At 70.9% G+C, this 223092-nt stretch carries 216 protein-coding genes, 1 tRNA gene and 2 pseudogenes (1 of these 219 cut by a window edge); 57 read left to right on the forward strand and 162 right to left on the reverse strand.

Annotated elements, in window-relative coordinates; all coding sequences use genetic code 11:
• On the forward strand, positions 1–1378 hold the 3' portion of the coding sequence (locus tag ACZ4TV_RS00565; RefSeq protein WP_468129162.1) for a S9 family peptidase. 716 nt of this gene lie to the left of the window's left edge; 1378 of the gene's 2094 nt are visible here — the last part of the coding sequence; its start codon lies beyond the left edge, outside the window; its stop codon occupies positions 1376–1378.
• Between the two features lie 7 nt (positions 1379–1385).
• Here ACZ4TV_RS00565 and ACZ4TV_RS00570 read toward each other — a convergent pair whose 3' ends face one another.
• The 15 genes from ACZ4TV_RS00570 to ACZ4TV_RS00640 form a co-directional block, all read right to left on the reverse strand.
• Positions 1386–1739: a hypothetical protein gene (locus ACZ4TV_RS00570; protein ID WP_468129164.1), complete on the reverse strand. Its 354-nt coding sequence runs from the start codon at positions 1737–1739 to the stop codon at positions 1386–1388.
• Positions 1740–2163: 424 nt separating this feature from the next.
• Entirely contained in the window at positions 2164–3144 is a 981-nt protein-coding gene (locus ACZ4TV_RS00575) for an ABC transporter ATP-binding protein (RefSeq protein ID WP_468129166.1), read from the reverse strand.
• On the reverse strand, positions 3141–4175 hold the full coding sequence (locus ACZ4TV_RS00580) for an ABC transporter ATP-binding protein (protein WP_468129168.1): 1035 nt from the start codon (positions 4173–4175) through the stop codon (positions 3141–3143). Before ACZ4TV_RS00580 ends, ACZ4TV_RS00575 begins: the two co-directional genes overlap by 4 nt.
• Positions 4175–5161: an ABC transporter permease gene (locus ACZ4TV_RS00585; RefSeq protein ID WP_468129170.1), complete on the reverse strand. Its 987-nt coding sequence runs from the start codon at positions 5159–5161 to the stop codon at positions 4175–4177. Before ACZ4TV_RS00585 ends, ACZ4TV_RS00580 begins: the two co-directional genes overlap by 1 nt.
• Positions 5158–6189, reverse strand: a complete 1032-nt coding sequence (locus ACZ4TV_RS00590; RefSeq protein ID WP_468129172.1) for an ABC transporter permease — start codon at positions 6187–6189, stop codon at positions 5158–5160. Before ACZ4TV_RS00590 ends, ACZ4TV_RS00585 begins: the two co-directional genes overlap by 4 nt.
• Positions 6190–6211: 22 nt before the next feature.
• The gene (locus ACZ4TV_RS00595) at positions 6212–7954 is read right to left on the reverse strand and encodes an ABC transporter substrate-binding protein (RefSeq protein ID WP_468129174.1); all 1743 of its coding nucleotides are present in this window, start codon (positions 7952–7954) and stop codon (positions 6212–6214) included.
• 348 nt (positions 7955–8302) lie between these two features.
• Positions 8303–9013 carry a GntR family transcriptional regulator gene (locus ACZ4TV_RS00600; protein ID WP_468129176.1) on the reverse strand — a complete coding sequence of 237 codons (711 nt, stop codon included), beginning with the start codon at positions 9011–9013 and terminating at the stop codon, positions 8303–8305.
• Between the two features lie 69 nt (positions 9014–9082).
• On the reverse strand, positions 9083–10015 hold the full coding sequence (locus tag ACZ4TV_RS00605; protein WP_468129178.1) for an ornithine cyclodeaminase family protein: 933 nt from the start codon (positions 10013–10015) through the stop codon (positions 9083–9085).
• A gap of 8 nt (positions 10016–10023) precedes the next feature.
• Entirely contained in the window at positions 10024–11043 is a 1020-nt protein-coding gene (locus ACZ4TV_RS00610; RefSeq protein ID WP_468129180.1) for a proline racemase family protein, read from the reverse strand.
• Positions 11040–12044 carry a proline racemase family protein gene (locus ACZ4TV_RS00615; RefSeq protein WP_468129182.1) on the reverse strand — a complete coding sequence of 335 codons (1005 nt, stop codon included), beginning with the start codon at positions 12042–12044 and terminating at the stop codon, positions 11040–11042. Before ACZ4TV_RS00615 ends, ACZ4TV_RS00610 begins: the two co-directional genes overlap by 4 nt.
• Positions 12045–12091: 47 nt before the next feature.
• Entirely contained in the window at positions 12092–13030 is a 939-nt protein-coding gene (locus tag ACZ4TV_RS00620; protein WP_468129184.1) for a dihydrodipicolinate synthase family protein, read from the reverse strand.
• Positions 13031–13162: 132 nt separating this feature from the next.
• The gene (locus tag ACZ4TV_RS00625; protein WP_468129186.1) at positions 13163–14764 is read right to left on the reverse strand and encodes an FAD/NAD(P)-dependent oxidoreductase; all 1602 of its coding nucleotides are present in this window, start codon (positions 14762–14764) and stop codon (positions 13163–13165) included.
• Positions 14745–15074 carry a (2Fe-2S)-binding protein gene (locus tag ACZ4TV_RS00630; RefSeq protein ID WP_468129188.1) on the reverse strand — a complete coding sequence of 110 codons (330 nt, stop codon included), beginning with the start codon at positions 15072–15074 and terminating at the stop codon, positions 14745–14747. Before ACZ4TV_RS00630 ends, ACZ4TV_RS00625 begins: the two co-directional genes overlap by 20 nt.
• The gene (locus ACZ4TV_RS00635) at positions 15071–16243 is read right to left on the reverse strand and encodes an NAD(P)/FAD-dependent oxidoreductase (RefSeq protein ID WP_468129885.1); all 1173 of its coding nucleotides are present in this window, start codon (positions 16241–16243) and stop codon (positions 15071–15073) included. The genes ACZ4TV_RS00630 and ACZ4TV_RS00635 overlap by 4 nt, the downstream gene beginning before the upstream one ends.
• Positions 16244–16328: 85 nt before the next feature.
• On the reverse strand, positions 16329–18746 hold the full coding sequence (locus tag ACZ4TV_RS00640) for a collagenase (protein ID WP_468129190.1): 2418 nt from the start codon (positions 18744–18746) through the stop codon (positions 16329–16331).
• Positions 18747–18968: 222 nt separating this feature from the next.
• Between ACZ4TV_RS00640 and ACZ4TV_RS00645 the strand changes: the two genes are divergently transcribed.
• On the forward strand, positions 18969–20339 hold the full coding sequence (locus tag ACZ4TV_RS00645) for an aminopeptidase P family protein (RefSeq protein ID WP_468129192.1): 1371 nt from the start codon (positions 18969–18971) through the stop codon (positions 20337–20339).
• A gap of 100 nt (positions 20340–20439) precedes the next feature.
• On the opposite strand, the gene ACZ4TV_RS00650 is transcribed toward ACZ4TV_RS00645, so the two are convergent.
• Positions 20440–21024, reverse strand: coding sequence for a TetR/AcrR family transcriptional regulator (locus ACZ4TV_RS00650; protein ID WP_468129194.1), 585 nt, complete (start codon positions 21022–21024; stop codon positions 20440–20442).
• Positions 21025–21146: 122 nt separating this feature from the next.
• On the opposite strand from ACZ4TV_RS00650, the gene ACZ4TV_RS00655 reads away from it, so the two are divergent.
• Positions 21147–21569: a DUF4267 domain-containing protein gene (locus ACZ4TV_RS00655; protein WP_468129196.1), complete on the forward strand. Its 423-nt coding sequence runs from the start codon at positions 21147–21149 to the stop codon at positions 21567–21569.
• 57 nt (positions 21570–21626) lie between these two features.
• On the opposite strand, the gene ACZ4TV_RS00660 is transcribed toward ACZ4TV_RS00655, so the two are convergent.
• Positions 21627–22535, reverse strand: coding sequence for a LysR family transcriptional regulator (locus ACZ4TV_RS00660; protein WP_468129198.1), 909 nt, complete (start codon positions 22533–22535; stop codon positions 21627–21629).
• Between the two features lie 110 nt (positions 22536–22645).
• Here ACZ4TV_RS00660 and ACZ4TV_RS00665 point away from each other — a divergent pair, with 110 nt between their 5' ends.
• The 3 genes from ACZ4TV_RS00665 to ACZ4TV_RS00675 all read left to right on the forward strand — a co-directional run bounded on the left by ACZ4TV_RS00665 (position 22646) and on the right by ACZ4TV_RS00675 (position 24101).
• A complete protein-coding gene (locus tag ACZ4TV_RS00665; RefSeq protein ID WP_468129200.1) occupies positions 22646–23401 on the forward strand; it encodes an SDR family NAD(P)-dependent oxidoreductase in 756 nt (251 codons plus the stop codon).
• A 59-nt stretch (positions 23402–23460) separates the two neighbouring features.
• A complete protein-coding gene (locus tag ACZ4TV_RS00670; RefSeq protein WP_468129202.1) occupies positions 23461–23673 on the forward strand; it encodes a tautomerase family protein in 213 nt (70 codons plus the stop codon).
• Positions 23674–23846: 173 nt separating this feature from the next.
• Positions 23847–24101 carry a hypothetical protein gene (locus ACZ4TV_RS00675; RefSeq protein ID WP_468129204.1) on the forward strand — a complete coding sequence of 85 codons (255 nt, stop codon included), beginning with the start codon at positions 23847–23849 and terminating at the stop codon, positions 24099–24101.
• A gap of 59 nt (positions 24102–24160) precedes the next feature.
• Here ACZ4TV_RS00675 and ACZ4TV_RS00680 read toward each other — a convergent pair whose 3' ends face one another.
• Both ACZ4TV_RS00680 and ACZ4TV_RS00685 read right to left on the reverse strand, forming a co-directional pair.
• Positions 24161–24739: an HD domain-containing protein gene (locus tag ACZ4TV_RS00680; protein ID WP_468129206.1), complete on the reverse strand. Its 579-nt coding sequence runs from the start codon at positions 24737–24739 to the stop codon at positions 24161–24163.
• A gap of 12 nt (positions 24740–24751) precedes the next feature.
• Complete coding sequence (locus ACZ4TV_RS00685; RefSeq protein ID WP_468129208.1) at positions 24752–25870, reverse strand: helix-turn-helix domain-containing protein; 1119 nt, start codon at positions 25868–25870, stop codon at positions 24752–24754.
• Between the two features lie 181 nt (positions 25871–26051).
• Here ACZ4TV_RS00685 and ACZ4TV_RS00690 point away from each other — a divergent pair, with 181 nt between their 5' ends.
• From ACZ4TV_RS00690 to ACZ4TV_RS00705, 4 genes are read left to right on the forward strand one after another with little or no spacing between them, the layout of a single operon-like run.
• On the forward strand, positions 26052–26273 hold the full coding sequence (locus ACZ4TV_RS00690; RefSeq protein ID WP_468129210.1) for a hypothetical protein: 222 nt from the start codon (positions 26052–26054) through the stop codon (positions 26271–26273).
• A complete protein-coding gene (locus ACZ4TV_RS00695; protein ID WP_468129212.1) occupies positions 26270–26422 on the forward strand; it encodes a hypothetical protein in 153 nt (50 codons plus the stop codon). The genes ACZ4TV_RS00690 and ACZ4TV_RS00695 overlap by 4 nt, the downstream gene beginning before the upstream one ends.
• A 55-nt stretch (positions 26423–26477) precedes the next feature.
• Positions 26478–26939 (forward strand): glycine-rich domain-containing protein, encoded by a 462-nt coding sequence (locus ACZ4TV_RS00700; protein ID WP_468129214.1) that lies wholly within the window; start codon positions 26478–26480, stop codon positions 26937–26939.
• Complete coding sequence (locus tag ACZ4TV_RS00705; RefSeq protein ID WP_468129216.1) at positions 26936–27247, forward strand: hypothetical protein; 312 nt, start codon at positions 26936–26938, stop codon at positions 27245–27247. Before ACZ4TV_RS00700 ends, ACZ4TV_RS00705 begins: the two co-directional genes overlap by 4 nt.
• A 545-nt stretch (positions 27248–27792) precedes the next feature.
• On the opposite strand, the gene ACZ4TV_RS00710 is transcribed toward ACZ4TV_RS00705, so the two are convergent.
• Entirely contained in the window at positions 27793–28191 is a 399-nt protein-coding gene (locus ACZ4TV_RS00710; RefSeq protein WP_468129218.1) for a RidA family protein, read from the reverse strand.
• A complete protein-coding gene (locus tag ACZ4TV_RS00715; RefSeq protein ID WP_468129220.1) occupies positions 28188–29345 on the reverse strand; it encodes an acyl-CoA dehydrogenase family protein in 1158 nt (385 codons plus the stop codon). The genes ACZ4TV_RS00710 and ACZ4TV_RS00715 overlap by 4 nt, the downstream gene beginning before the upstream one ends.
• Positions 29346–29493: 148 nt before the next feature.
• Between ACZ4TV_RS00715 and ACZ4TV_RS00720 the strand changes: the two genes are divergently transcribed.
• From ACZ4TV_RS00720 to ACZ4TV_RS00735, 4 genes are all read left to right on the forward strand, one after another.
• On the forward strand, positions 29494–31149 hold the full coding sequence (locus ACZ4TV_RS00720; RefSeq protein WP_468129222.1) for an AMP-binding protein: 1656 nt from the start codon (positions 29494–29496) through the stop codon (positions 31147–31149).
• Between the two features lie 139 nt (positions 31150–31288).
• Positions 31289–32089: a PaaX family transcriptional regulator gene (locus tag ACZ4TV_RS00725; protein ID WP_468129224.1), complete on the forward strand. Its 801-nt coding sequence runs from the start codon at positions 31289–31291 to the stop codon at positions 32087–32089.
• 65 nt (positions 32090–32154) lie between these two features.
• The gene (locus ACZ4TV_RS00730) at positions 32155–32994 is read left to right on the forward strand and encodes a GNAT family N-acetyltransferase (protein ID WP_468129226.1); all 840 of its coding nucleotides are present in this window, start codon (positions 32155–32157) and stop codon (positions 32992–32994) included.
• Between the two features lie 67 nt (positions 32995–33061).
• Entirely contained in the window at positions 33062–33442 is a 381-nt protein-coding gene (locus ACZ4TV_RS00735; protein ID WP_468129228.1) for a hypothetical protein, read from the forward strand.
• A gap of 8 nt (positions 33443–33450) precedes the next feature.
• Here ACZ4TV_RS00735 and ACZ4TV_RS00740 read toward each other — a convergent pair whose 3' ends face one another.
• The 9 genes from ACZ4TV_RS00740 to ACZ4TV_RS00780 form a co-directional block, all read right to left on the reverse strand.
• On the reverse strand, positions 33451–35703 hold the full coding sequence (locus tag ACZ4TV_RS00740) for a bifunctional salicylyl-CoA 5-hydroxylase/oxidoreductase (RefSeq protein WP_468129230.1): 2253 nt from the start codon (positions 35701–35703) through the stop codon (positions 33451–33453).
• Positions 35704–35706: 3 nt separating this feature from the next.
• Positions 35707–36534 (reverse strand): enoyl-CoA hydratase family protein, encoded by an 828-nt coding sequence (locus ACZ4TV_RS00745; protein ID WP_468129232.1) that lies wholly within the window; start codon positions 36532–36534, stop codon positions 35707–35709.
• A gap of 125 nt (positions 36535–36659) precedes the next feature.
• Positions 36660–37679, reverse strand: coding sequence for an ornithine carbamoyltransferase (gene argF, locus ACZ4TV_RS00750; protein WP_468129234.1), 1020 nt, complete (start codon positions 37677–37679; stop codon positions 36660–36662).
• A gap of 93 nt (positions 37680–37772) precedes the next feature.
• A complete protein-coding gene (locus tag ACZ4TV_RS00755) occupies positions 37773–38999 on the reverse strand; it encodes an arginine deiminase (protein ID WP_468129236.1) in 1227 nt (408 codons plus the stop codon).
• A 46-nt stretch (positions 39000–39045) separates the two neighbouring features.
• Positions 39046–39552, reverse strand: coding sequence for a hypothetical protein (locus ACZ4TV_RS00760; RefSeq protein ID WP_468129238.1), 507 nt, complete (start codon positions 39550–39552; stop codon positions 39046–39048).
• 166 nt (positions 39553–39718) lie between these two features.
• Complete coding sequence (locus tag ACZ4TV_RS00765; RefSeq protein WP_468129240.1) at positions 39719–42280, reverse strand: polynucleotide kinase-phosphatase; 2562 nt, start codon at positions 42278–42280, stop codon at positions 39719–39721.
• The gene (locus ACZ4TV_RS00770) at positions 42277–43761 is read right to left on the reverse strand and encodes a 3' terminal RNA ribose 2'-O-methyltransferase Hen1 (protein ID WP_468129242.1); all 1485 of its coding nucleotides are present in this window, start codon (positions 43759–43761) and stop codon (positions 42277–42279) included. The genes ACZ4TV_RS00765 and ACZ4TV_RS00770 overlap by 4 nt, the downstream gene beginning before the upstream one ends.
• Positions 43762–43799: 38 nt before the next feature.
• The gene (gene mmuM / locus ACZ4TV_RS00775) at positions 43800–44699 is read right to left on the reverse strand and encodes a homocysteine S-methyltransferase (RefSeq protein ID WP_468129244.1); all 900 of its coding nucleotides are present in this window, start codon (positions 44697–44699) and stop codon (positions 43800–43802) included.
• 11 nt (positions 44700–44710) lie between these two features.
• Positions 44711–45634, reverse strand: a complete 924-nt coding sequence (locus ACZ4TV_RS00780) for an LLM class F420-dependent oxidoreductase (RefSeq protein ID WP_468129246.1) — start codon at positions 45632–45634, stop codon at positions 44711–44713.
• Between the two features lie 322 nt (positions 45635–45956).
• On the opposite strand from ACZ4TV_RS00780, the gene ACZ4TV_RS00785 reads away from it, so the two are divergent.
• Positions 45957–46136: a hypothetical protein gene (locus tag ACZ4TV_RS00785; RefSeq protein WP_468129887.1), complete on the forward strand. Its 180-nt coding sequence runs from the start codon at positions 45957–45959 to the stop codon at positions 46134–46136.
• Positions 46137–46202: 66 nt separating this feature from the next.
• On the opposite strand, the gene ACZ4TV_RS00790 is transcribed toward ACZ4TV_RS00785, so the two are convergent.
• The 4 genes from ACZ4TV_RS00790 to ACZ4TV_RS00805 all read right to left on the reverse strand — a co-directional run bounded on the left by ACZ4TV_RS00790 (position 46203) and on the right by ACZ4TV_RS00805 (position 49237).
• Entirely contained in the window at positions 46203–46688 is a 486-nt protein-coding gene (locus ACZ4TV_RS00790) for a DUF6099 family protein (RefSeq protein ID WP_468129248.1), read from the reverse strand.
• A gap of 123 nt (positions 46689–46811) precedes the next feature.
• Complete coding sequence (locus ACZ4TV_RS00795; protein WP_468129250.1) at positions 46812–47198, reverse strand: nucleotide pyrophosphohydrolase; 387 nt, start codon at positions 47196–47198, stop codon at positions 46812–46814.
• Positions 47195–48460 (reverse strand): AAA family ATPase, encoded by a 1266-nt coding sequence (locus tag ACZ4TV_RS00800; RefSeq protein WP_468129890.1) that lies wholly within the window; start codon positions 48458–48460, stop codon positions 47195–47197. Before ACZ4TV_RS00800 ends, ACZ4TV_RS00795 begins: the two co-directional genes overlap by 4 nt.
• 381 nt (positions 48461–48841) lie before the next feature.
• The gene (locus tag ACZ4TV_RS00805) at positions 48842–49237 is read right to left on the reverse strand and encodes a cell division protein SepF (RefSeq protein ID WP_214941072.1); all 396 of its coding nucleotides are present in this window, start codon (positions 49235–49237) and stop codon (positions 48842–48844) included.
• Positions 49238–49393: 156 nt separating this feature from the next.
• Between ACZ4TV_RS00805 and ACZ4TV_RS00810 the strand changes: the two genes are divergently transcribed.
• The 5 genes from ACZ4TV_RS00810 (at position 49394) to meaB (ending at position 56549) form a co-directional block, all read left to right on the forward strand.
• The gene (locus ACZ4TV_RS00810; RefSeq protein ID WP_468129253.1) at positions 49394–50125 is read left to right on the forward strand and encodes a DUF2470 domain-containing protein; all 732 of its coding nucleotides are present in this window, start codon (positions 49394–49396) and stop codon (positions 50123–50125) included.
• A gap of 42 nt (positions 50126–50167) precedes the next feature.
• On the forward strand, positions 50168–51088 hold the full coding sequence (locus ACZ4TV_RS00815; RefSeq protein ID WP_468129255.1) for an NADP-dependent oxidoreductase: 921 nt from the start codon (positions 50168–50170) through the stop codon (positions 51086–51088).
• Positions 51089–51512: 424 nt separating this feature from the next.
• Entirely contained in the window at positions 51513–53378 is a 1866-nt protein-coding gene (locus tag ACZ4TV_RS00820; RefSeq protein WP_468129257.1) for a methylmalonyl-CoA mutase family protein, read from the forward strand.
• Positions 53375–55558 (forward strand): methylmalonyl-CoA mutase, encoded by a 2184-nt coding sequence (gene scpA / locus ACZ4TV_RS00825; protein ID WP_468129259.1) that lies wholly within the window; start codon positions 53375–53377, stop codon positions 55556–55558. Before ACZ4TV_RS00820 ends, scpA begins: the two co-directional genes overlap by 4 nt.
• Before the next feature lie 10 nt (positions 55559–55568).
• Entirely contained in the window at positions 55569–56549 is a 981-nt protein-coding gene (gene meaB / locus ACZ4TV_RS00830; protein WP_468129261.1) for a methylmalonyl Co-A mutase-associated GTPase MeaB, read from the forward strand.
• 31 nt (positions 56550–56580) lie between these two features.
• On the opposite strand, the gene ACZ4TV_RS00835 is transcribed toward meaB, so the two are convergent.
• Positions 56581–59889 carry an NACHT domain-containing protein gene (locus tag ACZ4TV_RS00835; RefSeq protein ID WP_468129263.1) on the reverse strand — a complete coding sequence of 1103 codons (3309 nt, stop codon included), beginning with the start codon at positions 59887–59889 and terminating at the stop codon, positions 56581–56583.
• Positions 59890–59961: 72 nt separating this feature from the next.
• Complete coding sequence (locus tag ACZ4TV_RS00840) at positions 59962–60963, reverse strand: asparaginase (RefSeq protein ID WP_468129265.1); 1002 nt, start codon at positions 60961–60963, stop codon at positions 59962–59964.
• Between the two features lie 122 nt (positions 60964–61085).
• Here ACZ4TV_RS00840 and ACZ4TV_RS00845 point away from each other — a divergent pair, with 122 nt between their 5' ends.
• Positions 61086–61544 (forward strand): Lrp/AsnC family transcriptional regulator, encoded by a 459-nt coding sequence (locus ACZ4TV_RS00845; protein WP_468129267.1) that lies wholly within the window; start codon positions 61086–61088, stop codon positions 61542–61544.
• Between the two features lie 241 nt (positions 61545–61785).
• Here the strand turns inward: ACZ4TV_RS00845 and ACZ4TV_RS00850 are convergent, their stop codons facing one another.
• Both ACZ4TV_RS00850 and argB read right to left on the reverse strand, forming a co-directional pair.
• Positions 61786–64032, reverse strand: a complete 2247-nt coding sequence (locus tag ACZ4TV_RS00850; protein WP_468129269.1) for an MMPL family transporter — start codon at positions 64030–64032, stop codon at positions 61786–61788.
• Between the two features lie 394 nt (positions 64033–64426).
• A complete protein-coding gene (gene argB, locus ACZ4TV_RS00855; RefSeq protein WP_468129271.1) occupies positions 64427–65335 on the reverse strand; it encodes an acetylglutamate kinase in 909 nt (302 codons plus the stop codon).
• 415 nt (positions 65336–65750) lie between these two features.
• On the opposite strand from argB, the gene ACZ4TV_RS00860 reads away from it, so the two are divergent.
• The gene (locus ACZ4TV_RS00860; protein ID WP_468129273.1) at positions 65751–65987 is read left to right on the forward strand and encodes an MbtH family protein; all 237 of its coding nucleotides are present in this window, start codon (positions 65751–65753) and stop codon (positions 65985–65987) included.
• Positions 65988–66099: 112 nt separating this feature from the next.
• Here the strand turns inward: ACZ4TV_RS00860 and ACZ4TV_RS00865 are convergent, their stop codons facing one another.
• On the reverse strand, positions 66100–67458 hold the full coding sequence (locus ACZ4TV_RS00865) for a lysine N(6)-hydroxylase/L-ornithine N(5)-oxygenase family protein (RefSeq protein ID WP_468129275.1): 1359 nt from the start codon (positions 67456–67458) through the stop codon (positions 66100–66102).
• A gap of 183 nt (positions 67459–67641) precedes the next feature.
• On the opposite strand from ACZ4TV_RS00865, the gene ACZ4TV_RS00870 reads away from it, so the two are divergent.
• Positions 67642–68349: an FMN-binding negative transcriptional regulator gene (locus ACZ4TV_RS00870; RefSeq protein ID WP_468129277.1), complete on the forward strand. Its 708-nt coding sequence runs from the start codon at positions 67642–67644 to the stop codon at positions 68347–68349.
• Between the two features lie 86 nt (positions 68350–68435).
• Here the strand turns inward: ACZ4TV_RS00870 and ACZ4TV_RS00875 are convergent, their stop codons facing one another.
• The 6 genes from ACZ4TV_RS00875 to ACZ4TV_RS00900 form a co-directional block, all read right to left on the reverse strand.
• A complete protein-coding gene (locus tag ACZ4TV_RS00875; protein WP_468129279.1) occupies positions 68436–69224 on the reverse strand; it encodes an LmbU family transcriptional regulator in 789 nt (262 codons plus the stop codon).
• 187 nt (positions 69225–69411) lie between these two features.
• Positions 69412–71979 (reverse strand): ABC transporter permease, encoded by a 2568-nt coding sequence (locus ACZ4TV_RS00880; RefSeq protein WP_468129281.1) that lies wholly within the window; start codon positions 71977–71979, stop codon positions 69412–69414.
• A 131-nt stretch (positions 71980–72110) separates the two neighbouring features.
• On the reverse strand, positions 72111–72887 hold the full coding sequence (locus ACZ4TV_RS00885) for an ABC transporter ATP-binding protein (RefSeq protein WP_468129892.1): 777 nt from the start codon (positions 72885–72887) through the stop codon (positions 72111–72113).
• A gap of 145 nt (positions 72888–73032) precedes the next feature.
• Complete coding sequence (locus ACZ4TV_RS00890) at positions 73033–74322, reverse strand: sensor histidine kinase (protein WP_468129283.1); 1290 nt, start codon at positions 74320–74322, stop codon at positions 73033–73035.
• Complete coding sequence (gene cseB / locus ACZ4TV_RS00895) at positions 74319–75086, reverse strand: two-component system response regulator CseB (protein ID WP_468129286.1); 768 nt, start codon at positions 75084–75086, stop codon at positions 74319–74321. Before cseB ends, ACZ4TV_RS00890 begins: the two co-directional genes overlap by 4 nt.
• A gap of 101 nt (positions 75087–75187) precedes the next feature.
• Positions 75188–76441, reverse strand: a complete 1254-nt coding sequence (locus ACZ4TV_RS00900) for a M20 metallopeptidase family protein (RefSeq protein ID WP_468129288.1) — start codon at positions 76439–76441, stop codon at positions 75188–75190.
• Between the two features lie 371 nt (positions 76442–76812).
• Between ACZ4TV_RS00900 and ACZ4TV_RS00905 the strand changes: the two genes are divergently transcribed.
• The 3 genes from ACZ4TV_RS00905 to ACZ4TV_RS00915 all read left to right on the forward strand — a co-directional run bounded on the left by ACZ4TV_RS00905 (position 76813) and on the right by ACZ4TV_RS00915 (position 79798).
• Positions 76813–77964, forward strand: a complete 1152-nt coding sequence (locus tag ACZ4TV_RS00905) for a sulfotransferase family protein (protein ID WP_468129290.1) — start codon at positions 76813–76815, stop codon at positions 77962–77964.
• 96 nt (positions 77965–78060) lie between these two features.
• The gene (locus ACZ4TV_RS00910; protein WP_468129292.1) at positions 78061–78522 is read left to right on the forward strand and encodes a MarR family winged helix-turn-helix transcriptional regulator; all 462 of its coding nucleotides are present in this window, start codon (positions 78061–78063) and stop codon (positions 78520–78522) included.
• A 40-nt stretch (positions 78523–78562) separates the two neighbouring features.
• Positions 78563–79798 (forward strand): cytochrome P450 family protein, encoded by a 1236-nt coding sequence (locus ACZ4TV_RS00915; protein ID WP_468129294.1) that lies wholly within the window; start codon positions 78563–78565, stop codon positions 79796–79798.
• 70 nt (positions 79799–79868) lie between these two features.
• On the opposite strand, the gene ACZ4TV_RS00920 is transcribed toward ACZ4TV_RS00915, so the two are convergent.
• On the reverse strand, positions 79869–80834 hold the full coding sequence (locus tag ACZ4TV_RS00920; RefSeq protein WP_468129296.1) for an NAD-dependent epimerase/dehydratase family protein: 966 nt from the start codon (positions 80832–80834) through the stop codon (positions 79869–79871).
• A 42-nt stretch (positions 80835–80876) separates the two neighbouring features.
• Positions 80877–81947, reverse strand: a complete 1071-nt coding sequence (locus tag ACZ4TV_RS00925; protein ID WP_468129298.1) for a ScbA/BarX family gamma-butyrolactone biosynthesis protein — start codon at positions 81945–81947, stop codon at positions 80877–80879.
• Between the two features lie 59 nt (positions 81948–82006).
• Between ACZ4TV_RS00925 and ACZ4TV_RS00930 the strand changes: the two genes are divergently transcribed.
• Together ACZ4TV_RS00930 and ACZ4TV_RS00935 are read left to right on the forward strand one after the other, a co-directional pair.
• Positions 82007–82708, forward strand: a complete 702-nt coding sequence (locus tag ACZ4TV_RS00930) for a ScbR family autoregulator-binding transcription factor (RefSeq protein WP_468129300.1) — start codon at positions 82007–82009, stop codon at positions 82706–82708.
• Between the two features lie 200 nt (positions 82709–82908).
• The gene (locus ACZ4TV_RS00935) at positions 82909–83367 is read left to right on the forward strand and encodes a MarR family winged helix-turn-helix transcriptional regulator (protein ID WP_468129302.1); all 459 of its coding nucleotides are present in this window, start codon (positions 82909–82911) and stop codon (positions 83365–83367) included.
• Positions 83368–83432: 65 nt separating this feature from the next.
• On the opposite strand, the gene ACZ4TV_RS00940 is transcribed toward ACZ4TV_RS00935, so the two are convergent.
• The 7 genes from ACZ4TV_RS00940 to ACZ4TV_RS00970 all read right to left on the reverse strand — a co-directional run bounded on the left by ACZ4TV_RS00940 (position 83433) and on the right by ACZ4TV_RS00970 (position 92107).
• Positions 83433–84281 carry a 3-hydroxybutyryl-CoA dehydrogenase gene (locus ACZ4TV_RS00940; protein WP_468129304.1) on the reverse strand — a complete coding sequence of 283 codons (849 nt, stop codon included), beginning with the start codon at positions 84279–84281 and terminating at the stop codon, positions 83433–83435.
• A gap of 29 nt (positions 84282–84310) precedes the next feature.
• Positions 84311–85672, reverse strand: a complete 1362-nt coding sequence (gene ccrA / locus ACZ4TV_RS00945) for a crotonyl-CoA carboxylase/reductase (RefSeq protein ID WP_468129306.1) — start codon at positions 85670–85672, stop codon at positions 84311–84313.
• A 124-nt stretch (positions 85673–85796) separates the two neighbouring features.
• Positions 85797–86543: an SDR family oxidoreductase gene (locus tag ACZ4TV_RS00950; RefSeq protein WP_468129307.1), complete on the reverse strand. Its 747-nt coding sequence runs from the start codon at positions 86541–86543 to the stop codon at positions 85797–85799.
• A gap of 79 nt (positions 86544–86622) precedes the next feature.
• The gene (locus ACZ4TV_RS00955) at positions 86623–88266 is read right to left on the reverse strand and encodes an FAD-binding oxidoreductase (RefSeq protein WP_468129309.1); all 1644 of its coding nucleotides are present in this window, start codon (positions 88264–88266) and stop codon (positions 86623–86625) included.
• 1 nt (position 88267) lies between these two features.
• Positions 88268–89503, reverse strand: a complete 1236-nt coding sequence (locus ACZ4TV_RS00960) for an MFS transporter (RefSeq protein WP_468129311.1) — start codon at positions 89501–89503, stop codon at positions 88268–88270.
• A gap of 68 nt (positions 89504–89571) precedes the next feature.
• Positions 89572–90798 (reverse strand): cytochrome P450 family protein, encoded by a 1227-nt coding sequence (locus tag ACZ4TV_RS00965; RefSeq protein WP_468129313.1) that lies wholly within the window; start codon positions 90796–90798, stop codon positions 89572–89574.
• 88 nt (positions 90799–90886) lie between these two features.
• Positions 90887–92107 (reverse strand): acyltransferase family protein, encoded by a 1221-nt coding sequence (locus tag ACZ4TV_RS00970; RefSeq protein WP_468129315.1) that lies wholly within the window; start codon positions 92105–92107, stop codon positions 90887–90889.
• Between the two features lie 123 nt (positions 92108–92230).
• On the opposite strand from ACZ4TV_RS00970, the gene ACZ4TV_RS00975 reads away from it, so the two are divergent.
• Positions 92231–93139, forward strand: coding sequence for an NADP-dependent oxidoreductase (locus ACZ4TV_RS00975; protein ID WP_468129317.1), 909 nt, complete (start codon positions 92231–92233; stop codon positions 93137–93139).
• A 145-nt stretch (positions 93140–93284) separates the two neighbouring features.
• Here ACZ4TV_RS00975 and ACZ4TV_RS00980 read toward each other — a convergent pair whose 3' ends face one another.
• The 5 genes from ACZ4TV_RS00980 to ACZ4TV_RS01000 all read right to left on the reverse strand — a co-directional run bounded on the left by ACZ4TV_RS00980 (position 93285) and on the right by ACZ4TV_RS01000 (position 98040).
• On the reverse strand, positions 93285–94076 hold the full coding sequence (locus tag ACZ4TV_RS00980) for an enoyl-CoA hydratase/isomerase family protein (protein WP_468129319.1): 792 nt from the start codon (positions 94074–94076) through the stop codon (positions 93285–93287).
• Positions 94073–94816 (reverse strand): SDR family NAD(P)-dependent oxidoreductase, encoded by a 744-nt coding sequence (locus ACZ4TV_RS00985; protein ID WP_468129321.1) that lies wholly within the window; start codon positions 94814–94816, stop codon positions 94073–94075. Before ACZ4TV_RS00985 ends, ACZ4TV_RS00980 begins: the two co-directional genes overlap by 4 nt.
• A gap of 13 nt (positions 94817–94829) precedes the next feature.
• Positions 94830–95813, reverse strand: a complete 984-nt coding sequence (locus tag ACZ4TV_RS00990) for a 3-oxoacyl-ACP synthase III family protein (RefSeq protein ID WP_468129323.1) — start codon at positions 95811–95813, stop codon at positions 94830–94832.
• 87 nt (positions 95814–95900) lie between these two features.
• Positions 95901–96944: a ketoacyl-ACP synthase III family protein gene (locus ACZ4TV_RS00995; RefSeq protein WP_468129325.1), complete on the reverse strand. Its 1044-nt coding sequence runs from the start codon at positions 96942–96944 to the stop codon at positions 95901–95903.
• A 76-nt stretch (positions 96945–97020) separates the two neighbouring features.
• Positions 97021–98040 (reverse strand): VOC family protein, encoded by a 1020-nt coding sequence (locus tag ACZ4TV_RS01000; protein WP_468129327.1) that lies wholly within the window; start codon positions 98038–98040, stop codon positions 97021–97023.
• A gap of 186 nt (positions 98041–98226) precedes the next feature.
• Between ACZ4TV_RS01000 and ACZ4TV_RS01005 the strand changes: the two genes are divergently transcribed.
• The 7 genes from ACZ4TV_RS01005 (at position 98227) to ACZ4TV_RS01035 (ending at position 103306) form a co-directional block, all read left to right on the forward strand.
• Positions 98227–99435 carry a sedoheptulose 7-phosphate cyclase gene (locus ACZ4TV_RS01005; protein ID WP_468129329.1) on the forward strand — a complete coding sequence of 403 codons (1209 nt, stop codon included), beginning with the start codon at positions 98227–98229 and terminating at the stop codon, positions 99433–99435.
• Positions 99432–100184, forward strand: a complete 753-nt coding sequence (locus tag ACZ4TV_RS01010) for a cupin domain-containing protein (RefSeq protein WP_468129331.1) — start codon at positions 99432–99434, stop codon at positions 100182–100184. Before ACZ4TV_RS01005 ends, ACZ4TV_RS01010 begins: the two co-directional genes overlap by 4 nt.
• A complete protein-coding gene (locus tag ACZ4TV_RS01015; protein ID WP_468129332.1) occupies positions 100181–100573 on the forward strand; it encodes a cupin domain-containing protein in 393 nt (130 codons plus the stop codon). The genes ACZ4TV_RS01010 and ACZ4TV_RS01015 overlap by 4 nt, the downstream gene beginning before the upstream one ends.
• A gap of 69 nt (positions 100574–100642) precedes the next feature.
• Positions 100643–101884: a transaldolase family protein gene (locus ACZ4TV_RS01020; RefSeq protein ID WP_468129334.1), complete on the forward strand. Its 1242-nt coding sequence runs from the start codon at positions 100643–100645 to the stop codon at positions 101882–101884.
• Positions 101885–102010: 126 nt separating this feature from the next.
• Entirely contained in the window at positions 102011–102346 is a 336-nt protein-coding gene (locus ACZ4TV_RS01025; RefSeq protein WP_468129336.1) for a hypothetical protein, read from the forward strand.
• Positions 102347–102389: 43 nt separating this feature from the next.
• Positions 102390–102722 carry a DUF3140 domain-containing protein gene (locus tag ACZ4TV_RS01030; protein WP_468129338.1) on the forward strand — a complete coding sequence of 111 codons (333 nt, stop codon included), beginning with the start codon at positions 102390–102392 and terminating at the stop codon, positions 102720–102722.
• A 332-nt stretch (positions 102723–103054) separates the two neighbouring features.
• Positions 103055–103306: a hypothetical protein gene (locus tag ACZ4TV_RS01035; RefSeq protein ID WP_468129340.1), complete on the forward strand. Its 252-nt coding sequence runs from the start codon at positions 103055–103057 to the stop codon at positions 103304–103306.
• A 168-nt stretch (positions 103307–103474) separates the two neighbouring features.
• Here ACZ4TV_RS01035 and ACZ4TV_RS01040 read toward each other — a convergent pair whose 3' ends face one another.
• Positions 103475–103663 carry a hypothetical protein gene (locus ACZ4TV_RS01040; protein ID WP_468129342.1) on the reverse strand — a complete coding sequence of 63 codons (189 nt, stop codon included), beginning with the start codon at positions 103661–103663 and terminating at the stop codon, positions 103475–103477.
• A 49-nt stretch (positions 103664–103712) separates the two neighbouring features.
• On the opposite strand from ACZ4TV_RS01040, the gene ACZ4TV_RS01045 reads away from it, so the two are divergent.
• Positions 103713–104468, forward strand: a complete 756-nt coding sequence (locus tag ACZ4TV_RS01045; RefSeq protein WP_468129344.1) for an AAA family ATPase — start codon at positions 103713–103715, stop codon at positions 104466–104468.
• On the opposite strand, the gene ACZ4TV_RS01050 is transcribed toward ACZ4TV_RS01045, so the two are convergent.
• The 6 genes from ACZ4TV_RS01050 to ACZ4TV_RS01075 form a co-directional block, all read right to left on the reverse strand.
• Positions 104469–105545, reverse strand: a complete 1077-nt coding sequence (locus ACZ4TV_RS01050) for an ABC transporter ATP-binding protein (protein ID WP_468129345.1) — start codon at positions 105543–105545, stop codon at positions 104469–104471. It abuts the gene before it with no gap.
• Between the two features lies 1 nt (position 105546).
• Complete coding sequence (locus ACZ4TV_RS01055) at positions 105547–107112, reverse strand: ABC transporter permease (RefSeq protein WP_468129346.1); 1566 nt, start codon at positions 107110–107112, stop codon at positions 105547–105549.
• 2 nt (positions 107113–107114) lie between these two features.
• Positions 107115–108176 carry an iron ABC transporter substrate-binding protein gene (locus tag ACZ4TV_RS01060; protein WP_468129348.1) on the reverse strand — a complete coding sequence of 354 codons (1062 nt, stop codon included), beginning with the start codon at positions 108174–108176 and terminating at the stop codon, positions 107115–107117.
• Positions 108177–108309: 133 nt separating this feature from the next.
• Positions 108310–109149 (reverse strand): ABC transporter ATP-binding protein, encoded by an 840-nt coding sequence (locus ACZ4TV_RS01065; protein ID WP_468129350.1) that lies wholly within the window; start codon positions 109147–109149, stop codon positions 108310–108312.
• Between the two features lies 1 nt (position 109150).
• Complete coding sequence (locus ACZ4TV_RS01070; RefSeq protein ID WP_468129352.1) at positions 109151–110269, reverse strand: FecCD family ABC transporter permease; 1119 nt, start codon at positions 110267–110269, stop codon at positions 109151–109153.
• Positions 110266–111336 carry a FecCD family ABC transporter permease gene (locus tag ACZ4TV_RS01075; RefSeq protein WP_468129354.1) on the reverse strand — a complete coding sequence of 357 codons (1071 nt, stop codon included), beginning with the start codon at positions 111334–111336 and terminating at the stop codon, positions 110266–110268. Before ACZ4TV_RS01075 ends, ACZ4TV_RS01070 begins: the two co-directional genes overlap by 4 nt.
• Positions 111337–111475: 139 nt before the next feature.
• Here ACZ4TV_RS01075 and ACZ4TV_RS01080 point away from each other — a divergent pair, with 139 nt between their 5' ends.
• Positions 111476–112492, forward strand: coding sequence for an ABC transporter substrate-binding protein (locus tag ACZ4TV_RS01080; protein WP_468129356.1), 1017 nt, complete (start codon positions 111476–111478; stop codon positions 112490–112492).
• Between the two features lie 98 nt (positions 112493–112590).
• Here ACZ4TV_RS01080 and ACZ4TV_RS01085 read toward each other — a convergent pair whose 3' ends face one another.
• On the reverse strand, positions 112591–113541 hold the full coding sequence (locus tag ACZ4TV_RS01085) for a (2Fe-2S)-binding protein (RefSeq protein WP_468129358.1): 951 nt from the start codon (positions 113539–113541) through the stop codon (positions 112591–112593).
• Between the two features lie 248 nt (positions 113542–113789).
• Between ACZ4TV_RS01085 and ACZ4TV_RS01090 the strand changes: the two genes are divergently transcribed.
• From ACZ4TV_RS01090 to ACZ4TV_RS01110, 5 genes are read left to right on the forward strand one after another with little or no spacing between them, the layout of a single operon-like run.
• Entirely contained in the window at positions 113790–114983 is a 1194-nt protein-coding gene (locus tag ACZ4TV_RS01090; RefSeq protein ID WP_468129360.1) for an ATP-grasp domain-containing protein, read from the forward strand.
• 20 nt (positions 114984–115003) lie between these two features.
• Complete coding sequence (locus ACZ4TV_RS01095; RefSeq protein WP_468129894.1) at positions 115004–116803, forward strand: IucA/IucC family protein; 1800 nt, start codon at positions 115004–115006, stop codon at positions 116801–116803.
• Positions 116800–118110, forward strand: coding sequence for an MFS transporter (locus ACZ4TV_RS01100; RefSeq protein ID WP_468129362.1), 1311 nt, complete (start codon positions 116800–116802; stop codon positions 118108–118110). Before ACZ4TV_RS01095 ends, ACZ4TV_RS01100 begins: the two co-directional genes overlap by 4 nt.
• Positions 118110–119897, forward strand: a complete 1788-nt coding sequence (locus ACZ4TV_RS01105; RefSeq protein WP_468129364.1) for an IucA/IucC family protein — start codon at positions 118110–118112, stop codon at positions 119895–119897. Before ACZ4TV_RS01100 ends, ACZ4TV_RS01105 begins: the two co-directional genes overlap by 1 nt.
• Positions 119894–121132, forward strand: coding sequence for a type III PLP-dependent enzyme (locus ACZ4TV_RS01110; RefSeq protein WP_468129366.1), 1239 nt, complete (start codon positions 119894–119896; stop codon positions 121130–121132). Before ACZ4TV_RS01105 ends, ACZ4TV_RS01110 begins: the two co-directional genes overlap by 4 nt.
• Positions 121133–121212: 80 nt before the next feature.
• On the opposite strand, the gene ACZ4TV_RS01115 is transcribed toward ACZ4TV_RS01110, so the two are convergent.
• Complete coding sequence (locus ACZ4TV_RS01115; protein ID WP_468129368.1) at positions 121213–121749, reverse strand: YrhB domain-containing protein; 537 nt, start codon at positions 121747–121749, stop codon at positions 121213–121215.
• A gap of 121 nt (positions 121750–121870) precedes the next feature.
• Positions 121871–122065 (reverse strand): annotated as a pseudogene (locus tag ACZ4TV_RS01120) (type 1 glutamine amidotransferase domain-containing protein); the annotation flags it as partial.
• A gap of 125 nt (positions 122066–122190) precedes the next feature.
• Here ACZ4TV_RS01120 and ACZ4TV_RS01125 point away from each other — a divergent pair.
• Positions 122191–122298, forward strand: a pseudogene (locus tag ACZ4TV_RS01125) (DNA-binding protein); the annotation flags it as partial.
• A 387-nt stretch (positions 122299–122685) separates the two neighbouring features.
• Here ACZ4TV_RS01125 and menC read toward each other — a convergent pair.
• The 11 genes from menC to ACZ4TV_RS01180 all read right to left on the reverse strand — a co-directional run bounded on the left by menC (position 122686) and on the right by ACZ4TV_RS01180 (position 135543).
• Positions 122686–123798: an o-succinylbenzoate synthase gene (gene menC / locus ACZ4TV_RS01130; RefSeq protein ID WP_468129370.1), complete on the reverse strand. Its 1113-nt coding sequence runs from the start codon at positions 123796–123798 to the stop codon at positions 122686–122688.
• 35 nt (positions 123799–123833) lie between these two features.
• Positions 123834–124592, reverse strand: coding sequence for a GNAT family N-acetyltransferase (locus ACZ4TV_RS01135; RefSeq protein WP_468129372.1), 759 nt, complete (start codon positions 124590–124592; stop codon positions 123834–123836).
• Positions 124589–125671, reverse strand: a complete 1083-nt coding sequence (locus ACZ4TV_RS01140) for a M20 family metallopeptidase (RefSeq protein WP_468129896.1) — start codon at positions 125669–125671, stop codon at positions 124589–124591. Before ACZ4TV_RS01140 ends, ACZ4TV_RS01135 begins: the two co-directional genes overlap by 4 nt.
• 240 nt (positions 125672–125911) lie before the next feature.
• A complete protein-coding gene (locus tag ACZ4TV_RS01145) occupies positions 125912–126934 on the reverse strand; it encodes a dipeptidase (protein WP_468129374.1) in 1023 nt (340 codons plus the stop codon).
• Positions 126935–126975: 41 nt separating this feature from the next.
• Complete coding sequence (locus ACZ4TV_RS01150) at positions 126976–127668, reverse strand: ABC transporter ATP-binding protein (protein WP_468129376.1); 693 nt, start codon at positions 127666–127668, stop codon at positions 126976–126978.
• A complete protein-coding gene (locus ACZ4TV_RS01155; RefSeq protein WP_468129378.1) occupies positions 127665–129482 on the reverse strand; it encodes a dipeptide/oligopeptide/nickel ABC transporter permease/ATP-binding protein in 1818 nt (605 codons plus the stop codon). Before ACZ4TV_RS01155 ends, ACZ4TV_RS01150 begins: the two co-directional genes overlap by 4 nt.
• The gene (locus ACZ4TV_RS01160; RefSeq protein ID WP_468129380.1) at positions 129482–130534 is read right to left on the reverse strand and encodes an ABC transporter permease; all 1053 of its coding nucleotides are present in this window, start codon (positions 130532–130534) and stop codon (positions 129482–129484) included. The genes ACZ4TV_RS01155 and ACZ4TV_RS01160 overlap by 1 nt, the downstream gene beginning before the upstream one ends.
• Positions 130531–132132 carry an ABC transporter substrate-binding protein gene (locus ACZ4TV_RS01165; protein ID WP_468129382.1) on the reverse strand — a complete coding sequence of 534 codons (1602 nt, stop codon included), beginning with the start codon at positions 132130–132132 and terminating at the stop codon, positions 130531–130533. Before ACZ4TV_RS01165 ends, ACZ4TV_RS01160 begins: the two co-directional genes overlap by 4 nt.
• 211 nt (positions 132133–132343) lie before the next feature.
• A complete protein-coding gene (locus tag ACZ4TV_RS01170) occupies positions 132344–133258 on the reverse strand; it encodes a serine hydrolase (RefSeq protein WP_468129384.1) in 915 nt (304 codons plus the stop codon).
• A complete protein-coding gene (locus ACZ4TV_RS01175) occupies positions 133255–134196 on the reverse strand; it encodes a serine hydrolase (protein ID WP_468129386.1) in 942 nt (313 codons plus the stop codon). The genes ACZ4TV_RS01170 and ACZ4TV_RS01175 overlap by 4 nt, the downstream gene beginning before the upstream one ends.
• Before the next feature lie 21 nt (positions 134197–134217).
• Positions 134218–135543: a serine hydrolase domain-containing protein gene (locus ACZ4TV_RS01180; protein ID WP_468129388.1), complete on the reverse strand. Its 1326-nt coding sequence runs from the start codon at positions 135541–135543 to the stop codon at positions 134218–134220.
• A 183-nt stretch (positions 135544–135726) separates the two neighbouring features.
• Here ACZ4TV_RS01180 and ACZ4TV_RS01185 point away from each other — a divergent pair, with 183 nt between their 5' ends.
• Positions 135727–136314, forward strand: coding sequence for an isochorismatase family protein (locus tag ACZ4TV_RS01185; protein ID WP_468129390.1), 588 nt, complete (start codon positions 135727–135729; stop codon positions 136312–136314).
• 20 nt (positions 136315–136334) lie between these two features.
• Here the strand turns inward: ACZ4TV_RS01185 and ACZ4TV_RS01190 are convergent, their stop codons facing one another.
• Together ACZ4TV_RS01190 and cuyB are read right to left on the reverse strand one after the other, a co-directional pair.
• Complete coding sequence (locus tag ACZ4TV_RS01190; protein ID WP_468129392.1) at positions 136335–138053, reverse strand: PucR family transcriptional regulator; 1719 nt, start codon at positions 138051–138053, stop codon at positions 136335–136337.
• Positions 138054–138122: 69 nt separating this feature from the next.
• Entirely contained in the window at positions 138123–138866 is a 744-nt protein-coding gene (gene cuyB, locus ACZ4TV_RS01195) for a cysteate racemase (protein WP_468129394.1), read from the reverse strand.
• 275 nt (positions 138867–139141) lie between these two features.
• Between cuyB and ACZ4TV_RS01200 the strand changes: the two genes are divergently transcribed.
• The gene (locus ACZ4TV_RS01200) at positions 139142–140488 is read left to right on the forward strand and encodes a pyridoxal phosphate-dependent decarboxylase family protein (protein ID WP_468129396.1); all 1347 of its coding nucleotides are present in this window, start codon (positions 139142–139144) and stop codon (positions 140486–140488) included.
• 303 nt (positions 140489–140791) lie between these two features.
• Here ACZ4TV_RS01200 and ACZ4TV_RS01205 read toward each other — a convergent pair whose 3' ends face one another.
• Both ACZ4TV_RS01205 and merB read right to left on the reverse strand, forming a co-directional pair.
• On the reverse strand, positions 140792–141823 hold the full coding sequence (locus ACZ4TV_RS01205; protein WP_468129398.1) for a hypothetical protein: 1032 nt from the start codon (positions 141821–141823) through the stop codon (positions 140792–140794).
• Positions 141824–142316: 493 nt separating this feature from the next.
• The gene (gene merB / locus ACZ4TV_RS01210; protein ID WP_468129400.1) at positions 142317–143300 is read right to left on the reverse strand and encodes an organomercurial lyase; all 984 of its coding nucleotides are present in this window, start codon (positions 143298–143300) and stop codon (positions 142317–142319) included.
• Between the two features lie 86 nt (positions 143301–143386).
• Here merB and ACZ4TV_RS01215 point away from each other — a divergent pair, with 86 nt between their 5' ends.
• Entirely contained in the window at positions 143387–143788 is a 402-nt protein-coding gene (locus ACZ4TV_RS01215; protein WP_468129402.1) for a heavy metal-responsive transcriptional regulator, read from the forward strand.
• Between the two features lie 346 nt (positions 143789–144134).
• Here the strand turns inward: ACZ4TV_RS01215 and ACZ4TV_RS01220 are convergent, their stop codons facing one another.
• From ACZ4TV_RS01220 to ACZ4TV_RS01245, 6 genes are all read right to left on the reverse strand, one after another.
• On the reverse strand, positions 144135–144851 hold the full coding sequence (locus tag ACZ4TV_RS01220; protein WP_468129404.1) for a cation efflux transmembrane domain-containing protein: 717 nt from the start codon (positions 144849–144851) through the stop codon (positions 144135–144137).
• Positions 144852–145187 carry an ArsR/SmtB family transcription factor gene (locus ACZ4TV_RS01225; protein WP_468129406.1) on the reverse strand — a complete coding sequence of 112 codons (336 nt, stop codon included), beginning with the start codon at positions 145185–145187 and terminating at the stop codon, positions 144852–144854. It abuts the gene before it with no gap.
• Between the two features lie 133 nt (positions 145188–145320).
• A complete protein-coding gene (locus ACZ4TV_RS01230; protein WP_468129408.1) occupies positions 145321–145587 on the reverse strand; it encodes a heavy-metal-associated domain-containing protein in 267 nt (88 codons plus the stop codon).
• Positions 145588–145600: 13 nt separating this feature from the next.
• Complete coding sequence (locus ACZ4TV_RS01235) at positions 145601–146749, reverse strand: urease accessory protein UreH domain-containing protein (RefSeq protein ID WP_468129410.1); 1149 nt, start codon at positions 146747–146749, stop codon at positions 145601–145603.
• Positions 146750–146875: 126 nt separating this feature from the next.
• Entirely contained in the window at positions 146876–147301 is a 426-nt protein-coding gene (locus tag ACZ4TV_RS01240) for a hypothetical protein (RefSeq protein WP_468129412.1), read from the reverse strand.
• 134 nt (positions 147302–147435) lie between these two features.
• On the reverse strand, positions 147436–148398 hold the full coding sequence (locus ACZ4TV_RS01245) for a hypothetical protein (RefSeq protein ID WP_468129414.1): 963 nt from the start codon (positions 148396–148398) through the stop codon (positions 147436–147438).
• 153 nt (positions 148399–148551) lie between these two features.
• Here ACZ4TV_RS01245 and ACZ4TV_RS01250 point away from each other — a divergent pair, with 153 nt between their 5' ends.
• The 4 genes from ACZ4TV_RS01250 (at position 148552) to ACZ4TV_RS01265 (ending at position 152339) form a co-directional block, all read left to right on the forward strand.
• Positions 148552–148854 carry a heavy-metal-associated domain-containing protein gene (locus tag ACZ4TV_RS01250; RefSeq protein ID WP_468129416.1) on the forward strand — a complete coding sequence of 101 codons (303 nt, stop codon included), beginning with the start codon at positions 148552–148554 and terminating at the stop codon, positions 148852–148854.
• Between the two features lie 76 nt (positions 148855–148930).
• Positions 148931–151204, forward strand: coding sequence for a heavy metal translocating P-type ATPase (locus tag ACZ4TV_RS01255; RefSeq protein WP_468129418.1), 2274 nt, complete (start codon positions 148931–148933; stop codon positions 151202–151204).
• Between the two features lie 145 nt (positions 151205–151349).
• The gene (locus tag ACZ4TV_RS01260) at positions 151350–151631 is read left to right on the forward strand and encodes a metal-sensitive transcriptional regulator (RefSeq protein ID WP_468129420.1); all 282 of its coding nucleotides are present in this window, start codon (positions 151350–151352) and stop codon (positions 151629–151631) included.
• Positions 151632–151808: 177 nt separating this feature from the next.
• The gene (locus tag ACZ4TV_RS01265) at positions 151809–152339 is read left to right on the forward strand and encodes a DUF4396 domain-containing protein (RefSeq protein WP_468129422.1); all 531 of its coding nucleotides are present in this window, start codon (positions 151809–151811) and stop codon (positions 152337–152339) included.
• Between the two features lie 225 nt (positions 152340–152564).
• On the opposite strand, the gene ACZ4TV_RS01270 is transcribed toward ACZ4TV_RS01265, so the two are convergent.
• Together ACZ4TV_RS01270 and ACZ4TV_RS01275 are read right to left on the reverse strand one after the other, a co-directional pair.
• Positions 152565–153458, reverse strand: a complete 894-nt coding sequence (locus tag ACZ4TV_RS01270; RefSeq protein WP_468129898.1) for a polysaccharide deacetylase family protein — start codon at positions 153456–153458, stop codon at positions 152565–152567.
• 14 nt (positions 153459–153472) lie between these two features.
• Positions 153473–154465 (reverse strand): polysaccharide deacetylase family protein, encoded by a 993-nt coding sequence (locus tag ACZ4TV_RS01275; RefSeq protein ID WP_468129424.1) that lies wholly within the window; start codon positions 154463–154465, stop codon positions 153473–153475.
• A 119-nt stretch (positions 154466–154584) separates the two neighbouring features.
• Here ACZ4TV_RS01275 and ACZ4TV_RS01280 point away from each other — a divergent pair, with 119 nt between their 5' ends.
• The gene (locus ACZ4TV_RS01280) at positions 154585–155817 is read left to right on the forward strand and encodes a class I SAM-dependent methyltransferase (protein WP_468129426.1); all 1233 of its coding nucleotides are present in this window, start codon (positions 154585–154587) and stop codon (positions 155815–155817) included.
• Positions 155818–155923: 106 nt separating this feature from the next.
• Here the strand turns inward: ACZ4TV_RS01280 and ACZ4TV_RS01285 are convergent, their stop codons facing one another.
• The 4 genes from ACZ4TV_RS01285 to tsaB are packed head-to-tail and all read right to left on the reverse strand — an operon-like array spanning position 155924 to position 158505.
• Positions 155924–156196 (reverse strand): hypothetical protein, encoded by a 273-nt coding sequence (locus ACZ4TV_RS01285; RefSeq protein WP_468129428.1) that lies wholly within the window; start codon positions 156194–156196, stop codon positions 155924–155926.
• The gene (gene tsaD, locus ACZ4TV_RS01290) at positions 156193–157350 is read right to left on the reverse strand and encodes a tRNA (adenosine(37)-N6)-threonylcarbamoyltransferase complex transferase subunit TsaD (protein WP_468129430.1); all 1158 of its coding nucleotides are present in this window, start codon (positions 157348–157350) and stop codon (positions 156193–156195) included. Before tsaD ends, ACZ4TV_RS01285 begins: the two co-directional genes overlap by 4 nt.
• Positions 157343–157822, reverse strand: coding sequence for a ribosomal protein S18-alanine N-acetyltransferase (rimI, locus tag ACZ4TV_RS01295; protein WP_468129900.1), 480 nt, complete (start codon positions 157820–157822; stop codon positions 157343–157345). Before rimI ends, tsaD begins: the two co-directional genes overlap by 8 nt.
• A gap of 20 nt (positions 157823–157842) precedes the next feature.
• Positions 157843–158505 (reverse strand): tRNA (adenosine(37)-N6)-threonylcarbamoyltransferase complex dimerization subunit type 1 TsaB, encoded by a 663-nt coding sequence (gene tsaB / locus ACZ4TV_RS01300; RefSeq protein ID WP_468129432.1) that lies wholly within the window; start codon positions 158503–158505, stop codon positions 157843–157845.
• 109 nt (positions 158506–158614) lie between these two features.
• On the opposite strand from tsaB, the gene ACZ4TV_RS01305 reads away from it, so the two are divergent.
• Complete coding sequence (locus ACZ4TV_RS01305) at positions 158615–159172, forward strand: hypothetical protein (RefSeq protein ID WP_468129434.1); 558 nt, start codon at positions 158615–158617, stop codon at positions 159170–159172.
• Between the two features lie 106 nt (positions 159173–159278).
• Here the strand turns inward: ACZ4TV_RS01305 and ACZ4TV_RS01310 are convergent, their stop codons facing one another.
• The 8 genes from ACZ4TV_RS01310 to ACZ4TV_RS01345 all read right to left on the reverse strand — a co-directional run bounded on the left by ACZ4TV_RS01310 (position 159279) and on the right by ACZ4TV_RS01345 (position 167156).
• On the reverse strand, positions 159279–159464 hold the full coding sequence (locus tag ACZ4TV_RS01310) for a hypothetical protein (RefSeq protein ID WP_468129436.1): 186 nt from the start codon (positions 159462–159464) through the stop codon (positions 159279–159281).
• A 116-nt stretch (positions 159465–159580) separates the two neighbouring features.
• Entirely contained in the window at positions 159581–160183 is a 603-nt protein-coding gene (gene tsaE / locus ACZ4TV_RS01315; protein ID WP_468129438.1) for a tRNA (adenosine(37)-N6)-threonylcarbamoyltransferase complex ATPase subunit type 1 TsaE, read from the reverse strand.
• On the reverse strand, positions 160134–161393 hold the full coding sequence (locus tag ACZ4TV_RS01320) for an alpha/beta fold hydrolase (protein ID WP_468129440.1): 1260 nt from the start codon (positions 161391–161393) through the stop codon (positions 160134–160136). The genes tsaE and ACZ4TV_RS01320 overlap by 50 nt, the downstream gene beginning before the upstream one ends.
• Positions 161338–162474, reverse strand: a complete 1137-nt coding sequence (gene alr, locus ACZ4TV_RS01325; protein WP_468129442.1) for an alanine racemase — start codon at positions 162472–162474, stop codon at positions 161338–161340. The genes ACZ4TV_RS01320 and alr overlap by 56 nt, the downstream gene beginning before the upstream one ends.
• Before the next feature lie 149 nt (positions 162475–162623).
• Entirely contained in the window at positions 162624–164024 is a 1401-nt protein-coding gene (locus ACZ4TV_RS01330) for an NAD(P)H-hydrate epimerase (RefSeq protein ID WP_468129444.1), read from the reverse strand.
• A 25-nt stretch (positions 164025–164049) separates the two neighbouring features.
• On the reverse strand, positions 164050–164418 hold the full coding sequence (locus ACZ4TV_RS01335; RefSeq protein WP_468129446.1) for a holo-ACP synthase: 369 nt from the start codon (positions 164416–164418) through the stop codon (positions 164050–164052).
• A 21-nt stretch (positions 164419–164439) separates the two neighbouring features.
• On the reverse strand, positions 164440–166287 hold the full coding sequence (gene glmS, locus ACZ4TV_RS01340; RefSeq protein WP_468129448.1) for a glutamine--fructose-6-phosphate transaminase (isomerizing): 1848 nt from the start codon (positions 166285–166287) through the stop codon (positions 164440–164442).
• 107 nt (positions 166288–166394) lie between these two features.
• Complete coding sequence (locus tag ACZ4TV_RS01345) at positions 166395–167156, reverse strand: hypothetical protein (RefSeq protein WP_468129450.1); 762 nt, start codon at positions 167154–167156, stop codon at positions 166395–166397.
• A gap of 334 nt (positions 167157–167490) precedes the next feature.
• Between ACZ4TV_RS01345 and coaA the strand changes: the two genes are divergently transcribed.
• Both coaA and ACZ4TV_RS01355 read left to right on the forward strand, forming a co-directional pair.
• On the forward strand, positions 167491–168540 hold the full coding sequence (gene coaA / locus ACZ4TV_RS01350; RefSeq protein WP_468129452.1) for a type I pantothenate kinase: 1050 nt from the start codon (positions 167491–167493) through the stop codon (positions 168538–168540).
• Positions 168541–168556: 16 nt separating this feature from the next.
• Positions 168557–169525 carry a DUF389 domain-containing protein gene (locus ACZ4TV_RS01355; RefSeq protein ID WP_468129454.1) on the forward strand — a complete coding sequence of 323 codons (969 nt, stop codon included), beginning with the start codon at positions 168557–168559 and terminating at the stop codon, positions 169523–169525.
• 34 nt (positions 169526–169559) lie between these two features.
• Here the strand turns inward: ACZ4TV_RS01355 and glmM are convergent, their stop codons facing one another.
• The 44 genes from glmM to rfbB form a co-directional block, all read right to left on the reverse strand.
• Complete coding sequence (gene glmM, locus ACZ4TV_RS01360) at positions 169560–170918, reverse strand: phosphoglucosamine mutase (RefSeq protein ID WP_468129456.1); 1359 nt, start codon at positions 170916–170918, stop codon at positions 169560–169562.
• Between the two features lie 135 nt (positions 170919–171053).
• The gene (gene rpsI / locus ACZ4TV_RS01365) at positions 171054–171575 is read right to left on the reverse strand and encodes a 30S ribosomal protein S9 (RefSeq protein WP_361753958.1); all 522 of its coding nucleotides are present in this window, start codon (positions 171573–171575) and stop codon (positions 171054–171056) included.
• 42 nt (positions 171576–171617) lie between these two features.
• Positions 171618–172061, reverse strand: a complete 444-nt coding sequence (gene rplM / locus ACZ4TV_RS01370) for a 50S ribosomal protein L13 (protein ID WP_136213237.1) — start codon at positions 172059–172061, stop codon at positions 171618–171620.
• 231 nt (positions 172062–172292) lie between these two features.
• Positions 172293–173594 (reverse strand): glycosyltransferase family 87 protein, encoded by a 1302-nt coding sequence (locus tag ACZ4TV_RS01375; RefSeq protein WP_468129459.1) that lies wholly within the window; start codon positions 173592–173594, stop codon positions 172293–172295.
• A 69-nt stretch (positions 173595–173663) separates the two neighbouring features.
• Positions 173664–175283, reverse strand: coding sequence for an ABC-F family ATP-binding cassette domain-containing protein (locus tag ACZ4TV_RS01380; protein WP_468129461.1), 1620 nt, complete (start codon positions 175281–175283; stop codon positions 173664–173666).
• Positions 175284–175334: 51 nt separating this feature from the next.
• Complete coding sequence (truA, locus tag ACZ4TV_RS01385) at positions 175335–176186, reverse strand: tRNA pseudouridine(38-40) synthase TruA (protein WP_468129463.1); 852 nt, start codon at positions 176184–176186, stop codon at positions 175335–175337.
• A gap of 102 nt (positions 176187–176288) precedes the next feature.
• Positions 176289–176753: a 50S ribosomal protein L17 gene (gene rplQ / locus ACZ4TV_RS01390; protein ID WP_215023458.1), complete on the reverse strand. Its 465-nt coding sequence runs from the start codon at positions 176751–176753 to the stop codon at positions 176289–176291.
• Between the two features lie 109 nt (positions 176754–176862).
• Positions 176863–177885: a DNA-directed RNA polymerase subunit alpha gene (locus ACZ4TV_RS01395; protein WP_007265920.1), complete on the reverse strand. Its 1023-nt coding sequence runs from the start codon at positions 177883–177885 to the stop codon at positions 176863–176865.
• Between the two features lie 151 nt (positions 177886–178036).
• Positions 178037–178441 (reverse strand): 30S ribosomal protein S11, encoded by a 405-nt coding sequence (gene rpsK, locus ACZ4TV_RS01400; protein WP_003956432.1) that lies wholly within the window; start codon positions 178439–178441, stop codon positions 178037–178039.
• Positions 178442–178495: 54 nt separating this feature from the next.
• A complete protein-coding gene (gene rpsM, locus ACZ4TV_RS01405) occupies positions 178496–178876 on the reverse strand; it encodes a 30S ribosomal protein S13 (RefSeq protein WP_007265919.1) in 381 nt (126 codons plus the stop codon).
• Positions 178877–179076: 200 nt separating this feature from the next.
• Positions 179077–179190 carry a 50S ribosomal protein L36 gene (gene rpmJ, locus ACZ4TV_RS01410; protein WP_003956441.1) on the reverse strand — a complete coding sequence of 38 codons (114 nt, stop codon included), beginning with the start codon at positions 179188–179190 and terminating at the stop codon, positions 179077–179079.
• 73 nt (positions 179191–179263) lie between these two features.
• The gene (gene infA, locus ACZ4TV_RS01415) at positions 179264–179485 is read right to left on the reverse strand and encodes a translation initiation factor IF-1 (RefSeq protein ID WP_003956442.1); all 222 of its coding nucleotides are present in this window, start codon (positions 179483–179485) and stop codon (positions 179264–179266) included.
• A gap of 138 nt (positions 179486–179623) precedes the next feature.
• Positions 179624–180475: a type I methionyl aminopeptidase gene (gene map, locus ACZ4TV_RS01420; protein WP_468129465.1), complete on the reverse strand. Its 852-nt coding sequence runs from the start codon at positions 180473–180475 to the stop codon at positions 179624–179626.
• Positions 180476–180569: 94 nt separating this feature from the next.
• Positions 180570–181217 carry an adenylate kinase gene (locus ACZ4TV_RS01425; RefSeq protein WP_468129467.1) on the reverse strand — a complete coding sequence of 216 codons (648 nt, stop codon included), beginning with the start codon at positions 181215–181217 and terminating at the stop codon, positions 180570–180572.
• Positions 181217–182530 (reverse strand): preprotein translocase subunit SecY, encoded by a 1314-nt coding sequence (gene secY, locus ACZ4TV_RS01430; protein ID WP_468129469.1) that lies wholly within the window; start codon positions 182528–182530, stop codon positions 181217–181219. Before secY ends, ACZ4TV_RS01425 begins: the two co-directional genes overlap by 1 nt.
• A 187-nt stretch (positions 182531–182717) precedes the next feature.
• Positions 182718–183173 carry a 50S ribosomal protein L15 gene (gene rplO / locus ACZ4TV_RS01435; protein WP_008739693.1) on the reverse strand — a complete coding sequence of 152 codons (456 nt, stop codon included), beginning with the start codon at positions 183171–183173 and terminating at the stop codon, positions 182718–182720.
• A gap of 1 nt (position 183174) precedes the next feature.
• Positions 183175–183357, reverse strand: a complete 183-nt coding sequence (gene rpmD / locus ACZ4TV_RS01440; protein ID WP_053682614.1) for a 50S ribosomal protein L30 — start codon at positions 183355–183357, stop codon at positions 183175–183177.
• Positions 183357–183962, reverse strand: a complete 606-nt coding sequence (gene rpsE, locus ACZ4TV_RS01445; RefSeq protein ID WP_468129472.1) for a 30S ribosomal protein S5 — start codon at positions 183960–183962, stop codon at positions 183357–183359. The genes rpmD and rpsE overlap by 1 nt, the downstream gene beginning before the upstream one ends.
• Positions 183963–184007: 45 nt before the next feature.
• A complete protein-coding gene (gene rplR, locus ACZ4TV_RS01450; protein ID WP_030026334.1) occupies positions 184008–184391 on the reverse strand; it encodes a 50S ribosomal protein L18 in 384 nt (127 codons plus the stop codon).
• 2 nt (positions 184392–184393) lie between these two features.
• Positions 184394–184933: a 50S ribosomal protein L6 gene (rplF, locus tag ACZ4TV_RS01455; RefSeq protein WP_362055125.1), complete on the reverse strand. Its 540-nt coding sequence runs from the start codon at positions 184931–184933 to the stop codon at positions 184394–184396.
• Between the two features lie 20 nt (positions 184934–184953).
• Positions 184954–185352, reverse strand: a complete 399-nt coding sequence (rpsH, locus tag ACZ4TV_RS01460) for a 30S ribosomal protein S8 (RefSeq protein WP_007265911.1) — start codon at positions 185350–185352, stop codon at positions 184954–184956.
• A gap of 223 nt (positions 185353–185575) precedes the next feature.
• Complete coding sequence (locus ACZ4TV_RS01465; RefSeq protein WP_003956452.1) at positions 185576–185761, reverse strand: type Z 30S ribosomal protein S14; 186 nt, start codon at positions 185759–185761, stop codon at positions 185576–185578.
• 5 nt (positions 185762–185766) lie between these two features.
• A complete protein-coding gene (gene rplE, locus ACZ4TV_RS01470) occupies positions 185767–186318 on the reverse strand; it encodes a 50S ribosomal protein L5 (protein WP_030154702.1) in 552 nt (183 codons plus the stop codon).
• Positions 186318–186629 carry a 50S ribosomal protein L24 gene (gene rplX / locus ACZ4TV_RS01475; RefSeq protein ID WP_150258782.1) on the reverse strand — a complete coding sequence of 104 codons (312 nt, stop codon included), beginning with the start codon at positions 186627–186629 and terminating at the stop codon, positions 186318–186320. Before rplX ends, rplE begins: the two co-directional genes overlap by 1 nt.
• 2 nt (positions 186630–186631) lie before the next feature.
• Positions 186632–187000 carry a 50S ribosomal protein L14 gene (rplN, locus tag ACZ4TV_RS01480; RefSeq protein WP_003956455.1) on the reverse strand — a complete coding sequence of 123 codons (369 nt, stop codon included), beginning with the start codon at positions 186998–187000 and terminating at the stop codon, positions 186632–186634.
• A 106-nt stretch (positions 187001–187106) separates the two neighbouring features.
• The gene (gene rpsQ, locus ACZ4TV_RS01485) at positions 187107–187388 is read right to left on the reverse strand and encodes a 30S ribosomal protein S17 (protein ID WP_030008467.1); all 282 of its coding nucleotides are present in this window, start codon (positions 187386–187388) and stop codon (positions 187107–187109) included.
• Entirely contained in the window at positions 187388–187612 is a 225-nt protein-coding gene (gene rpmC, locus ACZ4TV_RS01490; protein WP_008739703.1) for a 50S ribosomal protein L29, read from the reverse strand. The genes rpsQ and rpmC overlap by 1 nt, the downstream gene beginning before the upstream one ends.
• The gene (gene rplP / locus ACZ4TV_RS01495; protein WP_030026326.1) at positions 187612–188031 is read right to left on the reverse strand and encodes a 50S ribosomal protein L16; all 420 of its coding nucleotides are present in this window, start codon (positions 188029–188031) and stop codon (positions 187612–187614) included. The genes rpmC and rplP overlap by 1 nt, the downstream gene beginning before the upstream one ends.
• Before the next feature lie 5 nt (positions 188032–188036).
• Positions 188037–188879, reverse strand: a complete 843-nt coding sequence (gene rpsC / locus ACZ4TV_RS01500; RefSeq protein WP_468129475.1) for a 30S ribosomal protein S3 — start codon at positions 188877–188879, stop codon at positions 188037–188039.
• Complete coding sequence (rplV, locus tag ACZ4TV_RS01505; protein ID WP_136213228.1) at positions 188879–189226, reverse strand: 50S ribosomal protein L22; 348 nt, start codon at positions 189224–189226, stop codon at positions 188879–188881. Before rplV ends, rpsC begins: the two co-directional genes overlap by 1 nt.
• A gap of 43 nt (positions 189227–189269) precedes the next feature.
• Positions 189270–189551: a 30S ribosomal protein S19 gene (gene rpsS / locus ACZ4TV_RS01510; protein ID WP_008739713.1), complete on the reverse strand. Its 282-nt coding sequence runs from the start codon at positions 189549–189551 to the stop codon at positions 189270–189272.
• Positions 189552–189563: 12 nt separating this feature from the next.
• A complete protein-coding gene (gene rplB / locus ACZ4TV_RS01515; protein ID WP_030388860.1) occupies positions 189564–190400 on the reverse strand; it encodes a 50S ribosomal protein L2 in 837 nt (278 codons plus the stop codon).
• A 39-nt stretch (positions 190401–190439) separates the two neighbouring features.
• A complete protein-coding gene (rplW, locus tag ACZ4TV_RS01520; RefSeq protein WP_007265901.1) occupies positions 190440–190763 on the reverse strand; it encodes a 50S ribosomal protein L23 in 324 nt (107 codons plus the stop codon).
• The gene (rplD, locus tag ACZ4TV_RS01525; protein ID WP_031152736.1) at positions 190763–191413 is read right to left on the reverse strand and encodes a 50S ribosomal protein L4; all 651 of its coding nucleotides are present in this window, start codon (positions 191411–191413) and stop codon (positions 190763–190765) included. Before rplD ends, rplW begins: the two co-directional genes overlap by 1 nt.
• Before the next feature lie 4 nt (positions 191414–191417).
• Positions 191418–192062 carry a 50S ribosomal protein L3 gene (gene rplC / locus ACZ4TV_RS01530; protein WP_007265899.1) on the reverse strand — a complete coding sequence of 215 codons (645 nt, stop codon included), beginning with the start codon at positions 192060–192062 and terminating at the stop codon, positions 191418–191420.
• A 14-nt stretch (positions 192063–192076) separates the two neighbouring features.
• On the reverse strand, positions 192077–192385 hold the full coding sequence (rpsJ, locus tag ACZ4TV_RS01535; RefSeq protein ID WP_003948644.1) for a 30S ribosomal protein S10: 309 nt from the start codon (positions 192383–192385) through the stop codon (positions 192077–192079).
• A 521-nt stretch (positions 192386–192906) separates the two neighbouring features.
• Positions 192907–195489, reverse strand: a complete 2583-nt coding sequence (locus tag ACZ4TV_RS01540) for an N-acetylmuramoyl-L-alanine amidase (RefSeq protein WP_468129478.1) — start codon at positions 195487–195489, stop codon at positions 192907–192909.
• 222 nt (positions 195490–195711) lie between these two features.
• Positions 195712–197535: a hypothetical protein gene (locus tag ACZ4TV_RS01545; RefSeq protein ID WP_468129480.1), complete on the reverse strand. Its 1824-nt coding sequence runs from the start codon at positions 197533–197535 to the stop codon at positions 195712–195714.
• Between the two features lie 6 nt (positions 197536–197541).
• Positions 197542–198840 (reverse strand): lipopolysaccharide biosynthesis protein, encoded by a 1299-nt coding sequence (locus tag ACZ4TV_RS01550; RefSeq protein ID WP_468129482.1) that lies wholly within the window; start codon positions 198838–198840, stop codon positions 197542–197544.
• Between the two features lie 25 nt (positions 198841–198865).
• Positions 198866–199750 (reverse strand): glycosyltransferase family 2 protein, encoded by an 885-nt coding sequence (locus ACZ4TV_RS01555; protein ID WP_468129484.1) that lies wholly within the window; start codon positions 199748–199750, stop codon positions 198866–198868.
• A 10-nt stretch (positions 199751–199760) separates the two neighbouring features.
• Positions 199761–200567 carry a glycosyltransferase family 2 protein gene (locus ACZ4TV_RS01560; protein ID WP_468129486.1) on the reverse strand — a complete coding sequence of 269 codons (807 nt, stop codon included), beginning with the start codon at positions 200565–200567 and terminating at the stop codon, positions 199761–199763.
• Positions 200564–200965 carry a DUF2304 family protein gene (locus ACZ4TV_RS01565; RefSeq protein ID WP_468129488.1) on the reverse strand — a complete coding sequence of 134 codons (402 nt, stop codon included), beginning with the start codon at positions 200963–200965 and terminating at the stop codon, positions 200564–200566. The genes ACZ4TV_RS01560 and ACZ4TV_RS01565 overlap by 4 nt, the downstream gene beginning before the upstream one ends.
• 142 nt (positions 200966–201107) lie before the next feature.
• Complete coding sequence (gene rfbD, locus ACZ4TV_RS01570) at positions 201108–202019, reverse strand: dTDP-4-dehydrorhamnose reductase (RefSeq protein WP_468129490.1); 912 nt, start codon at positions 202017–202019, stop codon at positions 201108–201110.
• On the reverse strand, positions 202016–202993 hold the full coding sequence (gene rfbB / locus ACZ4TV_RS01575) for a dTDP-glucose 4,6-dehydratase (protein ID WP_468129492.1): 978 nt from the start codon (positions 202991–202993) through the stop codon (positions 202016–202018). The genes rfbD and rfbB overlap by 4 nt, the downstream gene beginning before the upstream one ends.
• A gap of 81 nt (positions 202994–203074) precedes the next feature.
• On the opposite strand from rfbB, the gene rfbA reads away from it, so the two are divergent.
• Positions 203075–203950 (forward strand): glucose-1-phosphate thymidylyltransferase RfbA, encoded by an 876-nt coding sequence (rfbA, locus tag ACZ4TV_RS01580; protein ID WP_468129494.1) that lies wholly within the window; start codon positions 203075–203077, stop codon positions 203948–203950.
• A complete protein-coding gene (gene rfbC, locus ACZ4TV_RS01585; RefSeq protein ID WP_468129496.1) occupies positions 203947–204546 on the forward strand; it encodes a dTDP-4-dehydrorhamnose 3,5-epimerase in 600 nt (199 codons plus the stop codon). Before rfbA ends, rfbC begins: the two co-directional genes overlap by 4 nt.
• Before the next feature lie 205 nt (positions 204547–204751).
• Here the strand turns inward: rfbC and tuf are convergent, their stop codons facing one another.
• The 14 genes from tuf to ACZ4TV_RS01655 form a co-directional block, all read right to left on the reverse strand.
• Positions 204752–205945 carry an elongation factor Tu gene (gene tuf, locus ACZ4TV_RS01590; protein ID WP_468129498.1) on the reverse strand — a complete coding sequence of 398 codons (1194 nt, stop codon included), beginning with the start codon at positions 205943–205945 and terminating at the stop codon, positions 204752–204754.
• A 153-nt stretch (positions 205946–206098) separates the two neighbouring features.
• Positions 206099–208231 (reverse strand): elongation factor G, encoded by a 2133-nt coding sequence (gene fusA / locus ACZ4TV_RS01595; protein WP_362583059.1) that lies wholly within the window; start codon positions 208229–208231, stop codon positions 206099–206101.
• Between the two features lie 39 nt (positions 208232–208270).
• Positions 208271–208741, reverse strand: coding sequence for a 30S ribosomal protein S7 (gene rpsG / locus ACZ4TV_RS01600; protein ID WP_007265894.1), 471 nt, complete (start codon positions 208739–208741; stop codon positions 208271–208273).
• Between the two features lie 2 nt (positions 208742–208743).
• Positions 208744–209115, reverse strand: coding sequence for a 30S ribosomal protein S12 (gene rpsL / locus ACZ4TV_RS01605; protein WP_007265893.1), 372 nt, complete (start codon positions 209113–209115; stop codon positions 208744–208746).
• A 575-nt stretch (positions 209116–209690) separates the two neighbouring features.
• On the reverse strand, positions 209691–213590 hold the full coding sequence (locus ACZ4TV_RS01610) for a DNA-directed RNA polymerase subunit beta' (RefSeq protein ID WP_468129500.1): 3900 nt from the start codon (positions 213588–213590) through the stop codon (positions 209691–209693).
• 97 nt (positions 213591–213687) lie between these two features.
• The gene (gene rpoB / locus ACZ4TV_RS01615; RefSeq protein WP_468129502.1) at positions 213688–217170 is read right to left on the reverse strand and encodes a DNA-directed RNA polymerase subunit beta; all 3483 of its coding nucleotides are present in this window, start codon (positions 217168–217170) and stop codon (positions 213688–213690) included.
• Between the two features lie 585 nt (positions 217171–217755).
• A complete protein-coding gene (gene rplL, locus ACZ4TV_RS01620; RefSeq protein WP_468129504.1) occupies positions 217756–218139 on the reverse strand; it encodes a 50S ribosomal protein L7/L12 in 384 nt (127 codons plus the stop codon).
• Positions 218140–218249: 110 nt separating this feature from the next.
• On the reverse strand, positions 218250–218780 hold the full coding sequence (gene rplJ, locus ACZ4TV_RS01625; protein ID WP_468129506.1) for a 50S ribosomal protein L10: 531 nt from the start codon (positions 218778–218780) through the stop codon (positions 218250–218252).
• Positions 218781–219041: 261 nt separating this feature from the next.
• Positions 219042–219893, reverse strand: coding sequence for an SCO4651 family lipoprotein (locus ACZ4TV_RS01630; protein ID WP_468129508.1), 852 nt, complete (start codon positions 219891–219893; stop codon positions 219042–219044).
• A gap of 202 nt (positions 219894–220095) precedes the next feature.
• The gene (gene rplA / locus ACZ4TV_RS01635) at positions 220096–220824 is read right to left on the reverse strand and encodes a 50S ribosomal protein L1 (RefSeq protein WP_468129510.1); all 729 of its coding nucleotides are present in this window, start codon (positions 220822–220824) and stop codon (positions 220096–220098) included.
• A gap of 89 nt (positions 220825–220913) precedes the next feature.
• Positions 220914–221348 carry a 50S ribosomal protein L11 gene (rplK, locus tag ACZ4TV_RS01640; protein WP_468129512.1) on the reverse strand — a complete coding sequence of 145 codons (435 nt, stop codon included), beginning with the start codon at positions 221346–221348 and terminating at the stop codon, positions 220914–220916.
• A 184-nt stretch (positions 221349–221532) separates the two neighbouring features.
• Complete coding sequence (gene nusG / locus ACZ4TV_RS01645) at positions 221533–222468, reverse strand: transcription termination/antitermination protein NusG (RefSeq protein WP_468129514.1); 936 nt, start codon at positions 222466–222468, stop codon at positions 221533–221535.
• 84 nt (positions 222469–222552) lie between these two features.
• Positions 222553–222834, reverse strand: coding sequence for a preprotein translocase subunit SecE (gene secE, locus ACZ4TV_RS01650; RefSeq protein WP_030825982.1), 282 nt, complete (start codon positions 222832–222834; stop codon positions 222553–222555).
• Between the two features lie 106 nt (positions 222835–222940).
• Positions 222941–223013 (reverse strand) — tRNA-Trp (locus ACZ4TV_RS01655).
• Positions 223014–223092 lie beyond the last annotated feature (79 nt).

The following is a 223092-nucleotide window of genomic DNA, read 5'->3' on the forward strand; positions in this document are numbered from 1 at the left end:
CGTGCAGCTGTGGGTGCTCGGCCAGGACGGGGCCCGGATACGGCTCGACTGGGACGCCGAGACCTACCCGTACGTCTCCGACGCGGGGTGGCCCGCCGGTGACACAGCCGGGGAGGAGATCCTGCTGACCGTCCAGGACCGGCTCCAGCGCAACGTCCTGCTGCTCTCCGCCGACCCGGCCACCGGCCGCACCCGGGAGCTGTCCCGCACAACGCATCCGCAGTGGGTGGACCCGCTGGTGCACGGCACCCCGGCCCGTCTCGCCGACGGGGGGATGCTGACCGCCGCCGACACGCCGGGCGGGGCCGCCCGCGCGCTCGCGGTGGACGGCGAGCTGATCACCGGGGACGGGATCCAGGTCCGCCGCGTGGCCGGGGTGCACGAGGGCCTGCTGCTGATCGAGGCCGGCCGGCGCGACCCCGCCGAGCAGCAGGTGCTGCTGCTGGACCCCGCCACCGGTGAGCTGACCCCGCTCGCCGACGGGCCGGGGGTGCACACCGTGTCCGCCTCGGCCGGGAGCCTGCTGCTGACCTCCGCCGACGCCGACGGGATCCGGCGCGTCGTACGCACGGCCGACGGGCGCGAGTTCACCCCCGCCGACCTGTCCGAGCCGCTGCCCCACCGGGTGGTCCCGGTCCTGGAGCGGGTCACCGAGCACGGCGTCCCCACCGCCCTCGTGCTGCCCCGCGACCACGTTCCCGGCCGCCGGCTCCCGGTGCTCGTCGACGCGTACGGCGGCCCCGGCTATCAGGACATCAGCGCCGAGCCCCGCCGCTGGCAGGCCAAGCAGTGGTGGGCCGACCAGGGCTTCGCCGTCGTCACCATCGACAACCGCGGGACTCCGTACGTCTCCCCCTCCTACACGCACGCCATGTACCGGGGCTTCTCCGAGGTCACCCTGGAGGACCAGGTAGCGGCCCTCCACGCGCTCGCCGCACGCCACGGCGACCTCGACCTCGCCCGGGTCGGCGTCCGCGGCTGGTCCTACGGCGGCTACCTCTCCGCCATGGCCGTGCTGCGCCGCCCGGACGTCTTCCACGCGGCGGCGGCCGGGGCCGCGCCGACCGACTTCCGGTACTACGACACGGCGTACACCGAGCGGTATCTGGGCCTGCCCCAGGACGACCCGGAGGTCTACGAGCGCGATTCGCTCATCGCGGACGCCCCGAAGCTGACCCGCCCCCTGCTGCTGGTCACCGGCCTCGCCGACGACAACGTCCACCCCTCCCACACCCTGCGCCTCTCGCAGGCCCTGACGGACGCGGGCCGCCCACACCAACTGCTGGCGCTGCCGGGCGTCACCCACATGACCCCGGGCGGCACCCGGGAGAAGCTGATGGCGCTGGAACTGGAGTTCTTCCGCCGCGAACTCGGATGACGACCCCTCACACGGCCAGGGCGGCGATCGTCGTCCGCGCCTGGTCGGTGAACTCGCGGACCGCGCCGACCCGTCGTTGCCGGCGCAGGTCCGCGACCAGCGTCCGTAGATCCCCGGCCAAGCGCGGGGTCGGCGCGGCCGTGAGGCAGGCAAGGGCTTCATGGCCGACCGCGGACGCCTGGCGTACGTCGCCCTGCCGCAGGTGCACGGTGGCGAGCTGGCGCAGCCAGATGCCCCTCGTCCGGAAGGCCGAGTACTCACGCAGGTCGAGGCCTGCGCGCAGGAGCCGCTGCGCCTGCGGCAGACGGCCCAGCTCCATCTGGACCGGGCCTGAGATGCCCGTCAGTTCGGTCTCGTCCATGGCATACGCCCATGAAGCGGAGCTCCGCCGGCGGTACGCGGCCGTCCATCGCCCGGATCTCGGTGAGCCGTTCAGTGATGCAGGCCATCCGCTGACGTGGGATCTCCACCGTCCGCCGCGCGTCGCGGTCGCTCAGCAACACCTCGGCCGTACCCAGCCCGGCCACGCTCGAGATCGAGGCGACGGCCAGGAAACCACGCCGGCTGACAGGGGCCAACGGCAGCCCGCCGCCGGCGATCCGAGTGGACTCCAGCAGCGCGCGCAGGGCGTCGTCCGCCATCAGGGCGTCGATCGATGCCCGGAAGTCCGGATCCCGACGGATCCGGTCCCCCATGGCGTCGGCGAGACGGGCGATCTCGTCCCGGCGGCCGGCCCGGGCCGAGATACCGCCCTCGCTACCCCGGCGAGTGGCCTTTGACCCCCGTCAGTCACCCGGGAAGTGGCAGGCCGCCTCTTGGGAGGCGGCGGGCCGCAGCACCGGACGGTCGGTGCGGCAGAGGGGCTGGGCCTTGGGGCAGCGCGGGTGGAAGGTGCAGCCTGCGGGTGGAGCGGCCGGGCTCGGGGGGTCGCCGAGCAGGACGATCCGCTCGCGGCGGCGTTCCGCCGCCGGGTCGGGGAGGGGTACGGCCGACAGGAGGGCGCGGGTGTAGGGGTGTTGGGGGTTCTCGTAGAGGGACTTCTTGTCCCCGATCTCGACGATCCGGCCGAGGTACATGACGGCGACCCGGTCACTGACGCGTTTGACCACGGACAGGTCGTGCGCGATGAACACGTACGCCAGGCCCAGTTCCGCCCGCAGCCGCTCCATCAGGTTGACGATCTGGGCCTGGACGGAGACGTCGAGGGCGGAGACCGGCTCGTCGGCGATGACGAGGCGGGGGCTGGTGGCCAGGGAGCGGGCGATGCCGATGCGCTGGGCCTGGCCGCCGGAGAACTCGTGCGGGTAGCGGTCGATGTGCTCGGGGATCAGGCCGACCAGGTCCATCAGTTCGGCCGCGCGGCGGCGGGCGTCGGCCGCGCTCCAGCCCTGGACGAGGAGCGGGTCGGAGATGATCCGGGCCACGGTCTGGCGCGGGTTGAGGGAGGAGTGCGGGTCCTGGAAGACCATCTGGATGTTCTTGCGCAGCGGGCGCAGGGCGGACGGGGAGAGGCGGCTGATGTCCTTGCCGTCGAAGGTGACCCGGCCCGAGGTGGGCTCCAGGAGGCGTACCAGCATGCGGCCGGTGGTGGACTTCCCGCAGCCCGACTCCCCGACCAGGCCGAGGGTCTGCCCGGCCGCCAGGTCGAAGGAGACCCCGTCCACGGCGCGCACGGGCGCCCCCCGGCGCCCGGTCACGGATCGTCTGCCGGGGAAGGTCATGGTGAGGTCCTGTACGGACAGCAGCGGTGTGGCGGTCTCGGTCATCGGGCCGCCTCCTGGGCGGTTCGGGCTCCGGCGAAGTGGCAGGCGACCGTCCGCTCCGGTCCGTCCCCGTACGCCGCCGGCTCCGGCCGTACGTCGGTGCAGCGCGCGGCCGCCTTGGGACAGCGCGGGGCGAAGGCGCAGCCGGGGGCCGGCGCGAGCAGGGACGGCGGGGAGCCGGGGATGAAGGGCAGCGGTTCGTCGTCGGCGGTGTCGAGGCGGGGCAGCGAGTCGAGCAGGCCCCGGGTGTAGGGGTGGGCGGGGTCTGCGAACAGGGCGTCGACGGGGGCCTGTTCGGCGGCCCGGCCGCCATACATCACCAGCACCTCGTGGGCGACGCGGGCCACGACACCCAGGTCATGGGTGATCATCACGACGCCGAGTCCGCGCTCCTGCTGGAGCCTGGCGATCAGTTCCAGGATCTGCGCCTGCACGGTGACGTCCAGGGCGGTGGTCGGCTCGTCGGCGATCAGCAGGTCGGGCTCGCACGCCAGGGCCATGGCGATCATCGCGCGCTGGCGCATTCCGCCGGAGAACTGGTGCGGGTACTCCCCCGCGCGGCGGGCCGGCTCCGGGATGCCGACCTCGCCGAGCATGTCGACGGCCCGTTTGCGCGCGGCGGACCGCCCGGCCTTGAAGTGCACCCTGACGTGCTCGGCGATCTGCTCGCCGACGGTGTAGTAGGGGTGCAGGCTGGAGAGCGGGTCCTGGAAGATCATGGCCATCCTGCGGCCGCGTACGCGGGACAGCTCCCGCTCGGAGAGACCGGTCAGCTCCCGTCCGGCGAGCGCCACGGAGCCGCTGACCTCCACCGCGCCGCGGTGCAGGCCCATGACGGCGAGCGAGGTGACGGACTTGCCCGAGCCGGACTCGCCGACGATGCCGAGGGTGCGTCCGGCCTCGACGGTGAAGCCGATCGAGTCGACGGCCCGTACGGTGCCGCGTGCGGTGGTGAAGGTGACGCGCAGGTCGCGTACGTCGAGGAGCGGAGCGGCGGCGGTGGCGGCTGTGGTGGCTGTGGTGGCTGCGGTCATCAGTACCTCACCCTCGGGTCGATGACGGCGTACAGGAGGTCGACGAGGAGGTTGGCGACGACGATGAAGAAGGCGGCGAGCAGGGTGACTCCGAGGACCACGGGCTGGTCCGAGTTGACGAGGGCGCCGTAGAACAGCCTCCCGACGCCGGGGAGTCCGAAGATCGACTCGGTGATGACGGCCCCGGCGAGCAGTCCGCCGAGGTCCATGCCGAAGATGGTCAGGATCGGGGTCATCCCGGAGCGCAGTCCGTGTTTGACGACGACCGTCCGCTCGGGCATGCCCTTGGCGCGGGCGGTGCGGATGTAGGGCTCGGCCATCGCCTCGATCATCGAACCCCGGCTCTGGCGCGCGTACATGGCGGCGTACAGCAGCGCGAGCGCGGCCCAGGGCAGGAGCAGGTTCGCGGCCCAGCCGAGCGGGTTGTCGGTGAAGGCCTGGTAGGTGGGGTAGGGCAGCAGGCCGGCGATGCGGATGACCCCGTAGATGAGCATCACGGACGTGAAGTACACGGGCAGCGAGGCCGCGGCGACCGCGCCGACCATCAGGGCCTTGTCGGTGACGGTGTCCTTGCGCAGGGCTGCGGTGACTCCGGCGCCGAGGCCGAGGACCAGCCACAGCGCGGCGGCGCCGAGGGCGAGGGAGGCGGAGACCGGGAGCCGGTCCATGAGCAGGTCCCACACGGGCAGGGAGTTCTCGTAGGAGTAGCCCAGGCAGGGGAAGTCGCAGACGACGGCGTACTGGCCCGAGCCGAGGGTGCGGCCGGTGAAGATGCCGGTCAGGAAGTCGGCGAACTGCCGCCACAGGGGCTGGTCGAGGCCCAGGTACGCCCGTACGTCGGCCAGTCGTTCGGCGCTGCAGGTCTTGCCGCAGGCGGCCGCGGCCGGGTCGGAGGGCAGGACGTAGAAGATGAGGAAGGTGACGGCGGCGATGGCGAGGAGCACGCCGGCGAGGGCGAGCAGCCGGCGGGCGAGGTAGACGATCAACTGCTGCCGCCCCTCGGGTCGAGGATGTCGCGCAGCGCGTCGCCGAGGAGGGTGAAGGCGAGGACGGCGAGGAAGAGGAAGACGCTGGGGATGACGAAGTACATGGGGTCGGTCTCGTAGTAGGCCACGGACTCGGCGATCATCTGGCCCCAAGAGGGCGTGGGCGGGCGGACTCCGACGCCGAGGTAGCTGAGGGCGGCCTCGGTGCTGATCATGCCGGGGATGAGCAGGGTGGTGTAGGCGATGACCGGGCCCGAGACGCCGGGGAGGATGTCGCGGGTCAGGATCCGCCAGGCGCTCGAACCGCCGACGCGGGCGGCGTCGACGTACTCGCGGTGTTTGAGGGAGAGGGTCTGGCCGCGGACCACGCGGGCGACGCCGGGCCAGCCGAAGACGCCGATGACGGAGGTCATGAGGACGATGCGGTTGACGTCCTTGGCCACGGACAGCATCGCGATCATGAAGATGAGCGAGGGGAAGGACATGGTCAGGTCCATGAGCCGGGACAGGACCGCGTCGGTGCGGCCGCCGAAGTAGCCCGCGGCGATGCCGGCGGCGGTGCCGGCGAGGACCACGATGGCGGTGGCGGCGAAGGCGATCAGGAGGGAGACCTGCGCGCCGTGGACCACGCGGGCGAACAGGTCGCGGCCGGTGACGGGTTCGACGCCGAGCCAGTGCTCGGAGCTGATCCCGCCGAGGGCGCCGAGCGGCTGGCCGCCGAGGTAGGGGTCGATGGCGGACTTGTCGAACTCGTTCGGGGACCAGCCGCCGAGCGCGCCCAGCCAGGGGGCGGTCGCGGCCATGAGGACGAAGAGGAGGACGACGCAGAGGCTGACGCGGACGGCGGGGCGGCGGCGCAGTTCCCGCCGGGCGAGCTGCCAGGGGCTGCTGCCGGGCGCCGCCGCGGGCCGGGCTTCGGCGGCGCCGGTAGCCGGGGCGGCGCCGGGGGCCGTTGCCCCGCCGGGTGCCGGGGTGCCGTCAGGGCCGGGGGCTGCCCGGTCGTCGGGGAGCGGGGTGGCGGTCGTCATGGTGTCGGGGGCTCCGTCTTCCTCAGCCCTGGCTCTTCGACGGGTCCTTGAGACCGACCGTTCCGTAGTCGATGGTGCCGGTCCACACCGGGTGGCCGAAGGCGCCGGCGATGTTCGTGCCGACGAGGAGCGGCTTGCGCTCCAGCAGGATCGGGACGTTCGGGGACTTGGCCATCAGGGCCGCGTCGAGGTCGATCCAGGCCTGGTTGGCCTGCTTGGCGTCGGCCATGGCGTTGATCTCGTCGATCCGCTTGATGGTCTCCTCGTCGCGGAACTGGCTGTAGTTGCCCTGGTTGCCCTTGTCCTTGATGGTGCGTCCGTCGAAGACGAAGGGGATCCAGGTGGAGCCGGAGGGGTAGTCGGGGCACCAGCCGGTGAGCGTCATGTCGGGGGTGGTGGAGAGGTCGCCGATGACGTCGTAGTAGGCGCCCGGATCGACGGTGTCGATGACGACCTCGATGCCCGCGCGGGACAGGCCCTGCTGGATGGCCTCGGCCTTGCCCTTGTCGCCGGTGGAGATGGAGAGGGAGACCTTCAGGCTCTCCTTGCCGGCGGCCTTGAGCAGTTCCTTGGCCTTGGCCGGGTCGCCCGCCGGGGGGATCTTCAGGGTGTCGGCCTGCTTGCCGCCGGAGAGGGCCGGGGGCAGGTAGGCGGTGGCGACCTCGTTGAGCGCCGGGCCGCCGCCCGCGGTGACGACGGCCTCCTTGTCGACGGCGTACTGCATGGCCTCGCGGACCTTGGGGTCGTTGAAGGGGGCGCGGGAGTTGTTCAGGTGGAGCATCTCGGTGCAGCCCTGGGACTCGGCGAGCAGCCGGGCCTTGACGTCCGGCTTGGGCAGCACCTTGGGGGCGCTCTCGGGGCGCATGTCGGAGTACTGGACGGCGGAGGCGTCCGCGCCCTCCCCCGCGATGATCCGGTCGTCGATCTGGCCGCCCTTGAGGCCCATGACGACCACGAACTTGTCCGGGTAGGCCTTGCGCACGGTGTCGGTCCTGGGGTCCCAGTGCTCGTTGCGGACGAGGACCAGCTTCTTGTCGCGGTCGTACGACTCGATCTTGTACGGGCCGGAGGAGAACGGGCGGGCGTCGTACTGGGTGCCCTTCTCCTGGGACTGCGGGACGGGCGCGAAGGTCGGCAGGGTCGCGGTCGCGGAGAACTCGGCGACGGGACGCTTGAGTTCGAAGACGACCGTGCGGTCGTCGGGAGTCTTGACGGAGTCCAGGTGCTGGCCCTGGAGCGGGCCCTTGTAGCCCTCGGTCCCGGCCAGGTACTGGGCGGCGTAGTCGGGGCCGCCGGTGAGGTCGGGGGCGAAGGAGCGCTCGACGTTGTACTTGACGTCCTGGGCCTTGATCGGCGAGCCGTCCTCGTACTTCACGCCCTCCTTGAGGGTGAAGGTCCAGGTACGGCCGCCGTTGGAGGGGGTGCCGAGGTCGGTGGCGAGGTCGGGGACCAGTTCGCTGCCGGCCTTGCCGGGCTCGGCCTTGAAGGTGAGGAGCGTGCGGTAGAGCAGCCGGGTGCCGAAGTCCATGGTCGGCATGACCCAGTTGCGGGCGGGGTCGAGGTGGGCGAAGTCCTGGTTGGACAGGACCGTGAGGGTGCCGCCCTTGACCGGGGTGCCGCCGAGGATCTTGCCGTCGTTGGCGGCGGCGGGGTTGGAGGCGCCCGCGCCCGCCGGGCCCTTCTTGGTGCCGGAGCAGCCCGAGGCGCCGAGTGCGAGAGCTGCCACCAGGGCGGTGGCTAGGGCGAGTTGGGTGCGCTTGGTCATGGGTCACTCCAGTGAAGGGCCGCGCTCTAGGATGTGACGGGTAACATAGTAATGTGAAATTGCACTGACAAGGGTTTGGCGCCGCCGTTATCCAGCCGTGTCCAAGTTCCCTGTCCGCACAAGGGCGTTGGGCGGCGGAGCGATCGGTCGGCGCCGCCCCGTCAGTGACGAACCGGCCTCAGGTACGCCCGCCGCACGGCGCTGTGAACGAGCCATCCCGCTGCCGCGCCGACGGCGTACCAGAACAGGTCGGTCAGCATCGCGGCCCCGGCCGCTGCCGTGCGGGTCCATGCGGCAGCGGCGCGGTCGGAGGGCGCGGGGGCGAAGCCCATGGGCTCGGGGCGCGCTCTACAGGCCGGAGCCGAGGCCGCCCGGGGTGCGGCCCACCGGCTCGTCGCGGCCCTGGGCCCACAGGGAGCGGACGTGGCCGAGGTGGCGGAGCATGCACTCCTGCGCCGCCTCGGCGTCCCCGCTCAGCATCAGGTCGAGCAGCTCGATGTGCTCCTGCGCCGAGGAGACCAGCTTGCCGGCCTCGTCCAGGCCGGTCAGGCCGTACAGCCGGGAGCGCTTGCGCAGGTCGCCGACCGTCTCGACGAGCCGGTCGTTGCCGGCGAGCCCGAGGAGCGAGAGGTGGAAGCGGCGGTCCGCCTCCAGATAGCCGATGAGGTTGTGCTCGCGCGCGCTGGTGACGATCTCCTCCGCGATGGGCCGCAGCGCCTCCAGCTGCTCGGCCGTGGCGATCTTCGTGATCCGGCCGATGGTCGGCACCTCGATCATCGTGCGCAGTTCGGTGAACTGGTCCAGGTCGCGCTCGCTGACCTCGGTGATCCGGAACCCCTTGTTGCGGACCGGCTCGACCAGTCCCTCCCGGGCCAGGTCGAGCATGGCCTCGCGCACCGGTGTGGCCGAGACGCCGAGTTCGGCCGCGAGGCCCGGTGCGGAATAGACGCTCCCGGGGCGCAGCTCACCCGCTATCAGAGCGGCTCGCAGGGCATGGCCGACCTGGTCGCGGAGTCGCTCCTGGGCCTTGATGAGACTGTGCTGCTTCAGGTCACCCATTGCTTTTCCTCCGAGCCCCACACACCACCGACGAGCAGAGGAACAGCGTACAATGTCACGTTGCGCTGCTCACACTCCGGCGGCCTCGAACAACGCGACCGCCACAGCGAGATCCTCCCAGGCCATGCCCACGCTCTTGAAGAGCTGTGGACAACTCTGCGGCCCGCCCGCCGGCACGCGTCCGCCGACGAGGTCGGCGAGGGTGCCGGTGATATGACCGGGCCCGATGGCCCCCTCGGCCTCCGGCACCAGCAGGTCCCCCGCCTCCCGCAGGGCGGCCGCCCGCGACTCCACGTACACCGCCGCCCGTCGCACGAGGGCGGTGTCGGTCTCCCGGGCCGTGGGCTCGTGCGAGCCGACGGCGACGACGGTGGCGCCCGGGCCGACGAGGCGCCCGTCGAAAAGGGGTTCCCGGGCCGTGGTGCAGCAGATGACCAGATCGGCGTCCGCCACGTCCTTCGGGGTGCCGGTCCGGGCGTGCGGGCCCAGGGCGCGGGCGTGCGCGGCGAGCCGCTCCGCGCCGCCGGGGTGGCGGGCGACCACCACCACCTGGGCCACCTCCCGTACGGCGAGGGTCGCTTCGAGGTGCCCGTAGGCCTGCGGTCCGGAGCCGAAGAGCACCAGCCGCAGCGGGCGCCCGGCCGGGGCCAGGTGGCGCAGCGCGAGCGCGGAGACCGCCGGGGTGCGCAGGGTGGTCAGCGCCGCGCCGTCGAGCAGGGCCAGGGGGCGCAGGGTGGGCCCGTCCAGCAGGAGGTAGGAGCCGGTGATCCGGGGCAGCCCGCGGGCCGCGTTGCCGGGGGCGACACCGGCGATCTTCACCCCGGCGTACGCGCCGGACGCGGCCGGCATCAGCAGCAGTTCACCACCGCCGGGCACGTCGATCGCGGAGCGCGGCGGGCAGCCCTCCGGATCGAGGCCGCCGAGCAGGGCGGCGGCCAGGGCGTCGGCCGCCGCCGCCGGGGTGATGAGCGCGGACATCACCTCGGCGTTCAGCTGCGGCATCCCCGGAGTCACAGGAGGAACCCGGTGCCGAGCGCGTCGTGCGGGTCCACCACGAAGGCGTGTTCGCCGGTGCGGTAGGCGGCGCCGGTGACCTCGGTGACGCCGCCGTCCAGCGTCCGGCCGGTGAACACCGTGCCCGTGACCGACTCGTGCAGCAGGTCCTCCCCCGGACCCAGCCGCCCGTCCTGCGCGAGCAGCGCGAGCCGCGCCGAGGTGCCGGAGCCGCAGGGCGAGCGGTCGATCTGCCCGTCGGCGAAGACCGTGACGTTGCGCTGGTGCGGCCCGAAGGGGGTGTCGGGCAGCTCCTCGTGGAGGATCACCCCGTAGACCCCGGACAGCAGCGGGCCGCCGGGATGCCAGGTGGCGGGGTGGGTGGCCAGGGCGGCCCGGACCTCCTGTCCGGCCCCTACCAGAGCGGGCAGTGCGGCCCGGGAGACCTCCAGGCCGATGTCCCGGGCGCGGACGGAGGCGTAACAGGCCCCGGCGTGCGCGATGTCCACCTCGGCGAGCCCGAAGGAGGTGGCGACGGGGACCTTGCGGGCGCCCACCCGGGCCGGGACGTTGCGGAAGGTGACCCCGGTCGTGCGGCCCCCGTCCCGGTGCACGGTGGCGGTGACCCGCCCGGACGGTACGTCGATGCGCACCGGGGCGTCCCCGTCGTCCGGGGCGGCGACCCGGCCGGTGTCCACGGCCCAGACCCCGAGGGCCATCGCGCCGTGGCCGCAGGCGGTGGAGTAGCCGTCCTTGTGCCAGAACAGCACGCCGAAGTGGGCGCCGTCGTCGTCGGCCGGGACCACGAAGCCCCCGTACATCCCGGCGTGCCCGCGCGGCTCCTGCACCAGCAGGCGCCGTACGTCGTCCAGCGCGCCCCGGCGCGGGGCGGTCCCCGATCCCCCCGGGCCGATGGCCGTGGCGCAGCGCTCGGCGACGGTGTCGCCGGGGACGGGCGGCACGTCCCCGGCGGTCGCGTCGACGATGCGGAAGGGCTCGCCGGCGGTGTGGTAGTCCACCGTTCGGACGGTGATCACAAGAGGAAGCCTCCGGGGAAGGGGTCGGCCGGGTCGAGGAAGTACTGGGCGGTGCCGGTGATCCAGGCGCGGCCCGTGACGGTGGGGACCACGGCCGGGAGAGCGCCGACGGTGGTCTCCCCGACCAGCCTGCCGGTGAACTCGGTGCCGATGAAGGACTCGTTGACGAAGTCCGCGCCCAGCTCCAGGAGACCGCGGGCGTGCAGCTGGGCCATCCGCGCGCTGGTCCCCGTACCGCAGGGTGAGCGGTCGAACCAGCCGGGGTGGATGGCCATGGCGTGCCGGGAGCGGCGGGCGTCGGAGCCGGAGGCGGCGAGGTAGACGTGCTTGACCCCGGCGATGGAGGGGTTCTCGGGGTGGACGGGCCGGTCGCCGGAGGAGTTGACCGCGTCCATGATCGCGAGCCCGGCGGCCAGCAGGTCCTGCTTGCGGGCGCGGTCGAAGGGCAGGCCGAGATCCTCGAGTTCGACGAAGGCGTAGAAGTTGCCGCCGTAGGCCAAGTCGTAGGTGACCGTGCCGAAGCCGGGAACCTCGGCCTTGAGGTCGAGCCCGACGCAGAAGGAGGGGACGTTGGTGAGGGTGACGGCGGTGGCCGCCCCGTCCTCGACCCGGACGTCCACGCTCACCAGCCCGGCCGGGGTGTCGAGGCGGACGGTGGTGACCGGCTCGACGACGGGCACCATGCCCGTCTCGACCAGGACGGTGGCGACCCCGATCGTGCCGTGCCCGCACATGGGCAGCAGACCCGACACCTCGATGTAGAGCACCCCGAAGTCGGCGTCGGGGCGCGTCGGGGGCTGCAGGATGGCGCCGCTCATCGCGGCGTGCCCGCGCGGCTCGTACATGAGCAGGGTCCGGACGTGGTCCGTGTGCTCGATGAAGTGGAGCCGCTTCTCGGCCATCGTGGCGCCGGGGATCACCCCGACTCCCCCGGTGATGACCCGGGTCGGCATGCCCTCGGTGTGCGAGTCCACCGCGTGGTAGACGTGGCGCGTGCGCATGGAGTCCCCTCCGGACAGGGTTGCAGGGGTAGCGGGTAGTAGGGGTTTTAGTTGAGGCCCTCGGCGAGGGCCTTCTCGGTGGCGGCGCGGACGGCGGCCTCGGTATCGCCCGTGAGCGGGAAGCGGGGCGGGCGGGTGGCGCCGCCGGGGCGGCCCGCCAGGTCCATCGAGAGCTTGATGGCCTGGACGAACTCGGTCTTGGAGTCCCAGCGCAGCAGGGAGTGCAGGGACTTGTAGAGCGGCAGGGCGGTGGCGAGGTCCCCGGCGACGGCGGCCCGGTAGAGGGTGGCGCAGGACTGCGGCAGGGCGTTGGGGTAGCCGGCGATCCAGCCGACGGCGCCCGCGAGGGCGAGTTCGAGCAGTACGTCGTCGGCGCCGATGAGCAGGTCGAGACCCGGGGCGAGCTCGGCGATCTCGTAGGCGCGGCGCACGTCCCCGCTGAACTCCTTCACGGCGACGATGGATCCGTCGGCGTGCAGCCGGGCGAGCAGGGCCGGGACCAGGTCCACCTTGGTGTCGATGGGGTTGTTGTACGCCACGACGGGCAGCCCGGAGCGGGCGACCTCGGCGTAGTGGGCGCGTACGGCGTCCTCGTCGGCCCGGAAGGCGTTGGGGGGCAGGAGGAGTACGGAGCCCGCGCCGGCCTCGGCGGCCTGGTCGGCCCAGCGGCGGGCCTCGGCGCTGCCGTAGGCGGCGACGCCGGGCATGACGCGGTCGCCGTCGCCGGCGGCCTCGACGGCGGTACGCACGACGCGCGCCCGCTCCTCGTCGGTGAGGGTCTGGTACTCCCCGAGGGAGCCGTTGGGGACCACGCCGTCGCAGCCGTTGGCGATCAGCCAGGTCACGTGTTCGGCGTAGGCGTCGTAGTCGACGCTGAGGTCCTCGCGCAGGGGGAGCGCGGTGGCGACCATGATTCCGTGCCAGGGGCGGGTGCGGATGTCGCTGCGCGGCGCGGGGGTCTGCGCGGGGGTGTGCGCGTGGGTCATGTGAGGCTCCCTAGGGTGATGTGTGACATTTTACAGGGGGGTGTGATGCGGCCACAAGGGTCCGGGGGGACCCGATCAGCGGTCGCCGTGGGGAAGTTCGGTCGCGGGAAGGCCGGTCGCGGGACGGTCGGCTCAGGGATGGCCGGCTTCGGGACGGTCGGTCACCGGATGGTCGGCTTCGGGCAGTTCGGGCAGTTCGGCCAGCTGGCGCAGCGGGACCGGGCAGGACAGCGGCCGCCGGTCCGGCGCCGGGTCCTGGCCGGCGAGCGCGGCGACGGCGGGACCGCACATCCGGCCCTGGCACCAGCCCATACCGGCCCGGGTGAGGAGTTTGACGGTACGGGCGTCCCGCGCGCCGAGGTCTTCGGCGGCCTCCCGGATCCGGCCGGCCGGGACCTCCTCGCAGCGGCAGACGACGGCGTCGTCCCGGAGCCAGCCGGTCCAGCCCTCGCCGGGGCGGTGGGCGGCGGCCATCGCGTCGGCGAAGGCGCGCAGCCGGGCGCGGGCGCGGGTGAGCCGGGGGACGCGGCTGCCGCGCGGCGCTCCCTCGTCTGACCCGGCGGGGGCTGCCGGCGCCGGCCTCGGGGTCCCGTGCAACGCGGCCGCGATGGAGTGCGCGGCCAGTTCCCCCTCGATCATGGCCAGTTGGGCCCCGCCGATGCCACCGGTCTCCCCCGCCGACCAGATGCCGGGGACCGAGGTGCGCTGCGCGGCGTCGACCTCCAGGGCGACGGTGCCGTCGGGGCCGAGCCGGGTGGCGCAGCCGAGGCCGGTGGCGAGTTCGAGCTGGGGTACGAGCCCGTGGCCGACGGCGAGGGCGTCGCAGGGGATCCGGCGGGCGGTGCCCGGCAGCGGACGCCAGTTCCGGTCGAGCCGGGCCACGGTGACGGACTCGACCCGGTCGGTGCCGTGGGCCTCGGTGACGGCGTGCCGGGCGAGCAGCCGGACGTGGTGCCGGGCCAGCGCCCCACCGTAGGTGGCGGCTTCGACGAGCTTGCCGGGGTTGCGCAGCAGGGCGGGGAGCCGGCCCGCGTACGCCGTGTACGCGGCGGCCTCCACCACGGCGGGCACGGTGGCTCCGGCGGCGGCGAGGGATCCGGCCACGGCGAGCAGCAGCGGCCCGCTCCCGGCGACGACCACGCGGCGGCCCGGCAGGACCAGCCCGCCCTTGAGCATGGCCTGCGCCCCGCCGGCCCCGACCACCCCGGGCAGGGTCCAGCCGGGGAAGGGCAGTTGCCGCTCGTAGGCGCCGGTGGCGATGAGCACGGCCCGGGCGGTGACGCTCGCGGCCCGCTCCTCGGGCGCGTGGCCCGCGACGGCGTGCAGCGTCCATCCCCCCTCGTGCGGGACCACCGTCCAGACGTGATGGCCCGGGAGGTACGTGATCAGCCCGGCCGACTCGTGGGCGCGCAGGGCGGCTTCGCGGGCCCTGAACTCGGCCCAGCCGTGATGGAGGGCCTCGGGGCGGGCCGCGCCGAGCCCGGGCGCGGGGTGGCGGTAGAACTGCCCGCCCGGGCGGTCTCCCGCATCGAGCACGGTGACCCGCAGGCCGAGCCCGGCGGCGGCAACCGCAGCGGCCAGCCCGGCCGGCCCGGCACCGACAACCGCAAGCTCGGCCCAACCCGACCCGGGCCCGGCCCCGGCGGCGGGCGCGGGCGCGGCGGCGGGGACCGGCAGATCTGCGGGATCCGCGCGGCCCGCGCGAACGGGGGGATCAGACGGCGAGGTCGGCATGGCCGGTTCCCTCCTGGGTGGTGATGGTGTCCCCCGGCGCGGCCGGGACCAGGCAGGCACGCTGGTTCGGGCGGCCGTTGACGGTGACGAGGCAGTCGTAGCAGCTGCCGATCCCGCAGAACGCCCCGCGCGGGGCGCCGCCCTCGCGGGTGGTCCGCCAGGCGAGGATCCCCGCGCCCCAGAGCACGGCGGCGATGGACTGGCCGGGCAGGGCGGGCAGTTCCCGCCCGTCGAAGGTGATCTCGTACGCGGCCGCCGGGGCCCCGCCGACCAGCGAGCGGGGGGTGCGGCTGCGGTTCTGGGCCTTCATCGGGACGCCTCCGCGAATCGGTCGGGGCGGAACGGGTGCACGGGCAGCGGGGGTTCGGCTCCCGTCAGGGCGGCGGCGATCAGCAGGCCGGTGGCGGGGGCCAGGCCGATGCCCGCGCCCTCGTGGCCGCAGGCGTGCAGCAGCCCGGGGCGGCGCGGGTCGGGGCCGATCGCCGGAAGGTGGTCGGGGAGGTAGGGGCGAAAGCCGTGGTAGGCCCGCAGGACCCGGGTGTCGGCCAGGACGGGGAAGAGCGCCGCCGCCTGGGCGGCCAGGCGGCGCAGGGCCTGCGGGGAGAGGGTGCGGTCGAAGCCGACGCGCTCCCGGGTGGCGCCGATCAGGACCGGGCCCGAGGGGGTGCCCTCGACCACCGCCGAGGACTGCAGGGCGGCGGAGCCACTGGCCACGTCGGCGATGTAGTCGGCGGCGTAGACCTTGTGCCGGACCACCCTCGGCAGCGGCTCCGTGACCAGGACGAAGCCGCGGCGCGGGAGGACGGGCAGGGTGACCCCGGCCAGCGAGGCGATGTGGCCGCCCCAGGTGCCGGCCGCGTTCACCACGGCCGGGGCCAGGAGTTCGCGGCGCGGCGTGCTGACCCCGCGTACGGTGCCCCGCTCCAGCAGGACGCCCGTCACCTCCTCGCCCAGGTACAACTCCGCGCCCGAGGCGGCCGCGGCGGCCAGCAACCGGGCCGCCGCCTGGGCCGGCTGGACCTGGGCGTCCTGCGGGTACAGGAAGCCGCCCGCGAGGCCGTGGACCAGATGGGGCTCCAGGGTGCGCAGGTCCTCGTCCCCCGCCTCGACCGCTTCGACCCCGGCCTTGCGCTGGCCTTCCGCGAAGCTCCGCAGCGCCTCCAGCGCAGCCTGGTCGGACGCGACGACGAGGCCGCCCTTGCCCTCGTACTCGATGTCCCGGGGGAGGACCGCGGCGAGTTCGGTCCAGAGCCGGGTGGACAGCAGGGCGAGGTCCAGTTCCGGTCCCGCCTCCTTGTCGGAGACGAGCAGGTTGCCTTCGCCGGCGCCGGTCGTGCCGCCGGCGACGGGGCCGCGGTCGACCACGGCCACGGAGAGTCCGGCGCGGGCCGCGTAGTACGCGCAGGCCGCCCCGACGACGCCAGCGCCGATGATCACGGCGTCCAGGGAGTGTCCGTCCGGGGAGTGTCTCTTGAGCAGCACGGCAGTAATATGTCACATTCTTTTGAGGCTGCCCAGACCGGTCCCGCGCCCTCCGTCGGGCGCGGGACCGGTCCGGTGGCGGTCAGCCGCGGAGGGGACCCTCACAGCTGTAACTCGCGCTTCCCGCGACCTTGTTGCTCCAGATCTCCAGTGGACCGAAGGAACAGTTCATGTCGGCGAGGTTGTTGGAGGCCGCGCCCGCCCGGTCGAGGATGAAGTAGTCGACCGTCTCCGACATGTCCTTGAAGTTCTGGTCGTCGCTGCGCCAGTTCTTCAGGTTCGCGGTGATCCGGCCGGTACAGGTGAAGCGGCGCTTGCCGGGGTCGCCGTTCTCCACGCAGTCCGGGGTGTTGTAGGTGGCCGTGGCGAAGGAGGACTTCACCGACGCCAGCGCCGCGTCGCGCAGCTGGTCGTTCGGGGTGAAGGTGGTGTTGGGCACGAAGAGCTGGTCGACCTTGGCGATCTGCGCGTCCAGGAAGCGGTCGTAGTCGCGCTGGAGGTAGGTGTCCGCCCCCAGCCGGTGGCGCCAGGCGTCGTACGCGGCGACGTCGTTGTCGCGCAGGTGGGTGTACATCTCGCGCAGCAGCGAGGGCTTCTCGGTCCACAGGAACTCGAAGAAGGTGCCGGCGTAGCTGTAGAAGCGGAAGCCGTCGCCGTCGTAGGTGGCGTTCAGCAGCTGCTCCACGCTCATGCGCGGGCCGCCGCCGGCCGTGTCGTTGATGATGCTCTTGACCAGGGACTTGCGGACGGCGATGCCGTTGTCGCGGGTGGCGCCGTCGAAGAACTCGGCCGTGCCCTCGTCCATGGCGGTCGTGCGGTCGCTCTCGTACCAGGGGCCCTCGCCGAAGAAGCCGTGGACGGCGAAGCGGCCGTTGAGGTAGTGCGTGTACTCGTGACGGAAGAGCTCCTCGAGGGTGAGGGAGGAGTCCTGCGGGACGCGGCGCTGGTAGGTGTAGAAGGTGGCGCCGTTCTCGATGTAGATGCCCCCGTTGTTGGTGTCGTAGCCGGTCAGGATCGGGTGGTAGTTCTCGTAGTCGGCGCGGGAGCCGTACAGCACGATGTTCAACGTGGAGTTGGGGTCGCCCGCGAGCGGCTGGTCGGTGCCGAGCACGCGGTGGTACTGGGCCTTGACCTGCTTGCTCGCGTAGTACAGCTGGTCGACGGTGGCCCGGTCCAGGCCCGTGCGGACCTTGATCGCGCCGTTGTCGTAGGTGTAGGTGTAGGGGAAGATCTGCTTCTCGATGTCCTCCTTGCACACCCCGTACGGCTTGCAGGCCTCGTAGAAGTTGAGCCAGGAGACGACCTTGGCCCAGGGCTGGCTGCCGTGGCCGAAGGTGGACCGGGTGGTCTCCAGCAGGGCGCCGAGGTCGGTGACGATCTGCCCCTTGAGGCCGTCGATCTGGCCGAAGCGTCCGTACTCGCCGAGCGCGTCGCGCACCAGCCAGGCGTTGTTCGTGCCCTTGAGGTGGGTGTGGGTCGCGAAGGCCTTGAAGGCGGCGCGGTACGAGGGGTCGGCCGCGACCGCGGCGTGGAAGGCCGTGTCCTCGTTGCCCGGGTAGACGCCCAGGTAGTTGGTGGAGAGCGCGGCGAGGGCGGCGCCGGCCCAGGCGGCGTCGTGGTGGGTGGCCGGGTGGGCCGCGTCCATGGTGGCCAGGACCTTCTTGATGAGGCCGAGCTGGTGCTGGCGCAGGCCGGGGCCGGCGGCGTAGAGGGCCTCGCGCAGGGTGCGGGCGTTGGACGGGGTCACGTCGAAGGTGCGGGCCGCGTTGCCGAAGTCCGCGATGGCCTGGCGTACGGCGTTCACGGTCGGGGCGTCGGTGGTGTCGATCTCGTCGCGCGAGAAGTCGTGGTAGGCGACCGCGTGCAGGTACGTGAACATCTCCTCCAGGTGCGAGGAGTTACGGCCGTCGTGGGCGGCGGCCAGGCTGGATATCCGGCGGGAGACGGCCTGCACGTGCGCGTCCGACATCACCGGGGTCAGGCGGGCGTCCCAGGTCCAGATGAGGCCGCGCAGGCAGCCGTCGGCGAGGACGGCCTGGTCGCCGAGGAAGTCGGCGAACTGCTCCGGGCTGAGGTTCGTGATCCCGTCGAGGGTGCAGGGCACGCCTGCGGCGACGCTCTTCGCGGTCGGCGTCGCCTTGGCCGCCTCGCCGCGCTTCTCGAGGTCTTCGGCGGGCGGGGCGGCGGAGGGCGCCGCGCCGGGGACCTGTCCGGTGAGGGGCTGTCCGGTGAGGGGCTGTCCGCCGGGGGCCGGGGCGGGCGCCGGGGTGTTGTCCCGCGCGTTGGCGAAGCGGTCGACCTCGTCGAAGGGGTTCCCCGTGGGCCCGTGGGCGGCGGCGGCCGGGGCGGCCTGAGCCGGCTGGGCCGCCTGGGCGCCGGTGAATGCGGCCGCGGCGGCGGGCTCGGCGGCCTGCGTGGTGGCCTGCCCCGCGGTGGCGAGGAGCGTCACGGCTACGGCGGAGGCGAGGAGTGAAGAGCGCACGACTCTGTGCTTGAACACCGAGAACTCCTGGTTGGAGAGGTGACGTGGGGGGTGGTGCGACTGGTGAGGTGCCCGTGAAGTGCGGGTGGAAGTGCGGGTGAAGTGCGGCGAACTGCCCTGCGTCACGCGGCGTTTGACGGGGGCTAACGTGCCGCGGTGTGAGCTGTAACATAGTAATGTGAAATTGCACTGACAAGACCTGTGCGCCCATCAGTTCGCGTCTTTCTTGAAGGAGCCCTCGTGACCGACGCCTCCGCCCGCCTCCACACGGGCAGTCATGACCGTCCGGTGTCCCCGGAGTTGTCCCGGTTCATGGCGGACCACTGGGCCGCGTCCCCGCTGTCCGACTCCGCGCGCGTCCCGGGCCACGCCGTCACCCCGGCCCGCCGGGAGCGGCTCTCGGCCCACTTCCCGGGCGAGCGGCTGATCATCCCGGCCGGTGAGCTGAAGGTCCGCTCCCACGACTGCGACTACCGGTTCCGTCCGCACAGCGCGTACGCCTGGCTGACGGGCCTCACCGGCGAGGACCAGGTGGGCCACGTCCTGGTCCTGGAGCCGTCCGGCCCGCACGCCCACGAGGCGGTGCTGTACCTGCGGCCGCGCTCCCCGCGGTCGCAGGAGAACGGGGAGTTCTACCGCGACCGCCGGTACGGGGAGTTCTGGGTGGGCCGCCGGCCCGACCTGGCGGAGGCGGAGCGCCTCACCGGAATCCGCTGCGCCCACCTGGACGGACTCGGGTCACCGGTGGGCCGCAATGCGGCGACCGACACGGAACTGGCCTCCGTGCTGTCGGAGTTGCGTCTGGTGAAGGACGCGTGGGAGGTCGCGCAGCTCCAGCTGGCCGTCGACCACACGACGGCGGGCTTCGAGGACGTCGTACGGGCCCTGCCGCGCGCCCTGGCGCATCCGCGCGGGGAGCGGTGGATCGAGGGGGTCTTCGGCCTGCGCGCACGGGCCGAGGGCAACGGCACCGGCTACGAGACGATCGCGGCGTCGGGCGCCCACGCGTGCACCCTGCACTGGATCCGCAACGACGGCCGGCTGAACGGGGCCGAGCTGCTCCTCCTGGACGCGGGCGTGGAGACCGACACCCTCTACACGGCGGACATCACCCGCACCCTCCCGCTGTCGGGCCGCTTCTCCCCCGTCCAGCGGCAGGTCTACGAACTGGTCCTGGCCGCCCAGGAGGCGGGCATGGCGGCGCTGCGCCCGGGGGCGAGCTTCGGGGACTTCCACCGGGCCGGGATGCGGGTGATCGCGGAGGGCCTGGCGGACTGGGGCGTCCTGAAGGACGCCGAGGGCGACCTGCACCGGCGGTACACGCTGTGCAGCAGCGGCCACATGCTGGGGCTGGACGTGCACGACTGCGGGAAGGCGCGGGCGCAGACGTATCTGGACGGCGTCCTGGAGGAGGGTCAGGTCCTGACGGTGGAGCCGGGCCTGTACCTCCAGCCCGACGACGAGACCCTTCCGGCGGAGCTGCGGGGCATCGGCGTCCGCATCGAGGACGACCTGGTCATCACGGCGGACGGCGCACGCCTGATGTCGGGCGCGCTGCCGCGCACGGTCGCCGGGATCGAGGAGTGGATGGGCCGCCTGCTGGAGGGCTGACGGGTGCCCCGGCGGCATCCCGCCGGGGTGCTCCGCGCCTTGGCCCGGCCACCGGACAGGACCTAGTGCTGTGGCCGGAAAGGTTCACCGGGTCACAGCACTAGCCGGCCGCCGCCACCATGTCGACCACTAGGTCCACCCGGGTCCGGTGTTCCTGCGGGCGCAGTCGGCTGCCCTCGGTGAGTGTGGCCAGGCCGTGCAGGGCGCTCCAGACCACCTCGGTCAGCGCCTCCGTGTCGCAGCCGCGGGCCGCGGCCAACGGTTCCACCGTGGCGAAGAGTTCACCGAAGGCCGCCCTCAGCGGAGCCGGCGAGGCCTCGCCACCGAATTCGACGTCGATGTCGTGCACGAACATGGCGGCGTAGACCGCGGGCCGGGTCCTGGCGAAATCCAGATAGGCGTCGGCCAGGGCACGCAGCGCCGCACCCGGCGCGGGGTGGGAGGTGCGCGCCTCGCGCAGGGCGGCGGCGAGCTCGTCGAAACCATCGAGGGCGACGGCCGCCACGATCGCGCTCTTGCCTTTGAAGTGGGAGTAGAGGACGGGCTGGCTGTACTCGACGCGTTCGGAGAGCCGGCGTGTGGTGACCGCGCCCCAGCCCTCCGCCTCGGCGAGCTCGCGCGCCGCCGTGACGATCAATCGGTGCCGGTCCGCTCGTTCGCGCTCTCGGCGCTGCTGTACTCCCATACCCCGGATTCTAGCATCGCTAGACATTCGATTGGCGCTAGGGCTAGCATCACTTCCATCACTAGCAGCGCTAGGGACGCGGCGCGGACCCGCTGGGCTCCGCTTTCCCATGGGGGGATTCCATGAACAGGCGTCACATCACCACCGCCCTTGCCGTACTGACCGGCGCGGCGGTGCTGTTCTTCGGGCTCAACTTCCTGCTGAACCCCGGCGGCGCTCCCGCCGGATTCGGTATCGCCCCCTGGCCTCAGGGCCATGCCGACGGCTACTTCGTCGTGAAGGGCGTGCGCGACATCGCCGTGGCGTCGACCGTGTTCCTGCTCCTTGCCCTCGGGCAGCGGCGGATCCTCGGCTGGGTGGTGCTCATCAACGCCGTCATCCCGCTCGGTGACGCGCTCGCGGTCCTCACCCATGGCGGCACCGTCACCACAGCGCTGAGCGTTCACGTCTCGGCGGCCGCCGTCGTCGTCCTCACCGCCGTCATGCTGCTGACCGAGGGCGGCACGCTCACGACACCGCAGCGGGAAACGGCGCCCTCCGCCTGATCCGCCGGACAGCGCCGGGCGATCACCACTCCTGCCTTCCCGGTCCGGGGCCTCTCGCTAGTCGACGCGGGGGGCCTTGAGCCGGGCCGTGAGCTCCTCGACGAAGACCTCCAGGTGGGGCGGGAGGGGTCCGGTCCGGGTGGCGCAGAACCAGGTGCGGGTCAGCGGCTTCGCGCCGATGCGTACGAGGGCGAGGTCGTGCGAGGCCACGTACGGGGCGGCCACCCAGTTGGGCAGCACCGTCACGCCCTGGCCGCCCGCCACCATCTCGACCACCAGATCGGTCACCACCGGCATGGTGGTGATCCGGGCCGGGCGGGCCCCGACGGGGATCGGCAGCGGCATCGACGGGATGCGCTTCTGGTCGTAGAAGTCGTAGAGGACCAGGTCGGCGCCGTCGAAGTCACGGGCGGTCAGGTGCGCACGCGCAGCCCACGGATGGCCGGTGGGCACGACGGCCATCATCTCGTCCTCGAACAGCCGGGTCAGCGACACCCGGTCCATCTGCAGGTCCGGCTTGGTGACCAGCGCGACGTCCACCACGTCGGCGAGCAGCGCCGGGATCGGCGCGTCGTCGGGGACGGTCTCGATGCGCACGTCGATGTCCGGCTCGCGCGCGCGGAAGGCGCGGAGCACGGGCGGCAGCCACGGGAAGGTGGTACTGCACTGCGCGGTGAAGCGGACCCGGCGGTCGCGCCCGTCGCGGATCTCCCGCAGGTCCCGTGAGGCCGACTCCAGTTCACCGAGCACCTGGCGGGCCGCGACGAGCAGCCGGCGGCCGGCGGCGTTGGGGACCAGGCGGCGGCCCTTGCGGTCGAAGAGGGCCATGCCCAGGCGTGCCTCCAGCCGGGTGAGCCGCTGGCTGAGAGCCGGCTGGCTCACGTAGAGCCGCTCGGCGGCCGCGGTCAGCGAGCCGGCCTCGGCGGTGGCGTGCAGGAGCTCCAGGTCACGCAGATCCACATCCATAACGCCGGATTATGACATGCTCCAATTTCCGTCGTGGTGTTATGGGTTGAGTGTTCGTAGGTTTCTGGTGTCAGCCGGACGAACCAAGCCACCACGAAAGGCCACGCACCATGACCGACACCGCCACCACCGCCGCTACGGCTACTGCTCTTGTCACCGGCTCCTCCAGCGGCATCGGCCTGGACATCGCCCGCGCCTTCCTGGCGAGCGGCGCCAATGTCGTTCTCAACGGCCGGGACGCCGAGCGCCTCGCCAAGGCCGCGGCCGGCCTCGGCCACCCGGAGCGAACCGCGTGGGTCGCGGGCGCCATCGCCGAGCCGGCGACCGGTGAGGCCCTCGTCCGTACCGCGCTCGACCGCTTCGGCGGCATCGACGTCCTCGTCAACAACGCCGGCACCTTCGCCCCCAAGCCCTTCACCGAGGTCACCGAGGACGAGCTCGACGGCTTCCTGACGGGCAACCTCAAGGGCACCTACCTCACCACCCAGGCCGTGGTACGGGCGCTGCGCGCGCAGGGCCGGGGCGGCAGCATCGTCAATATCGGCACCGTTCTGGTGGACCACGCGCTGGCGGGCTTCCCGTCCTCCGCGCCGGTGGTCAGCAAGGCCGGTGTGCACGCGCTGACGACCAGCCTGGCCGCCGAGCTCGCCGCCGACGGCATCCGCGTCAACCTCGTGTCGCCCGGCATCATCCGCACCCCGCTGCACGCGGGCTCCGACGTGGACTCCTTCGGCGGGCTCGCCCTGCTGAACCGGGTCGGCGAGGTCTCGGAGATCTCCGAGGCGGTGCTGTACCTCGCGGGCGCCACGTTCGTCACCGGCCACGCCCTGCGGGTGGACGGCGGCCACGTCACCGGCCGCGCCTGAGCCGCCGCGCCCGCGTTCGCTCCCGCCCGCCCCTCTCCACCGGAAGGACATCCCTCACCATGCCGTACGTCAACGTCAAGATCACCCGTGAAGGCGCCACCGCCGCGCAGAAGGCCGAGATCATTGCCGGCGTGACCGACCTGCTGGTCAAGGTCCTCGACAAGGACCCGGCCACCACCTTCGTCCTCATCGACGAGGTCGACCTGGAGGACTGGGGCGTGGGCGGCGTCCCGACGCAGGAATACCGCCGCCGCCTCCGCCCCCGGAGCTAGCCCGGCCGCCCGCCTCAATCGGGCGCCATCGTGGCCGCCTCCGGCATACCGGAGGCGCTCCCTTAGGTGGCCGGCTCCCTCGCCGTCTCGGGTGGCTTCGCCCGCGTCATGGCCCTGCCCAGCGTCCAGGCGCTGCTCCCCGGCTGGCTGCGCACCAGCACGGACGGCCAGGGGTGACCCCCACCGAATCCGGCCAGGTCGCCGTGGAACTGGAGTGCATGCGCGGCACGATGGAGGCCGGGTTCGTCAGGGTCGGTGGATCGTTGGCGCTCCTGGTCCAGCGTGGCGACCAGACCGACAAGACCATCGACGACCACGGCAAGCGCCTCGACGCGCTGGAGAAGGGCCGGTGGCCACTGCCCTCCCTCGCCGCTCTGATCAGCCTGGCCGCCCTCGGCGCCACCATGTACCAGCTCGCCGCCCGGTAGGAAACGCAAGTCGCCCCCTCTCGCCTACGGGCGGGAGGGGCGCTTTCGTGCGTCCGAGGTCAGCCCTTCTCGCCGATGGCCGACCGCAGCCAGTCGAGCGTGCATTGTCCGAGCAAGTCCTCGGCGAGCCGCTTACCCGTTTCGGTCACGAGCCTGGCCTGGCTATTGTCGATCCACCGCTGCGCAGCCTCGTACCCCTGGGCCTTGTACTCGATGCCCTGGAGCATGCACTCCAGCTTGTCGGCATCGCGGGCGCAGATCGCCTCGGGCGATTCCTTGCCCTCGTACTCGGCCACCAGTTCCTGGATTGTTGACGCAAGCAGCTCAGGCATGCCCGCGGTCTGGTCAGCCGTCACAGCCTGCGGGTCTGCGCTGGTCGCGTACTTCTTCCCGAGGTGGTTAACGTCCCCGGTGCGGGTCTCCTGGGTGTCGTGCCAGACGGCGAGGAAGGCAGCGCGCGCGGGGTCGGCGCCCTCCAGCTTCGCGATGATTGACGCGATGAGAGAGGTGCGCCAGGAGTGCTCGGCGACGCTCTCTGGGCTGTTGATGCCGGCCATCCACCAGCCCGTGCGGCGCGTGTTCTTGAGCGTGCCCGCTTCGTAGAGGAAGCGCGCCACCGCGGACAGGTCGTCAGCCACTGTGTCTCCTTCTTACGCCTCGGCGAGGCGGATCGCGTACCGGATGCCCTCCAGCTCCCGACGCGCACGCGTCGAGGCCGTGGTGCCATCCAACAGCACGGGCAGCTGTGCCCGCAGCGAGCGCCCAGCCTCCGAACTGGTGCGGAGGAGTCCTGGGCGGGCCGCGAGCAGCGCCCACAGCGTGTGCACGTTGAGGTCGAAGAAGCCGTGCTGGGGAGCGAGCCCGGCGACCAGGTGCTGGAGCAGCCTCTGGCCGTGCCAGGTCATCACGCCGGGGGCGGCAATGAAGTCGTCGGACAGCTCAGGGTGTACCGACTCCCCGATCCAGTAGGCCCAGTAGCTCAGGTTGGCCGCCTCGCCAGCCTCGTCATCGTCCAAGGTCGTGGAAATGAAGTGCTGCATCCGGTCTCGGTCCCCCTGCCGTGCGGCCACGGCAGCGACGGAGCGGGACGTGAGCCACTGGGTAAGCCAGTCGGACGGCCGCTCGGCCTTGCGTTGCTGGGCCAGCCAGTCGGATGTGTCCGATGCGTCGTCGTAGCCAGCGAGGTACAGAGCCTGCCTGCGCAGAAGGAACTGCCCGTCAGCCTGGGCCTCCTCGGCCATGCGCCGCATGTGGCCGAAGAACCGGCGGCGCTCCTCCCGGGACAACTCCGGACGGCTGGCGACGGGACCGCGACGAGGCCGTGAGGGGGCTTGGAGAGGACGCATGGGCTCCGGCGTCACTCCATTCAACGGCCAGGCGAGCACCTCCACAAGATCACGCTGCATGACCCACGCCCCCAGGGGGCTCTCAGGGGGTGTCCCCTCGTCGTCCAGAGCGCTGGCCAGCAAAACGTCAGCCTCCAGGGCCTTCTCCAGGGCAAGGAGGAAGGCGGGACTGGCACCCATCCGCATCAGCCTGTGCCGGTGCACCAGCATCTGGCCGACCGCAAGGGCCGTCAGGGGGCGCCGGCCGGTTTCCCATCCGGCGACGGTGTCCGTCGAGACGGCGAACGCCTCGGCGAGGGTCTCCTGTGTGTGGCCGAGCTGCTCCCGGATGACGCGGAACACGTAGCCGGAAACTATGCCGCCACGGCCTCGCCGCTGGCTTCCCTGACTGCCGGTCAGGGTGGAAGTCGGGTTGGTGCCCATGACGCTCCTCTGCCTAGGCGCGCTGCCAAGTAACCCGTACTGGCGGTCACTTCGAGCGGATCAACGCGGAATCTACGCTCATAGCCGTGGTCGCCAGGCTGCTCAGCGTAGCGGTTGTGGAGGCGGTGCGAGCCGCAGGTGACCCGCTCGAAACCCGCTGACGACGGTAGGGAGACCCGGCATGGCCACCCCGCACGACGCAGACGAACACCTGCCTCATGCCCTCCTCAACAAGCCGGTCCGTGACATCGCGTCCGGCACCGAGGGCATTCTCATGGCGGTCGTGCACGAGAACGTCGCCGACGGCGGCGGCTACCGCTGGGCGGAGATCGCCTACATCCGGCCCGCCTGCGGAGGCCGGGAGACCACCACAGCCGTCGCGAACATCGTGGCGGCACGGTGACTGAGCCGACCCCCTACCAGCTGGCGGACGCGCCGCCGCCTAAGCCGTGCGAATGCGGTGCTCGGCCGCTGCCGCTCGGCGGGCCCGAGGGCGGCGCCTTGGTCCACGCCGAGGGCTGCCGCAAGGGCGGCCGCCACGGGATCACATGACCACTCGCCGTCGTCGGCACTCGCTGATCCTGCACTCCGACTTAAGGGAGAAGCCATGTCCAGCCCGTACCCGCCCCCGCCGCCGTGCAGCTCCGGAAAGGGAGACACCCCGACCCCGGCCGTCGGCGGCACCCTCACCGCCGCCCCCGGCTCTCGCGGCGACCGCGAGCTCCTCCCCGCCGACGACTTCGTGATCGTCACCGCCACGCTCGCTCAGCGGCACCCCGACATCGGGTGGGTGACCGCGGAGGAGCTCGTCACGGAGGCCCTCAAGCTCGTCGCCACGATCGCCCAGGGGGCTAGCGACCTCGTACCGTCGGCCCTCGTCGACGCGGCCTGGCACGCCCTCATCGAGAACACCGAGATCTACCAGCGCCTCGGCGACGGCCTCGGCCGGTTCGTCCACCACTACCCGGCTGTCACCGGCACCGAGCCGCCCGCCCCCGGCTGGCAGGCCCGCACGACGGCCGCCATCGAGGCCGCCGGCTTCACCGTCGAACCGGAGCTGTGGAAGTGATCACCACCGAGTTCAAGGCGACCTCGACCGACGTCACCACCTGCGAGGCCTGCTGGCAGCAGCCCGTCGAGACCGCCCGGGCAGCGCAGCACAGCCACGGACGGGACCTGCTGTGCATCCCCTGCGCCGAGGCCGGCTACCCGGCCCGCGTCGACCTCTTCCCCCCGCTCGGCATCTACAAGCTCAACGGAAGGACCCTGAAGATGGGTAAGCACGGCACCCCCGGAGAACCGCAACTGCCGCCCGACCCCGGCCCGCCGCTGCCTTCTCCGCCGCCCACACCGACCCCCGGCCGTCCGCCCGTGTAGGCCATCTACTGGCCCGGTCAGCGAACCCCCTGCTGGCCGGGGCTACTCGCGTACGAGCTCGGCAATCGATAGGCCTGCGGGCGCCCACGAGACGCTGGCGCGTCAGCCGTGCTCTGAGTTCCGTTCCAGCCACCGGCCGTACCAAGCCATCAGTTGAAACGTCGACTTGAATCCCAGCTGCCGACGTGCGCTGGACAGCCCTCGTCGGCGGCCGCCAACGCCTGGGCCCATTGGCTTGAAGTGCGGCGCCGCTGCTGGGGCTCCGCCCCAGACCCCGCGCCTCAAACGCCGGCGGGGCTGGATTTGGCTGCTGCCGTCCGCCAGGTGCGGCTGGATTGCCCGCAGGGCAATTTCGGCCTCGCCGACGATTGAGGCGCGGGGTCTGGGCCGGAGCCCCGGTCTTGGAGCCCCGCCGGCATGCCTTTCAGCCTCGCCGGCGTTTGAGGCGCGGGGGCTGGGGCGGAGCTCCGGTCTTTGAGCCTCGGCGGCGATTGAGGCGTGGGCTGGGGCGGAGGTCCGGTGGTGGCGGGCCGCTTGAGGACCGGCTACGGGAGGACCGCTACGCCGTCGAGTTCCACCAGGGCCTGGGTGTCCCAGAGGCGGACCACGCCGATGACGGCCATCGCCGGATAGTCGCGCCCCGCCAACCGCCGCCAGATCCCGCCCAGTTCCGCCGCATGCACCCGGTACGCCGCCACGTCCACCGCGTACACCGTCACCCGGGCCAGGTCCGCCGGGGCGCCGCCCGCCGCGGCGAGGGCCGCCAGGAGGTTGGCCAGGGCCGCCTCGAACTGCTCCGGCAGGCTCTCCCCCACCACCTTGCCCGAGCCGTCCAGCGCGGTCTGGCCCGCCAGGAACACCAGCCGGGAGCCGGTCGCCGCGACCGCGTGCGAGAAACCCCTCGCGGGCGACAGCTCCGCCGGGTTGATCCGGTCGAGGCTCATCGCGCGGCCACCTCCCCGTACAGGGCCCCCGGCAGCGCCCCGTACAGCTCCTTCGCGATGATCGTGCGCTGCACCTCGCTCGCCCCCTCGTAGATCCGGGGCGCCCGCACCTCCCGGTAGAGGTGTTCCAGCAGGTGGCCCCGCTGGAGGGCGACCGCGCCGTGCAGCTGGACCGCGTGGTCCACCACGTACTGGGCCGTCTCCGTAGCCAGCAGTTTCGCCATCGCCGCCCGGCGCGGGACGTCCGCCGATCCCGCGTCGTAGGCCCCGGCCGCCGCGTACACCAGCAGCCGGGCCGCCTCCGTACGGGTGGCCATCTCGGCCACCCGGTGCGCCACCGCCTGCAGATCGCTCAGGGTCCCGCCGAAGGCGGCCCGGCCCGCCGTGTACGTGAGCGTCGCGTCCAGCGCGGCCCGGGCCATGCCCACCGCGAACGCGCCGACGCTCGGCCGGAAGAGGTTCAGGGTTTCCATCGCGACGCGAAAGCCGCGCCCGGGCTCGCCGAGCAGGTCCCGCGGCGCGACCGGGACCCCGTCGAAGGACAGGGAGCCGATGGGGTGCGGGGACAGCATGTCCAGCGGTGCGCCGGAGAGTCCGGGACGGTCCGCCGGGACCAGGAAGGCCGAGACCCCCTTGGCCCCAGGCCCCTCACCCGTTCGGGCGAACACCGTGTAGAAATCCGCTTCCGGCGCGTTGGAGATCCAGCGCTTCTCCCCGCTGAGCCTCCACCCTCCCCCGACGCCTCCGGCGGGCTCGGCCGCCAGCGCCAGCGCCGCCGCGTCCGATCCCGCCCCCGGCTCGCTCAGCGCGAAGGCCGCCACCGCCCGCCCGGCCCGCACCTGCGGCAGCCAGCGCTCCCGCTGCGCCTCGCTCCCCGCCCGCAGGATCGGGTACGCCCCCAGCCCCTGGAGGGCGAGAGCCGTCTCGGCCTCCGTACAGCCGTAGGCGAGGGATTCCCGCAGCAGGCACAGCTCCAGCGCGCCCGAGGCGAAGACCCGCTCCAGCAGGCCCAGCTCCCCCAGCGCCGCGAGCAGCGGCCGGTTGACCCGTCCCGGTTCCCCCTTCTCGGCGAGCGGCCTCAGCCGATCGGCCGCCAGTGCGCGCAACTGCCCGCACCACTCCTCCTGGTCCACCCCGAGCGCGAATCCGGTCATCCGAATGTCCCCGCATCTATCGCGTCCTGTTGACTGCCGTCACCATCACGATACGCTCCTGGGAGTGCCTCCCGGCCTCGGCCGGGAGAAACGACCGCACGGCCGGCTCCACCCCACTCCGGACCGCTGCAAGGGGGGCGCACCCGCCTTGGACCTCAAGCCTTCCGCTCACACCGACACCTTCGCCCGCGACCATCTGCCACCCGTGGACACGTGGCCGGAGCTCGTCTTCGATCTGCCCGAACTGGCCTATCCGGACCGCTTGAACTGCGGGGTCGAGCTGCTCGACGCCACCATCGCCCGGTTCGGTCCCGAGGGCGCCGACCGCCCGGCCTTCCGCGACGGAGCGGGCGAGGTGTGGACGTACGGCGGGCTGCGCGAGCGCGTGGACCGCCTCGCCCACGCGCTCACCGTCGACCTCGGCGTCGTCCCCGGCAACCGGGTGCTCCTGCGCGGGCCCACCGGCCCCTGGCTCGCCGCCTGCTGGCTCGCGGTGATGAAGGCGGGCGCGGTGGCGGTCACCGTGCTGCCGCAGCAGCGCGCGCAGGAGCTGGCCACCGTGTGCGCGATGGCCCGGGTGCGGCATGCCCTGTGCCACGTGGACGTACTGGACGACCTGGTCAAGGCCGAGGTGCCGGGGCTGCGGATCACCGCGTACGGGGGCGGGGCCCGGGACGATCTGCTCCGGCTGGCCGAAAGACACCAGGAGCCCTTCCCGGCCGCCCCGACCTCCGCGGACGACGTCGCCCTGATCGCCTTCACCTCCGGGACCACCGGGCGGCCCAAGGGCTGCATGCACTTCCACCGCGACCTGCTCGCCGTCGCCGACACCTTCTCCCGCGGCGTTCTGCGCCCCCGCCCGGACGACGTCTTCGCGGGCAGCCCGCCGCTCGGGTTCACCTTCGGGCTCGGCGGGCTGGTCGTCTTCCCGCTGCGGGCCGGCGCGTCCGCGCTGCTGCTGGAGGACGCGGGGCCGCGCCGGCTGCTGCCGGCGCTCGCGGAGCACCGGGTGACGGTGCTGTTCACCGCGCCCACCGCGTACCGGACGATGCTGGACGCCCTGGGCCCGTACGACGTGGGCGCGTACGACCTGTCCGCGCTGCGCCGCTGCGTCTCGGCCGGGGAGAACCTGCCCGCCGCCACCTGGCAGGCCTGGTACGAGCGCACCGGGCTGCGGATCATCAACGGCATCGGGGCGACCGAGCTGCTGCACATCTTCATCTCCGCCGCCGACGAGGACATCCGGCCCGGTACGACCGGACGGGTGGTCCCGGGCTGGCAGGCCCGGGTGGTGGACCGGTCCGGCCGCCCCGTCCCGGACGACGAGCCGGGGCTGCTGGCCGTGCGCGGCCCGGTGGGCTGCCGCTACCTGGCCGATCCCCGCCAGGCGGACTACGTGCAGGGCGGCTGGAACCTGACCGGTGACACCTACGTGCGCGACGCGGAGGGCTACTTCCGCTACGTCGCCCGAGCCGACGACATGATCATCTCGGCAGGCTACAACATCGCGGGCCCGGAGGTGGAGGAGGCCCTGCTGCGCCACCCGGACGTGATGGAGGCGGCGGTGGTGGGCCGCCCGGACGAGCGACGCGGGCAGGTCGTGGTGGCGTACACCGTCACGCGTGAAGGTGCGGTGCTGACGGAGGAGGTCCTGCGCACCTTCATGCGGGCGGAGCTGGCCCCGCACAAGTGCCCGCGCTCCTTCGTCTTCGTCCCCGCGCTCCCCCGTACGGCGACGGGGAAGCTACAACGCTTCCGGCTGCGCGATGGAGGACCTGTCCGGCCGGTCAGGCCGGATCAGTGAGCGGGGCCTGGTGCGTGCGATCGCAAGGCGGAGGAGGGAATCGACGCGGAGCGTCGATGACCGACGACAACGCGGCGAGCGCGCGCACCAGGGCACGCGAACCCGGCCTGACCGGCCGGACAGGTCCTACAGTGAACCCGTGGCCGAGCAGCACACCCCGCGATCCCTGATCGTCACGTTCTACGGCGCCTACGGGCGGGCCTTCGAGGGACCGGTCCCGGTATCCGCGCTGATCCGCCTGCTGGGCGCGGTCGGCGTGGACGCCCCGTCGGTCCGCTCGTCGGTGTCCCGGCTGAAGCGGCGCGGCTTCCTGCTGCCCGCGCGCGCGGCGGACGGCTCGGCGGGGTACGAGCTCTCCGACGAGGCGCGGCAGCTGCTGGACGACGGCGACCGGCGCATCTACGGCAGCCCGCCGCTGACGGACGAGTGGCTGGTGGCGGTGTTCTCCGTCCCGGAGCAGGAGCGGCACAAGCGGCACCTGCTGCGCTCCCGGCTGGCCGGGCTGGGTTTCGGCGCGGTGGCTCCGGGCGTGTGGATCGCCCCGGCCCGGCTGTCCGAGGAGACGGCGCACACGCTGGAGCGGCTGCACCTGACCCCGTACGTGGAGCTGTTCCGCGGCGCCCACCTGGGCTTCGCCCCGACCGCCGAGGCGGTGGCCCGCTGGTGGGACCTGGCGTCCCTGGCCAAACAGCACGAGGAATTCCTCGACCTGCACGAACCGGCCCTGCGCGCCCTCCATTCGGGCCAGGAGCCGACACCCGAGGAGGCCTACCGGGGCTACCTCCTCGCGCTGGACAGCTGGCGCCGCCTGCCGTACGCCGACCCGGGCCTGCCGCGCGAACTGCTCCCGGCGGACTGGCCGGGCGACCGGGCCGCGGCCGTCTTCGCCGAGCTCCACGCGCGGCTGCGGGATCCCGGGGCGGCCTTCGTGGAACCGTGACGCCCGGGCGTCGCCCCAGCTGAAATCCGGGTGCGCACCGGCCGTGGCCCGCGCCAGGATGTGCCATGACCTGGACCTTCACTTCCGACCTGGCGGCATTCCTGGCCACGGCGGGCCCGGCCGTGGCCGCGCAGCCCGTACCGAACACCCTCCTGCTGACCGTCGCCGACGCGCTGGAGCGGCGCGGGCCCCACGCCTACGGGCCGGCCGACCCCCTCTTCGGCTGGTGGACCGGGGCCGACGGAACCGTTTCCGGGGCCCTGATGTGCACCCCGCCGTACCCGCTGCACGTCGGCGCGCTGCCCGAGGAGGCGGTAGGGGCGCTGGCGGCCGCCCTGGCCACCGAGCCGCTGCTCGCCGCGATCCCGGGGTTCATCGCCCGCCGCCCGGACGCGGAGGTACTGGCCGGGGCCTGGGGGCGGCCCACCCGGGTCGCGGAGGAGGTCCGCCTGTACCGGCTGGCCGGGCTGATCGCCCCGGATCCCGCTCCGGCGGGCCGGTCCCGGCCGGCCACCGAGGCGGACCTGCCGCTGCTGCTGGAGTGGACCGAGGCCTTCAACCGGGAGGCGGGCGAGCCGGGCGCCGCCTCCGAGGACGCCCTGCGCGACCGGATCTCGTACGGCGGCGTGCTGCTCTGGGAACGGGCCGGGACCCCGCTCTCGCTGGCCGCCTTCAGCCGCCCGATCGGCTCGGTCTCCCGCGTCGGCCCGGTCTACACCCCGCCCGCGGTCCGCGGCCGCGGCTACGCCGCCGGGGTCACGCACGCGGCGAGCGAAGCGGCGTACGCGGCCGGCGCCTCGGAGGTCCTCCTCTTCACGGACCTGGCGAACCCGACCAGCAACGGCGTCTACCTGCGCCTGGGCTACACCCCGCTGGAAGACCGTATCGAGATCGTCCCCGCATGACCGGGGCACCGGAACCGCGGGAACCGCTGGAACCGCTGAACCCGTCTGGGCGATCGCCGCGAACGTCGTGCTGTGGCGCCGATACGGCGAAGGCGGCCAGGGCCAGCGCCCGGGCACGAAGCGCTTCGCGGGCGGCTCCAAGGTGTACATGTGTGCCTGGACCGGCGAGCGCACGCGCTGCACGGTCGCGGGCCGCCCCCGCGGGACGTCCCGCTACGCCGAGGCGTACGTGGCCACCCGCGACCTCCACGGTTTCCGGCCGCGCCTGGTGCACAGCCCGGCCCTTGTCCCACTCGTCTCGGCCTCGCCCTTCGAGGACCGCGCGCACGCGGCCGCCATGGCGGCCGAGCTGGAGCGCCGCGCCTGGGAGCACCGGTTCGAGGCCTGGCCGGGCGTGCCGCATCCGAAGCCCTGCCTGTGCCACGAGTGCCTCACGTTCGGCCTCTGAACCGGGGCTCAGCCGCGGCCCGTCGGGGGTTTGCGGCTGCCCGCGCGGTAGGGGGCGGGCCAGGGGGCGGCCGGGCCCTCGTAGGACTGGTCGGCGGCCGCGTGCAGGGTCCACTGGGGGTCGTAGAGGTGGGGGCGGCCGAGGGCGCAGAGGTCGGCGCGGCCGGCCAGCAGCAGGGAGTTCACGTCGTCCCAGGAGGAGATGGCGCCGACCGCGATGACGGGGACACCGAGCGCGTTGCGGATGCGGTCGGCGTACGGGGTCTGGTACGAGCGCCCGTACTCGGGGGTCTCGTCCGCGACCACTTGGCCGGTGGAGACGTCGATGGCGTCCGCGCCGTGGGCGGCGAAGGCGGCCGCGATCTCCACCGCCTCCTCGGGCGAAGTGCCGCCGGGCGCCCAGTCGGTGGCCGAGAGGCGGACCGTCATCGGGCGGTCCTCGGGCCAGACCGCGCGGACCGCGTCGAAGACTTCCAGCGGGAAGCGCAGGCGGTTCTCCAGGGAGCCGCCGTACGCGTCGTCCCGGTGGTTGGTCAGGGGTGACAGGAACCCGGAGAGCAGATAGCCGTGGGCGCAGTGCAGTTCGAGGAGGTCGAATCCGCAGTCGGCGGCGCGGACGGCGGCGGCCGCGAACTCGGAGCGGAGCGCGGCCAGGTCCTCTTGCGCGAGGGCGCGCGGGAGCGCCGAGACGCCCGGCCGGTAGGGCAGCGCGGAGGCGGCCACCAGCGGCCAGTTGCCCTCCGGGAGGGGGTCGTCCATGCCCTCCCACATCACCCGCGTCGAGCCCTTGCGGCCCGCGTGCCCGAGCTGGACGCCGAGCGCGGTGCCGGGCGCGGAGGTGTGGACGAAGTCGGCGATCCGCCGCCAGGCCGCCGCCTGTTCCTGGGTGTAGAGCCCGGCGCAGCCGGGGGTGATGCGGCCCTCGGCGCAGACGCAGACCATCTCCGTCATCACCAGGCCGGCCCCGCCGAGGGCCCGCGCGCCCAGGTGCACGAGGTGGAAGTCCCCCGGCACTCCGTCCTCGGCCGAGTACATGTCCATCGGTGAGACGACGACCCGGTTGCGCAGGGTCAGCCCGCGCAGGGTGAGCGGGGTGAACATCGGCGGCGTCCGCTCGTCGGGGCAGCCGAAGTCCCGTTCCACCGCCCGCGTGAACCGCTCGTCGCGCACCCGCAGGTTCTCGTGCGTGACCCTGCGGCTGCGGGTGAGGAGGTTGAAGGCGAACTGCCGGGCGGGCTGGTCGACGTATCCGGCGAGCTCCTCGAACCAGCGCCGGCTCGCGGCCGCGGCGCGCTGGGTGCTGGCGACCGCCGGGCGGCGCGCCGCCTCGTACGCGGTGAGGGCGGCCGGTACGTCACCGTCGGCGGCGGCCACCGCTTCGGCGAGCGCGAGCGCGTCCTCCACCGCCAGCTTGGTGCCGGATCCGATGGAGAAGTGCGCGGTGTGTGCCGCGTCGCCGAGCAGGGCCACGTTCCCGTGGGACCAGCGCTCGTTGACGACGGTGCGGAAGCGCGTCCACGCCGAGCGGTTCCCGTGCAGCGGCCGCCCCCGCAGGGCCTCGCTGAAGATCTTGGCGCAGCGGGCCGCCGACTCGCTCTCGTCGCACAGGTCGAAGCCGGCCGCCCGCCACACCTCGTCCCGCATCTCGACGATCACGGTGGAGGCGTCCGTCGAATAGGGATAGGCGTGCAGTTGCATGACGCCGTGCTCGGTCTCCGCGATCTCGAAGCGGAAGGCGTCGAAGGCGAAGTCGGCGGCGAGCCAGATGTAGCGGCACCGTCCGCTGGTCAGCGTCGGCCCGTAGTGCGCGGCGCCGGCCTCCCGGGTCGCGCTGTGCACCCCGTCGGCGGCGACCACCAGGTCGTAGGAGGCCGCGAGCGCCGCCGCGTCCACCGCCCCGGTGCGGAAGCGGAGCCGGACGCCGAGCCCAGCGCAGCGCTCGTGCAGGATCTCCAGCAGCCGGCGGCGGCCGATGGCGGCGAAGCCGTGGCCGCCGGAGGTCAGCATCCGGCCCCGGTGCACGATGTCCACGTCGTCCCAGCGCACGAACTCCGCGCTGAGGGCGGCGTAGACGACGGTGTCGGCCTGCTCGATGCCGCCGAGGGTCTCGTCGGAGAGGACGACGCCGAAGCCGAAGGTGTCGTCGGGGGCGCCCCGCTCCCAGACCTCCACCGTGTGGCCCTGGCGGGCCAGCAGCGCGGCGGCGTACAGCCCTCCCGGTCCTCCTCCGACGACGGCGACCCGCATGGCGCCCGGAGACATCCGCTACCTGCCCTTCCACTCCGGCGGCCGCTTTCCGCTGAAGGCCGCGTGGAACTCCGCGTAGTCCTGGCCGTTCATCAGCAACGCCTGTGTGGCGGCGTCCAGCTCCACCGACGCGGCCAGCGGCATGTCGAGCTCGGCGCTGAGCAGCGCCTTGGTCTGCGCGTAGGCGAGGGCGGGACCGGCGGCCAGGTGCGCGGCGAGTTCGGCGGCCCGTACGTGGGCCTTGCCCTCCTCGGTGAGCTCGCTGAGCAGGCCGATCCGCTCGGCCTCGGGGGCGCGTACGGGCTCTCCGAGCATCAGCAGCCGGGTGGCGTGGCCGAGGCCGACGATCCGGGGCAGCAGGTAGGCGGCGCCCATGTCGCCGCCGGAGAGGCCGACGCGGGTGAAGAGGAAGGCGAAGCGGGCGCTGGGGTCGGCGATCCGGAAGTCGGCGGCGAGCGCGAGGACGGCTCCGGCGCCGGCGGCCACCCCGTGCACGGCGGCGATCACCGGGAAGGGGCATTCGCGGATCGCCCGCACCACCTGGCCGGTCATCCGGTTGAAGTCGAGGAGCTGGGCGGTGTCCATGGCGAGGGTGGCGCCGATGATCTCGTCCACGTCCCCGCCGGAGCAGAAGCCGCGCCCCTCGCCGCCCAGCACGAGGGCGCGTACGGAACGCTCACGGGACAGTTCGGCGAGCAGATCGCGCAGGTCGGCGTAGGCGCCGAAGGTGAGCGCGTTCAGCTTCTCGGGGCGGTCGAAGGTGACGGTGGCGACGCCGTCCTGCCGGGTGACCCGGAGGTGGTGCCACCGTTCGGTCGCTGGAGTGGAACCGGTGAAGGGGCTCACAGGACCGACGGTATCACCAGATCGTGACTGCCGTCACAGAAGCGCGACACGTGCGGTCGGGCGGTCCCGCGTCCCCGACGCCGGCGCCGGCCGCCGTGGCCGACGCCCGTCCGGTCGGCGTATGCCTATGCGTCGCCGCGGGCGGGCCTGCCGAGCGTGGCGACGAGTACGGCCTTGATGGTGTGCAGCCGGTTCTCGGCCTCGTCGAAGACGATGGAGTGCTCCGACTCGAACACCTCGTCCGTCACCTCCAGGGATTCGAGCCCGTGCCGCTCGTGGATCTCCCGGGCCACCTTGGTGCCGAGGTCGTGGAAGGCCGGCAGGCAGTGCATGAACCGCACGTCCGGATTCCCGGTGGCCCGCAGCACGTCCATGGTCACGGCGTACGGGGACAGGGCCGCGATCCGCTCGTCCCAGACCTCCTTGGGCTCACCCATGGACACCCAGATGTCGGTCACGACGAAGTCCGCCCCGTCCACTCCCTCGGCGACCTCCTCGGTCAGGGTGATCCGCGCACCGCTCTCCGCCGCGAGCGCGCGGGCCTCGGCCACCACCGGCTCGGCCGGCCAGTAGGCCTTGGGCGCGACGATCCGTACGTCCATCCCGAGCAGGGCGCCGGTGACGAGGTACGAGTTGCCCATGTTGAAGCGGGCGTCCCCGAGATAGGCGAAGGTGATCCGGTTCAGCGGCTTCGCACTGTGCTCGGTCATGGTGAGGACGTCGGCCAGCATCTGGGTGGGGTGCCAGTCGTCGGTCAGACCGTTGAAGACGGGGACGCCGGAGTGGGCGGCGAGCTCCTCGACAGCCTCCTGGCTGTCACCCCGGTACTCGATCCCGTCGAACATCCGGCCGAGCACCCGGGCGGTGTCCTTGATCGACTCCTTGTGGCCCATCTGCGAGCCTGCGGGGTCGAGGTAGGTGGTGTGGGCGCCCTGGTCCGCGGCGGCGACCTCGAAGGCGCAGCGGGTCCGCGTCGAGGTCTTCTCGAAGATCAGCGCGATGTTCCTGCCCTTCAGCAGGTGCTGCTCGACCCCGGCCTTCTTGGCCGCCTTCAAATCGGCTGCGAGCTCGATCAGGCCGCGGAACTCGGCGGCCGTGAAGTCGAGCTCCTTGAGAAAACTGCGGCCTTTGAGGTCGGGGGCCATGGGGTCGCTCCAGCGTCACGGTGACAGGGGATGTTGGAAGTCTATACGATCCACCGTATTGATATACGGGGCCTCCCCCTGGGCCGCCCCGTCTCAGACCGGATCGCGCTCGACCGGGCAGCTCATGCAGCGCGGTCCGCCCCGTCCCCGCCCCAGCTCGCTGCCCGGGATCTCGATCACCTCGATGCCCTGCTTGCGCAGGTGCGTGTTGGTCGTCACGTTCCGCTCGTACGCGACCACCACCCCCGGCTCCACGGCCAGCACGTTGCATCCGTCGTCCCACTGCTCGCGCTCCGCTGAGTGCACGTCCTGCGTCGCGGTCAGGACCCGGATCGAGTCCAGACCGAGCGCCGCCGCGACGGCGCGGTGCATGTGCTCCGCCGGGTGGTCGGTCACCTTCAGCTCCTGCGGTCCGTCGCCGGGCTCGATCGTGTAGGAGGGCAGCATCCCGAGCCCCGCGTACTGAGTGAACGTATCTCCGTCGACCATGGTCATCACCGTGTCCAAATGCATGAAGGCGCGCCGCTTCGGCATGTCGAGCGCCACGATGGAGTTCGCCGAACCCGCGGCGAACAGGCCCCGCGCCAGCATCTCCACCGCCTGCGGCGTGGTCCGCTCGCTCATCCCGATCAGCACGGCGCCGTTGCCGATGACGAGCACGTCCCCGCCCTCGATGGTGGAGGGGTAGTCCACCTGTCCCTGCGACCAGTAGTGGAAGGCGCCGGAGCTGGTGAAGAGCGGGTGGTGCTTGTAGATCGCCTCGAAGTGGACGGTCTCGCGCTGCCGGGCCGGCCAGCGCATCGCGTTGATCGACACCCCGTCGTAGATCCAGGCGGAGGTGTCCCGGGTGAAGAGGTGGTTGGGCAGCGGCCCCAGCAGGAAGCCGTCCAGCTCCAGGGCGTGGAAGCGCACGGACACGGGCTCGGCGTGCCGCTCCAGGAACTCCCGCTTGGTCATCCCGCCGACCAGCGCCTCCGCCAGCTCGGCCGAGGTCATCCCGTCGAAGGCCGACCGCAGGTGATCGGTGGCGAGCGGCCCGTACTCCTTCTCGTCGAACACCCGGTCCAGTACGAGGTGTCGCGCCTCCGGGATGTCGAGGGCCTCGCGCAGCAGGTCCCCGAAGAGGTGGACGTCCACGCCCCGGTCCCGCAGCACGTCCGCGAAGCCGTCGTGCTCCTGGCGGGCCCGGCGCACCCACAACACGTCGTCGAAGAGGAGCGCGTCCTTGTTGCTCGGCGTGAGCCGCTTCAGCTCCAGGTCGGGCCGGTGGAGGATGACGCGGCGAAGCCGCCCGGTCTCGGAGTCGACATGGAATCCCATGCCATACACGTTCCCAGACCGGGCGGCTCTTTGAGGTGGCCTCCGCTCAGCGCGGAGTACCGAGGCCGAGAAGCGCCGTCGGGGCCCCGACGAGCTCCGGGGCGGTCAGGCCCAGCCTGGGCCTGGTCAGGTTCGGCAGTCCGAAGTTGGAACCGTCCGGCATCGTCAGCGGCAGGCCGACGATCGCACCCGGGGTCCGGGCGCGCATGGTGGTGGCCGGGGCGTCCACGGTGCCCTCGCCGTCCGTCTCCGGCATGCCCAGCAGGTTCGGCACCGGCGAGGTGACGAGCGTCTTGCCGAGCGTGGTGCCGATCGGGACCACCGGGAGCAGTGGGGTCGGGAGCATGTCCCCCTTGTGGAAGCGGGGCGCCTCGGGCGCTCCCACGAGCGGCACCGGCACCCCGGTGGCCACGCGCGGCGCGTCCAGGCCCAGCGTGGTCTCGAGGGCGTCCAGCGGGACACCGACCGGCACCGAGTCGGCCACGGCCGGGGTGGCCGCGCCGACCGCCGCCATACAGGTCATGAGCGCCGCAATGCTTCCGCGCGCGGTCATCTTCATAGGTGACGTTCCGTCCTTCCAGGGTCGCGGACATTCCGCTGCCCTGGATGAACGATCCCGCCCGTGGGTTTCCCGGAGTTCTCCGCGAAAGTTCCCCCATACGACCTAATGAACGGGGGAACCGCGTGCGCGACTTGACGACGGCACGACCGGCCCCGGCTCAGAGCCGGGGGTCGACCGGCTCCGACTCCAGCGCGAGCACCGCGAAGACGGCCTCGTGGACCCGCCACAGCGGCTCCTCGGCCGCCAGCCGGTCCAGCGCCTCCAGCCCGAGCGCGTACTCGCGCAGGGCGAGCGAGCGCTTGTGGCCGAGGTGCCGCTCGCGCAGCCGCTCCAGGTGGTCCGGACGGGTGTACTCCGGACCGTAGATGATCCTCAGGTACTCGCGCCCGCGCACCTTGACCCCGGGCTGGACCAGCCGGCCCCTGCCGTCCCGGGCGTACGCCTGGAGCGGCTTGACGACCATGCCCTCGCCGCCGGCGGCCGTCAGCTCCAGCCACCAGTCGGTGCCCGCCCGTACGGAGTCCTCGTCGGCGGTGTCCACCAGGATCCGGCCGGTGCGGCGCAGCAGCCCGGTGCCGGCCGCCCCGTCGGCGGCGACGAGGCGGTCCAGCCAGAACAGCTGCTCGTCGTGGGGTACGGCGGCCAGCGACCGGCCGGCCGCCGCCAGCAGCTGGAAGGGCGCGAACCGTACGCCGTCCAGCCCGTCGGTGGTCCAGCAGTAGCGGCGGTAGGCGTCGGTGAAGGCGGCCGCGTCGGCGGCCCGGCCGCGCTGGCGCTCCAGCAGCTCGCCGGTGTCGATGCCCCGTGCGGCGGCGGCCTCCAGGGCGGCGATCGCGCCCGGGAAGACGGCGCCGGAGGCCGCGCCCACGGCGGCGTACTGGTTGCGCAGCAGGCCGGTGGACTTCAGGGACCAGGGCAGCAGTTCCCCGTCGACCAGCAGCCAGTCCGTGCCCAGCTCCTCCCAGAGGCCGGCGTCGGTGACGGCAGAGCGGAGCCGCGTGAGTACCTCCTCGGTGACCTCCGGATCCTTGAAGAAGGGCCGCCCGGTGCGGGTGTAGACGGAGCCGGTGGGCCCCTCCACCCCGAACCGCTCGTGGGCCGCGCCGGCGTCCTTGCAGACCAGGACGGTGGCGCGGGAGCCCATGTGCTTCTCCTCGCACACGACTTGGGCGATGCCGTCCTTGCGGTACTGCGCGAAGGCCTCGACGGGGTGCTCCAGGTAGCCTTCCTCGCGCGAGGTCGCGGTGGGCGCCATGGTCGGCGGGAGGTACGGGACCAGCCGCGGGTCCACCGCGAAGCGGCTCATGACCTCCAGGGCCGCCGCGGCGTTCTCCTCGCGCACGGTGACGTTGCCCAGGTGCCGGGTCTCCACGATCCGGCGCCCGTGCACGTCGGCCAGGTCCAGCGGGCGACCGTCGTGACCCCCCGGGGCGTCGGCGACGAGCGGCTTGACCGGCTCGTACCAGACCTTCTCGGCCGGTACGTCGACCAGTTCGCGCTCCGGCCAGCGCAGGGCGGTCATCCTCCCGCCGAAGACGGCGCCGGTGTCGAGGCAGATGGTGTTGTTGATCCAGGCCGTGTTCGGGACCGGGGTGTGGCCGTAGACCACGGCGGCCTTGCCGCGGTAGTCCTCGGCCCACGGGTAGCGCACGGGCAGGCCGAACTCGTCCGTCTCGCCGGTGGTGTCCCCGTAGAGGGCGTGCGAGCGGACCCGGCCGGAGGTGCGGCCGTGGTACTTCTCGGGCAGGCCGGCGTGGCAGACCACCAGCTTGCCGCCGTCCAGGACGTAGTGGCTGACGAGGCCGCGGATGAACTCCCGTACCTCCTCGACGAACTCCTCCGGCTCCCGCTCCAGCTGCTCGATGGTCTCGGCGAGGCCGTGGGTGCGCTGGACCTTCGAACCCTTCAGGTAACGGCCGAGCTTGTTCTCGTGGTTGCCGGGTACGCACAGGGCGTTGCCGGACTTCACCATGCCCATGACGCGGCGCAGGACGCCCGGACTGTCGGGACCGCGGTCGACGAGGTCGCCCACGAAGACGGCGGTGCGCCCGTCGGGGTGGACGCCGTCCTCGTACCCGAGCTTGCCGAGCAGCGTCTCCAGCTCGGAGGAACAGCCGTGGATGTCGCCGACGATGTCGAAGGGGCCGGTGAGGTGGGTGAGGTCGTTGAACCGCTTCTCCAGGACCACCTCAGCGGTCTCCGCCTCCTCGACGGAGCGCAGCACGTGCACCTTGCGGAAGCCTTCGCGCTCCAGGCCCCGCAGCGAGCGCCGCAGGTCGCGGCGGTGTCGCTGGATGACGGCGCGGGGCAGCCCGGCCCGGTCGGGGCGGGCCGCGTTGCGCTCGGCGCAGACCTCTTCGGGCATGTCCAGGACGATGGCGATGGGCAGTACGTCGTGCTCGCGCGCGAGCTGGACCAGCTGACGGCGGGCGTCGGCCTGGACGCTGGTGGCGTCGACGACGGTGAGGCGGCCGGCGGCGAGCCGCTTGCCCGCGATGAAGTGCAGGACGTCGAAGGCGTCCCTGCTGGCGCTCTGATCGTTCTCGTCGTCCGAGACCAGGCCCCGGCAGTAGTCGGAGGAGATGACCTCGGTGGGCTTGAAGTGCTTGCGGGCGAAGGTGGACTTGCCCGATCCGGTGGCCCCGATCAGGACGACGAGGGACAGATCGGTGACGGGGAGTACACGCGGACGGTGGGTCTCGGTCTCGGTGCCGGTCATGCTGCCTCACCCTCCTTCAGGGTATCGGTGTCGGGGGTGATGTCGGCCTGGGTGAAGACGGCCATCTGGGTCGGCGGCCCGACCTCGGGGTCGTCGTCCCCGACGGGGACGTACTCGACCGCGTAGCCGTAGCGTTGCGCCACCTGGCCGGCCCAGGCGCGGAACTCCTCGCGGGTCCACTCGAAGCGGTGGTCGCCGTGGCGGACGTGCCCGGCGGGCAGGGTCTCCCAGCGGACGTTGTACTCGACGTTCGGGGTGGTGACGAGGACCGTACGGGGGCGGGCCGAGCCGAACACCGCGTACTCCAGCGCGGGCAGCCGCTCCAGGTCCAGGTGCTCGACGACCTCGCTGAGCACGGCCGCGTCGTAGCCGGCCAGCCGCTTGTCGGTATAGGCGAGCGAGCCCTGCAGGAGCGTGACGCGCGAGCTCTGCCGCTCCCCCAGCCGCTCCAGGCGCAGCCGCCGGGCCGCGATGCCGAGGGCCCGCACGGACACGTCCATGCCGACGATCTCGGTGAAGGACACGTCCTTGAGCAGGGCCTGCACCAGCTGGCCCTGTCCACAGCCGAGGTCGAGGACGCGGGCGGCGCCCGCGCCCCGCAGCGCGGCGAGGATCGCGTCGCGCCGCTGCACCGCGAGCGGTACGGGCCGCTCCTCCGTGTCACGGCTCTCGTCCACGGCGTTGTCGAGCTCCTCCACCTCGCTGCCGTCGGCCTCGGCGAGGCGGACCAGCTCCAGGCGCTCGATGGCGTCCTGGGTCAGCCTCTTGTGGCGGGCCAGGTAGCGGGAGCTGATCAGCCCGTTCTCGGGGTGGGCGGCGAGCCAGCCGTCTCCGGCGCGGAGCAGCTTGTCGACCTCGTCGGGGGCGATCCAGTAGTGCTTGGCGTCATCGAGGACGGGCAGCAGGACGTACAGCTGGCGCAGGGCGTCGGCGAGCCTGAGCTCGCCCTCCAGGACGAGCCGCACGTAGCGGGAGTCCCCCCACTCGGGGAACTGCTCGTCGAGCGGTACGGCCTCGGCCTGTACGAGGTCCCATCCGAGCGGGTCGAACAGCCGGTGCACCAGCTCCGCCCCGCCGCGCGCGGGCAGCACCGGGATCTCGACGCGCAGCGGCCGGGCCCGCTCCGCCAGCTCCGGGCGCAGGGCGCACTGCCCCTTGAGGGCGGTGCGGAACACCCCGCTGAGCGCGACGGCGAGCAGCGAGGACGCGGCGTACGGGCGGTCGTTGACGTACTGCGCGAGCGCGGCGTCGGGCGCTGCGCCCCGGCCCTTGCCCTGACCGCGCCGCATGAGCGCGACGGGATCCACCTCCAGCAGCAGCGCCGCCGTGCACCGCTGGGCCGTGGCCTCGGGGTAGAACACGTGGGCGGTGCCGTAGGAGGTGGAGAACGCCTGCGTCTTCCCGGGATGCTTGTGCAGCGGGTAGCCCAGGTCGGTCGCGGGTCGTTCGAGGGAGCCGGTGGTGGAGATCGTCAGGAACACACGGCCGATTGTTGCTGCTCACCTGCCGTGCCTGCGCCCTATTTTCCGGCGGCCGGATCCCGGGACAGGCGCGCGGCGAGGTCCGCGATGCGGTGCGGGCCGATGCGGCAGCAGCCGCCGATGAGGCGGGCGCCGGTGCGCTGCCAGGCGGTGGTGGGCCAGGGGGCGGGGGTTTCGGGGGCGTTCCAGGTGCGGGTGGCGGCGTCCCAGACGGAGCCGTCGTTGGGGTAGGCGAGGAGCGGCTTGCGGGTGGTGGCGGCCGCCGCTTCGAGGGCGGGCAGGACGTCTGCCGGATCGCAGCAGTTGACGCCGAGGGCGATGATCTCCGGGGCCTGCGCGGCGAGGGCGAAGGCCTCGGGGAGGGGCCCGCCGGAGCGGGTGCGGCCGCCGCCGACGGTGTAGCTCAGCCAGGCCCGGGCGCCCGTTTCCGCGAGGACGGTGAGCAGGGCCTCGGCCTCGTCCGGGTCGGGGAGGGTCTCGACGGCCAGGACGTCGGGGCCGGCGTCGAGCAGTGCCTCGATGCGGGGGCGGTGGAAGGCGGCGAGCTCGCGCACGCTCAGGCCGTACCGGCCGCGGTACTCGGAGCCGTCCGCGAGCACGGCTCCGTACGGGCCCACCGAGGCGGCCACCCACACCTCGTGGCCGGCGGCCTCGGCCGCCCGGGCGGCGAGCTCCACGCTGCGGTGGAGCAGGGCGGCGGCCCGGGGGTGGCCGGGGCCGATCTGGTAGCTCGCGGTGATCAGCACCTCGGCGCCGGCCCGCGCGTACGCCGTGTGGGCGGCCTCCACCTGGTCGGGCCGTTCGGCGAGCACCCGGCCCGTCCACAGGGCGCTGGAGAGGTCGCAGCCCTGGGCGGCGAGCTGGTTGCTCAGCCCGCCGTCCAGGAGGACGACCCTGCGGGCCAGGGCTTCGGCGAGCGGGCCGGACGCGCGCGGCATCGGTCTCGGACCTAACCGAGCTGGGAGAGCACCTGGGCGGAGATCAGCTCCAGGTGGTCCAGGTCGTCGAGGTCGAGCAACTGGAGGTAGACGCGGGAGGAGCCGGTCGCTTCGTAGGCGCCGATCTTCTCCACGACCTCGGCCGGGGAGCCGGCCAGGCCGTTGGCCTTGAGCTCGTCCACCTCCCGGCCGATGGCGGCGGCCCGTCGGGCCACCTCGGCGTCGTCCTTGCCCACGCACACCACGAGGGCGTTGGAGTAGATCAGGTCGTCGGGCTTGCGCCCGGCCTCCTCGGCCGCCTCGCGGACCCGGCCGAACTGCCGCTCGCTGTCAGCGATCGACGCGAACGGCATGTTGAACTCGTCCGCGTACCGTGCGGCGAGCCGCGGGGTGCGCTTGGCTCCGTGGCCGCCGATGAGGACGGGGACCTTGGCCTGGGCGGGCTTGGGCAGCGCGGGCGAGTTCTCCACCCGGTAGTGATTGCCGGCGTAGTCGAAGGTGGCGCCGGCCTCGGTGGCCCACAGGCCGGTGACCACGGCCAGCTGCTCCTCCAGCCGGGACATCCGGTCCGCCGGGAAGGGGATCCCGTACGCCTTGTGCTCCTCCTCGAACCAGCCTGCTCCCAGGCCCAGTTCGACACGGCCGCCGGACATCTGGTCGACCTGGGCCACCTGGATCGCGAGGACGCCGGGCAGCCGGAAGGTGCCGGCGGTCATCAGGGTGCCGAGGCGGATCCGCTTGGTCTCGCGGGCCAGGCCCGCGAGGGTGATCCAGGCGTCGGTGGGTCCGGGCAGGCCGTCGGCCGATCCCATCCGGAGGTAGTGGTCGGAGCGGAAGAACGCGTCGAAGCCCAGGTCCTCGGTGGCCTTGGCGACGCTCAGGAGGGTGTCGTAGCTCGCACCCTGCTGCGGCTCGGTGAAAATGCGGAGATCCATGCCTCCCATCCTGCCCTTCCCGCCCCGGCAGGGTGAATCTTCGTCAACCGGACGTGTCCGCCGTCGGGCCGCCAGTGACCAGCCCCGACGGGGATCGTTGGCTCGGACGGAGCCGGACCGCCCGGCCCGCGCGCCGGCGGCCTTTGCCGGTGCGTCCACCGCCCCCTTCCGCCTTGGAAGGGCCAGGGCCGAGGAGGCCGCCATGTCCCACGAGGCCGTGCCGGAAACCCCCCAACAGACCGGACCGACCGGACAGGCAGCACACGACCACGCACTCCAGGAGTCCGCGGTACCCGCACAGGGTGGCGGCGCGCCGAAGGGCCTGCTCCAGCAGATGGAAGAGCTGATGGCGGCGCTGAACGCCGACCTGTCGCAGCTCGACGCCGACCTCCAGTCCTCCACGGACCGCACCTCCGGCACGCCCGGCACGCCCGGGACACCCGGCGTCCCCGGCACGCCCGGCATCCCGGACAGCGAGCGCCCGTCCTACCGGTCCCTCTGACCGTGCGGGTCCCGTCGCGCGCGACGGGACCCCCGTCCGCGCCGGCCCGGCAACGTGGCCGGCACCTCAGGCCACGCCCGAGGCGGACCCCCGCTCACGGACCGCCATGCGGCGCAGGATCGCCCGTACCCGGTCGCTCGACTCGTCAGCGGCGTCGATCGACTCTATGCACTGCCAGTACAGGGCCTCCTCGTCCGTCCCGCAGGCCACCCCGACCAGGGCTATTCCCACCTCGCCCAGCAGCGCCTGGAGTCCGAGCAGCACCTGCCGCAGATCCGACACCTCGCTCAACTGCGCCGCCCGCGCCGGATACTCGGGCGCGCTGCCCTCGCCGCGCAGGGCCGCCCGGTCGATCACCCCGCACCCTCTGCCTCCCGCTTCTCCCAGTCCCCGTGCCTCCGATCTCAGCTCCGGCGGCCCATTGACCGCCAGATAGCCTCCGATCCCCTGTGTGAGCGCCTGGGCCTGCCAGGCCTCGCCCACGATGTCCCACGCAGCCCCGCTCTGTGCCAGCGCGTGCCGGCCGGCCGCGATGAGCCGTACCGCATCCATATGCCGTCCCCCGTCCGCACGACATTCCGCCATCCTCACCACTACCCAGAGTGAGGGCAACAGGCCATTAAAGCCAGGGGTATTCGGAAAATGTGGACAGAAACGTGATTGTGGATGAGTCCATCACTCCGAAGAGTGACGATTCGGTGTCGAACTGCCCGTCACCGGGAAGCGGAGCTCGTTCCTCTCGATCTTCGCGGCGAGCGCATCCAGCACATCCACCCCGAGGACCTCACAGAACTGCAGCAGATACGCGAGTACGTCGGCCACCTCATCGGCCACGCGGTGGGCGGATTCCGGCTTCTCCATGACCTTCGCCGACTGTTCCGGTGTCAGCCACTGGAAGATCTCGACCAGTTCGGCCGCCTCCACGCTCAGCGCCACCGCCAGGTTCTTGGGCGTGTGGTACGGCTCCCAGCCGCGCGCCGCCGCGAACTCCGCCAGCCGGCGCTGCAGTCGGTCCAGCCGTTCGTCGGGCCGCTGCTCGGGCGGCTCCTGCGTCTCGTTCATGCCGTCAGGTCTACCACCGCGACGCCCGGGAGGCCGCGGGCGGCGGCCGCGGTCTCCTCCCCCACCGCCGCCACCAGCCGCACGTGGCCGCGGCCGCAGGAGAGCAGGGCCAGGCGCAGCAGCTCGGCGCTCTGCCGCCGGTCCAGGTCGCGGTCGAAGCCGTCGGCCAGCACCGTCAGCGCCTGTCGCGCGGAGAGCAGTTCGGCCGCCGGGTCCATGGCCAGTACCCCGGGCCCGGTCAGCAGGACCAGCGCCAGCGCGAGGAAGCGGAGTTCGCCCGCGCCGAGCCGGGCCAGTTCCGTGGCGGGCCGGGCGGGGCCGCGGTCCAGTACCGCCGTGACGGGGCCGCCGGCGGGAGCCCGTACGGCCAGCCCCGCGACGGCCCCCGCGCAGCCGGTACGGGCCGCCTGCGCCAGCAGCGCGTGGCGGGTGCCGCACTCGTCGCGGGTCCGGCGCAGTACGTCGGCCAGGTTGGCGCAGTCGCCCAGCAGCCGGCCCTCCCCCGGCGGGACGGGCGCGCGCATCCGGTCCGGGCGGGGGTCGCAGGGGAACACCGAGCGCAGGGCCACCACCACCTGCTCGGCGGCGGCCAGGACCTGCCGCTGGCCGGCCGTGGATCCGGCGACGCGGAGCGGGAGCAGCGCCGTCCCGAGCCGGTCGTCGGGCAGCGGCGCCCTGGTGACGCCGACGGCTCCGCCGGTCAGCCAGGCGGCCTGCACCGAGCGACGGCCGGGATCGCGCAGGGCGGTGGCCAGCAGGATCTGCCCGTCCTGGGAGAGCCGTTCGCCGACGATCCGCAGCGTGGGTTCGGCCTGGACGGCCAGGTCGAGCCGGACGGGACCGGTGGGGCCGTCGACCGTGCAGCCGAGGCGGAATCCGCGTCGCCGCTGCGCGTCGGGAACGGCCCGGTCGGGGATGCGGGCGCCCGGGTCCGGGAAGGCCTCCTCCAGCGTGGCGCCGGAACCCAGCCCGGCCAGGGCCTCGTAGGCGGCCAGGGCCTGTGACTTGCCGCTGCCGCTCGGCCCGGCGAAGAGGGTGACGGGCCCGAGCGGGAAGGCGGCCGACCGGTGCGCGGCGAAGGCGGAGAGCCGCAACTCGGTGACCACGGGCCGCCGGTGCGGCTGCGGCTGCGCGGGCTCGGCAGGACGCCCGGACCCGCCCGGCCCGGCCTGCGCGGGCACGGCCGGCGCCGGAGCGGCCGCCGCGGGTGCGGCCGGCGGAGCGGCCGGTGAAGTGGCGGGCCGGGTCGGGCCCCCGGTCACCGCCGCGGCATCGACCGACACAGGTGCGGCGCAGGCCACAAGCGCCTCACCGGCCGGCGCCGGAGCGGCCAGCGTAATGGCGGCCGGCGTAGTGGCGGCCGGCGTAGTGGCGGCCGGCGTAGTGGCGGCCGGCGGAGCGGTCGGCCGGGGCGGGACCACGGTCACCGCCGCGGCATCGGCCCGCACGGGCGCGGCGGAGGCCACAAGGGGCTCGCGGGCCGGGCCGGCCGGGGCGGGGGCGGTGCGGGTTTCGGCTAACGCGACGGCGGCGGTGGCGGCGGTGCGCCCCACCGGCGCGTCCAGGGTGGCGTCCATGCGCGGGACGGTACGGGCCGCCGGACCCCCCGTGGACCCGGCGAACCGTTCCCTCGCGGGACCTTCCTACGATCGGGGGACGGCCGCTGCCGCGATCCCCTCGACCTCGGTCCCCACCGGCGCCAGCAGGAAGACGTTCCGGTCCACCCGGTGCATCCCGCTGCCGAGTCCGAAGACCACGCCGCTACTGAAGTCGAGGATCCGCTTGGCCACTTCACTGTCCGCGCCCGTGAGGTCGAGCAGCACCGGGATCTGCGCGATCAGGTACTCCGCCACCTCCCGCGCGTCCGCGAAGATCTGAACCCTGATCACCACGAAGCGCCGCTGCTCCGCCGCCGACGCCCCGGGCGTCGTGGGGATCGTGCGGTGGTCCACCCGGGAGGGCCATTCGTTGCGGCTGCGCAGGGGGACCACCTGCGCGAGCCCCTCCCACTGTTCGTCGGTGACGTCGTACCTGCTCACCGGGCCGCCTCGGCCGCGCGCTTCATGTGCATCCCCCTATCCTCTCCCGTTTCACCCGTTCAGCCCAACAGCGACACGAACCACGCCGGGTACTCCCGGCGGGCGAGATAGGTTAGGTTAGGCATACCTAAGTTTCCGGACGATGGAGAGATCCGCATGCGCATGTTCGGTGCCCCCGCCACCCCGGCCGCCCGGCCCGCCGACGCCGAGCGAGTCCGGTCGATCCTGACCGCCGCCCACTCGATGACCGTGGTCACCGACGGGCTGCGCACGGAGGTCCGCCACCTCGACGGCACCGACCCGATGGGCCGCCTGCACCTGCACCCCGCCGAGCCCGGTGGCGAAGCCGAGTACCGGCCCTCGATCCGGCTGGAGTTCACCGACGTCGCCCCCACCCCCGTACGGGACCGGGTGCGCGCCCGCGTCACCGTGCTGGGCCGCCTGCTCACCCCCTACTCCGACGCGGCCACCGGCTACGACACCGGCTCCGGCACCGGCTCGACCTGCATGGAATTCGACCGGGCCGTCCTCGAAACCCCGGACGGCCGATCGTACGTCGGCCTCGAAGAGCTGGACGCGGCCTGCCCCGACCCGCTCGCCCCCTACGAGGCGGGCATGCTCACCCACCTCCTCGACGACCACCACGACCTCGTCACCCTGCTGTTGCGCCTGGTCGAGCCGCTGCCCACCGCCGCGGTCGTCCGCGCGCTGCCGCTCGCCATGGACCGGTACGGGATCACCCTGCGGCTGGAGGAGCGGCGCGGCCACCACGACGTACGGCTGCCCTTCCCCTCGCCCCTCGACGACGTCGAGCAGTCGGGTGCGCAGATCCAGGCGCTCTTCAGCGCGGCCCGCCGGCGCTCGCACCGCAACACCCTGCCCGCCTGAGCGGTCGGAATACCGGCCCGTGGGCCCTTGTTGGGCACGATCATGAAGGCCATCACGTACAACGCATACGGAACTCCCGAAACCCTCACGCTCGTTGACGTACCGCAGCCCAAGGTCGGGCCCGGCGAGGTGCTCGTCCGCGTCAGGGCGGCCGGCGTCAACCCGGTGGACTGGAAGCTCGCCGCCGGATACCTCGACCCGATCCTCGAAGTCCGCCACCCGGTCATACCGGGCTGGGACGTCGCCGGAGTCGTCGAGGCGGTCGGCCCGGACACCTTCAACTACGAGATCGGGGACGAGGTCTACGGCTACGTCCGCAAGGAGTGGGTGGAGCTCGGCACCTACGCCGAGCTGGTGAGCGCACCGGTGCGCACCCTCGCCCGCAAGCCCCGCGAGCTGACCTTCGAGCAGGCCGCGGGCATCCCGCTGGCCGGCCTCACCGCCTACCAGTCGCTCACCCGCGTGGGCCTCAAGGCGGGCGAGACCGTCCTCATCCACTCCGCGGCCGGCGGCACCGGCTCCTTCGGCGTACAGATCGCGGTGGCGCTCGGCCTGCGGGTCATCGGCACGGCGGGCGCCCACAACCACGACTACCTGCGCTCCCTCGGCGCCGAGCCGGTGCTGTACGGGGAGGGGCTCGCGGAGCGGGTCCGCGAGCTGGCCCCCGAAGGCGTCGACGCGGGGCTGGACTTCTACGGGGAGGGCGCCGTCGAGATCCTCCAGTCGCTGGTCAAGGAGCGCGGCCGGGTCGTCTCCATCGCCGACTACGAGGCGGCCGCCAAGGGCGCCCACCAGCTCTGGGTGCGCCCGGACACCGCCGGCCTGACCTTCCTCGCGGAGCTGGCCGACGCGGGCAAGCTCACCGCCCACGTGGCCCACGCGCTGCCCCTGGCCGAGGCGGCCAGGGCCTGGGAGCTGAGCGCCTCGGGCCGCACGCGCGGCAAGATCGTCCTGACGGTCTGAGCACGGCCGGGCGGCTCCTCCGGAGCGATCCGCGCCGGAGCGATCCGCGCCGGGGTGGGGACGGGGGTGGGGTGGGGACGGGGGTGGGGTGGGGACGGGCCCGTGCGGCGGTCCTTCTGTGGGATGTCTTCAATCCGCGGTCATGGCGGGGCCGGGCCGGCGGGCATCCCGCGCGAGGGAGATTCCGGGGAGATCCGGGGCAGGCCCGGAGGATGTCCGGGGCGCCGCCATGGAGCGCGGGCTCGTCCGCGACGGTCCCGGACGGATCGTGGTATCGCGCGCGGGTCCCCCCGTACTGCCGGTAGCGGCGGCAAACGGTGCTGCTCAGCCCGGGGTTCCAAGATCCTTGCCGTATGCCATGAGAGGGCGAGATCACACCGGACGGTCTAGTGCGCCTTAAGCGCCCGCCCCTAGCATTCGAGCCATGACGGTCCTGCCTGACGACGGGCTCTCCCTGGCCGCCGAGTTCCCTGACGCGACGCATGAGCAGTGGCAGCGCCTTGTAGAAGGCGTACTGCGCAAGTCCGGCAAGGAAGCTTCCGGCGAGGCCGCAGAAGACGCGTTGTCCACCCCACTCGAGGACGGGCTCACCACGCGCCCGCTCTACACCGCGCCGCCCGACGGGGCGGCTCCCGACACCGGTTTCCCCGGCTTCGCCCCCTTCGTCCGCGGAGGCAGGCCGGAAGGCACCTCCGCGAACGGCTGGGACGTGCGCCAGCGCCTCGCGGGCACCGATCCACAGCGCGTGAACGAAGCGGCCCTCGCCGACCTGGAGAACGGGGTCACCTCCCTGTGGCTCACCGTCGGCCAGGGCGGCCTCCCCGTCGAAGGCCTGGCCCGGGCACTGGACGGGGTCTACCTGGACCTCGCCCCGATCGTCCTGGACGCCGGAGCCCAATACGCCGAAGCCGCCCGCGCGTTGCTGCGCCTGTTCACCGAGAGCGCGGTGGCCCCCGAGGCCGCGCGGGCCTCGCTGGGCGCCGACCCCCTGGGCCACGAGGCCCGGACCGGTGAGGCACTGGACCAGGCCGGCGCCGTGGAGCTGGCCCGCGAGGCCGCCGCCGGCTGGCCGGGAGTGCGCGCCCTGACCGTGGACGCCCTGCCCTACCACGAGGCCGGCGGCAGCGCCGCCGAGGAGCTGGGCCTGTCCCTGGCCACCGGTGTCGCCTACCTGCGCGCCCTCACCGAGGGCGGCTTGAGCACCGAAGCCGCGCTCGGGCAGCTGGAGTTCCGCTACGCCGCCACCGCGGACCAGTTCCTCACCATCGCCAAGCTGCGCGCCGCGCGCCGGCTGTGGGCCCGTATCGCCGAGGCCTCGGGGGCCCCGGAGGCGGGTGCCCAGCTGCAGCACGCGGTGACCTCGCCGGTGATGATGACCCGCCGCGATCCCTGGGTGAACATGCTGCGCACCACCGTGGCCTGCATGGCGGCGGGCGTGGGCGGCGCCGATTCGGTGACCGTGCTCCCCTTCGATCACGAGCTGGGCCTCCCAGACGCCTTCGCGCGCCGGATCGCCCGCAACACCTCCACCATCCTGCTGGAGGAGTCGCACCTGGCCCGGGTGATCGACCCGGCTGGCGGCTCGTACTACGTCGAGCGGCTCACCGACGAACTCGCCCACGCCGCCTGGGGGTTCTTCCAGACCCTGGAGAAGGCCGGCGGCCAGGCCGCCGCCCTGCGCTCCGGGCTGGTCGCCGAGCGCCTCGCCGCCACGTGGGCCGAGCGCTCCGAGAAGCTGGCCAGGCGCCGCGAACCGATCACCGGCGTCAGCGAGTTCCCGCTGCTGGCGGAGAAGCCGGTCGTACGCGAGCCCGCGCCGGCCGGACCCACCGGTGGACTGCCCCGCGTCCGGCGCGACGAGGCGTACGAGGCCCTGCGCGCCCGCAGTGACGCGCATCTGGCGGCGACCGGGGCCCGGCCGAGGATCTTCCTCGCCGCGCTGGGCCCGGCGGCCGCGCACACCGCGCGGGCCACCTTCGCCTCGAACCTGTTCCAGGCGGGCGGCATCGAACCCGTCCACGACCCCGTCTGCGTGGACCCGGCGACGGCCGCCGGGGCCTACGCGGCGAGCGGCGCTGACGGCGTCGCCGTGCTCTGCTCCAGCGACGCGCTGTACGAGGAGCAGGCCGCGGCGGTGGCCGAGGCCCTGCGCGCGGCGGGCGCCACGACCGTCTTCCTCGCCGGCAGGCCGGGCACCGCAGAGGCTTCCGTGGACGAGTACGTCTTCGCCGGCTGTGACGCCGTCGCCGTGCTGTCCTCCGTACTCGACCGGATGGGAGTGCCCGCATGAGCATCCCCGATTTCTCCGAGCTGGCGCTCGGCCCCACCGCCGCCGGAGTCACCGAGGACCAGTGGCGCTCCTCGGTGAAGGAGTCCACCGGCACCGCGGCCGCCGACCTGCTGTGGGAGACCCCCGAGGGCATCGGCGTCAAGCCGCTCTACACCGGGAGGGACCTGGAGGGCCTGGACTTCCTCCGGACCTACCCGGGGGTGGCGCCGTACCTGCGCGGCCCGTACCCGACGATGTACGTGAACCAGCCCTGGACGATCCGGCAGTACGCCGGCTTCTCCACGGCCGAGGAGTCGAACGCCTTCTACCGGCGCAACCTGGCGTCCGGCCAGAAGGGCCTGTCGGTGGCCTTCGACCTGCCGACGCACCGCGGCTACGACAGCGACCACCCGCGCGTGACCGGCGACGTCGGCATGGCGGGCGTGGCGATCGACTCGATCTACGACATGCGGCAGCTGTTCGACGGGATCCCGCTGGACAAGATGTCGGTGTCGATGACGATGAACGGCGCGGTGCTGCCCGTCCTCGCGCTCTACATCGTGGCGGCGGAGGAGCAGGGCGTCTCCCCCGACAAGCTCGCCGGGACCATCCAGAACGACATCCTCAAGGAGTTCATGGTCCGCAACACCTACATCTATCCGCCCAAGCCCTCGATGCGGATCATCTCCGACATCTTCGCCTTCACCTCGCAGAAGATGCCGCGGTACAACTCGATCTCCATCTCCGGCTACCACATCCAGGAAGCGGGGGCCACGGCCGACCTGGAGCTGGCGTACACCCTCGCGGACGGCGTGGAGTACCTGCGCGCCGGGCAGGCGGTCGGGCTGGACGTGGACGCGTTCGCGCCGCGCCTGTCGTTCTTCTGGGCGATCGGCATGAACTTCTTCATGGAGGTCGCGAAGCTGCGCGCCGCCCGTCTGCTGTGGGCGCGCCTGGTCAAGCAGTTCGACCCGAAGAACGCCAAGTCGCTGTCGCTGCGCACGCATTCGCAGACCTCGGGCTGGTCGCTGACCGCGCAGGACGTCTTCAACAACGTGACGCGCACCTGCGTCGAGGCGATGGCGGCGACCCAGGGCCACACCCAGTCGCTGCACACCAACGCCCTCGACGAGGCGCTCGCGCTGCCGACGGACTTCTCGGCGCGCATCGCCCGCAACACCCAGCTGCTGCTCCAGCAGGAGTCGGGGACCTGCCGGTCGATCGACCCGTGGGGCGGCAGCGCGTACGTCGAGAAGCTGACGTACGACCTGGCGCGGCGCGCCTGGCAGCACATCGAGGAGGTCGAGGCGGCCGGCGGCATGGCCCAGGCCATCGACGCGGGCATCCCGAAGCTGCGCGTGGAGGAGGCCGCGGCGCGGACGCAGGCGCGGATCGACTCCGGCCGGCAGCCGGTGATCGGCGTGAACAAGTACCGGGTGGAGACCGACGAGCAGATCGACGTCCTCAAGGTCGACAACTCCTCGGTGCGCAGCCAGCAGATCGCCAAGCTGCGGCGGCTGCGCGAGGAGCGCGACGAGTCGCTCACGCAGGACACCCTGCGGGCGCTGACGAACGCCGCCGAGCGCGGCGACGGCAACCTGCTGGCCCTGGCGGTGGACGCGGCGCGCGCCAAGGCCACGGTGGGTGAGATCTCGGACGCACTGGAAAAGGTGTACGGGCGGCACGCGAGCCAGATCCGTACGATCTCGGGTGTGTACCGCACCGAAGCAGGCGAGTCCCCGTCCGTGGAGCGCACCCGCGCCCTGGTCGACCGGTTCGAGGAGGCGGAGGGCCGCCGTCCGCGCATCCTGGTCGCCAAGATGGGCCAGGACGGGCACGACCGCGGCCAGAAGGTGATCGCGACCGCCTTCGCCGACCTGGGCTTCGACGTGGACGTCGGCCCGCTGTTCCAGACCCCGGCGGAGGTGGCCCGTCAGGCCGTCGAGGCGGACGTCCACGTGGTGGGCGTCTCGTCACTGGCGGCCGGCCATCTGACCCTCGTACCGGCGCTGCGGGAGCAGTTGGCGCAGGAGGGCCGCGAGGACATCATGATCGTGGTGGGCGGGGTGATCCCGCCGGCCGATGTCCCGACGCTGCTGGAGATGGGTGCGACGGCGGTGTTCCCGCCCGGCACGGTCATCCCGGACGCCGCCCACGACCTGGTGACGCGGCTGGCCGCGGATCTGGGCCACGAGCTGTAGGCGGCGGTCGGTGCCGAAGATCGACATCGAGGCCTACGCGAAGGGGGTGCTCGACGGGAAGCGCGCGTTCATTGCGCGCGCGATCACCCTGGTCGAGTCCACCCTGCCCGCTCATCGGGCGTTGGCGCAGGGGTTGTTGACGGAGCTGCTGCCGCACTCGGGCCGGGCCCGGCGGATCGGCATCAGCGGTGTGCCGGGGGTGGGCAAGTCCACCTTCATCGACGCGTTCGGCACGATGCTGACGGGTCTGGGGCACCGGGTGGCGGTGCTCGCGGTGGACCCCTCGTCCACGCGCACGGGCGGCTCCATCCTGGGCGACAAGACGCGGATGGAACGCCTGTCGGTGGACCCGGCGGCGTTCGTCCGCCCGTCCCCGTCCGCGGGGACGCTGGGCGGGGTCGCGAAGGCCACCCGCGAGTCGATGATCGTGATGGAGGCGGCGGGCTACGACGTGGTCCTCGTCGAGACGGTCGGCGTGGGCCAGTCGGAGACGACGGTGGCGGGGATGGTCGACTCCTTCCTCCTGCTCTCCCTGGCCCGTACGGGGGACCAGTTGCAGGGCATCAAGAAGGGCGTCCTGGAGCTGGCCGACGTCCTGGCGGTGAACAAGGCGGACGGCCCGCACGAGCGCGACGCGAAGGCCGCCGCCCGGGAACTGTCGGGCGCGCTGCGGCTGATGCACCCGGTGGACGCGGCCTGGACGCCGCCGGTCCTGACGTGCAGTGCGCGGGAGTCGGCCGGGCTGGACGAGGTGTGGAACCGCCTCGAACAGCACCGCACCCTGCTGGACGCGGGGGGCCGGCTGGCGGCGAAGCGGGCGGCGCAGCAGGTGGAGTGGACCTGGTCGATGGTCCGCGACGAGCTGCTGGAACGGCTGCGCGCGGACCCGGCGGTACGGGAGCTCGCGCCGGAGCTGGAGTCCGCGGTGCGGGCGGGCTCGCTGACGCCCACCTCGGCGGCGGACCGGATCCTGGCGGCCTTCGGGAGCTGACGACCCGGACGGCGCCCCTGGCGCCGTCCGGTCACTCGTAGCTCAGTCGTACGGACGGCGGCAGCAGTTCGGCGCGGCGGATGCGGTCGCGGCCCGTCTGGATGAGGATGTCGCGCAGTTCGGGCAGTTCGGCCAGCGGCGCGATGTCGATGTCGCCCTCTGCCGTGAAGTCCCCGAGGAATCGACACTCCTTCAGCTGGGGAAAAGCTGCGGCCAGTCGCCGGATCGCCGCCTGCAGGACCCTCTCCCCGCCGCCGCCGACGAGGGTCAGACTGTGGAGGCCCGGCAGTGTCACGCCCGCCGGGAGGGTCTCGAACGACGAGGCGGACACATTGAGGTGGACCAGGGAGTCCAGTTCGCCGATCTGACGCCAGTCGGCGTCCGAGACCGGACTGGACGGGGCGTTGAGCACCAGCGTCCTGAGCCCGGAGAGGGCTCCGAGCCCATCAAGGCCGTTCGCGGGACTCACCCTGCCGGTCACCACCAGCATCTCCAGTGGGGCGCCTGTGGGCAGGACCTGTGCGGACCAGCTCGCCCCCGCAGGACCGCGGAGGGTGAAGGATTCCAATTGCCCGAGCTGTGCGACCGTCCGCAGGTCGAGGGCCGGTCCCGCGCCCATGATGCTCAGTCGGCGAATCGGCAGGCCGCCGATCGCGGAAAGGTCCGTCAGGTCCGGGCAGTCCGTGATGTCGAGGGACTCCAGGGCGGACTGGCCCCTCAGGAAGCCCAGATCGGTCACCGAGGTGTGCGAGAGCACGACCTCCCTGGGGCTGCACCGGCCGACGTAGCCCGCCAGGGCTTCCATGCTCACACCGCTCCTGACGTCCAGGCTCGCCGGCCGGAGCCCCAGACGCTCCAGGTGATGCAGCTGATCGTCGTGCCGGACGGTGTAGAGGAGGCCGGCAGGGTCCAGCTCCGCGATCACCTCGTCGGCGTAGTCGGCGCTTTCGAAGCGGGACCAGGCCCAGAGAAGCTGGGAACGGACCACGAGCGAGGGGTGCTTGGCGAACTGTGCGAGGAAGGAGACGGCAGCGTCCGACTTGACGTGTGAGGCCGCGATCACCACGTAGTGCGCGTCAAAGTCGTCAAGCATCCCTGGGCCTGGGAGAAGGTCCAGGATCAGCGAACCGACGTCCGCGAGGGCGCGTGCCTCGTCCTCGTTCTTCGGCGGAATGAGGGTGGCGGTGCGCCCTTCCACCGCCGCGCGCACGTCGGGGTCGAGGGTGGTGGAGTGTTCGAGGCAGGCGGCGGCGAGCAGGTAGATGCGGGCCTGGGTGCGCTCGTCGGAGGAACCGTCTCCCAGGGCGAGCAGGTCGCGGATGATCGTCACGCGTTCACGCGGCCGGGCGAGCGCGACCGCCATCCGGATGACGTCCTCCCACTGGTCGTCGTCGGCGTGGCTGGTGAGCAGGCCGAAGTCGCCCTCCTCCACCGCGGCCCGCGCGCCGAGGAAGTCCTGGAAGGTGCGGTGGATGAAGTCCACCGTGCCGGGCGCCGGTTCCCGCAGGATGCCGCTGCGCTGCAGGAAGTGCCCGAAGACCGCGGGTGCTTCGCCGAGAGCGGCTGCTTCCGGGACCATGGGCAGAGCGCGCGCGATGATGTCCTCCGCCCGCGGACGGTCCATCTCCGTACGGCCGTTCTTGATCAGCCAGTACGCGAGCCGCTGGAGCAGATCGAGCTGCGGCTCCTCCCGGAGGTCCGGGACGTCCATGTCACGGTCGCGGTCGCGGCGGCTCAGCAGCATCGAGAGGGCGGCCTCGTAGAGGTCCTTGCGGCCGTGCGGGAGGTAGCCGCGCCGGTCCCGGTGGAGAGCGCAGATCAGCCCGCACATCAGCGGGTTGGTCGCGAGGCGGCCGATGTCGGGCTTGCTGCGGACGGCCGCCAGGAGCTGGGCTTCGTACTTCTGGAGGTCCGCGTCGTCGTCCGTGCCGGTGTGGGCCGCCGTGTGCCACCGCTTGATGAACGTGGCGATGTCGGCGGGTCCCATGGGAGACAGCGTCAGCTCGGTGAAGTCCTCTTCGGCGAGCCAGTCCGCTGCCACCGCGGAGGGGCGCGACGTGACGAGCCAGCGGTTGTGACCACCGTACGTGTCCATCAGATCCCGCAGCCAGCCGCGGGCCCGCTCCCGTTCACGGTCGGGAATCTCGTCGATGCCGTCGATGAGGACCAGCCCTCGCCCGGCCATGAGGACGCGGTGCGCCCAGCCGTCGGGCTGGGCTGCCCCGAGCGGACAGCCCGCGGCGGTCAGGAAATCCTGGGGCGCGGGCAACCGTTCGCCGTGGCGCGTCAGCGTGCGCAGGGGCAGGACGAAGGGGATGCGGTCGTAGAGGTAGTCCATCTGCGGGGTGAGGTCCTGGCGGGCAGCGGTGACGGCCAGCCACTGCACCAATGTGGTCTTGCCTGAGCCGGCTTCGCCCCGGAGGAGGACCTTGAGGTCGTCGGCCAGAGCCTGATCGGCGGGCCGCGGGCCCATCGCCTGGCGCATCGCCTCCAGGAACGTGTCGTCGAAGGCCTGCTGGATCCGAGGGTCGGTGGCCGCGGCGAAGAGGCGGGCTTCCTCCTCGGCCTGCCCGCCCCCGGACCCCATACCCTCCGGCTCCTCCATGACGCGGGCCAGGTCGCCGCGTCGCGACCGCGCGGTCGCTTCGAGGCTCAGGTACGCCGCGTCCAGCGACCACTTGGTCGGCGAGTTGTGCAGGTCGATCCCGTAGATCGTCAGCTTGCCGTGCTTCTTGGCCACGTACGGCAGGTACAGCTGCTCGAACGCGGCGTCCTCGGCGCCGGGCAGCGGGTCGCGGCGGATCAGCTCGTCGACCTTGGCCGTCAGCTCGGCGATCCCGCGCGTCTGTTGCACCAGCGCGTGGGCGACGAACGTGGAGCGCTGGGTGAGGAAGTGCAGGATGTGCAGGCACGCGGCCTCGAGGAGCCGCTCGTAGAAGTACGTGGCGTCGGTGCTCAGGTGCCGCTCGGGCCGGCCGCTGACGCGGCGCAGCTCCCGGGCGAAGTCCGCGGAGCCCAGCCGGACGGCGTCCAGATCGGTCATCGTGACGTCGCCGAGGGCGTGTAGCGTCGCCGCCAGGGCGTCGGTGACCGCCTGCCGTTCGTCCGCGGGGATCGGGCGCTCGCCCGTACGGAGCGCCTGCTGCACCAACTTCGCGGCCAGGGTCCGCAGATCCGATTCCGTGAGCGAGCGCTTCTCGCCCTTGAAGGACACGTAGCCCGAGATCCGGACCGGCTTGTCGACGAGGCCGGCCCCGGCGCCTTCGGTGACGAACAGCCGCCTGACGAGGGGCCCGATGGCCGCCGAGGCCAGCCGGATGCCGATGGTCCCGGGCTCCATGCGTCCCCCCGTGGCGCGGTGATCGTTTCCTCGCGATCCTACGGCGCCCCGGTCCCGCTCCGCTCGGGAACGCTACGCCTCGACGAGGACCGAGCCCGTCGGGGTCAGCGACTCACGCAGGACGCGGGCCTGCTCCACCGTGTTGTCGGTGGCCAGCAGGGCGGAGAGCACCGCGATGCGGGCCTGACCGGCGCGCAGTGTGCCCGTCGGGACGGCGCCCGCCGCGATCAGGTCCACCGCGCCGCCGTGCGTGTAGATCTCGGTGACCGGTCCGGCCATGACCCGCGTGGTCAGCGCGACCAGCACCCCGCGCCCGACGGCGGCCTTGACCGCGTCCACGATCTCCGGGGTGGCGTTGCCCGCGCCGGTCCCGACGAGGACGATGCCGCGCGCGCCGGCCTCGACGGCGGCGTTCAGCAGGACCGGGTCGCCGTCGGTGTGGTGCAGCACCACGTCGACGCGCGGCGGGAGTTCCGGCATCGCCGGCAGCGGGAGCGGTGCCGGGCGCTGCGGCGCGCGCAGGATGGTGACCTTGCCGAAGCCGATCTTCCCGAACAGTTCCTTCGAGGGGTCCGCGAACGCGTCCAGCTCCACGGCCTGGGTCTTCACGGTGCCGCGCGCGGCGTGCACCCGCCCCGCGAAGGCGATCAGCACGCCGAGCCCGCGCGTGTTCGCGGCGGTGAGCAGCGCGTCGTAGAGGTTTCCGGGTCCGTCCCCGTCGGCGGTGCCCATGGGCCGCTGCGAACCGGTGAAGACCACGGAGCGCGGGTCGTGGTGGTGGAGGTCGACGAGGAACGCCGACTCCTCCAGGGTGTCGGTGCCGTGCGTGACGACGATGCCGTCCACCCCGGGGTCGGCCAGCACCTCGTGGACGGTACGCAGCAGGGTGAGCTGGTGGGCGGTGGTGAGCCGCGGGCTGTTCACGCTGAACAGGTCCACCAGCTCGACGCTGATGCCCTCGGGCAGCGGCGCGGTGGCGATGACCTCGTTCCCGTCGGCGTCCGCCGCGAAGCCGGAGCCCTGCCAGCGGCTGGCTATCGTTCCGCCGGTGCTGATGACGACGATCCGTCCCATTGGCCGTGGCCGCCCTTCACTCGTACATATGTGCTCAAAGCAGCAATGATAGAGCGATCTACCCGCAATACGATTGCGTTTTCCACCCGGGCGGCCAGGAGCGAGTGGTGGATAATCGCGCCATGGACGCCATTGACCGGGATATCTTGCGCGAGCTTCAGGCGGACGGCCGTCTCAGCAACCAGGAGCTCGCCCAGCGGGTGGGTCTGACCCCGTCCCCCTGCATGCGCCGGGTGCGCCAGCTCGAACAGGACGGGGTGATCCAGGGCTACCGCGCCGTGATCTCGCCCGAGGCGGTCGACCGCGGCTTCGAGGTGCTCGTATCGGTCGAGGTGCGCCGCGACCGCGAGGCGGTCGAGGCCTTCGAGGCGGCGCTTCAGGACATCCCCGACGTCATCGAGGCCTACCGCCTCTTCGGCAGCCCCGGCTGCCTGCTGCGGATCGCCGTCGCGGACCTGCGCGCGTACGAGCGCCTGTGGATCGAGAAGCTGACGGCCCTCTCCGGCATCACCGAGGTCAACTCGCAGATCATCATGAAGCGCATCAAGGAACCGACCGGCCTGCCCGTCGACCTCCGCTGACGCCCACGAACCCGCGGGCCCTGACGAAGGGCCCGGTCCGACAGGAAGCACACCGACAGGAAGCAGTACCCCATGAAACCCCTCGGCGCCGGCGGCGGGGACGGGGACGGGGCGGCGGACGCCGGCAATAGCCGCCCGGGGCCCGGCCCGTGGCCCGCGGTCGTGGCTCCCGGCAGCGAGAACGCCCGTACGCCGACGGCGCTCGGGCCGTCGGCGTACGGGCGGTTCAGCGGTTGGTCCCTCAGCCCGCGATGTGGGCCTCCTGCTTGCGGCGCTGCTGGGCCGGGACCGGGGCACCCGCCGCGGGATGCAGCTTCTCGCCCTCGACGTCCATGTTGGGCAGCACCCGGTCGAGCCAGCGCGGCAGCCACCAGGCCGACCTGCCGAGCAGGGCGAACAGGGCGGGCACCAGGGCCATGCGGACGATGAAGGCGTCGAAGAGGACGGCGATGGCGAGGCTGAAGCCCACCATCTTGACGAAGACGTTCTCCTCCATGATGAAGCCGGAGAAGACGCTGACCATGATGATCGCGGCGGCGCCGACCACCCGTCCGCCGTAGCGGAAGCCGGTGACCACCGCTTCGTCGGGCTGCGCCCCGTGGACGTGGGCCTCGCGCATGCGGGTCACGAGGAAGACCTCGTAGTCCATCGCGAGGCCGAACACCACACCGATCATGAAGATCGGCAGCGTGCTCATGATCGGACCCGGCTGGTCGATGCCGAAGACGTCGGCGAGCCAGCCCCACTGGAAGACGGCCACGACCGCGCCGAGGGCCGCGCTCACGGAGAGCAGGAAGCCGAGGGCCGCCTTCAGCGGGACGAGCAGCGACCGGAAGACCAGCACCAGCAGCAGGAACGCGAGGCCGACCACCAGGGCCAGGTACGGCAGCATCGCGTCGTCGAGGGTCTGGGAGAAGTCGATGAACAGGGCGGTCTGACCGGTCACCAGGACCTCGGCGCCGTTGCCGGCGCCGAGCCCGCCGGCCATGCCCCGGATCTCCCCGACCAGTTCCTCGGTCTCGCGCTCGGTGGGACCGGTCTTCGGGACGACGGTGAGGACCGCGGTGTCGCCCTTGTCGTTGGCCGTCGCGGGGGTCACCGCCGCGACGCCCTCGACCTTGCCGAGCTCCTTGCCCACGCCGACGGCCGCGGTCGCCGCGTCCTTCGCCTGGACGGTGACCGTCAGCGGCCCGTTGAACCCGGCCCCGAAGGACTCCGACAGCATGTCGTACGCCTTGCGCTGGGTGGTATCCGGCGCCATGGTGCCCTCGCCGGGCAGACCGAGCTGCAGGCTGGCGGCGGGCACCGCGATGGCGCCGAGGCTCACGACGCCGAAGACGAGCACGACCAGGGGACGGCGTACGACGAAGCTCGCCCAGCGGGTGCCCAGGTTCGGCTTCTGGCGCGCGGCCCGCTTGTCGGCCTTGCGCTGCTGGCGCTCGGAGAGCGGCTTGCCGTAGTACTGCTTGCGCTCCTTGCGGGGCATGACCTTGATCGGCGCGAAGCCGAGGAGGGCGGGGACGAGGGTGATCGCGATGAGGACGGCGATGGCGACGGTGCCCGCGGCGGTGAGGCCCATCTTGGTGAGCATCGGGATGTTCACCACGGTGAGCCCCGCGAGGGCGACGATCACGGTGAGGCCGGCGAAGACGACGGCGGAGCCGGCCGTGCCGACGGCGCGTCCCGCGGCCTCCTGACGCTCGCGGCCCTCGGCCATTTCCGAGCGGTAGCGGGAGACGATGAAGAGGGCGTAGTCGATGCCGACCGCCAGGCCGATCATCAGCGCGAGGGTGGACGTCGTGCTGGACAGGCCGAGGGTGCTGCCGAGCGCCGTGATGGAGGCGGCGCCGATGGCGACTCCGATGAGGGCCGTGAGCAGGGACATGCCGGCGGCGATCATCGAACCGAAGGTCAGGACCAGGACGATGGCCGAGACGAGGATGCCGATGCCTTCCGCCCCACCGCCCGCCGCGGCGTCCACCTTGACGGCGTCACCGCCGGCCTCGACGACCAGACCCGTGGCCCGGGAATCCTCGAGCACCTTGTCGAGGCCGTCGTGCGCCTCGTCGGTCACCTTGAGGGCGGAGACCTTGTACGTGGCCACGACGTACGCCGTGGTGCCGTCCTGGCTGAGGGCGTTGGTCGTGAAGGGGTCGGAGGCGGCGACGACGTCCGGCGCCTTGGCCAGCGCGCCGACGAGGGTCTCGACCTTGGCCTTCTGAGCGGGATCCGAGAGCTTCTCGCCGGCGGGTGCACGGACCACCACGCGGGCGGTGGCGCCGTCCACGCTCATGGCCGGGAACTTCTCCTTCAGCAGGTCAAAGGCCTTCTGCGACTCCGTACCCGGCATCGAGAACGTATCGGCGGGCGGAGCCGGAGCGGTGGAAGCCGCGAAACCTACCCCGACCAGGACGGCGAGCCACAGCAGTGTCACCAGGCCTCGTCGCCGGAAGGCGAATCGGCCCGCTTTGTAAAGGAAGGTAGCCATAGCGAAAAGAACTCCTGTAGGGGTCGGTACAGAACGAGCGGGTTCTGGTCGGGAAGGGGCCGTCAGTGCGGCCGACCGCCGTGGATGTCGATGGCGCCATCATGGCACACCATTGGCGCCACCGCTGCGCCAGATCTGAGCCATCGCGTCAAGCTGGCCGGAATGCGCCGCCCGCCCACCGGAGGTACGGACACTCCTACGCCGGTGGGGCGGCCGCCGGGAAAGGCCCAGAATTCGACCAACTGGGCGCCAGTTGAAGAGCGTTGAGACCCCATGGCGGTCATCGCGCGATCCCGCCATCGACCGTGACGCCAACCCGGCCAGGATGGTGCCATGATGGCGTCGCCCCGGCTCGGACGGCTGGCGGATAACCGACCGGGCCCGTTCGGCCCGCTCATGGCAGCACCTCCGCCTCGTCCAGGTCCGGCACGATCACCGTGCCGACCCCTTCGTCCGTGAACATCTCCAGCAGGATCGAGTGCGGCACCCGCCCGTCGATCACCCGCGCCATGCCGACGCCGCCCCGCACGGCGTGCAGACAGCCGGTCATCTTGGGGACCATCCCGTCGGCGAGCTCCGGCAGCAGCTTCTCCAGCTCGCGGGCGGTGAGCCTGCCGATGACCTCGTCGCCGAGCGGCCAGCCCGCGTACAGACCCTCGACGTCGGTGAGCATGATCAGCGCCTGGGCGCGCAGCGCGGTGGCCAGCGCCGCGGCCGCGGTGTCGGCGTTGACGTTGTAGACGTGGCCGTCCTCGGCACTGCGGGCGACGGAGGAGACGACCGGTATGCGACCGTCCGCCATCAGCGCCTCGATGGCGCCGGTGTCCACCCGGGTGATGTCGCCGACCCTGCCGATGTCCACCGGTTCGCCGTCGATCCACGGAACGTGCCGCACCGCGGTGAGGGTGTCCGCGTCCTCGCCGGTCATTCCGACGGCGAGCGGACCGTACGCGTTGATGAGTCCGACCAGTTCGCGCTGCACCTGTCCGGCCAGCACCATCCGGACCACGTCCATGGCGCGGGGCGAGGTGACCCTGAGCCCCGCCTTGAACTCGCTGGCGAGGCCGCGCCGTTCCAGTTCCGCGCCGATCTGCGGACCGCCGCCGTGGACGACCACGGGCTTCAGCCCGGCGTAGCGGAGGAAGACCACGTCTCGGGCGAAGGCAGCCGTCAACTGCTCGTCCACCATGGCGTGTCCGCCCAGCTTGATGACGACGGTCCGGCCCTGGTGGCGGGTCAGCCACGGCAGCGCCTCGCCGACGGACCGCGCCTTGGCCAGGGCAGGATGCTGACGGGTCGTCATGTGGAACTCGCACGCAGGGGGAAGAGAACGCCGGCCGCGCTGGTGACGCTCATCGGCACAACTCCTTCTGTGGAGGACTCCGGGCTCCCGGGGACGTGAAGGACCACGGCACGGGCCGCGGTCACCGTTCCACCATCGCGCGCGACAAGGCTCCACCGGAAGTGGAATCCCGGGAACTCAGTGCAAAACAGCGAAGATTCGCGTCAGTGTGTTACCGATGTCCTGTCAACAGGACGGCGACGGAAGAGAATCGGCGACCGGCGGAGTACCTCATCTGCGGGCCGCTCTCCACGGGGCGCCCGAAAGATGCCATGATCGGGCATGGCGGTCTCGCCAACTCCATCCCCACCAACGGATGTCGATTCGTTTCCCGGCCGGGAAGTGAATCGTGAACGGCTTGAATTGGAGTGGATTCATGAGCAGCAACCCGTTCGACGACGCTGAGGGCCGGTTCTACGTCCTGCTGAACGACGAGGGACAGCACTCGCTGTGGCCGTCGTTCGCCGAGGTTCCCGGCGGCTGGCGCATCATATTCGGCGAGGAAAGCCGCCAGAAGTGCCTGGAGCACGTCGAGGCGAACTGGACCGACCTGCGGCCGAAGAGCCTGCGCGACGCGATGGCCGCGGATTCGGTTCCGGTCAGCGCCGCGTGAGGTGACGGCGGCATTCCGCGGAATGGCCGAAGACGGACGAAGGGTGGGCCCCGGTACTGGTCGAACAGCACCGGGGCCCACCCTTCGGCGTAGCGGGCGGGGGGCGGACCGGTCAGGCTCGGACGGCGGCGCCCGCCACCTCGACGGAACGCGCCCCGGCCAGCTCCTGCTCTGCCCGCCGCAGGACGATGGAGTCGGCGATCTCGCCGCTCCGTACGGCGATGTTCGACAGCAGCGACGACGACAGGCCGTGGCTGTGCTCGGTGCCTCCCTGCAGGTAGATGCCGCTGGACAGGCCGGACGCGGTGACGAGCCGGTAGTCGCGCTCCACCCGGTGCCGGCCCATCTCGTCCCGCAGGAAGTGACGGTCGAAGTCACCGAGCAGGCGGGCCGGGTCCATGCCCTCGTAGCCGGTGGCGAAGACGAGCGCGTCGACGTCCAGCGTCTGCGGCTCGCTGTCGAGCAGCGAGTTCAGGGTGAGGCGGGTCTCGTCGCCGACGCGGGCGACCTCGGACACCCTGGTGAGGTTGAGGAAGTGCAGCCGCTTGTGGCCGCGCACCTCCTCCTCGTACGAGCGCTGGTGCAGGTCCCTGATCACCTCGTCGTCGACCACGGCGTAGTTCGTGTTCCGGTGGTAGTGCCAGAACGCCTCCCGGGCCTGGTCGCTGCCGAAGTAGTACTCGTCGACCGCGGCCGGGTCGAACACCTGGTTGGCGAAGGGGGTGTCGTCCGCGACGGAGTACCCGTAGGACGGGATCACCGCGCAGACGCGCGCGTGCGGCAGCATGTCGTGCAGGTACCTGGTGATCTCGGCCGCGCTCTGGCCGGCACCGACCACCGCCACGCTCTTGAGGACGCCGGGGTCGATGCCGCGGAACTTCTCCAGGAACTCCGAGCTGTGCCACACCCGGTCGTCGCGGGCCACTCCCGCCGGCATGCGCGGCACCAGCCCCGTGGAGATGGCCACGTTGCGCGTCTTCACCCGTCTGACGCCGCCCCCGGCGACGCGGACCTCGAGCTCGAGGTGCTCGGGCACCCAGGGTCCGGTGTCCTGCGACGGCCGGATCGCGGCGACCTCGGAGCCGTAGGAGACCCGGTCGGAGAGCTTCGACGCCGCCCATTCCAGGTACTGGTGGAATTCCTGCCGGGTCGGGAAGAAATCCTTGTTGTTGACGAACTGCACGAGTCGTCCCGCGGCGTGCAGATACGATACGAAGCTGAACTGGGACACCGGATTGCGGAAGGTGGCCAGGTCCTTCAGGAACGAAATCTGCATGGTCGTCGACGGCAGCAGCATGTTGCGGTGCCAGCCGAACGAAGCCTGCCGCTCGAAAAACGCGGCCTTGACCGGATGCTCCGGAACATTGGCCCGGTGCTCTTCCAGAGCGATCGCGAGCGACAGGTTGGACGGGCCGAAGCCGATGCCGACCACGTCGTATATCTCGTGGTTATGCGTACCCGTTGTACCCATAGACAACTCTCCCGCTAGCGTCTTGGAATCTCGACCGGTGATCCGGGAGACCTTTATTCAGTATTGCGCCGGAGAACGTCCCGGCGCCAACCTGAACACGCCAATAAGACGATCCGGGCGACCCCTGGCGCGCACCGATTACCGAAGACGACTGTTCCGCTGTCCCGCTGACAGGACAGCGGTATGGTCGGTCCGGATTTCCACGTCTTCGCGCATTGCGCTGACCGAAAGGGTGAATTCCGGATGTTCGTTCCCAGTAACTATCGTGAACCGGACAGTTCATGGATGACCGATCTGATGCGAGACAATCCCCTGGCATTGGCGGTGATCAACGGAACCGTCGAGAACGGGCCGTTCGCCACGCACCTGCCGGTCATCGCGGATCCGCAGGAGAACGACGAGTGCGCGGCCGACCTGTCGGGCCTGAAATTGCTCGGACACATGAACAGGGCCAATCCGCACTGGGCGGCGCTCGAGACGGGAAGCGTCATCCTGCTGACCTTCACGGGCCCGCATTCCTATGTGTCTCCGACGGTGTACGAGAAGTCGCCGGCCGCCCCGACGTGGAATTTCACCTCGGTGCACGTACGCGGCGTGGTGGAGAAGATCGACTCGATCGAGGAGGCGATGGGCGTCGTGCAGTCCACCGTGCGCGCCTTCGAGGAAGCGAAGTTCGGCACCGGCTGGGACATGTCCGCGTCGATCGGCTACTTCCGCAAGATCGTGCCCGCCGTGGGTGCCTTCCGGGTCACCGTGACCGGGGCCGAGGGCATGTTCAAACTCAGCCAGGAACAGCCCGTCGAGGTGCGCGACCGCGTGCTGGACTCGTTCAGCCGGAGCGGGTGCACCCGGCAGCGGGACACGGCCGACCTCATGCGTCAGCTGCCCTGAATCCGCCGGACGGCGGGTGGGGCCCCGAGGTCGTCAGGGCCCCACTCCTGGCGGAGTGGGCCCTGTGCCTCCTACGGCCGCCGCGCTCACGCGGTGATGGCGAGCCGCTGGCCGGCGCCGGCCGGCTGCGCCGGTCCCTTGAGGTCCGCCGGCCCTTCGAGGTCCGCCGCCTCTTCGAGCTCCTCCAGCTTGTCGAGCTCCTCCAGCCTTTCCAGCTCCTCCAGGGCCTGCTTGGCCGCGCTGTCCAGGGTCACCAGCACCCAGCGCTCGAAGTCGACACCCGCCTGCTCCGCCGCCCTGTGCCACCACTGGAGACGGCTGCCGGGCACCTCGAGCCGCCGCGTCGGTTCGGCGGACGGCCTGACCTGGGTCGCGTCCTCGCGCGCGGCGCGGATGGCGCTGCGCAGCTGCTTGGTGGTCCACTTCCGCTGCTCGGCTCGGTCGAGCCACGACTCCTGCTCGTCGTGCGGCAGGGAGGCCAGCTCGGCGTGGTGCTGGAAGCTGAGGGCGCCCCGCCGCCGGCTGAGGTCGAACCGCCGGGAGACCCACGCGTAGTTGCGCAGGGTCTGGTACTGCAGCCCGGCGGCACGGATTCCGCGCTGATAGCGGTCGGTGTAGTGGTCCTTGCCGTACACGAGCCAGTCGCCGAGCCACCATGAAGAGGAGTCAACGATTCCGGAAAGCTGACGGCCGGCCTTCTCCCAGTCGTCGAAGGACATCCCCGCCGGCATCTGGAGGCCCACCTTGGTGGTCAGCACCTGGCCGCGCCGCGGATCCTCACCCATGGCCCTTCGCTGCCTGGGCGCGAGGTCGGGGCTCGTACGGGTCTGCCCGATTCTCGATCCCTCGATGTCGCCGGCCTGAATCGCCATCATGCCTCCATGTGAAGGGTCCACAGAACAGGTGTGGAGGCTGGCAGCCCGTGCTAAAGGCGCGCCAAAGCGTCCCGGCGCCGCCGAGCCCCACCGGCGGCGGCCCCCGGGCCGTCCCGTCGACGGGACGGCGTCGAAGGACGCCGGCCCGTACCGCCAGGTGGGGCGCTCCGCCCGAGGACCGGGCCCCTCACGCCTCCGCGATCGCGTCCAGTGGGCTCAGGGCGGCTGCTCGGCGGGCGGGGAGGGCTGCCGCGAGTGCGCCGATCGTGAGGGACACCAGGCATACGAGGAGCAGCGTTCCCCAGGGCAGGGCCATGGCGTAGCCCTCCAACGCCCCGTTGGCCAGTGAGCCGACCGTCCAGGCTCCGAACAGGCCGCCTGCCAGGCCCAGGAGTGTGCCGAAGGCGGCTACGGTCACCGCTTCCAGGCCGATCATCCGCCGGATGCCGGCGCGGTCCATGCCGATGCATCGCAGCATGCCGATTTCGCGGGTGCGTTCCGCGACCGACATGGCCAGGGTGTTCACGATGCCGAGGGTGCCGATCACGGCGCCGATGGCGAGGAGCCCGTACATCAGGGTCAGCAGGGTACCCATGGCGCCGGCGGCCTCTTGGACGAGTTCGTCTCGGTTCTGGACTTTCAGCAGGGGGCTGTTGCCCGTGGCGGTACGCAGTCGGTCCTGGATCGTGCCGGAGATCTCGCCGTTGTCGGTGCCGACGAGGATCCGCTGGACGGAGCCGGGGTTCAGGCTGTTCTGCTGGACCTCGGTGCGGGCACCGAGGGCGTCCTTGGCGGTGGGGTTGTCCTCGTAGACGCCGACGACGGTGTAGTCCTTGAGGTCCTTTGGGTGGTGGCCGATGCGGGCGTCGATCCGATCGCCTGTGCTCACGCGCTGTTCTCGGGCGGTGCTGCGGGAAAGGGCGATTCGGCCCGGTCCGACGTCTTTCAGGGAGCCGCTGACGAAGCGGAGTTTCATGAGGGAGTTCGCCGTGTCGGGGTCGATGCCGGAGATCTCCCGGACCTCGCCGCCGGTGAACAGGGTGGAGTCGGTGACGGCGCTCGTGGTCCGTACGCCGGGGGCGCCGGCCACCTTCTGGACGGCGGCCGGGTCGATGCCGGTGAAGGCGGTGCGGGTGCTGATCACGTAGTCGGCGCTGAGGCCGGCCGCCGCCTGGCGGTCGAGGGCCTGCCCGGTGGAGTTCCCGATGACGGCGAGTCCGGCGACCAGGGCCGTGCTGACCATCAGTGCGGAGGCGGTGGCCGCGGTGCGTCGCGGGTCGCGCAGTGCGTTCTTGCGGGCGAGGCGTCCGGTGATGCCGAATCGGCTGGTCAGGCGCCCGGTGAGGCGGATCACGGGCCCGGCGAGGGTCGGCGCCAGCATCAGCAGGGCGACGACGAGAACGGCGCAGCCGAGCATGGCGTTCTGGAGGTTTTCCTCCGAGGCGTCCTCGGCCCGCATGAGCGAGAGGAGCAGCCCGGCGCCGAGGACGAGGAGGAGCAGTCCCGCCGCGGCACGGTACCGGGACCGGGCGGCGGTGGGCGGCTGCTCGGCCGAGCGCATCGCGTCGACGGGGGCGATCTTCGCCGCCTTGCGGGACGGCAGCCACGCGGCGAGCACCGTGACCCCCACGCCCACGCCGAAGGCCGCCATGACCGGGAACGGGCCGACCACCAGGGGACCGGTGGGCAGTGTCTCCTGACCGGTGCTCAGGAGTCCGGGGAGTACGGAGGCGATGCCGAGGCCGAGCAGGACACCGATCACCGACGAGACGAGGCCGAGCAGGACGGCCTCCCAGAGGATGGTGCGGACCACTTGGCGGCGCGAGGCACCGACGGCCCTCAGGAGAGCGGTCTCCCGGGTGCGCTGGGAGACGAGCATGGTGAAGGTGTTGACGATGAGGAACGAGCCGATGAACAGCGCGACGCCGGCGCAGACCATCGGCAGCTTCTGGTGGCCCCGGGTCAGCGTGTTGACGAGGATGGACTGCTGGCCGGCCTGGGCGATGCCGGTGGTGGCCTCGGCGCGGCCGGCCGGAAGCAGGGCGGTGACCCGGTCGGCGAGGTCGGACTGGCTGGTGCCGGGCTGGGCGGCCAGATCGATCGAGGTGTAGCGGCCCGGCGATGCGAACAGGTGCTGGGCGGTCGCCTTGTCGAACAGCGCGAGGGTGCCGCCGGCGGTCACCCGGGTGTCCCGGGTGCTGACGATGCCCACGAGCCGCTTGGTCATGACCGGGCCGTCGGCGGCCAGCGTGACCGTGTCGCCGATTTTGTATCCACCGGCCCTGGCGGTGACGCCGTCCAGCGCGAGTTCGCCGCCGGTGCGGGGGGCATGGCCCTTGACCAGCGGATAGCGGCTGTCCTTGCCGTCGGCGCCCGGTACGTAGGCGGCGGCGAAGTTCGCCCACGCCCTGCCGGCCCGCAGCGGGGTGCCGTCCGCGGCGTTCAGGGTTGCCGACCCGGCCGCCGACGGCCGCACGGCGGCGACACCGGGCACCTCGGCCAGCTTCCGCGCGAGCACGTCGTCGAGGACGCCGGGTTCTTCGCTCGCGGGGGCGCCGGGTGGGGGTGTCTTCGGGGTCACGGTGACGGCGACGTCCGCGAAGTCCTCGGACACGGCCGCGCGGTAGGCCGCCACGGAGGAGTCCGCGAAGACGAGGGTGCCGCAGACGAACGCGACACCGAGGCTGACCGCGAGGACGGTCATGACCAGACGGGCCTTGTGCGCGAGGACGTTGCGCAGGGCAGTTCTCAGCATGGGTGGCTTCCGGGGCTGTGGGAGTACGGGGAGTGGGAGTACGGGGAGATGCGACGCACGTGCGGGGCGCCGGGGGCGGGCTCGTCGTACGGGAGCGGGTGACGGGCCGGTCCTCGGAGGCGGCGGCCGGCTCAGCTGGTGCGGGCGCGGGCGTCGAACTCCTTCATCCGGTCCAGGACCCGGTCCGGGGTGGGTCGTGTCATCTCGGCGACGAGGCGGCCGTCGGCGAGGAAGACCACGCGGTCGGCGTAGCCGGCGGCGACGGGGTCGTGGGTGACCATGACCACGGTCCGGCCCAGCTCACGCACCGAGTCGCGCAGGAACCCGAGGACTTCGGCCCCGGCGCGGGAGTCGAGGTTGCCGGTGGGCTCGTCGGCGAAGACGAGCGCGGGGCGGGAGACCAGGGCGCGGGCCACCGCGACCCGCTGCTGCTGCCCGCCGGACAGCTGTCCGGGCCGGTGTTCCAGCCGCGCGGAGAGGCCGACCATGGACACCACGTGGTCCAGCCACTGCCGGTCGGGCTGCCGGCCGGCGAGGGACAGCGGCAGAGTGATGTTCTCCAGCGCGGTCAGCGTCGGCAGCAGGTTGAACGCCTGGAAGACGAAGCCGATCCGGTCCCGGCGCAGCGCGGTGAGCTGCCGGTCGTTCAGGCTGCTCAGTTCGGTGGTGCCGATGCGGACGGAACCGGAGTCGAAGGAGTCTAGTCCGGCGGCGCAGTGCATCAGGGTGGACTTGCCACTGCCGGACGGCCCCATGATCGCGGTGAACTCGCCCTCCCGGAAGGAGACGGTGACCCGGTCCAGGGCGACCACGCGGCAGTCGCCGCTGCCGTAGACCTTCGAGAGGTCGGCGGTGGCGGCCGCGACTCCGGGCGCCGGGTGGGGTGGGAACGCGCCGAGCGGGTCGATGGTCACGGGGAACTCCTCTTCGGGTGCGAAAGCCTGCACGTCGAAGGGTGTCCGGGGAACGTATCGGGGCCCCCGGCCGCCAGGTATCGGCCCCCGCTCCGCTGTGTATCGGTTGTGTAGCGGCGGGGGGGGAGGGGGCAGGCGGTCAGTTCGGCAGGCGCAGGGTGGCGACGGCGCCGCCGTCCGGGGCGTTGTCCAGGCGCAGCTCGGCACCGAGGAGCCGGGCCTGGCCCAGGGCGATGGTCAGGCCCAGGCCGTGGCCCGAGCCGCGCTCCGTCGCGCCCGTGTGGAAGCGGCGCGGGCCGTCGCGCAGCAGGTCGGAGGGGAAGCCGGGGCCGTGGTCGCGCACGACGACCGTATGGCCCTCGACGGTGACCTGCACCGGCGTGTCCCCGTGCCGGTGGGCGTTGACGACGAGGTTGCTGACGATCCGTTCGAGCCGGCGCGGGTCGGTTTCCACGGTCTGTGTGGTCTGTGTGGTCGGTGTGGTCGGTGTGCGCTGTGCGTCGGCGACGGTGATCTCTGCGCCCAGGCCGGTGCGCGCCACTGCCTCGGCGACGACCGCATCGAGCGGGACGTGGGCGCGGACCGGCTGTTCGGCGCCGGCGTCCAGGCGGGAGATCTCCAGCAGGTCCTCGACCAGGCCGCGCAGGTCGCGCACCCGGGCCCGGACCAGATCGCCCGTCTCATCGAGCGGCAGCAGGTCCGCGGTGGCCAGCAGACCGCCGACGGGGGTGCGCAGCTCGTGCGCCACGTCCGCGGTGAACTGGCGCTCGGTGCGCAGCCGTCGGCTGAGGCTGTCCGCCATGAGGTCGACGGTGGCGGCGATGTCGGCCACCTCGTCGCGGCCCTTGGTGGGTCCGGTCCGGGCATCGAGGTCCCCGGCGGAGATCCGGCCCGCGGTCTCGGACACCTGCCGCAGCCGGCGGGCCAGCAGCCCGGCTCCGTAGAACGCCAGGGGCGTGGCCGATCCCAGTGCGACCAGCGAGGCCACCGGCAGGATCACGTCGAGCCGGCGGAGCGTCGAGAGCCCCGGACCCATGTTGAGCTGAACGGCCAGCACCGGGCTCCCGGGGCCGTCGACCCGCTGGGCGGCCCAGACGGTCGGGCCCACGCTCTCGTCGACGTACCCGTCGTAGGCCGTGTGCCGGTTACCGTCGGCCGGGTGCCGCAGCGCCGCGGGCAGCTCGGCCGGATCGAGCTCGGCACCGCCCGAGAGGGTTCCGGTGCGCCGGTAGACGTCCATGGCCGTGTGCAGCCTGTTCCAGACCTCCATTTCGGCCCGGCCCCGGATTTCCCCCGCGGTCCACACATGCACCAGTACGCCCACCGTCACCGCGACCAGGCATGCCGTGGCCGCGGCCAGCGCGGCGATCTTCCAGCGCAGGGGCACGCGGGCGGGCCTCAGCCGGCGGAACGGGCGCACCGGGCTCACCGCCTGAGCTTGTAGCCGAAGCCGCGGACCGTCTCGATCCGGTCCCGGCCCAGCTTCCTGCGCAGCCGTTGCACGCACAGGTCCACGACCCGGCTGTCGCCGTCCCAGCCGTAGTCCCACACATTGCGCAGCAGGGCGTGCCGATCCAGCACGATGCCCGGGTGGGCGGCGAACTCCAGCAGCAGCTTCAGTTCGGTCGGGGTCAGCGCCACCGGGCTTCCGGAGACGAACACCTCCAGGCCGCCGGTGTCGATGGACAGGTCCCCGAAGTCCAGCACCTGGCCCTCGGACCGTACCGGCCCCTCGCCCGCGGCCTGCCCGGGCTCCGGGGCGGGCGCGTAGGTCGCCCGCCGCAGCAGCGAGCGGATGCGTGCCACGAGGACGTAGGTGTCCACGGGTTTGACCACGTAGTCGTCCGCCCCGGCCTCCAGACCGGCGACGACATCGAGCCCGTCACCGCGAGCGGACATCATCAGAACCGGCACCAAGCTGGTCTCCCGGACTCTGCGGCACAGGCCGATCCCGTCCAGACCGGGCAGCATCACGTCCAGGATCAGCAGGTCGAAGCTGTCTTCGCGAAAGAGTTCCAGCCCTGCCAGGCCGTCGGCCGCCGCCTTCATCCGGTAGCCGTAGCGCTCGAGGGCAACGGTGAACGACCGGCGCATCAGGTCGTCGTCCTCCACCAGCAGCACGCGAACGGGGCGCGCGGAGGCCGGAGCCGGGGCGGACGATGACACGGGCCATGCTCCTCTTCGGACGGTCATGCGACGACGGGCCCCTGGACACTCACCGCGGAGCTGGCGACCCGAAGGAACGATAAGGCAGACATCGGGCTGCGGGTCGGCCACCGCTCTCCGCGGCGCGGTCACGTCCTCGGCGGCACGCGCGGGCCGCCCCCGGGCAGGGTCCCCGCTCGCAGGGCCGCCGCCGCGTAGACGGCGGCTCCCGTGGCCAGGGCGTCCTCGTCGAAGACGACGCGGTTGGAGTGGCAGTCGGGGGCTTGCGCGGGCGGGATACCGGGCGGGCAGGCCCCGAGGAAGGCCATCGCGCCCGGCACCCGCTGCAGTACGTAGGAGAAGTCCTCGGCACCCATGAACGGTTCGGGCAGGTGGTGGACCCGGTCGGCCCCGAGGAGCATGGCCGCGGTGTCGTGGAGGGCCGCTGTGCAGGCGGTGTCGTTGACGACGGGCGGGTAGCCCTCGGTCAGGGCGACGTCGGCGTCCGCTCCGTGAGCGGCGGCGACGTGGTGGGCGATACGGGTGATGCCGTCGCGTACCAACTGCCGGGCAGCGGGGGAGAGAGTGCGGAAGGTGCCGCGGATCTCGGCGGTCTCGGGGATGACGTTGCCCGTCGTGCCGGCGTGGATCGAGGCGACGGTGACCACGGCCGGATCGAAGACGTCGACGGTCCGCGTGACCATGGACTGCAGGGCCTGGACGATCTCGCAGGCGACGGGGACCGGGTCCAGGGCCCGGTGCGGTGCCGAGGCGTGTCCGCCCCGGCCGTATACGGTCACGCGCAGCCCGTCGGAGGCGGCGAAGGTGGGCCCCGGCCGCAGGTGCAAGGTGCCGCTGTCGAACCGCGTGGTGACGTGCAGGGCGAACGCGGCCGCGACCCCGCCGCCGTCGGCGGTCTCCAGCACTCCCTCATCGATCATGTGCCGGGCGCCGCCGCCGGACTCCTCCGCCGGCTGGAACATGAAGACGACGCGGCCGGCCAGCAGTGAGCGGCGGGCCGCGAGCAGCCGGGCCGCCCCGACGAGCATGGCGGTGTGGGTGTCGTGACCGCAGGCGTGCATGGCGCCCGGCACCTCGGAGGTGAAGTCCAGGCCGGTCTCCTCATCCAGGGGCAGCGCGTCCATGTCGGCGCGCAGCAGGACCGCCGGACCGGGCCGCGCGCCTTCCAGGGTGGCGGTGACGGATGTCAGACGGGAACCGGTGGCCAGGTCCAGCCCCAGCCCGCCCAGCGCCTCCAGGACGGCCCGCTGCGTGCGGGGCAGGTGCCTGCCCGTCTCGGGGAAGCGGTGGATGCTCCGGCGCAGCGCCACGATGCCGGGCAGGCCGGCGTGCGCCTCGGCGAGCAGCCCCTCGAAGGCTCCCCCGGTCGCGGCAACACGCACGGCATCTCCTCCATGGGAACGGGACGTACGCCGACTCTCATGTCTGCCACGCGTCCCGGGCCGCCACGCCGACGACACGCATCGGACACGCAGCCGATACCCCGCCCGCCAGAACGTGCATCCGTGCTGGTTATTGGATCGGATTCAGACGTCACCTTGCGGCTTCCGATCCAAAAAACTAGGACACAACTCCACATATGGGCAAATCCAACCCCTCAAAGACCCCTACATCTCAAGCAACTTGGCGAATTCACAACCAGCATGTAGGTTTTTTTGTGTCGGCTGGGGGGAGTCGTCCGCTATCCATGCCTCTCGGTCCTCGCGTCCAGCCATCCGTTGGTCCATGCCTGATCAGCAACTGAGGGGTCTTGATGAGGGAGCGCACTACCGGCTACGCCGGATTCCTGGACATGGAGGACCTGGTTCAGCCGTCTGACGGCGACACGCTGAGGAACGGGTGCGAACCTCCGTTCCAGCACGCACTGGAGCGGTTCGTCGACTCGATCAACTCCGAAGCCCGGCTGTCCTCCTCCGGCGTGGCCGCCGTGCGCTCCCGCATCAAGTCGTCCCTGGCGATGCAGAGGCGCGTGTCCGCGCTGCGACCCCCCTCGTCGCCGGCGCTGGACGCACCGGTGTTCATCACGGGCATGCCCGGCACCGGGGCCGCCCTGCTGCACAACCTGCTCGCCGAGCATCCCGGCGTCGACGCCCCCGCCATGTGGGAACTCGCGGACCCCGCGTCGGGGGCGGACACCCCGGGCGAGCGTCGCGCCCTGATCGCCCGCGGCCGGGCCCACGCGGTCGCCGGCGGGCGCACCACCGCCGGCCGCGCCGTCGGCCTGCTGCGCCAGGCCACCCGCCCGGGCTCGTGCCAGTGGCTGCTGGCCAACACCTTCCACAGCCCCGCGCTCTCGATGGCCCACCGCGTCCCGAGCTATTCCTCGTGGATGGAGGGCCGGGACATGGTCCCCGCCTACCGCTTCCACCGGCTGCAGCTCCAGGCCGTCTGCAACCGGGTCTCCGGCGGCGCGCTCGTGCTGCGCGACCCGTTCCACGCCCCGTACCTGAGCGACCTCGTACGCGTCTACCCGCGGGCCCGCATCATCCGCATGCACCGGGACCCGGCCGACGTCCTGGCGACCACCGCCGGGATCGCCTGGTCCCAGCGGATAGCGGACGCGGCCGGGGTGGTGGACCCCACCGAGGTCGGGGCCGAGTGGGCGCACTGGCTGGAGCGGCACTTCGCGGACGCCGAGGCCTCGCGCGCGCGCATCGGGGAGGACCGGATCCTGGACATCCGCCACGCCGACCTGGTGGGCGACCCCGTGGCCACGCTGCGCAGGGCGACCGCCTTCGTGGGCGTGCCGACCACCCCGGTGGTCGAGCAGAACATGGTGGCACTGGCCCGGGAGGCCGCCATGTCGGCCCAGAGCGCCTGGCACTTCGAGCCGGAGGAGTTCGGGCTCTCGCGGCGGGAGCTCGGATGCCGGTTCGCCGAGTACCGCAGGACCTACGGGGCGTGATCGTGCCGTGTGACACAGTTGGCGCATGCTTGCGAAAGCATTAGTATTGACCGACGCGCTGGTAGCAGGCCGGCCATGCGGTGTGCGGAGAGAGTCATGGTTGCTTCGGGTCGACGCCACGGTGCGGAGATCGAGATGTGGCGTCAGCTGACCCAGCTGACGGGTCTGCTGTCCGGCTCGCTCGACAAGCGGCTCACGCGCCGGCACGGCGTGTCCGTCTCGGAGTTCACGGCCCTGTCGACCCTGACGGAAGCCGATCGCGGGGGCATCCGCATGCAGGACCTCGCCGACGCGATCGGGCTCAACCAGTCCACGGTGAGCCGGCTGATCGCCCGCATGGAGAGCAGCGGGCTGGCGACGCGGGAGATCAGCGAACGCGACCGCCGATGTACGTACGCGGTGATCACCGACCAGGGTCGGACGATCGCCGAAGAGGCCAGAGGAACCTTCCAGAAGGAATTCAACACCGCCTTGGACACGGCGGCGTTCGACGAGCGTACGGCCGCGGTCGTGGCACGGCTGCGGCACGATCCCACGACCGCCCCCGCCCCGGAGTGAGCCGGGAGCGCCGCGGTCGAAACCCGTATCGGAGACTTTTGTGCAAAGCCCTCAGTGCCCGTTCACCATCGACCCCTCCGGAGCCGACATCCACGGCGAGATCGCCCGGATCCGCAAGGAAGGCCCCGTCGCCCAGGTCGAGTTGCCCGGCGGAGTGGTGGTGTGGTCGGTCACCGGCTACGACGTGATCAAGCAGCTGCTGACCGACCCGCGGGTCTCCAAGGACGCCTACCGGCACTGGGACGCCTGGAAGGCGGGCGAGATATCCCAGGACTGGCCCCTGGCCATCTGGGTGTCGGTCCAGAACATGGTCACCGCGTACGGGGAGGACCACGCGCGGCTGCGCAGGCCGGTCGCCTCCGCCTTCACCGCCCACCGCGTCTCCTCGCTGCGGCCGCGCATCGAGGAGATCGCCGAGGGCGTCCTCGACGGCCTCGCCGCCCTGCCGTCCGATCGGCCGGTGGACCTGCGCGAGGCGTTCGCCCATCCGGTCCCCAACCAGGTCATGTGCGAACTCTTCGGAATTCCGCAGCACATGCGCGACGAGATCCAGCAGATCATCAAGGGCTTCTTCTCCACGACCTCCTCCCCGGAGGAGTCGCTCGCGAACGCCACGCGCCTGTACGCCACGATGACGGAACTGCTCGTCCTCAAGCGCGAGCAGCCCGGGGACGACCTCACGGCCGACCTGATCGCGGTACGGGACGACAACAGCGAGCGGCTGAGCGAGAAGGAACTCGCCGACAATCTGATCCTGCTCTACACGGCCGGGTACGAGACGACGGTCAATCTGATCGACAACGCCGTGCACGCCCTTCTCAGCCACCCGGACCAGCTCGCCCTCGTGCTCGGCGGCGGAGCGACGTGGGACGACGTCATCGAGGAGACGCTGCGCCTGGAGGCGCCGGGTGCCCATTCCATCCTCCGGTACGCCGTGGAGGAGATCGCCGTCGGTGACGTGGTCATTCCCAAGGGCGACCCGATCATGATCGCCTACGCCGCCGCGGGACGTGACCCCGAGCGTCACGGCGACACGGCGGACCGGTTCGACGTCACGCGGGCCGCCCGGCGCGAACACCTGGCCTTCGGCCACGGGGTCCACCACTGCCTCGGGGCTCCCCTGGCGCGGCTGGAGACCGCCGTCGCCCTTTCCGCCCTGTTCGCCCGGTTCCCCGGGATGTCGCTCGCGGTGGCGCCCGAGCAGATCCGTCCACAGGCGTCGTTCATCTCGAACGGTCACCTGGAGCTGCCCGTACTGCTCGGTCCCGCCGCGTGAGACCGGCCTGCCCCGCCGGTACGAACCGGCGGGGCAGGTCCTGAACGCAAGGGCCGAGCCCCAGGGGATGTCAGGAGCGGCGGGCCGCGAGGGCGTCGCGGTACCAGGGCGCGTACCGCCCGAACGCCTCGGCGAACCCCGGTCCGGGCCGGCAGCCCGTCAGCTCCCACAACCGCGTGCTGTCGTACCAGTGGTCGACGGTGAACAGCGTGAGCCGCCGGGCCCGTACGGGATCGCCGTCGGCGCCCAGCAGTTCGGCGGCCCGGGCGGCCGAGACCTCCCCCTGCGGCAGCGGCAGTCCGAGCTGTCCGGCCACCACCGACACCAGCTCGCGCACCCGGACGGGTTCGGGATGGCTGGCGTGCAGGACCTGACCCGCGACCCCGGGAGCGGGCCGCAGGACCAGGGCCGCGACGGCCCGGGCCAGGTCGTCGGCGCTGACCATGGAGACGAGCGCCCGCCCTCCGTCCACCCAGTGCGGAATCCGCCGTACGAGATCCGCCAGCGCCGGCACCACCCAGACGTCGCCCGCCCCGTAGACGAGGTGGGGGCGCAGCACGGTCCCCCCTGCCTCCAGCACTCTGCGCTCGCCGTCGCGGCGGCTGACGCTGGTGGGCGAGACCGGTCCCAGCGGGATCCCGCCCTCCGCCTCGCCCCGGTGGGGGCCGTTGCCGTAGACCGCGGCGGTGCCGAGCTGGATGATCCGGCCGACACCGGCGCGTGCCGCCTCCGCCAGCAGGGACGCGGTGCCCTCCGCGTTGACGGCGTGGCAGCGCTCCTCGTCGCCGCCGACGTACGCGGCGAGATGGAGCAGCACGTCCACTCCGTCGCACACCCCGCGCAGTGACGCGGGGTCGGCGAGGTCGCCGTGCACCGTCTCGGTCCCTGGTGGCAGGGCCGCCGGGGGCGTGCGCCGACGGGTCAGGAGGCGCAGGGCGGGCGGGGCCGCACCGTCCTCGGGGGAGGACAGTCGGCGGAGCACGTGGGATCCGATGAACCCGGTGCCTCCCGTGACGAGCACCCGGGGTACGGGCATGCGGGGTCCGGCCTTTCGGTGGTGGGAGCAGCGCTCAGCGCTCTACGCGGCCTGGTGCGGGCCGTCGGACGGGGCGCCGGACGGGGCGCCGGACGGGGCGCCGGCGAGCATCGCCGTGAACACCGGCTGACCGTCCTGGTGGCCCGTGACCCGCACGGCGGGGCCGGCTCCCCCGTCTCCGGGGACGACCCGCGCCTCGATCCAGCACGGCGAGGAGAACTCGGCGTAGCGGCTGAAGCGGATGCTGCTGGACGCCGGGTAGAAGCTGCCGGACCCGATCACGGCCCGGGCGGCCTGGAGCGCCGCCGTCACCAGGACCATGCCGGGGTAGTGGTCGTTCGAGCGGCCGGACACGGAGGGGTGCCGGCGGTCGGTGCGCAGTTGCCAGCGCCCCGGTCCCGTGGCGGAGGCGAGCATGACCTCCCTGGCGTCGAGCGCTGCGGCGACCTCCGGCGCGGGCGGCGGCGAGGTGACCGGCAGCCGCTCGCCGAGGCGCGCCGCGCGTATCCTGCGGTACGCGGCCGGCGAGGTGATGGTGAGGTCGCCGCCGCCGGCGGCCACAGTGTCGGCGCCGATGCGGATGGTCATGTGGCAGTGCATGCCCGCCAGTCGGCCGGCGCGGCTGCGTATGTCCGAACAGTCGACCTCCACCGTCACCTCCGCGGGCGTGGGGCCCACGCGCAGGCGCTCCGGCCGGGCGGTGTGGCTGATGTCCCACATCACGAAGTGGTGGTCCATCGGAACCCCGAACTCCGCGTGCGCGAGGAGCATCGCGGTCTGGCGCAGCGTCTCGGAGATGACGAGCGGTGAGTACCGTCCGGCCACCGGCCTGAAGGACGGGTGGTCGTGCGGCCACCGGACGGTGGCGAGGAAGCGGGTCTCACCGGTCCGCTCCCAGGTGACGGGCAGCACGTCGGTGGCCGAGGTCCGGTGCACCAGGCGCTCCGGGACCCTTCGCGCCTCGACCCGAGGCTGCGGCACCAGGATGCCCGGTGCCTTCTTATGCCGAACACGGTCCTCAAACGTATGCAAGGCCATGGTTCCCCCCATTGGCAGGCAAAAAGAAGCGCAGGTATACAAGATCATCTGCGGTGGCTGATATAGTACGTGCATGCCGGTTTGAATTCCAAGCTTTAACCACCTGGTGAGACACCACACGAGAGGAACGACACGTGGCACAGCAGGACCGCGCGGTCAGAACGCGTCAAGCGATCCTGCAGTCGGCCGGAGCCATCTTCGCGGAGCGCGGATATGAAGGCGCCACGATCAAGGACGTATACGACCGGGTGAATGTCACCAAAGGGGCTTTCTACTTCCACTTCAGGTCCAAGAAGGACCTCGCGGAAGCGGTGCTCGGAGCCCAGGTGACCGACTCAGGTTTCCCCGTGATCCCCAGGGCCCTGAAACTGCAGGAACTCATCGACGCGGGCATGGTGTTCGCCCACGCGCTCACGCACGATCCGGTCCTCCAGGGAAGCATCCGGCTGTCGCTGGACCCCGCCATGACCGATACGGACCGGCGCCAGCCCTTCCAGGCCTGGATCGACCAGAACCACCGGGCACTCCAAGAGGCCCAGGATCACGGCGAGTTGCATCCGCACGTCGACGTGGCGGACATGGCACACCTCCTGGTCGGCGCCTTCTCCGGAGTGCAGTTGCTCTCGCAGGCGATGACCAATCGCACGGACCTGGAGAGGCGGATCTCCGTGCTGCTCACGCATCTCTTCCCGACGGTCACCGTTCCCGGAATTCTGGCGCGCCTCGACATGGCGCCCGACCGCGGAGTCCGCGTACTGGCCGAACTCCAGGGGGCCGCCCAGCCCGCTGCCGCCGAAACGGAACTGCCCGGCGCGACGCGTCGGGCCGGGCACTGAATAAACCGGCTCGGGAGCATGTTCCGCAGGGGCTGTCGGCCCCTGCGGAAAACCGATTCCGCCGAGCACGCGCCGTTCCCTCCGAACACGTCACAAGGCGCCACTTCTTCCCGCCCCGGCCGCCTTTGTAACGAATATTTGCGCGAGCATTAATATTGCGCGAACATTGAGGCCTGACAACGGCGCTGGGGAAAGAAGACATGGCTGCTGCTCAAGCGCGACGCGACGATGAACTCGACACCTGGCGCCGCCTCGTGGTGCTCACCAACCAGATCTCCAACACCCTCGACAGGCGGCTGCAGCGCGTCCACGGCGTGAGCGTCGCCGAGTACACGGCTCTCGTGGTCATGCGGGAGAACAAGCGTTCCGGCGGCATTCGCATGCAGGACCTCGCCGACGCCATCGGGTTGAGCCAGTCCACGGTGAGCCGGCTGGTGGCCCGCCTGGAGAAGGACGACCTCGCCGGACGGACGATCGGGGCCGAGGACCGCAGGGTGACGTACGCGCACGTCACCGAGGCCGGGGAAGCCGTGATCGAGGAGGCCGCCGGCACCTTCGCGAAGGAGTTGCACACCGCGATGGACGTCGCGGCCTTCGACCACCGGACCGCCTCGCTGGTGGCCCGTCTACGGCACGACCCGGCTGCCCCCGCCGGCTGACCCGGGGGTTCCGGGGGCGGGGCGGGGGCAGCCGGGCTGCGGTGTGTCGCGGCGAACGGCGGCGCTCAGTACGTGTAGAAGCCGCGGCCCGACTTCCGCCCGAGCAGTCCGGACTCGACCATCCGCAGCAGCAGCGGCGGGGGCGCGTGGAGCGGCTGCTTGGTCTCCTCGTACAGCGCCTGCGCGATGGAGACGGTGGTGTCCAGACCGATGAGGTCGGCGAGCCTGAGCGGCCCCATCGGATGGGAGCAGCCCGACTCCATTCCCCGGTCGATGACTTCGGCGGTCGCCAGCCCGCTGTCCACCATCCGGATCGCGGACAGCAGGTAGGGGAAGAGCAGTCCGTTGATCAGGAAGCCGGCCCGGTCCGGTGCCTGGATGACGGTCCGTCCGAGGGTGTCGGTCAGGAGCGCCTTCGCCCTGGCGACGGTCTCGGGAGCCGTGAGGACCGAGGGTACGAGTTCGACCAGCGGGAGCACCGGGACCGGGTTGAAGAAGTGGATCCCGACGACGTGCCCGGGGCGGTTCGTCGCCGCGGCCAGCCGGGCCACCGACAGCGAGGAGGTGTTCGTGGCGATGATCGCCCCGTCGTCGAGGACCTTGTCGAGGGTGCGGAAGACCTCCAGCTTGGTCTCCTCGTCCTCCCGGACGGACTCGATCACGAGCTGCCGGTCGGCCAGCTCGCCCATGTCGGTGGTGAAGGAGATGCGGCCCAGTGCCGCCGACCGGTCCGCGTCGGTGATCCGGCCGCGGGCCACGCCCCGGTCGAGGGAGGCGACGATCCTGTTCAGCCCCCTGAGCCGGGACTCCTCCGAGCCGACCGCGACCCGTACGTCGAGCCCGGACCGCGCCGTGAGCTCGGCGATTCCGGCACCCATGATGCCGCAGCCCACGATTCCTACTGTTTCCACCATGGCCGTCCTGCCCTTCTGATCCGCGCCGGTCAGCCGGCGCTCGCGGGTGTGCGGACTGCGCGGTCGGTGCGCAGGGGGTTGAGGCTGTCCTCGCCGATGCGGGCGCGCAGGACGGGATCGGTCACGCCGAGCCCGGTCTCGGGGGCCAGCCCCAGGACGCCGACCTTCCCGGTGTGCCGGTTGAGCTGGACCCGGCGCGCGGCCTCGGCGCTCTCCTGGAGGGAGTGCACCTCGGAGAGGATCGGCATCAGGCGGCCCAGCCGGAACAGCCGGTTGCATTCCCACTGTTCCTGGAGATTGGCGGCGTGGCTGCCGATGATGCGCTTGAGGTTCATCCACAGGTAGCGGTTGTCGAAGGTGTGCTGATAACCGGTGCTCGACCCGCAGGTGACCACGGCGCCGCCGCGGCGGACGACGAAGACGGAGATGCCGAAGGTGGCCTGACCGATGAAGTCGAATACCACGTGCGGGTCTTCGCCCACGCGTTCGCGGATGGCCCGGCCCAGCCTCTTGCCGAGTTCGATGGTCCGCTCGGGCGTCAGGGGCTCGTCGCCCCCCAGACCGATGTCGTTGCGGTTGATCACCACGTCGCAGCCCATCCGGCGCAGCAGTTCCGCCTTCGCCTCGGAGCCGACGACGCCCACCGGGATGCCGCCGGCGTTCTTGACCAGCTGGACCGCGAAGCCTCCGAGGCCGCCCGTGGCACCCCAGATGAGGACGATGTCCCCCTGCTTGATGCGCGCACCCCGGTCGCTGACCAGCATCCGGTAGGAGGTCGCGGCGGTGAGCATGGTGCTCGCCGACTCCTCCCACGTGAGGTGCGCGGGCTTCTCCAGCAGCTGGCTGGCCCGTACGACGGTGTAGTGGGCCAGTCCCCCGAAGTTGGTCTCGTATCCCCAGATCCGCTGTTCCGCGCCCATCATGCCGTCGGCATGGGTGGCCGGCTCCTGGTCGTCGACCTGGACGCAGGACACCACCACGTGGTCGCCGGTCTTCCAGCGCCGTACGCCGGCGCCCACGCGGACGATGACGCCGGAGGCGTCGGAGCCGAGCACGTGGTACGGCCGGTCGTGGCGGGCGGCCCAGCCGCCCTGCCGGGCGAAGCGCTTGAGGAAGGAGTAGGTCGACACCGGCTCGAAGGTGGCGGACCACACCGTGTTGTAGTTGATCGAGGAGGCCATGACCGCCACGAGGACCTCGTCGGGGGCGATCTCGGGCATCGGCACCCGCCCGACGTGGAGGGACTTGCGCACGTCCTTGTCGGCGACGCCGTGGAACATGGCCGCGTCGTCCGCCAGGGTGTGGACGGCGAGGTAGTCGTTCGGGAGCGGCTCGCGCTCGAGCTGCTCCGCGGTGGCACCGTTCAGCACGGCCTCGGCCAGGGAATCCATGTCAGTCCTTCGTCATCGGCGCGGGCGGCCACGTGCGGGTTGCCTCGGAGCGGTGTGCGGGGGGGTGTGGGGGGTGCGGGCGGGACGCGGGGGACGGTCCCGCCCGCACCTGACCTGGGAAGGGTCAGACGACGAGGCCGCCGGCGGCCGCGATGTACTGGCCCGTCACGTAGCGGGCGTCGTCGCTCGCCAGGAAGCCGACGATGTCGGCGACGTCGTCCGGCTGACCGATGCGTCCGAGCGGCATCATCTGGGCGATGGTGTCGAACTGGTCCTTGATCGGGGCCGTCTGGTCGGTCTCGATCAGGCCGGGCAGCACCGAGTTGACGGTGATCGCGCGACCGCCGAGCTCCTTGGACAGCGCGAGGCCGAGGGCCTCGACGGCCGCCTTGGTGGCGGCGTACGCGCCGACGCCCGGGAAGGCGGCGTGCGTGTAACCGGTGGAGATGTTGATGATGCGACCGCCGTCGCTCACCTTGGCCGCGGCCTGGCGCAGCGAGTAGAAGGTGCCCTTGAAGTTGACGTCGACGACCTTCTCGAAGGTCTCGTCGTCCAGTTCGGCGATCGGGCCGTTGCCCGCGATGCCCGCGTTGTTCACGACGATGTCGAGCTTACCGAAGGAGTTGAGGACCTCCTTGTAGACGCTCTCGATGTCGTTCTTGACGGCGAAGTCGGCCTTGATCGCGATGGCCTTGCCGCCGCCGGCCACGATGGTGTCGACGACCTCCTGCGCGGCGGCCGCGTTGCTCTGGTACGTCACGGCGACCTCGGCGCCGTCCGACGCCAGGCGCAGGGCGATGGCGCGGCCGATGCCGCGGGAGGAAGCGGTGACCAGAGCGGACTTGCCCTGCAGGCGACCCGTGGAGCTCATGGAGAAACCAGACCTTTCGGTGGGGTGGGAGGGATGACATGAAACTTACCCGGAGATAGTTTCATTCGCAAGCATGTAATCAGGAAGGAAGCTCGATGGAGAGCGCGTGCCGGAAGACGTCGCGCGGGTCCCACTTGGCCTTGACCTGCCGCAGCTTGGGGTAGTTGTCCTTGTAGTAGAGGCGGTGCCACGCGATGCCTGAGGAGTTCCAGGCCGGGTCCCGCACGTCCACGTCCGCGTAGTTGATGAACATGCCGTCCGTGACGCCGTCGAGGGCGGGCACGCCCCCCGTCTCGCTGTAGAGGTCGCGGAAGAACTCCCGCAGCCAGGTCAGGTGCTTCTCGTCGTCCGCGGGGCTGGTCCACAGCGCGGCGACCTGCACCTTCAGGACCGAGTCGCGCTGGGCCACCGCCGTGGCGTCCGGGGCCACCGTGTTGACCTTGCCGCCGTACGCGGAGATCAGCATCAGCGCGCCCCCGTGGGCGTAATCGGTGCGCGTCAGGTGCCGGTACATGGCATCGACCTGGGCGTCCGTGAAGTTCTTCCGCTGGTAGGCCGGCTTGCCCTTGAAGCGGAACAGCGGGTCCGGGCCGGTGAACCCGGACCACTGGGTGGCGTGCAGCCAGGTGACCTTGCGGTGGTCCGCGACCTGCGCCGTGACGCCGACGCCCGCGCCGACGTAGGCGATGAAGTCCTGGAGCATCTTCTCGGCGTTCGGGACGCCCGCGTCGACCTGGGTGGTCAGCGAGACGGCTCCCCCGGCCTTGTGGGCCGGCTTGAGCTCGCTGAACAGCGCGAGCTCCGGGGCGTTCGGGCCGCTGAACCGCACGTGCCAGTCGCCGTAGTTCTTCATCAGCTGGGTGAACCCGGCCCGGGTCAGCTCGGCCCAGGACCAGGAGACGGTCGAGATCCACACTTCGGAGGGCGGCTGCGGCAGCAACTGCGCGGGGTTGCTCCCCGAGGCCCCGGGGGTGCGCAGCCAGTAGCGGGTCACCACACCGAAGTTGCCGCCGCCCCCGCCCGTGTGGGCCCACCAGAGGTCGCGGTTGGGGTCGGAGAGCTCCCGCGTGGCGATCACCGCGCGCGCCGTTCCGGCCGCGTTCACCGTGACCACCTCGACCGCGTACACGTAGTCGCTGATCAGGCCGAGCTTGCGGGACAGAGCCCCGTATCCCCCGCCCTGGATGTGACCGCCCGCGCCGACCGTGGGGCAGGCGCCGCCGGGGACCGTCACTCCCCAGGTCTTGAAGAGGCTCTCGTAGACGTGGCCGAGCTTGGCACCGGCCTCGACGACGAAGGCGTTACGGCCGGTGTCGAAGGCGACGGCGTTCATCCGCGACAGGTCGATGACGACCTTGACCTCCGCGTTGGCGACGAAGTCCTCGTAGCAGTGGCCGCCGCTGCGGACCGCGATCCGCTTGCCGGCGGTGACCGCCTCTTGCACCGCACTGACCACGTGCGCGGTGGTGGTGACGACGCGCACCGATTCCGGGGTACCGACGAACCGTGCGTTGGTGCCGCGTACCAGGTCCGGGTACCGCACGTCGGACGGCACCACCGTGGCCGCACCGCCGGAGGTCACGGCGGCCGTCTCCGTCGCCTCCGTACCGGATGCGAACGCGGACCGGGCGCCTATCAGCCCCGTTCCCCCGGCGAGGACGGCGGCGCCCGCGCCGGCGGCGGTTCCCGCGACGAACCGTCTGCGGGTCGTTGTGTTGCTCACGTCATACTCCTTGGCTATCGGTCGAAAGTGCGGCGGTCCGCCCGCCGGGCGTTGCGGGAGCGGGGGTCGCGGAGGCGTGCGGGAGCGGTACGGCGGCCCGTCGTTCGCCGCGCCACTCCCACCAGGCGATGACGCCCCCGGCGCAGGTGAGCAGCGCTCCGGCGGTGAAGACGGCCGTCAGCCCGAACCCGGCGTCGAGCACCCGCCCGCCGAGCCAGGACCCCGCCGCGATCGCCGCCTGGACGGAGGCGATGCTCATCGACACCGCGAGCGTGGGAGCGCGGCCCGCCGCCGAGTTGAGGATGCGTGCGCCCAGACCCGGGTTGAGGGCGAAGAACAGCACGCTGAAGGCGATCAGTGCCGGCACGGTCGCGAAGGGGTGGGACGCGACGGCGGCAAAGACCAGGAGGACCAGGGTGAGCAGTCCCAGGAAGACGGTGAGGGATCCCAGCAGCGCGCGGTCGGCCAGTTTTCCGCCGAGCGCACCGCCCGCCAGCGATCCCAGCCCAAACAGGAACAACAGCGCGGTGACGGCCTGCGGACCAAAACCGCTGACGTGTTGCAGTACGGGGGTCAGGAAGGTGAAGGCGCCGAAGCCGCCGGTCATCGCGACGACCGTCATCAGCAGGGCCACCAGCACCCGGCGGTCGCGCAGCACGCCGAACTCCGCCGAGACGCCGCCGGAAGGGGCGGCGCTACGGGGAACCAGGACCGCCACGGCCACCAGCGCGGCCAGGCTGAGGAGGGTCACTCCCCAGAACGTGGCGCGCCAGCTCCACTGCTGGGCCAGCATCAGCCCCAACGGCACCCCGAGGATGGTCGAGAGGTTGACGCCGATGATGATGCGGGCCACGGCGGTGCCCGACTTCGCGGGTCCCGCGATCTCCGAGGCGGTGACCAGGGCGATCGCGAACATCGTGCAGTGGGCGAGGGCGGAGGCGACCCTGGCCGCCATCAGCGTCCCGTACCCCGGTGCCAGCGCCGCGGCCAGATTGCCGGCCGTGAACAGGACCAGCAGTCCGATGAGCAGGGGACGGCGGGGAAGCCTGCTGGTCAGCAGGGTGACGAGCGGGCCGCCGACGACCACGGTCACGGCGTAGCCCGAGACCAGCAGGCCCGCTTCGCTGAGAGACACTCCGAGATCGGTGGAGAGCTGGGGAAGCAGTCCGGCGATCACCGACTCGGCGGTGCCGAGGCTGAACACGCTGAGCACGAGGGCGAACAGGGGCGCCGGCATGAGGAGGTCCTCCCGGAGGGACGTGCGGCGGAACGAGGAGCGTGGGGACATGGGGACCGCACGCTGGATCAGCGCAGGTGCACGGGCAGTTCGAAGAGCCCTCGGATCAGCAGCCCCTGGCGCCAGCGCAGGTGCTCGGCCGATGCCGCGAGCCGGATCCCGGGGAAGCGGCTCACCAGGCTGCCGACGGCGATCTGGCCCTCCATCCGGGCCAGCGGGGCGCCCAGGCAGTAGTGCAGGCCCTGACCGAAGACGAGGTGCCCGGAGTCGCCCCGGGTGATGTCGAAGGTGTCCGGGTTCTCGAAGCGCTCCGGGTCGCGGCTCGATGAGGCGAGCGAGATCAGGACCGGTGCTCCTTCGGGTATCAGGACGCCGCCGATGTCGATCGGTTCGGTGGCGAAGCGCCACGTGGCGACCTCCACCGATCCCTCGAACCGCAGGAACTCCTCGACGGCTCCGGTGATCAGCGACGGGTCGCTGCGCAGCAGTGCCATCTGGTCGGGGTGCTGCATCAGCGCGAGCATCCCGTTGCCGATCAGGTGGACGGTGGTCTCGTGGCCGCCGACCAGGATCAGGAAGGACATGGCGGTCAGTTCGGCGTGCGAGAGGCGCTGGCCGTCGTCACGGGCCTCGATGAGGGCGCTGATCAGGTCGTCGCCCGGGTTCTCGGCCTTGTGCTCGATCAGCTCGGCGATGTAGGTCCCGAGCTGGAGCGAGGCGTCGGCGACGCGGGCGTGACCCGTCTCGTCGGCGACGAGGGTGGAGAGCGCGGTCGACCACTCGTGGATGCGGTCGACGTCGTCGAGGGGGACGCCGAGCAGCTCGCAGATCACGGTGACCGGCAGACGGAAGGCGAATTCCTGGAGCAGGTCGACCGGGCCTTCGAGGCCGTCCATGTGGTCCAGCAGGTCGTCGGTGATCTGCTGGATCCGGCCGCGCAGGGATTCGATCCGGCGCGGGGTGAACCCCTTGTGGACCAGCCGCCGCAGCCGCGTGTGGTCCGGCGGGTCGACGTTGAGCAGGTGGCGCACGAGGGAGGCGTCCTCGCCGTCGGTCGGCTGGGCGACGGTGGCCCGCCACTGCGGTCCGACCCGGTTGGGGTCCTTGCTCAGCCGGTCGTCCGTCAGCGCGTCCTTGGCGTCCGCGTAGCGGGTGACGAGCCAGAACTCGCCGCCGTCCGGCAGGGTCATGTGGCTGACCGGGGCCTGGGCGCGCAGGCGTGCGTAGAGGGCGTACGGGTTCGGCTCGCCGCCGAATCCGATGGATTCGGGCTTGCTGGGTGCTGCTGTGGTCATGGGGTTCTCCCGAGGGCTGAGAGGTGGTCGTGGTGGCGACGTCGGACGGCTCGGTGCGTCCGGCCGGCCGGCCAGCCGGCCGGCCGGATCAAACGGTCCGGGCGGGCTCGCGGTCGGCGCCGGTACCGGCGTCGGAGGCGGACTTCGCGTCGGCGTCGGAGCCTGCCGGGGCGACGGGCGTCCGGTGCGCGGTCGCGCGGTCGGCCTTCGGCTTGCTCCAGCGCCGCATCGCGGGGTTCTCCACCAGCGCGTGCAGGGCCCAGGCCGCGAGGAGGCTGAGTACGAGACCGCCGGCCAGCAGCAGGAGGCCGGTGGCGACGTCCCATCCCTGCGGGTGGCCGAGCTTGCCGCGCACCCAGATGAGCACGACCACGTGGACCAGGTAGAAGGCGTAGCTGACCTCGCCGAGCCACGTGGCGACGCGGCCGCGCAGGAGGGTGCGCCTGCCCTCGGTGTCCGCGACGGCGGCGGCGGGGACCAGGAGGGCCAGGGGGATGATCGTGGCGGCGTTCAGCTGGTAGACGTACGGGAGTTCGCTTGCCAGGGCGTAGCAGGCCAGGAAGAGCAGCGCGGCCGGTCCCAGGCCGACCCGGATCCAGCGGCCGTTCATGACGAGCTTGGCCAGCAGGATGCCGAGCAGGAAGTCCAGGGCGCGCACCGGCGGGAAGGCGTAGACGAACCAGAACTGGTACAGGCCGATCGGCTGGTCGTCGGGCATGGCCGGGTCGGCCGGCAGGACGAACTGCGCGAAGACGGCGGCCGCGAAGACGGCGGCGACGGTACCGCCGGCCCACCACCACAACCGCTCGACGCGGATCTTGTTCACCCAGCGCAGCAGCAGGGGGAAGGACAGGTAGAAGAGGGCTTCGCAGGCCAGCGACCAGCTCGGCGGATTGACGCTGAACAGCACGTCGTACCGGGGGAACCAGGACTGGATCAGGAGCAGGTTGGGGATTGCCTGGTGCCACTTGGTGGTCGTGGAGAGCAGCAGCAGCGCTGCCACGAAGGTGACGACGTGGTTGGGGTAGACCTTCGCCGCCCGGCGGCGCAGGTAGCGGCCGAACGTGTCCTTCTTGCGGGCGGACCAGGTGAGGACGAAACCGCTCAGGATGAAGAAGAAGGAGACGCCGACGTGTCCGGCGTTGATGAACAGGTCCCGGTAGAAGGACACGGCGTTCTGGTCCGAGAAGACGTTCACCCAGATGCCGTGGTGCAGGAAGACCATGACGGCGGCGATGAATCGTATGCCGGTCAGCGAGGGCAGCCGGGAACTGCTCCCCGTCGCAGGGGATTCCGCGGTTCTGGGCATGGTGGAGGGACCTCCGGGAGGGCAGGGGGCGTGGGGCGGTGACGCCATCCTAGGAAGAGTAATATGCTTGTGCAAGCATTTACGTCGTACGGAGTTCGTTCCGACCTGTCGAAAGGCACCACCATGCGCGCGCTGACCCTGCCCCAGTACGGCGACCCCGACCAGCTGACGGTCGCGGAGGTCCCCCGTCCGGCTCCGGGGGCCGGGCAGATCCTCGTCCGTACCGCGGCGACGGCCGTGAACCCCGTCGACCTGCTCGTCCGTTCGGGCGCGCTGGCCGACAGCCTGGCCCACCCCTTCCCGCTCATCCTCGGCTGGGACCTGTCCGGCACCGTCGAGGCCGTCGGCGAAGGGACGGACCGCTTCAGCCCCGGCGACCGGATCGTGGCCATGTCCGCCCAGTACGCGACCGGTGTGGGCACCCACGCCGAGTACGTCGCCCTGGACGCGGCTCTGGCCGCCCCCGCCCCCACGACCGTCGACCTGGTCCACGCCGCGGCGCTGCCCCTGGGCGGCCTCACGGCGTACCAGGCACTGGAGCGGGCGGCGCTGCGGGACGGCGAGACCCTCCTGGTCAGCGGCGCCGTCGGGGCCGTCGGCGGGTTCGCGATCCAGCTCGCCGCCTCCAGGGGCACGCGCGTGATCGCGCTCGCCCGGCCCCAGGACGCCGAACTCGCCCGCGAACTGGGAGCCGAGAGCGTCATCTCCTCGGCCGAGCCCGTCCCCTCCGGCATCGCCGACGTCCTGCTGGAGACGGCGGGCATCGCACCGCGCGTCATAGGCGCGGTGCGGGACGGCGGGCGCGCGGTCTCCGTCTACGCCCCCGAGCCGCCCAAGGAGGAGCGCGGGATCACCGTGTCCCAGACCTTCGTCGAGCAGGACGGCGACCAGCTCGCGATCCTCTCCGGCCTGGTGGACGAGGGCGTCCTCACGCTGCGCGTGGCCGCGGTGTCCGACTTCGCCGAGGGCCCCGAGGCGCACCGGCGGCTGGCCGCCGGCGGCACCCGCGGCAAGCTCCTGCTCACCCCCTAGCGCCGGTGCCTGTCAGGCCGGTGGGCTCCCACCGGCCTGACAGGCCCGGCCCGCACACGGCCCCGCGCACGCACGGACGCTCGGCCGGGAGGTCTTCCCGGCCGAGCGTCCGTGCGTGCGTGGGGCCGTGCGGCCGATGGGGTGCTCAGCGGCCCACGAAGACCGCCTTGCCGGGCCCCTGCTCGACGAAGGTGCGCATGCCCGCCAGCTGGTCCCGGGTACCGAACAGCCCCTCGAAGAGGGCGCGCTCCATCTCCAGACCGGAGCGCAGGTCCGTACCCGTACCGAGGTCCACCGCCTGCTTGACCGCCCGCAGGGCGAGCGCGGGTCCCCCCACGAACTGCGCGGCCCAGGCCCGCGCCGCCGTGAGCACCTCGTCCCGCGGGACGACCCGGTCGGCCAGCCCGATGGCGAGGGCCTGGGCCGCGGACAGGGGACGCCCGGTGAACATGATCTCCTTGGCCCTGGCCGTGCCGACCAGCCGGGAGAGCCTCTGGGTGCCGCCCGCGCCCGGGATCACCCCCAGCTTGATCTCGGGCAGCCCGATCTGCACTTCGGGGGCCAGGATCCGGTGGTCGGCCGTCAGGGCCAGCTCGCACCCGCCGCCGAGGGCGAAGCCGGTGACCGCGGCCACCACGGGCTTGGGGATGTCCGCCACCGCGGTGAACGCGCCCTGGAGGCGGCTCGCCCACAGCACCATGTCCACCGGCTCCAGGCCCGCCATCTCACGGATGTCCGCCCCGGCGGAGAAGCGGTCGGGGCCGCCGTAGAGGACCACCGCCGAGACGTCCGTACGCGCGGCGGCCTCCTCCGCGGCCTCGCGGAGCTCGGACTGCGCCTGGTGGTCCAGTGCGTTGACCGGGGGGCGGGCCAGCTCGATCGTGCCGATGCCGTCCTCGACGACGAGCCGGACGCGGGGTTCGGGCGACGCTGTCATGCCCACAGCAGACCTCCATTGACTTCGAGTACGTGGCCGTTGACGTAGGAGCTGTCCTCACTGGCCAGGAACACCGCGCCGAGTGCCGCCTCGTCCAGCGTTCCCGCCCTGCCCAGGGAAAAGCGGTGGTGGTAGGCCTCCCACACCTTCTGGTTGCGGGAGAGCTCGCGCCCCATCCCGTCCTCCAGCACGCCCGGAGCCAGGGAGTTGACCTGGATGCCCTTGCGGCCCAGTTCGATCGCGGAGACCTTGGTGAGGGTTTCGATGGCGGACTTGGTCGCGGAGTAGCCGGCCGCGCCGATCGCCACCCGGGTGGACATGCTCGACGAGACGGTGATGATGCGTCCCCCGCCGCCCTGGGCGATCATGCGCTTCGCAGCGCTCTGCAGGGTGTAGAAGGTGCCGTTGATGTTGGTGTCCACCATGGCCCGCCAGGCCTCGGGACTGATCCGGTCCACCTTGCCGTCGTGGTTGACCCCGGCGTTGGCCACCAGGACGTCGATGCGCCCGTACGCGGTGACGGCCGCGTCCATGAGCCCTTCGACGCTGCCGGGGTCCGCCACGTCCGTACGGTGGAACAGCACCCGGTCGGGCAGCTGACGGATCAGATGCTCGATGTCGTAGGGATTCCTCGCCGCGCAGACCACCGTGGCGCCCTCGTCGAGGTACCGCTCGGCTATGGCCCGTCCCAGCCCGCGGGTGCCGCCCGTGATGACGGCCACCTTGTCCTTGAGTCGCATGGTCGGATTCCTCTCAGTACCAGGTGAGGGCTGCCGCCCCCGCGGTCACGCCGCCGCCGACGGTCGCGAACAGCACCTTGTCGCCGCGCCGCAGCGGCCGCGTCCCGTGGGCGTCGGCGAGGGTGAAGGGAATGGAGGCCGCCCCGGTGTTGCCGAACCGGGGAGCCGTGAGCGGCACCTTGGCCATGTCGACGCCGAGCGCGGCGGCGACCGACTCGACCAGCCTGGTGTTGCCCTGGTGGATGAAGACCCGGTCGAGGTCGTCGACCGTCCACCCGGCGGTGCTCAGCACGTCGTCCACCACCTTGGGGATGATCTGCAGGGCGTACTCCTTGACCGACCGTCCCTCCATCCGGAAGTAGTGGCGCCCCGCCTCGCGCGCGGCCTCGTCCGCCACCTCGCGCGTCCCGCCCGCGGCGACCTCCACCAGGTGCGCGCCGTCGCCTTCGGCGTACAGCCGGGTGGCGTGGATGCCGAAGCCCTCGGGCACCTCCCCCAGCAGCACGGCCGCGGCGCCGTCGCCGAACAGCGAGACGGTGCGCCGGTCGGACCGGTCCATGATCGTGGAGTACATGTCGGCGGCGACGACGAGCGCGTTGCCGATCGAGGGGTCCGCGATCAGCATCGAGCGGGCCACGGTGAGCCCGTACACGAAGCCGGAGCAGACGGCGTTGAGGTCGAACGCCGGGGTTCCGTGCATGCGCAGCAGCTTCTGCATGCGCGCCGCGGTGGCCGGCTGCGGCTGGTCGGGGGTGGAGGTGGCGAGCACCGTCAGGCCCACCTGTTCGCGGTCGTACGGCGATTCCCCGAAGAGCCGTTCCACCGCGCGGGCGGCGAGTTCCGAGGTCGCGGTGCCCGGTTCCGCGTAGCGCCGGCTCAGGACGCCGGTCCGCTCGGCGATCCAGTCCTCGGGGATGCTGGCCCATTGGCTGATCTGGTCGTTGTCGATGACACGCGGCGGGGCGTACGCGCCCACGCCGACGATTCCGACGGGCATGGCTGACTGCCTTCTGTCTGGGGTGAGGTGGACGGCCCGGCGCGGTGAGGCCGGGCGCGGTGAGGGGCCGGGCTCGGTGGCGCGGTGCTACTGGGGGGCGCCGCTCCAGCCGGGCTCGGCGACGATGTCCAGCACCGCGCCCGTCCAGCTGAAGCCGCCGCCGACGCCGAGGAGCAGGACGCGCTTGCCGGGCGTCATCGCACCGGCCTCGGCGAGGTGGTTGAGGCCCGCGAACTGGTCACCGGGGCCGATGTGCCCGGTACGGCGGGAGAACTCCCACGCGGTGCGCTTCAAGTCGTGGACGCCGATGGGGGCCAGGCACTGGCGTACCGTCAGACCCGCGCCGAAGTGCGGGGCGACGATGTGGTCCATGTCGTCCATGGAACAGCCGGCCTCCTCCAGCGCCTGGTTGACGGCCTTGCGCAGTCCGTTCTCGACCCGGCGCCACACCTCGTCCTTGTCGAAGCCCTCCAGGAACTGCTGGTGGCGGCGGTTGAGGTCGATGGGGTGGTCGGCGTCGTGCTGGAAGGGACCGAACGGCTCGTGGCCGCGGTGCATCGCCTCGAGGTCGGGGTCGGTGTTGGTGGCCATCGACAGCACCCGGGCGAATCCGCCCTGCCGGGAGAGGGCCACCGCCGCGGCGCCGTCGCCGTAGAGGATGCGGTCGGTCCGCCAGCGGTCGAAGTAGGGATCCGTCCACAGGTCGCCCGCGGTGGACACGGCGACCTTGGCCTCCGGGTGGGCGTACAGGTAGGCCGCGGCCAGCTCCGCGGCGATGAGGCCGCCGTTCGATCCGGAGCGCACCTCGGCGGACAGGGCTCCTGCCCTGGCGATGCCCTTCTGGATGTAGGAGGCGGAGTTCCAGATGTCGATGCCGTTGTGGAAGACGACGGAGTACGTGACCGCGGCGACGTCCTCGGGGAGGTACCCGGAGCGTTCCAGCGCCTGGCGCCCGGCCCGTACGGCCATCTCCGGGATGCTGTCCTCGGGGGCCGCGACGGTGAGCGCGAGGTGGCCGCTGTGCTGGGCGGACTCCTCGTCGTACTGACCGGTCTCGATGGCCTCCTCGACGGAGACCTGCTTGGGCAGGAAGGCGCCCGTTCCGGCGATGTAGAGATCGTTCCAGCGCATGGGGGTGTCTGCTCCTTGGGTGGTTGTGGTGGGGCGCGACGGCGCGTGGCCGGCCGGCGGACGTGCGCGGTGCGCGTCAGCGCCAGGTGTGGTCGTGCGAGACGGCGCGGCGCGCCGCGGTCCCGCGTTCGTACGGGAGCCGGCCGTCCGGCATGCAGAGGATTTCCATCTGCACGCCGATGGGGGTGCTGAAGTAGACCCAGCGGTTGCCCGCGATGGGACCGGCCGCGATGGTCTCGGGGGCGCCCATCACGTGGACGCCGGGCTGCGCGGCCAGATGGCGCGCGGCCCCGTCCACGTCGTCGGTGTGAAAGGCGATGTGGTGCCCTCCGACGTCGCTGTTGCGGGGCGGGGTGGCCGAGCCCTCGGGGCCGGCCTGCCGCAGTTCGATCCGGTCCGTGGGTCCCAGGCGCAGCGTCACGCGGGGCTGCGCACCGGGCGGTAGCGGCCTGCGGGGCGGGAGCGGGGTGGCGCCGATGACCGAGAGGAAGAAGCCCACGGCGGCGTCGAGGTCGGCGACGGCCAGTGCCAGACGTTCGGCTCCGAGCACGGCGGTCGGTCCCTTGTCGTCGGCGGCCGCCGGTGCGAGGGGATCGAAGTCGCCGCAGAGCTGGAGTTCCTGGCCCCAGGGGGTACGGAAGCCCACGCGGCGCAGGGAGCGGCCGGGCCGCACGGTCGGCGTGGTCACGTCCGACTCGATGCTCAGCCCCGGATGCTCCCGCAGCCGCGCGACGGCCCGGGCGATGCCGTCGACCCGGAAGGAGAGCAGGCTCCACCCCGTGTCGCTGCGGCCGGGCGGGCGGGTGCGCTGGTCGGGGGCCGTGTACGCGAACAGCTCCACGTTGGTGGAAGGGCCGACGCGCACGAGCGCGACCCTGGCCGAGGCTCTCGGGTGGACGCCCAGCTTGCGGGCCATCCAGTCGCCCTCGGGGTCCTCGACGGGCCCTTCGACGTAGCAGAGTTCACCACCGAGGACGTCGGTGAAGAAGGTGACGGCCGCGGGCAGGTCCGGCACGGTGAACGCGAAGTGGTCCACGCGCCGGACCCCCGGTATGCCGGCCGGATCCGGTGGCCGCACGAGTTCTGCTGTCTGCATTCCCGCCCCCCAAGTGCTCGCCTCCCCCGTCCCGGGGTGGCCGAACGTAGTATTGATTGCATTCGAATGCAAATAATATGGCTCAGGCGCCGCTACACAAGGGGGCGCCAGTGTGACGTAACTTGCTGGCGCATGCATTGAACACGACGTACTCTTCCGGACAAGCACTCAACGAGGGAGACAGTCATGCAGTCAGGCCTTCAGTCGACCGAACGCACCGGCAGCGGCGGCCTGTTCACCGTCGGCAACCCGATCACCCACTGGTCCGTACGGGCCGTCAAGCAGGTCGATTACGAAGTCCGCCTGGAAGAAGGCCTGTTGGGTCTCGGCAACCGCGCGATCATCGAGGACGTCGCCGACGGCGAGCACGCCCGCCGTCTGGTCGTCGTGGACACCGTCGTCGAAGAGCTCTACGGCGCCCGCATCCGCGCGTACTTCGAGCACCACGGGGTCGAGTGCCGGTTGCTGGTGCTCGAGGACGGTGAACCGGCCAAGGACCTGCGCCAGGTGCAGGAGGTCGTCAAGAGCCTCGACGACTTCGGCATCGACCGCCGCCGCGAACCGGTGATCGCCATCGGCGGTGGCGTCCTCATGGACATCGTCGGGTTCGCCGCCAGCATCTACCGCCGCGCGACCCCCTGGATCCGCATCCCCACCACGCTCATAGGCCTGGTGGACGCGGGCGTCGGCGCCAAGACCGGCGTCAACAACGACGGCCACAAGAACCGCGTCGGCACCTACTTCCCCGCCGACCGCACCCTGCTCGACCGGACCTTCCTGGCCACCCTCGACGAGCGGCACATCAGCAACGGCCTCGCCGAAATCCTCAAGATTGCCCTGATCAAGGACGAGCGGCTCTTCGGCCTCCTGGAGGAACACGGCGCACGCCTCCTCGCCGAACGGCTCCAGAGCCCGCCGGACGGCGCCGCGGACGCGGCCGTCGAGGTGGTCGAGCGCGCCATCCACGGCATGCTCGAAGAGCTCCAGCCCAACCTGTGGGAGAAGGTGCTGGAGCGCGTGGTCGACTACGGGCATTCCTTCAGCCCGGTCATCGAGATGCACGCCCTGCCCGAGCTGCTGCACGGTGAGGCGGTCGCCATCGACATGGCGCTCACCACCGTGATCGCCGAGCAGCGCGGTCTGGTGACCTCCGAGGAGCGCCGCCGCGTCCTATCCGTGATGACCGCTCTCGGGCTGCCCTCCTGGCACGAACTGTGCACGCCCAAGCTGCTCGTACCGGCACTGCGGGACACCGTCCGGCACCGTGACGGACAGCAGCGGCTGCCCCTCCCCCAGGGCATCGGATCCGCCGTCTTCGTCAACGACCTCACGGAGGACGAGCTGGAGAGCGCCTCGCGGCTGCTGGCTGACCTGCACTGGGGGGACGCCCGGTGACCGGTCGCAGCGCCCCTCCCGTGCCCTGGACGGCCGTGGGCACCACCCGCCACAAGGCATCGGTCTACGGGGTCCACGGTGCGCAGGGCAAGACGTACTGGAAGGCCTTCGCCACGCGCCGTCAGCTCCGCTCGGAGAGCGAGGCCGTGGAATGGGCCTCGCTCCCCGTCGGCGCGGTCAGCGGCGAGCACCGGCACACCCGTACGGAGGAGATCTACCTCGTCCTGTCCGGATCCGGTGACCTCCTGCTCAACGGCCGGGAACATCCCGTACGCGCCGGCTCGCTCGCGCTGACGAGCGTCGGGAACGTCCACGGCCTGCACAACACCGGTGACACGCCGCTCGACTGGTGGGTCATCGAAACCCTCGCGCCGGCCACCACCGCCGTGCTGGCCGGCGCCCAGCCACCCCCGGGAGCAGACATGACGAAGGCCGTGGTCCACGACCTGTTCGAGGAGAAGACGGTCGACACCGCGGGAGTCTTCAGCGGCCCGCTCAAGCGCGTCGAACTGGTGGAAATCCCGCCGGGCGGGACGCGGGTGCTCGGTCGCGACGACGCCGAGCTCGCTCTCTTCGTCCACGAGGGCGAGGGCGTGGTGTCGGCCGAGGACGTCACCGAGGTGGTGCGCCTGGCCGCCGGCACCTGTCTGCTGCTGTCCGCCGGATCCCGTACGGAGTTCACCGCCGGGACCTCGCTCCGGCTGGCAGTGGTGACCCTCGCCGTGGCCCGTGAAGGCGGCTCCGAGTGATCGTGTCGACCGCGACGGGCGACGTGGCCGTCGTCGCCGGCCCCGTGCGGGCGAAGTGGCAGAGCCTGATCCGCCGCGGAATGCTCTACAGCGAGTGCGAGGGCGTGGAGTACTGGGACCTGCCGGCCGGGGCCGTGCTGCCGGTCCGCGCCCACGACGGCACGGAGGAGGCCGTCCTCGTCCTGAGCGGCGGCATCGCCCTCCACGACGGGCAGTCCCCGCCGACGCCGGCGGGGCCCGGCCAGCTCCTGCTGCTCCCCCACGGCACAGAGGGCGAACTGCGCGCGTACGGCGGGGACTCCACCCTCGTGGTGGTCCGCGCCCTGCCCGGTCCGCTCGCCCGCCGACTGCCGCCCCGGCTGCCGGAACTACCCGCCGCGGAACGCTGACAGCACCGCTCCGCACCGGCCGGGGGCCCTGCGGCCGGACCGGCGAAGCAGCGAAGGAGAAGGAACCCGATGGTCCACATCATCGCCGAGCCGCGCGCGGACGCGCTCGAACGGGCACGCCCCGACGAACCCGGCCGCGGATCACCCGCCGGCAGCCGCACACCCACCAGGAAGGCGGTGAACGCCGTCGCCGCACGGTTCACCGCCCAGGGCATGTCGCTCTGGCTGGACGGCTCCGGCCGCACCGGACGCGACACCGGTGCCCTGCGCGAGCTGATCGCGCAGGGCCACGTCACGGGCATCGCCGCGCCCTGGTCGTGCTCGGCCCCGCCCGCGCCGACGCCCCCGGGGCAGGGCTCCGTGTCCGGAGGACCGCCGCACGGACGGGCGAACGGACGGGCGGACGGACTCAGTGCCGAGGAAGTCCTCTGGGACCGCACGGTCGAGGCCGTCAGGCAGCTGTGCGACGCCCTGCTGGAGGTGCACGCGAGGACCGGGGGGCGCGAGGGACTGGTGTCGGTCGACCTCGACCCGCGCAACGCGTGGGACGCGGGTGCGACGCTGGCCGAGGCCCGCGCGCTGTGGCGGGCCGTGGACCGGCCGAACCTGGCGGTCGGGATTCCCGCCACGGCACAGAACCTTCCCGTCGTCGCCACCTGCCTCGCCGAGTCGATGAACGTCAACGCGACGCTGATCTTCTCGGTGGAGCGGTTCCACAGGGTGAACGAGTGCTTCCTCGACGGCCTCGAACGGGCCCGGGACCGCGGGGCGCCCTTGTCGTCCCTCAGCGCCGTGGCCTCCTTCTCGGTCAGTCCGCTGGACACCGAGGTGGATCGCGCCCTGGCCCGGGCCGGAACCGCCGAGGCCCGGGCGCTGACCGGGACCGCCGCCATCGCCAACGCCCGTCTCGCCTACGAGAAGCACCAGCAGGTGCTCGCCACCCCGCGGTGGGCCGCGCTGGCCGCCGCCGGCGCCCTGGCCCCCCGCCCCGTCTGGGTGTCGACGACGGTGCGCCACCCCGGCCTGCGGGACACCCGGTACGTGGAGGACCTGGTGGCGCCGGGAGCCGTGCACGCCCTGTCGGAGGACACGCTGAGCGCCGTCGCGGACCGGGGGCAGATACTGGGCGACAGCGTCCAGCGGCACTACGGCGACGCCCGGCGCGTGCTCTCGTACCTCCCCTGGTTCGGCATCTCGCCCCGGACAGTGGTGGCTTCGCTGGAAGCGGCGCGGCTGCGCGCGGCCATCGCCGCCCGGGAGGCACTGCTGGCGGCGGTCACGGCCGACATGGCGGCCCACCGGGGCGGCTAGTGCTGTGACCGGGAAGGCGGCTCCCGTCCCGGGGGCGGGCTCGCGGGCTTAGCCGGATTCCAGCCGGGTAGGCGCGGCAGGGCAAAGGTGGATCAGCAGGGACGAGTGAGGTGAGGGGCGGTAACGGTGAAGCTGGATTTCCTGGAGCCTGTCACGGCTCAGAAGGGGCCGTGGGCCACCGTGTACGCCACCACCGGGCCGCCCGATCAGTCCGCGGCGACGCGGAGGGAGCTGGCCTGGCGGGAACTGTGTCGTTCCCTTGAGGAGCAGGGGGCGGACGGGGCCACGGTGGACGCGGTGCGCGGGGCCCTGGACCGTTCGGCCCCCGATGCCGAGCCCCGCGCCATCGCCCTCTTCGCCGCCGGGGGCCGCGTCGCGCTCGAATGCCGCCGGCTCCCGGACGACGGTCAGTACGAGACGCCCGCCGACGTGTCTCGTGCACTCGAGGATTTCGCGGCGTGAGCCCCGGTACGCCCGGTACAGCCGGTACAGAGGAGGTGCACCGATGGCATCGACGGTCTCAGAAGAGCTGTGGAACGAGTTCCACACCGTGGTCAACATGACCTCGCGCGAACTGCAGGACTGGCTGCGCACCGAAGCGGCGGAGGAGAGCACCGAGGAGCCGCCGCCGCACGCGGGTGACCCCATGGGCCGACAGGTGGTCGCCATCCTGGCCAAGCGGCCGGGCGACCTCACCGAGGCGGACGCCGAGGTGATGCGGAAGGTCATCGACACCGTCCGGGCCCAGCACCCGCCCGAGTCGGACCCCGCGGCGGGGGACGCGCAGTGGCGACACGCCTTGATGAACATCGGACACGACCCGCTCAAACCGACCTAGTGCTGTGGCCGGAAAGGTTTGCCGGGTCGCGGCGTCCGGTGCATGGGGTCTCCCCAGGCCCGAAGGGCCGAGGGGAAGGATCGCAAGGCGGAGGATCGCGGCTCGTACTGGACGTACTTGCGCGGTCCGACAACGCCGCGAGGTGCCGTGCCGGGGGCCGTGACCCGGTGAACCTTTCCGGCCACAGCACTAGCAGCGGCGGACCAGCGGACCAGGCCCTGCGCCCTGGCCGGTGGCCAGGGCGCAGGGTCGTCCACAGGTCAGTCGCCACTGGTCAGTCGTCCACACGAGCCCGCTGGTGGGGAAACCCGCCGGGCGTGACGATGGATGTCATGGACGAAACGCTGAAGGATTTCCTGGACGCGCTCTCGCCCCAAAGCCGGGCGCGCGTGGAACGGGAGGCGGTCAGCCGGCAGCGGGAGCTGTCCGCCCAATGGCGAGAACGACTTGAACGGGAGGCGGACGCGGGGGCGCGGGCGGCGGGGTCTTCCGGCCCCGACTTCCTCGTACCCGGCATGTCGCGGGCCGCTCATGAGGCGGAGTACGTGGTCAGTACGGCATTGGAGCGGCTGGGCGAGACCTGAGCCGAAGCCCTCGCGGGCGGCGGTTCTGAGCGCTCACGGGAGGGTGGCGTTCTCCAGAGCGACGGCGAGGTCGACCGCATCCCGGACGGGGGCCGAGCTCGCGCAGCCGGTGGGCGGCGCCCAGCCCGGTGGGCCCCGCCCCGATCACGACCAGCCGCGGCGCGTCGCTCAACTCCGGCTCCTGCGCTCGGCCGTGTGGCGGGCCCCCTCGGCGGCGCAGCGCCGCAGCAGGGCGCACAGGGCGTCGGCATGCGTGTCGAAGGCGAAGGAGCGCCGGTGGTCGGCGACCGCCGCGGCAGCTCTTCGTCGTAGCGGAGTCCCGGAGCCGGGCAGCCAGGTCGTTCCCCGATGTGGCACGGCTGCCACCGGTTTCACCCGTCCGCCGGCGGCGTGTCATCGTGGCCGTATGGCGACAGCAGTGGATCTGGCCGTGCTCGTCGGGCTCCAGGCGTCCGGGAAGTCGACCTTCTACGAGCAGCGTCTGGCCGGCCGGTACGAGCTGGTGAGCAAGGACCTGTTCCCGCGGGGCGCCCGCAACAAGCAGCGGCGGCAGATGCGGCTGGTGGAGGAGCACCTGGCCGCCGGGCGGCCGGTGGCGTTGGACAACACCAACCCGTCACCGCGGGAGTGGGGCCCGCTGGTGGAACTGGCCCACGCCCACGGTGCCACCGTGACGGCGTACTGGTTCCCGCCGGACGTGGCCGGCTCGCTGCGGCGCAACGCCGCCCGCGAGGGCCAGGGCCGCGTCCCGGACGTCGGCGTCCTGGCCACGCTGAAGCAGCTGCGCAAGCCCTCGCCGGCGGACGGTTTCGACGTGGTGCGCGAGGTGCGGTTCGACGGCCGCGGCGGTTTCGAGGTACGGACCGAGCCGCCGCGTATGAGCGGGCCGCATATCACCGGGCCGCCGGGGTACGCGCAGACCATGAGGAAGCCTGACAGAAAGCGTGAATCCGACATCCGTGAGGCCGAGGAGGAGCGCGCCGAGGCCCAGCCGTTCAGCTATCCCTACCCCGAGCGGCGCTCGAACGTCCGCGCGGTCCGGCACATCACCCGCGAGCAGGCGGACGCCGAGAGCGTCCCAGGCGTCCCGGGCGGCTACGGGACCAGCGGCGGCGGCCAGCCGAGCCGTACCAGCAGCGACGCCGACGTGGCCGAGCACTGATCATGCGCGCGGGCTGTCGTCCGGGGGTCCGGTGAGCGGGTAGGGGCGTGCCGCGCCGTGGACCCGGAGGGTGACCTCGTCGCCGATGGCGGGCGGGGCGGCGGTCGGGTCGAAGATCCGGGCGGCCACGGCGGTTCCGTCGGCCAGGCGCAGGCCGAGCACCGCGTCGTGGCCGTAGAAGTCGCGCCGTACGACGGTCGCGGCGACCGCGTCCGGGGCCCCGGGCGGGGCCAGGGTGATCTGCTCGGGTCGCAGGAGCACCCGCCACGGGCCGCGCGCCGGGGCGGCTCCTTCGGCGGGCGTGACCGGGAGGGCACCGAGCGGGGTGCGGGCCCGGTCGCCGTCCCAGACGGCAGGCAGCCAGACCGCGTCGCCGACGAAGGAGGCCACCCATGGGTCGGCCGGTGCCCGGTAGAGGAGTTCGGGCGGTCCGCTCTGGACGATCCGTCCGTCCCGCATGATCGCGACCTCGTCGGCCATGGACAGGGCCTCCGCCTGGTCGTGGGTGACCAGGACGGCGGTGGCGCCGTCGGCACGCAGGGCCCGCCAGACGTCCTGGCGCAGCTCGGCCCGCAGGGCGGCGTCGAGTGCGTTGAAGGGCTCGTCGAGGAGTACGACCGGCGGACGGGGCGCGAGCGCGCGGGCGACCGCCACCCGCTGCTGCTGGCCACCCGAGAGGTGGTGCGGCATGCGGTCCTGGAATCCGGCGAGGCCCACCAGGTCGAGTACGGCGTCCGCCCGGCCGTCCCGGCGGGCCGCCCGGTCCAGTCCGTAGGCGACGTTGCCGAGGACGGACAGGTGCGGGAAGAGCGCTCCTTCCTGCGGGACCACCGCGATGCGTCGGCGCTCGGGCGCCATCGCGGCGCCGGGGGCGGCGACTCGGCGGCCGTCGACGCGGATCTCACCGTCGTCCAGGGACTCGAACCCCGCGATGCAGCGCAGCAGGGTGGTCTTGCCCGAGCCGGAGGGGCCGAGGACGGCCATCAGCGCGCCGGCCCGGACGGTGAGGTTCACGCCGGCCAGAGCCTGGATGCGGCCGTAGGCCTTGCGGACGCCGGTGATGCGCAGCTCCGCCATGTCAGCCGCCTCCCCGGGTGAGCACTCCGGTGCGCGCCGACAGCCACCAGGTGGGCACGGCGGCGATGAGCACCAGCAGCGCGGCGTAGGGCGCGGCGGCGGCGTAGGCGGCGATCGAGGTGTGCGTCCACAGGCCGGTGGCGAGGGTGTCCAGTCCGGTCGGGCGCAGCAGCAGGGTGGCGGGCAGCTCCTTCATGCAGGTGAGGAAGACGAGCGCGGCCCCGGCGCCGATGCCGGGTGCGGCCAGGGGCACCGTCACCGTGCGCAGTACGTGGGCCCGCCCGCGTCCGAGCGAGCGTGCGACCTCCTCCAGGCCGGGTGGCGCCTGGGTGGCGGCGGCGCCCACGGCCGCGACCGCGAGGGGCAGGAAGAGCGCCGCGTACGCCAGGGCGAGCAGCCATACGGTCTGGTAGAGCGGGCGGGCCACGTTGATGCCGAAGAACACCAGGGAAAGGCCGATGACCAGGCCGGGCAGCGCGTGCGAGAGGTAGGCCAGGCGGTCCAGGGCGACGGCGAGCGGGCTCGGTACGCGGGCGGCGAGCAGCCCCACCGGCAGGGCGAGCAGCATGGTCAGGCTCGTGCCGAGCAGGGCCACTCCCAGTGAGTTGCGCGCCGCGAGGGCCAGTTCGGCGAGGGAGCCGGGCCGCGAGACGCCCTCGACGGACCACCGGAGCAGGCTGGCCGCGGGCACGCCGAGGGCCGCCGCGATCACACCGGTGAGGCCGAGTACGGCCGGCCGGCGCAGCGGGCCCAGGCGCAGCCGGGCCGGCGGGCGGGGCGCGCCCCCGCCGAGGCGGGCGTAGCGGGCCCCGCGCCGCCGGGTGAGCTGCTCGGCCAGGAGCAGGACCGCGGTGAGGGCGACGAGGAACGTGGCGAGCACGAGCGCGCCGGTGCGGTCGAAGCCGAGGTTGATCGCGGTGAAGACGGCCCGGGTGAGGACATCGGCGCGGACGATGGAGACGGCGCCGAAGTCGGAGAGGACGTACAGCGCGACGAGCAGCGCGCCCGCGCCCACCGCCGGGCGTACCTGGCGCAGTGTCACGCCGACCGCCGTGCGCCACGGGCCGCGCCCCAGCGAGCGCGACACCTCCTCCTGCGCCGGGTCGACGCCGGTCAACGCGGCCGCGACGGGCAGGTAGACGTAGGGGTACGAGACCAGCGTGAGGACGAGTGCCGCGGCCCAGAACCCCTCGAAGTCCCTGGCGGTGGACACCCAGGCGAAGGCGGCCACGTAACTGGGGACGGCGAGCGGCAGCGCCGCGAGCACCCCGAACAGCCGCCGCGCCGGTACGTCGGTACGCGTGACCAGGAAGGCCGCGGCCACACCGAGCAGGGTGCACGCCACGGTGACGACCGCCGCCAGTGCCACGCTCCGCGCAGCCAGTGCCGCGGTGCGCGCCGTGAACAGCTCGCCGGCGATCCGGCCCCAGCCTGCCTCGCCGACCCGCACGCCCAGGTACGCCAAGGGGACGAGCGCGACGCCCACCGCGAGCGTCGCCGCGGCCGCCAGCGTCGGGCGCGGCACCAGCCGCCGCACCCGGCGTCGGGCGAGGGCCGACGACGACACGCTCAGACCAGCCCCGATTCCTTGATCATTTCGACCGTGGTCCCCAGATCGGCCAGTTCGCCCAGGTCGATGTCCGGCGCGTTCAGCGAGGACAGCCGGGGCAGGCCGGGCGCGCTGTCGACGCCGGCCGCCAGCGGGTACTCGTACGTCTCCTCGGCGAAGTAGGTCTGCGCCTCGCGGCCCAGCAGGTAGCCGACGAAGGCCCGCACGTCCGGATCCCCCGCGGACCGGTCGAGCACGCCCACGCCGGAGACGTTGACGAGGGAGCCGATGTCTCCGTTCGGGAAGAAGTGGTTCTTCGCCTTCAGGGCGTCGACCGTGGTGCCCTTCTCCTTGGCCAGCTCGTAGACGTAGTAGTGGTTGACCAGTCCGGTGGCGAGCCTGCCGGCGTCGACGTCGGCGACGATGGGCGCGTTGCCCTCCCTGATCTGCGCGTCGTTGGCCTTCAGTCCGGCGAGGAACCGCTCGGTCTTCTCCTCGCCGTGCTCCACGCGCATCGCGGTGACGAACGCCTGGAACGAGCCGTTGGTCGGCGCGACGCCGACCTTGCCCTTCCACCGGGGCTCGGTCAGCTCGAAGACGGATTTCGGCAGGCCGGCCGCGGGCACCTGGTCGGTGTTGTGGACCAGGACGCGCGAGCGCCCGGTGACGCCCGTCCACTCGCCGTTCTTCGCCCGGTACTCCGCCGGCACCTTCTCCAGCACCTCGGCCGGCAGCGGGGCGAACAGCCCCTTGGCCGCGACGGCCCCCAGGGCCCCGGCGTCCTGGGCGAGGAAGACGTCCGCCGGGCTGCGCCCCGCCTCCTCCAGCAGTTGGGCCGCCATCTGGGCGGTGTCGCCGTACCGGACCTCGACGGTGACCCCGGTGGCCTTCCGGAAGTCCTCCAGCACCGGCTTGACCAGCGATTCGCTCCGGCCGCTGTAGACGGTGATCCTCTGGTCGGAGGCCGCGGTCGGGCCGGCTTCCGCCTGGTCGCCCTCTGCCGAACCGCACGCCGTGACTCCCAGGGCCAGCAGGCCGCCGAAGGTCGCCGCAAGGACGCGCCGCATTCCGGGGGTACGCACGATCCCACTCCTCCGCTGCCGACCGACCGGCTACAGATCAGGCATATCGCCCATATTAGGGCAGCCTAACCTTAGGCGCAGAGGATGGTGGGATGCGCGCGGCGCGCCGGTGAATCCGCGACCCTCGGGGCTCTCAGGCGATGTCGGTGCGGCGGCCGCCCATCGGGATGACGAGGGGGGTGCCGGCGACCGGGCATTCGATGACCGTTGCCCGCAGCCCGAAGACCTCGTGGACCAGGTCCGGTGTGACGATCTCGGAGGGCGGACCGGCGGCGATCACCCGGCCGTCGCGCATGGCGACGAGGTGTCCGGCGTAGCGGCAGGCGAGATTGAGCTCGTGCAGGACCATCACCACGGTGCGGCCCTCGGTGCCGTTCAGGTCCGCGACGAGTTCGAGGACGTCGACCTGGTGGGCGAGGTCGAGATAGGTCGTCGGTTCGTCCAGCAGCAGGACCGGCGTGTGCTGGGCCAGGGCCATCGCGATCCACACGCGCTGGCGCTGGCCGCCCGACAGCTCGTCGATGGAGCGGGTCGCCAGCTCCGCCGAACCCGTCGCCGCCAGGGCGGCGTCCACCGCCGCCTCGTCGGAGGAGGACCACTGGCGCCACCACCGCTGGTGCGGGGTACGGCCGCGGGCCACCAGGTCGCGTACGGAGATGCCGTCCGGCGCGCTCGGGGTCTGCGGCAGCAGGGCGAGCCGCAGCGCGAACTCCCGCGCGGACAGGCCCGCGATGTCCTCGCCGTCCAGGTGGACCGCGCCACCCAGCGGCTTCAGCAGCCGGGCCAGCGCCCGCAACGCGGTGGACTTGCCACAGGCGTTGGGGCCGACGAGCGCGGTCACCTTCCCTGCCGGGATGTCGAGGTCGAGGTCCTCTGAGACGATGCGGTCGCCGTAGCCCAGGCGCAGCCCGGAGGTGCGGAGCGCGGTGGGCGAGATGCCGGTGGGCTGGGTCTCGGTCAGCGGGGCGGTCATGTCAGCCTCCCTTTCCGGCCCGGTTGGTACGGGCGAGGAGTAGCAGTAGGTACGGAGCGCCCACGACGCCGGTGAGCACACCGACGGGCAGTTCGGTCGGCGCGAGGACGAGCCGCCCGGCCAGGTCGGCGAGGATGAGCAGTACCGCTCCGGTCAGCGCGCTGGCGATCAGCGGGATGCCGGCGGTGCCGGTGAGCCGCCGCGCGATCTGCGGGGCACCCAGGGCGATGAAGGCGATCGGCCCGGCCGCCGACGTCCCGAGCGCGGTGAGGCACGCGGCGAGGACCAGCAGTGCGATCCGCGCGTGCTTCAACGGGATGCCGAGGCTCCGGGCGGTGTCGTCGTCGTACTGGAGCAGTTGGTACGGGCGGGCCAGCGCCAGGGTCAGCGGGAGAAACACCGCCAGCGCCAGCCCGATCCACTGGACGTGTTCGTAGCCGCGCCCGTTGAGGCTGCCGGTCAGCCACACCATGGCGCGGGAGGCCTGGTCGATGTCGGCGCGGGCCAGCATCCAGCGGGTCAGCGCCATCAGGGCCCCGTTCGCGGCGAGGCCGACGAGGACGAAGCGGTAGCCGGTGATGGTGCCGTCCCGGTACGCCAGCAGGTAGATGGCGCCCGAGGTCAGCAGGGCGCCGGCGAGGGCCCCGAAGGGGACGGCCGCGAAGGTGCCCGCGCCCGCCGCGGTGACCCCGCCGATGAGGATGGCGCCCACGGCGCCGGCCCCGGCGCCGGCCGCGATGCCGATCAGGTCCGGGCTGGCGAGCGGGTTGCGGGTGACGGCCTGGAAAACGGCGCCGGCCAGCCCGAACGCGGCCCCCACCAGCAGTGCGGTCAGGGCGCGGGGCAGCCGGAGCTGGTGGACGATCAGGTCGGCGGCGCCGGAGCCCGTGCCGAGTACGGCGCCCAGCACATCGCCCACCGGGATCGCGAACGTGCCCAGCGAGACGGAGGCGATCAGGCCCGCGAACCCGGTCACGACGAGGGCGAGCACCAGGAGCGCGACCCGGAGCCGCACGGCCACGCCGACGGGTCCGGCCTCGATCCTCAGCCGCCGTACGGTCTTCGGACGGATCGTCGTGCTCGTCGTGTTCGTCGTGCTCGTCGTGCTCGTCGTGCTCATCGGGTGTGCTCCTTGAGCTTGCCGCGCTTGACCAGCAGCGCGAGGAACGGCGCGCCGAGCAGCGCGGTCACCACGCCCGCCTCCAGCTCGCCGGGCCGGGCCACCATGCGGCCCACCACGTCGGCGGCGAGCATCAGCGAGGCCCCACCCAGCGCCGAACAGGGCACCAGCCAGCGGGCGTCGGGCCCGGTGAAGGCCCGTACGACGTGCGGCACGACGAGGCCGACGAACGTCACCGGACCGGCCGCGGCGACGGCCGCGCCGGTCAGCAGGACCACCGCCAGCGCGCCCAGGGCGCGGGTGGACTTGACCGGGGTGCCGAGCGAGCTGGCGACGTCGTCCCCGAGGGCGAGGGCGTTGAGCCGGCTGCTCAGGCCGAGGGCGAGGGCGAGTCCGACGACGAGGAACGGGAGCAGTTCCATGCCCAGTTGCGCGTCACGGCCGGCCAGCGAGCCGACCGCCCAGAAGCGGTACTGGTCCAGGGTGCGGACGTCGAGCAGGACCAGGGTGTTGGTGCCCGCGTCGAGCAGTACGGTCACGGCCGCGCCGGCCAGGGCGAGTTTGGCGGGGGTGGCGCCGCCGTAGCCGCTGCCGCCGACGGCGTAGGCGATGAGGCCGGCCAGCGCCCCGCCGAGGAAGGCGAACCAGATGTACTGGTACGAACTCGTCAGCCCGAGCATGCCGATGCTCGCGGCGACCGCGAACGAGCCACCGGCGCTGATGCCGATGAGGCCGGGGTCGCCGAGCGGGTTGCGGGTGATGTCCTGGGCCACCGCACCGGCGGCGCCCAGCGCGAGGCCGACCAGCAGTCCCAGGAAGGTGCGGGGCATGCGCAGTTCGCGGACCACGACGGCGTCGCCGGCGTCACTGCCCGATATCGCGGCCAGGACGTCGGAGAGCGGTACGGCCTTGGTGCCGATCGCCAGGGACGCGCAGACCATGGCGGCCACGAGGGCGATGAGCGCGGTGAGCACGAACGTCCGGGAGAGAACGCGTCGGGGCGGCGGGACAGCGGGGGCGGAGACCGCGGCGGCGTCGGCGGTGACGGGCTTAAGAGACACCCACACAAGGTAAGGGATGCCTAACCGAATCTTTCGCGCACCCCCCGCCTGGATTTGGCCGAGAAGAGCCGCTAGTCTTCACCACGCATTTACTCAGGCAAGCCTTACCTAATAACACGTGTTCCCTCTGGAGAACTGAGAACCGATGAACACCTTTGCTCAGCGTCGCCGGCCGGGCCGGATCGCCGCTGCCGTTCTCACGGCAGCCATGGCCCTTTCGCTGGCCGCCTGCGGTGGCAGCAGCGACGACAAGAAGCCGGCCGCCGAGTCGTCGAAGTCGGCCGCTGCCGAGTCGGCCGGCTTCCCGCGCACCGTCACCCACGACAAGGGCCAGACCGAGATCAAGGCCAAGCCCAAGCGCGTGGTGGCGCTGGACAACAGCCTGGTCGAGGCCGTCATCGCGCTCGACACGCCGCTGGTCGGCGGTATCGGATCGTACCGTGACCAGAAGGGCTTCCCGGCCTACCTCGGTGACGCCGTGAAGGAGACCAAGGACGTCGGCCCGCTCGACAACCCCAACCTCGAGGCGATCGCGGCCCTCAAGCCCGACCTCATCGTCTCGGCGACGGTCCGTCACGCTGACTTCTACGACCGGCTGAGCCAGATCGCGCCGACCGTGTTCGTCAAGACCACCGGCCCGATCTGGAAGGAGAACATCACCTTCCTCGGCCAGGCGCTGGGGCAGGAGGAGAAGGCCGCGGCCAAGCTGACGGCGTACCAGACCCGTGCCAAGAAGATCGGTGACGCGATCAACGCCAAGGGCGGCGGCGCCAACGGCAAGCCCACCTTCTCGATCGTCCGCTTCCTCGACGGTCCGACGCGCATCATGCTGCCCAAGACCTTCAGCGGCATCATCCTGACCGACATGGGCCTGACGCGGCCGGAGAACCAGCGCGACGAGGTGAAGTTCAACATCGAGATCAGCGAGGAGCAGATCCAGCAGGCCGACGCGGACCACATCTTCGTGACCACTTTCTCGGGCGGTGAGGAGCGCAAGAAGAAGTTCCTCGCCAACCCGCTGTGGCAGCGCCTGAACGCCGTCCAGAAGAACCAGGTCCACGAGGTCGAGGACTCCATGTGGATGACCTCGGTCTCCCTCCAGGGCGCGGACGCGGTCCTCGACGACATGGCGAAGATCTTCCAGGTGGACCCCGCCAAGTAGGCGGCGCCACCTGCTCCAAGGGCCGGCCCCGGCCGCGTACTTCGCTACGCGGCCGGGGCCGGCCCTTTGTGTGTGCGGGGGGCTCGCTCGCGGCTCGCTCAGCCCTCGTCCTCGATCCGGCGCAGCCGCTCCGCGTCACAGGTCCGGGGGCACGTCGTACAGGCCCGGGCCGCGTCCAGCGTGTAGTACATGCAGCAGCCGAGCCGGGTGCGGGTCGGGTGCAACTGCCCGGCGCGGTCCGCGAGGCGCCTGAAGTCGGCGCCGCCGGGGAAGGGCGCGATGGCGGTCGGGAGCACATCGGTCGCCTCGCGTACGGCCCGGTCCTCCTGTCCGAGGACGCGGCCGAGGTACCAGATCCCGGAGACGAGGTCGTCGGCGACCATGCCCCACAGGGCCCGGTCCCGGCGCCGGACCCGCGGCCCGATGGCGGCCAGCAGCGGCCGTACGTGATCGGCGACGGCCGCGCGCAGCTCGGCCCGCAGCGCCTCCTCGTCGGCCACCACCCGGGCCCCCGGCAGGCGGGCCGCCGCGTCGCCGGGCAGGCAGGCGAATCCGGCCACCGGAACGATCTCGAACGTGCCCGTCGAGAGGTCCACGCGCACCTCGCGCGGGCGGATGCGCGGTACGCGCCGCTCCAGGTACCAGGCGCCGCTCATCAGCAGGCTGACGGACCAGAGGTAGTCGTGCAGCGCGCGCGAGGCGGCCACGTCGGGGCGCGGCTCGTGCCCGTGCCCCGCCCGGATGCGGGCGGCCTCGGCGGCGACGAAGGCGTCCAAGGCCCCCTGGCCCGCGGTCGATCCCGCCGGTTCCGTCGGTTCCGTCGGTTCCCACAGTTCCGCGAGTTCCGAGAGCTCCGAGAGCTCCACGGGTTCCGAGAGTCCTGCGAGTTCCGCGCCGTTGACCCACCGTCCGGGCCGGGTGGCAGCGGTGGCCACCCGGACGTCCAGCGCCTCGCAGACGGCCGCGAGGCGACCGTAGGTCCGGGCGAGTACGGCGGCGCCATCCACGTCCGGACGTTCGGGCGAGGCGATGCGCGGGACCGTGGTCATCGGCTCTCGATCATGTGCAGCACGGAAACTCCGGTTACGGGAGAGTAGGTAAGCCTTACCTTAACCCAATGGCTTAGGATCACGACATCAAGCCACGCCTCGCACCTGGACCCCGAGTTGAGACTAAGGGTTGGCTAACCTAAGCTGACCTTCGCCGGCGGATACGCATTCCGTCGGCTCTGAGGCGTGCCGGAAAACAGTCATCCGCCCACCCTCCACTGCTCAGTTTTCGGAAGGGGCTCAAGCCCATGCGGTTGTACCTGCTCGCACTCAACCCCACGGATTCGGTCACCGAGGGGTTCCTCCCCGCCGCAGCCCGGCTCGGCCTCGAGGTCACCGTCCTCACCGACCAGCCCGACGCGCACCGCCGGTCGGTCGCGCCGGACGTCGAGGTCCTGGAGTGCGACGTACGCGACTTCCGCGCGGTCATCACCCGGATATCCACCCACCACGCGCCCGACGCGGTGTTCACCAACAGCGATCACCTCCAGACCCAGGCGGCCCTGGCGGCCGACTACTTCGGCCTCCCGGCCAAGGACTGGCGGACGGCGCTGCGCGTCAAGGACAAGGCGGAGATGCGCCGCCACCTCGCCGCGAGCGGACTCGACGCGGTGTGGTCGACGGAGCTGCCCGCCGGTCAGGACCCGGCCGGCCTCACCGCCCTGGACGTGCCGTACCCGTGCGTGGTCAAGCCCCGGGAAGGCGTGGCCAGCGAGGACGTGGTGCTGGTCGAGGGGCCCGAGGAACTCGTCCTGCGCTGCAAGGAGATCCAGACCCGTCGGCCGCAGGCGGCCCTGGTGGTCGAGGAGTACCTGACCGGCGAGCTCTACACCCTGGAGACGCTCGGCGACGGACACGTCCGCCACGTACTGAGCGGCTTCCACACCCGGCTGTCCGCACCGCCGTACTTCATCGAGGAGCAGTTGGTCTACCTCCCCCAGCACCCCGAAGAGGTGGTGGAGCAGGTCCTCGCCCAGCTCGACGCGCTCGGCGTCGGATTCGGCGTCTGCCACACCGAATTCGTCGTGCACGACGGCCGCGCCCGCATCATCGAGGTCAACTACCGGGCCATCGGCGACCAGATGGACCTGCTCCTGACACGGCTGCTGGACATCCCGCTCTTCGAGCACGTCCTGCGCACCCACCTGGGGCAGCCGCTGCCCGCCGACCTGGGCGCGCGCACGGACGGCGCCGCCGTCGTCGACTACCCCTGCGCCCAGGGCGCCGGCACGCTCACGGCCGCGCCCGAGGCCGCCGACCTCACCGTGGACGGCGTGGAGCTGACGTACCGACCGCTGCGCGCGGTGGGGGAGCGGCACGAGCTGTACCACACCAACCGCGACTACGTCGGAGTGCTGCGCGCGGTCGGCCAGGACCAGAAGACCGTCGAGCGGGTCGCCGCCGACTACCTCGCGGCCCAGCGCTGGGAGATAACCCCGTGACCACGACCGCCTCGGCCGCCATCGTCACGCACGCCGCCACGCTCGCCGCCGCGCACGCCGCCACGCACGCCGACTCCACCGAATCGGAGCTGCTGCTCCGCGTCCTCGGTGCGCTCCTGCGGGAGGACGTCGTCGGCCTGCGCACCCGCACCACCCCCGTCGACCGCGCCGACGGCCGCTGGCTGCGGCTACCCGCCGAGGACGGTGACGCCCTGCTCCTGCCGGTCGCGCAGGACGGCTACCAGAGCGTGTACGCGGCCCGGCTGCCGCTGCTCGCCCGGGAGTCCGACGGCCGCGAGCTCACCACCCACGACGAGGTACTCGACGCCCTGAGCGCGCTCGCCGACCCCGTCGACCGCGGCGGCTTCGACGCCTTCGCCGAGGAATGCCGCCAGACCCTCGCCACGATGCGGCTGCACGCCGAGACCCGGGACGAAGTCGCCGCCGGCCTTGCTTCCCGACGCGGCCCCGACCCCGCCGACTGGACCGGCCTCGCGGGCGGGCTCGCGTACGACACCCTCGCCGCGCGCCTCGACCACCCGGTGTACCCCACCGCGCGCGGCCGCTCCGGCCTCGACGAGGACCAGCTGCGGGCCTACGCGCCCGAGTTCCACCCGCACTTCGCGCTGCGCTGGATCGCCGTGCCGCAGCAGGACCTCACCGTGGCCGGCGGCCCGGCCGCGCTGCCCGCCTCCTGGCCCACCCCGGCCGCGCTCGGCCTGCCCGAGCTCGACGGCAGCCACCTCGCCCTTCCCGTCCATCCGCTCACCGTCGGCGCGCCGCTGCGCGAGGCCCTGAGCGCGGCGGGCCTGGCCGACCGTGCCGTGCTCGCCGAGCGCCCGTACCTCGACGTGATCCCGACGCTGTCGATGCGTACGGTCGCCGTCACCGAAGACCCCACCCTGCACCTCAAGGTCCCGATGGCCACCGCCACCCTGGGGCTGCGCAACCGCAGGATCATCCGGCCCGGCTTCCTCGCCGACGGGGTCGCGGGCCAGCGACTGATAGAAGCCGTCGTCGCACGGGAACCGCGGTTCCAGGGCGTGATCCTGCACGCCGACGAGACCGTCTACGCCCACGCGGGGCACGAGCTCCTCGCCGCGCTCTGCCGCCGCTACCCGGCCGGTCTCGAGAACGCCGTCGTCACCCCGCTCGCCGCGCTGCTCGCCGAAGCCCCCGGCGGCCGGCTGCTGATCGACCACCTCGCCGACCGCTTCTACGGCGGCGACCCGATCGCCCTGCTCGACGCCTACCTGCGGCTGCTCTTCGACTGGCAGACGACCCTGTTCGGCTACGGCGTCGCCCTGGAGTCGCACCAGCAGAACGTCTCCCTCGTCCTCGACCGCGGTCCGGCCGGCGACACCCGCGTCCGGCTGCTGTTCAAGGACGACGACGGCCCGCGCGTCCACCCGGCCCGCGTACGCGCGACGCTCGGCGCCGACGCCCCGCTCGGCTTCGACGACCCCCGCGCCTTCTGCGAGGACGACCGCCCGCTCACCGACCTGTTCAGCACGATCACCCTGCACCTGTGCGCCGGCTCGTACGCCTTCGGGCTGGCCCGGCACGGCCGCGCCGGGGCGGGCGCCCTGCTGGACCTCGTACGCGACCGGCTCGCCGAGGCCGTCGAACGGCTCGGCACCGGACCGGGCGAGGCCGGCGCCACGCTGCGCGACCACGTCCTGGACGCCGCGCAGCTGCCCGTCAAGGCGATGGTGAGCGCCGGAACCCTGCTCAGCAAGGAGCGCTCGGGCGCCGCGGACATCAACAAGCACTACACCACCGGCCCCAACTACCTGCTGCGGGCGGAGGCTTCGCGGTGAGCACCACCACTCCCCCGGACCGGCGCGAGGCGGCCGCCGGGACGGCGCCCGAGCCGCGCCCGGCCCTCGGCCGCAGACAGGTCCACGCCGTCGCCGGATGCTACTTCGTGGCCTCCTTCGCGGCGCTCGGCCTGCCGCCCTTCCTCACCGAGATCCTCCCGGAGCTCGGCGACCGCGACGCCAGCTGGGCGGGCGTGCTCTACATCGTCCCCACGGTCTTCGCGGCCGTCGGCGCCCCCCTGTGGGGGCGGCTCGCGGACCGGTTCGGCCGCAAACGACTGCTCCTGCGCGCCCAGTTGGGGCTTGCGCTGTCCTTCCTGCTGGCCGGCTGGGCCGACTCGATCGCCGCCTTCACCGTGGCCCTGGTACTCCAGGGCGTCCTCGGCGGTACCTTCGCCGCCTCCAACGGCTACCTGGGCGCCGCGCTCCGGGGCCCGGACCTGTCCCGAGCCCTCACCCTGATGCAGGGCGCCGCCCGGGCCGCGCTGGTCTTCGCCCCCATCGTGGTGGGCAGCCTCTCGCCCTGGCTGTCCCCGCACCGCCAGTACGCCCTGCTCGCCGTCCTTCCGCTGACGGCCGCGCTGCTGATCGCCGCGCTGCCGGAATCCCGCGGCGTGCCGGCGGAGCCCCGCGAGCCGGCGGAAAACGAGGATCCGGCGGCCGACGCTCCGGCTGCCGACGCCCCGGCGACCGGGAAGCAGGACGAAGGCGCCCGCACCGAGCGCATCACCTCCCTGCGCGGCTTGTACGCCCTGGAGTTCGCCTTCGTCTTCTCCACCGTCATCTCCTTCCCGTACCTGATCTCCCTCATCGAGGAGCGGATCCCCGGTACTTCCCCGGTGGTCTCCGGCGTTCTGTTCGCCCTGCCCCACCTGTGCTACCTCGCCGCCGCGATGTGGGTGCACTCGGCCTTCCACCGGCGCCCCCGCCTCGGTGTGGCGCTCGGCTTCTCCTGCATAGCCCTCGGGCTGGCCGGGCACGGGCTGGCCCACTCGCTCGCCACCCTCGTCGCCGTCCGCCTGCTGCTGGGCGCGGGCCTCACCCTCGGCCTCGTCTGCCTCTCCGTGATGGCCTCCGACTGTGCCAAGGGCCGCGCTCCCGGCGGGCTGTTCGGCTCGATCGAATTCTTCTCCAAGGCCGGCGCGGTCGTCGCCGGCCTGGCAGCCGCCCTCGGCAACAGCCTGTGCGGGCCGTCCGCGCCCGTGCTGACCGGCACCGCCGTGGCGCTGATCACGGTCTGCGCGACCGCCGTGCCGGACCTGAACCTCCGCTCCCCCCGCTCTCTCCGCACCCGCTGGAGCCGTTGATGTCCCTGACCGATGCAATCGGTACCGCCGCAGTCGCCCGCTCCGCCGCTCCGGCCGGGCTCCCCACCGCCGACGAGGCGGTCGCCCACACCCTCCTGAACTGCCTGCTGCGCGAGCTGTCCGGGCCGGAACACCAGACCGCGGTCGCGGACGGCCACCTGATGCTGTGGCTGCCCCGCCGCGGGGTGCTGCTGCGCGCCGCCCTGCGCCGTACGTCGCTGCTGGGCGCGCACCGGTTCACCGGGCCGGTGCGGGAGCGTCGGGCGGACGGCTGGGCCGAGGTGGACTGGCGCCGCCTCGCCGAGTACGTCCAGGACGAGCTGACCCTGCGGACGGACGTACGCAACGAGGAGTTCCTGGAGCAGATCGCCTCCAGCCACCAGGCCGTGTCGGCCGCGCTCGCCGTACGCGCCGAGCGGCCCGCCACGGACACCGTGTTCGGGGACGGCGACGGGCTCGCCGCCTACCTGGAGTCCGAGCAGTCCCTCCTCTTCGGCCACCGCTTCCACCCCACCCCCAAGGCCCGCACCGGCGACACCGCCTCCTGGCTCGCGTACGCCCCCGAGACCGGCGCCTCCTTCCAGCTGCGCCACCTCGCCGTCCGCGAGCACCTGATCGCCCAGGAGACCGCCGCCGAAGGTGCCGCGCAGCCCCTGGACCGGCTGCGCGCCGATGTGCCCGAGGGCTACCGGCTGCTGCCCGCGCACCCGTGGCAGTACGAGATGCTGCGCGAACACCCCGAGCTGCGCGCGGCGTTCGACCGCGGCGACGTCCTGGACCTGGGCCCCGCCGGCAAGCCCTTCGCCGCGACCGCCTCGGTGCGCACGCTGTACGACGGAGCCAGCTTCCTGAAGTTCAGCCTCAACATCCGCATCACCAACTGCCTGCGCAAGAACGCGAGTTACGAGCTCTCCGGCGCGGTCGCCCTGACCCGCCTGCTGGCCCCGGTCCTCGCCGACCTGGAGACGCGCTTCCCCGGCACCGCCATGCTGCGCGAGCCCGCCTACCGCAGCATCGCCCTGCCCGGCCCCGACGGCACCCCGGACCGCTCCCTCCTCGAAGGCTTCGGCGTGATCGTCCGCGAGGGGCTGCTCACCCGGCTCATGCCCGGCACCACCCCGCTGCTCGCCGCAGCCGTCGCCGACGAGTACCCCACCGGCCCCGGGCACATCTCCCGCCTGCTCGCCGACACCTCCGAGCAGTCCGCGCTCGACTGGTGGGCGGCGTACCTCAAGCTGCTCGTCCCGCCGGTCATGGCCGCGTACTTCGACCACGGACTCGTACTCGAACCGCACCTGCAGAACGTCGTCGTCTGCGTCGACGAGGAAGGCATGCCGGCCCAGGTCCTCTTCCGTGACCTGGAGGGCACCAAGCTGGTCCCCGAGCAGCATGCGGAGCTGCTCGCGTCCCTGCCGGCCGAGGTCGCGGGCCCGATGACGTACGACGCCCAGCGCGGCTGGGACCGGGTCGTGTACTGCCTGCTGGTCAACCACATCGCCGAGATGCTCGCCGCACTCGCCGACCTGCACCCGCAGTCCGAGGCCGCCCTGTGGGCCCAGGTCCGCGCCACCCTCCAGGCGTACGCCGACCTGGGCGACTGCCCGCCGCGGCTGGCCGCCCTGCTCGCCGGAGTGCCCCTGCCCGCCAAGGCGAACCTGCTCACCCGCTGGGAGCGCAAGGCCGACCGCGACGCCGGCTACGTCCGGCTCGCCTCCCCGCTCGCCGAGGACGTGCTGTCCCAGGCACTGCGAAACGACGCCGACGACGACATCCGGAGCGCCCGATGACCACGCCCACGCCCGCGGTGCGCGACCTCCTCGCCACCCTCGACGGCACCGAACTGCCGGCCTACCTGTATGACTTGACGGCGCTGCGCGAGCACGCCGCGGCCATACGGGCCGCTCTGCCGGAGCGGGTCGAGCTGTACTACGCGGCCAAGGCCAACCCGGAGGCGGAGATCCTGGCCGCCCTCGGCCCGTACGTCGACGGCTACGAGGTCTCCTCCGGCGGCGAACTCGCCCACGTGGCCAAGGCGGTGCCGGGCCGCCCGCTGGCCTTCAGCGGCCCCGGCAAGACCCCCGCCGAGCTCACGACCGCACTCGAACTGGGCGTGGAGCGCTTCCACGTCGAGAGCCTGCACGAGCTCCACATGCTGGCCGCTCTCGCCGAGCGCACCGCCCCCGCGTCGGACGGCCGCCCCGCTCGCCCCGGTGTCCTGCTCCGCTTCAACCTCCCGCTGGCCGCCGCCTCCCTCGAAGGCAGCTCGCTGGCCATGGGAGGCCGCCCCACTCCCTTCGGCTTCGACCCGGCCGAGGCCGACACGGCCGTCCGCCTGCTCACCGACGGCACCTACCCGCAGCTTGAGCTGCTGGGCGTGCACGCGCACCTGGCCAGCGGCCTCGACGCCCCGGAGCAGCTCTCCGTAGCCGAATCGGTCGTCGCCTGGGCCGCGGACCTCGCCGCCCGCCACCGGATCCGCCTCGCCGAGGTCAACGTGGGCGGCGGCATGAGCGTCGACTACGCGGCCCCGGAGACCCGCTTCGACTGGACGGCGTACGGAGCGGGCCTCGGCCGGCTCGCGGACGCGAACCCGGAGCTCACCCTGCGGATCGAGCCGGGGCGCGCGGTGACCGCGTACTGCGGCTGGTACGCCACCGAGGTGCTGGACGTGAAGCACAGCCACGGCGAGGAGTTCGCCGTGGTCCGCGGCGGCACGCACCACATGCGCACCCCGGCGACCAAGGGCCACGACCAGCCCTGCACGATCGTCCCCGTGACCGACTGGCCCCACCCCTGGCCCCGACCGGCCGCCGAGGCGCACCGCGTCACCCTCACCGGCCAGCTCTGCACCCCGAAGGACCTGCTGTCGCGCAACGTGCCCGCCCCCGGCCTGCGGGCCGGCGACCGGGTCGCCTTCGGCCTCGCGGGCGCCTACGCGTGGAACATCTCCCACCACGACTTCCTGATGCACCCACGGCCCGGCTTCCACTTCCTCACGCCGCAGCCGACGGACAGTCAGTAACAAGAAGGGTCGCCTCCCGCAACAGGGTCACCATCTGATGCGCGAGGCGCCCTTCCATCCGATCCTTCGCGACCGTGCTCTCATCGCCGGTGGCACACCGGATCGGTAGGCGGCACCAGCTCTCCAGTGGCGACTTCTACAAGGTGTGCCGGAGCATCGCCCTGCTGCAAGGCGGTCACGTACTCGATGATCTGAGCGTGGGAGAGCACCGGCACCCTTTGGTGCAGGGTGTGCATGGCATGAACCCTCCCGCGAGCGTCTGCTACCGCCCGGACCTCATCGTGCAGATCGTCCACTGCGGTCCGTGTGACCTGCCTTCGAATGCGGGCTCGATAGTCCGACTCCCATGCCCCGGTCACTGCGGAGACGACACCGATCCGGTGCAGGCTTCCGTCGACACGGTCGACAAGATACGGCCCGTTTCCGACCAGCATGAAGTCCGGATTCCGGGTGCGCAGATACTCCTCAGACGTCCAGTCAACGATCCATACCAGCTCGTGCTGCTCTACATGCGACACACCCATGCGCATCGCGTCCAGCCCAGCAGACAGCTCTCGCTGGAGGTCGCGTTCCAGCTCTTCCTCGACCATCCGAACCGCGGCATCTCGCTCAATCACTGGGCCAGCATCCCGTACGGATTCGCCTGGCGACCACCACGTTTCCTGCTCGCTGCACGGCTGCGCAGACACCAGCGGACGCTCGCGATCGGCGTCAACACATGCTGCTGATCCTCCGAGTTCAGGCCAGCCTCTTGAGCATTTCGGCCGCGGCAGGTCCGGCGGAGGCGGGGTTCTGACCGGTGACCAGGTTGCGGTCGACGACCACGTTCGGGGCCCACGGCTCGCCCTCCTGGTAGTGGGCTCCGGCCTCGACCAGGCGGTCTTGGACCAGCCACTCGGCCTTGGCGGCCAGGCCGGTCTGGGTCTCCTCGGCGAACACCCCGGCCGCGCTGCTGGCCGCCAGTCACATCCCGTGCGAATCCAGAGACGAGGTCGACCTTCTGCCCGTCGAAAAGGGGACCGCCTCCCCTACCGGGCTGTAGCCCTGGTGCGGGAGGCGCCACCGCCCTCGCCCAGCCAGGCCGAGTCACCATCCTGACGTCCGACGTCGAGGACATCGCCATACTCACCGCCGACCACCTCCGTGTGACCGCCGAGAAGGTCTGACGGGTGCCGCTTGCAGCACTACGTCTCACGTCGGTTCCAGCGCTGGGCGAACGTGACGATGAGTCCTCCCCCAAAGACCTGGATCGCAGAGAGTCCAGTAAGCGGTCGCACTGGTGCCCGCCCACCCACGCGGCGGGATGGGTTGTTGAGCCAGGCCGAGAGGGCGGGCGGGCTGCGTGGCGTCGAGGATGCTCGGCGGGTGGAAGCGCTCCTGCCGTCACGCGGTGCGGTGGTCTCACTGTGCCGAAGCGATGGACCCTTTCGTTCGTGCCCTGGGCTGAATCCAGTCGGGCCGTTCCGTCGCAGGAGACGAGGTGCAGCGAAGGCTCCCCGGGCGCGGCCGCGCCTAGGGAGCCTTCGGGAAGGTCGGCTGTCCGGTGCGGAGGACTAGAGTGCGATCCACTCGGTGGACGTGGTGACCTGCTTCAGGACGTCCGGGAGCGGCTCGATGCCGAGACCCGGGCCCGTAGGGACGTCGAGGTGGCCGTCGGCGAGGACGAACGGCTCCGTGATGTCGGTGGCGAAGTAGCGGTGGGACCCGGAGGTGTCGCCGGGGAGGGTGAAGCCAGGGAGGGCGGCGAGGGCGACGTTGGCGGCGCGGCCGATGCCGGTCTCCAGCATGCCGCCGCACCAGACGGGGATGCCGTGGGCGCGGGCGATGTCGTGGATGCGGCGGGCTTCGAGGTAGCCGCCGACGCGGGCCGGCTTGATGTTGATGATGGAGCAGGCGCCGAGGGAGATGGCAGCGGCGGCGTCGGCGGCGGACTCGATGGACTCGTCCAGGCAGATCGGTGTGCGCACCAGCTTGGCGAGCTGGGCGTGCTGGACCATGTCGTCGTTGGCGAGGGGCTGTTCGATCAGCAGGAGGCCGAAGTCGTCCAGCTTGGCGAGCTGCTGGGCGTCGACGAGGGTGTACGCGGCGTTGGCGTCGACCTGGAGGAGGAGGTCGTCGCCGAAGCGCTCACGGACGGCGCGGACGGGTTCGACGTCCCAGCCGGGCTCGATCTTCAACTTGATCCGGACGTAGCCCTCCGACACGTAGCCCTCCACCGCGTCCAGGAGCTCGGGTATCGAGTCCATGATGCCGACGGAGACGCCGCAGGGGACGCGGTCGCGGGACGCGCCCAGGTAGGAGCCGAAGGACTCGCCCGCCAAGCGGAGTTGGGCGTCGAGGACGGCTGTCTCCAGGACCGACTTCGCCATGTGGTGGCCGGTGAAGGGTTCCAGTACGCGGCCGACGGTGGCCGCGTCCACGCCGTCCTTCGGCAGGGCCGGGACGAGGAAGCGGCGCAGGACGTCCTGGGCCCCGTCGACGAACTCGGAGCAGTAGCGGGGTTCCGACATGGCCGCGCATTCCGCCCAGCCTTCCGTTCCGTCGGAGGTGACGACGCGGACGAGCAGGACGTCGCGGCTGGTCTCGACGCCGAAGGAGGTGCGGAACGGGGCGACGAGCGGCATCGCGATACGGCGCAGTTCGACGCCGGAGATCTTGGTCTTCATGTGCGGGTGGCTCCTGGTGGGGTGTTCAGGGGTGTTCAGGTCGTGCGGTGGATGACGTAGCTGCGGCGGTCGTGGAATCCGGCGACGCGGGATCCCTCGGCAAGCAGGCCGCCGAGGGTGTGCCGGACGGCCAGACGCCAGTCGCGGGCGGCGCCCGGGTCCGTACGGCGGAGGGACTCGATGTCGTCGGGGAGGTCGATGAGGACGGTGGCGGCGTCGGTGGGGCCGATCACGGGGTGGCCGTCGTGGTCGCGGACGCCGTGGGCGACGTCGGCGGGGAGCTCGAACGCGTACGGTCCCGCGGGCGCGGTCAGGTCCCAGGCGGTCAGGACGCGGTCGGACTCGTCGCCGCCGTTGATGGCATCGTCCATGGCCCCGTAGAAGGACGTCAGGTACTCCTCCGGACGGGCTCCGAGCTTCACGAGGTTGAAGTAGGCGTTGCGGCGGATCAGCGGGTCGTAGGTCCACGTGATGCGCTTGATTCCGCGGGCGAGGGCCCACTGGCGCTGGTGCAGTTTGAGGGCGAGGCCGATGCCGCGCCCCATGGCGGTGCCGGTGATGTGGGAGTGCAGGGTGGTGCCGATGGGGTCGCCGAAGAAGGCGACGGACGCGCCGACCAGGCGGCCTTGCTCGTACGCGCCGGCGACGTAGTTGCCCGCGTGGGACAGGGCGCGCATGACTTCGGCGGAGACAGGCGAACTGTCGGCGTCCGTACCCCAGATTTCGGCGTAGAGGCGGCTGACGGTGTCGAGGTCCTCCATGGTGTGGAGTTCCCTCAGATCGAGTGCGTTCACTGCATCGCTCCGACGAGTGCGGCCAGGAGCCGGGCACGGTCCGGCATGGTGGCGGTGACGACGTGTTCGTGGTCGGCGTGGGCGCCGTCGCCGACGGCGCCGAGGCCGTCGAGGGTGGGGCAGCCGACTCCGGCGGTGTAATTGCCGTCGGAGGCGCCGCCGACGGCGGCCTGCCGCAAGGGGTCGAGGCCGAGTCGTGGGGCGATGTCGTCGGCCAGGGCGAAGAGCTTGTGGGAGGCGTCCGGGTCCAGGGGCGGGCGGTTGGGGCCGCCGGCGATCCGCAGGCGCGCCTCGGGATCGTGCGGTTGCAGGGTCCTGATGAGCTGGTCGACGGCTTCCTGGGCCGCTGCCGTGGGGACACGTACGTCCACGCTGAGGTCGGCGCGGGCGGGCACGGTGTTGTTCGCGGTGCCCGACGACATCACGGTGGGGGTGACGGTCGTTCCCGGCCCGGTCCGGACGGTCACGGTGTCGGCGATCCGGCTCAGGGCGAGGACCTGGTGGGCGAGTTCGGTCGCCGCGTTGACGCCCTTCTCGGGTTCGAGCCCGGAGTGGGCGGCGCGGCCGTGGACGGTGATGTCGTAGAGGGACACGCCCTTGCGACTGGTCTTGAGCGCACCCTCGGGGGCCGACGGCTCCAGGACGAGGGTCGCCGCGCACTGCCGTGCCAGGTCCTCGATGAGGGGGCGAGAGGTGTCCGAGCCGACCTCCTCGTCGCCCGTGATCAGGACGCACACTCCGTCGAGGGAGGGCAGGGTGGCCAGGGCGTGGAACATCTGGACCAAGCCGGCCTTCATGTCGAAGACGCCGGGGCCGCGGGCGATGCCCTGCTCCACCGACCAGGGGTGGGTCGTGAGCGAGCCGATCGGCCAGACGGTGTCGTGGTGCCCGAGGAGCAGGATGCGCGGGGCGCCGAAGGTCCACTGGACGTGGGTGACGCCGTCGACGACCAGCGTCTTCGGGCGGGCGCCGAGCAGCCGGCTTCCCTGGTCGGCGACCACGCGTGCGCTGCGGGCGACGGCGGCGTGGTCGGCGGAGTACGACTCGCAGGTCACGAGTTCTTCGAGGTCGGCGAGCATGGCGTCGAGGTCGAACGCGCGGTCCGCTCGCGGTGGACGGGGATCTTGGTCAACCGGCACGGTTGGTCCTCCAGGTTGGGATGACCGCCACGCTAGGCAGGGCGGGCACGGCCCGGTTGGTGCCGTGGTGACAACCTCGGCCTCGGGTTCGTAGCGGGGACCGAACCTCCCCGCGAACGGCCGGTGCCCGGCGGGTCGTACGACCGGCCGGGCACCGTTCCAAGGACAGGTCAGCCCAGGTCAACCCATGTGCTTGGTCATGAGCTGCCGCATGTTCCCGCCGAGGATCTTCAGGATGTCCGCCTCCGGCAGACCCCTGCGGACGAGCGCCTCGGTCACCAGCGGCATGCCCGCCGGGCCCTCAAGGCCGGGGAAGTCGAACATGGGGTCCTCGTCATCGAGGTTCTCGCAGCAGGGCGGCATGACGTCCGCCATGACCTCGCGTACGAAGTCCGAGCCGAGGCCGACATGGTCGATCCCGGCGACGGAGACGACGTGTTCGATGTGGTCGACGATCCGGTCGACGTGCACCTTCGCCTGGTCGTCGGTGAGGAAGTCGGGTACGAAGTTCACGCACACCACTCCGCCGGTGGCGGCGACGCCCCGGATCTGGTCGTCGGTGAGGTTGCGGTGGTGGTCGCGCAGGGCGCGGGCACACGAGTGGGTGGCTATGAGCGGACGGGTGGCCAGTTCCAGGACGTGTGCGACGCCGTTCACGCCCAGGTGGGAGATGTCGAAGAGCATCCCGAGGCGTTCCATCTCGCGCAGCGCCTCGACGCCGGGTGCGGTCAGCCGGCTGCCGGTGGCGTCCTCGCGGCTGCCGTCGGCGAGCGGGGTGCGCCCCCAGTGGGCGATGGAGGCGATCCGTACGCCCAGCCGGAAGAGGGTGGGCAAGAGTTCGACGGAGGCGTCGATGCCGGGGGCGCTCTCCAGGGCGAGGACGAGGGCGATCCTGTCCTCGGCGAGGGCCGCGTCGATGTCGGCACCGTTCAGGCACAGTGCGACCTGGTCGGCGTTGGCCTCGGCGAGGACGTGGGCGCACTCGATCATGCGGAGGGTCTGCCGGAGCGCGCCCTCGGGGCGGTACTGGTCGTCGATGAACACGGGCAGGACCTGGATGTCGATGCCGCCCTCGCGCAGCTGCGGCAGCCAGCGTTCGCGGAAGAAGGAACCCCAGCGCTTCGGGGGGCGCGCGGCGACGGCCATGAGGAGGTCGTTGTGCGCGTCGGCGACGACGGCACGGTGGTGGAGGTCGTGGGACACGACGAACCTTTCAGCGGGAAGGAGCAGGCGGGGCAGGCGGCTCAGGCGCGTGCGAGGCGCGGGACCGCTTCGAGCAGAGTGCGCGTGTACGCGTGCCGGGGCGCGCCGATCACGTCCTCGACGGGGCCGGACTCCACGAGCTGGCCGTGGTGCATGACGGCGACGGCGTCGCAGACGTACCGCACGACGGCGAGGTTGTGCGAGATGAACAGCATGGTCAGGCCGAGTTCGCTGCGCAGTTCGCGCAGGAGGTTGAGTACGGCTCCCTGGACGGAGACGTCGAGGGCGGAGGTGATCTCGTCGGCGATGAGGAGCTCCGGCCCGGCCGCGAGGGCGCGGGCGATGGCGACGCGCTGGCGCTGCCCGCCGGAGAGCTCGCGGGGGTACTTGCCCGCGTACGTGGCGGGGAGGGCGACCAGTTCGAGGAGCCGCCCGGCCTCCGCCGGCCGCTGGGCGCGGGGGACGCGGGTGCCCTCGGCGATGGCGTCGCCGATGCTCATGCGCGGGTTGAGCGAGGAGTACGGGTCCTGGAACACCATCTGGACGCGGCCGCGGGCGACCCCGGAGATGGTCCCGCTGTACGGGGTCAGGCCGGCCACGGCGCGGGCGAGGGTGGACTTCCCGGAGCCGGACTCTCCGACGAGGCCGGTGACGGAGCCGGCGGGGACCTCCAGGCTGACGCGGTCGACGGCGGTGAAGGAGCCGAAGCGGACGGTGAGTTGGCTGATGTTCACAGGACCTCCCAGCAGGCCACGGAGTGTGTTTCCGTACGGGCGAGCAGCTTGGGGCGGATGGCGCAGCGGCCGGTGGCGAAGGCGCACCGGTCGGTGAAGGCGCAGCCGTCGCCGACGTCGGCGGGCGCGGGCTGGCGGCCGGGGATGGTGGTGAGGGGACCCGACCGGTCGGTGTCCATGTCGGGGAGGGAGCCGACGAGGGCGCGGGTGTAGGGGTGGCGGGCGTAGTGGAGGCCGTCGGCGGGGAGTTCCTCGACGATGCGGCCCGCGTACATCACGGCGATCCGGTCGCACAGTTCGCTGACGACGGCGATGTCGTGGGAGATGAACAGGGCTCCGGCCTGCGTCTCATCGACCGCCTCGCGCAGGACCCGCAGGACCTCGCGCTGGACGGTGACGTCGAGGGCGGTGGTGGGTTCGTCCGCGATGATCAGGCGGGGCGTGTTCATCAGGCCCATGGCGATGACGGCGCGCTGGCGCATGCCGCCGGACAGTTCGTGCGGGTGCCGCTTGGCGACGTCGGCGGGGTCCTTGATGCGGACCCTGCCGAGCCGTTCGACGGCGCGGGCGCGTGCCTCGGTTCGGGTGGCGCCGTCGTGCAGGGTGGCCACCTCCGCGAGCTGGCCGCCGACGCGGAGGGCGGGGTTGAGGGAGGAGGTGGGGTCCTGGAAGACCATCGCGAGCGACGATCCGAGCAGCTTGCGGCGCTCGGAGTCGGTCAGGCCGTCGAGGTCGACCCCGCCGAGCCGCATGCGGGCGCTGCCGGTGAGGCCGGGGTAGGGCACTATCCGGCCGATGGCGGCGGCCGTCATGCTCTTGCCGCTGCCCGATTCGCCGACGAGGCCGACGATCTCTCCCGCGCGGACGGTCAGCGACAGCTGCCGTACTGGGGTGATGCCTCCGGGGAAGGCGACGGTGAGGTCCCGTACCTCCAGGACGGCGTCCGGTGCGGGGTCGTCCTGGGCGGGGGTGACCGCGGGGGCGACGGGCTTGCCGACCGTTTCGCGGGTGTGGGCGGCGGCCTTGGCGAAGGTGTCGCCGAGGAGCATGAAGCCGAGGCCGGAGAGGCTGACGGCGAGGGCGGGGGCGACGACGACGGACGGGGTGACGTAGACGTGCCCGAAGGCTTCGTTGAGCAGCCGGCCCCAGTCGTAGGAGGGCGCCTGGACGCCCATGCCGAGGAAGGACATCGCGGACAGGCCGAGCAGGGCGCCGCCCATGGCCTGGGCGGTGTTGAGGATGAGCGGTTCGGCGATGTTGGGGAGGATGTGGCGGGTGAGGATGCGGTGGCGGGGCACGCGCAGCATGCGGGCCGCCGCGATGTAGTCGGATCCGGCGACGGACGCGGTCATGGTGTGGGTGAGCCGGGCGAACGTCGGCGCGAGGGCGATGCCGATGCCGAGGACGGCGCCCTGTGCGCCGAGGCCGGCGACGACGGCGGTGAACATGGCGAGCAGCAGGGCGGGGAAGGCCACGAGCAGGTCGACCGTGGCGATGACCGCTCGGCCCGCGCGCCGGGGCAGGATCTGCGGCAGGGTGCCGAGCAGGATGCCGGAGACGGTGCCGATCACGGTCGCCAGGAAGGCGAGGCCCAGGGTCAGCCGGGTGGCGACCAGGGTCCGGGCGAGCAGGTCACGGCCGAGGGCGTCGGTGCCGAGCAGGTGAGAGGAGGAGGCCCCCTGGCTGATCTCCTTCGGGTTCATCCGGGTGGCGGCGTCCTCCCAGATCGGCGGTCCGACGATCGCGAGGAGGACCATCAGGGCGACGATCACGGCGCCCAGCAGGCCGGCGGGGTTTATCGGCAGACGGCGCATCAGCCCTCCCTGCGGGTGGAGGCGGACGGGGTGGACAGAGTCGACTTGGGGTCGAGGATCCCGAGCAGGACGTCTACGAGGAAGTTGACGACGAGGACCAGCGCGCCGTAGACGAGGATCACGGCCTGAGCCACGGGGTAGTCCTTCTGGGTGATGGCCTCGACGGTGCGCAGGCCGAGTCCGGGCCAGGCGAACACGTTCTCGACCAGGACGCTGCCGGTGATCAGACCGCTGAGCAGCAGGCCGCCCATGGTCAGGGTCGCGGTGAGGGTGTTCGGCAGCAGGTGGACGGCGTACAGCCGCCAGGCGGGCAGCCGCTTGGCGTGGGCCAGGCGCATGTAGTCGGTGTCGAGTTCGCGCAGGGTCTCGACGCGGGCCAGTCGGGCGATCATCGCCGCCGGGGCGATGGCGAGAGCCGTGACCGGCAGCACGAAGGAGGAGGGGCCGGTGAGACCGGCCGGCGGGAACAGTCCGAGGCCGAGGGCGAGGACGAGCAGCAGCGCCAGACCGTAGAGGTACTCGGGGATGGCGACGGCGGCGCCGGTGAGGGTGGTGAACGCGTTCTCGGTGCCCCGCCGGCGTCCGTTGTGGGTGCGGACGGCGGCCCACAGTCCCAGCGGTATGGCCACGGCCAGAGCGGTGAGGGTCGCCAGGAGGGCGAGGGCCAGGGTGTTGGGGAGGCCTTGGCCGATGATGTCGGTCACCGGCTGGGAGCTGAAGAAGGAGGTGCCGAGATCGCCGGAGAGCAGCTGCCGCACGTAGTCCAGGAACTGGGTGACGAGCGGCTCGTCGAGCCCGAGTTCGCTCCTGCGCTGGTCGACGAGTTCCTTCGGCGCGGTCGGGCCGAGCATCTGGCGCAGCGGGTCGCCGGGGATGAGGTGGATCATCGCGAACGAGGCGACGACGAGCACGGCGAGGGAACCGGCGAGGCGGAGCAGCTGCCGGGCGAAGAAGCGCGGGGTCAGTCGCCTGGGGCGGCGCGGCGATGCGGCCGTGGCGGGGGGCGCTTCGTGCGGGGTGAGCACGTCGGATGGGGTGGCGGGGGTGGTCACTTCTGTCCTCCCGTCATCCGGATCGACGTCGGGTCGAAGAGGCCCGACGTGATGCGGAAGGTGGCGTTGTGGGCGGCGATGGTGACGGTCTTGTCGACGACGGGGACGATGTCCGCGCTGTCGAGCAGGGCGTGCTCCGACCGCTCCCACAGGGCGCAGCCGGCGGCTCCGGGGAGCCTGCTCGCCTCGGCGGTGAGCTGCTCGTAGGTCTTGTTGGTGAGGTGGGCGAAGTTGCCGCCGTCGGGGGTGAAGGGGCCGGACAGCGCGCCGAGCAGCTGGGTGGGCAGGGTGACTCCGAGGGGCGCCCAGTTCACGTCCCAGTCCTGGGTGACCGCTTCCACCTCGGCATACGCGGCGTCGGACACGGCCCGCAGCCGGACGTCGACGCCGACACTCTTCCATGACTCGGCCAGGTATTCGGCCGCGGCGGCCATCGTCTCGCCCGACGACGTGCCGTAGATCATGCGCAGGGTGAGCCGCTTTCCTTCCTTCATGCGGAAGCCGTCGGGGCCGCGGCGCCACCCTGCGGCGTGGAGCGCCGATCCGGCCGCGTACGGGTCGAAGGCGGGCAGGTGGCCGGTGACGGTGTCGCCGGGACAGGGCTTCGGCTCCATGACCAGGCCGGTGGGGGCACGGCCGGTCCCGCCGGTGGCGATCGCTCCGAGGGATGCGAAGTCGACGGCTTGGAGCAGGGCTTTGCGGACAGCCGGGTCGCTGCCGGGGTGGCCCTTGCCCTGGTGGAAGAAGAACTCCTGCGTGCCGTTGGCCTGGTCGGTGGTGGTCACGCCGGGGATGTTGGTGATCCGGGCGCGGTCGGGGCCGGCGAGCTGAGCGCCGTTCAGCTTGTGGGACAGCAGCAGGTTGGCCGTCGTCGCCTCGCTGCCGACGACCTTGAGCACGACGGATCCGGGCATGGCGGGATCGGCGGTGGTCGCCCCGCCCGGTCCCCAGGCGTAGTCGTCCCGCTTGGCGAAGGCGTAGCTCTGGTTCGGCTCGGCGGAGGTGAGCCGGAAGGGGCCCGACCCGGAGGTGCCGCTCTGGAGCAGACCGCGGTCCTTCAGGCCCGCTCCGCAGACGATGAACAGGTAGCGGGTGCTCTGCAGGGTGAAGGCGAACGGCTCCGGCGTGGAGAGCGTCACGGTGCCGGCGGTGTCGTCCGCCTTGGCGGTGAGGCCCTCGGGGACCACGACGCCGTAGGCGGGCGACTTGGTGGCCTGATCGGTGATGTGGGCGACGTTCGCGGCTACGGTGCTCGCGGTCACGGGGCTGCCGTCGGCGCAGGTGACGCCACGGCGCAGGGTGAAGGTGACGGAGGCAGGCTTGACGTCCCACTTCTCGGCGAGTCCGGAGACGATCCGGCCGTCGGGCCCGGCGTGTACCAAGGTGTCGTACGCAAGAGACAGCGCGGTGTACGTGGTGGTGTTCTGGACCTGTGCCGGGTCGAGCAGTCCGGGGTCGCTCTTGATCGCGAAGCTGAAGGCGTCACCGCCGGACGATCCGGCCTGGGCGGCGCTGCCGCAGCCGGCCGCCAGCAGTGACACCGCGAGGCAGGCGGATAGCGCCTTGGCTCTCTTCATCGAGGGCATCGGGGGCTTCATAGGGGGACTCCTTGGGGCGGGAGAGTTGCCCCACAGTCGCGGCTGATGGCCGGAATTGATTCAGTCGGGCCGACGAAAGCGGACGCGCTGGTTGGGTGTGGGATCCCAAGCGGGGGGCCGGCCGCGAAGACACGAGTGCCCCGGACCGCGGGCGACGCGGTCCGGGGCGGGGCGTGTCCGTACGGAGGGTCGGACGGCACGGGTGGCTCGTTCACGTTCCGGCGCGGAGATGATCGACGACGACCCTGGCGGCGCGGCCGATCGCACGGTCCGCGAGGGGCTGCCGCGTGGCCGCGGTCGACGTACGCAGGAAGACACCCACGGCGTACCGCTTGCCGTCGGGATACTCGATCACGCCGGCCTCGTTGCGTACGGCGAAGTCGGTGCCCGTCTTCCCGGCGAGCCGCACACCCGCTTCGGGGAAGCCCGAGACCAGGCGGTGCTGCCACACCTGCTGGCTCATGATGTCGCGGACTTCGGCACAGGCTGCCGCCGGACCGGCTTCGTCGCGCCAGATGGCGGCGAGGAGCTCGGTCACCTCGCGGGGGGTGCTCGATGGGCTGCTGCCGGGGGCGCAGGCGCCGAGGGCGAGGAGCCGTTCGTCGGGGATCCCTGCCAGCTGGTCGTCGACGGAGCGGTCCGGCGCGAGGCCGAGTTCCCGGCGGATGTCGTCGTCCAGGGCGGCGCAGGAGGAGAACCCGAAGCCCGGGAAGCCGAGGTCGTCGAGCGTCGCGCGGACCCGGTCGGGGCCGACGACGTCCAGGAGCAGGTCGGTGGCGGCGTTGTCGCTGATCGTCATCATCATGAAGGCCAGGTCGCGGGCGCTCATCTCGACGTCGTACGCGCAGCCGTCCGTACCGCTGCCGCCGGCGCGGTAGGCGGACGTGACGGTGTGGCGCCGGGCCGGGTCGAGCTCCCCGGCCGCCGCCTGCCGGGCGTACTCAAGGGCGATGGGAACTTTGAAGACCGACGCGAGCACGACCTGCGTGTCGGCGCCGTGGCCGAACTCCGCACCCGTGTCGAGGTCCCGGGCGTGGACGAACCCTTCGACACCGGCCTGGGTGAAGGTGTACGAGAGCATGGTGTGGGCCTGGTCGGCGCCAACCGTCCGCGCGGCTGTGGTCATGTCGTCTCCTCGGGTGTGGTGGCGGCCGGTGTCCGGCGCAGGTGGTCGACGGCGGTCCGTGCGGCACGGCCGATCGCGGCGTCGGCGGCCGGGCTCCGGCCACCGAGGGCGGGGGTGCGCAGGAAGACCGCGACGGCGTAGCGACCGCCGTCGGGGTACTCGACGACAGCGGCTTCGTTGAGGACGCCCCACAGGGAGCCGTTCTTGGCCGCGACGCGCACGTCGGGGTCGAAGCCCGCGATGAGGCGGTGGGTGGACAGCTGATGGCTCATCAGCTCACGGACCTCGGCGCATGCTTCGGCGGGGCCGGCCTGGTCCCGCCAGATCGCCGCGAGCAGGGAGGTGATCTCCCGGGGTGTGCTGGAGGCGGAACGGGTCGGGTCCAGCACGGCGAGGCCCCTGATCCGGTCCTCGCTCACCTGGTCCAGCTGGGCGTCGATGTCGCCGTCCGGGTCGAGGCCGAGTTCCTCCCAGACCGGGTCCCACAGGTCGCGGTAGCGCCCGACCGGCAGCTTGGGGCAGCCGAGTTCGGCGGCCACGGCGCGTACCCGGTCCGTGCCGACGATCTCCATGAGCTTGTCGGTGGCCGCGTTGTCGCTCATGGAGAGCATGAAGAAGGCGAGGTCGCGGGTGCTCATGGTGACCTCGTGCCGGCAGCTGTCGGTGCCGATGCCCCCGCCCTCGCGGTTGACGGCGGTGATGGTGTGGCGGGCGGCCCGGTCGAGGACTCCGGCCGCCACCTGACGGGCGTAGGCGACCGCGATGGGGATCTTGCGGAGGGAGGCGACGATGACGGGGGCGTCGGCACGGAAGGCGACCTCGCGGTCGCCGTCGTCGCTGTCGATGTCGCGGGCGTGGACGAAGCCCTCGACTCCGGCTTCGTCGAAGACCGCCTGGAGGGCTGCGGTCAGCTTGTCGGCGGCGGAGGGTGGTGCCATGGGGTTCCAATCACGCGTGGATCAGCGGGTCTTCGGGGTGGCACGGCCGCTGTAGTGGAGGTAGGCGGGGCCGTCGGGGCGCTGCTCGAACACCACCGCGTCCCAGATCGAGTCGCCTTCGTCGCGGCCGACGAAGGTCGTCGCGTCGACGGCGAGGAGGTCGAGGGTGCGGGAGCGGGCGAGGCCCACGAGGATGCCGGTCGGCTCGGTGCGCAGGCTCAGTCGGCCCTCTTCCGCCGTCACGTGGATCCTGCTGCCGGCACGCTCGTACACACCGGTGAACGGGTCGACGTCGACGGGGACGGGCTGCTCGGGCGGGGCGATGGGGGCGGGGACGTCGATCGCGTGCAGCTCCCGGAGCAGCTCGGTGGCCAGCCGGTGCTGGAACTCGACGCTCCGGCCGCCGTTGATCAGCGCGGCGATGACGGTCCCGTGTTCGGGCAGGACCCAGAGGGCGGCGTGCTGGCCGATGGTGTCGCCGGTGTGGGAGACGACCCGGTGGCCGTCCCACTCGTCCAGGCTCCAGCCGATGCCCCACTGGCGCCCGCCGGCATGCGGATTGGGCAGGTCGACCTGCGCCTGCCGCAGCGCGGCGGGATCGACCAGGAGCGCCCCCGGGGTGAGGTGGGCACGGCCGAAGGCCACCACGTCGGCGGCCCGCGCACAGATCAGCCCCGCCGGACCGACGGACCGGGGAAGCCCCCACTGCGGCACCACGGCACCCTGCTCGTCGTGGCCGACGGCGGCGCCGAAGCGCAGGACGTCCTCGGGCAGCGTCCAAGTGTGAGTCAGTCCCAGTGGGTCGCAGATCTGCTCCCGCAGGGCCTGGTCCCAGACCGTGCCGGTGAGCCGCTCGACAACCCGGCCGGCGATGACGAAACCGGAGTTGCAGTACGAGTGCGAATACCCGACCGGGAAGGTCTGCTCCAGATCGGCGCCCGCCTCGACGTAGCGCCGCAGGCAGTCGTCGCCGCGGCCGGTGTCCAGGAACAGGTCGCCGTCGATGCCCGAGGTGTGGGTGAGCAGGTGGCGCAGGGTGATCGCTGCCGTGGCGCGGGAGTCGCGCACCCGGAACTCCGGCAGGATCTCCGCGACGGGGGTGTCCAGCGTGACGCGGCCTTCCTCGACCAAGAGCATCAGCTGGGTCGCGGTCCACACCTTGGTGACCGAACCGATCTGGAACAGCGAGTCGGTGCGTACGGGCGCCCCGGTGGCGGTGTTGAGGACGCCGGTGGCGCACTCGTACACCTCCCCGTCGTACCAGAACGCGAGGCTCGCGCCCGGCACCTCGGAGTCGGCGGCCAGCGCCGCCAGGCGACGCGCCCAGTGCTCGTTGTCGGCCTTCACGCACGTCCTCCAGGCTCGATGCGGCTCCTTGAACTTGGCCGGAAGCGTACGTGCGGAGGACGCCCGAACGGTTCGTGCGCGGATACGAAGATGCAGGTCGGAGCTTGGTCTGGCGGACGACTCCGGGGGCGGTCGGCGTTCCTAGGGTGGCGTGCACCCGACGTACGAGGAGACGAGACGACGATGCCTCTGATCGACCGCGACGACTGCGCCCTGGTGATCATCGACGTGCAGACCGATTTCTACCCGCCCCAGCGGCTCGACGTGGACCGGCAGCGGTTCCACGACATGGTGCGGCGCATCGCCTGGATCACGTCCGTGGCCGACCGCCTGGAGATCCCGGTCGTGGTGACCGAGGAGGACCCGGCAACCAGCGGCCACACCGTGCCGGAGATCCGCGAGGTGCTGCCGGCCAAGGCGGTCACCCTGCCGAAGAACGCCTTCGCGGTGTGGGACAACCCCGACATCGCCGCCGCGATCGAGGCCACCGGCCGTACGACCATGATCCTGGTCGGCATCGAGACGGACATCTGCGTGGCCCACTCCGCGATCCAGCTGCACCACGCCGGCAAGCGCGTGGTGGTCGTGGACGACGCCGCCTACTCCCCCGGTCAGGCCCACGACCGAGGCCTGCGGCGCCTGGCGGGCCGGGGCATCGAGACGCTCTCCACGAAGGAGCTGTTCTACGACTGGGTGCGCACCATCCAGGACGCGGACGCCTTCCACGACACCCACGCGGACCTGACGGTCCCGCCCGGCGTCCGCCTCTGAACCAGGCCGACGCGCCGGTCTCAGCCCGTCGAGGCAGCGGTGGTGCCCGGGCCCTCGGTCCCGGTCCCACCGCCGTTGTACGTTCCCGTCCCGTACGCGGCCGTTCCCGAACCCGGGTCCAGCAGACGCAGCTGCAGCATCGCGGCGAACCTCGCCGCCGGATCTTGGAGGTCCAGCTCCCCCACCTCGGACACCCTGCGGATCCGGTAGCGGAAGGTGTTGGGGTGGACGAACACGCTCGCCGAGGCGGTGATCACGTCGCCGAAGGCATCCAGCCACGCCCGCAGCGTCTCCACCAGGTGGGCGTTGTGCTTGGCGTCGTACGCCACGAGACGGGCGAGTGGACCTGACAGCTCGTCGCGGTTGGCGACGGCCAGGTCCCGCATCTCGATGAGCAGGGCATCGACGTACACGTCGGCGATCGAGGCCGCGCGCTTCCCGGTCCGACCGGTGAACAGCACACGGAGGGCCCGGTCGGCGTTGGCCCGTGAGCGTGGGAGGGCGGCGGGTTCCTCGGCGACCGAGCCGATCCCGATGACTGCGCCGGTCCGTTCGCCCGTGCGGGCCAGGAAGTTGGAGGCCACCTGCAGGGCACGCTCGCGGGCGTGGGCGGTGTCGCCCGGCACCGGGAAGAGCGCGTACGCCACGTCGCCGAGCAGGGCCACGGCGGAACGCGGCTGTACGGCGGTGAGGTGGACGGCCAGGGCGGAGGCCAGGCGCTGGCGCTCGGCTGTGACGTGGGCGTGGTCCTCGCCCCGCTCTGGAGCGAGGCCCATGGCCATGACCAGGGTCGGTTCGTCGACGAGTCCGAGCCGGCCGAGCGCCTCGACCGCTCCGGCCCCGCCTTCCAGCGCGGTCGTGACGAGGTCGGCTCGCAGCCGGTTCTCGGCGTCGGTCCCCGCCCGGAAGCGGAGCATGTGGAGGGCCACGAGCTTCGCCGCCTCCAGGAACGCCTGCTCCCGCTCCGGGGTGAGGGGCTTGCGCAGCGCCGCCCACACGGATCCGAGGAACTCGTCCCCGGCCCGGACCGCCACCGCCACTCGCGGCAGCGCCACCTCCTCGCCGAGGGTCGGCGGGGGGACGTGCACCAGGCCCTCGCTGCGGTACAGCTCCTTGAAGACGCCGTGCTCCTCGTGGTGGCGCAGATAGCGGTCGGGCACCTGGCGGGCCAGGATGCTCTCCACGCGGGGGGCGTCCGCCTCGTCCTGCCGGCCGGAGAAGGCGAGGATGCGGGAGCGGCGGTCCTCGATGGTGATGGGGGCGTCGAGCAGCGTGGCGATGGCGTTGGCCAGGGCGAAAAGGTCCCCGGACGGCACACCGCCGAGAGTCTGCTCCTCGCCCTCGCGAGCGTCGCCCACGTCGCCTTCGGCGAGCTGGGTGCGCAGCATCGCCGCCAGCTGCGCCCAGGAGGCACCGCGGGTCAGGGCGAGCAGCGCGACCCCGGTCTCGTTCACGACCGGCTCCAGCTCGTCGGCGTCGCCGACGGGGCCGCGGACGACCAGGGCGGTGGCGCCGAGCGCGGCGAGGGACCGCAGGAGCCGACTGATCTCCTCCGCGCCGTGCACACCGACGCCGAGCACGATGGCGTGCTCCGGATAGTGCTGCTCGTCGTACGGATCGTGGATGCCGACGCCGCCGATCTCCCCGGCCGCGTCGGGGTCGCCGTACAGCAGGTCCAGGAGGGTGTGGCCGAAGTCCTCCAGCACCCGGCTGAGGCTTCGGGCGGGGTGCGTCGACATGTGCCTGATCATCTCCGCAGGTTAGGACTCGCGCAGCCCTGCGATGTGGTGCGTGCGGACGAGGGTACGTCAGTCTGTTCGTACCCCGATACGAATGGTGTCGCCGGGGTTCCACAGGCGGGCGACGGCGGCTTCGGCGAGGGCGTCGGTCGAGTCGACCACCGGCAGCACACGGGCGGCCAGCCCGCTGATCAGCGGTATCTCCGTACAGGCGGCGACGACCGCCTGCGCGCCCTGCTCCTTGAGACTCTCGGCCGCCGTGGCGATCCAGCGCTCGGGCTCCGCGAGGTCCGCACCCCCCTTGACGGCGTGGATGGCGGCGTCCACGTACCGCCTCTGTACGGAGGCGGGCACCTGCACCACGTCCAGCCCGAGCCGGGCGCCGGCCCGCTCGTACAGCCCGGTCAGCCGCGTACCCCGGGTCGCCATGACGCCCACACGCTCAAGCCCTGGCGTCCGGCGCGCCGCCGCCTCGAGCGCGGCCCTGATCATGTCGAGGACCTCGACGCCGGTCGCCTTGGACAGCTGCTCGACGTAGGCGTGCGCGGTGTTGCAGGGAACGGCGATGCAGCTCACTCCCGCGCGCTGGAGCCAGCGGGCACCCTCCACGAGGGCGGGGACAGGGGACGGCCCGTCCCCGAGCAGCGCCGCGGTCCGGTCCGGGACGGCGGGATCGGCCCACATGACGACGGGCAGATGCGCCTGGTCGGAGCCGGCTGGGGTGCGTTCGACGACCCGCCGGTAGAAGTCGGCCGTGGCAAGCGGTCCCATCCCGCCGAGGATGCCGAGGGTCGGGCGGGTGAAGTGACGCATGCGGGGCAGCCTTTCGATCGTTCCCGCCGTCGTCCGCGGGGCCTCCCGTGATCGTGGTCCGCCGGGACGGGCCGGGTGTCGTCGCCGGCTCCACATACTCCGGTCCGGATTGGTGCGGGGAACCGGAAGGCTCGTCGCCCGAAGAAGGATTCGGCCGCGCGGACGAAGCGGACAGGTCAGAGCTGTAGCGGAGACCGAACTCCGCTGGGCGTGCGCCGGTTTCACTGACCACCGGCCCCGTCATGGCCTGCTGATCGTCAACGCGAAGGTCCACCATGCACACGTACGACCCTGCCCTCACCGATCTCGTCGTCGCCTCGCTGCGCGACCGCCTCCTGAACCGGCCCGCGCTCAACCACCCGGGCGAGGCGGACAAGCTCAACCGGGTCCTGGCGGGACTCATCAGGCCCGAAGGCAACGATCCGGCGGAGGTCCTGCGGCTGTGGACCGAACAGCTCGCGCCCACCGTGGTCGCGGTCGATAGCCCCCGCTTCCTGTCGTTCGTCCCCGCCGCGCCCACACAGGCCGCCGTCCTCTTCGACATGCTCGTCTCGTGCTCGTCGATCCAGGGCGTCTCGTGGCTCCTCGCCTCCGGCCCCATCGCCGCCGAAAACCAGGTACTGCGCCTGCTCGCGGACCTCGCCGGGATGCCGGTCGAAGCCGGAGGCTGCTTCGTCTCCGGCGGCTCGGCCGGGAACCTCTCCGCCCTCGTCACCGCCCGCGACACGGCCCGGTGCCGCCGGGGCCTCGGCCCGTACGACCGCCTCCGGTTCGCCGTGTCGGACCAGGCCCACTCGTCCATCGGCAACGCCCTGCGCATCATCGGCGTCGAACCCTTCGTGGTGCCGACCGTGGACCACCGCCTGACCGGCCCCGCCCTGCGCGCCGCCCTTCTCGCGGATGCCGATCCGTCCGACGTCATCGGGGTGGCGGCCACCGCCGGCACGACCAACGCCGGGATCATCGACGACCTCGCCGGAATAGCCTCCGTGGCCCGGGACTTCGACCTGTGGTTCCACGTCGACGGCGCGTACGGAGGCGCCGGCCTCCTCGCCCCGAGCGTCCGGGACCGCTACCGGGGCATCGAGCACGCCGACTCCCTCGTCATCGACCCCCACAAGTGGCTGTTCGCCCCCTTGGACTGCGCCGCCCTCCTCTATCGCGACCCGCACCTGGCCAGAGCGGCCCACACCCAGGACGCCTCGTACCTCGACGCCCTGCACACTGACGACGCCACCCAGTGGAACCCGAGCGACTACGCCCACCACCTGAGCCGCCGCGCCCGTGGTCTCCCCCTGTGGTTCTCCCTCGCCGTCCACGGCACCTGCGCCTACAGCGAGGCCATCGAGAAGGCCCTCACCCTGGCCCGCGACACCGCCACCCTCATCCGAAGCACCCCGTACCTCGAACTCATCCGCGAACCCGAACTCTCCGCCGTGCTCTTCCGCCGGATCGGCTGGACCGCCGAGGACTACGCGGAATGGTCAGCCCGCCTCCACGCCGGCCAGACCGCCTTCGTCGCACCGACCGGCTGGGAAGGCGAGACCGTCGCCCGTTTTGCCTTCCTGCACCCGCAGACCAGCCTGGAGTTGGTCGAGGAGATCGTGGGCACCATGGCCTGAGTTTCCTCTGGCCATGGCGCCCACCATTCATTCCACCGCAACGCAAACAGGGCGGATAACACCCCCGCCTCGCCCGCGCGCTGAGAAGGTGCAATCGGCCTAGGCCGGCGTCAGGTCGTTCAATGCGCCCTGAAGTGCCGCCCCGGTCAACGGCAAGTCGCAGGCTGAGTCCGCCGACCAACCCGACAAACAGGCCGAAAGCCCTCTCCCCCGCGCCACCGCCACGTCCAAGCCCGAACGCAAATCACGGAAGGCCTACCGGGCGGGAAGAGGGGAAGCAGGCGTCCGTACAGGGCCAAGGCGCTATTTGATCACCTGCGCCATGAGTAGTCCTGCTCTTCCGGGCCGCGGACTCCAGCCCTTCAGATACGGCTTCAGCTCCTCGGGCTCGGGGTCACGGGTCGCCGGCATCCCGGGCAGCTCCCGCAGAGGGTCCAGGGATCGTACGTAGGCGCGGGCCCACTCGAGCCACTGCCGGGTGGAGGCTGCTTCCGTGGCTGCCGAGCGGTCTGACACGGCGAGCCTGCGCCCCAGGGCATCGCAGTACTGGCTCAGCGCCCTCGCCTGATGCCAGTCCTGCACGTGCTCACGCAGGAGAGTGGCGAGCTGGGCCTGGATCGCCCGCTCCCGCGCGGAGTCCATCGCCGCCTGCCACCGGACCCTCCGGTCCGCCCACTTTCCCTGGCGGCCCGAACGGCTGTACGGGAGCTCGATCATCAGGCTCTGCGCCCGTTCTGGGTCCTCGGACAGCGGAAATTCCTGCTTGATGGTCACCGTGTACGTGAAGCCGCCGACGACCAGGTCCAGCTCACCCTCGCGCCGGGAGTGACGAGAGGGAATGTACGAGCCCCCGTACGAGTGGGCCCGGCTACGGGAGTTGTCAGCCATCGGGTGCTCGCGCACCGTATGGCCGCGCTTCACCGCTTCCGCGCACAAGCCCTGGAGCAGTCGCAGAGCCTTGCTCCTGAGGGCCGCGGGCACGGCGAGCCGACATGGGTCTTCCTTCCGAGCATCCACCACTGGGTGCAGGGAGCGCAGTTGGGTGCGTACCCGAATGGGCGGCGCGCTCTCCGGCCGCTCGGATGTGGAGTTGTGGTGGGGTCCGTCCGCCAGCGAGATCTGGAGGTCGCGGTTCCACAGGCGGAGCTTCTCGATGCGCTTTCCGGGCGGCGTAAGGTTGTGCCGCTTCGCGTAGTCGATGGCCCGCCGATATTCCGTTTCCGTCGCTTCGTCAGGCTCTGGAATGACCACCCGCCCTTCTGCGACGAGCTGTTCGATCAGCTCCGCCGCCTTGGCGTGCCGCGCCCTGGCCACGGGCCGGTCCGAGCGCGGCATCGGAGCCTTCCCACTCGCCTCCTGCGGCGCGGCCGCGTACCTGGGACCCTCCGGATGGTGCCCGTGTTCCAGACAGAACTTCCCAGCCTCGGTGACCTCGGTCCGCACGCCCCCGTCACGGCGCACGACTAGCAGCAGGCCTCGGTCTCACAGCGCATACGCGGAGAACCGCTCGGCTGACGCTGAGCTCAGTGCCTCGCCGGCCTCGAGCTGAAGCAGGAGGTCGTGCTGGCGATCGTTCAACGGGGACCAGCGGTGCATGCGCTCACCTCGCGCTCTCAAACGGCAGATGTTTCCCCTGTACCGAACATCGGCGGGCACCGGGACGGGATCCGGCGAAATGATCCTGCCTCGACCCTCGTTCGCCGGCGGGCCACTGATCGCGCGCGTTCCGTCGCCTCCGGCGGGCCCCACCCACAGGTCCGGCGCCCGGCCCAGCCGCCCGTACCGACCCGGTACGAGGCAGCCGCCCCCTTGTACGTGCGTAGCGTGTTCACGGGAGGAGCAGGGGGCCGAACGTCTGGCGGGCGACGTGCTCGGCTGCCGGCTGGTCGATGACGCGGCTGGGTACGTCCGGGTGCTGCCGGATCCAGGTGCGGGCGTTCTCGGCGTCGGTGAAGAAGTTCAGGGCGTCGCAGCAGGTGGTGGCCGCGGGCCCGCCCCCGGGGCGCTGCCCCACCAGCACCACTGCGCTTGCCGGTTCCCAGAGCATGACCCCCGCGGTGGAGGTGACAGTGACGGGATCGCCGGTCACCGGGTCGGTGGATGAGATCACTACATCCTCGTTCAGCATGGCGGGGATGCCGAGGGCGTCGATCGCGCACATCGACCACACCTCCGTCCCACCGGTCAGGCGGACCCGGTGGCGGGTGGGGGTCACCGAGAAGGGGTAGGCGGCGCGGATGTTCCCGGTCGGGTCCAGGGTCAGGAAGTCCTCCGCGGCCAGCTCGGCCAGCACCTCGGCGGCGCTCCGCCCGGACCCGGCCGCCACCGTCTGAAGCGTCTCCGCATCGGGGGCGGTTCCGGTGGCCGCGAAGTGCCGCAGGATCTGCTGGTGCACCGCCCGCAGGGCGCGCTCGGCGGGCGCGCGACGCCCTCGGCCGGCCCGGCCGACCACATCCAGGGCGTCCGGTGCCGGCGTGCAACAGTCAGACTCCTCGGCTCCCTGACCTGACACGGCCGCTCCGGTGATGGCCCGGCGCAGGGCGGCCAGATCCGGCACCCCGGACACGGTGCCGTCGGCGTCCCGGTACAGGCGGCACGAAAGGCTCGGTTCCGCCCCCGGTGGCGCGAACGGGTCGGTGCCGTTGATCAGGATGGTCGGCGACCCGTACATGCCCCGCCGGGCGGCCTCGGTCTCATCGTCGACCTCGACCAGCTCCACCTCCGCGTCCCGGCCTTCCAACGCGGCAGTGACCCGTTCGAGGGCCGGCTGGGCGTTGGGGCAGTCCGTCACGGTCAGCAGTGTGATCCGCATCTGCTCGTCCTTCCGGACGTCGTTCTCTCCAGCGCCCTACGCTAGACATTCCAGTGCACTGGAAGGTCAAGCGCTAGCCTGGAGGTATGCGCATCGGCGACCTCGCCGCTCTCACCGGGCTGACGACGAAGACCATCCGCTTCTACGAGGACAGCGGCTTGCTGCCCGCGCCACCACGGACCCCGGGTGGGTACCGCGACTACCCCGACCACACGGTCACCCGGCTCGGATTCGTCCGCGACGCCCAGCACGCCGGCCTCACGCTCGCCGAGATCCGCTCGGTCCTCGCCCTGCGCGACGACGGCCACGCCCCCTGCGCCCACGTCGGTACGCTGATCCACGAGCGCCTGGACGAGATCGACCGGCGCATGGCCGAGCTGGCCGCCACCCGCGAGGCACTGCGCTCGCTCGCCGACCGCGCCGCCACCACCGACCCGGCCGCCTGCCGCGCGGACGACATCTGCACCATCTTCAGCCCTGCCCGATAGTCGACAGGCAGGGGCCTTTACCCGCAGGGCAACCACAGGCGGACCTCCGCAGATGGCACACGCGGCACCGAACGGTGAAAGGCTGTTCTGTGCGGCCTGCTCGGCGGCCGCCTGACGCGCTGCGGGCTGTCGGGGCGGGTCAGCGGGGCCGGGTCTGGGTGACGCGCCACAGTCGGCGGGGCAGGTCGCCTTCTTCGAAGGCGTGCACCTCTTCCGTCCAGGGAGGCGTCAAGCAGAGGCAGTGACTCGCGTACGTCGTGCACCACGGTGGTCACCCGCTCGTCGACACCTTGGTGAAGCGGGTCGATTCAGCCTCGGCCTGGTCGGAGACCACAAGAGTGTGCGCCTAGCTACAGCACTCGCATCCGGGCCGGCAGCCGCGGCCGCAGCCGTCCTCCTCGATGCCCGGCAGGGGCACCGCCGCAGCTGGGGCTGCGCAGCAGCCCTTGCCCTGCCAGGCGTCGCGGCCTTCCTTGAGGGCGATGGCGGCGATGACGAGAGCGGCGATCGGGTCGGCCCAGGACCATCCGAACAGCATGTTGCCGAGCAGGCCGATCAGGAGCACGGCGGAGAGATAGGTACACAGCAGGGTCTGCTTGGAGTCGGCGATCGCGGAGGCGGAGCCCAGTTCGCGTCCGGCTCTGCGCTGGGCGGCCGAGAGGAACGGCATGACCACCAGCGAAAGCGCGGCGAGTGCGATGCCGGGGATCGAGTGCTCGGCCTCGCCGGTGCCGGTCAGCGCGCGTATGGAGTCGATGGTGACGTAGAGCGCGAGGGCGAAGAAGGAGACGGCGATGACCCGCAGGGTGGGCTTCTCGCGGGCTTCGCGGACGGCGTGGTCGCGGGCGGAGAACTGCCAGGCGACCGCTGCGGCGGAGGAGACCTCGATCACCGAGTCCAGGCCGAAACCGATCAGCGCCGTGGACGACGCGATCGTCCCGGCGGTGATGGCGATGACCGCCTCGACGACGTTGTACGTGATCGTCGCGGCGACCAGCAGGCGTATACGGCGGGTCAGGGTCTCGCGGCGGGCCGAGCTGAGGCCGAGGGATATCGCGGTCACTCAGCAGCACCCCTTCTCCGCGGCATCAGGGCAGACGCGGTCCGCTTCGACGGCGACCACAACGGCTCGGAGGTCGTCCAGAGCGTGGCCGAGGCGTTCGTCGGCGAGTTCGTAGCGCGTGCGGCGGCCGTCGGGAACGGTGACGACCAGCCCACAGTCACGCAGGCAGGCCAGGTGGTTCGACAGTCGGGTACGGGAGATACCCAGCGCTTCGGCGAGGTCGGCAGGGTAGGTGGGGGCTTCGCGCAGAGCGAGCAGGATGCGGCAGCGGATCGGGTCGGCGAGGGCCCGGCCGAATCGCGCCAGTACTTCGATGTCAGTGGCGACCGTCAACATACTCAGCACAGTACATCGATGCCTGAATTCAGGAAACCATGGATCATCGGTGGTAGTGCGAGTGCGGCACGGCAGAGCTGCGACCCCCGGCCGCCTCCGCCACCAGGGCGGCCGGGAGCCATGCGTGGCGGCGTCAGTCGGCGGGGCGGGCGGTGTACTCGCCGGCCTCCTGCACCGCCGCGACGAGGACGGCGGTGTCCACGTCGGCGCCTTCCTCCAGGCGGATGACGGTACGGCCGGCCCGTACATCGGTGCTGGACGAGCGGACGCCGGGGATCTCCTCCAGCTCGTCGTCGATCAGCAGGCCGCAGCTGGTGCAGTGCATGCCCTCGACCAGGAGGATCACCTCGGGGCCTGCTTCGGTCATGGTCTTCGCCTTCTTACGGCTGAACAGGCTCACGTCGGGAACCTCTCTACTTGAAGTCGATGGTGCCGGTCTGCATGCCCATGGCGCAGGTGAAGCGCAGGGTGCCCGCCTTGCGGGTGCCCAGGTCAACGGTGGTGTCGCCATTGCGCTTGACGATCTCCTGGACGGCGAGTTCGGGGATGGTGAAGGCCCGGGCGCAGCCGCCGGAGTCCTTGCCGCGCAGCACCAGCGTGGTGGGCGTGTCCGCCTTGGCGGTGAACTGGGTGGTCTCGTAGAAGTCGGTCACGGTCAGGGTGAGGATCTGCTGCCCGTTGGCATCGATGCGGACGGGGGCGTCAACTGCCGTCCGCTCCTCGGTCCTGGCGGCTTCCTCGGCGTCGTCCTGCTCGGCGCCTTCGACGATGAAGGGCCCGCTCGCCGCGGGCTGCTTGCTCGTGGAGGCGAAGGAGACCCAGCCGCCGGCCTGGAGACCGGACATGATCGTCCAGGCGGCGATGGCGAGCACCACCACGCCGGTGAGGAAGGCCAGTTGGCCCGAGAATGCCCTGCTGGTACGGCGGAACACGTAGCCCAGGGCCGCGAAGAGCGGGGCGGTGCCCAGCACGAATCCGAACATGACTGCGGCTCCGGCGACCGGCGACCCGGAGGTGACGGCGAGAAGTTCGACGGACAGCGTCACCCCGCAGGGGACGAGGACCGTGGCGAACCCGATCAGGGCCGGGGTGATGGCGGAGTCGGTCTTCGCGCTGCGGCGAAGTGCCCGTCCGAACGAGGCCGGCGGCCGCGGGACCAGCCGGCCCACCGCCTTGATCCCGAACAGGTCGAGGGCGAACAGCACCATGAGCAGGCCGGCGGCGACCACCATCCCCGCCTGGACACGGGGGCCGGGTTGCAGTGCCGAGCCGAAGATCCCCAGCAGTGCTCCGAGGAGGGTGTGCGAGAGCAGCTTGCCGACGAGGAAGGCACTCACCGGCGCCAGCTGCCCCGCGAGCGGTTCGGGCGGCGTGGGCGGCTCGGCGGTGGCCGTGCGGCCCGCTGTTTTCGTGGCCACAGCGGCGGCAGCGGCACGGGTGGGGGTGGTGCGGCGGGTGACCGCGCCGGCGAGGAGCCCCCCTTGTACGGCGGCGCAGGAAGCGCCGCCGGCGAGCAGACCGGTGCTGACACCGGTGACGAGCAAGGCAATGGACGACGGCATGCGTCGTTACTCCTGTTCTGCAACTACGGCACGCACAGAGGGAAGGCACCCGTTGCAGGGCGTGCCCAGGCGGACGTGGGGACAGCGCGGCGTCCCGTGAGGCAGCACCTCACCAGAGCGGACCTGTCACGTCCGGGACACACACAGCCGGTGCGGATCAGGAGGGGGAAGTATGCGTGGCGGCGCGTTGGCCTGCGCCGGCAGGGCAACCGGTGAGCAGGCGCCGGTGGCCTGCGCTTCGCCGGGCAGGGGTGCTGTCGGACCGTTCTGGACGACCGCGCCCTTCGGCGCCGCGCACTCCCGCATGGACGCCGGACACTCCGGCCCGCCACCGGCGGTCTCGCTCGCCACGGCCGCCTGTCCAGCCGTGTCCTCGGAGCCGGCGGCCATGGACACCGCCATCCCCATCGGGCCCGACGCGGTCATGGTCATCGGCATCGGCATCGGAATCGCCATGGCGGAACGCCCCAGCCCGGACAGGCAGAGCAGCAGTGCGCACACCAGTAGCGCTCCGGACCATGTCCGGAGCGCTTTCGGCAGGCGCAGCGTCATGCGCGCCATCGTAGGCCACCGTGTTACACCTCCCGGTTACACCTCCCGGCCATGACCACGGCGCCGGACCATCGCTCGTCGGCCTGGTGTCGATCCAGTGCCGCTCTTGGCCTGGACCGGACGGCAGCCCCTCGTCAGTGCTGGTGGGTGGTTGCGTCTGCTGGAGCGGGCTGTTGCGGCTGGTCGGTGTCGGCGGCCGTTCCGGCGTGCAGGGTGAATGCGGCGGTGCGCACGGTGCCGTTGTGCTGGAAGTCGAGGAAGAGGCGGTACGCGCCGGGGCTGGGTGCCGTGGCGGTGAAGGAGATGTCGGGGCCGGGCTCGGTGGTGCCGTCGCCGGGTTCGCCGTTGGGGTGGACGTGCAGGTAGGCGAGGTCTCCGGCGCGCAGGGCGACGAGGTGTCCGTAGGCGCCGAGGTAGGGCTGGAGGTCGGTGACCGGGCCGCCGTCCTTGCTCACGTTCAGCTTGAGCTCACCGGGTGCGCCGGGTCGCAGGTCGCCGTCGAGGGTGACGGTGTATCCGTCGACGGTGGCGGTGCGGCCGGCGGCGGGCAGTTCGGCGGGCTGATAGGGGCCGGAGGCGGCGAGGTCGGCTCCGAGGGTGAGGTTCCTGGTGTTCTCGCCGGCGGGGGTGAAGTCGGCGAAGAGGCGGTAGTCGCCTGCGGCGGGGAGGCTGACGGGTGTGCTCCAGGTGCCGTCGGCCGCCCGGGTGGGGTGCAGGTGGCGGTAGGTGGCCAGGTCGCGTGAGGCGAGGATCAGGTGGAGTTCCTTGTCGTGCTCGCGCTGGTAGGCGGTGACCTGCCGTCCGGCCTGGTCCCGTATGGCGAAGCGCAGCTCGCCCTGCTGCCCGGCGGCCACGCGCGGAGTCTTGAGGTCGAGGGTGTATCCGCCTTCGGAGATCTGGAGCCCTCCGGCGGGCGTGTCCGCGTGGCCGCTGTGGCCGCCGCCGGCCTGCGGTGAGGCGGCCGTGGTGTGGCCGGCGTGCGCGGCGGGTTCAGGGGTGCCGGTGATGGGGCCGACCGCGCCGCCCACGCCGTAGGCGGCACCGAAGGACGCCGCGAGCGCGACGGTGAACACGGTGATCTTCACGGCGGTGTTCATGGCGAGTCTCCTTCTCGATCGTGGGCTCCCGGGTGGGTGTCCACACTTCCGAGAATATACCCCCAGGGGGTATGTGCAAGGGAGATGGCGGAACCTTGCCAAAAATACGGGGAGGGGGTATACCTGACATAAATCAATACCCCCCAGGGGTATATGTCGACTCTCTTCCCGGAGGTCCCCATGTCCTGCTGCTCCACTGACGGCACCTGCTCCACCAGCAACACCGCGCCCTCCGCCGAAGGCCAGGCCACGGTCTACGACGTCGCCGGCATGACCTGCGGGCACTGCAAGGCCACGCTCACCAAGGAGATCGGCGCCCTCACCGGCGTCCTCTCCGTGGAGGTCGACCTCGAAGCCGGCCAGGTCACCGTGACCACGGCCGCCGAGCCCGACGACGCCCTGCTCGCCAAGGTGATCGACGAAGCGGGCTACGAACTCACCGGCCGCGCGGCCTGAGCGCCGCCGGTACCACCCGCCGGGCCCGACCAACGGGCCTGGCACCCCATTCCCCTCCATCGTTCGAGGAGCAGTGATGACTACCACGGTCCCCGGTACCGCCGAGGTCGAACTCGCCATCGGCGGGATGACCTGCGCCTCGTGCGCCGCACGCATCGAGAAGAAGCTCAACCGGATGGACGGGGTCGAGGCCACCGTCAACTACGCCACCGAGAAGGCCAAGGTCAGCTATCAGGGCGAGGCCGTCTCCGTGGCGGACCTGATCGCCACCGTCGAGGCCACCGGTTATACCGCCGCCGAGCCCGCCCCGGTACGTACGGACTCCGGTTCCGGCCCCGGCTCCGGCCCCGGCGGCGCGGCGGCCGAGGAGGCCGACGAGCTGAGGCCGTTGCGGCAGCGGCTGATCACCGCCGTCGTCCTGTCGGTGCCGGTGATCGCGATGGCGATGGTCCCGGCCCTGCAGATCGAGTACTGGCAGTGGCTCTCGCTCACCCTGGCCGCGCCGGTCGTCACGTACGCGGCCTGGCCCTTCCATCGGGCCGCCTGGGCCAACGCCCGGCACGGCGCCGCCACCATGGACACCCTGATCTCGGTGGGCACGACGGCCGCGTTCCTGTGGTCGCTGTGGGCGCTGTTCTTCGGAACCGCCGGAACCCCCGGCATGACGCACGCCTTCGAGCTGACCATCGCCCGCAGCGACGGCGCCGGGAACATCTACCTGGAGGCGGCGGCCGGAGTCACCGCCTTCATCCTGGCCGGCCGCTACTTCGAGGCCCGCTCCAAGCGCAAGGCCGGCGCCGCCCTCAAGGCGCTGCTGGAACTCGGCGCCAAGGAAGTGACCGTGCTGCGCGGCGGCCGCGAGGTCACCGTGCCCACCGCGGACCTGCAGGTCGGGGACCGCTTCCTGGTCCGCCCGGGCGAGAAGATCGCCACGGACGGGATCGTCGTCGAGGGCTCCTCCGCCGTCGACGCCTCCATGCTCACCGGCGAGTCGGTGCCCGTCGAGGTCACCGTCGGGGACGCGGTCACCGGCGCCACCCTCAACGCGGGCGGCCGGCTCGTCGTCGAAGCCACCCGGGTCGGCGCCGACACCCAGCTGGCCCGGATGGCCAAGCTGGTCGAGGACGCCCAGAACGGCAAGGCCGCCGCCCAGCGCCTCGCCGACAAGATCTCCGCCGTCTTCGTGCCGATCGTCATCGCCCTCGCCCTGGCCACGCTCGGCTTCTGGCTCGGCTCAGGCGCCGGACTCACGGCCGCCTTCACCGCCGCCGTCGCCGTACTGATCATCGCCTGCCCCTGCGCCCTCGGGCTTGCCACCCCGACCGCCCTCATGGTCGGTACCGGGCGGGGTGCCCAGCTGGGCATCCTGATCAAGGGGCCCGAAGTCCTGGAGTCCACCCGCAAGGTGGACACCATCGTCCTGGACAAGACCGGCACCGTCACCACCGGCAAGATGACCCTCCTGGCCGTCCACACCGCCGACGGCGAGAACGAGGACGAAGTCCTGCGGCTGGCCGGCGCACTGGAGCATGCCTCCGAGCACCCCATCGCCCAGGCCGTCGCCGCCGGAGCCGCCGAGCGCGTCGGACCCCTGCCGGCCCCGGAGGACTTCGCGAACATCCCCGGCATCGGCGTCCAGGGCATCGTCGAGGGCCACGCCGTACTCGTCGGCCGCGAAAGCCTGCTCGCCGAGTGGGCCATGCACCTGCCCGTGGGCCTGGAGCGCGCGAAGGCGCAGGCCGAGGCAGCGGGCCGTACCGCCATCGCGGTCGCCTGGGACGGCCAGGCCCGCGCCGTCCTCGAAGTCGCCGACGCCGTCAAGGACACCAGCGCCGAGGCCATTCGCCGACTGCGCGCCCTGGGTCTGACCCCGATCCTGCTGACCGGTGACAACAGGGCGGTGGCCGAGTCCGTGGCCGCCGAGGTGGGCATCGACGAGGTGATCGCCGAGGTCATGCCCGAGGACAAGGTGAACGTCGTCAAGCGCCTGCAGACCGAGGGGCGCAGCGTGGCCATGGTCGGCGACGGCGTCAACGACGCCGCCGCCCTCGCCCAGGCCGATCTCGGCCTGGCCATGGGCACCGGAACGGACGCCGCCATCGAGGCCGGCGACCTGACCCTCGTACGAGGCGACCTGCGCGCCGCGGCGGACGCCATCCGCCTGGCCCGCAAGACCCTCGGCACCATCAAGTCGAACCTGTTCTGGGCCTTCGCCTACAACGTCGCCGCCCTCCCCCTCGCCGCGGCCGGACTGCTCAACCCGATGATCGCCGGTGCGGCCATGGCCTTCTCCTCCGTCTTCGTCGTCGGCAACAGCCTGCGCCTGCGCTCCTTCCGCGCCGGCCTCTGACCCCGTCCGACTCCGACGCCACCCCCGCCGGGCCATTCCAAGGCGGGGGTGGCGCGCGTTGGGTGTCGGACTGCGGAACACAACTAGACCCTCCGTCGTTACTCATATACCCCCCAGGGGTAAGCGAGAAGGTAAGGGGATCGCCATGCACGGCTACACCGCACACAAGGACGACGTCCTCAAGCGCCTGCGCCGCATCGAGGGCCAGGTCCGCGGACTTCAGCGCCTGGTCGAGGAGGACACCTACTGCATCGACGTCCTCACCCAGGTCAGCGCCACCACCAAGGCACTGCAGTCCTTCGGACTCACCATGCTCGAGGACCACCTCCAGTCCTGCGTCGCCGAGGCCATCGCACAAGGCGGCGATGAGGCCCGCGACAAGGTTGAGGAAGCCTCCCAGGCCATCGCCCGCATGGTCCGCTCCTGAAGCGGCGCCGGCCGTCCTGCCTACGCGACCGGCCGTCCTCCACGCAAAGCGGCCGGGCTCCGCCCGACCTGTCAGGTCCGGAGCGAAACACCTAGCGGAATACCCCCGGGGGGTATATGGTTTGCGCTGTGGCCACGTGAAGAAGGGTCACACTGGACGGGAATGGGGATGAAGGTCATGGATCACAGCGCACATCACACCAGCTCCGCTCACGACCACGCCGCGCACCAGGGCCACGAAGGCCACGGCGATCACGGCGGCCACCAGATGGGCGTGGTGACCTGGGGTGCCGCCGCGAAGGCGACGTTGCACTGCCTGACCGGGTGCGCCATCGGCGAGATCCTGGGCATGGTCATCGGCACTGCCCTGCTGTGGGGCAACGTGCAGACCATGGTCCTCGCGATCACGCTGGCGTTCATCTTCGGCTACTCGTTCACGCTGTTCGCCGTCCTAAGGGCCGGCCTGGACTTCAAGACCGCCATCAAGGTGGCCCTGGCCGCGGACACCGTCTCAATCGCGGTGATGGAGCTCGTCGACAACCTCATCATCGCGCTCACCCCGGGAGCGATGGACGCCCATCTGTCCGACGGACTGTTCTGGTCGGCACTGCTCGGCGGCTTCGGTGTCGCCTTCCTGATCACGACCCCGGTCAACAAGTGGATGATCGGCCGCGGCAAGGGCCACGCGGTCGTCCACGCCTACCACTGAACAACACAGCACGACAGCGGGGGGGGGGGGGGGGGGGGGGGGGTTTGGGGGGGGGGGGGGGGGGGGGGGGGGGGGGGGGGGGGGGGGGGGGGGGGGGGGCCGACTTTTTTTTTTTTTTTTTCCCCCCTCTCTCCCCCCCCCCCCCCCCCCCCCCCCCCCCCCCCCCCCCCCCCCACCGCCGTACAAGCGCAGCCACCCACGCGGGATTTCCCCCGCCCCGCCCCCCTACAAGTAGTCCTCCAGGCGCGCGATGCGGTATCCCTGCTCCTGGATGCGCTGGAGCATCCGCGTCGCCATCTGGGTTTCCGTCGAGCCCTTGAGTTCGGCCGGGCCGCGGAAGTGGGCCAGGATGATGTCGCCCGGGTGGAGGGCGGAGCCCTCGGCGTACTGGAAGTTGTTGATCTGCATCGAGACCCGCCACATGACCACGGACGAGACCCCGCACTCCGAGGCTGCCCGGAGGGTGTCGTCGTTGTAGCTGCCGAAGGGCGGGCGGAAAAGCGGCGGGCGCTGGCCGAAGCGCTTCTCCAGGCGGTCCTGCTGGCCGCATATCTCCTTCTTCTGCCCCTCGAAGGGCAGCGTGCGGAGGTTCGGGTGGGTCAGCGTGTGGTTGTTTATCGTGCTCGCCGAGCCGTTGTCGCGCAGCTTCTCGAAGTGCCCGTAGTCCGACGAGGCCACGCTGTCCGTCAGGAACATGCTGATCGGCAGCTTGAGGTCGGCCGCCATCTTCAGGAACTCGGGGTCCTTCTCCGAGCCGTCGTCGAAGGTCAGGAAGACGACCTTGTCCTCCGGCGGGACGGGTATTCGGTCTATCACCGGGACCTTGCCCGGCGCCGCCTTCGGGAGCTGCGGCTTCTGGGCGGGCTTCGGCGCGTACGCGAGGGGAGCCGTCAGGCCCCACTTCTTGTACGCCTCGTCGGAGGCGGCCCCCGGCGAGGGCGCCGCCGGCGGTGCGGCGGCTCCGGTGCCCGTGTCCGTGCCCGTGCCCGTGCCCGTGCCCGTGGCGTCCGGTGTTTCCTGCGTCGTCTTGCGGCCCAGTCGTTCGATGGGGTCCACGCTGTCCCCGCACCCCGTCAGGGACAGCGCGAGCGCGCCGGCCGCCAGCGTTCCGGCTACCAACCGGCGCGCGTACCTCACAGATAGTCCTCCAGGCGAGCCACGGCATATCCCTTGTCCGTGACGGTCTTCATGACATGACGGATCATGTCAGGCATCGTGCCCTTCCAGTCCTCCTTGCCACGGAAGTGCGTGAGGATGATGTCACCGGGGTGCAGGTCGCGGTCCCACTCCCGGTAGTCCATACGGTTCGTGAAGGCCTCGGCGTTCCACAGCGGGACCGCCTTGATGCCGCAGGACTTCGCCGCGCGCAGCGTGTCGTCGTTGTAGTTGCCGTACGGCGGCCGGAAGAGGGTCGGCCGCTTGCCGAACTGCTTCTGGATCGTGTCCTGCTGGCCGCAGATCTCCTCGCGCTGCTTCTCGTACGACAGGCCCGGCATGTAGCGGTGGTTGAGCGTGTGGTTGTTCAGGGTGACGCCGGCTGCCTGCATCTGCTTGAAGTACGGGTAGTTGTCCCGCACGAGGTAGTCGCTGAGGAAGGCCGTGTACGGGATCTTCAGCTCCTGCATCATCTTCAGGAACTCGGGGTCCTTCTCCGAGCCGTCGTCGATCGTCAAGAAGACGACCTTGTCCTCGGTCGGGACCGTGGTGAAGACCGGCGGCAGTTCGTCCTCCTCGTGGTCCTCGACCTCGAAGCCGTCGCGCGTGGTGATCTCGGGCTTCTCCTTCGGCGCGGCGGGGGCGGTGAGCGGCGCCTTGGCCAGCCTCCACTTCTTCGCCGCGGCGATGCGCGCCTGCTGGGCCGCCTTGGCCTTCTCGGCAGCGCTGAGCGCGCCCCCGGCACCCGCGGCCTCGGCGCCCGCGGCCTCGGCCGCCCCGGCGGCCCCCGCGGCTTTGGCGGCCTTCGCCTTCTCGCCCTTGTCCGGCGCTCCGGACTCCCCCGAGCCGCACGCCGTCCCGAGGGCGGCGACCAGCAGGGTGGCCACGGCCACCCCGAACCGGCCGCGCGGACCCGCCGCGTACCGGTGACCCTGTTGCGTCTTATCTTCCTTTTGTCGCACTAGCTGCATAGCTGCGCATACTGGCACCCGACACGCGGGCTCCCCGGAAGACACCGCGAGCGGATTCCCACCTTCCACCGACTGGCCCACACCCCCGCCCGCGCCCGTGCGTCGCCGACAATGGAGCCGTGACCCCCGAAGATTTCGCCGCCCTGCTCACCCCCGAGGGCCGTACCCTCCTCGACTCCCTGCGCGACTACGACCCCGCCCAGGAGCTGGCCGTCGCCACCCGGCTGCGTCGCGAGCACACCGCCGCCCTGGTCTCCGCCGCGCTCGGGCAGGCCCGGCTGCGGCAGCGCGCGGTGGCGAAGTTCGGCGCCCAGGACGCCTTCCGGATGTACTTCACGCCCGGTGGTGGCGAGATGGCCACCCGCGCGTCCGTGGCCTCGTACCGTGCCGAGCGCCTCGCGGGCCTCGGCGTACGCAGCCTCGCCGACCTGTGCTGCGGCATCGGCGGGGACGCCCTCGCCCTGGCCCGGCTCGGCATCAGGGTGCTCGCGGTGGACCACGACCCGCTGACCGTCGCCGTGGCGCGGGCCAACGCCGAGGCGCTGGGCCTGGGCGACCTGATCGAGGTCAGGGAGGCGGATGTGACGGAGGTGGACACCTCCGGCTACGACGCCGTCTTCATCGACCCGGCCCGGCGCGGCGGGCGCGGCCGGATCTTCGACCCGGAGTCCTACTCACCGCCGCTGTCGTGGGCCGTCGAGACGGCCCGTGGGGCGAAGTACGCCGCCATCAAGATCGCCCCGGGGATCCCGCACGAGGCCGTGCCCGCGGAGGCCGAGGCCGAGTGGATCTCCGACCACGGCGACGTCAAGGAGGCCGTGCTCTGGTTCGGAACCGCCCCCGGGACCGTGCGCGCCACCCTGCTGCCCGGGCCGCGCGCGCTGCACACCGCCGAACCGCTGCCCGATCCGCAGGCCGGACCGGTCGGCCGCTGGCTCTACGAGCCCGACGGCGCCGTCATCCGCGCCCACCTGGTCGCCGAGGTGGCCGAGCAGCTGGACGGCCGGCTCATCGACCCGACCATCGCCTACATCACCGCCGACGAGCTGCACGCGACGCCGTACGCGACCGGGTACGAGATCACCGACGTACTGCCCTTCGGCCTGAAGAAGCTGAAGGCACTGCTGCGCGAGCGCGGGGTCGGCGTCCTGACCGTGAAGAAGCGCGGCTCGGCGATCGAGCCGGAGGAGCTGCGCAGGAAGGTCAAGCCGCAGGGGCCGAACTCCGCGACCGTCTTCCTGACCCGGGTGGCAGGGGCGCCCTCGATGCTGATCGGCACCCCGGCCGTCTCGCCTGCCGTCTCGCCTGCCGGGCCGCCTGCCGCGTCGCCTGCGGCGAAGCCCGTACGGTAACCGGCCGGCCCGCGCCGCCACCCCGGTGCGGCGCCCTTGCCGGGGGCGCCGCACCCGGACCCCCGCGCCTCAAACGCCGGCGAGGCTGGTTTTGGGCGAGGCTGGTTCAGCCCCCGTCGACCTCCACCGACTCGAAGCGCCAGCGGTGTACGGCGCGTGCGATCAAGTCGGCCGCCGGCTCGGGCAGTTCGGGGAGCTGCGCCGCCGGCCCCTCGGCCGTCTCCCACCAGGTGATCACCAGCACCCGGTCCTGCGAGGCACGGAACACCTCGCGGCGCACCGGCTCCCGGGCGAGGACCTGGGCGCGGGCCCACTCCAGCAGCTCGTTGCCCCGGCCGTCGGCGGCCCGGGCCTCCCACATCAGTGCGACGGTGCTCATGAGTAGAGGTTGTCCTTGCTCAGCTCGTGCACGTGATCGTGAGCGTGCGAGTGGCCGTGCGAGTGGCCGTGCGCCTGCCCGTGCGCGTGGTCGTCATCCTGACCGTTCGACGTCCCCGGCACGTGCGGGTCCGTCACCGGCAGCGAGGAGTCCGCCGACAGGTCCCAGTCCGAGGCCGGCCGGTTCCGCTTGACCATCTCCGCGCCCAGCGCCGCCACCATCGCGCCGTTGTCCGTGCACAGTTTCGGCCTCGGCACCCGCAGGATGATCCCCGCGTCGTCGCACCGTTCCTGCGCCAGCGACCGCAGCCGGGAATTGGCCGCCACGCCGCCGCCGATCATCAGGTGGTCGACGCCCTCGTCCTTGCACGCCCGGATCGCCTTGCGCGTCAGCACGTCCACCACGGCCTCCTGGAAGGACGCCGCAACATCGCGCACCGGCACGTCCTCGCCCGCGTTCCGCTTCGCCTCGATCCAGCGGGCGACGGAGGTCTTCAGCCCGGAGAAGGAGAAGTCGTACGCCGCGTCGCGCGGCCCCGTCAGCCCGCGCGGGAAGCTGATCGCCCTCGGGTCGCCCTCGCGGGCGAGCCGGTCGATGACCGGACCGCCCGGGAAGCCCAGCTGGAGCACGCGCGCGATCTTGTCGAAGGCCTCGCCCGCCGCGTCGTCGATGGTCGCGCCGAGCGGCCGTACGTCGGAGGTGATGTCCGGCGCCAGCAGCAGCGAGGAGTGCCCGCCGGACACCAGCAGCGCCATCGTCGGCTCCGGGAGCGGCCCGTGCTCCAGCTGGTCCACGCAGATGTGCGAGGCCAGGTGGTTCACCCCGTACAGCGGCTTGCCCAGCGCGTACGCGTAGGCCTTGGCCGCCGAGACGCCCACCAGCAGCGCCCCCGCCAGGCCGGGCCCAGCCGTGACCGCGATGCCGTCGAGGTCGCGGGCGCTGACCCCGGCCTCCTTCAGGGCGCGTTCGATGGTGGGGACCATCGCCTCCAGGTGCGCCCGCGAGGCCACCTCGGGCACGACGCCGCCGAAGCGCGCGTGTTCGTCGACGCTCGACGCGACCGCGTCCGCGAGCAGGGTGGTGCCGCGGACGACGCCGACGCCGGTCTCGTCGCAGGACGTCTCGATGCCGAGGACGAGCGGTTCGTCAGCCATTGCTCTCACTGCTCTCAGTTCGTGCTTGTGCGGGGTCGGTCAGTCGCATGACGAGCGCGTCGACGTTGCCCGGCTGGTAGTAGCCGCGCCGGAAGCCGATGGGCTCGAAGCCGAAGCGCTCGTAAAGCTTCTGGGCGCGGGTGTTGTCCACCCGTACCTCCAGCAGCACCTCGGCGCACTCGAATGCGGTGGCGGCCCGCAGCAGGTCGGTCAGGAGCCGGGCGCCGAGCCCGGTCCCCCACTGGTCGCGGGCGGCCGCGATGGTCTGTACGTCGGCCAGGTCGCCGGCGGCGGCCAGCCCGGCGTAGCCCACCAGCCGGCCCGACTCGTCCTCGGCCACGACGTAGCGGCGCGTGGCCTGCGGGCCGCGGGCGTGGGCGAGTTCGGACCAGAACATCCCGGCGGACCAGGCGTCCTCGGGGAACAGCTCGTGCTCCAGTTCCAGTACGGGCTCGATGTCCCACCAGCGCATCTCGCGCAGCGTGTGGGGGGTCACTGCGGGGTGACCACCTTGTAGTTCTTGGGCACCTGCGCGTCGGGCCGGCGCAGGTAGAGCGGGGTCGGAGGCAGGAACTCCGCGCCCGCCGCCAGTCGTTCCGCCGCCAGGGAGGCCAGCGCGGCGGCAGACTGGTGCTCGGGGCCCCGGGCGTCCGGGAACACCTCGGGGTACAGCAGCGCGCCCTGGCCCACCGCGGGCACCCCCGCGACCTGCTCGGCGATGTCGGCCGGGCGGTCCACGGCGGGGTCGCCGACGCGCGTGCGCGGGTCCTCGTAGCGCGCCCAGTAGACCTCCTTGCGCCGCGCGTCGGTGGCGACGGTGAAGGGGCCCTCGATCCCGGCGGCCCCCGCGGCGTACGCGAGGCCGTCGAGCGTGCACAGGCCGTGCACGGGCACGCCCAGCACGGCGGCGAAGGTGGAGGCGGTGACGAGGCCGACGCGCAGCCCGGTGTAGGGGCCGGGGCCGACCCCCACGACGATGCCGGTGACGGCTTCGAGCTTCAGCCCGGCCTCGGCGAGGACCTGGTCCACGGAGGGCAGCAGCAGCTCCCCGTGGCGGCGGGCGTCGACCTGGTTCGACTCGGCGAGGACGGACTCGCCGTCGTGCAGGGCGACGGTGACGGCGGGCGTGGCGGTATCTACAGCGAGCAAGAGCACGCGAACAGCCTACGACTCCGGCGGCCGCACCCCTTCCGGCCGGTCGCGGAGGGGGGCGGCTGCTACCTTTCGACCGAGGTATCCAGTCAGCGCGGAGAGGTGGAGCAAGGTGGCACGCAGCAGCTCGGGAATCGTGGCCGGGCTCACCGCCGCGGCAGTCGCCGCCGTCGGTTTCCTCGGCTACCAGGCCTCCGCCACGGCGCCCGCGCACCCGCCGAAGGCGGCCGTGCAGGAACCGGCCCCCGGCCCGAGCCAGTCCGCGGGCCAGCAGGGTCCGGCGAAGCCGGTTCCCGTGCCGGAGGGCTCGGGCACGGGCGTGCGCGTCGTGTACTCGCTGGGCCAGAAGCGGGTGTGGCTGGTGGGCGAGCCCGGGCAGGAGCCGAGGTCGTTCACGGTGATGCCGAGCACCGTGCACCCGACGCCGGGCACGTACGCGGTCGGTTCGCGCTCGGGCTCGGTCACCGGCTCGGACGGGGTGCCGATCGAGCACGTCGTACGGTTCGCCAGCCCGGCGGGCGTGGCGGTCGGCTTCAGCGCCCGCGTGGACGGGACGACTCCGCCGCCCGACCCGAACAAGAAGACCGGCGGCATCCGCATGTCACGCGCCGACGGCGACGCGATGTGGGCCTTCGCGACGCTCAGCTCGAAGGTCGTCGTCATCCCCTGAGCCGAGGCTGATCCGAGATCTGACCGGATCTCATCCGGCCGGCGCCCGCTTCACCCGTACGAGTGGCAGGCGGCCCGGGCCCGGCCATGATCCGCCGGACACGCCCCTAGGCCGCTTCGGATTCCGGAGCGGCCTCTTCGCGTACGCCGTCCTCCGGTTCTTCCTCGCCCGGTGCGTGTTCCCGCGCGGGGGGCGTCGAGACGGCGGTGGCGGCCACTCCGGCGGCGAGCAGCGTCCGCATGGAGACGACGGACGGGCGGGGATCGCGCTGTGCTCCTGCTGGTGCCGACATGGCTGCCTCCTGGACCCCGGGACACCGTACTTAGGCATACCTAAGAAACTCTCGGTACCATGTCACCACGAGCGCCGTCACCAGCGCAATATCTTGCCGACGAGTTGTCGGTACGTTTACTCCGAGAGGGCTCCGGCCAGGGCGTCCAGCCCGGCCCCGCGGGTCCAGCGCGCCCCGATCCCGCGCACCGAGACCTCCCGTACGTCGTCCAGGACCTCCTCGTGGCCGACCGCCCGCGCGATCACCACGTGCAGCCGGTCGTCGGCGAGCTCCTCGACCTTGCCCTCGCCCCACTCCACGACGACCACGGACTCGGGCAGCGAGACGTCGAGGTCCAGGTCCTCCATCTCCTCCAGCCCGCCGCCCAGGCGGTACGCGTCCACGTGCACCAGCGGCGGCCCACCGGCCAGCGAGGGGTGTACGCGGGCGATCACGAAGGTCGGCGAGGTCACGGCCCCGCGCACGCCCAGGCCCTCGCCCAGGCCGCGGGTCAGCGTGGTCTTGCCCGCGCCCAGCTCACCGGTCAGCAGGACGAGGTCGCCGGGGCGCAGCAGGCCGGCGATCCTGCGGCCCAGTTCCCGCATCGCGTCGGGGGAATCGACGGTGATCCGGGTCTCTGTGATGTTCTCGGCGGTGCCCTGGGCGGTGTCCTCGGCGATGTCCTCGGCCTCAGGTGCCGGTGCCTGGCTGCGCTGTGCTTCCAGCGGTACTTCTTCCATGCCCGCCAACGTTAGTCGCTACGAGGGCCGGGACCGCCCCGGTGCGTGCCAGCAGCTCGGTGAGCAGCCCCGTCACGGCCTCCGGGCGCTCCAGCATCATCAGGTGCCCGGTGGACTCCAGGAGCACGAGCTCGGCACCGGGCAGCGCCTCCTTGATGGCCACGCTGTGCGCGGGCGGGGTGATCATGTCCCGGTCCCCGGCGATGACGGTGACCGGCAGGTCCGCGAAGAGCTGGAGCGCGGCGGTCTTGTCGTGGGTCTGGAAGGCCGGGTAGAACTCGGCGACCACGTCGATCGGCGTGGCCTCGATGAGCCGCTCCGCGAAGCGCGCGACGCCCGGATCCACGTCCCGGGAGCCGAACGAGTACATCTTGATCATGCCGGCGAAGAGGTCCGCGGTGGCCCGGCGGCCCTTCTCGACCAGCTCCACCTGTGAGCCGAGCGCCTTGAGCACGCCGGGCAGGATCCGGCGTACGGCGCCCATGCCGGCGGCGGGGAGCCCGTACGTCACCTCGTCGAGGCGGCCGCTGGAAGTCCCGACCAGGACCACGCCGACGACGCGGTCGCGCACGAGGTCGGGGAACTGCTCCGCGAATCCCATGATGGTCATACCGCCCATCGAGTGACCCACCAGGATCAGGGGGCCCTCGGGCGCGGTCGCGTCGATGACGGTCTTCAGGTCGCGGCCGAGCTGCTCCATCCGCAGCGGCTCGCCGTCCGCCTGGGCGAGGCCGCGCGCGCTGCGGCCGTGGCTGCGGTGGTCCCAGTAGACCGCGCGGACCACTCCGCGCAGGGCGGCGCGCTGGAAGTGCCAGGAGTCCTGGGCGAGGCAGTAGCCGTGGCAGAAGACCACGGTGGCCTGGGGTTCGGCCTGGCGCCGCAGCCGCCGCCGCTTGCCCTCCTCGGGCAGCTCGTCGACCTCGTAGTAGAGCTCGGTGGCGTCCTCGGCCCGGCAGGTTCCCTCGGTCCCGCGCAGGGACCCGTAGTCCCCGGCGGCATCGAGGGCGAGGCGCGCCTTCATCCGCACGCCGCGCCCGACGGTGATCCGTTCGACCGCGACACCGGCCGCCGCGCCCGCGGCTATCACGCCGATGGCGGCGCCGGCCCAGCCGGCCTTGCGCCAGTTCTCGCTCACGCCGCCGCCCTCACTCCGCTCAGCCGCCCAGGTACACCCGGGGCACGCGCCCACCGATACGGGTGACGATCTCATACGCGATCGTGTGCGCCGCTTGGGCCCAGTCCTCGGCGGTGGGTTCACCGCGTTCCGCGTCCCCGAAGATGACGGCTTCGTCGCCGACGCGGGCGTGGTCTCCGTCCAAGTCGACCACGAACTGGTCCATGGCGACGCGCCCGGCGACGTGACGGATCTTGCCGCCGACGAGCACCGGGCCGAGCCCGGAGGCGTGCCGCGGGATGCCGTCGGCGTAGCCGGCCGGGATCAGAGCGAGGGTCGTTTCGGCGCCGGTGACGTAGTGGTGGCCGTAGCTCACCCCGTGCCCGGCGGGGACGGTCTTGACCAGTGCGAGGGAGGCCTTGAGCCTCATGGCGGGCCGCAGGCCCAGCTCGGCCGGGGTGCCGAGCTCGGGGGCGGGCGAGACGCCGTAGACGGCCAGGCCGCAGCGCACCAGGTCGAAGTGGGACTCGGGGAGGGTGAGGGTGGCCGGGGAGTTGGCGATGTGCCGGACCTCGGGCTCGACGCCCTCCTTCTCGGCGTACGCCAGCATGTCGCGGAAGGCGGCGAGCTGGAGCTGGATGGAGGGGTGCCCGGGCTCATCGGCGCAGGCGAAGTGCGACCAGACGCCGGTGACGTGGACGGTCCCCTCGGCCTCGGCGGTGACGGCCGCGCCGACCAGCGCCTCCCAGTCGGCGGGCTGGCAGCCGTTGCGGCCGAGGCCGGTGTCGGCCTTGAGCTGGATCCTGGCGGGGCGGCCCGCCGCACGGGCGGCTGCCCGTACCTCGTCGAGGGCCCACATTCCGCTGACGGAGACGTCCACGCCGGCCTCGACGGCCTCCCGCCAGGGCCCTCCGGGGGTCCACAGCCAGCACATGACCGGGCCTTCGACCCCGGCGGCGCGCAGCGCGAGCGCTTCCTCGGGCGTGGCGGTCCCGAGCCAGGTCGCGCCGGCCTCCTGAGCGGCCCGGGCACACTCCAGGGCTCCGTGCCCGTAGGCGTTCGACTTGACCACGGCCATCAACTCGGCCCGGGGTGCCCGCTCGCGCAGTGCGCGCACGTTCTCCCGTACGGCGTCAAGATCGATCTCGGCGTACACGCGCGTCGGTGTCTCGTTCATCGCCCCCAGTCTCTCAGAACCCCTGACGGGCCCGCGGGGGATCCGACCCCGCGGGAACTCCAGCCCCGCCGGCGTTTGAGGCGCGGGGTCCGGGGCGGAGCCCCGATCCTTCAGCCCCGCCGGCGCTTGAGGCGCGGGGCCGCGCCCCGTCACGGGCGGCTGACGTCCCGCCAGGCCTCCGGCAGGGCCTCGGCCACCTGCTGCGCCAGCAACGGCCCCCCGACGAGCCTGGCCGCCAGGCCGTGCAGGTACGCCCCCACCGCCCCCGCGTCCGCCCCGGACAGCCCGCCCGCCAGCAGGGACCCGGCCAGCCCGGACAGGACGTCCCCGCTCCCCGCGGTGGCCAGCCACGAGGTCCCCGTCGGGTTCACCCGAACGGCCGCCACCCCACCGGAGGCGACCAGCGTCGTCGACCCCTTCAGCAGCACCGCCGCCCCGTACCGCTGCGCCAACCCCCGCACCGCGCCCAGCCGCCCCGCCTCCACCGACTCCCGCGACACCCCCAGCAGCGCCGCCGCCTCCCCCGCGTGCGGGGTCAGCAGCGTCGGGGCCGTCCGGGCCCGCAGCACCCCCGCGTCCAGCCCCCGCAGCCCGTCCGCGTCGACGAGCACCGGCACGTCCCCCGCCAGCAGGTCCGCGACCTCACCGGCTCGCCCCTCCCCCAGCCCCGGGCCGACCACCCACGCCTGCACCCGGCCGCGCCCGATCAGCGTCTCCGGATACCGCGCGAGCACGGCCTCCGCCGCCGGCCCCACGTACCGCACCGCGCCCGCACCGCCCCGCAGCGCTCCCGCCACCGCCAGCACCGCCGCCCCCGGGTACTGACCGGACCCGGCGACGATCCCGACCACGCCCCGCCGGTACTTGTCGCTCGACGCCCCCGGCACCGGCAGCAGCCCCGCCACATCGGCGTGCTGCAAGGCCTCCACCTCGGGCGACGGCAGCTCCAGTCCGATGTCCACGAGGTGCACCACGCCCGCCCGCGAGGCCCCGGGGTCGATCAGCAGGCCGGGCTTGTACGCCCCGAAGGTCACCGTCACGTCCGCCGTGACGGCCGGCCCCGCCACCTCCCCGGTGTCCGCGTCGACCCCGCTCGGCAGGTCCACGGCGACCACGGGGACCCCCGGCGGGATCTGCCCCACCAGTGCGGCGGCCGCGGGCCGCAGCCCGCCCCGCCCGCCGATCCCGAGCAGCCCGTCCAGTACGAGGTCCGCGCGCCGCGGGACGTCCCGCTCGATCCGCCCTCCGGCGGCCCGCAGCGCGGCCAGGCCGCCCGCGTGCATCCGCTCGGGGTCCATCGCCACCGCGGTCACCCCGGCCCCGCGCCGCGCCAGCCGCGCGCCCGCGTACAGCGCGTCGCCGCCGTTGTCCCCGGGGCCGACGAGCAGCACGACCCGCGCCCCGTAGACGCGTCGGCGGCGCGCCAGCAGCCCCGCGCACACGGCGGCCAGCCCGGCCGCGGCCCGCTGCATCAGGGCGCCTTCGGGCAGCCGGGCCATCAGCTGCCGCTCGGCGGCCCGTACGGTCTCCACGCTGTAAGCACTACGCATGGCACCAGCGTGCCCGACGCGGGGGTCATCCCTCGGCGATCACCACGGCGGAGGCGACACCGGCGTCGTGGCTCAGGGAGATGTGCCAGGACGTCACGCCCAGCGCCAGCGCCCGCGCCTCCACCGTCCCCGACACCCGCAGCCGCGGCTGGCCGCTGTCCTCCACGTACACCTCGGCGTCGGTCCACAGCATGCCGGCGGGCGCGCCGAGCGCCTTGGCCAGTGCCTCTTTGGCGGCGAACCGCGCGGCGAGCGAGGCGACTCCGCGCCGCTCGCCGCTCGGCAGCGTCAACTCGGCGTCGACGAACAGCCGTTGCGCGAGCCCCGGCGTACGCTCCAGCGCCGCGTCGAACCGGTCGATCTCCGCTACGTCGATCCCGACGCCGATAATCACAACGACAACCCCACTACCCCGCTACTCCACCGTGACGGACTTTGCGAGGTTACGCGGCTGGTCCACCTCGTTCCCCCGCGCCGTCGCCAGTTCGCACGCGAACACCTGCAGCGGCACCGTCGCCACCAGCGGCTGGAGCAGCGTGGGCGTCGCCGGGATCCGGATCAGGTGGTCGGCGTACGGGGCGACCGCCTCGTCGCCCTCCTCCGCGATCACGATGGTCCGCGCCCCGCGCGCCCGGATCTCCTGGATGTTCGACACGATCTTGTCGTGGAGCACCGACCGGCCGCGCGGCGACGGGACGACCACCACCACCGGCAGGTCCTGCTCGATCAGCGCGATCGGCCCGTGCTTGAGCTCGCCCGCCGCGAAGCCCTCGGCGTGCATGTACGCCAGCTCCTTGAGCTTGAGCGCGCCCTCCAGCGCCACCGGGTACCCGACGTGCCGTCCCAGGAACAGCACGGTGTTCTTGTCCGCGAGGGAACGCGCGAGCTGCCGTACCGGCTCCATGGTCTCCAGTACGGTGTCCACCGCCGCTGCGATGTCCGACAGCTCCCGGATGACGGCCTCGATCTCGTCGCCCCACTTCGTACCCCGCACCTGCCCGAGGTACAGCGCGACCAGATAGCAGGCCACCAGCTGCGTCAGGAACGCCTTGGTCGAGGCGACGGCCACCTCCGGACCGGCGTGCGTGTAGAGCACGGCATCCGATTCGCGCGGGATCGTCGACCCGTTCGTATTGCAGATGGCCAGCACCCTGGCCCCCTGCTCGCGCGCGTGCCGGAGCGCCATCAGGGTGTCCATGGTCTCGCCGGACTGCGAGATCGCGACCACCAGCGTCCGCTGGTCCAGGATCGGGTCGCGGTAGCGGAACTCGCTCGCCAGCTCCGTCTCGCACGGGATGCGGGTCCAGTGCTCGATGGCCAGCTTCGCGATCAGGCCCGCGTGGTACGCCGTACCGCACGCCACGATCACGACCTTGTCGACCTCCCTGAGCACCGAGACGGGGATGCGCACCTCGTCCAGGGTCAGCGAGCCGCTCGCGTCGATCCTGCCCAGGAGGGTGTCGGCGACAGCCTTCGGCTGCTCGGCGATCTCCTTGAGCATGAAGTAGTCATAACCCCCCTTCTCGGCCGCCGAGGCGTCCCAGTCCACGTGGTACGCCCGCACGGTCGCGGCCGAACCGTCGAAGTTGGTCACCGACACCCCGTCGCGGCGCAGTTCGACGACCTGGTCCTGCCCCAGCTCGATCGCGGACCGGGTGTGGGCGATGAAGGCGGCCACGTCCGAGGCGAGGAAGTTCTCTCCCTCTCCAACGCCCACCACCAGGGGCGAGTTCCGGCGCGCGCCGACCACCACGTCCGGATCGTCGGCGTGCACCGCGACCAGCGTGAACGCCCCCTCCAGCCGCCGGCACACCTGCCGCATCGCCTCGGCGAGGTCACCGGTCGCCGCGAACCGTTCCGCCAGCAGGTGCGCCACGACCTCGGTGTCCGTCTCGGACTCCAGCCGGTGCCCGCGCTCCGCCAGTTCGGCCCGGAGCGCGGCGAAGTTCTCGATGATGCCGTTGTGCACGACGGCCACCCGCCCCGAATTGTCGAGGTGCGGATGGGCGTTGACGTCGGTGGGCCCGCCGTGGGTCGCCCACCGGGTGTGCCCGAGTCCCGTGGAACCGTGCGGCAGCGGGTGCCCGACCAGTTCCTTTTCCAGATTGACGAGCTTCCCGGCCTTCTTGGCGGCGGCCAGGCTGCCGTCGGAGAGCACGGCGACCCCCGCCGAGTCGTAGCCCCGGTACTCCAGCCGCTTGAGTCCGGCGATGACCACATCGAGCGCCGACTGCGCTCCCACGTAACCCACAATTCCGCACATAGGCCGCAGCGTACGCCGTAGTTGGCCGTCTGCCCCGTACCCGAACACGACGAAACCCCGCTCCGGCGAATGTGCCGGAGCGGGGTTGACGTTCAGTCGGCCGGGGCTCAGCCGAGCTTCTTGACCTGTGCGTCGACAACGGCCTTCGGCTGCTCGGCGGTTCCGGACAGGCTCAGGGCGGAGAAGGTCGCCAGGGTGTTCGCCTTGCGCACGATCACGAGCTCCATGCTGAGCTTCTCGCCGTCCGCGTCGCCCACCACGGTGTAGGAGAGCGCCTCGTCGCCGGCGGTGACGGAGGCACCCGGAGCCACCTTGGTGATCTTGAGCGAGTCGCCCGACTGGCTGCCCGTGTAGCCGCCGGCGCAGGCCGTGCCCGCCGTCTTGAGGGCGGTGAAGGCCTCCTCGGCGCCCTTGCCCTCGTACGAGGCCAGGGTGACGGCGGTGGCGGTCGAGAACACGGCGCCCATCGCGGCCTTCATCTTCTCCTCGGGGCTGGCGTCCGCCGCGGGCTCCTTGCCCTTGGCGACGGCCTTGGTGCGGGCGGTGCCGGCAGCGGTGCCGACCGGGGCCATGGACTGCGCCTTGACCAGCGGCAGGCACTCGGGCTTGTCGCTGGTGACGCCGGCCCCCGCCGCGGCCTCGGCCGGGGTGGCCGGCTTGACCACGTGGTCGGGCAGGTCGGCCTGGACCACGATCAGGCCGCCCAGCTCGGCGTCCGTCTTCGCCTTGGCGGCGGGCGCGGCCGACGTCGCCGCAGCGCCGGTGGACGGCTTGGCGTCCGTCTTCTCGCCGCCACAGGCGGTGACCAGCAGGGCCAGGGAGACCGCGGACGCGGTCAGGACGGAACGACGGACAAGAGCGGTACGCACGAAAGATCTCCCCCATGGAGCACGGCAGCGGCAAGGCAAAGCAGGAATGCAAGGCAGGAAAGCAAGGCAGGAAAGCAGGGCAAGGCGAAGCAGCCCGAAGCGCGCCCCGCCGGAGCTGGGCGCACGTCTGGACTGCGGTGATCCACAATGTACGGGGAAATCGATCACCCGGCCCGCCGCCCAGGCCGTCGCCCCCGATCGTGACCTGGGTGAGACCCTCCCTGCTCCGAATCGAGACCGGCCCGCCGCAACCGCGCCCCGGCCCGCTCGCAGCACCTGCACACGTGACCGACCACACCACCCACAACCGCCCCCGAGCCCCGACAATGGCGGTGTGATCACTTCGCCGCCACGAAGCAGCACGCCGGACAGCGCAACGGAGCGCCCCCGCCCGGACGGGAGCCCCACGCGCCCCGCCCACCGCCGGGGCCCCGAGGCCTCGCCCTACGTCGACCTCACCCGCGCCGAGTGGAGCGCCCTGCGCGAGCGGACCCCGCTGCCGCTGACCGCCGACGAGGTGGAGCGGCTGCGCGGCCTCGGTGACGTCATCGACCTCGACGAGGTCCGCGACGTCTACCTGCCGCTCTCCCGCCTCCTCAATCTCTACGTCGGCGCCACCAGCAACCTCCGCGGCACCCTCAACACCTTCCTCGGCGACGCGGGCAACGGCCACGGCGCCCAGCAGGGCACCCCCTTCGTCATAGGCGTCGCCGGTTCGGTCGCGGTCGGCAAGTCCACCGTGGCCCGTCTGCTCCAGGCCCTCCTCGCCCGCTGGCCCGAGCACCCGCGCGTGGAGCTGGTCACCACCGACGGGTTCCTCTACCCGATGAAGGAGCTCCAGCGGCGCGGGCTCACCTCCCGCAAGGGCTTCCCGGAGTCCTACGACCGCCGCGCGCTCACCCGCTTCGTCGCCGACATCAAGGCCGGCAAGGACGAGGTCAGGGCCCCGGTCTACTCGCACCTGATCTACGACATCGTGCCGGGCGAGGAGCTCGTCGTACGGCGCCCGGACATCCTCATCGTCGAGGGCCTCAACGTGCTCCAGCCGGCGCTCCCCGGCACCGACGGCCGCACCCGTGTCGCCCTCGCCGACTACTTCGACTTCAGCGTGTACGTGGACGCGCGCCCCGAGGACATCGAGCGCTGGTACCTCAACCGCTTCCGGAAGCTGCGCGAGACCGCCTTCCAGAATCCTTTCTCCTACTTCCGCAAGTACACCCAGGTCTCCGAGGAGGAGGCGATGGAGTACGCGCAGACGATGTGGCGCACGATCAACAAGCCCAACCTGCTGGAGAACGTGGCGCCCACGCGCGGCCGGGCCACCCTCGTCGTCCGCAAGGGCCCGGACCACAAAGTGCAGAAGCTGAGCCTCCGCAAGCTCTAGTGGCTATGGTGCGGGGATGCTGCATCTGCGGATGATCACCCCGCACGGCCTCACCGAGGAGGTGGTCTCGCTCGTCAAGAAGACGGTCGGGACCACCCATCTGGCCGTACTGGCGGGCGCTGCCCGCGACCCGGCGGGCGATGTGGTGCTGTGTGACGTGGCCCGCGAGTCCGCCGACGAGCTGCTCGCCGAGCTGCGCGCCATAAAGCTGGACGAGCTCGGGTCCATCGCCGTCGAGAACATCGACCTCTCCCTTTCCCGATCCGCCGATGAGGCCGAGGAAGAGGCGCCGGGCGATCCGGCGGACGCGGTGATCTGGGAACAGCTGACCGAGGCGACCCACGAGGAGTCCACCCTCTCCGTCACCTACCTGGCCTTCATCAGCCTCGCGACGATGATCGCGGCCTGCGGCGTGGTGCTGGACAACGCGATCCTGATCGTGGGCGCGATGGCGGTCGGCCCGGAGTTCGGCCCGCTCGCCGGTGTCTGCACCGGCCTGGTCCAGCGTGCCCTGCGGCTGGCGGCGCGCTCGCTCATCGCCCTGCTGGTGGGCTTCGCGGTGGCGATGCTGACGACCACCGGGTTCAGCCTGCTGATGGACGCTCTCGGCCAGTTCGATCAGGACATGCTCGACGACCCCCGCCCCAACACGGCCTTCATCTGGCAGCCGGACCCGTTCTCCTTCATCGTGGCCCTGCTGGCCGGCGTGGCCGGGGTGCTGTCCTTGACCTCCGCGAAGTCCGGCGCCCTGGTCGGCGTGGCCATCTCCGTCACCACCGTCCCGGCCGCGGCCAACGCCGCCGTGGCGCTCAGCTACGGCGAGGTGGGCCAGATGTGGGGCTCCGCCGAGCAGCTGCTGCTGAACCTCGGCGGGATCATGCTCGCCGGCACGGTGACGCTCGTGGTCCAGAAACTGCTGTGGCGCACCCGGCAGGCCCGGATGTTCCGGTCGCCGGATGCGCCACGAGGCACGGCCGAGAGCTAGTTCTGCTTAACCGAGCCTGCCTAACCGAGCCTGCTTAACCGAGCGCCGACTTCACGACGTCCGCGAGCCGGCCCGCGACCGCGCGGGCCTGCTCGATGTCGGCGGCCTCGACCATCACCCGTACGAGCGGCTCCGTACCCGACGGACGCAGCAGCACCCGTCCGGTGGTGCCGAGCTCGCGCTCGGCGTCGGCCACCGCGGCCGCCAGCTCCGCGGAGGTGGTGACGCGGGACTTGTCCACGTCGGGAACGTTGACCAGCACCTGCGGCAGCCGCCGCATGACGCCGGCCAGCTCCGCCAGCGACTTGCCGGTGGCCGCGACCCGCGCCGCCAGCAGCAGACCGGTCAGCGTGCCGTCGCCGGTCGTCGCGTGGTCGAGGATGATCACGTGGCCGGACTGCTCGCCGCCCAGCGCGTAGCCGTGCTCCTTCATCGACTCCAGGACGTACCGGTCGCCGACCCCGGTCTGCACGACCTGGATGCCCTCGGCCTCCATGGCGAGCTTGAAGCCCAGGTTGGACATCACGGTGCCGACCACGGTGTTCTCCCGCAGCTGACCGGCCTCGCGCATGGCCAGCGCCAGCACCGCGAGGATCTGATCGCCGTCGACCTCCGCGCCCGAGCCGTCCACCGCCAGGCAGCGGTCCGCGTCACCGTCGTGCGCGATGCCGAAGTCGGCGCCGTGCTCGACCACGGCCGCCTTGAGCAGGCCGAGGTGGGTGGAGCCGCAGCCGTCGTTGATGTTCAGGCCGTCCGGCTCGGCGCCGATCGTGACGATCTCCGCGCCGGCCCGGGTGAAGGCCTCGGGCGAGACGAAGGCGGCCGCGCCGTGCGCCTCGTCCAGGACGATCTTCAGGCCGTCGAGGCGGTTGGGGAGGACCCCGATGAGGTGGGCGACGTACTTGTCGAAGCCCTCGGTGTAGTCGGAGACGCGGCCGACGCCGGAGCCGGTGGGCCGGTCCCAGGGGGCGCCGGTGCGGTGCTCCTCGTAGACGGACTCGATGCGGTCCTCCAGCTCGTCGGCGAGCTTGTGGCCGCCGCGCGCGAAGAACTTGATGCCGTTGTCGGGCATGGCGTTGTGGCTGGCGGAGAGCATCACGCCGAGGTCGGCACCCAGCGCACCGGTGAGATACGCCACCGCCGGGGTGGGCAGCACACCGACGCGCAGGACGTCCACGCCCGCGCTCGCGAGGCCGGCCACGACCGCGGCCTCCAGGAATTCGCCGGAGGCCCGGGGGTCTCGGCCGACCACGGCCGTCGCCCGGTGGCCCGCGAACGTGCCCGCCTCGGCCAGTACGTGGGCCGCCGCCACGGAGAGGCCGAGCGCGAGCTCAGCCGTCAGATCCGCGTTGGCGACGCCGCGTACACCGTCCGTCCCGAAGAGTCGTCCCACTGTTGTCCTCCCGAGTTTGCGCTTCGCGTGTGACCGCTTGTGACAGGTATTTGCCGCTTGTGGCGGTAAACGAACCGCCCCGGCAGCACAGAGAGTGCTGCCGGGGCGGTTTCGTTGCAGAACAGCAGGCGCAGATTAACGCTTGCTGTACTGCGGAGCCTTACGGGCCTTCTTGAGACCGGCCTTCTTGCGCTCGACCGCACGGTCGTCGCGGGAGAGGAAGCCGGCCTTCTTCAGCGCCGGGCGGTTGTTGTCCACGTCCGCCTCGTTCAGCGCACGGGCCACACCGAGGCGCAGGGCGCCGGCCTGGCCGGAGACGCCGCCACCCGCGATGCGGGCGATGATGTCGTAGCGGTTGTCCAGCTCCAGGAGCTTGAACGGCTCGTTGACTTCCTGCTGGTGCACCTTGTTGGGGAAGTAGTCCTCAAGGGTGCGACCGTTGATCTTCCACTTGCCGGTGCCCGGAACGATCCGGACGCGGGCGATGGCGTTCTTGCGACGGCCCAGGCCGGCGGCCGGCTGGGGGTCGCCGAAGCGACCGGCAAGGGACTCGGAGGTGTAGTCGCCCTCGACTACGGCCTCGGACTCGCTGGTGTACTCCTCGACGTTGCCCTCGAACTCGTCGACGGGGGTCGTCTCGGCGGTGGTCTCGGCCACGATGCTCCTCAGAATTCTCTACGTCTTAGGGGGTGGCCGGAACTACTGCGCGACCTGGGTGATCTCGAACGGCACCGGCTGCTGCGCAGCGTGGGGGTGCTGGTCGCCCGAGTAGACCTTCAGCTTCGAGAGCATCTGACGGCCCAGGGTGTTCTTGGGGAGCATGCCCTTGACGGCCTTCTCGACGGCCTTCTCCGGGTTGTTCGCCAGGAGGTCGTCGTAGCGCACCGAGCGGAGACCGCCCGGGAAGCCGGAGTGGCGGTACGCCATCTTCTGCGACGCCTTGTTGCCGGACAGGTGAACCTTGTCGGCGTTGACGATGATGACGAAGTCGCCCATGTCCATGTGGGGGGCGTAAGTCGGCTTGTGCTTGCCCCGCAGGAGGGCAGCGGCCTGGGTCGCCAGACGGCCGAGGACAACGTCCTGGGCGTCGATGACGAGCCACTGGCGCGAGATGTCGCCGGGCTTGGGGCTGAACGTACGCACGCGTATGCCTTCGCTTCTTCAGTGGTGGTATCCCAAGGGCGCAAGCCCCATGGGAAGGTCCTGACAGGGTCACCACGGACGATCACGACAGCCCACGATCACATCGGGGACGCAACCCGTGTGAACTGCTGGTCATCGGTCCGGTGGACCGGCGCAAGGCCCTTTCACGTGAGAATGAGAAAGCCAATACGCATAACAAACCAGCAGAGTACCCAAGCAGACCCGTATGGGTCAAAACGCGGTCCGCGATGCCGATTCTGCTGGCGTCGCGGCGCACTCCGGTTCGGTCCTGGGTAGGGACCCCGCAGTTGTTACGGGCTCCAGAATAACCCGTCCCGAGCGCAGCGCACGACACGCCAGCACCATCGCGAGCCCGCACAGTGTGGCGCAGTCCTTGAACGCCCGCCGCTTGGCCTCCAGCTCCGACGGCCAGGGAATGCCCGCCACCTGGGGCCCCAGCGCCGCCCAGAACCACGGCGAGCGCGGCATCGAGCCCGGCCGCACCGCCGAGGCCAGCAGCAGCGGAAGCACCACCAGCAGGTAGTGGTCGAAGGACGGCCGGGACACCAGGAATGCGGCGAGCATCACCATGCAGGCCGTCTCCACCAGCCTCAGCTCGCCCCCGTCACCGTCACCGTCACCGACGCCGCCCCGGCCTCCGACGCCGTCCGTACCCCGCCACCGCGTCCAGGCCGCCCACAGACCGGCTCCGGCCCCCGCGAACGCGACCAGCACCGCCAGCGGCTCCGGCACCCCCAGCCGGGGCAGCACCGCGATCGGCGAGGCGTCCCACGGCAGCGCGTACGCGTCCTGCCCCTGGAGCAGGAACGGCAGGGTCTTGGTGAAGAACAGCGACGGGCTCGGCATCACCAGCGCGCCCGCCAGCGAGAGCCCCAGCGGCACCAGCACGGCCGCGGCCAGCCCCCGCCACTGCCGCGCGAGCAGGAACAGCAGCCCCATCGGCACCAGCATCGGCTTGCACGCGATCGCCAGCCCGACCACCAGCCCGGCCGCCCCCCACGACCGCCGGTGCGCGAGCAGCAGGGCCACCGGCAGCGCGGCCGCCGAGATGGCGGTCCAGTTGCCGATCAGCACGAGGTTCACGTACGGCTTGTAGGCGAGTGCGAACAGCGCGAAACCGCCGACGGCGAAGCGCGAGCGCAGCGGCACCGAGAACATCCGCAGCGCGGCCAGCCAGCCCACGCCCAGCAGCCCGGACATCCCCACCGGCAGCACCCACCGCAACACCGTCCGCGGCAGCATCGCCTCCGGAACCGCCATGATCACGGCGCTGGGGAGGTAGAGGAAGCGCTTGTCCTCATACGGGGACCCGCCGGCCAGCAGCGTCTCGGCCGCCTTGACCACGAAGGCGTTGTCCGAGCCCCAGTTCGCCCGCAGGCTCGTGGAGACGGCGATCCCGAGCAGCACCGCGAGCGAGACGACCTGCCAGGACCGCGAGGCCGGCTGCAACAGCCAGTCGATCAGCCGGTTCCCCGAGGTCTGGTTCCCGGAGGTCTGCTTCTCCCACTTCATCAGCCAGATGCTAGGCCGCAGCCCCACGACGCCTGCCCCTCACTCGACCGAGGGGGTGACGGTCCCCCTCTAGCGCTTGCGCTCGACTCTACGTTCGTCCCAAACGGGCTCCTGAGTCTCCCGCACAACACCGTCCGAACCGAAGACCAGGTAACGGTCAAATGTGCGCGCGAACCAGCGGTCGTGCGTGACACACAGCACAGTCCCCTCGTACGCCTCCAGGCCGTCCTGCAGCGCCTCCGCGGACTCCAGGTCCAGGTTGTCCGTCGGCTCGTCCAGCAGCAGCGCCGTGGTCCCCGCCAGCTCCAGCAGCAGGATCTGGAAACGCGCCTGCTGGCCGCCCGACAGCTTCTCGAACGGCTGGTCGCCCTGGCGCTCCAGCTCGTACCGGCGCAGCACGGCCATCGCCGCACCGCGGTCCTTGGCGCTCTCCGTCCACAGGATGTCCACGAGCGTGCGGCCGAACAGCTCGGGATGGGCGTGCGTCTGCGCGAAGTGGCCGGGAACCACCCGCGCGCCCAGCTTCCACGTGCCCGTGTGCTTGACGTCCTCGCCCGCCAGCAGCCGCAGGAAGTGCGATTTGCCGGAGCCGTTCGAGCCCAGCACCGCGACCCGCTCCCCGTAGAAGACCTCCAGCGAGAAGGGCTTCATCAGCCCGGTGAGCTCCAGGTTCTCCACGGTGAGCGCGCGCACGCCCGTACGGCCGCCCTTGAGCCGCATCCGGATGTCCTGCTCCCGCGGCGGCTCCGGCGGCGGTCCGGCCTCCTCGAACTTCTGGAAGCGCGTCTGCATCGCCCGGTACCGCGAGGCCATGTCGGGGCTGGAGGCCGCCTGGTTGCGCAGCCGCAGGACGAGCGCCTTCAGGCGTGCGTGCTCCTCGTCCCAGCGCCGCTTGAGCTCCTCGAAGCGCGCGAAGCGCTCCTTGCGGGCCTCGTGGTACGTGGCGAAGCCCGCGCCGTGCACCCACACGTCCGTGCCCATCGGGCTCGGCTCCAGGCTGATGATCTTCTCTGCGGCCCGGGACAGCAGCTCCCGGTCGTGCGAGACGAACAGCACGGTCTTGCGGGTGGCCTTCAGCTGGTCCTCCAGCCACCGCTTGCCCGGGACGTCCAGGTAGTTGTCCGGCTCGTCGAGCAGCAGCACCTCGTCCGGCCCGCGCAGCAGCGCCTCCAGCACGAGCCGCTTCTGTTCACCGCCCGACAGCGTGCGCACCTCGCGGAACTGCGCCGTGTCGTACGGGATGGCCAGCGCGGCCATGGTGCAGACGTCCCACAGGGTCTCCGCCTCGTAGCCCTGCACGTCGGCCCAGTCGCTGAGCGCCTGCGCGTACGCCATCTGCGCGGCCTCGTCGTCCACCGTGAGGATCAGCTCCTCGGCCCGGTCCACGGCCCTCGCGGCCTCCCGGATCCGCGGCTGCGACACCGATACCAGCAGGTCGCGTACGGTCGTCTCGTCCCGTACGGATCCCACGAACTGCGACATCACGCCGAGCCCGCCGCTCAGGGTGACCCCGCCGCCGTGCGGCTGGAGCTCCCCCGAGATCAGCTTCAGCAGGGTGGTCTTGCCGGCCCCGTTCGCCCCCACGAGAGCGACCACCGCCCCCTCCCCCACCCGGAAGGAGACGTCGGGGAGCAGGACCCGCCCGTCGGGAAGGTAGTACTCCAGGTGGCTGGCTTCGAGATGTCCCATGCCGGGCATTGTCCAGGTCCGGCCGCGATCCGCCCAAACGAGTTAGCGGCGTCAGCAGCAGCCGGCTCCGGGGAGGGTCCGCATGTTCCGCGCTTCCTTGCTGCGGGCGGCCAGCAGCTCGTCCGCCGGGTAGCCGACCTCCTCCAGGGTCAGCCCGTGCGGCTTCACCACGTGCACGGAGGAGTCCCGTACGCCCGCGGCCAGCACCTTGCCGGGCCAGTCCGTGGGCCGGTGGCCGTCCCCGACGTGCAGCAGGGCGCCCACCAGCGAGCGGACCATGTTGTGGCAGAAGGCGTCGGCGCGGACGGTCGCGGTGATGATCCCGTCCTCGGCGCGCTCCCAGCTGAGCTGCTGGAGGGTACGGATCGTCGTGGCGCCCTCGCGCGGCTTGCAGTACGCGGCGAAGTCGTGCTCGCCGAGCAGCGGGGCGGCGGCCTCGTTCATGGCGTCCACGTCGAGCGGCCACTGGTGCCACAGCACGTGGCCGCGGCGCAGCGGGTCCACGCCGGCCCGGTGGTCGCCCACGCGGTAGGCGTAGCGGCGCCAGATGGCCGAGAACCGGGCGTTGAAGCCCGCGGGGGCCTCGGCGGCACGCCACACCCGTACATCGTGCGGCAGCCGCCCGGCGAGGCGCCGCAGCAGCTTCTCCTCGTGCTCGGCCCACACCTCCTCGGACACGTCGAACTGCGCGACCTGTCCGCGGGCGTGCACGCCCGCGTCCGTACGGCCGGCCACGGTCAGGCTGACCGGCTCGGACAGCCGCATCACGGTCTGCAGGGCCGACTCCAGCTCGCCCTGCACGGTCCGCAGCACGCGCTGCTTCGCCCAGCCGGAGAAGTCCCTGCCGTCGTAACTCAGGTCCAGCCGCACCCGGACGTGCCCGGGCTCCACCTCGTCACTCACGTGACCGATCCTCTCAGCTGCGTCTTTCGAACGAACGGCAAACGGGCCCGCCCCGGAAGGGGCGGGCCCGTTCAGAGCCGTTCAGCGTGATCCCGGCGGGGATCAGGCCTCCTTGGTCTCCTCGGCGGCGGGAGCCTCGGCGGCCTCCGCCTCCTTGACCGCGCGCTTGGTGGCGGCCTCGGCCTCACCGGTGGCCTGCTGGGCGACCGTAAGGGCCTCGACCAGCTCGATCACGGCCATCGGGGCGTTGTCGCCACGACGGTTGCCGATCTTGGTGATGCGCGTGTAACCACCGGGGCGGTTCTCGTAGCGCGGGGCGATCTCGGTGAAGAGCGTGTGGACGATGCTCTTGTCCGTGATCGTCTGCAGCACCAGGCGACGGTTGTGGATGTCGCCCTTCTTGGCCTTGGTGACCAGACGCTCGGCGTAGGGACGCAGGCGGCGGGCCTTGGCCTCGGTGGTGGTGATGCGGCCGTGCTCGAAGAGCGCCTTCGCGAGGTTCGCGAGAAGGTGCTTCTCGTGCGCGGCGCTGCCGCCCAGACGGGCACCCTTTGCGGGACGCGGCATGGTGTTACTCCTTCATATCTGCACCGGCCGTGTCAGGTACCGGTGTCAGTTCCCTCAGGCGGTCGCAAGAGGGGGTGTGGGGGGCGTGAGCCCCCCACAAGCTTCTTTCTCAGTACTGCTCGGTCTCGACGAAACCGGCATCGGCGTCGTCGTCCGCGCCGAACGCGTCCGCGGCGGCCGTCGGGTCGAATCCGGGCGGGCTGTCCTTGAGGGCCAGGCCCATGCCGGCCAGCTTCGCCTTGACCTCGTCGATCGACTTCGCACCGAAGTTGCGGATGTCGAGCAGGTCCGCCTCGGAGCGGGCGACGAGCTCACCCACGGAGTGGATGCCCTCGCGCTTGAGGCAGTTGTACGACCGAACGGTGAGCTCGAGCTCCTCGATCGGCAGCGCCAGGTCGGCGGCCAGGGCGGCGTCCGTGGGGGACGGGCCCATGTCGATGCCCTCGGCGTCGATGTTGAGCTCGCGCGCCAGACCGAACAGCTCGACCAGGGTCTTACCGGCGGACGCCATGGCGTCACGCGGGCGCATGGCCTGCTTGGTCTCGACGTCGACGATCAGCTTGTCGAAGTCGGTGCGCTGCTCGACTCGGGTCGCCTCGACCTTGTAGGTGACCTTGAGGACCGGGCTGTAGATGGAGTCGACCGGGATGCGGCCGATCTCCTGGCCCAGCTGCTTGTTCTGGACGGCGGAGACGTAGCCGCGACCGCGCTCGACGGTCAGCTCCATCTCCAGCTTGCCCTTGCCGTTGAGCGTGGCGAGGACCAGGTCCGGGTTGTGCACCTCGACACCGGCCGGGGGCGCGATGTCAGCAGCGGTGACCAGGCCGGGACCCTGCTTGCGCAGGTACATCACGACCGGCTCGTCGTGCTCCGAGGAGACGACCAGCTGCTTGATGTTGAGGATGATGTCGGTGACGTCTTCCTTGACGCCCGGCACGGTGGTGAACTCGTGCAGGACGCCGTCCACGCGGATGCTGGTGACAGCGGCACCCGGGATCGAGGACAGGAGCGTACGGCGCAGGGAGTTGCCGAGGGTGTAGCCGAAGCCCGGCTCCAGCGGCTCGATCACGAACCGGGAGCGGTACTCGTCGACGACCTCTTCGGTCAGCGAAGGACGCTGAGCGATAAGCATGTCTGTGTTCCTTCATTTCGTGGACGCCCACTATTTGACGCCCGACGGGACGCCGTACCGGAGTACGGCTACTGCAAGGGTACGGGCGGCACGTCCCCAGAAGGGGTCGTACCGCCCGGACACTCAAGAACGCACAGGTGCGTCCGCTGCGTCAGACGCGGCGGCGCTTCGGCGGGCGGCAGCCGTTGTGCGGGGTGGGGGTGACGTCCTGGATCGAGCCGACCTCGAGGCCGGTGGCCTGGAGGGAGCGGATCGCGGTCTCGCGGCCGGAGCCCGGACCCTTGACGAAGACGTCGACCTTGCGCATGCCGTGCTCCTGCGCGCGGCGGGCGGCCGACTCGGCAGCCATCTGCGCGGCGAAGGGGGTGGACTTGCGCGAGCCCTTGAAGCCGACGTGGCCGGCGGAGGCCCAGGAGATCACGTTGCCCGAGGGGTCCGTGATCGAGACGATCGTGTTGTTGAACGTGCTCTTGATGTGGGCGTGCCCGTGAGCGACGTTCTTCTTTTCCTTGCGGCGCACCTTCTTGGCAGCGCCCTGACGACCCTTGGGGGGCATCTAAATCTCCTACGGGAGGTGGTCGGTCCTACAGCGCAAGACCGCTGAACAGGACTACTTCTTGCCCGGCTTCTTCTTACCGGCGATCGCGCGACGCGGGCCCTTGCGGGTACGCGCGTTCGTGCTGGTGCGCTGACCGTGCACCGGCAGGCCACGACGGTGGCGGATGCCCTGGTAGCACTGGATCTCGATCTTGCGGCGAATGTCGCCCTGGATCTCGCGGCGGAGGTCACCCTCGGTACGGAGGTTGGCGTCCACGTACTCGCGGATCTTGACGAGGTCCTCTTCGGCCAGGTCACGAACGCGGGTGTTCGGGTTCACGCCGGTGGAGGCGAGGATCTCCTTGGACCGGGTGCGCCCGATACCGAAGACGTAGGTGAGTGCGATCTCCACACGCTTTTCGCGCGGGATGTCAACACCGGAAACGCGTGCCATTCAATGGCTCCTGTGTGTTCGGGGGTCTTCCACAGAACCGACCCCGACCGCCGACCACCCCGAAGTGGGTGATGGTACGCCCGGGTCCCCGGCCCCCGCCGGAGGTACCGCCGGCCCCTCACAGGGCTGGGCGGGTTCTGCGTATGTACGTTTTCTTACGTCGCGCGAAGAACTGCGGAAGGCAGGTCGGTCGGCGTGCGTCAGCCCTGGCGCTGCTTGTGGCGCAGGTTGTCGCAGATGACCATGACCCGGCCGTGACGGCGGATCACCTTGCACTTGTCGCAGATCTTCTTGACGCTCGGCTTGACCTTCATGTTGGTGAGGTTCTCCGGGTCAGTGCCACCACCCGCACCGGGACGGATGCCCAGGCAGGAGTGAGGACAAGATCTACTTGTATCGGTAGACGATCCGGCCACGCGTCAGGTCGTACGGAGACAGCTCCACGACGACCCGGTCATCCGGGAGGATGCGGATGTAGTGCATGCGCATCTTGCCGCTGATGTGCGCGAGGACCTTGTGACCGTTCTGCAGTTCCACCTTGAACATCGCGTTCGGGAGGGACTCGATCACGGTGCCCTCGATTTCGATGGCACCTTGCTTCTTGGCCACGCTTCGCCTTTCGAATCGGCTACCTTGATCGGCCCCGTGCGCCATGCAGGCATGGAAGTGCACGAGAGCCGACGAGTCAGTCTACGTCAGGGCACCCAGAAAGACGAATCCGGAAAGTTTGCCCATGAGTCTAGATCATTAACCGAGGGGGTCCGGAGCCGTGGTGACTCCGTACTCCGCCAGCTTCGCCTTACCGCAGTCCGGGCTGGTCAGGACGATCGGACCGGCCTCCGTCAGGGCGATGGAGTGCTCCCAGTGCGAGGACCAGGTGCCGTCCGTCGTGATGACCGTCCAGTCGTCCGCCAGTACCTCCGTCTGGGCGGTGCCCAGGGAGACCATCGGCTCGATCGCCAGGCAGACGCCCGGGACCAGCTTGATCCCCTTGCCCCGCTTGCGCGAGACGTAGTTCAGCAGGTGGGGGTCCATGTGCATCTCGGACCCGATGCCGTGGCCGCCGTAGTCCTCGATGATCCCGAACCTGCCGAGGCTGTGGTCACCGGTGCTCGGGCGGGGCTGGCGCTTGATGTACGTCTCGATCGCCTTGGAGATGTCCACGAGGCGGTTGCCGAGCTTCATGGCGGCGATGCCGGCCCACATGGACTCCTCGGTCACCCGGGAGAGCTCCAGGAGCTCAGGTGCGTGCCCGGTGCCCACGAAGGCGGTGTACGCGGCGTCGCCGTGCCAGCCGTCCACGATCGCGCCGGCGTCGATCGAGATGATGTCGCCGTCCTTGAGGACCGTCTTGTCGTCCGGGATGCCGTGGACGACGACCTCGTTCACCGAGGTGCAGATCGTCGCGGGGAAGCCGCCGTAGCCGAGGAAGTTCGACTTGGCGCCGGCGTCCGCGATGACCTTGCGGGCGACCATGTCCAGATCCCGTGTCGTGGCGCCCGGCACGGCCGCCTCACGGGTCGCCGCGTGGATCGCGGCGACGACCAGCCCCGCCTCGCGCATCTTCGCGATCTGCTCGGGGGTCTTGATCTGGACCATGTGGAACAGCCTTCCAGCTTCGGTACGGGTTTCTCAACAGTACGGCCGCGATGCCCTGGGGACACCGCGGCCGTACCTGCACAACAAAGGGTGACTACTTCTTCAGCGCATCCATCGCGCGCTTCGTGACGTCCGCGACCTCACCGAGGGCCGGGATGGTCACCAGCAGGCCCTGGGCCTTGTAGTAGTCGATGATCGGCTCGGTCTGCGAGTGGTAGACCTCCAGCCGGTTGCGGACCGTGGCCTCGGAGTCGTCGCCCCGCTGGTACAGCTCGCCGCCGCAGGTGTCGCAGACGCCCGCGGTCTTCGGCGGGGCGTACGTCACGTGGAAGACGTGCGCGGAGTCGTTACGGCAGATCCGGCGACCGGCGATCCGCTTGACGACCTCGTCCTCCTCGACCTCCAGGTCGAGTACGGCGTCGAGCTTCATGCCCTCGGCCTGGAGCATCACGTCGAGCGCCTCGGCCTGCGAGACGTTGCGCGGGAAGCCGTCGAGCAGGAAGCCGTTCACGGCGTCCGGCTGCTCCATCCGGTCCTTCGCCATACCGATGGTCACCTCGTCGGGAACCAGGTCGCCGGCGTCCATGAACGCCTTCGCCTGCTTGCCCAGCTCGGTGCCCTGGCTGATGTTGGCCCGGAACAGGTCGCCCGTGGAGATGTGCGGGATCGACAGGTTCTTGGCAAGGAACGCGGCCTGCGTTCCCTTGCCCGCACCGGGCGGTCCGACGAGGACGATTCGCATCAGCGGAGGAACCCTTCGTAATTACGCTGCTGGAGCTGGCTCTCGATCTGCTTCACGGTTTCCAGACCCACACCCACGATGATCAGGATGCTCGTCCCGCCGAACGGGAAGTTCTGGTTCGCTCCGAAGCCGGCCAACGCCATCGTCGGCACAAGAGCGATGAGACCCAGGTACAGCGACCCCGGCCAGGTGATCCGGTTGAGCACGTAGCTCAGGTACTCGGCGGTGGGTCGACCGGCACGAATACCCGGGATGAACCCACCATACTTCTTCATGTTGTCTGCAACTTCCTCGGGGTTGAACGAGATCGCCACGTAGAAGAACGCGAAGAAGACGATCAGGAGGAAGTACACCGCGATGTAGTACGGGTGGTCGCCCTTGACGAAGTGCTTCTGGATCCAGGTGGCCCAGCCGGCGGTGGAACCGCTGAACTGGACGATGAGCGCCGGGATGTAGAGCAGCGACGAGGCGAAGATGACGGGGATGATGCCCGCCTGGTTCACCTTGAGCGGGATGTAGGTCGAGGTACCGCCGTAGGCACGGCGGCCGATCATGCGCTTCGCGTACTGGACCGGGATCCGGCGCTGCGCCTGCTCGACGAAGACGACCAGGCCCACCATCGCGAGCCCGACCAGCATGACGACGCCGAACTCGACCCAGCCGTCGGCGATCTTGCCCTGGAGCTTGATCTGCCAGAGGGCGCCGATGAAGCCGGCGGCGATCGAGATGAACATGAGGATCGACATGCCGTTGCCGATGCCGCGGTCGGTGATGAGCTCACCGAGCCACATGACGACGCAGGTACCGGCGGTCATGGTGACCACCATGACGACCGTGGTGAAGATCGACCGGTCGGGGACGATCTGGCTGGCGACCTGGCAGCCCTGGAACAGGGCGCCGGTGCGGGCGGTGGCGACGAGGCCGGTGCCCTGCAGGATCGCCAGCGCGACCGTCAGATAGCGCGTGTACTGAGTGATCTTCGCCGTGCCGGACTGGCCCTCTTTCTTGAGGGTCTCCAGCTTCGGGATGACCACGGTCAGCAGCTGCAGAATGATGCTCGCCGTGATGTACGGCATGATGCCGAGCGCGAAGATCGTGATCTGCAGCAGCGCACCGCCGCTGAACATGTTGACGAGGCCGAACAGCCCATTGCTGCTGCCTGCCTGCTCTACGCAGATCTGAACGTTCTTATAGCTCACTCCGGGGACCGGGATGTGGGACCCGAGCCGGAACAGCACGATGATGCCGAGCGTGAAGAGCAGCTTCTTGCGCAGGTCGGGCGTCTTGAACGCCCGGGCGAACGCGGTGAGCACGGTGCCTCCTGCGACCCCCGCGCTACTGCGTCAGAGGTGACGGTCTGAGGGATCGACGTATACGACAAAGCAAAGGTGCACGCCACCTTACCGGCGAGTGTGCCCCCCGTGGAACGACCAACCGGGGATGCCCCATTTGTGAGGCATCCCCGGTCGGGTTTCGAGCTATTTAGTCACTTGATCCGTCTTAGACGAGCTCGGTGACAGTGCCGCCGGCAGCGGCGATCTTCTCCTTGGCGGAGGCGGAGACGGCGTCAACCGAAACCTGCAGCGCCACGGAGAGCTCGCCCTGGCCCAGGACCTTGACGAGGCTGTTCTTGCGCACCGCGCCCTTGGCGACCAGGTCGGCCACCGTGACCTCTCCACCCTCGGGGTAGAGAGCGCCGAGCTTGTCCAGGTTGACCACCTGGAACTCGGTGCGGAACGGGTTCTTGAAGCCCTTGAGCTTCGGCAGACGCATGTGGAGGGGCATCTGCCCACCCTCGAAGCGCTGCGGGATCTGGTAGCGGGCCTTCTGGCCCTTCGTACCACGACCGGCCGTCTTACCCTTCGACGCCTCACCACGACCGACACGGGTCTTCGCGGTCTTGGCACCGGGGGCGGGACGGAGGTTGTGGGCCTTCAGCGGGCTGTTCTCAGCCATGTTAGTCAACCTCCTCAACCGTCACGAGGTGGCGGACGGTCTGCACCATTCCGCGGAACTCGGGGCGGTCCTCCTTGACGACCACGTCGTTCAGGCGCTTGAGCCCGAGCGAACGCAGCGTGTCGCGGTGGTTCTGCTTGCTGCCGATGTACGACTTCGTCTGCGTGATCTTGAGGCGAGCCATTACGCAGCACCCGCCCCGGCACGTGCACGAAGCAGGGCCGCGGGGGCGACGTCCTCGAGGGGCAGACCACGGCGAGCCGCGATCTCCTCGGGACGCTGCAGGCCCTTGAGGGCCTCCACGGTCGCGTGCACGATGTTGATCGCGTTGGACGAGCCGAGCGACTTCGACAGGATGTCGTGAACGCCGGCGCACTCCAGAACGGCGCGCACCGGGCCACCGGCGATAACACCGGTACCGGGGGAAGCCGGCTTCAGCAGCACGACGCCCGCGGCACGCTCACCCGTGATCGGGTGGGGGATGGTGCCCTGGATGCGCGGAACCTTGAAGAAGTTCTTCTTGGCTTCCTCGACACCCTTGGCAATGGCCGCGGGAACTTCCTTGGCCTTGCCGTAACCGACACCTACAGTGCCGTCACCGTCGCCCACCACGACCAGCGCGGTGAAGCTGAAGCGGCGACCACCCTTGACAACCTTGGCGACGCGGTTGATCGCGACAACGCGCTCAACGTAAGCGGTCTTCTCGGCGGCAGGGCCACCGTCGCGACCCTTCCGGTCCCGCCGCTCGCCGCCACCGGCACCGCTTCCGCGGCGCTGGGGTCCAGCCATTGGATTACCTCTCTCTGTTACGTCCGTGAGTCCCGGAACCGGGGCTTAGAACTTCAGCCCGGCTTCGCGGGCGGCGTCAGCCAGAGCGGCAATGCGCCCGGCGTATCGGTTGCCACCGCGGTCGAACACGACGGTCTCGACACCCGCGGCCTTGGCACGCTCGGCGACGAGCGCGCCGACAGCCTGGGCCTGGGCGCTCTTGTCGCCTTCGCCACCGCGGATCGAAGCGTCCAGGGTCGACGCGGACGCCAGGGTGTGACCCTGGAGGTCGTCGATGACCTGAGCAACGATGTTGCGGTTGGAACGCGTCACGACGAGGCGCGGACGCTCCGCCGTACCCGAGACGTTCTTGCGGATGCGGATGTGGCGGCGAGCCTTGGCAGCGCGCTTGTACGCGTCGCCCTTGGCGATCTTCACACCGTATGCCATGGCTACTTACCAGCCTTTCCGACCTTGCGGCGGATGACTTCGCCGGCGTACTTGACACCCTTGGCCTTGTACGGGTCGGGCTTCCGCAGCTTGCGGATGTTGGCGGCGACCTCGCCGACCTTCTGCTTGTCGATGCCCTCGACCGTGAACTTGGTCGGCGACTCGACCTTGAAGGAGATGCCCTCGGGCGCCTCCACCAGGATCGGGTGGCTGTAGCCGAGCTGGAACTCCAGGTTGGAGCCCTTCGCGGCCACGCGGTAACCGACGCCGCTGATCTCGAGAGCCTTGACGTATCCCGTGGTCACACCGGTGATCATGTTCGCCACCAGCGTGCGGGACAGGCCGTGCAGGGCCTTGTTCTGACGCTCGTCGTTGGGGCGGGTGACGTTCAGAACGCCGTCCTCACCCTTGACGATCTCGATCGGCGCCTTGACGGTGAGCGCGAGGGAACCCTTGGGGCCCTTCACAGCGACCGCCTGGCCGTCGATGGTGACGTCCACACCGGCGGGAACCTGGATGGGGAGCTTGCCGATTCGCGACATTGCTTTTCCTCCGTTCCCGACTACCAGACGTAGGCGAGGACTTCCCCACCTACGCCCTTCTTGCCTGCCTGCTGACCGGTCAGGAGACCGTGGGACGTGGAGATGATCGCCACGCCCAGGCCGCCGAGGACCTTCGGCAGGTTGGTGGACTTCGCGTACACGCGCAGACCGGGCTTCGAGATCCGCTTGATGCCCGCGATGGAGCGCTCACGGTTCGGCCCGAACTTCAGCTCGAGGACGAGGTTCTTGCCGACCTCGGCGTCCTCGACCTTCCAGCCGGTGATGAAACCCTCCTGCTTGAGGATCTCTGCGATGTGCGACTTGATCTTGCTGTGCGGCATCACGACGGTGTCGTGGTACGCCGAGTTAGCGTTACGCAGACGCGTGAGCATGTCTGCGATCGGGTCAGTCATGGTCATGAAGTGGCCTTCGGCCTCTCTCGCCGGGGTTTCCTGTATGCGCCATCCCTCTCCCCACTCAGTGGCGGGACGGGTGCGGTGCGGGGACCTACGGCGTAGTAAGTCGTTATGGACGGCGGACGCCCAACCCCACAAGCCTACGGCATGCGGGGCAGGGCACCCACCGACCAGATGCTTACCGAGAGTGCCTGGTATTGCCCAAGTCCTTGCGGACGAGGGGGATTTACCAGGAGCTCTTGGTCACGCCCGGCAGCTCGCCACGGTGAGCCATCTCACGAAGGCAGACGCGGCACAGGCCGAACTTGCGGTACACGGAGTGGGGGCGACCGCAGCGCTGGCAGCGGGTGTACGCACGCACACCGAACTTGGGCTTACGGGCAGCCTTCGCGATGAGAGCCTTCTTCGCCATCTCGCTTACGCCTCCTTGAAGGGGAAGCCGAGGTGACGAAGGAGCGCGCGGCCCTCAGCGTCGTTGGTCGCCGTGGTGACCACGGTGATGTCCATACCCCGGGTACGGTCGATCTTGTCCTGGTCGATCTCGTGGAACATGACCTGCTCCGTGAGACCGAAGGTGTAGTTGCCACGGCCGTCGAACTGCTTCGGCGACAGACCACGGAAGTCACGGATACGCGGCAGCGCGAGCGACAGCGTACGGTCCAGGAACTCCCACATGCGGTCACCACGGAGGGTGACGTGGCAGCCGATCGGCTGACCCTCGCGCAGCTTGAACTGCGCGATGGACTTGCGGGCCTTCGTGACGGCCGGCTTCTGACCGGTGATCGTCGTCAGGTCGCGGATGGCGCCGTCGATCAGCTTGGAGTCGCGGGCGGCGTCGCCCACACCCATGTTGACCACGATCTTCACGAGGCCGGGGATCTGCATGACGTTCTCGTAGGAGAACTCCTCACGCAGCTTGCCCGCGATGTCCTCGCGGTACTTCGTCTTGAGACGCGGAGTGGTAGCCATCAGATGTCCTCACCCGTCCGCTTGGCAACGCGGATCTTGTTGCCCTCGTCGTCGAAGCGGTAGCCGACGCGGGTGACGACCTTCTTGCCGTCCTTCTCCACAACCAGCTGAACGTTGCTGACGTGGACCGGGGCCTCGGTGATCACAATGCCACCGGCCTGGTTCTGCGCAGCCTTGGTGTGCTTCTTGACCCGGTTGACACCCTCGACGAGGACACGGTTCTCAGCGGGGAAGGCAACGATGACCTTGCCCTGCTTGCCCTTGTCCTTACCGGTGATGACCTGGACCAGGTCGCCCTTCTTGATCTTCATGCTTACAGCACCTCCGGCGCGAGCGAGATGATCTTCATGAACTTCTTCTCGCGCAGCTCACGGCCGACGGGGCCGAAGATACGGGTGCCGCGAGGGTCGCCGTCGTTCTTCAGAATGACGGCGGCGTTCTCGTCGAAGCGGATGTACGAGCCGTCCTGGCGGCGGCGCTCCTTGACGGTGCGAACGATGACCGCCTTGACGACGTCACCCTTCTTCACGTTGCCACCGGGGATCGCGTCCTTGACGGTGGCGACGATGACGTCACCGATGCCCGCGTAGCGGCGACCGGAGCCACCGAGAACACGGATGCAAAGGATCTCCTTGGCACCAGTGTTGTCGGCGACACGCAGTCGCGACTCCTGCTGGATCACGTCTATCTCCTGTTTGTCTGCCGGTTCCCGGCGGGGGCTTCACTCCTGAGAGCGGAGCCCCCACCGAGCCTGGCGGAACGAATCCGGGGGAAACCCCCCGGACGGATTACTTGGCCTTCTCGAGGATCTCGACGATGCGCCAGCGCTTGCTCGCCGACAGCGGACGCGTCTCCATGATGAGGACGCGGTCGCCGACACCGGCAGCGTTCTGCTCGTCGTGAGCCTTGAGCTTGTTCGTACGGCGGATGACCTTGCCGTACAGGGCGTGCTTCACGCGGTCCTCGACGGCGACGACGACGGTCTTGTCCATCTTGTCGCTGACGACCAGACCCTCACGGGTCTTGCGGAATCCGCGCTCGGTCTTCTCAGTCACGTTGTTCTCGCTCATCAGGCGCTCTCCACCGTCTCGATACCGAGCTCACGCTCGTGCATCAGGGTGTAGATGCGAGCGATGTCCTTACGGACGGACTTGAGCCGGCCGTTGTTCTCCAGCTGACCCGTGGCCGCCTGGAAGCGGAGCTTGAACAGCTCCTCCTTGGCCTCGCGCAGCTTGCCAACGAGCTCCTCGTTGCCGAGCTCACGCAGCTCGGACGCCTTGGTTCCCGTCGCCATCACGACTCACCTGCCTCGCGCCGAACAATCCGGCACTTCATCGGAAGCTTGTGAGCAGCGCGGGTGAGCGCCTCACGAGCAATCTTCTCGTTCGGGTAGGACAGCTCGAACATGACCCGACCCGGGTGCACGTTGGCAATCCACCACTCGGGAGAACCCTTACCGGAACCCATGCGGGTCTCGGCAGGCTTCTTCGTGAGCGGGCGGTCCGGGTAGATGTTGATCCAGACCTTGCCGCCACGCTTGATGTGGCGGGTCATCGCGATACGAGCCGCCTCGATCTGGCGGTTCGTCACGTACGCCGGGGTCAGCGCCTGGATGCCGTACTCGCCGAACGAGACCTCAGTACCGCCCTTGGCCATACCGCGACGCTTCGGGTGGTGCTGCTTGCGGTGCTTGACCCTACGAGGGATCAGCATGTCGGTCAGGCCTCCGTTCCGGTGCTCTCGGCCGGAGCGGCGGCGGGAGCCTCGGCCTTGGGGGCCTCGGCACCAGCAGCCTGCTGCGGCTTGCGGCCACCACGGCCGCCGCGCTCGCCACCGCGGCCACCACGGCCGGCGGGACGCTCGCCAGCGCCACCCGCGCCACGGGCCGGGCGGTTACCCGCACGGGCCGCAGCGTTCTCGGCGCGAACCTCGGCGATGTTCTTGACGTCGCCCTTGTAGATCCAGACCTTCACGCCGATACGGCCGAAGGTGGTCTTGGCCTCGAAGAAGCCGTAGTCCACGTTCGCGCGCAGCGTGTGCAGCGGCACACGACCCTCGCGGTAGAACTCGGACCGGGACATCTCGGCGCCGCCGAGACGGCCACCACACTGGATCTTGATGCCCTTGGCGCCGGCCTTCATCGTGCCCTGCATGCTCTTACGCATGGCGCGACGGAAGGAGACGCGGGAGGAGAGCTGCTCGGCAACGGCCTGAGCAACCAGCTGAGCGTCGAGCTCGGGGTTCTTGACCTCGAGGATGTTCAGCTGGACCTGCTTGCCCGTGAGCTTCTCGAGGTCGCCGCGGATGCGGTCGGCCTCGGCGCCACGGCGGCCGATGACGATGCCCGGACGAGCGGTGTGGATGTCCACACGCACGCGGTCACGGGTGCGCTCGATCTCAACCTTCGAGATGCCGGCGCGCTCCATGCCGGACGTCATCATCCGACGGATGGCGACGTCTTCCTTGACGTAGTCCTTGTACAGCTTGTCGGCGTACCAACGCGACTTGAAGTCGGTGGTGATGCCGAGCCGGAACCCGTGCGGGTTTACCTTCTGGCCCATTACCGGGAACCTTCCTTGCTGCTGACGACCACGGTGATGTGGCTGGTCCGCTTGCGGATCCGGTAGGCACGGCCCTGCGCACGCGGACGGAACCGCTTCAGGGTCGGGCCCTCGTCCACGAACGCCTCGCTGATGAACAGCGAAGAAGCGTCCGGGTGGTTGTAGTTGTGTGCGGCGTTGGCAATGGCGCTGTCCAGCACCTTGCCGACCGGCACGCTCGCGGCCTGCGGGGCGAAACGCAGGACCGCCTGAGCCTCCGTGGCATCCATGCCACGGATAAGGTCCACCACTCGGCGGGCCTTCATGGGCGTGACGCGGATGTACCGCGCCTGGGCCCTGGCTTCCATGGTTGTCCCTTCGGTGTAAGTCATAGTCGTAACCACCCCGCCTTTAGCGGCGCTTCGACTTCCGGTCGTCCTTGACGTGGCCGCGGAAGGTGCGAGTCGGCGAGAACTCGCCGAGCTTGTGGCCGACCATCGACTCGGTGACGAACACCGGGACGTGGGTCTTGCCGTTGTGCACCGCGATGGTGTGACCCAGCATGCTGGGGATGATCATCGAGCGACGGGACCAGGTCTTGATGACGTTCTTGGTGCCGGCTTCGTTCTGGACGTCCACCTTCTTTACGAGGTGGTCGTCGACGAAGGGCCCCTTCTTGAGACTGCGCGGCATCTAAACCCGCTCCTAGCGCTTCTTGTTCGTCTTGCGGCGGCGGACGATGTACTTGCTCGAAGCCTTCTTCGGCGAGCGAGTACGACCCTCCTTCTGACCCCACGGGGAGACCGGGTGGCGACCACCACTGGTCTTGCCCTCACCACCACCGTGCGGGTGGTCAACCGGGTTCATCGCGACACCGCGGACGGACGGGCGAACGCCCTTCCAGCGCATGCGGCCGGCCTTGCCCCAGTTGATGTTCGACTGCTCGGCGTTGCCGACCTCGCCGACCGTGGCGCGGCAGCGGGCGTCGACGAGACGGATCTCGCCGGACGGCATGCGGAGGTGGGCCATGACGCCCTCCTTCGCGAGCAGCTGCACGGAGGCACCAGCGGAGCGGGCGAACTTCGCGCCGCCACCGGGACGGAGCTCGATCGCGTGGATCGTGGTACCGACCGGGATGTTGCGGAGCGCGAGGTTGTTGCCGGGCTTGATGTCGGCCGTCGGGCCGTTCTCAATCCGGTCACCCTGCTGCAGACCGCGCGGCGCGATGATGTAGCGCTTCTCGCCGTCGGCGTAGTGCAGCAGCGCGATGCGCGCGGTGCGGTTGGGGTCGTACTCGATGTGCGCGACCTTGGCCGGCACGCCGTCCTTGTCGTGACGACGGAAGTCGATCACGCGGTAGGCGCGCTTGTGGCCGCCACCCTGGTGTCGAACCGTGATCCGACCGGTGTTGTTACGGCCGCCCTTGCTGTGCAGGGGGCGGACCAGCGACTTCTCCGGCGTGGACCGCGTGATCTCGACAAAGTCGGCGACGCTGGAGCCACGACGGCCCGGGGTCGTCGGCTTGTACTTGCGGATACCCATTTCTCAGTCCTCGTCCGATTCCGGACGACTAGACCTCCGTTAGGAGGCCTGGCCGCCGAAGATGTCGATACGGTTGCCCTCGGCAAGGGTCACGATGGCGCGCTTGGTGTTCGCACGCTTGCCGAAACCGGTCTTGGTGCGCTTGCGCTTACCCTGACGGTTGATCGTGTTGACCCCGGTGACCTTGACCGAGAAGACCGCCTCGACGGCCTGCTTGATCTGGGTCTTGTTGGCGCCGGGCGCGACGATGAACGTGTACTTGTTCTCGTCCAGCAGCGCGTAGCTCTTCTCCGAGACAACCGGCTTGATCAGCAGGTCGCGCGGGTCGGTGAAGGTCTTGCTGGTAACGGTCGCCTCAGACATCAGGCGTCGCTCCCTTCGGTCTCGTCGGCCTTGGGGCCAGACACGAAGGACTCGAGCGCGGCCTGGGTGAAGACCACGTCGTCAGAGACGATCACGTCGTACGTGTTCAGCTGGCCCGGCTCCAGGATGTGAACCTGGGGCAGGTTGCGGGCGGACAGCCACGCGGCCTCGTCGGCACGCTCGACGACCAGGAGCAGGTTCTTGCGCTCCGAGATCTTGCCGAACAGCGTCTTGGCGGCCTTCGTGGAGGCGGCACCCTCGACCACGCCGGTGACGACGTGGATGCGGGAGTGACGCGCACGGTCCGAGAGGGCACCGCGGAGGGCGGCGACCTTCATCTTCTTGGGGGTCCGCTGCGAGTAGTCACGCGGCTGCGGGCCGTGGACGACGCCACCGCCTGCGAACTGCGGAGCGCGGGTCGAACCCTGACGGGCGCGGCCGGTGCCCTTCTGGCGGTACGGCTTGCGGCCACCACCACGGACTTCGCCACGGGTCTTGGTCTTGTGCGTGCCCTGACGGGCAGCAGCCAGCTGAGCGACAACGACCTGGTGGATCAGCGGAACGCTGGTCTTCGCGTCGAAGATCTCCGCGGGGAGCTCGACGGTACCGGCCTTGTCGCCTGCCGGCGAAAGGATGTCAATGGTGCTCATTACCTCAAGCCCCCTTGGCCGCGGTACGGACCAGGACGAGGCCGCCGTTCGGACCGGGGACCGCGCCCTTGATGAGCAGCAGACCCTTCTCCGCGTCAACCGCGTGGATGGTCAGGTTCTGGGTGGTGACGCGCTCGTTACCCATGCGACCGGCCATGCGCATGCCCTTGAAGACACGCCCAGGGGTGGCACAGCCACCGATCGAACCGGGGGAGCGGTGCTTGCGCTGCACACCGTGACCGGCGCCGAGGCCCCGGAAGTTGTGCCGCTTCATGACACCGGCGAAGCCCTTGCCCTTGCTGTTGCCCGTGACGTCAACCTTGACGCCGGACTCGAACACCTCAGCAGTGATCTCCTGGCCGAGCGTGTACTCGCTGGCGTCGGAGGTGCGGAGCTCCACCAGGTGGCGGCGGGGGGTCACGTCGGCCTTGGCGAAGTGGCCCTTGAGGGGCTTGTTCACCTTGCGCGGGTCGATCTCGCCGAAGGCGATCTGGACCGACTCGTAGCCGTCGATGTCGTTCGTACGGACCTGGGTAACGACGCAGGGCCCGGCCTTGACAACGGTCACCGGGACGACACGGTTGTTCTCGTCCCAGACCTGGGTCATGCCGAGCTTCTCGCCCAGGACGCCCTTGATCTGCTTTGCCATCTTCTCGACGCCTCTCAGAGCTTGATCTCGATGTCAACGCCGGCCGGAAGGTCCAGGCGCATCAGCGAGTCAACGGTCTTGGGCGTCGGGTCGAGGATGTCGATCAGGCGCTTGTGCGTGCGCATCTCGAAGTGCTCGCGCGAGTCCTTGTACTTGTGCGGCGACTTGATGACGCAGTACACGTTCTTCTCAGTGGGCAGCGGCACCGGGCCCGCGACCGACGCACCAGTGCGCGTCACCGTCTCGACGATCTTCTTCGCCGAGGAATCGATGACCTCGTGGTCGTAGGCCTTGAGCCGGATGCGGATCTTCTGTCCCGCCATGGCTACTCCGTAGTCCTGTCTCTGTGTGGAAACGCTCTGGCTCCCGGCTGGCTGCGGAACGGATCCCGCGGCCTCTCCTCCGACCCACGCGGTCGGGCGTGTCGCACTCCCTCTACAGAAAATTCCCATACGGAAATTCCCTCGTCCAAGGGGGTGCGGTCCCTGTGACCGCGTTTCGGGGGAGAAACACCCACCGAGCGCCTGGTGGGCACCGTGCTGACACTTCCCAGAAGATTCCCGTACGTCCGCCCTCATTGCTGCCCCGAGAGGCAGATTAAGGACGACGAGTACTGTGGGACTCGCTTCCGGTCCTCCCGGCGGGAGGCGCGCAGCATCGGCACTCAGCCGAGCAACTTGAGTAGTCTGCCATACGAGGCACGTACCTGGCTAATCGGGCCGAAGAGAATACCCCGCCACGCTCCGTGGTCAAACCGCACCGCGCGCATTGCCGCCGGTACGGCCGAGAGGCCCCGCACCATCCGGTGCGGGGCCTCTCGGATCCGGCGAAGCGCCAGGTCAGATCACTTGCTGAAGTACCCCGTGATGTCCGCGATCAGGTCCACGGCGCCGGAGTGGTTGTAGAAGCTGACCTTCCCGTCAACGACCGGGACGATCACCAGGTTCGGGATCGTCTGGCCCGCCGTGAAGTTCAGGTTCGAGGCGCTGGGGCGCGCCGTTCCGCTCGGGAACACCGAAACGAAGCTGGACTGCGTCGGGTTCGTCGCCGTCACGTTCAGTACGACCGAGGTGACCCCGGTGGACGGGATCCCGTCGACGCCCGCGAGCTGGAGGGTGACGACGCTGCCGCCGGCCACCTTCGCCTGCGGCACGCCCAGGCCCTCACGGGTGTCCATCAGGCGCTTCGGACCGATGTTGGTGTGCGTCGAGCCCGTGGCGCTGTCCGAGAAGTAGCCGGTGATGTCCGCGATGAGGTCCACGGTGCCGGAGTGGTTGTAGAAGCTGACCTTCCCGTCAATGACCGGGACGACCACCAGGTTCGGGATCGTCTGGCCCGCCGTGAAGTTCAGGTTCGACGCGCTGGAGCGGACCGCGGTCGTGTCGCCCGGGTAGACCGACACGAAGCTGTTCGCGGTCGGGTTCGTCGCCGTCACGTTCAGCACGACCGCCTTGGCCCCGGTGACCGGGATGCTGAGGCTGACCGCGGTGCCGCCGGCGACCTTCGCCCGGGGGACGCCCAGGCCCTCACGGGTGTCCATCAGGCGCGTCGGCCCGTAGCTGGTCTGCGTGGCGCCCTCACCGCTGGAGGTGAAGTAGCCGGTGATGTCGGCGATCAGGTCGACGGTGCCCGAGTGGTTGTAGAAGCTGACCTTCCCGTCAACGACCGGGACGACCACCAGGTTCGGGATCGTCTGGCCCGCCGTGAAGTTCAGGTTCGACGCGTCCGAGCGGGGGGTCCCGCTCGGGAACACCGACACGAAGCTGTTCGCCGTCGGGTTCGTCGCCGTCACGTTCAGCACCACCGCGGTGACACCGCTGGCGGGGATGCCGCCGGCGCCCGCCACCGGCAGGGTCACGACGCCGCCTCCGGGGACCTTCGCCTGCGGGACGCCCAGGCCCTCACGGGTGTCCATCAGGCGCTTGGGGCTGACCGGGACGAACTTGACGGCCTTGACCTCCGCCACGACGGTGACCGGGAGGCTGGTGGCCACCTTGCCGTTCGTCGTGGTCGCCCGCACCTGGAGCTGGTGGCTGCCGAGGGCCAGCGAGGTGGAGACCGTACGGGCGGTGCCGTTGGTGGTCGCGACCGGCTTGTCGTCCACCAGCAGCTCGAACTTGGTCACCAGGGCGCTCGCCGTGCTGGTGGCGAAGCCGAGGGAGACGGGACCGGGGGTCTCGAAGGAGGAGCCCGGCTGGGCCGGCGCCCCGTTCACGGAGGTGACCTTCAGCTGGGCCGCGGGGCCCGACGTGCGGAGCTGTTCCAGCTGCGGGTAGAGCGAGTTGCCCGGGCACTGGGTGTTGAAGCCGTCCCGGTGACCCGAGAGGGTCTTGAACTCGTAGGACTGCCCGGCGGTGAAGCTCTTGCCGAAGTAGTTCGTCTGGGTGGCGCCGGCGGTCAGCGTCGTCGTGCCGTTCATGTCGCCGTCGTACTGGCCCAGCTTGTAGGCGGCGACCTTCGAGATGGAGTCGAGGGCGGCGGCCGAGGCCCCCGCGTTCGTGTAGTCACCAAGGACGGACACGCTCGTCGACTGGGAGTTCCAGCCGTAGGCGTGCGCGCCCATCACGGGCTGGTCGACACCGCCCTGACGGCCCTCGAAGAGCGTGCCGCACTTGTCGACCAGGAAGTTGTAGCCGATGTCCCGCCACTTCTGGATCTTCACGTGGTACTCGTGGATACCCCGGACGATGGCCGCCGACTCGGTGCACTCGTACGGCGCGGAGGCCGCGGTGTGGTGGACGAAGGCCGCCTTGATCTTGCCTTCGGGGAGGTAGACCGGGCCCTCGTTGTTCAGGCTCTCGTCGGCACCCCACGCGACCCGGGAGACGATCTCGGGCTTGGGCGCCGTCGAGGCCGGTCCGGGGACGGTCGGGGGCTGGGCGGGCGTCGGCGGAACGGGGTCCACCGCCGGAGCGGCGAAGGCCGCCGGCTCGGCGTTGAGCTCACCCTTCTTCTTCTTGGTCGAGCTCGCGGAACCCGGGTCCACCAGGTTCAGCTCCAGTCCGGCGGGGAGCGCGGTGGCGGCCGCGTCTCCACCCACCCGGACCTCGACCCCGTCCGACAGGCCGACCCAGACGGGCTCCGTGGCGCCGCGGAGCCCGGGGCGCTTGCCGTCGAGGGTCGCCTTGGCCTGCTCCAGCTCGATCCAGCCCGACCACTTGCCGGTCTTCGCGTTCCGGGTGCGGGCCTCGATGGAGCCCTTCACGTCGGCCGCCGGGTCCGTCCAGGAGACGCCCAGGAGGCCGAAGGGCTCCGTGTCCTGCTGGGAGACGACGGCCTTGCCGCTCCCCTTCGGCTTCAGCGCGAACTTGTGGACCTTGCCGTCCACCGGCCCCCGCGCCTTGCCGGCAGCGCTGTAGCGCTGCAGTTCCTTGTCGTCCAGGGAATCCGTGCCGAACCCGTTGGCAGCGCCCTGGAATCCGAGCACTGCTACGACACCCAGCGCGGCAGCCAGCGCCGTACCGCGCGCACGACCAAGTCTCAAGTTGTTCCCCAACCCCTGTGTTGCGAACTCATCCACGTGACACCACTGATCGGCCGGATGCTACTGGCTCACGTTTTCGAGTGGTCCACCGGGGTCCCCCTGGGGCGCCGTCAATGGCGGCGCCCCAGGGGGTCAGGGGTCACGGGTCAGGGGTCAGGGGGTTGATCAGCCGCGGCGCCAGATCACGTACGCGTGCTCCCGGACTTCCCGGTCGATGTGCCAGCCAGCCGGAACGTTCTTCCAGCTGTCGGCGGCCGGAGCCTTGGGGTCGAGGAGGGCGAGCACGGCGACGTTGGCCTCGGCCGGCGGAGCCTCGTTCTTGATCAGAGAGCGGGTCCAGACCCGGCCGTCGATCATCTCGAAGCCCAAGGTCACCCGGGTCTCCCAGCGGAAGGCCCGATCCATCACCAGCCGGTCGCCGGGCCGCAGGCCGGCCGTGTCGAGGAATCCGGTGCCGTCGTTGTAGCGCCACTTCGTGTTGGGCACCGTGACGTGCTCGGTGATGGCGACGGTCCCCCAGCCGGCGAACACCGCCAGAACCACCCCGGCGGCGCCCGTGGCGAGCGCCGCTCGGCGGGTGCCGCCGAGCAGCCGCAGCGCCAGCAGGACGGCGAACACGATCAGGGCGACCGCGGTGGTGCGCGCCGCGTGGAAGTGCTCCCAGTCCTTCGACCACAGGCTGGAGAGGAAGGTCGCGTCGGGCAGGCCCCACAGGATGAACCAGGACTTGTGGAACTCCTTGCCGGCCATGTGGATCAGCACCGCCGTGAGCGCCAGCGTCACGCCGGCGGCGGCCGCGCCGAGCGCGACGATCTTCTTCCAGCCGCGGACGTGGTACAGCACCGCCGCCGCGACCAGTACGTACACCGGGACCAGCAGGGACAGGTAGCGGGCGTAGACGATGGTGTCGATCCGGTGGTCGTTGGGCAGGCCGGCGGCCGCCGCCAGGGCGATCCCGCCCAGCAGCGCGACCATCAGGAAGGCCACCACGCGGTTCGCCCGGGTGAAGCGCGAGCTGAACACCGCGCACACGCAGACCACCAGGGTCAGTGCGCCCAGGCCCCAGGTGGAGGTCATGAAGTACCACAGGTGGCCGATCATCCGCATGAAGGTGCGGCGCATCAGGCGGGTGTTCTCGAGTGTCTCGAGGACGGCGTTGCCGACCTCGCTCGGCTTGGCGCCGTCGATCCGCGCCATCAGCCAGGCGGTCATCAGCTGCTTGATGACGAACATCGTCGCCAGCACGGCGAACGCCAGCAGGGTGGCGATCCTGGGTGCCCAGTTGAGGACCAGCGCCGCCAGCAGCACGACAGCGGTCAGCGCGATGATCACGCCGCCGCGGTCGTGGGTGAGCAGGCAGTATCCGGCGGCGAAGGCGGCCAGCAGGCCGAACCAGATCCGGCGGCGCCGGTCGCCCTCGGAGAACAGACCGTGCACGCCGATCAGCCAGAGCAGCACCAGGACCGGCAGCGGGGTGTCGGCCATCGCGAACTGCGAGTAGAAGACCACGGGCGGCACGAGCACCGCGGCGGTGGCGACGACGTACGAAACCGGCCGGGACACGTTCAGCCGGCGCAGCGCCCAGTACGCCACGAACAGCACGAGGCAGCTGATCAGGGCGTTGATGCCCATGATCAGGTGGTAGGCGTGCACCGGGTCCTGGGTGACCCGCAGAGCGGGCGAGATGAGCAGCGCGTAGCCGCCCGGGAGGACCTGGTCGTTGGGGATCTCCGTGGTCGACCGGCCGGCCATGATCCTGGCCATCACCAGGTACATCGACTCGTCCGGGCTGACCGTCGGGTAGTCCTGCCTGGTGACCAGCGACAGCCGGAACAGCACGTTGAGCACGTATCCGATGGCCAGCGCCGACGGCACCACCCAGCGGGCGTGCCACCACCCGGGCCGGGGGGTACGGCTGTCCGCCGGGGAGTCCCCGGCGGTCCGGTCGGCCTCCGGATCGACGGAGGACATGGGTGCCAGTCGCGTCATGACAGGTCACACTTCCGTGAGATGCCCGTTGAGTACGGGGGCGGTGGTGCGGCGCGGCGCGGCGCCCCGCAGGGTCAGCAGCATCGCGGCGGCGGTGGCCAGCGAGCCGATCGCGTAGGCGAGGCCCACCCGCAGGGCGATGTCGCCGGGGAGCAGCGTGATGGCGAGCAGGACCGCGGTGCCGAACACCCAGCAGACCAGCTGTGCCCGGTGCTTGTGCAGCACCATCTGGGCCTGGCCGAGCACCATCGCCAGCATGTAGCAGGTCGTCCCGACGGCGAACCACAGGAAGTCGACGCGGCCGAGCTCACCGGTCGCGGCACCGAACAGGACCTCGATGAGCCAGGGGCCGATCAGCACGGCGGGGACGCCGCCGAGGGCTCCGAGGCCGAGCACCACCAGGCAGGTCTTGCGGAGCATCCGGGCGAAGCCCCGGCGGTCGCCGGTGGCCACCGCGGTGGACAGGCCGGAGAGCAGCGAGGCCTGCAGCGAGCCGAAGACGAACAGCGGCACCCGGGCCAGTACCAGGGCGCTGAGCAGGCCCGCGATCAGCTCGGTGCGGGTCGGTTCGAGCAGCTGGGTGCTCATCACCGCCGCGTTCACCACCACCTGGGCCAGCAGGGTGGAGGCGATCAGCGGCCCGATACCGCGGACCAGCTGCCCCGTGCGGATCGCGCTGCCGGGGCGCGCGGCGGCCAGCGTCGGGAGGAGCGTGAGCAGCAGGGCGACGAGCGGCGCCACGACGAGGATCAGGCTGAAGGCGAGCGCCGAGTGCAGGCCGGCGGCGGCGCAGACGAAGGCCAGCGCGATCCGCAGGCCGCCGTCGAGCGCGAGCTGGGAGCCGTACGCGGTGAACCGGCCGGCTCCGGCCAGGATGCCCCGGGTGACGTAGCACAGGGCCATCCCGACGAAGGCGCCACCGAGCACGGCGACCAGTTGGAGGTCTCCGTGGAAGAGCCGGTCGGCGAGCGGCCGGGCGAAGGCGGCGAGCGCCCCGAGCACCACGGCGAGGATGCCTACGGTCAGCAGTCCCGCCTTGCGGAGCACGGGGGCGGCGCCCTCACCGCGCACCGCGCGGGCGGCGACGATCCGGGTGAGCTCCTGCTCGACCGGGAAGAACAGGCCGATCCCGAGGGACATCACCAGGGTCCACAGCACCGAGACGCCGGCCATGTCGGCCTTGGAAAGGCTGTGTCCGGCCACCGCGAGGTGGATGTAGGAGGCGGCGCCGAGCACGGCGGTGCCCCCCGCGACCATGGTGGTCCCGGGGGGCAGCGCCTTCAGCAGTTTCGTGATCGGGTTCATCGAGGAGCTTTCGACAGCCGCACGGTCACCGTGTGGCGTGGCGCAGCATGGCGCTGACACCGGGCCGGCCGGCGTGCTTGACGGCGCCGGGCAGCAGGGTGAGGGCGTGCAGCCGCGAGGAGAGGTGCAGTCGGGAGACCTTGGCGGCACGCGGCCAGCCGTGCCGGGCCAGGCGGTCGGCGGTCTCCACGAAGAAGCGCTTGGCCTCCTCGAAGCGGTGGCCGGTGTAGGCCTTGGCCGAGGACTCGCTCCCGGCGTGCCGGCGGTAGCTGAAGCAGACCTCGGGCGTGGTGGCCAGGGTCTCCCCCGCCACCAGCAGGTCGACGACCAGGGCGAGGTCCTGGATCACGCCCAGGTCGGCGCGGAAGCCGAAGCGCTTGACCGCCTCGGTGCGCCAGCAGATCGACGGGAAGTACAGCCAGTTGCCGCGCAGCAGGCTGGCGGCCAGCTCCTCGCCGCCGAGCAGGGCCCGGCCCGGGCCCTTGGGGGCGTACAGCTTGCGCTTGGTCCGGTCGACCAGGGTGTCGTACTCCTGGCCGTCGGTGCCGATCACCCTGACGCCCGGCTGGATCATCGCGGCGGCCGGCTCGCGGCCGGCCGCTGCCCGCACCACCTGGAGGTAGTTCGGGTGCATGAGGTCGTCGCAGCCCATGAGGACCAGGTACTCGTACTCGGCGAGCTCGACGCAGCGGTTGAAGTTGCCGGTCACCCCGAGGTTGTGCTCGTTGCGGAAGTAGCGGACCCGGGGGTCGGCCAGTTCCTCGAACCACTCGGGGACCCCCGGCTCGCGGCCGTCGTCGACGACGGTGAGCCGCCAGTCTTCGCCGTCCTGGGCCAGGACGCTGCGGACCGCGTCCTGCATCAGCGCGACGTCGCCGTAGTAGGGCAACAGGATCTCGAAACGCGACATCGTTCTCCGTCTAGGCCTTGGTCAGCTCGTGGCCGAGCAGCTTGGCGGTGCGCTGCTGGAAGGCGACGTACGCGGGGGAGCCGGGCACGAACGCCTTCAGCTCCTTGGGCATCCGGCGGATCATGGCGAGCAGCAGCACCAGGCCGGCCCGGGTGAGGTAGACCATCGCCCTGAACGGCGACGCGCTCGGGCGGCCGGTGGTGCGTTCCCGCATGGCCACGGGGATCTGGCGCACGGTGAAGCCGGAGCGGGCCGCGCCCACCATGGACTCGATGGTGTCACCGAGGTACTCCACGGGGTACCAGCGCGCGAAGAACTCTATGAGGGGCCGGTTGCAGGCGCGGAAGCCGGAGGTGGTGTCGGTGAGCTTGGTCCGGGTGATGCGCGAGAGCACCACGGACAGCAGCTTCATCGCCCACTTGCGCGGGCCGCCCACCTGGTAGTCGCCGTCACCGGCGAACCGGGCGCCTATCACGAGGTCCGCGTCGCCGGTGGCGAGCCGCTCCAGCAGCGCCGGTACGTACGCCGGGTCGTGCTGGCCGTCGGCGTCCACCTGGATCGCCACGTCGTAGCCGTGCTGCTGCGCGTAGCGGTAGCCGAGCCGCATGGCGCCGCCCACGCCGAGGTTGAACGGCAGCTGGGCGACGGCCGAACCGGCCGCCCGGGCCACCTCGGCGGTGTTGTCCGCCGAGCCGTCGTCGACCACCAGGGTGTCGACGTAGGGCAGTTGCTCCTGGATCTCGCGCAGGACGGAGGGCAGGCCCTCTTCCTCGTTCCAGGCGGGAAGAATGATCAGAACGCGACGACCGTCGTTCACGAGTTCACCTGTGCCTCGATGGCGCCGGAGTCCTCCGTGCGCGGCGACGTGCTGGGGTAACCGCCCTGCTGGACGAGGTGCGCGCGGATCAGCGCGACGTCCTCCGCGAGGGTGCGGGTCTCGGCCTCCAGCCGGCTGGTCTCCCAGCTGAGGTGCAGGCTGACCAGCAGGACCAGCACGAAGCCGACGAACAGCACCAGGCTCGCGCCGGACGCCACGCCGAGGGCTCTGGCCGCCGGGTCCAGCAGGTCGGGGACGAACCCGACCGGCGCGACCAGCAACCCGATGGCGAGCCATATCGCTGCGTACTTCTCCCGCAATTGCTGGCGGCGCAGCAGCTCAAGGATGTACCCCAGCACCAGCACACCGGTGATGGAGGTCAGAACGGAGAGTTGCACAGCGGACGGCGCCTTTCGCGCGAAGGGGCCAACGTCTTTGTGGGACAAGCATATGGCACCTGTTGACGCCGACAGGATCGGGGAGAATGCCTCCCCGACCCCACCGGATGACGTTCTTGCGAAGGCCACCAGCCTCGCTTGCTCAGCCCTTCGAGGGAAGTCCCAGCAGGTCGGCGAAGGCCGGCCGGGCGAGCGCCTCGGCGAGCTGGACCCGCCACTCGGCCAGCGGCTCCATCCCGGCCGCCGACCAGCGGTCGTGACCAAGGACACTGAACGCCGGGCGGACGGCGGGACGTACGAACGCCTCGGAGGTGGTCGGACGGATCCGCTCCGGGTCGAGTCCGCCCAGCCGGTAGGCCTCGCGGGCCAGCCCGAACCAGGTGGTCCGGCCGCTCGCGGTGCCGTGGTAGACACCACCCGGGGCCCGGCCCACCAGCGCGGCCAGGCCGAGCTCGACCAGGCGGCGGGCCAGCGCGTAGGACCAAGTGGGCTGGCCGTGCTGGTCGTCGACCACGTCGAGGGTGTCCCGCTGGGCGGCCAGCTTCAGCATGGTGGCGACGAAGTTCGGCCCGTGCTCGCCGTACAGCCAGGCGGTCCGCACGACGTAGCCGTCCTGCGGCAGCAGCTCGGCTACGGCCTGCTCGCCGACCAGCTTGGTCCGGCCGTAGGCGTTGACCGGGCCGGTCTCGGCGTCCTCGGGGTACGGCTGCGAGGCGTCGCCGGGCAGCACGTAGTCGGTGGAGACGTGCAGCAGGCGCGCACCGGCGGCGGCGCAGGCCGCGGCGAGGACGCGTACGCCGGTGCCGTTGACGGCGGTGGCGGCTTCCTCGGCGGTCTCGGCACCGTCCACGTCGGTCCAGGCGGCGCAGTTGACGACCACGGCGATGCCCTCGACCGCGGCGCGGACCGCGGCCGGGTCGGTGATGTCGAGGTCGGCGCGGCGCAGGCCGACGGCCTCGATACCGGCGTCCTCCAGGACGGCCAGGACGTCCTGGCCGAGCATCCCGGCGGCGCCGGTGACGAGCCAGCGCGCGGCCGTGGTGTCGACGGTCACTTCTGCAGCGCTGCCTTCACCTTGAGGGGCTCCCACCAGGCGCGGTTCTCGCGGTACCAGTCGATGGTGGCCTTGATGCCGTCCTCGAAGGTGACCTGCGGGGCGTAGCCCAGCTCGGCGCCGATCTTGCTGATGTCGATGGAGTAGCGGAGGTCGTGGCCCTTGCGGTCCTCGACCTGCTCGACCATCTCCCAGCCGAGGCCGGCGGCCTCCAGCAGGACGCCGGTGAGCTCCTTGTTGGTGAGCTCGGTGCCGCCGCCGATGTTGTAGACCTCGCCGGCGCGGCCCTTGCGCATCGCCAGGTCGATGCCGCGGCAGTGGTCGGAGACGTGCAGCCAGTCGCGGACGTTGCCGCCGTTGCCGTACAGCGGGACCTTCTTGCCGTCCATCAGGTTCGAGACGAACAGCGGGATGACCTTCTCCGGGAACTGGTAGTGCCCGTAGTTGTTGGAGCAGCGGGTGACCACCACGTCCATGCCGTGGGTGCGGTGGTAGGCCAGCGCCAGCAGGTCGGACGACGCCTTGGACGCGGAATAGGGGGAGTTCGGCACCAGCGGCCACTCCTCCGTCCAGGAGCCCTCGCTGATCGAGCCGTAGACCTCGTCGGTGGAGATGTGGACGAAGCGGCCGACGCCGTGCTTGCGGGCGGAGTCCAGCAGGACCTGGGTGCCCACGACGTTGGTCATCACGAACGGGCCCGCGCCGGCGATCGAACGGTCCACGTGGGACTCGGCGGCGAAGTGCACGACGACGTCGTGGCCGGCCATGACCTGGTCGACGGCCTCGGCGTCGCAGATGTCGCCCTTGACGAAGGTGTAGCCGGGGTGGTCCGCGACCGGCGCCAGATTCGCCTCGACGCCGGAGTAGGTCAGCTTGTCGAAGACCGTGATCCGGGCCGTGGCATCTGCGGCGAGCTGCTGGCGGACGAATTCTGAACCGATGAAGCCGGCGCCGCCGGTCACGAGGATGCGCATAATACGAAGAGTCTAGCGGCCTGCTGAACGTCACATTCCCTTGGCTCGGCTCCCCCGCACGCTCTCGCATAGGGTTCACCCATGCGTGGAATCCTTTTGGCCGGTGGCACCGGATCGCGACTCTGGCCGTTGACCCGGGCAGTCTCGAAGCAGCTGCTGCCCGTCTTCGACAAGCCGATGATCTATTACCCCCTTTCCACCCTGGTGATGGCGGGTATCAGCGAAATCCTGATCATCACCACCCCGGAAGACCGCGACCAGTTCGAGCGACTGCTCGGTGACGGTTCGCAGTTCGGCCTGCGGCTGGAGTACGCCGTCCAGGAGCGCCCGGAGGGCATCGCCCAGGCGTTCGTCCTCGGCGCCGACTTCATCGGTGACGAGTCCGTCGCGCTGATCCTCGGCGACAACATCTTCCACGGCAGTGGCCTCGGCACCCGCCTCGCCCAGCACACCGGCGCCAAGGGCGGCCGGGTGTTCGCGTACCCGGTGGCCGACCCGACGGCGTACGGCGTGGTCGAGTTCGACGAGAACGGCCAGGCCATCTCCATCGAGGAGAAGCCGGTCAAGCCCAAGTCCCGCTACGCGGTGCCGGGCCTCTACTTCTACGACAACCAGGTCGTCGAGATCGCCCGCGGCCTGAAGCCCAGTGCCCGCGGCGAGCTGGAGATCACCGCGGTCAACGACGCGTACCTCCAGGCCGGCGAGCTGAACGTCACCATCCTCGACCGCGGTACCGCCTGGCTGGACACCGGCACCTTCGTCTCGATGGTCCAGGCCTCCGAGTTCGTCCGCGTGATCGAGGAGCGCCAGGGCTTCAAGATCGGCTGCATCGAGGAAGCGGCCTGGCGGGCCGGCCTGATCGACTCCGCGCAACTGCGCGCGCTCGCCGAGCCGCTGACGAAGAGCGGCTACGGCGACTACCTGCTGACGCTGCTGGACGAGGAGGAAGCGCGATGAAGTTCCGCGAGCTCTCCATAGAGGGGGCCTTCGAGGTCACCCCGCAGCTGCACGGCGACCCCCGCGGCCTGTTCACCGAGTGGTACCGCTTCGACCGGCTGGCCGAGGTCGTCGGTCACCCGCTGAACCTGGCGCAGGCCAACCTCTCGGTCTCCGCCGCGGGCGTGGTCCGCGGCATCCACTTCGCCGACGTGCCGCGCGGCCAGGCCAAGTACGTGACCTGCGTGCGCGGCGCCGTGCTCGACGTCATCGTGGACCTCCGGGTCGGCTCCCCCACCTTCGGGACGTGGGAAGGCGTGCGCCTCGACGACGTGGACCGCCGCGCGGTCTACATCCCCGAGGGCCTCGGCCACGGCTTCTGCGCGCTGAGCGACGACGCCACGCTGTCGTACCTCTGCTCGGAGACGTACAACCCGACCGGCGAGCACTCGGTGCACCCGCTCGACGCCGACCTGGGCATCGAGTGGCCGGCCGACGTCCCGCAGCTGTCCGCCCGCGACGAGGCCGCCCCGTCGCTGGCCGACGCCCTCGCGACCGGGCTGCTGCCCGACTACGCGGCCTGCAAGGAGTTCACCGAGTCGCTCCGCGTGAACTGATCCGTCTCCGCCGTACGAGAAGAGGGCCGCACCCCGCCCAGGGGGTGCGGCCCTCTTCTCGTACCCGGCCGCCCCGAGCGCCCGGCCCCGTACGAGGCGGCGCCCGGCACGCCGAAGGGCCCCGCCCCACCGCCGAGGCGGTGGGCCGGGGCCCTTCAGTGCAACTTGGTGCCCGATGAACGAGCTACCAGGTCAGAGCACGAAATTACTTCGTGATCTTGGTGACCTGGCCGGCGCCCACGGTACGACCACCCTCACGGATGGCGAACTTCAGGCCCTCCTCCATGGCGACCGGCTGGATCAGCTCGACCGACATCTCGGTGTTGTCGCCCGGCATGACCATCTCGGTACCCTGCGGGAGGGTCACGACGCCGGTCACGTCCGTGGTACGGAAGTAGAACTGCGGGCGGTAGTTGTTGAAGAAGGGGGTGTGACGGCCACCCTCGTCCTTCGACAGGATGTAGGCCTGGGCCTCGAAGTTGGTGTGCGGCGTGACCGAGCCCGGCTTGATGATGACCTGGCCGCGCTCGACGTCCTCGCGCTTGATGCCACGGAGGAGCAGACCGACGTTCTCGCCCGCCTGGCCCTCGTCGAGGAGCTTGCGGAACATCTCGATGCCGGTGACCGTGGTGGTGGTCTTCTCCGGACGGATACCGATGATGTCGACGGTCTCGTTGACCTTCAGGACACCACGCTCGATACGGCCGGTGACGACCGTACCGCGACCGGTGATCGTGAAGACGTCCTCGACGGGCATGAGGAACGGCTTCTCGGTGTCACGCGGCGGGGTCGGGATGGCCTCGTCGACGGCAGCCATGAGGCCGAGAAGCTTCTCGCCCCACTCCTTGTCGCCCTCGAGGGCCTTCAGCGCGGAGACGCGGACGACCGGCAGGTCGTCGCCCGGGAACTCGTACTCGGAGAGCAGCTCACGGACCTCGAGCTCGACGAGCTCCAGGATCTCCTCGTCGTCCACCATGTCGGCCTTGTTCAGGGCGACGACGATGTAGGGGACGCCGACCTGGCGGGCCAGGAGCACGTGCTCCTTGGTCTGCGGCATCGGGCCGTCGGTGGCGGCGACCACGAGGATCGCGCCGTCCATCTGCGCGGCACCGGTGATCATGTTCTTGATGTAGTCCGCGTGACCCGGGCAGTCGACGTGGGCGTAGTGACGCGCCTCGGTCTGGTACTCGACGTGCGCGATGGAGATGGTGATACCGCGCTGGCGCTCCTCAGGAGCCTTGTCGATCTGGTCGAAGGCCGAGGCCTCGTTCAGGTCCGGGTACGCGTCGTGCAGCACCTTGGTAATGGCGGCCGTGAGGGTCGTCTTACCGTGGTCAATGTGACCGATGGTGCCGATGTTGACGTGCGGCTTAGTCCGCTCGAACTTCGCCTTCGCCACGGGGGTCCTCCTGGAGAGTGGTTCTGTACGCCTTACAGATCGGCGCCAGGTGATCTTTGCTGGAAAGCCGGCCGGTCCCCGGGGCAACGGGAGTGTTGCTCCTGTTGCCCCAGAGGCTGCCGGTGACAAGCCTAAAGCGTGTACTCGGAAGAGTTACTCGCCCTTGGCCTTCGCGATGATCTCCTCAGCGACGTTCCGGGGAACCTCGGCGTAGGAGTCGAACTGCATCGAGTAGCTGGCGCGACCCGAGGTCTTGCTGCGGAGGTCTCCGACGTAGCCGAACATCTCCGAAAGGGGCACGAGGCCCTTCACGACGCGAGCGCCGTGACGCTCCTCCATGGCCTGGATCTGGCCACGGCGGGAGTTGATGTCGCCGATGACGTCACCCATGTAGTCCTCGGGCGTGGTGACCTCTACGGCCATCATCGGCTCGAGGAGCACGGGAGAAGCCTTGCGCGCGGCCTCCTTGAAGGCCTGCGAACCGGCGATCTTGAACGCGAGCTCGGAGGAGTCGACCTCGTGGTAGCCACCGTCGAGAAGCGTGACGCGAACGCCCGTCATCTCGTAGCCGGCCAGGATGCCGAACTGCATGGCCTCCTGCGCACCGGCGTCCACCGAAGGGATGTACTCCTTCGGCACGCGGCCACCGGTGACCTTGTTCACGAACTCGTACGCCGGACCGTCGGTCTCGGTGATGGGCTCGATCGCGATCTGCACCTTGGCGAACTGACCGGTACCACCGGTCTGCTTCTTGTGGGTGTAGTCGTGACGCTCGACGGCCTTGCGGATCGTCTCGCGGTACGCGACCTGCGGCTTGCCGACGTTGGCCTCGACCTTGAACTCGCGCTTCATACGGTCGACCAGCACCTCGAGGTGCAGCTCGCCCATACCGCCGAGGATGGTCTGGCCGGTCTCCTCGTCCGAGTGAACGTGGAAGGAGGGGTCCTCCTCCGCGAGACGCTGGATGGCGACACCCAGCTTCTCCTGGTCACCCTTGGACTTGGGCTCGATGGCGACCTGGATGACCGGAGCCGGGAAGTCCATGGACTCCAGGATCACGGGTGCCTTGTCGTCACACAGCGTCTCACCGGTGGTGGTCTGCTTCAGGCCCATGACGGCGACGATGTCACCGGCGCCCACCGCGTCGATCTCTTCACGCTTGTTGGCGTGCATGCGGTAGATCTTGCCGATGCGCTCCTTCTTGCCCTTGACGGAGTTCAGCACCGCAGTGCCGGCCTCCAGGCGGCCCGAGTAAACCCGGACGAAGGTGAGCTTGCCCAGGTGCGGGTCGCTCATGATCTTGAACGCGAGCGCGGCGAGGGGCTCCTCGTCGGACGGCTTGCGCTTCACGACCGTCTCGGCGTCGCGGACGTCGTGGCCCTCGATGGCCTCGATGTCCAGCGGCGACGGCAGGTAGCGGACGACGGCGTCGAGCAGGGGCTGGACGCCCTTGTTCTTGAACGCCGTGCCACAGAACACCGCGGTGATCGTGGGCTCGCCCTTGCCCTTGCCGGAGCCGAGGATGATGCGACGGACGGCGGCGTGCAGCTGCTCCACGGACGGCTCGTCGCCGTTGAGGAAGAGCTCCATGATCTCGTCGTCGTTCTCGGCGACGGTCTCGACGAGCTTCCCGCGCCACTCTTCAGCGGCCTCGGTGTGCGTGTCGGGGATGTCGACGATGTCGTACATCTCGCCCTTGGTCGCCTCGGCGGACCAGACGAACGCCTTCATGGTGACCAGGTCGACGACGCCCTGGAAGTCGGCCTCGGCACCGATCGGGAGCTGCATGACGATCGGAACCGCACCGAGGCGGTCCTTGATCATGTCGACACAGCGGTGGAACTCGGCACCGGTACGGTCGAGCTTGTTGACGAAGCAGATGCGCGGCACGCCGTAGCGGTCCGCCTGACGCCAAACGGTCTCGGACTGCGGCTCCACACCGGCGACACCGTCGAACACGGTGACAGCGCCGTCGAGGACGCGGAGCGAACGCTCCACCTCGACGGTGAAGTCCACGTGACCCGGGGTGTCGATGATGTTGATGGTGTGGTCGACGTCCTCGAGCGGCCAGTGGCAGGTCGTCGCGGCGGACGTGATCGTGATGCCGCGCTCCTGCTCCTGCTCCATCCAGTCCATCGTGGCAGCGCCGTCGTGGACTTCACCGATCTTGTAAGACACACCGGTGTAGAACAGGATGCGCTCGGTGGTGGTCGTCTTGCCCGCGTCGATGTGAGCCATGATGCCGATGTTGCGCACCTTGGCCAGGTCAAGCGAAGTGGTAGCCATATCGGCTCAGTCTTCTCTCGGTCTCGATGTGGGTTGGGACTACCAGCGGTAGTGCGCGAAGGCCTTGTTGGACTCGGCCATCTTGTGCGTGTCCTCGCGCTTCTTGACAGCAGCGCCAAGACCGTTGGAGGCGTCGAGCAGCTCGTTCATGAGGCGCTCGGTCATGGTCTTCTCACGACGGGCGCGGGAGTAACCCACGAGCCAGCGGAGGGCCAGGGTCGACTGGCGACCCGGCTTGACCTCGACGGGGACCTGGTAGGTCGCGCCACCGACACGGCGGGACTTGACCTCGAGGGACGGCTTGACGTTCTCCAGCGCGCGCTTCAGCGTGATGACCGGGTCGTTGCCGGTCTTCTCGCGGAGGCCTTCCATGGCGCCGTAAACGATGCGCTCGGCGGTGGAGCGCTTGCCGTTCAGGAGGATCTTGTTGATGAGCGAGGTCACCAGAGGAGATGCGTAGACCGGGTCGATGATGACCGGGCGCTTCGGGGCGGGGCCCTTACGAGGCATTCTTACTTCTCCTTCTTGGCGCCGTAGCGGCTGCGGGCCTGCTTGCGGTTCTTGACAGCCTGGGTGTCAAGCGCACCGCGGATGATCTTGTAGCGAACACCCGGCAGGTCCTTCACACGGCCACCACGCACGAGCACGATCGAGTGCTCCTGCAGGTTGTGTCCCTCACCCGGAATGTAAGCGGTGACCTCGATGCCAGAGGTCAGACGCACACGCGCGACCTTACGCAGCGCCGAGTTCGGCTTCTTCGGGGTGGTCGTGAACACACGCGTGCAGACGCCGCGACGCTGGGGCGAAGCCTCGAGCGCGGGGGTCTTTGTCTTCTCGACCTTGTCCTGCCGGCCCTTACGGACCAGCTGCTGGATCGTAGGCACTACTTCTCCGGTTTCTGTGTGCCGTGTAGTGAAACTAACCTGGAACTCCCCCGACCCACGCGGTCGGGTGTGTCGAATACTGCACGCTCTCACCGAGGTGAGGCCGAAGCAGATTGCGGTGTGATCTTCTCGGCTCTCCGCGGCGTCTGATGCACACGCGGGAGCCAGGGCACACCCCAGGCACAAGGTCAGAGCGTACCTACCTCACAGAGGTAGGTCAAAACAAATGCCCAGCACGGAAACACGCCGTGCGCAAGTGGGACGGCGCCGGTCGCGTCAGCCAGTTCCTGGAGCCGTCCGCGGGGTGGGCGGCCGGCCCGCGTACCGGACGGACTCGGGGCGCGCCGCAGACCTCGTACAAGGGCGCCCTGGTCCCTCCGGGCGGAGGGGCCGCAGTACTTCCAGCAGCTACCTCCCCGAGGCCGCCTACCGGGCGCTGGGGCCCCTTGGCTACGGCTTCACCGACGACGGCCGGACCTTCTTCGGCGCCGACAACCCGCGAGAGGTCCCTGCGGGAACGGGGAAACCCCCCGCCGCTCCTCTCGGAGCGACGGGGGGTTTCTTCTTACGAGCTCTTAGCCGTTGTACGGGCCGTAGTCGTAGTCCTCCAGCGGGACAGCCTGGCCGGAGCCGGTGCCGAAGGGCGAGTAGTCGATGTCGTCGTAACCGACGGCCGAGTACATCGCGGCCTTGGCCTCCTCGGTGGGCTCCACCCGGATGTTGCGGTAGCGGGCGAGGCCCGTACCGGCCGGGATGAGCTTACCGATGATGACGTTCTCCTTGAGGCCGATCAGGGAGTCGGACTTGGCGTTGATCGCCGCGTCCGTCAGAACCCTGGTCGTCTCCTGGAAGGACGCCGCCGACAGCCACGACTCGGTCGCGAGCGAGGCCTTGGTGATACCCATCAGCTGCGGACGGCCGGAGGCGGGGTGACCGCCCTCGGTGACCACACGACGGTTCTCGGTCTCGAACTTCGACCGCTCGACCAGCTCGCCCGGCAGGAGCTCCGCGTCGCCGGACTCGATGATCGTCACGCGGCGCAGCATCTGCCGGATGATGATCTCGATGTGCTTGTCGTGGATCGACACGCCCTGCGAGTTGTAGACCTTCTGGACCTCGCCGACCAGGTGGACCTGGACGGCACGCTGGCCGAGGATGCGCAGCACGTCGTGCGGGTTGGTGGCACCCATGGTGAGCTTCTGGCCCACCTCGACGTGGTCGCCCTCGTGCACGATGACCTTGGCGCGCTTCGAGATCGGGAACGCCGTCTCGTCGCTGCCGTCGTCGGGCGTGATGACGATCTTCTTCGTCTTCTCGGTCTCCTCGATCCGCACGCGGCCGGCGGCCTCGGAGATCGGGGCGACACCCTTCGGGGTACGGGCCTCGAAGAGCTCGACGACACGCGGCAGACCCTGCGTGATGTCGTCACCGGCCACACCACCGGTGTGGAAGGTACGCATCGTCAGCTGGGTACCGGGCTCACCGATGGACTGGGCGGCGATGATGCCGACCGCCTCACCGATGTCGACCAGCTTGCCGGTGGCGAGCGAGCGTCCGTAGCAGAAGGCACAGGTGCCGACCGCGGACTCACAGGTCAGGACCGAACGGGTCTTGACCTCCTCGACGCCGTTGGCGACCAGGGCGTCGATGAGCACGTCACCGAGGTCGACGTTGGCCGGCGCGATGACCTTGCCGTCGATGACGACGTCCTCGGCCAGCATGCGGGCGTAGATCGAGGTCTCGACGTCGTCGGCCTTGCGCAGCGCGCCGTCCTCGCCGCGAACGGCGATCTTCAGCTTCAGACCGCGCTCGGTGCCACAGTCCTCCTCGCGGATGATCACGTCCTGCGAGACGTCCACCAGACGACGGGTCAGGTAACCCGAGTCGGCGGTACGCAGGGCGGTGTCCGCCAGACCCTTACGGGCACCGTGCGTGGAGATGAAGTACTCCAGAACGGTGAGGCCCTCACGGAAGGACGCCTTGATCGGACGCGGGATGGTCTCGTTCTTCGCGTTCGACACCAGACCGCGCATACCGGCGATCTGTCGCATCTGCATCATGTTTCCTCGGGCACCCGAGTCAACCATCATGAAGATGGGGTTCGTCTTGGGGAAGTTCGCGTTCATCGCCTCGGCAACCTCGTTGGTCGCCTTGGTCCAGATCGCGATGAGCTCCTGCGTGCGCTCGTCCTTGGTGATCAGACCGCGCTCGTACTGCTTCTGGACCTTCTCGTCCATCGCCTCGTAGCCCGCGACGATGGCCTTCTTGGCCTCGGGCACGACGACGTCGGAGATGGCCACGGTGACGCCCGAACGGGTCGCCCAGTGGAAGCCGGCCGCCTTCAGGTTGTCGAGCGTCGCCGCCACGATGACCTTGGGGTAGCGCTCCGCCAGGTCGTTGACGATCTCGGAGAGCTGCTTCTTGCCCACCGAGTAGTCGACGAACGGGTAGTCCTCGGGCAGCAGCTCGTTGAAGAGCGCGCGGCCCAGGGTGGTGCGCAGACGGAAGCTGTCGCCCGGCTGGAACTCCTGCTCACCCTCCTCGGCGACCGGCGGCACCCAGCCACGCGGCGGGATGGTGCCCACCGGGAAGCGGATGTCGACGGACGACTGGAGCGCGAGCTCGCCGTTGTCGAACGCCATGGTCGCCTCGGCCGTGGAGCCGAACGCGCGGCCCTCGCCCTTGGTGTCACGGAGCTCACCGTCGGTGGTCAGGAAGAACAGACCGAGGACCATGTCCTGGGTCGGCATCGTGACCGGACGGCCGTCGGCCGGCTTGAGGATGTTGTTCGAGGACAGCATCAGGATGCGGGCCTCGGCCTGCGCCTCCGCGGAGAGCGGCAGGTGCACGGCCATCTGGTCACCGTCGAAGTCCGCGTTGAAGGCGGTGCAGACGAGCGGGTGGATCTGGATGGCCTTGCCCTCGACCAGCTGGGGCTCGAAGGCCTGGATGCCGAGGCGGTGCAGCGTGGGCGCACGGTTCAGCAGCACCGGGTGCTCGGCGATGACCTCTTCGAGCACGTCGTAGACGACCGTACGGCCGCGCTCGACCATGCGCTTCGCCGACTTGATGTTCTGCGCGTGGTTCAGGTCGACCAGGCGCTTCATCACGAACGGCTTGAAGAGCTCCAGCGCCATGGCCTTGGGCAGACCGCACTGGTGCAGCTTCAGCTGCGGACCGACGACGATCACGGAACGCGCGGAGTAGTCCACGCGCTTACCGAGAAGGTTCTGACGGAATCGACCCTGCTTGCCCTTCAGCATGTCGCTGAGGGACTTCAGGGGACGGTTACCGGGACCGGTCACCGGACGACCACGACGACCGTTGTCGAAGAGGGCGTCCACGGCCTCCTGAAGCATGCGCTTCTCGTTGTTCACGATGATCTCGGGGGCACCGAGGTCGAGGAGACGCTTCAGACGGTTGTTGCGGTTGATCACGCGGCGGTACAGGTCGTTCAGGTCGGAGGTCGCGAAGCGGCCACCGTCCAGCTGCACCATCGGACGCAGGTCCGGCGGGATCACCGGCACGCAGTCCAGAACCATGCCCTTGGGCTTGTTGCTGGTCTGCAGGAACGCGGAGACGACCTTGAGGCGCTTGAGCGCACGGGTCTTCTTCTGGCCCTTGCCGGTACGGATGATCTCGCGGAGGCGCTCGGCCTCCTCCTCGAGGTCGAAGGACTCCAGGCGCTTCTGCAGCGCGGCGGCGCCCATGCAGCCGTCGAAGTACGTGCCGAAGCGGTCACGCAGCTCGCGGTAGAGCAGCTCGTCGCCCTCGAGGTCCTGGACCTTGAGGTTCTTGAAGCGGGCCCACACCTCGTCGAGGCGGTCGATCTCGCGCTGGGCGCGGTCACGCAGCTGCTTCATCTCGCGCTCGGCACCCTCGCGCACCTTGCGGCGTACGTCGGCCTTCGCGCCCTCGGCCTCGAGCTCGCCGAGGTCCGTCTCGAGCTTCTTGGCACGGCCTTCGAGGTCCGCGTCGCGGCGGTTCTCGATCTGCTGGCGCTCGACGGAGACGTGGGCCTCCAGCGACGGCAGGTCGCGGGTGCGGCGCTCGTCGTCCACGAACGTGATCATGTACGCGGCGAAGTAGATGACCTTCTCGAGGTCCTTCGGCGCGAGGTCCAGCAGGTAGCCCAGGCGCGACGGGACGCCCTTGAAGTACCAGATGTGGGTGACGGGAGCGGCAAGCTCGATGTGGCCCATCCGCTCACGGCGCACCTTGGCGCGCGTGACTTCGACGCCACAACGCTCACAGATGATGCCCTTGAAGCGGACACGCTTGTACTTGCCGCAGTAGCACTCCCAGTCCCGGGTCGGACCGAAGATCTTCTCGCAGAAGAGTCCGTCCTTCTCGGGCTTGAGGGTGCGGTAGTTGATGGTCTCCGGCTTCTTGACCTCGCCGTGCGACCAGGTTCGGATGTCGTCCGCGGTGGCAAGGCCGATCCGCAGCTCGTCGAAGAAGTTGACGTCGAGCACTGTGCGTCAATCCCTCTTTCGGGGTCGAGTCTCAATCATGGTCTGAACGGTCCCGGGGATGACGGGGGGCTCTTGAGCGAGCCCCCCGTCAGGCCCGTCAGACCTCTTCGACGCTGCTCGGCTCGCGCCGGGACAGGTCGATACCGAGCTCCTCCGCCGCGCGGAAGACGTCCTCGTCGGTGTCGCGCATCTCGATGGACATGCCGTCCGAGGACAGCACCTCCACGTTGAGGCACAGCGACTGCATTTCCTTGATGAGCACCTTGAAGGACTCGGGAATGCCCGGCTCGGGGATGTTCTCGCCCTTGACGATGGCCTCGTAGACCTTCACGCGGCCGGTCACGTCGTCGGACTTGATCGTCAGCAGCTCCTGGAGGGCGTAAGCGGCGCCATAAGCCTCGAGCGCCCACACCTCCATCTCACCGAAGCGCTGGCCACCGAACTGCGCCTTACCACCCAGCGGCTGCTGCGTGATCATCGAGTACGGACCGGTCGACCGAGCGTGGAGCTTGTCGTCGACCAGGTGGTGGAGCTTGAGGATGTACATGTACCCGATCGAGATCGGGTCCGGGAACGGCTCGCCGGAGCGGCCGTCGAACAGACGCGCCTTACCGGACGGGAGGACCAGGCGGTCACCGTCGCGGTTCGGGATGGTGTGCTCGAAGAGGCCGGCGAGCTCGTCCTCGCGGGCACCGTCGAACACCGGGGTGGCGACGTTGGTACCGGGCTCGACCTTGTCGGCGCCGATGACCTTCAGACGCTCGGCCCACTCCTCGCCGAGCCCGGAGACGTCCCAGCCGCGGCTGGCGAGCCAGCCGAGGTGGATCTCCAGGACCTGTCCCGGGTTCATTCGGGACGGGACACCCAGCGGGTTCAGGATGATGTCGACCGGCGTGCCGTCCTCGAGGAAGGGCATGTCCTCGATCGGAAGGATCTTGGAGATGACACCCTTGTTGCCGTGGCGGCCGGCGAGCTTGTCACCGTCGGTGATCTTGCGCTTCTGGGCGACGTAGACGCGGACCAGCTGGTTCACGCCCGGAGGAAGCTCGTCGCCCTCCTCGCGGTCGAAGACGCGGACACCGATGACCTTGCCGATCTCACCGTGAGGGACCTTGAGCGAGGTGTCACGCACCTCGCGGGCCTTCTCACCGAAGATCGCGCGGAGCAGGCGCTCCTCCGGCGTCAGCTCGGTCTCACCCTTGGGCGTGACCTTGCCGACCAGGATGTCGCCCGCGACCACGTCCGCACCGATGCGGATGATGCCGCGCTCGTCGAGGTCCGCGAGGACCTCCTCGGAGACGTTCGGGATGTCCCGGGTGATCTCCTCGGGGCCGAGCTTGGTGTCACGGGCATCGACCTCGTGCTCCTCGATGTGGATCGAGGAGAGGACGTCGTCCTGTACGAGGCGCTGCGACAGGATGATCGCGTCCTCGTAGTTGTGACCTTCCCACGGCATGAACGCGACGAGCAGGTTCTTGCCGAGGGCCATCTCGCCCTCTTCGGTCGCCGGACCATCGGCGAGGACCTGGGCCTCGACGATCCGGTCGCCCTCGTTGACGATGACCTTCTGGTTGACCGAGGTGCCCTGGTTCGAGCGGGAGAACTTGGCGACGCGGTACGTGGTGTACGTACCGTCGTCGTTGGCGACGGTGATGTAGTCGGCCGAGACCTCCTGGACCACACCGTCCTTCTCCGCACGGATCGAGTCGCCGGCGTCGACCGCACAGCGGTACTCCATGCCGGTGCCGACGAGCGGGGCCTCCGCCTTGATGAGCGGAACGGCCTGGCGCATCATGTTCGCGCCCATGAGGGCACGGTTGGCGTCGTCGTGCTCCAGGAAGGGGATCATCGCGGTCGCGACGGACACCATCTGGCGCGGGGAGACGTCCATGTAGTCGACGTCGTCGCCGGCGATGTAGTCGATCTCGCCGCCACGACGACGAACCAGCACGCGGTTCTCGGTGAAACGCATGTCCTCGGACAGGGCGGCGTTCGCCTGGGCGATGACGAAGCGGTCTTCCTCGTCGGCCGTCAGGTAGTCGACCTCGTCGGTGACGACACCGTCGATGACCTTGCGGTACGGGGTCTCGACGAACCCGAACGCGTTGACGCGGCCGTAGGAGGCGAGCGAGCCGATCAGACCGATGTTCGGGCCTTCAGGGGTCTCGATCGGGCACATGCGGCCGTAGTGCGACGGGTGAACGTCACGGACCTCGAAGCCGGCCCGCTCACGGGACAGACCGCCGGGGCCCAGCGCCGACAGGCGGCGCTTGTGGGTCAGACCCGACAGCGGGTTGTTCTGGTCCATGAACTGCGACAGCTGGCTGGTGCCGAAGAACTCCTTGATGGAGGCGACGACCGGCCGGATGTTGATCAGGGTCTGCGGCGTGATGGCCTCGACGTCCTGGGTCGTCATGCGCTCGCGGACGACGCGCTCCATACGAGCCAGACCCGTGCGGACCTGGTTCTGGATGAGCTCGCCGACGTTGCGCAGACGACGGTTGCCGAAGTGGTCGATGTCATCGGTCTCGACCACGATCGAACGGCCGGACTCGCCGGTCGTCTCGGTCTCGCCGGCGTGCAGCTTGACCAGGTACTTGATCGTCGCGATGACGTCGTCGGTGGTGAGCACACCGGCGTCGAGCGGCTCGTCGGCGCCGAGCTTCTTGTTCACCTTGTAGCGGCCGACCTTGGCGAGGTCGTAGCGCTTCGGGTTGAAGTAGAGGTTCTCGAGCAGCGTCTGAGCGGCCTCACGGGTCGGCGGCTCGCCCGGGCGCAGCTTGCGGTAGATGTCGAGCAGCGCGTCGTCCTGACCCTGGGTGTGGTCCTTCTCCAGGGTGGCGCGCATGGACTCGTACTCGCCGAACTCCTCGAGGATCTGCTCGGTGGTCCAGCCGAGGGCCTTCAGGAGGACGGTGACGGACTGCTTGCGCTTGCGGTCGATGCGGACACCGACCATGTCGCGCTTGTCGATCTCCATCTCCAGCCAGGCACCCCGGGACGGGATGATCTTGGCGGAGAAGATGTCCTTGTCGGACGTCTTGTCGATGGAGGAGTCGAAGTAGACACCGGGGGAACGGACGAGCTGCGACACCACGACACGCTCGGTGCCGTTGATGACGAAGGTGCCCTTGTTGGTCATGAGCGGGAAATCGCCCATGAAGACCGTCTGAGACTTGATCTCTCCGGTCTCGTTGTTCGTGAACTCGGCCGTGACGAACAGCGGAGCCGCGTACGTGAAGTCGCGCTCCTTGCACTCGTCGACAGAGTTCTTCGCCGGCTCGAAACGGTGGTCGCGGAAGGTCAGCGACATCGACCCGGAGAAGTCCTCGATCGGCGAGATCTCCTCGAAGATCTCTTCCAGACCGGACTTGGTGGGGACGTCCTGTCCACTCTCAAGAGCCGACTCGACGCGAGCCTTCCAGGCAGCGTTGCCGAGCAGCCAGTCAAAGCTCTCGGTCTGCAGCGCCAGGAGGTTCGGAACCTCGAGGGGCTCCTTGATCTTTGCAAAGGAGATGCGCAGCGGGGCGGTGCTGGCACCGTTGTTCGTATTGGTCGAGGCGTTGCGCGAGGCGGCCAAGAGGGGGTCCTTCCGAGGGCTCGGACTCACTACGCGCGTACCGGTCCCAGCAGACACAGAAGACAAGCCCCCCAAATCCAGCCGAAAGACCAGGTCAGGGTGGATCAATCAAGTGTGCTCAAGCGTGGGCATGTCCCTGGCGACGGGCAGGGGACAGCTAACAGGCAGCGCAAAGGGTCAGTGTAGCCACTCGGCTCACTGATGTCCAGACCAGGTTTCCGGAAACCGGCAACAGGCCTTCCCCAGCTCGTTCAACCAACACCGTGTCCAACCAACACCGCGTCCAACGCTGCGGCTCTCGTACACAGAGCGCGTATCAGTACTGCCCTCTTCGTAGCCGATCCATGCCTCAGATCTCGGATCGAGGTGGTCGACCTCTCGACGGGTCTGAGAATTGCGCGCCGCGTCCCGTTCGTCAAGGCCCCCTGCTCCGAGCGGATCATCCACGGACCCTGCTTCGAGGCAACGAAGATCACCCTACTCCCCAACGAGACCAGGGCAAGTCAGGCACTCCGAGTACGCCAAAGGGCGACCACCCTTACGGGTGATCGCCCTTGGTTGGGGCCTCAGGAGGCCCCAGAGGTGTTACTTGACCTCGACGGCCGCACCGGCGCCCTTGAGGGCCTCGGCGGCCTTCTCGGCGGCGTCCTTGGCAACCTTCTCGAGGACCGGCTTCGGGGCGCCGTCCACGAGGTCCTTGGCCTCCTTGAGGCCCAGGGAGGTCAGCTCACGCACGACCTTGATGACCTGGATCTTCTTGTCGCCGGCACCGGTGAGGATGACGTCGAACTCGTCCTTCTCCTCCTCGACCTCGGCGGCGGGGCCACCCTGGGCCGGACCCGCAACGGCGACGGCCGCGGCGGCGGTGACGTCGAACTTCTCCTCGAAGGCCTTCACGAACTCGGAGAGCTCGATGAGGGTCATCTCCTCGAACTGGGCGAGGAGGTCGTCCTGAGAGAGCTTCGCCATGATGGGCGATCCTTCCACTAATTCGGCAGGTGCCGGATGTATATAGAGGCGGGCGTAACGGCCCGCTACGACCCACGCACTAGGCGGCGTGAATCAGTGCGCGAGCCGAATTACTCGGCACCGCCCTGCTCGGCGAGCTTGACGCGAAGCGCTTCCGCGGTGCGGACGAACTTCGACGGCAGCGCCTGGAAGAGCGAGGCAGCCTGAGACTGCTTGCCCTTGAACGCGCCGGCCAGCTTGCTGAGCAGAACCTCGCGGGACTCGAGGTCCGCAAGCTTCTTGATCTCGTCGGCGGTGAGCGCCTTACCATCAAGGACACCCGCCTTGATGACGAGGTTGGGGTTCTCCTTGGCGAAGTCACGCAGGCTCTTCGCCGACTCCACCGGGTCACCGGTGATGAAGGCGACCGCGGTCGGACCAGCGAAGTGCTCGTCCAGCGCGGTGATCCCGGCCTGGTTGGCCGCAATCTTGGTCAGCGTGTTCTTCACCACGGCGTACTGGGCGTTCTCACCGAGCGAACGACGCAGCGTCTTGAGCTGCGCCACGGTGAGACCCCGGTACTCGGTCAGCACGGCGGCGTTCGAGCTCTGGAACTGGTCCGTGAGCTCGGCTACCGCGGCAGCCTTGTCGGGCCTTGCCATAGAGCGTCGGCCTCCTTCCGGGTGATGAGGACCGCTCAGAAGGGGCTGAACAAAACGAAACGCCCCGGCGCAAGCGCACGGGGCGTAAGCTCGACCGAATCACTCCGGGAGCTTCTCCACGAACACCTGCGCAGGACGTCCGCATTCAGCGGATCCTTCGGCCGCCGCACCCTTGCGGGCACGGCAACGACCAGCGGTCTTTGGCTTCTGGGGAAGCGTACGTGAAGGGGTCCAGTCGAGGCAAATCGCCTCGGACCCGTCTCAGCCCTGCTGGGACAGCTCGGCGATGTCCATCACCTGGTCGGCCGGCGGCGCGGCGACCTCGACCGGCTTGTTGATCTCCAGGACCTTGATGGTCACGTCCATCGGACCCGAGGTGCCGTTGCCGCGGGTGCGGAACTGCTTCATCTGGTCGTTCTCGTCGATCCAGATGTCCATGGTCAGGTCCTTGATGCCCTGGGCCTCCAGCGCCTTCAGGTTCTTCTCCTGGCGCTCCTTGGTCTCGGGCGTGCCCGTCGCGGAGTGGGCCCGCATCTGGTCCAGCGTGACGGTGCCGGTCAGGTGCGTGGTCTTCTGGCCGTCGACGGTCTCCTCGCCGACCTTCTTCAGGTCCTTGGAGGCGCTCAGGTCGTCGGCCTTGTCACCCGGGTTCTCGCCCTGCCGGCTCCCGCCGAGCGCGTCCAGCTGCTGGGCCGCCTTCGGGTCCAGGCTCTTGATGTCGAACTTCATCCACTTGCTCTCGGAACCCAGGTAGAGGGCACCGTCGAGGAGGCGGATCTCCACGCTCTCGCCCGGCGTCTCGGGCGAGGCCATCTTCATCGACATCGCCACGGTGGGCTTGATCCGCATGGCGACCTCGCCGGACACGTTCTGCCCGGAGGCCGCGCCCGACATGGCGTAGCGGAGGGAGGTGATCTCCTCCGCCTTCTTCTTCGTCTTCTCCAGGTACGCGGCCGGCGTGACCTCGGCCGGCTTCTCCGCGGCCTGGGAGGGCGCCGCCGCGGCGCCGCTGTCCTTCTTGGAGTCCTTGCCGTCCTCGCACGCCGTGGCGCCCCCCGCGAGCAGGACGGCGGCCAGGACGGCGCCGACGGTCTTCTTGCGGTACGTGTTCATGCTTTCCCCACCCGTTGTGTCCGTGTGCCGGACGGTGTCGGCGCGTTTTGCCCCGACAGTGACCCTACGTCCGGCCACCGACACTAATCGCACAGCTTTCGCACAGCACGCGAAAAAACGGGCCCTCCTCCCCCGGAGAGGGGGAAGAGGGCCCGTTCAAGGTGCTACCAGCGGGCCGCGGGGCGGCCCGGAGCCGTCAGGCTCAGACAGCAGCCGGGTCTTCCTCGACGAGGAGGTTCCGGGTGCGGTTCTGGTCCAGCTGGATGCCGGGGCCCATCGTGGTGCTCAGGGCGGCCTTCTTGATGTAGCGGCCCTTCGCGGCGGACGGCTTCAGACGGAGGATCTCGTCCAGGGCCGCGCCGTAGTTCTCGACCAGCTGCTCATCGGAGAAGGAGACCTTGCCGATGATGAAGTGCAGGTTCGAGTGCTTGTCGACGCGGAACTCGATCTTGCCACCCTTGATCTCGGTGACAGCCTTCGCGACGTCCATCGTGACGGTGCCGGTCTTCGGGTTCGGCATGAGGCCACGGGGACCGAGCACGCGGCCGAGGCGGCCGACCTTGCCCATGAGGTCCGGGGTGGCCACAACGGCGTCGAACTCGTTGAGGCGGTTGCCCTTGGCGATCTCGTTGATCAGCTCGTCGTCGCCGACAATGTCGGCGCCGGCGGCTTCCGCGGCCGCAGCACGGTCACCGGTCGCGAAGACCAGGACCCGGGCGGTCTTGCCGGTGCCGTGCGGGAGGTTCACGGTGCCACGCACCATCTGGTCGGCCTTGCGCGGGTCGACACCCAGGCGGAAGGCGACCTCGACGGTGCTGTCGAACTTGGTCGCGGAGGTCTCCTTGGCGAGACGGACGGCCTCGAGCGGGGCGTACAGCTTGTCCCGGTCGACCTTGGCGTCCGCAGCGCGGAGAGTCTTGCTGCGCTTCACTTCTGCTCCTGTGTTGTGGCTTCAGGCGTGGAGTCGTGGTGCGGACCAGCGCTTGGTCCTACCACTGGTGGTGCTGGGGGGTGGCTGGATCAGCCTTCGACCGTGATGCCCATCGAACGCGCGGTGCCGGAGATGATCTTCACGGCGGCGTCGATGTCGTTGGCGTTCAGGTCGGGCATCTTGAGCTCGGCGATCTCCTTGACCTGGGCAGCCGTGAGCTTGGCGACCTTGGTCTTGTGGGGCTCGCCGGAGCCCTTCTCCACGCCTGCGTGCTTCAGGATGAGGCGCGCGGCCGGCGGGGTCTTGGTGATGAAGGTGAAGGAACGGTCCTCGTAGACCGTGATCTCCACCGGCACGACCATGCCACGCTGCGACTCGGTCGCGGCGTTGTAGGCCTTGCAGAACTCCATGATGTTGACGCCGTGCTGACCGAGCGCGGGGCCGACCGGCGGAGCCGGGTTGGCCGCACCGGCCTTGATCTGGAGCTTGATGAGCCCCGTGATCTTCTTCTTCTTGGGAGGCATTGCTCTCTCCGGGTCCTAGTGAGAGTTTTTCGCCGCCAACCGGTCATCCGGATGGAGGCATACCGCACCACGATAACGGGTATCGGTGCGGGGCTGAAAACCGAGCAGGTCAGACCGCCCTTTGCGGGGCGATCTGACCTGTCCGGAAGCTGTGGCTCAGAAGCCGCGATGCACGCGAAGTGGATCAGTTCTTCTGGATCTGGTCGAAGCTGAGCTCGACCGGGGTCTCGCGGCCGAAGATCTCGACGAGGCCCTTGACCTTCTTCGAGTCGGGGTTGATCTCGTTGATGGTCGCCTGCAGCGTCGCGAACGGGCCGTCGGTGACGGTGACCGAGTCGCCGACCTCGAAGTCCAGGACCTCGATCGTCCGCTTGACGGCGGGCGCGGGCAGACCGGCCTCTTCGGCGGCGGCCTTGGCGGCCTTCTCCTGCGCCTCCGGGGCGAGCATCTTGACGATCTCGTCAAGCGTCAGCGGGTACGGGTCGTACGCGTTGCCGACGAAGCCGGTGACGCCAGGGGTGTTGCGGACGACGCCCCAGGACTCGTTCGTCAGATCCATGCGGACGAGAACGTAGCCGGGCAGCTTGTTCTGCCGGACGTTCTTGCGCTCGCCGTTCTTGATCTGGACGATCTCTTCCTCGGGCACCTCGGCCTGGTAGATGAACTCCTCGACGTTCAGCGAGACGGCGCGCTGCTCCAGGTTGGCCTTCACGCGCTTCTCGTAGCCGGCGTAGGTGTGGATCACGTACCACTCGCCGGGGAGCAGGCGCAGCTCCTCGCGCAGGGCCTGGATCGGGTCGACGGGCTCGGCGGGCTCGGCCGGAGCGGCCTCTTCGGCCTCCTCGCCGGCCTCGGCCTCGACGGTCTCGACGTCCTCGTCGACCCCTTCGGGCTCGGCGTCGTCGGCAGCCTCTTCGACCTCGGCGTCGTCCTCGATCTCGGCGTCAGCGGCGCTCTCGTCCTCGACGTGCAGCGCGGCCTCCTCGGCGGCGACACCCGCCTTGGCGTCGGCGTGCTCAGCCTCGTCGGGGTCCACAGCGTCTGCCGCCTCGACGATGTCGAGCTCGTCCTCGACGGACTCGACGGAGTCGTGGCTCGCGTTCAGGTTCGGGTCAGACACGGTGGCTGCTTCTTCCTGGATACAAAAGGTGGTGGAACATGCGAAAACGGGCGGCACCCATCAAGGCGCCGCCCTCCGCGGGGATCAGCCGAAGACGAACTTGATGGCTTCCTGGAACCCATAGTCAATCACGGTCACCAGACCGATCATGATGACGACGAAGACAATCACCACGGTGGTGTACGTCGTGAGCTGGTTGCGAGTGGGCCAAACAACCTTGCGGAGTTCCGCGACAATCTGGCGGTAGAAAAGCGCGAGCCGGCCCAGAGGACCCTTCTTGCCGCGCTTGCCGCCCTTGCGGGCCTTCTTCTCGCGCGTCTCGTCCTCGGCGTCAGGCATGTCGATGGAGCCCAGGGCGTCCGTCACGTCTCTCACCTGAATCCGGGTCGTGGCCGTACCGCGCCCGGTTGCGCCGCACGGCGTTGCATCTAAGTACGTACCTGCGCACACACATCCGAGAAGGAGTGTGGAGCAGGGCCGGAGGGACTCGAACCCCCAACCGCTGGTTTTGGAGACCAGTGCTCTACCAATTGAGCTACGACCCTTTGCGTCCCCCAACCTACCGCATCCGCACGAGTGCACGGAGTGCTCACGCTCTGGAGCGGCTGGTGAGGTCCAACGACA

Source organism: Streptomyces sp. NPDC028910 (genome assembly GCF_055564955.1).

Bases quoted from the DNA above. Each gene is read 5' to 3' on its own strand.
- ACZ4TV_RS00865 (WP_468129275.1), bottom strand. From the start codon at position 67,458: ATGGGTACAACGGGTACGCATAACCACGAGATATACGACGTGGTCGGC.
- ACZ4TV_RS01090 (WP_468129360.1), top strand. From the start codon at position 113,790: ATGCGGTTGTACCTGCTCGCACTCAACCCCACGGATTCGGTCACCGAG.
- ACZ4TV_RS01050 (WP_468129345.1), bottom strand. From the start codon at position 105,545: ATGGCGGAGCTGCGCATCACCGGCGTCCGCAAGGCCTACGGCCGCATC.
- rpsH (WP_007265911.1), bottom strand. From the start codon at position 185,352: ATGACCATGACTGACCCGATCGCAGACATGCTCACGCGTCTGCGTAAC.
- rimI (WP_468129900.1), bottom strand. From the start codon at position 157,822: ATGCGCTGGTGGGACATCGAGCCCGTACTGGAACTGGAGCACGAGCTG.
- ACZ4TV_RS01155 (WP_468129378.1), bottom strand. From the start codon at position 129,482: ATGCGCCGTCTGCCGATAAACCCCGCCGGCCTGCTGGGCGCCGTGATC.
- rplL (WP_468129504.1), bottom strand. From the start codon at position 218,139: ATGGCGAAGCTCTCTCAGGACGACCTCCTCGCCCAGTTCGAGGAGATG.
- ACZ4TV_RS00765 (WP_468129240.1), bottom strand. From the start codon at position 42,280: ATGACCGGCACCGAGACCGAGACCCACCGTCCGCGTGTACTCCCCGTC.
- rplQ (WP_215023458.1), bottom strand. From the start codon at position 176,753: ATGCCGCGTCCCGCAAAGGGTGCCCGTCTGGGCGGCAGCGCCGCGCAC.
- ACZ4TV_RS01065 (WP_468129350.1), bottom strand. From the start codon at position 109,149: ATGACCGCCCCGCTGACCGAGACCCAGCCCACCGGCATCTCGCCCACC.
- argB (WP_468129271.1), bottom strand. From the start codon at position 65,335: ATGACGACCCGTCAGCATCCTGCCCTGGCCAAGGCGCGGTCCGTCGGC.
- rpsJ (WP_003948644.1), bottom strand. From the start codon at position 192,385: ATGGCGGGACAGAAGATCCGCATCCGGCTCAAGGCCTACGACCACGAG.
- rpmD (WP_053682614.1), bottom strand. From the start codon at position 183,357: ATGGCTCGCCTCAAGATCACGCAGACGAAGTCGTACATCGGCAGCAAG.
- ACZ4TV_RS01190 (WP_468129392.1), bottom strand. From the start codon at position 138,053: ATGTCGACGCACCCCGCCCGAAGCCTCAGCCGGGTGCTGGAGGACTTC.
- rplW (WP_007265901.1), bottom strand. From the start codon at position 190,763: ATGTCTGAGGCGACCGTTACCAGCAAGACCTTCACCGACCCGCGCGAC.
- rpmC (WP_008739703.1), bottom strand. From the start codon at position 187,612: ATGGCGACGGGAACCAAGGCGTCCGAGCTGCGTGAGCTCGGCAACGAG.
- ACZ4TV_RS00670 (WP_468129202.1), top strand. From the start codon at position 23,461: ATGCCGTACGTCAACGTCAAGATCACCCGTGAAGGCGCCACCGCCGCG.
- rplE (WP_030154702.1), bottom strand. From the start codon at position 186,318: ATGGCTACCACTCCGCGTCTCAAGACGAAGTACCGCGAGGACATCGCG.
- ACZ4TV_RS00620 (WP_468129184.1), bottom strand. From the start codon at position 13,030: ATGACCCACGCGCACACCCCCGCGCAGACCCCCGCGCCGCGCAGCGAC.
- rfbB (WP_468129492.1), bottom strand. From the start codon at position 202,993: ATGCGCATCCTCGTGACCGGCGGCGCCGGCTTCATCGGTTCAGAATTC.
- ACZ4TV_RS00975 (WP_468129317.1), top strand. From the start codon at position 92,231: ATGCGCGCGCTGACCCTGCCCCAGTACGGCGACCCCGACCAGCTGACG.
- glmS (WP_468129448.1), bottom strand. From the start codon at position 166,287: ATGTGCGGAATTGTGGGTTACGTGGGAGCGCAGTCGGCGCTCGATGTG.
- ACZ4TV_RS00665 (WP_468129200.1), top strand. From the start codon at position 22,646: ATGACCGACACCGCCACCACCGCCGCTACGGCTACTGCTCTTGTCACC.
- mmuM (WP_468129244.1), bottom strand. From the start codon at position 44,699: ATGCCGCGCGCGTCCGGCCCGCTCGCCGAAGCCCTGGCCCGCAGGGTC.
- ACZ4TV_RS00910 (WP_468129292.1), top strand. From the start codon at position 78,061: ATGGTTGCTTCGGGTCGACGCCACGGTGCGGAGATCGAGATGTGGCGT.
- rpsG (WP_007265894.1), bottom strand. From the start codon at position 208,741: ATGCCTCGTAAGGGCCCCGCCCCGAAGCGCCCGGTCATCATCGACCCG.
- rfbC (WP_468129496.1), top strand. From the start codon at position 203,947: ATGAAGTTCCGCGAGCTCTCCATAGAGGGGGCCTTCGAGGTCACCCCG.
- ACZ4TV_RS01205 (WP_468129398.1), bottom strand. From the start codon at position 141,823: ATGCCGCGCTCGGACCGGCCCGTGGCCAGGGCGCGGCACGCCAAGGCG.
- ACZ4TV_RS01185 (WP_468129390.1), top strand. From the start codon at position 135,727: ATGCCTCTGATCGACCGCGACGACTGCGCCCTGGTGATCATCGACGTG.
- ACZ4TV_RS00950 (WP_468129307.1), bottom strand. From the start codon at position 86,543: ATGAGCTCCACGGGTCGCCTGCAGGGCAAGTCCGCTCTGGTCACCGCT.
- fusA (WP_362583059.1), bottom strand. From the start codon at position 208,231: ATGGCTACCACTTCGCTTGACCTGGCCAAGGTGCGCAACATCGGCATC.
- rpsS (WP_008739713.1), bottom strand. From the start codon at position 189,551: ATGCCGCGCAGTCTCAAGAAGGGGCCCTTCGTCGACGACCACCTCGTA.
- ACZ4TV_RS00595 (WP_468129174.1), bottom strand. From the start codon at position 7,954: ATGACCAAGCGCACCCAACTCGCCCTAGCCACCGCCCTGGTGGCAGCT.
- ACZ4TV_RS00650 (WP_468129194.1), bottom strand. From the start codon at position 21,024: ATGGGAGTACAGCAGCGCCGAGAGCGCGAACGAGCGGACCGGCACCGA.
- ACZ4TV_RS01310 (WP_468129436.1), bottom strand. From the start codon at position 159,464: ATGTCGGCACCAGCAGGAGCACAGCGCGATCCCCGCCCGTCCGTCGTC.
- rplV (WP_136213228.1), bottom strand. From the start codon at position 189,226: ATGGAAGCCAGGGCCCAGGCGCGGTACATCCGCGTCACGCCCATGAAG.
- ACZ4TV_RS00740 (WP_468129230.1), bottom strand. From the start codon at position 35,703: ATGTCTCCGGGCGCCATGCGGGTCGCCGTCGTCGGAGGAGGACCGGGA.
- ACZ4TV_RS01320 (WP_468129440.1), bottom strand. From the start codon at position 161,393: ATGAGATCGTCACCCGTATCGGTGGGCGCGTGCCCCGGGTGTACCTGG.
- ACZ4TV_RS00845 (WP_468129267.1), top strand. From the start codon at position 61,086: ATGGACGCCATTGACCGGGATATCTTGCGCGAGCTTCAGGCGGACGGC.
- ACZ4TV_RS00905 (WP_468129290.1), top strand. From the start codon at position 76,813: ATGAGGGAGCGCACTACCGGCTACGCCGGATTCCTGGACATGGAGGAC.
- tsaD (WP_468129430.1), bottom strand. From the start codon at position 157,350: ATGGCTGACGAACCGCTCGTCCTCGGCATCGAGACGTCCTGCGACGAG.
- tsaE (WP_468129438.1), bottom strand. From the start codon at position 160,183: ATGGAAGAAGTACCGCTGGAAGCACAGCGCAGCCAGGCACCGGCACCT.
- ACZ4TV_RS01550 (WP_468129482.1), bottom strand. From the start codon at position 198,840: ATGAACCCGATCACGAAACTGCTGAAGGCGCTGCCCCCCGGGACCACC.
- ACZ4TV_RS00970 (WP_468129315.1), bottom strand. From the start codon at position 92,107: ATGCCCAGAACCGCGGAATCCCCTGCGACGGGGAGCAGTTCCCGGCTG.
- ACZ4TV_RS01260 (WP_468129420.1), top strand. From the start codon at position 151,350: ATGCACGGCTACACCGCACACAAGGACGACGTCCTCAAGCGCCTGCGC.
- ACZ4TV_RS00605 (WP_468129178.1), bottom strand. From the start codon at position 10,015: ATGCCGCAGCTGAACGCCGAGGTGATGTCCGCGCTCATCACCCCGGCG.
- alr (WP_468129442.1), bottom strand. From the start codon at position 162,474: ATGAACGAGACACCGACGCGCGTGTACGCCGAGATCGATCTTGACGCC.
- ACZ4TV_RS01465 (WP_003956452.1), bottom strand. From the start codon at position 185,761: ATGGCGAAGAAGGCTCTCATCGCGAAGGCTGCCCGTAAGCCCAAGTTC.
- rplD (WP_031152736.1), bottom strand. From the start codon at position 191,413: ATGAGCACCATTGACATCCTTTCGCCGGCAGGCGACAAGGCCGGTACC.
- ACZ4TV_RS00935 (WP_468129302.1), top strand. From the start codon at position 82,909: ATGGCTGCTGCTCAAGCGCGACGCGACGATGAACTCGACACCTGGCGC.
- ACZ4TV_RS01275 (WP_468129424.1), bottom strand. From the start codon at position 154,465: ATGCAGCTAGTGCGACAAAAGGAAGATAAGACGCAACAGGGTCACCGG.
- ACZ4TV_RS00780 (WP_468129246.1), bottom strand. From the start codon at position 45,634: ATGGATCTCCGCATTTTCACCGAGCCGCAGCAGGGTGCGAGCTACGAC.
- ACZ4TV_RS01005 (WP_468129329.1), top strand. From the start codon at position 98,227: ATGCAGTCAGGCCTTCAGTCGACCGAACGCACCGGCAGCGGCGGCCTG.
- ACZ4TV_RS01245 (WP_468129414.1), bottom strand. From the start codon at position 148,398: ATGAACACCGCCGTGAAGATCACCGTGTTCACCGTCGCGCTCGCGGCG.
- ACZ4TV_RS01000 (WP_468129327.1), bottom strand. From the start codon at position 98,040: ATGCAGACAGCAGAACTCGTGCGGCCACCGGATCCGGCCGGCATACCG.
- ccrA (WP_468129306.1), bottom strand. From the start codon at position 85,672: ATGGATTCCCTGGCCGAGGCCGTGCTGAACGGTGCCACCGCGGAGCAG.
- rpsE (WP_468129472.1), bottom strand. From the start codon at position 183,962: ATGGCTGGACCCCAGCGCCGCGGAAGCGGTGCCGGTGGCGGCGAGCGG.
- ACZ4TV_RS01175 (WP_468129386.1), bottom strand. From the start codon at position 134,196: ATGGCACCACCCTCCGCCGCCGACAAGCTGACCGCAGCCCTCCAGGCG.
- ACZ4TV_RS00980 (WP_468129319.1), bottom strand. From the start codon at position 94,076: ATGACAGCGTCGCCCGAACCCCGCGTCCGGCTCGTCGTCGAGGACGGC.
- ACZ4TV_RS01200 (WP_468129396.1), top strand. From the start codon at position 139,142: ATGCACACGTACGACCCTGCCCTCACCGATCTCGTCGTCGCCTCGCTG.
- rplX (WP_150258782.1), bottom strand. From the start codon at position 186,629: ATGAAGATCAAGAAGGGCGACCTGGTCCAGGTCATCACCGGTAAGGAC.
- ACZ4TV_RS01395 (WP_007265920.1), bottom strand. From the start codon at position 177,885: ATGCTTATCGCTCAGCGTCCTTCGCTGACCGAAGAGGTCGTCGACGAG.
- ACZ4TV_RS01045 (WP_468129344.1), top strand. From the start codon at position 103,713: ATGGCGACAGCAGTGGATCTGGCCGTGCTCGTCGGGCTCCAGGCGTCC.
- rplR (WP_030026334.1), bottom strand. From the start codon at position 184,391: ATGGCATACGGTGTGAAGATCGCCAAGGGCGACGCGTACAAGCGCGCT.
- ACZ4TV_RS00685 (WP_468129208.1), bottom strand. From the start codon at position 25,870: ATGGGCACCAACCCGACTTCCACCCTGACCGGCAGTCAGGGAAGCCAG.
- ACZ4TV_RS01355 (WP_468129454.1), top strand. From the start codon at position 168,557: ATGCTGCATCTGCGGATGATCACCCCGCACGGCCTCACCGAGGAGGTG.
- rfbA (WP_468129494.1), top strand. From the start codon at position 203,075: ATGCGTGGAATCCTTTTGGCCGGTGGCACCGGATCGCGACTCTGGCCG.
- ACZ4TV_RS01225 (WP_468129406.1), bottom strand. From the start codon at position 145,187: ATGTTGACGGTCGCCACTGACATCGAAGTACTGGCGCGATTCGGCCGG.
- argF (WP_468129234.1), bottom strand. From the start codon at position 37,679: ATGGCCCCCGACCTCAAAGGCCGCAGTTTTCTCAAGGAGCTCGACTTC.
- ACZ4TV_RS00920 (WP_468129296.1), bottom strand. From the start codon at position 80,834: ATGCCCGTACCCCGGGTGCTCGTCACGGGAGGCACCGGGTTCATCGGA.
- ACZ4TV_RS01240 (WP_468129412.1), bottom strand. From the start codon at position 147,301: ATGACGCTGCGCCTGCCGAAAGCGCTCCGGACATGGTCCGGAGCGCTA.
- ACZ4TV_RS00625 (WP_468129186.1), bottom strand. From the start codon at position 14,764: ATGCCGACCTCGCCGTCTGATCCCCCCGTTCGCGCGGGCCGCGCGGAT.
- ACZ4TV_RS01380 (WP_468129461.1), bottom strand. From the start codon at position 175,283: ATGGGACATCTCGAAGCCAGCCACCTGGAGTACTACCTTCCCGACGGG.
- ACZ4TV_RS00590 (WP_468129172.1), bottom strand. From the start codon at position 6,189: ATGACGACCGCCACCCCGCTCCCCGACGACCGGGCAGCCCCCGGCCCT.
- ACZ4TV_RS00760 (WP_468129238.1), bottom strand. From the start codon at position 39,552: ATGACCGCGCGCGGAAGCATTGCGGCGCTCATGACCTGTATGGCGGCG.
- ACZ4TV_RS01105 (WP_468129364.1), top strand. From the start codon at position 118,110: ATGTCCCTGACCGATGCAATCGGTACCGCCGCAGTCGCCCGCTCCGCC.
- ACZ4TV_RS00835 (WP_468129263.1), bottom strand. From the start codon at position 59,889: ATGGAGCCCGGGACCATCGGCATCCGGCTGGCCTCGGCGGCCATCGGG.
- ACZ4TV_RS00795 (WP_468129250.1), bottom strand. From the start codon at position 47,198: ATGAACGAGACGCAGGAGCCGCCCGAGCAGCGGCCCGACGAACGGCTG.
- ACZ4TV_RS01235 (WP_468129410.1), bottom strand. From the start codon at position 146,749: ATGCCGTCGTCCATTGCCTTGCTCGTCACCGGTGTCAGCACCGGTCTG.
- ACZ4TV_RS00990 (WP_468129323.1), bottom strand. From the start codon at position 95,813: ATGCCCGTCGGAATCGTCGGCGTGGGCGCGTACGCCCCGCCGCGTGTC.
- rplB (WP_030388860.1), bottom strand. From the start codon at position 190,400: ATGGGTATCCGCAAGTACAAGCCGACGACCCCGGGCCGTCGTGGCTCC.
- rplF (WP_362055125.1), bottom strand. From the start codon at position 184,933: ATGTCGCGAATCGGCAAGCTCCCCATCCAGGTTCCCGCCGGTGTGGAC.
- ACZ4TV_RS01255 (WP_468129418.1), top strand. From the start codon at position 148,931: ATGACTACCACGGTCCCCGGTACCGCCGAGGTCGAACTCGCCATCGGC.
- ACZ4TV_RS01165 (WP_468129382.1), bottom strand. From the start codon at position 132,132: ATGAAGCCCCCGATGCCCTCGATGAAGAGAGCCAAGGCGCTATCCGCC.
- rplP (WP_030026326.1), bottom strand. From the start codon at position 188,031: ATGCTGATCCCTCGTAGGGTCAAGCACCGCAAGCAGCACCACCCGAAG.
- ACZ4TV_RS00655 (WP_468129196.1), top strand. From the start codon at position 21,147: ATGAACAGGCGTCACATCACCACCGCCCTTGCCGTACTGACCGGCGCG.
- ACZ4TV_RS00570 (WP_468129164.1), bottom strand. From the start codon at position 1,739: ATGGACGAGACCGAACTGACGGGCATCTCAGGCCCGGTCCAGATGGAG.
- ACZ4TV_RS00850 (WP_468129269.1), bottom strand. From the start codon at position 64,032: ATGGCTACCTTCCTTTACAAAGCGGGCCGATTCGCCTTCCGGCGACGA.
- ACZ4TV_RS00875 (WP_468129279.1), bottom strand. From the start codon at position 69,224: ATGATGGCGATTCAGGCCGGCGACATCGAGGGATCGAGAATCGGGCAG.
- ACZ4TV_RS01375 (WP_468129459.1), bottom strand. From the start codon at position 173,594: ATGAAGTGGGAGAAGCAGACCTCCGGGAACCAGACCTCGGGGAACCGG.
- ACZ4TV_RS01265 (WP_468129422.1), top strand. From the start codon at position 151,809: ATGGATCACAGCGCACATCACACCAGCTCCGCTCACGACCACGCCGCG.
- ACZ4TV_RS01285 (WP_468129428.1), bottom strand. From the start codon at position 156,196: ATGAGCACCGTCGCACTGATGTGGGAGGCCCGGGCCGCCGACGGCCGG.
- ACZ4TV_RS00690 (WP_468129210.1), top strand. From the start codon at position 26,052: ATGGCCACCCCGCACGACGCAGACGAACACCTGCCTCATGCCCTCCTC.
- ACZ4TV_RS00870 (WP_468129277.1), top strand. From the start codon at position 67,642: ATGGTCGGTCCGGATTTCCACGTCTTCGCGCATTGCGCTGACCGAAAG.
- rplJ (WP_468129506.1), bottom strand. From the start codon at position 218,780: ATGGCAAGGCCCGACAAGGCTGCCGCGGTAGCCGAGCTCACGGACCAG.
- ACZ4TV_RS01020 (WP_468129334.1), top strand. From the start codon at position 100,643: ATGGTCCACATCATCGCCGAGCCGCGCGCGGACGCGCTCGAACGGGCA.
- ACZ4TV_RS00790 (WP_468129248.1), bottom strand. From the start codon at position 46,688: ATGGATGCGGTACGGCTCATCGCGGCCGGCCGGCACGCGCTGGCACAG.
- cseB (WP_468129286.1), bottom strand. From the start codon at position 75,086: ATGACCGTCCGAAGAGGAGCATGGCCCGTGTCATCGTCCGCCCCGGCT.
- rplO (WP_008739693.1), bottom strand. From the start codon at position 183,173: ATGGCTGAGAACAGCCCGCTGAAGGCCCACAACCTCCGTCCCGCCCCC.
- scpA (WP_468129259.1), top strand. From the start codon at position 53,375: ATGAGCATCCCCGATTTCTCCGAGCTGGCGCTCGGCCCCACCGCCGCC.
- ACZ4TV_RS01555 (WP_468129484.1), bottom strand. From the start codon at position 199,750: ATGTCGCGTTTCGAGATCCTGTTGCCCTACTACGGCGACGTCGCGCTG.
- rpsC (WP_468129475.1), bottom strand. From the start codon at position 188,879: ATGGGCCAGAAGGTAAACCCGCACGGGTTCCGGCTCGGCATCACCACC.
- rplK (WP_468129512.1), bottom strand. From the start codon at position 221,348: ATGCCTCCCAAGAAGAAGAAGATCACGGGGCTCATCAAGCTCCAGATC.
- ACZ4TV_RS01110 (WP_468129366.1), top strand. From the start codon at position 119,894: ATGACCACGCCCACGCCCGCGGTGCGCGACCTCCTCGCCACCCTCGAC.
- ACZ4TV_RS00985 (WP_468129321.1), bottom strand. From the start codon at position 94,816: ATGCGACTCAAGGACAAGGTGGCCGTCATCACGGGCGGCACCCGCGGG.
- ACZ4TV_RS01630 (WP_468129508.1), bottom strand. From the start codon at position 219,893: ATGAACACGTACCGCAAGAAGACCGTCGGCGCCGTCCTGGCCGCCGTC.
- ACZ4TV_RS00575 (WP_468129166.1), bottom strand. From the start codon at position 3,144: ATGACCGAGACCGCCACACCGCTGCTGTCCGTACAGGACCTCACCATG.
- ACZ4TV_RS00880 (WP_468129281.1), bottom strand. From the start codon at position 71,979: ATGCTGAGAACTGCCCTGCGCAACGTCCTCGCGCACAAGGCCCGTCTG.
- ACZ4TV_RS00660 (WP_468129198.1), bottom strand. From the start codon at position 22,535: ATGGATGTGGATCTGCGTGACCTGGAGCTCCTGCACGCCACCGCCGAG.
- ACZ4TV_RS00840 (WP_468129265.1), bottom strand. From the start codon at position 60,963: ATGGGACGGATCGTCGTCATCAGCACCGGCGGAACGATAGCCAGCCGC.
- rpsK (WP_003956432.1), bottom strand. From the start codon at position 178,441: ATGCCCCCCAAGGGTCGTCAGGGCGCTGCCAAGAAGGTGCGCCGCAAG.
- rpmJ (WP_003956441.1), bottom strand. From the start codon at position 179,190: ATGAAGGTCAAGCCGAGCGTCAAGAAGATCTGCGACAAGTGCAAGGTG.
- ACZ4TV_RS00730 (WP_468129226.1), top strand. From the start codon at position 32,155: ATGACCTGGACCTTCACTTCCGACCTGGCGGCATTCCTGGCCACGGCG.
- ACZ4TV_RS00700 (WP_468129214.1), top strand. From the start codon at position 26,478: ATGTCCAGCCCGTACCCGCCCCCGCCGCCGTGCAGCTCCGGAAAGGGA.
- ACZ4TV_RS00615 (WP_468129182.1), bottom strand. From the start codon at position 12,044: ATGCGCACGCGCCACGTCTACCACGCGGTGGACTCGCACACCGAGGGC.
- ACZ4TV_RS00710 (WP_468129218.1), bottom strand. From the start codon at position 28,191: ATGAGCCTCGACCGGATCAACCCGGCGGAGCTGTCGCCCGCGAGGGGT.
- menC (WP_468129370.1), bottom strand. From the start codon at position 123,798: ATGAAGACCAAGATCTCCGGCGTCGAACTGCGCCGTATCGCGATGCCG.
- cuyB (WP_468129394.1), bottom strand. From the start codon at position 138,866: ATGCGTCACTTCACCCGCCCGACCCTCGGCATCCTCGGCGGGATGGGA.
- ACZ4TV_RS00580 (WP_468129168.1), bottom strand. From the start codon at position 4,175: ATGACCGCAGCCACCACAGCCACCACAGCCGCCACCGCCGCCGCTCCG.
- ACZ4TV_RS00860 (WP_468129273.1), top strand. From the start codon at position 65,751: ATGAGCAGCAACCCGTTCGACGACGCTGAGGGCCGGTTCTACGTCCTG.
- ACZ4TV_RS00960 (WP_468129311.1), bottom strand. From the start codon at position 89,503: ATGCCGGCGCCCCTGTTCGCCCTCGTGCTCAGCGTGTTCAGCCTCGGC.
- ACZ4TV_RS00940 (WP_468129304.1), bottom strand. From the start codon at position 84,281: ATGGTGGAAACAGTAGGAATCGTGGGCTGCGGCATCATGGGTGCCGGA.
- ACZ4TV_RS00965 (WP_468129313.1), bottom strand. From the start codon at position 90,798: ATGACCACAGCAGCACCCAGCAAGCCCGAATCCATCGGATTCGGCGGC.
- ACZ4TV_RS01545 (WP_468129480.1), bottom strand. From the start codon at position 197,535: ATGACGCGACTGGCACCCATGTCCTCCGTCGATCCGGAGGCCGACCGG.
- rpsQ (WP_030008467.1), bottom strand. From the start codon at position 187,388: ATGAGCGAGAACAACGTGACTGAGAAGACCGAGCGCGGATTCCGCAAG.
- ACZ4TV_RS00630 (WP_468129188.1), bottom strand. From the start codon at position 15,074: ATGAAGGCCCAGAACCGCAGCCGCACCCCCCGCTCGCTGGTCGGCGGG.
- ACZ4TV_RS00600 (WP_468129176.1), bottom strand. From the start codon at position 9,013: ATGGGTGACCTGAAGCAGCACAGTCTCATCAAGGCCCAGGAGCGACTC.
- ACZ4TV_RS01140 (WP_468129896.1), bottom strand. From the start codon at position 125,671: ATGCTCGCCGACCTCGAAGAACTCGTGACCTGCGAGTCGTACTCCGCC.
- ACZ4TV_RS01070 (WP_468129352.1), bottom strand. From the start codon at position 110,269: ATGAGCACGACGAGCACGACGAGCACGACGAACACGACGAGCACGACG.
- ACZ4TV_RS01085 (WP_468129358.1), bottom strand. From the start codon at position 113,541: ATGACCACGGTCCCGCGCATCGCCTCGCCCGAACGTCCGGACGTGGAT.
- ACZ4TV_RS00715 (WP_468129220.1), bottom strand. From the start codon at position 29,345: ATGACCGGATTCGCGCTCGGGGTGGACCAGGAGGAGTGGTGCGGGCAG.
- ACZ4TV_RS01080 (WP_468129356.1), top strand. From the start codon at position 111,476: ATGAACACCTTTGCTCAGCGTCGCCGGCCGGGCCGGATCGCCGCTGCC.
- ACZ4TV_RS01425 (WP_468129467.1), bottom strand. From the start codon at position 181,217: ATGCGAATCGTCCTCGTCGGACCGCCCGGTGCGGGCAAGGGAACGCAG.
- ACZ4TV_RS00815 (WP_468129255.1), top strand. From the start codon at position 50,168: ATGAAGGCCATCACGTACAACGCATACGGAACTCCCGAAACCCTCACG.
- rpsM (WP_007265919.1), bottom strand. From the start codon at position 178,876: ATGGCACGCGTTTCCGGTGTTGACATCCCGCGCGAAAAGCGTGTGGAG.
- ACZ4TV_RS01330 (WP_468129444.1), bottom strand. From the start codon at position 164,024: ATGCGTAGTGCTTACAGCGTGGAGACCGTACGGGCCGCCGAGCGGCAG.
- ACZ4TV_RS00810 (WP_468129253.1), top strand. From the start codon at position 49,394: ATGCGCATGTTCGGTGCCCCCGCCACCCCGGCCGCCCGGCCCGCCGAC.
- ACZ4TV_RS00995 (WP_468129325.1), bottom strand. From the start codon at position 96,944: ATGCGCTGGAACGATCTCTACATCGCCGGAACGGGCGCCTTCCTGCCC.
- rplC (WP_007265899.1), bottom strand. From the start codon at position 192,062: ATGGCAAAGCAGATCAAGGGCGTCCTGGGCGAGAAGCTCGGCATGACC.
- map (WP_468129465.1), bottom strand. From the start codon at position 180,475: ATGGTCCAGATCAAGACCCCCGAGCAGATCGCGAAGATGCGCGAGGCG.
- ACZ4TV_RS01030 (WP_468129338.1), top strand. From the start codon at position 102,390: ATGGCATCGACGGTCTCAGAAGAGCTGTGGAACGAGTTCCACACCGTG.
- ACZ4TV_RS01250 (WP_468129416.1), top strand. From the start codon at position 148,552: ATGTCGACTCTCTTCCCGGAGGTCCCCATGTCCTGCTGCTCCACTGAC.
- ACZ4TV_RS01035 (WP_468129340.1), top strand. From the start codon at position 103,055: ATGGACGAAACGCTGAAGGATTTCCTGGACGCGCTCTCGCCCCAAAGC.
- ACZ4TV_RS01170 (WP_468129384.1), bottom strand. From the start codon at position 133,258: ATGACCACAGCCGCGCGGACGGTTGGCGCCGACCAGGCCCACACCATG.
- ACZ4TV_RS01215 (WP_468129402.1), top strand. From the start codon at position 143,387: ATGCGCATCGGCGACCTCGCCGCTCTCACCGGGCTGACGACGAAGACC.
- ACZ4TV_RS00755 (WP_468129236.1), bottom strand. From the start codon at position 38,999: ATGGGATTCCATGTCGACTCCGAGACCGGGCGGCTTCGCCGCGTCATC.
- ACZ4TV_RS00820 (WP_468129257.1), top strand. From the start codon at position 51,513: ATGACGGTCCTGCCTGACGACGGGCTCTCCCTGGCCGCCGAGTTCCCT.
- merB (WP_468129400.1), bottom strand. From the start codon at position 143,300: ATGCGGATCACACTGCTGACCGTGACGGACTGCCCCAACGCCCAGCCG.
- ACZ4TV_RS00925 (WP_468129298.1), bottom strand. From the start codon at position 81,947: ATGCACGTACTATATCAGCCACCGCAGATGATCTTGTATACCTGCGCT.